The sequence below is a fragment of the Streptomyces sp. NBC_01515 genome (assembly GCF_045040345.1).
In the GTDB taxonomy this organism is placed as follows: domain Bacteria; phylum Actinomycetota; class Actinomycetes; order Streptomycetales; family Streptomycetaceae; genus Streptomyces.
Map to the genome: position 1 here is coordinate 230,686 of NZ_CP109416.1, position 230,686 is coordinate 461,371.

Consider the following 230,686-nt stretch of genomic DNA (forward strand, 5'->3'; position numbering starts at 1 on the left):
CGTCCTCCAGGCATACACCCAGCTTCGACCGCAAGCGCTTCCCACCAGCCGCGCAAGGCCGGGTCCTGGAGACGAATCATGCGCCTGAAACACGTCGCCGTGCCTACCGCCCTCTCTGGTCTGCCGGCCGGTCCACTCGGGCGGCGGCACATAGCGAAGGGGCGGTGGTCGCTGAGTGGGAGCGGGTCGCGGTACCGCGGCAGGGGGACGGGCGGCACGGTCAGCACGCCTGACGTCGCGTCAAGGCTGGGGTGTTGTCGGGTCGTAGGCGACCACTTCGCCTCTTCCACTTCCCAAGCGGCCCGGAACATAAGGACGTTGGGCATACGCGGCACTCACGGGTGCGGCCCCTGGAGATCAGGGAAGGTGGCCGACCGGATGGTCGACGATCACCGTAACTGCGAGCTGCCCATGTCTGAGTTGTTTTCTCCGGGCAGGCCGGCTGGTTCGACCAGGGCGACGCCGGTCAGCTTCTGGGGCGAGTGGCCGAAGTGCGCACCACGAGAGTGGGCGGGATGACGATGTGGGGTGTCTCGCCGGACGCCGGGATCCCGGCGTCGGGATCGCCGACGATCTCGATCAGTGCCCGCAGGGCACGTCGGCCGAGTTCGTCGAAGTCCTGTCGGACACTGGTCAGCGACGGGCCGAAGTACTCGGTCTCCGGCATGTCGTCGAAACCGACCACGCTGGTGTCCTCGGGCACCCGGAGCCCGGCCTCCTGCAGGGCTCGCAGCAGGCCAAGGGCCATGTGGTCGTTGGCGCAGAACACCGCGGTGACATCGTGGTCGGCGGCGATCCGCCGACCGAGTTCGTGTCCGGTGCGGGCTGTCCAGTCGCCACCGGCCAGCGGTTCGGTCACCGGAGCATCCCGCTTTTGCAGCGCCCGGCGCCATCCGGCCTCACGCTCCTGCGCGTCGAGCCAGGAGCGTGGCCCCACCAGGTGGTGCACCGTGCGATGTCCCAGGTCGAGCAGGTAGGAGGTGGCGAGCTCAGCACCCGCCTCGTTGTCCACGGCGACCGAGGCCAGCGCGGTGTGGGTGCCGCAGCCGACTGCGACCAGAGGCACGTCCGAGGGAACGCTCGCCAGTGCGCCGACCGCGGCGGTCTGCGGTGCGATGACGATGATTCCCTCCACGCCCTGGTCCAGGAGCCGGTCGACAGCATCCAGCACCGAGCGCCGGTCAAACGTACCGATCGCGGCCACGGTGACGAAGTACTCGTGCTGTCTGGACGCCTGCTCGATGCCGTAGAGCATGCAAGCCGGGCCGTACAACGTGGTGTTGAAACTGATCACACCCAGGGTGCGGGTGCGGCGGGTCGCCAAGGTGCGGGCGGCGGCGTTGGGGCGGTAGCCGAGTTCGCGGACGGCGGCGAGTACACGGTCCCGGGTGGCCGGCCGCACGTTCGGGTGGTCATTGAGGACCCGGGAGACGGTCTGGTGGGAGACGCCCGCGACCCGCGCCACGTCCGCCATCACCGGTGCGCGATCCGCGTCCATGCTCCACCTCCCCGCACCATCATGTATCCGATCCGGCGCCTTCTCCGGTGGGAGGCGCCACGTCGTAGGGATTTGTTAGCGCACACATTCTGGGGTGGTCAAGGTGCCCCATCCACTCTCTTGCGGAACTCCAACCCGTTCCACGGGCCCCGGAACCGCACTGACCTGCCCATCCGTCACCCACGGCTAGGGGAGCCGCTCCGGACCGGGCGCCGAAGCCATGGAAGTACATGACCTTTGTTTCCGCTTTCTTGACTGTTCAGCAGTGTTGACCGGCTGTTCATCCCAGCGTAAAAAGACGGAGTCGCGAGATCGGCCGGTTAGCCACCGGCCGCACGAGAACGGTGCAGGCACACCGCCCGGCCAGCTCCGACAGAGCGGCCGGCAGGCCGACCGTGCCCCCCACCCCCGGACAGCTCGGATGAGTCACGGCATCCGAGAGCCTCGATTGTTAGCGCTCACAACTTCAGGGTCGAGCGGGTTGACGTCCCCCTGCTCCCAGCGCACCCGCGCCGGGCCGCAGAAGAACCCAAGACGGAAGAGGTTCACAGTGACAGCCACACATCTGAGAGGGTTACGGCTGAGGGCGGTGGGTGCAGTCCTCGCCCTACTCGCCGGCATCCTGGCCGGGGTCATCAGCACCGCGGGCACGGCCCAGGCCGCTTCCTCCCTGCCCTGCGACATCTACGCCTCCGCGGGGACACCCTGCGCCGCGGCGCACAGCACCACCCGGGCGCTCTACGCCTCCTACAACGGCGCCCTCTACCAGGTCAAGCGCGCCTCGGACTCCGCCACCGCCGACATCGGCCTCCTCAGCGCCGGCGGCTACGCCAACGCCGCGGCGCAGGACTCCTTCTGCTCCGGCACGACCTGCATCATCACCAAGATCTACGACCAGAGCTCGAACCACAACAACCTGACCATCGAGGGGCCGGGCGGCAACGGCGGGCAGGACGTCGGCGCGATCGCCGACGCCCTGCCGGTCACGGTCGGCGGTCACAAGGCGTACAGCATCTTCGTGAACGCCGGCGTCGGCTACCGCGACAACAGCACCACGGGCATCGCCACCGGCAGTTCCCCCGAGGGCGCCTACATGGTGACCAGCGGCCACCACGTGAACAACCGGTGCTGCTTCGACTACGGCAACGCCGAGACGTCCGGCAACGACACCGGCAACGGCCACATGGACGCCATCAACTTCGGCACGGAATGCTGGTTCTCGTGTTCCGGCGCCGGATCGGGCCCCTGGGTCGAGGCGGACCTGGAGAACGGCCTCTTCTTCGGAGGGAACGGCGCCAACTCGGCCAACACCGGCAACTCCAGCGAGTTCGTCACCGCCCTGGAGAAGAACAACGGCAAGACGACCTACGCCATCAAGGGCGGCAACGCCCAGTCGGGCAGCCTGACCACCTGGTACAGCGGGGCCCTTCCCAACCTCGGCGGATACACCCCGATGAGCCTGGAAGGCGCCATCGTCCTGGGCACCGGCGGTGACAACAGCAACGGTTCGGACGGCTCCTTCTTCGAAGGCGTCATGACCTCCGGCTACCCGACCGACGCCGCCGACAACGCCGTACAGGCAAACATCACCTCTGTCGCGTACACCACCCCGACCGCGACCTTCCCGGTCACCGGCACCGCCTACCGCCTGACCAACGTCAACAGCAGCAAGGTTCTCGACGCGGTGAACTGCGGGACGGCCAACGGCACCGCGATCGACGAGTGGGCCTCGCTCGGCAACACCTGCCAGCAGTGGAAGTTCGCCGGCGCGGCCAACGGCCACTACACGATCACCAACGTCAACAGCGGCACCGTCCTGGACGACAAGAGCTGCGGCCAGTCCAACGGCACCGCGGTCCAGCTGTGGGTCCCGCTCGGCAACACCTGCCAGCAGTGGGACGTCACCAAGGCCGGCAGCCACTACACGATCAGCAACGTCAACACCGGCATGACGCTGGACGTCGCGAACTGCGGAACGGCCAACGGCACCGCGGTCCGCCAGTGGCAGCAGCTCGACAACACCTGCCAGCAGTGGAACATCGCTCCCTGACCGAAACCCCGACTCATCGATGGCCCGCCGTCCTCCTCAACAGCGGACCATCGGCCTGCCTCGGAAGGCGACCGGCGGACGGGTCCCGAACCGTCCCGACCGCCCCCTCCACCGCACCCAACCGCCGCGAAGGGCAGAACCCACCGCTCCTCCCAATAGCGCCCTTCCCGGTGGCCAGACCCATCCGTCTCACATAAGGAAGTCCCCCATGTCTGCAGAAGCCGGCCCCTCCCGCAGAACCGTCCTCACAGTCATCGGTGCCGCGTCCCTGGCCGGGACCTTCGCCGCCCCCACTCCCGCCGGGGCCGCCGAGCGCTCCGACGCCGCGGACACTGCCACGGATCTCCCCGCCGAGGCCGCGCACTGGAGCTTCGACGAGGGATCCGGTACCGCCGCCGCCGACTCCTCCGGCAACAGCCACACCGCGACCCTCCAGGAGGCGGCCGCCTGGGACACCGGCAAGGTCGGAGGTCACAGCCTGAGCCTCACCGCAGGCGGGAACGCCACCGCGTCCGGACCGGCACTCGACACCTCCGGTGCGTTCTCGGTGGCCGCCTGGGTCAACCTCAGTCAACTGGGCGGCTACCAGACCGCCGTCAGCATCGACGGCAAGGTCGTCAGCGCCTTCTACCTGGGGCTGCGCGACGACACCGGCACCTTCGCCTTCGCCCGGCTCGACTCGGACGCTACCCAGAACGCCGCCGTCGCGGCCGCCGCGTCGGCCCCCACCGCCGGCACCTGGACCCACCTCGTCGGCGTCAGCGACGCCTCGGCCGGTGTCACCCGCCTCTACGTCAACGGCGTACTCGAAGGGGAAACCGCCTACACCGCGGGCTGGGCCGGCACCGGAGACACCGCCATCGGCCGGGCGCTCTACGGCGGCGGGCACGTCGACCAGTGGCACGGCCTGATCGACGACGTGTGGCTGTTCCCGACCGCCCTCACCTCCGAGCAGGTCGCGACACTGGCCGGGGTGCCGGTGGCGAGCACGACACCGCTGCTGAGCGTGGACGTCGCCAACCCCGCACACGCCGTGTCCCCCATCCTTCCCGGCCTGATGTTCGAGGACATCAACCACTCCGGCGAGGGCGGCATCTACGCCGAACTGGTGCAGAACCGCTCGATGATGGCCAGCGACACCACGCCCGTGCACTGGTCCGCCGTCGGCGGGACGACCCTCGCGCTCGACACCACCACGCCCCTCAACGACGTCCTCACGCGTTCCCTCAAGGTCGTGCTGCCGAGCGGTACCGGCGCCAGGAAACGGGCCGGGGTGTCCAATGACGGATTCTGGGGCATACCCGTACGGCCCCGAACCACTTACACCGCCCGGCTGTTCGCCAAGGCATCACGACCCATCGGCCCACTCACGGTGACCATCGAGTCGGCAGACGGCAAGACGGTGTACGCCTCCGCACGGACGCCCCACGTCGGCACCGCGTTCCCCGGCCGCCCCTTCGAGCTGACCCTGCACACCGGTTCACGCACCCCTGTGGCCGGTGACGCGGTGCTGACCGTGACCACCGACGACCCTTCCGCCGCGGGCAAGACCCTGTGGCTCCAGCACGTCTCCCTCTTTCCGCCCACCTACCACAACCGTCCCAACGGCCTGCGCATCGACCTGATGGAGAAACTGGTCGCCCTGAAGCCGAAGTTCCTGCGATTCCCCGGCGGAAACTTCCTTGAGGGCAACACGATCGCGACACGGTTCAACTGGAAGAACACCATCGGTCCGGTCTGGGAGCGCCCCGGCCACATGGACGACGCCTGGGGCTACTGGTCCACCGACGGACTCGGACTCCTCGAATACCTGCAGTGGGTCGAGGACCTGCACGCCCAGCCGGTCCTCGCCGTCTTCGCCGGCTACGCGCTGAAGGGCGAACACGTCACCGGCGACGCGCTCAAGCCGTACATCCAGGACGCCCTCGACGAGATCGAATACATCACCGGCCCCGTCACCAGCACCTGGGGCGCGAAACGAGCCGCCAACGGACACCCGAAGCCGTTCCCCCTGGAGTTCGTGGAGATCGGCAACGAGGACTGGTTCGACTCCTCCGGATCCTATGACGAACGGTTCGCGGCCTTCCACGACGCGATCAAGGCGAAGTACCCACACCTGAAGTTGATCGCCACGACGTCGGTGACAAGCCGCACACCGGACCTGATCGACGAGCACTACTACCTCGCGCCGTCCGCCGCCCAGGCCGCCACCCACAAGTACGACAACCGGGACCGCAGCTCGACCAAGGTATTCGTCGGTGAGTGGGCCGCGCAGGAGGGCCGCCCCACGCCCGACCTCAACGCCGCACTGGGTGACGCCGCCTGGCTGGCCGGACTGATCCGCAACTCGGACCAGGTCCTGATGGAGTGCTACGCGCCACTGTTCTCCCACGTCAAGAACAACGCCTGGGCGACCAACCTGATCGCCTACGACAACCTCACCAGCTACGTGTCGCCCAGCTACTGGGCGCAGCGCATGCTGACGAGCAAGCTCGGCGAAGCGGTGCTGCCAGCCACCACACGCGCCCTCCCCGGCCTCGCGACCGTGGCCACCCGCTCCGGGAAACATCTCTACCTCGCGGTCGTCAACTCCGGAACGGAGAAGGTGGATGTGCCGATCGAACTGAAGGGACTGGCCAAGGGAGTCAGGACGAACGCCAACGCCACCGTCCTGACGGGCCCCTCCGCGACCACTACCAACACACTGACCGAACCCACCACCCTCATGCCCAGGTCCAGCGTCGTGAGCGGCGCCGCGGCGACATTCACCAGCACCCTGCCGCCGCTCTCCGTCACCGTCCTGGAACTCATCCTGACCTGACCCCGGCCCACCCCGCCCGCCTGCTCATCGCAGGCGGGCAACATCACGGGCGCGCTCCCCCGCGGCCGTCGGGACGAACCTGACACGGACCGAGGATGTCAATCCCCTGGTTGCGTAGAGACGTTGGTTATGCGGCCCGGCCTTCCTGATCGGTCCGGGCTCGCGCTTCCTGGATGATCCGTTCGAACTCGACGGGTGGCTTCCCGCCGGCCGTGCTGCGACGGCGTTTCGTGTTGTAGAAATCCGCGATCCACGTGGCGGTCTTCAGCCGGTCCTCGGCGCGGGTGGTGAAGGTGTGCCGGTGGATGTACTCGACCTTGAGGACCGAGTGGAACGACTCCCCGGCGGCGTTGTCCAGCGCCGACCCGACGCGTCCCATCGACTGCACCACGCCCCAGCGGCCGCACAGCTGCTGGAACGCCTCGGACGTGTATTCGCTGCCGCGGTCCGTGTGGAAAATGACGCCGTCGACCTGGCCGCCCCGGGTCGCGATCGCCGTCTGCAGGGCGGCACTGACCAGCGAGGCGTCGTGCCGCGAGCCCATCGCGTGGCCCAGGGCGCGGCGCGAGAAGGCATCGTGGACGGATGCGAGACAGAGCTTGCCCTCACCGGTCTCGATCTCCGTCATGTCGCCCCACCACAAGACGGTGGGCGCGATCGCGTCGAACTTGCGTCGCACCAGGTCAGGAGCAGTCTTCCGCTTGCCGGGGCGGGTGAGCGAGCGGCGCCGACGAGGCGGCCTACGGCCCTGCGGACCGAGCTCCGCCATGATCTCGGCGACGGTGTTCTGCGACACCTGCCAACCCTCCTCCCACAAATCCAGCGTGATCCTCGGCGAGCCGTACGTCCGGCCAGAGCGATCGAAGAAGTGACAGATGCGCTCGGCCAGCTCTGCGCGTCTGATCTCGCGTTTCGTCGGCTCGAACGGTCGGCGGCGCCACTTGTAGAACCACGCCTCCGACACGCCCAGCGCCCGACAGGAGATGCGGTGCGGAATGCTGTGCACGGTCTTCCGGTCGCTGATCACCCCGACGAGCAACGCCGGTTCCGCCACAGCTACTTCACCCACAAGACCATGCAGCGTTTGAGCACATCACGCTCCATGGCCAGCTCCTTGTTGTCCTTCTTCAGCTGCGCGTTCTCCCGCCGCAGCCGCGCGAGCTCCTCGCTCTCACCCGTCCCCGTGGCCCCGCCGGCCCTGCGGGTCCGCGACACCCAGCTCGCCAGCGTGGTCTCGTTGATCCCGAGATCCTGCGCGACCTGCGCGATCGGCTTGCCGGTCTCCATGACGATCCGCACAGCCCCCTCACGGAACTCCGCGTCGAACTTCCGTCCCTTGCCCGCCATGACCCTCAACTTCCCCTGCAGTCACGGCCTCTACGCTACGAGGGGAAGGTCACGGCCGGCCTCCCGTTCGAACACGGTCAACTCGATGCCGTTGGTGTGGAGGACCGCGGCGGCGGTCAGCCCCCCGAGGCCGCCGCCACCCGATCGCGATCGGGTGGTGGGGTGTCCCCGTCACAGGAGATCTCACTTCCTGGAGGATCGCTGGGGAAGGCGGGTGGCTGTGTCGCGGGCGCCGGTCATGCGGTGGTGTCGGGCGCCCCGAACCATGTCGAGAGCGCCGTGGTGAGGTCGTCGTGCGGGACGGCTGCGCAAATGTGGCCGTCGGGTCGCACGAGCAGGGCGTCGCATCCGGGCAGGGGCAGGTTGTCGACGCGCAGCCCGACCACACGGGAGGCCCATGGCTGTGCCTGCTCCAGGTACTGCGGCTTCCGTGCGAGGAGCACACCGTGTCCGGTGTGGAATGCCGTGCTGGCCCAGGAGCCGCCGGATTCGAAGTCGCGCAGCCGGGTACCGACCGGTGCTTCGCCGCCGTAGCTGATGGCGAGGCCGGAGGTCGTCTCGGCCATGGCCTGGTTGGCCTCCGGTGTCTGGAGCAGCCGTTCCAGGACCCTCCGAAGGGCTTCGTGGTTTGCGTCCTGGATGCGGAGGGTGTTCTGGGCGCGGGTGTTCTCCAGGACTTGGGCGCCGACTGGGTGCCGCTCTGCGTGGTAGGTGTCGAGCAGGGTCTCGGCCATGGTGCCGGTGATCACGGCGGCGAGTTTCCAGCCGAGGTTGAAGGCGTCCTGCACACCGAGGTTGAGTCCCTGGCCGCCGGCCGGGAAGTGGATGTGCGCCGCGTCGCCGGCCAGGAACACGCGTCCTGTGCGGTAGTGCTCGACCTGCCGGGAGGCGTCGCCGAAGCGGCCGGCGTAGAGGACGTCCTGAAGCTGGTAGTCATCACCGTAGAACCGGTGCAGGCCGTCGACGATCTGCTGCCTGGTTACCTCGTCACGGGCCGCGCGGTGGTCGCTGTAGAGGATCCGGTACAGCCCCGGTTCGGCGTAGGGGAGCAGGTTCGCGGTGGATCCGTCAGGCTCGGCACGCCGCAGCCGGCGCATGGACCTGCGTTCCCGCTGCTGTTCGGTGAGCTGCGGCAATTCCTTGGCCCCCGGGCTGAGCCGGATGTCGGCCATGGTGAAGTACTCCGTCGCCGCCGTACCGGGGAAATCGACCGCTAGCAGCTTGCGGATGCTGCTGCGACCGCCGTCGCATGCCGCCACGTAGCGGGCCGTGAGCGTGTCGGGGCCGTGCACGGTGACCGTGTTCTCGTCCTGCTGGACGTCGTCCACGGTCCAGCCCCGCCGCAGTTCGCCACCGAGTTCGAGGAACCGCTGCTCCAGGACCGCTTCCAGCTGCGCCTGCGGGAGCACCATCTGGTAGGGGTAGCGGGTGTCGAGGGAAGTGTAGGGCAGGAACGCGACGGTGAAGTGGGAGCCGGGGATGCCGCCTTCGGCCCTGTCCTGCGCCGCCGTGAGCAGGCCGCGCAGGTCAAGCACCTCGGCCGTGCGCGGCTGGAGGTTCAGTGCTTTGCCGAACTCGCTGCGTTGCGTGAGCTTGTCGACGACGATCGTGGTCACTCCGCGCAACCGCAGTTCGGTGGCGAGCATGAGTCCCGTCGGGCCGGCGCCCACCACCACGACATCCGCGTCCGTGGCCTGTCCTTCAACCATCGATGATCACCGTTTCTCCGCTGTACGCATCGCTGCCCACGGCTGTGCGGCAGCGCCTCCGTCGGCGGCGACCGTAGCTCGATCCCGCAAAAAGTGCAACGGTTCCAAGTTTTGCACGACTCCAATTTGATGGTACCGTGACGCCCATGACCTCCAGCAACGCGGATCCTGGCCGCCGTGAGCGGAAGAAGGCCGCGACCCGCAGAGCGCTGAGCGAGACCGCGTTGCAGCTCTTCCTGGAACGTGGCTTCGACAACATCACCGTCCGGGAGATCGCAGAGGCGGCCGATGTGTCGACCACCACGCTCATGAACTACTTCCCGACCAAGGAAGCGCTGGTCTTCGATCTGGACGACGAGTTGGAGCGCTCGCTGGTCGAGGCCGTGACCGGACGTGCGCCGGACATGCCCGTCCTGGAATCGTTGCGCCGCTACATGCGAGAGCGGGTCAAGCGCGCGGCTTCAGGCCGACATGCCGACCGGTTCATGAAACTCGTCCTGGACACGCCCGCGCTGAGCGACCACTGGCGCAAGATCTGGCTGCGCCACGAGCAGGTGCTCGCGGAGGCCGTCGCCGCGGAGCTCGGCCGGCCCGCCGACGACATGGCCTGCGCCGCCCTGGCCCACCTCATCCTGGATGCCTTCTCACTTGCGATCCAGTCCGCTGACCCCGTACGGATGATCGACACGGCGTTCGACATCATCGAGCCCGGCTGGCCGCCCACCATCCGGGCGGCCACGGACTGAACCCCGCCCGCGGGGAAGGTGGGCACGGGCCTGTCCGCACACCGCCGGTGGCGCACGGCGCTCGGGGCCCCGTGGACAGGCGCGCAGCAGGGGCAGGCCGGCACACCACCGGCCACGACTGGCTCCCTCTCGCGCTCCTCCCACTGCGGTCTGGGCGCTGTGCTCCTGGTGTGGTTGATGGCGAGCCGACAGATAACCGTGGCTCTGCCGCCCGCGCTTGAGGGCAGCCCGGCGCCGCGATCGACAACGTTGACAGGGGCGGGCGGGCCTGCCGCCGGGGCTTGCCCGAACCGCTTGGCGGTGTCGGTGGCGGCTGGGTGGTCAGGGGGTCAGCCTGGCACTTCGGGGCAGGGCTTGGGGTATCCGCTGAGTGTGGACGGCCTCGACCCCGTTCGCCGCTCCGGTGCCCCATCGGCGGAGAGACCGCCGTCATCATCTCAAGCCTCCACGGCGCCTCACCCGCGCTCCGATCTCCAAAAAACCTTCGCTTTAGCTTCCTCACCCCGGGCCTCAGATCCGATGCCGCCCGTCAGTCGCTTGGGTCGCTGCACGAGAGCTCCCTGCCGCCTGCTGTGCTGCCTTATCGGGGCGAATCCGATCGGTCACGGATGGGAGAACTCGGCTCTCCGGAGGGAGGGCGGCGGGATGATCGGTGGATGGTCGAACTCGGGGACGCCACCAGCGGCGCAAGTGGCAGTTGATCGGCGCTCTGGGCACCCTGACGATCGTGGTGAGCGTCGTGTACGCGATCCGGCACATCATGCATGGCGGCCTTCAGTGCGTTGTGGCAAACCGGACCTTGTTCGAGCGGCAGCGGGTGATCATCTGGACGGAGGTTCGGGTGCGGTCGCGGGCATGAGAGAACGGCCCCCTTGGTAGTGACGCGGTTACGACACCAGCACGACCAAGGAAGCCCGTTGCGTGATCAGTTGAGCAGTACCGCGGCGCCTGCGTCCACCGTGGTCACCCCCGGGTGTGACTGCTACGTGCACCGGTTCGGTTCGATCGCTCCGGGACGGCGGGCAGGCTGCTATCCGAGTGACATGACGGACGCGGAGTGGTCTGAGGTCCGCGCCGTGATGCCGGTGCCGGCCTGGCTCCTGAAGCGGGGCGGGCGTCCGGAGGCGTACTGCCACCGGACAATGCTCGACGCTGTGCGATATCTGGTCGACAACGGCGTGAAGTGGACGGCTCCGCCGGTCGATTTCCCGTACTGGCGGGCGGTCTACGACTTCTTCCGCCGCTGGCGGGCCTACGACTATGCGCGTGAACTGTACGAACGCCTGCGACGTTCGGCGAGGCAACGCGCCGGCCGCAACGCCGAGCCCAGTGCGGGATTCATCGACAGTCAGTCGGTGGACGCCTCCGAGACCGTCGGCGAGGACAGCCGCGGATACGACGGCGGCAAGTCACGTGACGGCCGCAAGCGTCACATCCTGACCGACACCGATGGCCTGCTGGACGCCGCCGCACCGTTGGCGGCCCGCGTCGCCGCGAATGACGTCCAAGGCGAACCGCAAATCAAGCCTCAAGTGCCGCACGTTTTCCGGGCGTTCGCCGGGCTGTTCGATGAGACCGCCGCTGGCCGCCACCGTTGCCCAGGCGCACTGGACCGCTACCCCGACGCGTCCGGCGAGGCTCTGCCGTACGGCGCGCCGTAACCCGACCCGCGCGGTCAGGACTCGACTCCGTGTAACAGATCCGTTATGCGGCAACACAAGCTTCGTGTCGTCCGTGGCATCTGGACGACGATGGTCCGCATGGCGACGATGAATCACTTTGGCATGGCTCTGCGCGGCTGGCGTGAGCGTATGTCACCGCAGGACATTGGCCTGGAGGCCGGCGGGGAGCGGCGCGTCCCTGGACTGCGTCGTGAAGAACTGGCCCGTGTGGCAGGCATATCGGTCGACTACCTGGTCCTGCTGGAACAGGGCCGCGCTCGCAACCCCTCGGCCCAAGTGGTCACCGCTCTGGCCAGAGCACTGCGCCTCGACCCGTCCGAGCGTGATCATCTGTTCCGCTGCGCCCAACTCGCACCGCCCTCTGCCGGGAACGTCTCCAGGCACATACCCGCGAGCGTGCAGCGACTGGTCCATCAGTTGGGAGCGACTCCCGCCGGGATCTTCGCTGCTGACTGGACCATCATCGGCTGGAACAAGATGTGGACGGCCGCGGCCGGCGATCCCCGCGCGTACGGCTGGGAGGGGCGCAGTCTCGTCGCCGGGATGTTCCAGACGAGAGCCAGCCGAGACCGGGACCCGATTGCGGCATGGCCCGTCTGGTCATGGAGAGGCAGCGACGCGGAAGAGGAGGACCTCGTCGCCGACCTGCGTGTGACGGCGGCCGCCCATCCCCAGGATGAACGTCTCGCCTCACTCGTCGAAGGCATGCTTCGACGGGAACCAGCGTTCGCCCGACTGTGGTTCAACGGCACTGCCACCCCCTGGGCCGGCGACCGCAAGACCATCGAACATCCACGGGTGGGTGACATCACCCTCGACGTCGATGTCCTGATGCCTGCCGGCACCGACCTCCGGATCCTCACGTGTGCGGCTGCGGCCGAGACCACTGACGCAGAGAAGCTGGATGCTCTACGTGCGGCCTGTCATCTGCCCGGAAACAGCCTGACCCGCCTCGATCCAGAGGTCTCCAGCCCTGATCGAGGACTGTCACCCGGCTACTGACCGGCCTCACCTACCCCTGCTTGTCGCTGTGCAACTGACGATCACCGATGGGTGTGGCTCTCGGCTCATACAAGATTTTCGTAAGCTCAGTGCTGCGGTGGTCAGGAACGCGGCGCGGACACCGGGGACGAACTGGCCGGGTATGGACGGGTCACCTTGGTGAAGCGGCCGGTGCGGTAAGTGCCGACGACCGCCCCGGAGCGTGAGCATCAGCGTGAGCCTGGCTGAGCGTTACAACGTGGGCAGGGGCGGCGCCCGACGTCGTCCGCTTCGGACGTGGGTGCGATCTGAGGTTCCGTCATGACCCTGGGTGCTGCCACAAGCATTTCCCAGAACGCGCCTGGTTCCACTTTTGAGTGAGAACGAGTTGCGGCAGTGAATCCGCGACCCGGACCGCTCCCGCCGACTGTTCTTGGTCTTGCTCCGAGAAAGGGATCATTTGTGAGAAGTCGTGTCACAGCTTCACGGTGAGTGATTGGTGCTGGCCAGAACAGACGTTGCCTCTTCGTCGCATGTCTCAGCGACGCCCCTTCGAGGCGCAGATCGCTTAGCACAAGGGCGACGTCGAGGTACCGATCGGCGCGCTGTACCAGTCGATGACGGAGAACCGCATGCTGCGTCGGCAGCTGCCTTTGAGGGCGCCGACGCGGTCCGGCACTGCGCACGCAGCCGAGGACCACACACCCCGGACGGCCGGTGTTGTCCGGCCTTGCGTGATCTGCCGAGCCGGCTTCGATGGGCGGATCGGAGGCTGGCCCGTCGCGTCCGAGACCGCGGTCGTAGGAGGAGGCCGGGAGCGTTGTCAGCCCACCAGGAGACCGATGGCGACCTTCAGCCGTTCGAGGTAGAACTCCCGCGCTGGGGCCTGATGCTTGAGGCCGATCGATGCGCTGATCATCGTCTGCGCGACAAAGGAGGCCGCCTCATGTCCTGACTCGACGGCGATCGCGTCTGTGATCAGTTCCTCGAAACGTCGCGGCGTGGTCTCGACGATCTCTCCGAGGAGGTCGGGATTGTCCTCGATAACCGCCGCGACATCGCGCGTCAGCGGGCCGATATAGCGGCCCGCCCAGTGGTCGAACGCTTCGACGAGGCGCTCTGAAAGGGGGCGGCCGCTGTCGGCCAGGACCTGTTCGACAGCGGTGATGTCCCGCTCCAGGGCCTGGGTGACCGCAGCACGGAAGAGAGTCTCCTTCGAGGAGAAGAGGAAGTAGAGCCCGGGCCGGGAGATGCGCGCCGCCCGCGCCACCTCCTCCATCGAGGTCTTCCTGTAGCCGAATCGCGCGAACGTGGCCATGGCGGAGTCCAGAACCATGCTTCGACGGTCGGCATCAGCGACTGTCGACGGCGGGTGGCCAGCGTCGGGACTGCTCATGGAACGAGCATACGGGCGAGAACCGCACTATACAAATTAAGTCTAGTTAGTATAGTCGCGCCATGAACACTCGCAAACTCATCTCCACGCCCTTCACTGCCTCCAGCGCCGCGGACGAGGTGCTGCGGGGCGCCGATCTCACCGGCGTCCGCGCGATCGTGACGGGAGCCTCCTCCGGACTCGGGATCGAGAAGGCTCGGGTGCTGACCGCTGCCGGGGCGGAAGTGACGCTCGCCGTCCGGAACACGACCGCAGGTGACGCCGTCGCCAAGGCGATCGAGAAGTCGACCGGAGGAATGCAGCCCCGAGTCGTCCGGCTGGACCTCGCCGACCGGACCACCGTCACACAGTTCGTCGACGCGTGGAGCGGCCCGCTTCACCTGCTGATCAACAACGCGGGCGTAGTCACCAGCGGCCTCGAACGAACGCGTGAGGGCTGGGAGCTGCAATTCGCAACCAACCATCTCGGCCACTTCGCTCTGGCAACCGGCCTTCACGACGCCCTGGCCCTGGGAGCGTCCGACCGCGACGGAGCACGCATCGTCTCGGTCAGCTCGACGGCGCACATGCGTTCCGGCATCGACTTCGACGACCTCCACTTCGAGCGTCGCGACTACGACCCGCAGATTGCCTACGCCCAGTCGAAGACGGCGAACTCGCTCTTCGCCGTCGAGGCGACCCGCCTCTGGGCGTCCGACGGCATCGTCGCCAATGCGGTGAACCCCGGCGGTATCGCGACGGGACTGCAGCGGAACTTCACAACAGAACAGAAGGAGTCGCTCGACGCGGCCGAGGCCGCCGGAGTCTTCACCTATAAGACGGTCGAGCAGGGAGCCGCCACCAGCATCGTCGCGGCCGTCGCCCCCGAGTTCGCTCACTCCGGTGGCCACTACCTCGACGATTCACAAGAGGCCTACACCGTGCCGAACGACGCCGCCCTCGCGCAGCACCCGCACGGTGTCAAGGAATGGGCGCTCGATCCCACCACCGCCAAGCGCCTCTGGACCGTCTCGACCAACCTGCTCCGCGTCTGACCTCAGCTCGGAGCGCCGACCGACTCGCCCTGTGAACTGCGCGGGCCGGGCACCGTGGCCCCGGTGGCCGCGAGGTCCAGGTCGAGACGGCTGTTCATATCCAGTTCGAACCGGCCATATGGGTTAACGTGGGTCCAGAGCAGCGGTGACAGCCCTCCCCGATCCACCTCGGTGAGCGTGTCCGCCCACTCCGGGTCGGCCAGAACCTGCTGGACGAGCAAGGTATTGGCATGCACAAGACTGCTCTGCAAAAGGTGCAGGGCGAGCATGTAGACCTCCTGGCACTCCTTGTCCGCACCCGTCAGGTCGCCGTCCTTGCCGTAGAGCAGGTCGGAGTTCGCCGAGTTCCAGTTCTCCACCACCTGCAAGCCCCCGCCGATCTCTTTGCGCATCTGCGCATCCGACAGGTAGTCGCAGATGAACGCCGTGCGCACCATGCGCCCCAGCTCCTCGACCGCCTGGTAGGTCGGTGCTTGGGGCCGCCCTTGGTGAAGCGGCGCAGGACCTGTTCGGCCTCGGCGCTGCCCAGCCTGAGCGTGGTGGTGTACTTCACGATCTGTTCGTACTGCCGGGCGATGAGGTCCCAGTCGATGGTGCGGGTGGAGAGTACCGGGGCCAGGTTCGGCCAGTTCTTGTCCTCGCCCGCGGCTGGCCGGTACAGCCTCGCCCGCCCGATGTTCTTCAGCCTCGGCATCAGCTTGAAGTCCAGCATGTACGCGAACGCGAACCCGACGATGGAGGCACCGTGGGTATCGGTGTACTGCCGGTCGACCTCCATGTCGGTGCAGTGCCGCAGCACGTCGTCGATCATCGAGGCGACCTCGGAGGCCGAACAGGACTTCAGCTGGCTGTAGATGCACACCGAATTTCGTTCCACATGCCAATAAATCATGACCCCGGGACTCGGTGCCGCTGGTGTCACTCCGTCATGAAATTGGACGACCACGCGCTGAACTTGCGGAGCATGACCTCTCCGGTGGTCCGGAGATCACGGAACGCCGGGTCGGACAGGATGTCGGTGACGATGCTCTGCGCGGTGGCGTCGGGAAGCAGAAGATGCAGCCATGGGTGAGGGCGCAGCCACTCCCGGGTCACGCGCAGGATCCGCTCCTGGCGGTCGATGCGGTGAAGGAACTCGTCATATCCGAGATCGGTCACCTGCACGGCATCAGGATCATGCGACAGCCCGTCGAGCAGGGCTGCGTCGTCGGGTGCGCGCCCGCCCATGTGGGCGGCCACGGCTTCGGCCGTGTGGTGCCACCCGTCACCGAGGGACGGGCGGACTCGCCCTTCGAGGTGGCAGAAGTGCCCTTCGAGGGCGAGTCGGCGCTGGTCGTCGAGATAGGAGGCGAAGTCGCTGTACTGGAGGCCGTACCGGCGGACCCGCTCGGGCGCAGGCGCCAGACGCACGGTGGCCCGCACGATGATGCCGTGCCGGCCGAGTCCGGCGAGCACGGCGTGGAAGAGGGTGGCTTCGTGGCGCGGCGAACAGGTCACGTGCTCTCCGGCTCCGGTGACCACCTCGATCTCCATGACCGTGTCCGCGACCAGACCGTACCGGTGGCTGGCGCCGCCGATCCCGCCCGTGCACACCACCCCGCCGACGGTGGCACCGAGATACTCGGTGAGGACCGGTGGTGCCAGGTGATGCGGCAGGGCGGCGGTCAGTACGTCGTTCCACGTGGCACCCGCCTGGACGACAGCACGGTCACTGTGCACGGCCAGCACGCGCTTCATGGAGCCCATGTCGACGACGATGCCGCCCTGGGCCTGCCCCTGGCCGAACACGGACTGTGCCCCGCCGCGGACGGCGACTGGCAACCCGCGGGGGCCTGCGAAGGCGAGGAGTCGTTGGATCTCCGTCACGGACCGCGGGCTCAGAACACCCAGGGGCGGTGCCTCGATGATATGGCCGAAATCATCGGACGCTTCACGCACAATGGATTCCTTGACGACCAGGAAATCCTTTATCTCAGCCGGAAGCCATTCAATTTCCGTCACTATGACGACCTTGAAGCAGCGGCGAAGGGATGCACAGAAAGGGCCCTCCGAAATGCTGTCTCCTGATCGGCGCCATGCTCCGCGTGTCTCACCGCTATCATGTGTTCGAGTTCAGTGAGCAGATCTTTCGGCAGGTTTTCGATGGCGGTTGATCCGGGGTCCAGTGAATGTTTGGCACACCATTCGAGTGCCGCCTCGAATCCGTTCACCGAAGCGGCGAACCAGCGGTTCGCGGGATCGGCCCACAGCCCGGCCAACTCCTCCAGCAGGCTCCGCTGCGGTGCGGCGGGGTGCAGCATGGCATGCGCCCGGACCGTGAGTGCTTTCAAGTACTGCGCCGTGTCCGGCGGCCGGGTCAGCAGCTGTGTCGTCATGCACCAGGGAAGTTCGGGCAGGCGACGCACGACAAGCGTCAGGAGGGAGATCGAGCCGCCCTCGATGATCACCGACGGGGCTGAAAGGCTCAGTTCCGTGATCTTCTCCACCAGTGACTCCACCGCCTCGGTCGCGGGATAGTCACCCTCGGAGACACTGCGATCGCACAACCAGACGCGACGCACTCCGGGAGCGTCCGCGCCTGCCCGTGCGCTTGTCGTGGCGAGTTCGGCGAAGCATTGGATTCGGTCCGCCACGACGACCGGCGCTCCAGTACTTCTGGCGAGCTCCGAGGCCATGGCACTCTTGCCGACCCCGGTGGGTCCTGCAATCAGGTGAACGCTTAACGGAACGGGACTGCCAACCCAAGACATCTGTGTCCCCTCGCTCGATTTGCATTTGATGCTACGTCGGTGCGGAGCAGGACAGAATTCGAAGGAGGTAAAAGCAGGGTAACTTCCGCCTGAAATTCCTAACCATTTTCAAAGGAAGCGTTCGAGATATCGTCAATAAGTGTCGGTTCCGTGAAGGTGCAACCTTCCGCTGGGCTGGGCAAAAGGGAAGCGGTTGGGTCTGCCGCGCATTCGGGCATATTCGCACAGCATGAACCGGGCCTCGGATCGTTCGCCGGTTGCTCACCGGGTCGGCTGCTTCCGGTTCAGTTTCTGGTGCCGGTAGCCGCTCCGCGGGTACGCCACGGGCACCACGGAGGGTGCGGCTGAAGTCCGCGGCGTGCCGGATGCCTCATCGGAGCCGATGCACAGTGAGGCCGACCTGGACTGGTTCTGGCGCTGGCTGCCACTGCTGGCAGTGGCAGCCACCTGCTGGAACGTGGCCGGCGGTCCGGCAGGTGGGCCCCCTTCAGCCGTTCCGGAAACAGCCGCGGTACCGGCAAGTCCTGCATTTCCCCAGGCGTGAACGGCCGCGGCGGCCTCGTGTGCGGCGGGGACGGCGGACGGTCGACCGCCGACTACGGGCGCGCGCACAGGGTCGAGGCGAAGTTGCCATCGATCACGGCTCCGGCGAGCAGCGCCAGCCCCACCACGGTGGAAATGACGCTGAGCGCAACGTTGGTGGTCATGCCCACGATCATGTTGCCCGCCGCGCCGAAAGGGCTGAGGGCACCGGCGAAGCACCGCTATCTCCACCCGGCCGCCCGATCGGCAACACCTCCCGACGCAACCGAGCCAGACAGACCGGAGGGCGTGCGGAAGCAGCCGTTCAGCGGCCCAGGTGGGTGAGTTCCCGGTTCATCTCGGCGAGGAAGCGGACGACGACCGCCAGTTCGTCGGTGGTGAAGCGCTCGCAGGCGGCTGCGGTGCTGTGGGCCAGCGGCCGGAAGTACTCACCGGCGACGCGTCGGCCCGCTGCCGCGTAGCGCAGGTGCACCACACGGCGGTCGTCGACCGCCCGGACGCGCTGGATGTGCCCTGCCTTCTCCAGCCGGTCGATGCACGCCGTCACCGCACCGGACGTAAGGCTGAGCCGCTCGCGCAGTCGGCCGGGCGTCATGGGCCCCTCGTCGGTGTCGGCGTCGAGGATCGCGATCAGAGCCAGTACGTCGGTGAGGTGCAGCCCCTGCGCCTGGGCGAACTCGTGGGCGATGCGATTGAACTCGGCGTTCATTCCGCGCAGGAGCACAGCGAAGGACTGCAGTCCCGTCGGGTCGTCTCCGGGCAGGAGCGACGAGGAGTTGTTGACGGGCATGGCACCAGTATATGTTCTCTCAACCATTGAGATACTTAATGATTGACTTAATTCCGCAGCAGCCTGAGGATACTCATGGGAACCACACAGCGCCGGGCCCGGTGGCTCGTACCGCTCGTCCTGCTCTTCGTCTGGCTGGGCGCGGGCGCAACGCTCGGTCCTTACGCCGGGAAACTGGGCGAGGTGGCCACCAACGACCAGGCCGCGTTTCTGCCGCAGACCGCCGAGTCGACCCGGGTGCTCAAGGCCCGGGAGGCGTTCGACCAGTCCGAGACCCTGCCGGCCATCGTGAGCTGGACGGCGCACGGCAACCGGATCAGCAAGGCCCAGCAGACCGCCGCCACCCGCGCGATCGGCGCACTCGCCGGAGAGCCCGGAGTGGCCGGCCGTCCCTCCCCCGCCCTCCTCTCCGACGACGGACAGGCCATGCAGGCCGTCGTCCAGCTGAAGTCCGACCTCGGAAAGACCCTTCCGGATGTCCTCGGCACGGTGCGTGAGGCGGTCCGGGCTGTGCCGACAGCCACCGCGCAGATCGCGGGCCCGGCGGCGAGCCAGGCAGATCTGACCGACGCCTTCGGGGGCATCGACGGACTGCTGCTGGGGGTGGCGCTCGGCGCCGTGCTGGTGATTCTGCTGCTCGTCTACCGGAGCGTCCTGCTGCCGTTCCTGATCATCCTCGGAGCGGTGTTCGCGCTGGGCGTGGCCTGCGCCATCGTCTACGCGCTCGCGGACCGGGGCCTCGTCCGGGTCGACGGGCAGGTACAGGGCATCCTGTCCATCCTCGTGATCGGCGCCGCCACCGACTACGCGCTTCTGCTGACCGCACGCTTCCGCGAGGAACTCGCCGTGCGCGCGGACCGTACCGCCGCGGCGGTGGCCGCAGTACGGCGCTCGTTCGGCGCGATCACGGCGAGCGCCGCCACCGTGGCGCTCGGCCTGCTGGCCCTCCTCGCCAGCGACCTCACCAACAACCGCGCCCTCGGCCCGGTCGGCGCCATCGGCATCGCCTGCGCCGCGCTCTCCGCGCTCACCTTCCTGCCGGCCGTACTGGCCCTGCTGGGCCGCACCGCCTTCTGGCCTTCCCTGCCGAAGACGTCGGACGCGTCCGTGGAAGGGCACGGCGTGTGGGGGCGGGTCGGCGCGACCGTGGACGCGCGACCGCGCCGGACCTGGGTGGTGACCGCGCTCGTCCTGGCCGTCTTCGCGGCCTTCTCGCCCTCCCTGTCCGCCAAGGGCGTCCCCCTCGACGAGATCTTCGTGAACGACGCGCCCTCGGTCGCCGCCCAGAAGACGCTCGGACAGCACTTCCCCGGCGGATCCGGCAACCCCGCCGTCATCATCGCCGACGCCGACCGGGCAGCACCGGTGACTGCCGCGGCCAGGAACACCGAGGGGGTGGCATCGGCCGGAGCCGTCTCCGCCTCGGGACGGCCCGACGCCGGCGCGCCGCTCGTCGTCGACGGCCGGGTGCGGATCGACGCCGTCCTGGACGCCGCGGCCGACAGCGACGCCGCCAAGGAGACCGTCGCCCGGCTGCGCGCAAACCTGCACGCCGTGTCCGGAGCCGACGCCCTGGTCGGCGGGTACACGGCACAGCAGTACGACACCCAGCGGACCGCCGCCCGCGACCGCACCGTCATCGTGCCCATCGTGCTCGGCATCATTTTGCTGATCCTGATGCTCCTGCTGCGCTCGCTGCTGGTGCCGCTGTTGCTGGTGGCCACCGTCGGGCTCAACTTCCTGGCGACGCTCGGGGTCTCGGCGCTCGTCTTCGAGCACGTTCTCGGCTTCAGCGGGACGGACGCCTCGGTGCCGCTGTACGGGTTCGTGTTCCTGGTGGCACTCGGCGTCGACTACAACATCTTCCTGATGTCCCGGGTACGGGAGGAGGCCCTCGTGCACGGCACACGGCGAGGCGTGCGGCGCGGGCTGACCACCACCGGCGGAGTGATCACCTCGGCCGGTGTCGTGCTCGCCGCGACGTTCGCGGCCCTGATGGTCATCCCGCTCGCCTTCCTGGTCCAGATCGCGTTCATCGTGGCCTTCGGCGTCCTCCTGGACACGTTCGTGATCCGGTCGCTCCTGGTGCCCGCCCTCGTGATCGACATCGGCCCCCGGGCGTGGTGGCCGAGTTCCCTGGCCCGAGACGCCCCCGGACACGCGACCGGGCCGAAGCCTCCAGTGTGACGCCAGCGCTGTCCGTCGTACCGCCGTCGTGACCGGGGCAACACGCTGCCTGGGAGGTGCGCCGACCCCGGATCCGGCCGGCAGTACTGCGAACCCATTGGCGGCGCAGCCGCCTTCGGCCCCTCCGGGGAGGGGACCTGCGCCTGATATCCACGGATGTTTTCGGACGTACGGTGCATCCGTAGGCCTGTGTCCGCACGAAGAGGTGGTAGAGGCGGCCGACGCCGAACCGGACGATGCATGACCCGGACACTGTGCCTCTGGGACAGGTACTGGCTGTGGCGCGGCAGGGCAGCGGGCGGGCCCGTCCGTAGCGCGAGGCCGTTCCCGGTTACGCGGAAAGCCACTCGTGGGTATCGCGTGCAGGGCCGTGGCCGAGGGGCGGCGGAACCGGGCGGCGCGGACTTCATCGGCCCGTCGGGCCGCGACGCCCCGACGGGCACGGTCACCCCGTTGCGGAGATGATCGGACGACGAGGCAACAGCGTCGGAGCAAGCGCGTGGAGGCAAGATCGTGAGCGCGGACGGACAGCGGAACGCGACCGACGCCGCGGACGGACACGGCGGGCGCGGGCCCGAGCGGATGCACTGCCTGGTCACCGGAGCGTCCGGCTACATCGGCGGCCGCCTCGTACCGGAGCTGCTGGAGGCCGGCCACCGGGTACGCTGTCTGGCCCGTTCACCGGACAGACTCCGTGACCACCCCTGGACCGGCGACGCCGAGACGGTTCGCGGGGACGTCACGGACCCCGAGTCGGTCGCCTCCGCCATGCTCGGCATCGACGTCGCCTACTACCTGGTGCACGCACTCGGGTCCGGCGCCGGGTTCGAGGACACCGACCGACGCGCCGCGCACGTCTTCGCCGAACAGGCACGGGCCGCCGGTGTACGACGGATCGTCTATCTCGGCGGACTCACCCCGAAAGGCGTGCCCGAAAGCTCGCTGTCCCCCCACCTGCGTTCCCGGGCCGAGGTGGGACGGATCTTCCTGGAGTCGCCGGTGCCCGCCACCGTACTGCGGGCAGCCGTGGTCATCGGCTCCGGATCGGCCTCCTTCGAGATGCTCCGCTACCTCACCGAGCGACTGCCGGTGATGGTCACCCCGAGCTGGGTGCACACCCGCACTCAGCCCATCGGGGTGCGGGACGTGCTGCGTTACCTAGTCGGCTCCGCGGCCATGCCGGACGACGTCAACCGGACGTTCGACATCGGCGGGCCGGACGTCCTCACCTACCGCGAGATGATGCGCCGCTACGCCCTCGTCGCCGGACTGCGCCGACGGCTCATCGTGCCCGTTCCGATCCTGACGCCCAGGCTGTCCAGCCACTGGGTCGGTCTCGTCACGCCCGTGCCCGCCTCCATCGCCCAACCCCTCACGGAGTCCCTGCGCCACGAGGTCATCTGCCACGAGCACGACATCGCCCGCTACCTGCCCGACCAGCCGGGCCGACCGCTGCCCTTCGACCAGGCGCTCGCCCTGGCGCTCCAGCGCGTACGGGAGGCACAGGTGGTCACCCGCTGGTCGTCGGCCTCCGTGCCGGGCGCGCCCAGCGACCCGCTGCCCACGGACCCGGACTGGGCGGGCGGCAGCCTCTACGAGGACGAGCGGCAGGCGTCGGTCGACGCGTCGGGGCAGGCATTGTGGAAAGTGATCGAGGGCATCGGCGGCGACAACGGCTGGTACTCCTTCCCACTGGCCTGGGCAGTCCGGGGCTGGATGGACCGGTTCGTCGGCGGGGTCGGCCTGCGCCGCGGACGGCGAGACGCCGAACACCTGCGGGTCGGCGACTCGCTGGACTTCTGGCGGGTCGAGGAGATCGAGCGCGGACGGCTGCTGCGGCTGCGGGCGGAGATGCGGCTGCCGGGCCTGGCCTGGCTGGAGATGTACGCGGAGACAGATGCCGACGGCCGCACCCGTTACCGTCAGCGCGCCCTGTTCCACCCCCGCGGTCTGCTCGGCCACGTCTACTGGTGGTCCGTCTCCCCGTTCCACGCAGTCGTCTTCGGCGGTATGGCCCGCAACATCACCCGCGCCGCCGCCAAGGACACCGGCGGCCCGAGCCATGCCCGTCGCCCCGTGCGGCCCCGAGGCCATCGCAGCCAACCAAGATCCCAGCGGTAGCGCACGCATCCCCATCGCACTGGCAAGAGCGACACCGTCACCAGCGTGTCCGTGCCGTCCGCTTCGAATGTGCTCCCCACGCGCCCTGTTCCTTTTCCTTCCGCCGACCGCCTGCCGACGCGACCGGGCCACACGCCAGATCGTTCAGCACGTCCCGTGCGGCTCGCGTCCCCGACGCCGGTGCGCCCCACACTGAACCGGTCGCCCGGTGGTCCCCGCACACGTACCGGCCCGGGCCGAAACGAGTCGTGCGGCTGAGCGGCCAGGGCGGCAGGATCGCGGCCAGCACCCCCTCCACCGTGTGGACACCAACCTGCTGCCAGGTGCCCGCATCGGTGCCGAACAGCTCGGCCGGGCGCCGTGTCAACGGTCATTGGGATGCGGCTCGGTCGCGCATTCCGTGAAAGCGATCATGCTGCTCGGGTGTACGACACGGTGTGCGAGCGTCGGGAGGCAGCGACGAGCAGGACGCGTCTTCTCAGCAGAGGGAGTCCGGCTGGGTTGAACATCTGCCGTTTCAGCATCTTGAGATCGCGGACGCGGCCTTCGACGATGCCTGAGCTCCAGTTCGTGGTGAAGCCGGCCGTGACCGCGTCCAGGCCGGTGGCCAGTCCTTCGGCGAAGCCGGCAAGACCACCGCGAAGCCCGGCGCCATGCCACGTGCCAGGCCGTCCGTCGCCCCGCCAGATCCTCAGGGCCGGCCGCGCGGCACCTGCCCACCCGACCGGCGTGGGCCGCGCCGCGTGATCCGGTCACGCCCAGCTCTGAGCCAGACCTGAGTGAACTCCTTCGACACATAGTGCGCCGAAGGGTTGTGGCGGGAATGCGCCGACGTCCGCACGCCTGTCGTGCTCTTGGGCGGATCCACGACGGCGGGGTGCCGGGCGCGGACGGCCACAGGTCACCCGGGCCGCCGCCTGGCGTTCCCGGCTTGCGATGTCCCCGGACGAAGACCGCGGCTGTGACGGCGCGGCGTGACCCGGTGCGCGGCCGGCGGGCCCGGGCGCCGCCGCAACCTCCCTGCCCACCCAGGTCACAGCCATCCGAGCGTGTTCCCGACCCGCCCGGTCAACTCGGCCGGATCAAGCCGGTGCGGGGTCACAACCCTGGGCGACCGGCACGTGTCTGACCTGTCACGAGCAAGACACTCCTAAGACCACAAGGGGGAAATATGCGATTCAATCATTCCATTCTCGCCGGTGCAGCGATGGCGGCCCTGGCAGTCGGCGCGACGACCGTTCTGGCCGGCCCCGCCTCCGCAGCACCGAACACCACGGCACAGAAGGTCTGTGGAAGCAGCTACAAGACCGTCAACTCCGCGCCCGTCGGCACGCAGGGCACCGTCTACCTGACCTACAACGCCTCCAACGGCAAGAACTGCGTAGCGACCATCCGCACCAACCCTGGCGCCGCGCGCGACATGGGCGCGTGGGTCTACGTCCCCGACACCGATGAGTACGCCCAGGACGAGGGCGCGTACACGTCGTACGCCGGACCGGCCTATGTCCAGGGCAAGGCCCACTGCGTCGACTGGGGCGGCCACATCGACAACGTGTACGTCTACGTGACGGGCTCCAACTGCGCCGCGCTGAAGGAGCACCGGGTCACCACGGTCCGCTGACCCGCGGAGCACTGCCACGGTCCGGCCCACTCCCGTCATCCGGGGGTGGGCCGGATACCGTCGCCGGCCCGGATACCCGCCGCCCCCGCGCCGGCGAGGGTAGCCCCTGGCCGGAAGCGGCGGAACCGCACGTGTAACACGGGGCTCCCTGGCCGGTTCCGGCAGTACTGGACGTCTACGCCGACTGGAGCGGGCCCGGCCAGGACCTCAAGCCGCTCGTGGAAGACGTCTCCGCTGAACTCGGCGACAGGTTGCACCTACTGGAACTCGACTACGACCAGGCCGAGCAGCCCGAGCAAGCCCGTAGAAAGTACGCCCTCGACGCCGACCCGACCCTTCTTGTGACCGTTGGCGGTGTGCCGGTTGCGAGGATCCCCCGCGCCACGGAGAAGGATGAACTGCTCTCACAGTTCCACCCGTTGCTCCGTGTGCGCCCAGTAGGTGAGGCCACACCGGCGAGTCCTCGGCGACCCGAGGACGTCGACGCGACGCCTCAAGGCTGGACCCCCGCGCACGGCACCGTGGAGGTGCCCGCCGATCGGATCGTCTGGCTCTTCGTCAACCAGACCGGGGCAGATCCCGTGGACCTGCAGTTCCTGCGGCAGCTGCCGGCCGACGACAGCGAAAGGCTGACGGTCCGGGCCTCGGCCGTCACCGGGTCCGGGCCGGCCGACCTCGCGCATCCGACCAGGTCGACGAACTCAGGCTGGACGTACCGGAAGCCGACGGCAGGATGGTCACCGACGTGGTGAGCCTGCCCCCGTTATGTTCTTCGCGGTCCTGCAAGAGGACCGCTGGCCTCCGGGCCCGGCATGACTGTTCCCCCCTGTCGAAGGCATGACAATGCCGTTGCTTTAGTGGTCGTGCCACCGGTTGTTCAAGGTCACGGCGACCGGTGGACGTCGGCTGCTGGAGGGTTCGTCTGGGGCTTTGCTGGTGTAGCCGGTGACGCAGGAACGGATCTTGCGAGGGCAGTCACGGGATCTTCGGCGGGGCAGCAGACTGCGGCCGATTTCAGAGAGTCCCAGGCGTCGGTCCCGCTTGCGGGCTGAGGGGGGAAAAGCCGCTCGGTGAGATCACCGAGCGGCGGACGACGTGCAGAGCCCGGGTGAACGAGGTCCGCTCAGCGATGCTGCGGTGCAGGCGGGCGGCCTCCTCCAGCAGATCCCGGGTGGCATGGTGCACGATCAAGTGCGCATAGATCTCCTGCCGCACGCCGTCCGGTGTCTGCGACCTGAGCACCGGCCGCCCGCGTTGGTGGGTCTTGATCTCGTCGAAGACGAGCTCGATCTCCCAGCGCCGGGCGTAGAGGACGGCAAGTTCTTCGGCGGGGTACTTCTCGTGGTCGGTCAGGCTGGTGATGAGCCGGACGATGTCGGCCTGCCCGTCGACGCGGTACTCGATCACCCGGACCAGCGCCGGCGGCGCCTTGACGGTTCCGGCCGCCTTGCTGTGTTTGTTCGCCTCGATCCGGGCGAGGTAGCTGCCGTCGGGCAGGACGTCCTGGACTCGGCGGGCTTTGCGTCGTTCGATGCGCCACAGCAGGTGTGTTCCCTGGTCCCGGAGCCGGTGCCAGCGGGCCAGACCCCACAGTCCCCGGTCGGCCAGTAACAGTGTGCCCGTCCCGATATGGGCGTCCAGGGCGTCGGAGACGATGCGCTCGGAATCCTTGAAACCGCCGATCGCGGCGTCCAGGACGGCGTGAGAGGAACACTCGGCCACCGCGACCACTCTGGCCTGCGGATAACCCATGGGACTGCGCTGGGAGCCGGACTTGCCGAAGGCGTCGTTGTTGCCCGCGGAGTCGGGCACGGCCAGCAGTATCCCGTCCAGGGCCAGCACCCGCAGTCCTCGGAACAGCTCGCCGTCCGCGCCGAGCGGCCGGGCCACGGACCGGAACAGTTCCCGCATCACCGGCCAGCCGAGCCGCTGCCGGGCCCTGCTCAGCGACGACTTGTTCACCCCCGACCAGGACCGCAACCCCTTGTCGCCGGTCTTCACCAGCCGCAGGACCTCCAGGTAGTCGGCCTGCGGGAACAAGCCCATCGCCAGCACGAAGTACACCGTGAACCGGGCGGACAACAGACGCCGACGCTTCTCCGAACGCCCCGCGTCACCCACCACCCGGTCCACCAGCTCAGGCGGACACGACCGCGTCAGGACTCCCAACCCCAGTCGTTCAAGTCGCGATATCAGCACACCACTTCAACCGCCCGGCCCTCACAAAAGCAACGGCATTGGAAGGCATGACCTGGGGGGTGGTGTCACCGGGCCCGGAAGGTGCCGTCGGAGACGCTGATCAGAGGCCCGACCACCGCCCCGCCGAGCGCAACGCCCGGCTCCCCGCGGGCGGCAGGTCTGCATAACGTGGATGCGCGTGCACGACACCGATGCCGAGGCCGGCACGTTCAACTCCCCTGGAAGGGCGCGATGTTCGACACCAAAGACGTGGGCGTGTTCCTCGGCCTGGACGTCGGCAAGAGCGCCCATCACGGGCACGGGCTGACCCCGGCCGGCAAGAAGGTCTTCGACAAGCCCCTGCCCAACAGCGAGCCGAAACTGCGGGCCGTCTTCGACAAGCTCACCGCGAAGTTCGGCACCGTCCTGGTGATCGTGGACCAGCCCGCCTCCATCGGAGCCCTCCCCCTCACCGTCGCCCGCGACGCCGGCTGCAAGGTCGCCTACCTGCCCGGCCTCGCCATGCGCCGGATCGCCGACCTCTACCCGGGCGAGGCCAAGACCGACGCCAAGGACGCCGCGGTCATCGCGGACGCCGCCCGCACCCTGCCCCACGCACTGCGCTCGCTGGAACTCACCGACGAGATCACCGCCGAACTGACCGTGCTCGTGGGCTTCGACCAGGACCTCGCCGCCGAGGCCACCCGCACCTCCAACCGGATACGCGGCCTGCTCACCCAGTTCCACCCCAGCCTGGAACGCGTCCTGGGCCCACGTCTCGACCACCAGGCCGTCACCTGGCTGCTGGAACGCTACGGCTCCCCGGCCAGCCTGCGGAAAGCCGGACGCCGCAGGCTCGTCGAGGCGGTCCGCCCCAGAGCCCCACGCATGGCGGCCCGGCTGATCGACGAGATCTTCGACGCGCTCGACGAACAGACCGTCGTCGTCCCCGGCACCGGCACCCTCGACATCGTCATCCCGTCCCTGGCCCGCTCGCTCGGAGCCGTCCACGACCAGCGCCGGACCCTGGAAGCCCAGATCGAGGCCCTGCTGGAGGCACACCCTCTTTCCCCGGTCCTGACCTCGATCCCGGGGGTCGCGGTCAGGACCGCCGCCGTCCTGCTGGTCACCGTCGGCGACGGCACCAGCTTCCCCACCGCCGCCCACCTGGCCTCCTACGCCGGGCTCGCGCCCACCACGAAGTCCTCGGGGACCTCGATCCACGGCGAACACGCGCCCAGAGGCGGCAACCGGCAACTGAAACGGGCGATGTTCCTCTCGGCCTTCGCCGCCCTGCACGATCCCGCCTCCCGCGCCTACTACGACAAACAACGCGCCCGCAAGAAAACCCACACGCAAGCCATCCTCCGCCTCGCCCGCCACCGCATCAGCGTGCTCTTCGCCATGCTCCGCGACGGCACCTTCTACGAACCCCGAACCCCCGAAACCGCTCCCGCATAACCCACTCAGCCTTGACGAAGGACATAGAGGCACCCCCCCCGCTGCGCGAGCTGCACCTCTGCCCGGAGGCCGTCACCGATGCCGGGCTCCCCCTCCCGCTCTCTGCGGACACCGAACTCGGGCACCTCATCGAGAACCGAGAACAGGTGGACGGCGTGGGCGCGGTGGACGGTTCAAGGGGTCTGCCTGCTCAGGCCGCGCGATGGTGCGACTGAGATCCACCAGCAACTGGCCGAACAGGACATGCAGCCAAGCAACCCTACTTGTCATCCTACGAATTTCTTCAACTCCTCCCCCTGTCCGCACAGTTGACAGTGTCTCGGCTCTCCTCAATCATCAGACATCCGATGAATTGGAGCCGCTCATGGGTACGTATCCGAGACGTCAGGTCCTGGGCGCCACGGCCGGAGTCGCCGCCGCAGCAGCCCTTCCCCTCACTTCAGCCACCGCCGCACACGCCGGCGAACCACTTACCGAGCACGCCGGGCCGTGGGTTCCCGTCCCCGAGCCGCTCCCTGTCCCGCTCGACGGCCTCTACGACAACGACGGCATCGACAGCGCCTCCGCACGCGGCGGTGACTTCGACGGCTCGGGCTACACCTTCCCGGGCGAGGAACTCCCCACCGGCCGCGTCGAGGTCGACGGCATCCCCTTCCTCTTCCCCTCCTCGGCCGCCGGCGCCCAGAACAACGTCGTCGCGATGGGCCAGCGCGTCGAACTGCCCCAGGGCCGCTACCTGTCGGCCGTCTTCCTCACCTCGGGCAGCTACGGCAACGCCTCCGGCAGCGCCACCGTCCACTACGCCGACGGCTCCACCAGCACCGCCGGCCTCGGCGGCGCCGACTGGTACGCGGCCGGCGGCTCGCTCTCCGCCCCGTACCGCTACCAGCCGGACGGCACCAAGGACCAGCACAGCGTCGGCATCGGCACCTCGGAGGTCTGGCTCGACCCGCAGCGCGAGGCGGTCGCCCTCACCCTCCCGGTCACCAACCCGGCCGAGGCGGGAAAGACTTCCCTGCACGTCTTCGCCCTCTCGCTCCAACCCGCCGCCCAGGGACGGGCGTTGGCCCTGCGTGACGCCCACTCCACGAACTCGCTGCTGGAGGCGTCCGGCGCGCAGAGCGTCGAGGCGACGGTCGTGAACGCCGGCACGGTCGCGATCCTCGCGGGCGACGCAGTGTCCGTGCGCGTCGATGCCCAGGGTGCCCGTACGGTCGAGCCCGCCCGCGTCCGGCGCCTGGACCCCGGCGAACAGGCCCGCGTCCGCGTCGGCATCCGCAGCGGCGCCACACCCGGCACCGTGCGGGACGGCACGGTGACCGTGACCGGACGCGGATCCCAAGCCGCCGTGTCCCACAAGCAGTTGACCCTCGGTGTCGCCGACTACGGACCCACCGAGACCTCCCTCGCCGGCCATCAGGCGCCGTACTGGTTCCAGGGCGCCAAGTTCGGCATCTTCATCCACTGGGGCGTCTACTCGGTGCCCGCCTGGGCGCCCGTCGGCAAGCAGTACGCCGAGTGGTACTGGGACCAGATGCAGGACCCGAACAACCCGACGTACGCCTACCACCGGGACACCTACGGCGAGGACTTCGCCTACGACGACTTCATCCCGCGCTTCACCGCCGAGAAGTTCGATCCGCGCGCCTGGGTGGAACTCTTCCGCGACGCGGGCGCCCAGTACCACGTGCTCACCTCGAAGCACCACGAGGGCTTCGCGCTGTGGGACACCAAGGTCTCCGACCGCAACGCGGTCAAGATGGGCCCGAAGAGGGACCTGGTCAAAGAACTCTTCGACGCCTCACGCCGCCACACGCCCGAACTCCATCGCGGGCTCTACTTCTCGATGCCGGAGTGGTTCAACCCCGACAACCCGTGGATGGGCCACGCCCCGCGCAATCCGTACACCCTTCAGCCGGTGCCGTACACCGGATACACCGCGGGCAAGGACTATGTGACGCAGTATCAGGCCCCGCAGATGCTGGAGCTGATCCACGGCTACGACCCCGAACTCATCTGGTGCGACATCGGCGGCGCCAACGACAGCCTCCATGTGCTCGCCGAGTACTTCAACCACGCCAAGAACCGCCGCCGTCCGGTCGACGTGACCGTCAACGACCGTTCGGGGATCGCCTTCCACGACTTCACCACGCCCGAGTACACGACATACGAGAACACGGTCGTCGCCAAGTGGGAGTCCAGCCGAGGCCTCGACCCGTTCAGCTACGGCTACAACCGGGCGACCCCCGACGACGGCTACATGACGGCCGAGGAGGTCGTGCGCAACCTCGTCGACATCGTGTCGAAGAACGGCAACTTCCTTCTCGACATAGGCCCCCGGGCCGACGGCACGATCCCCGAGATCATGCAGACCCGGCTGCGCGAGACGGGCCGCTGGCTGCACGTCAACGGCGAGGCGATCTACGACACGACGTACTGGTCGAGGATGGCGCAACTCGGCGAGGATCTACGGTTCACGGTCCGCCCGGACGAGGCCTTCTACATCCACTCCCTGGCCGAACCGAGCGCCAGACTCACCGTCGAAGCGCCGATCCCGATCCGCAGTGGCGACAAGGTGACCATGCTCGGCCACGGCCGCCCCCTGACCTGGACCCTCAGCAACGGAGCGCTGGTGATCGACGTTCCCGAAGCCGCCCGCAAGGCGGGGCAGCACGCGTGGGTGTTCAAAGTGCATTGGCGTGCCTGAGAGGTCGTTGCGCAGACCGGGGTGGTCGGCGGCAGCCTGTTGCAGCAGAGTGCGGCCGGCCGTGGAGATGCCGTAGCAGGCGCCGCGCAGCCCAGGACCCGGCACCGACTGATCGCCGGCTCGCGTACCGGCCCCCTCGCTTCCGCTCGTTCCGCTGAGCGGATCCGGGGGCGACAGCCAGGTGACGGTGCATCACGCTGGCCATCGGTCGTCGACGGCCCATGGCCGCTCGGCAGCGAGAGAGCAACCACCCGGGGGAGTTATGAGAGAACCATCGAAGCCGTCGCGTCGCGTGCTCGCCAGGACGGCGGCCGGGCTGGGGAGGTGGGCGGCCCGGGTGACACGCTCGCCCAAGGCGGTGGTGCTGGTCGTGGCGGCACTGATGGCCACCGCGTTCGCGGTGACACCCGCCTACGCGGACGATCCCGGGCTGAACTGCGCGGCCACCGCGACCGCCACGATCTCGGTGACGCCGTCACCCGTGCTGTACGGCCACACCGCTCTGGTGCAATGGAGCGCGGACTGCGTCGCCAACACCGCTGAAGACACGCTGGTGATCAGCGGGCCGGGTTTCAACCCGTCGACCACCGTCTTCCCGGTCGGTGGCGGATCACAGTCGGTGTTCATCACTCAGACCGGAACCGTCGGCTGGAGCGTCACGGTCGTCGACACGTCGTCGGACACCGGATTCAGCAGAGGGCTGGCTTCTGTCTCCGCCTCGGTGACCGGAGTGACAACCGTGCCCGGTTTGTCGGGTGACACGTCGGCTCAGGCCGGCCAGGCACTCTCGGCCGCCGGATACGTGCTGGGCAGCGTGGGCAGCGTCGTCGACTGCGACAACATCAACCGGGTCAGCTCGCAGAGTCCGAGCGCGGGCACCGTACTGCTCCCGGGGTCCGCGGTCTCGATCAAGCTCGGCAAGAAGCCCACCCCACCGGCCCAGTGCGAATGATCCGTCGGATTTCACACCCGCCCTGCCTTCGTGTCGGGACCGCATCGCGCGGCCCCGGCACGTTGCGGTGATCAGCCTCCTGTTCCTCTTCGCTCACCCCGCAGGGGGTGGGCGGGAAGACGGCGGCCTCGTACACCGCGATGTTCATGAGGACCACGTCGGCGATCCCTTGTGCGTACCCGTCGCCCCGGACGGCTTGGAAAGACGCCCGCACACGACGACGCTGGAAGAACGCTCCGGTACCCGCACCCAGAACGGCCGTGCCCGCACCGATCGAGGCTCCCGCCCGGCCGGCCGTCCGGAAGCAGGCCGAGGCAGTTCCCGCCGACCGCCACGCAGGCCACCCCCGCGAAGGTGAGCATCGTGTGCACGCAAGCGGCGGCCGGGAACGTCATGACCAGCAGCATGCACAGCGTGACCGGGACCGTCGGTGCCGCCTCTACGCCCGGAGCGGCACGTGGTGCGCGGCGTTGTGTCCCGCTCCGAGAGGACGCAACGGCCCGCAACGCTCAGCCGCTGGCCTGTGCGGCGCGGGAGATCTCTGTGGTGGGCGTGCGGCGCGAGGCGTCGGCGGCGAGACGGCGCAGGCCGGTCACGACGTCGAAGCGGTGCGATGCGGAGCGGTGACGGGCAGCCGGGCTTCGGCCAGCGGGGTGTCGAGGGCGGGAGTCACATTCCTTCTCCTTTTTGCTGGGGCCCTTTTCGTTCGTCGGGCAGGTCCAGCTTGATGCGCAGGCATTCCTTGTCACGGTTCAGGTGATGGCCGACGGTGCGTTGGTCGATCCCGACGTACCAGGCAACCTTGGTGGTAGGGCAGTCGAGGATGTAGCGCAACACGATCACCTCGAACTGGCGGTTAGCCTCGATTTTTCGTGACGGTCTGTCGGTTCATCCGATGGGCCGTTACGGCTTGCCGGGTCGAGGGCGGGCAGGCTATGTCGTCGCTGTCCGCTCCGACGTGACCGTCCACCCGCACGACGCGCAGCCCACCACCCCGGCCTGGTCCGGCAACGGCCGCAGGCCACAGCCCCGCTACCGCGACAAGCTGACCTCCGTGTCTGCGGGCGAGGATCGTGCTGCGGTGCGCGGACGGCGGGACGAACAAGGAGATCGCCGCCGAACTCGGCGTCTCGCACGGAACGGTGAACCGCTGGCGGTCGAGGTTCATCCGCTTGCGGCTGGACGGGCTGACCGATGAGCCGCGCCCCGGCAGGCCGCCCGCGATCCTGCTGGACCAAGTCGAAAACGTGCTCACGGCGACACTGGAGTCCACCCCCGGCAAGGACACCCACTGGTCGCGGGCCTCGATGGCCAAGCACTCCGGACTGTCGAGGTCCACCATCGGACGGATCTGGAAGAAGTTCGACCTCAAGCCCCATCTCCAGGACGCGTTCAAGCTCTCCACCGACCCGCAGTTCATCGCGAAGGTCGTCGATGTCGTCGGCCTGTACCACCATCCGCCGGAGAAAGCGGTGGTGCTCTGCGTGGATGAGAAGAGCCAAATCCAGGCGCTGGACCGGTCCCAGCCGGTGCTCCCGATGATGCCGGGCATGCCCGAGCGGCGCACCCACGACTACTACCGGCACGGCATCACCAGCCTGTTCGCCGCCTTCAACATCGCCGATGGCAGCGTCATATCGGAACTGCACCGTCGCCACAGGGCGATTGAGTTCAAGAAGTTCCTGGTCACGATCGACAAGGCCGTGCCCGCCGGCCTCGACGTCCATCTGGTCTGTGACAACTACGCCACCCACAACACCGCCGAGATCAAGACGTGGCTCGGAAAACACCCCCGCTTCCACGTCCACTTCACCCCCACCGGCTCCTCCTGGATGAACCAGGTCGAGCGGTGGTTCGGCCTGCTGACGGACAAGCTCATCCGCCGCGGCCTACACACCTCTATGAAGGCCCTGGAGCAAGACATCAAGGCCTGGATCGACGGATGGAACGAGATCCTCAACTCCCTCGCCGACTACCTCACCAAAATCAACCCGCCGACTATCGAAACCTGACACAGACTTAAGCCCGAGATTTCTGGCGCATCACACTAGTCGGTCATCGCCCCTCCATGAGCATGTGGAGAAGGGTGACGGTTGCGATCCCGACCACGAGCGCCGTCTCGAAGGCCCGGCCCCCGGAGGCCCACCCGGCTCGAAGAACCGCCACCCCGCCGAACACTGCCCCGCAGGTCTCCTGCAAGCCCTTGGCTCCTACGCCGTCGACGGCGACCTCGCACTCAACTCAGGTGGTGAGGTTCGGTGGGTTGTCTCGGCCAGAGGCTCCACCCCTGCTAGGCCACTGCGCAGTGGAGCGGGCGGTGGAGCCCAAGCGCACGGGAGTCACCACCACGACCGCAGCCTCCGGCAGGGCGTCGGGGAGGGCGAGCGCGAGGGGCAGAACGACCAGGGAGTTACGGTCGCTCCGGTAAAAGACGACAGCCCGGGAGGCTGGAGCGTCGAGACGGAAGATTGAGGCGATGGGTGGCCGGGTCCGGTCCGGCGGATCAGTCGTGAGGGGTGTCGGCTGGTTGTGTTGTCGGCGCGGGGGCGGTGTTCCAGGAGCTGAGTATGCGCAGGGCGTTGTCTTCGGGGCTGCCGGGTTCGGCGGTGAGGATCATGAACATGACGTCGGGGTTGTTCGGGCTAGTCCAGGTGTCGCACTCAAGGGTGAGGGGCCCGATGAGGGGGTGGCAGTAGCGCTTGGTGCCGGAGGTCAGGTCCGTCACGATCCGTCCGTTCCACCACTCGCGGAATTCGGAACTGCGCACTGACAGCTCACCGACCAGGGCGGCTAGGCGCGGGTCGTCCGGGTTGTCGGCCGTCGCCATCCGAAGCGTTGCCGCGCTGATGCGTCCCGCGTCCTCCCAGTCGACGTACAGCGCACGCATGACGGGGTCCAGGAACAGCATCCGCGTGTAGTTGCGCTCGGCCGGTTTCAGCTCGGCGAAGTCCCGGTAGAGGGCCGCGGCAGCGGCATTCCAGGCGAGGATGTCGGTGTAGCGGCCGAAAACGATGGCTGGCGAGTGGCCGAGGGCGTCGAGCATTCTCTGCACGGACGGCCGCACCTTCTGGACGCTACTGCGCCGCCGCATGGCGGGTGCCTGGCCCGCCAGTTCGTACAGGTAGGCCCGCTGGGCCTCGTCGAGGCGCAGCGCTCGTACGAGGGAGGAGAGTGCGGTCGCGGAGGCTGGCAGGCGCCCCTGCTCGATGCGGGTGTAGTAGCCGGTGCTCATCGTGGCCAGCCGGGCGACCTCATCCCGGCGGAGTCCAGGCACCCGCCGCACGGTCCCGTCGTCGGCGAGACCGACCGTCGCGGGCGTCAGCTCGGCGCGGCGCGCCTTGAGGAACGCGCCGAGCTCGGAGCGGGGTGAACGCGTATCGGACATGCCCCCCACTATGCCGCAGGTAGTGGCTGGTGAAGGGGGGCAGGAATGTGCCCCGGCACGTCTGTGCCCCGTCAGGGACCTTCCCCTCCCACCCCGCGGCGAGGAGGGGCACGGTGGATGCATGCGAACCGATGTGACCTTCCCCAGCGCCGGGATCACCCTGGCCGCCCACCTGTACACGCCCGACGTCGCCATCGACGGCCCCCGGGCCGCCGTGGTCGTTGCTCACCCCGCCAGCGGTGTCAAGGAGCAGACCGCCGGCGCCTACGCCCAGCAGCTCGCCGACGCCGGTTTCGTTGCGCTCGCCTTCGACGCCGCCTATCAGGGCGAGAGCGGCGGCACCCCGCGCGGCACCGAAGACCCCGCCCAGCGCGTCGAGGACATCAAGAACGCCGTCTCTTACCTCACCACCCGCCCGGAGGTCGACTCCGACCGGATCGGCGCACTGGGCATCTGCGCCTCCGGCGGCTACGTCGTCCCCGCCGCGGCCACCGATCACCGCATCCGCGCCGTCGCGACCGCCAGTGCGGTCGACCTCGGCCTGAATTTCCGCGTCGGCCCGCACGGCAACCAGGACCCCGCCGTCCTGAAGTCGATGCTCGACGCGGCGGCCGCGGCCCGCACCGCCGAAGCGGCCGGCGAGCCCGCCTCCCCCCTGGTCCTGCGTATTCAGGGACAGGACGCCCCCACCGACGGTGACCGCTACAACTACGAGGGCTGGGAGTACTACTCCACCGACCGCGGCCGTCACCCCCGCCAGGCCGACGAGTTCACCTTCCCCAGTATCGACAAGATCGTGAACTTCGACGCCTTCCACCTGATCAACCTCATCGCCCCCCGCCCGCTGCTGATGGTCGCCGGCACCGAGGCCGCCACCGCCTGGATGTCCGAGGAAGCGATCAAGAAGGCGGCCGAGCCCAAGCGGCTGCACTGGGTCGAGGGCGCCAGCCACATCGACCTCTACGACCGCTACGTCCCGCAGGTCACCGCCGAGCTCGTCCCCTTCTTCACCCAGAACCTCGCAGCCCACGCCCCCGCCGGGTTCGTGGTCTGACCCCGCCGCCCGAGAGCGGTTTGACGTTGTGGGCGGGTTGCGTGGTCGCGGAACCCGCCCGTTCATCACAGGAAGCGAGACGTCCATGACCTCCTTGGACTCGTACATCACGCTCGGCCGTTCCGGGCTGCGGGTCAGCCCTCTCGGGCTGGGCACCATGACGTTCGGCGACGACCATGGCTGGGGATCGAGCGTCGAGACCTCCGAGGCGATCCTGACCGACTACCTGGAGCGCGGCGGCAACCTGATCGACACCGCCAACAGCTACACCAACGGCCACTCCGAGAAGATCATCGGTGACTACTTCGCCGCGCGCCCCGGTCGGCGCGAGCGCGTGGTGCTGAGCACGAAATTCCTCACCAACTTGTTCCCCGGCGACCCCAACGGCGGCGGCGGCGGACGCAAGGGGATCATCGGCCAGCTCAACGAGTCCCTGCGGCGCCTGCAGACCGACTACGTCGACCTGTACTGGCTGCACGGCTGGGACCAGGGCGCCCCGATCGAGGAGACGATGAGCACGCTCAACGACCTCGTCACCGCCGGCAAGGTCCGCTACATCGCCCTGTCCGACGTTCCCGCGTGGGTCGCCACGCAGGCGCAGATGATCGCCGCGTTCCGGGGTTGGACGCCGGTCACCGCGCTCCAGTTGCAGTACTCCCTGCTGGAGCGCACACCCGAGGGTGAGCTGCTGCCGATGGCACAGGCCCTGGACATGGGTGTGGTGCCGTGGAGCCCGCTGCGGGGTGGGAAGCTGACGGGCAAGTACACCCGCGACGGCGGCGCCGACGGCGACCGCGCCGCAGTGATGTCCGCGGTGTTCGGCGAGCCCGGCGAAAAGGAATGGCCGATCATCGACTCCGTCGCCCAGGTCGCCAAGGACCTCGGCGTCAGCTCCGCGGAGGTCGCCCTGGCCTGGGTCCGGGGACGCCCCGGCATCTCCTCCACCCTGATCGGCGCCCGCACCATCGACCAACTGCACGCGAACCTCGCCTCGCTCGACGTCACCCTGACGGCCGAGCAGCGCGCGACGCTGGACGAGGTGTCCACGCCGACGCTGAACTTCCCGGCCAGATTCACCACCGGCATCAGCCCGGCGGTCGCCTTCGGCGGGATGACCGTCGACGGCACCACCTACCCGGACATGAATCAGAGCGGCAAGTACTGAACGCCATCGTCCGCGAAGAACCGCCGAACCGGCCCAGCGCCATTGCGTGGTGTGACGACTGGTCACGGCACGTCAAGAACAGGGTCAGAACAGTATGGGAGAGGAAGCACCAATGAAGAAGCGTGTTCTCGGTAAGAGCGGTCTCGAGGTTTCCGCACTCGGGCTCGGGACCATGAACATGACCGGTCCCTACGGACCGCCGCAGGACGTGCGGGAGATGGTCGCTCTGCTGCGGTCGGCCGTCGAGCGCGGTGTCACCTTCTTCGACACAGCCGAGGCGTACGGTCCGCTGGAGAACGAGAAGCTGCTCGGTGAAGCATTCGAAGGCATCCGCGACGACGTGGTGATCGCCACCAAGTTCGGTTTCGACTTCGATCCTGACACGGAACAGGGGCTCGGCGGTCTCAACAGCCGGCCCGAGCACATCCGCAGGGTCACCGACGCCATGCTCAAGCGGCTCAGGACCGACCACATCGACCTGCTGTACCAGCACCGCGTCGACCCCGACGTGCCGATCGAGGACGTCGCGGGCACCGTGAAGGAGCTGATCGCCGAAGGCAAGGTTCGCCACTTCGGCCTGTCAGAAGCGGGCGTGCAGACCATCCGACGTGCCCACGCGGTGCAGCCCGTCACCGCGCTGCAGAGCGAATACTCGCTGTGGTATCGCGGGCCGGAGGCCGAGCTCCTCCCCGCCCTTGAGGAGCTGGGTATCGGCTTCGTGCCGTTCTCGCCGCTGGGCGCGGGCTTCCTCACCGGCAAGATCGACCTGACGACGGAACTGGACGCGAGCGACTTCCGCAGCGGTGTGCCACGCTTCGCGGCCGAGTTTCGTGAGGCGAACCTTGCCCTGGTCGACCTCATCCGTGAGGTGGCGACCCGTAAAGGCGCAACGCCAGCGCAGATCGCGCTGGGGTGGCTGTTGGCGCAGAAGCCCTGGATCGTGCCGATCCCGGGTACAACAAAGCTGCACCGCCTGGAGGAGAACCTCGGCGGGGCAGACATCGAGTTCTCCGTGGACGAACTCGCCGAGATCGACGAGGCGGCTGCGAAGCTGCAACTGACGGGCGACCGGATGCCGAAGTCCATGCTGGGCCTTACAGGACAGTGAGAACCTCCGGCCGGCAGGTCGCCACAGGTGACGGGGGGCGGCACGGCCCCTGCGTGGGACTGTCCCGGCACCGTGATCTCTCAAGCCTGGCGGGACCGGACGGCCGCGTGCAGTTGCGCCTACCCGCGCTGGTCGCCTGACCACTCGCTCCGCGGAACGGGAAAGTTCCGCGGCCACGGAACCCGCCCGTTCATCACAGCTCCAGAAAGCACTGACGCGACTGCTGTCGAGTGTCGGACAGGACCGGCTGCCGGATGAATCGACGCAGGACCTGCTCCGCCTAGTCGGCGCCCAGATGCAAGAGGTCACCGACTAGGTCAGCTCGACCACCAGGAGTATTACGTCGATCACAGATGAACCCGGAATCCGGTCGAAACGCCTTGCCGACCGGCACCATTGATGGCGTGCGGCATCCGCGTCGCTCGCAGCGAGAGCGCACCGCGCGACGAGGCTTGCCAGTGCCAAGAATGATGATGGCGCATTCGGGAAGAGGCGGCTGGCGCCGGGCGGGTCCCCCTTGACCTGCTACCGAGGGCCGGGCATCGTCGATTGTTGCCTTCTCCAACTCCTCCAAACGCATACTTGCGGGCCCCTGGGCCGATCGAGGTGATCACTATTCGCCCGACAGATAGCCGTCCCGAGGGAGACGCGACAATTGCCTCTGCGGCACGCGCAGGTTCCTGTAGCGCTCCTGGTGCGCCCCACCGTTTCCCGGCCGCTCGTGACGAGGTCATCGACGTGACGCCGCTCGGGCGGACCTGGGCCGGCATGGCAGTCGGACAGGCCCTTCTTACCCGAGGTGACCGGCAGTACGTCGGCTTCTACACCCCCGAGCGCAACCTGGTGGTCGCTGGCCGGATGCTGGGGCCCCGGCCACAGGACGCTACGGACTGGAGCCGGCAGACCCTTTCGACGAGGCTCGGCTGGGACAGCCACAATTCCGTCGCCCTGGGCTTGGACCGCGACGGAGCCGTGCACGTGGCGGGAAACATGCACAATGTGCCGCTGGTGTACTTCCGATCGGACCCGGGCGGGGACGTCACTACTTTGCGGCAGGTGACCACCATGACCGATCCGGCCACCGAAGGCTCGGTCACCTACCCACAATTCCTCAACCGTGCCGACGGAAGCCTGATCTTCACGCACCGCGATGGAGGCTCTGGTGACGGTGCGACCTACGTCAACCTGTACGACGAGCGCACCGCCTCCTGGAACCGCTTGATCGATCAGCCGTTGTTCGACGGCAACGGGTCGCCGGACGACCCCAGCCGTACATGGAGTGCCTACGCCGAAGGACCGATCCTGGGGCCCGACGGGCTGTTTCATCTGCTCTGGGTCTGGCGCAACACACCCGACGCGGCCACCAACAGCATGCTCACCTACGCTCGAAGCGCCGACCTGGTGACGTGGACGGACAGCCGCGACAACACCCTCGCCACGCCCTTCACCTACTCCGCCGGCGATGTCGTCGATGCCGTACCCGACCACGGGGGGCTGCTCAACGGCAACGCTCGCATTGGGTTCGACGTCACGGGCTCTGTCCTCATCACCTATCACAAGTACGACCCGGCTGGTGACTCCCAGCTGTACGCCGCCCGGCCAGGGCATATCGGGTGGGAGATCCGGCGTATCAGCGACTGGCGAGGGCGCTGGGAGTTCGGTGGCCATGGCACCATCGACTTCGAGATCGCGCTAGTCGGTTCGGAGGTCCTGCCAAACGGTGACATCGAGGTGAACTACCTCGGCCATGGGCGGCCGTTCACTATCATCGTGAACCCCGAACTCATCACTGTCACCCAACTCGCAACCTCACCTCTCCCCGACCGGGTTGCCGGCGTGCGCGGCACATTCGCCGGCCTCAGGGTGAACGTCTGTCGCGACAGCGGATACGGCCTCGGATCGAACACCCCACGAGGAACCTATGTGCTGCGATGGGAGAGCCTGGGCGTCAACCGCGACAGCCCCCGGCACTGCTGGCCCTCGCAAGGAGCAGACCTCGAAGTCATCCTGCTCAGGCCCAGGCTTGGCAGCTGAAGGAGAGCCACTCGACGAGTTGATCTGAGCCGATCTAACTGGCCGCCGACAATCCGGGCGAGTCTCAAACGAGGTTCCTACGACCCGACTAGCTGGCGATCGTGTCCGTCCAGGGCCAGTGCTGGGGCAGACGTAGGATGCGTCGGCGGCCGGTGGTGACTAGGCGTGCGGCGGCGGAGAACAGTCGAAGTCGTAGGCGTTTGGGTTCCCAGCGGCGGGCTCGGCCGGTCAGGGCGAGCGTCGGCATCCAGGCCAGCAGATCCAGGGCGATCTGGACGATCTCCAGCCAGACCTGGTTCTGGGCGGCGCGGTGCAGGGGAAGGTTGCGCAGGCCGGTGTCGCGAGCGGCGCGAATGCGGTCCTCGGCTCGGGCCCGTTGTCGGTGCCGCAGTTCCAGATGCGCGATCGCGGCGTCCGGGGTGTTGGTGGCGAAGCCGGTCAGGCGCATGCCGTCGGTGTCGGTGAACCTCAACTGAGCGCCGGGATGGGGCCGTTCCTTGCGCACGATCAGCCGCAGACCCGCTGGCCAGCCCTTCAGAACGTCGCCAGCCAGATCGGCCACCCAGGCACCGTCTCGGACCTGGCCGTCGGGCTCGACCGCCGGGGTCCAGGCCGAAGCCGGGACCTGCAGCACGGCGTCGTGGACGGCCTCTGTGATCGTCATCCCGACCGAGTAGGACAGCCACCGGCCCCGCGCCGTGAGCCAGTTCAAGAATTCGTGGGTGCCGCCGGCGGAGTCGGTCCGGATCAGCGTGCGCCGTCCGCGCCGATGGTGCTTCGGCAACTAGGCGAGGGCCATGCCGGTGGTGGTGATGTGGTCGGCGGCGGTGTTGCTGCCCGCGTTGCCCGGCCGCAGCAGTCCGGCCACCGGTTCCCCGGACCCGGCCGCGCCGTGATCGACGAACGCGACCAGCGGATGGTGCCCGAAGGTCCGCTTCCAGGTCGCGGTGGCGTCCTGCTTCTCGGAGTGCGCCAGCACCAGTACCCCGTCGATGTCCACGATGACCTGTCCGCCCATGCCGGGGGCATCGGCACCAGCCAACTTCCACACTCGCTGGCGGACTTCGGCCCTTGCCCGGCGAATCGCCGCCAGCGCGCGAGGGCCAGCCGTGGCCAGGGTCTCGACCAGCCTGGAGACGGTGGGATCGGAGGCTACCGGCCCAAACACCAGCGGCTCGGCCCGCAGCATGGCCACGTCCGACAGGCAGTCCCCGCCGAGTGCCACCGCCAGGGCGACGTCCAGCAGGACCTTGCCCGGATCGTGCACCGCCCGCGGCTTGCGCCACGGCATCAACGCTGCCGATATCGCCGTGTCCAGCCCCGACTTGCGAGCGGTCTCCACCAGTAGCACCCCACCGGCCTGCGAGACCACGGCACCCCCACCGCCCTGGACGCGGACATGCGGGTACGACCCGATACGCTTGTTCACCGGAGAGTGCTTCTTTCCTTGCAGCTGACAGGACCCTCGACAAGTCCAATCATTGCAGGTCAGGAGTACTCTTCACTTTTCTGGCCACCTGTTGGGCACGACGATGGACGAGGCGCGAGGCCGTGATGAGCGACCGCAGAATCACGATCGGATTGCTGGCAACGGGAGCCGTCCTCCTCTTGGCAGGGGGTTCCTGGTTTCTGCTGGGAGAGCACGCGGGCAGAGGCGTTGCCGCCTTGGCTGTCGGCTTCGGCTTTGCGTTGATCTGCTTCTCGCAAGCGGCGCGGATGCTGGCCAAGCAACGATAGAAACCCGGAACTGCCTGATTCACACGCGCGCGGGTGGCGGCCCGGGGCACCCTCAGGGTGAAGAGCTACAGGGCGTCGCATCGAGACGGGATTGACCCATTGCCCCAGCTCAGCGACCATGCCTCCCTGCCTGGCCACTCACCCCTCGTCCACTCGGCGAAAGCCCGAGGTTGGGCAATTCGGCGATCGCCTCGTACAGGACTGTGCTGGACGAAGGCCGGCGCGCGTCCCTGGCAGTGGTTCACGCCCAGTTCGGCGGCAACGCGCGAGACTGGCCGGCCCGACAAACGGGCCAACGCCACGGCATCAGCCCGGAACTCCGCCGACTACTTGCACACCGCCACCCGGAATTCCTCTCCCTGGACTCAAGATCCAGTACCGGCCGCACCTGATCGTCGGCTGCCCGCCGACCACCGGTCCGGATCTCACCAGGCTGAGGAGTGCAGACACAGGTGCGTGTCCGTGAAGGCAACCGCCCCCACCTTGGCGGCACGTGAATCGAGGTGACCGATCAGGCGCTCTCTTCCGGAGATGCCGCATTTCCTCTTCGCCCGGGCGATCTTCAGGCCTCGGGAATGGCCAGGCCGATGTAGCAGCAGTCGAGGAGCGTGACGCGACCGCGTCGGCGACAGCCGCGCCGGCTACTCCGCCAATCACCTTCGGCACGGCGTGACCCTGAGCCCGTCTCGCACCCTCTGGATCTGGGACGCGGCCGAAGCGAAGGATGCGGGCTGGATTGTTGGCTCCAACCCTGATACATCACCTTGTCATGGCCATGAGTGCGATGGAACTGCACAGCATAAATCGCTGGGAGGCGTCCTTCCTCCGCGAGGAGGTGGGCGGCTACTTCGCCCACGGCATCGAGTGCACGCCGGGCGCGACGGTACTCGACGTGGGCGCCAACATCGGCGTGTTCTCGGCCGCCGTGTATGAGCAGTTGGACGGAGACGTTTGGATCTACGCCTTCGAGCCGGTGCCGCCACTCCACGCGACACTCGATCGCAATGCCCGCGAGTTCTTCAACGGACGCCTGACCGCGCTCCCCTACGGCTTGGCGTCCCGTGACGACGAGCTCGATTTCAGCTACATTCCGGCCGCCACGATCTTCTCGTCCTCCTCGCGAAATCAGGGGAACATCGAGGACGAGCGGCGCCGGGTCACCGCCAGCGTCGTCGAAATGATCCGCCAGGGTGGCCTGGGACCGGTCCTGCGCCGCGTACCCACCCCCATCCTCACTCTTCTCATCAGCCGCAAGCTGCGGGTGCTGCGGCGACTTGAGACGCACCGAGTGAAGGTCAGGCCCCTGTCACCGGTGCTCGACGAGCTGGGCATCGATCACATCGACCTGCTCAAGGTCGATGTGGAAGGCGCCGAACTTGAGGTGCTCAGAGGTATCGAGGAACGGCATTGGCCGCTGGTCCGCCAGGCCGTCGTCGAGGTGGAGGGCTGGCAGCACAACCGCGACACGATCTGCGAGGTCCTCCGCACGCACGGCTTGACTGTCAGCACCGAGCAGGACTCGGTGCAGCGGGCCGGCGACATCGGCATGGTGTTCGCGGTCAGGCCCTGACCACGCGCAGTACCCGGGCTCAAGGCGGTATCAACGGCTGACACAAATGAGGTGGATGGGTCCTGATCGCCTTGTCCGGGGCGGGTGTTGGGCGTGCGATCCGGTGTGGGTCCGTCGCCGTGGATCGTGTCGGATGAGCTGTGGGACCGTCTGGAGCCGTTGCCGCCGCAGCGCGAGCGCAGGTTTCGGCATCCGGGTCGCAAGTCAGTGCCGGACCGCGAGGTGCTGGGCAGGATCCTGTACGTGCTGCATGCCGGGATCCAGCGGGAGTACCTGCCGCAGGAGTTGGGCTTCGGCTCGGACGTGACGTGCTGGCGCCGGTTGCGGGACGGGAACGAGGCCGGCGTCCGGCAATGGCTGCACGAGGCACTGCTGACCGAGTTGAACGCGGCCTCGCGCCGGAACCGGTCTCGCCGCACGGTCGACTCCTCCCCCGTCAGGACATAAAAGGGGCAGCACACGGGGCCATCGCCGGTCGACCGGGGCCGTCCCGGCTCGAAACACCACGGAACCCGGAGCCCTTTGATCCGACGGGTTCACCAGCCTCGTGTCGCGGCGCCAGCACGGACGCGAACGAGCCTTCCCGCCTATCGCGGCCCCGACGGTTCGGCCGGTCAATTCGGCAGAGCCTGAGCCTGGGCATTCTTGGCGGCGGCTGCCGCAACGGTTGCCAGGTCTTCGCCCGAGAAGCCGGCGCGGCTCAGCACCGCCAGGGATTTGTTCGTCGCCAGCGTGCACAACGCCAGCTCTGCCGCCTCCTGCTCACCGGCCCCCGCCGCCTGCAAGGCCTGCTCCAGCCTCGCCCGCAGACCGTCGATCATGGCGCGGACCATCGCCCGGCCCTCCGCGTCGAGCGCCGGGAACTGCGTTGCCGACACCGTGAGCAGGCAGCCGTCCGGGACCGCCGGGTCGGCGATACGGTTCAGGGCGACCTGCAGGTAGGCGGCCACAACGGCGCCTGGGCCCTGGTGGGGGCCGGACAACGCCTGCTCGTAAAGCGGCTGGTAGGTCTGCGCGTACCGCTGGAGGCTTTTCCGGAAGAGGGCGCTCTTGTCGCCGAAGGTGCCGTAGAGCGAGCCCCGGCCCAGGCCCGTGCCCTCGGTGAGGCGGTCGATCGAGGCCTCCGAATAACCCCAGCGCCAGAAGACGTGCATCGCACGTCGTAGCGCCTCGTCCACGTCGAACTGCTTGCGGCCTGCCATGGTCCGTCACTCTACACATCTTGTAACGATCGTTCAAAGATGGGTAGGGTCACCGGCATGACAAGCCTGCGTTCGCTGCGCCTGCCCGATGGATTCCTCGACGTCTTCACCAGCCGCCTCGTGGAGGTGAACGGACTGCGGCTGCACGCGGTCACCGGTGGGGACGGCCCGGCACTGCTGCTGATCGGCGGATGGCCCCAGACCTGGTATGCCTGGCGGGAGGTGATGCCCGCGCTCGCCCGCCGGCACACCGTCGTCGCCGTCGACTCGCGCGGGGCCGGGCTCTCCGACAAGCCCGACGACGGCTTCGACGCCGGCACGCTGGCCGCCGATCTGGTCGCGCTGATGACCGCGCTCGGGCACGACCGGTTCGACGTCGTCGGCCACGACATCGGCACGTGGACCGGCTACGCCCTCGCCGCCGATCACCCCGAGCGGGTGGACCGGCTCGCCATCGTCGAAGCAGTGATCCCCGGTCTCACGCCGTCCCCGCCGTTCTTCGGCCCGGCCGCGGCCAACCTGAGGCTCTGGCAGTTCGGCTTCAACCGGCTCACCGACCTCAACGAGAAACTGGTCCGGGGACGGGAACGGCTCTTCTTCGGCTGGCAGTTCGCCACCAAGGCCGCCACGCCGACCGCGATCCCCGCGTACGCCGTCGACGTCTACGTCGACGCGATCACCGCCGATCCTCGCGCGCTGCGGGCGAGCTTCGCGTACTACCGGGCGCTGGACGAGACGATCGCCCAGAACGAGCAGCGCAGCAAGACCCGGCTGACGCTGCCGGTGCTCGCCCTCGGCGGCGCGCTGTGGAGCGGCGAGAGTGCCGCCCAGACGATGCGGCTGGCGGCCGACGACGTCACGGGCGTCGTCCTCGACGACTGCGGCCACTACCCGGCCGAGGAACAGCCGACGCGGTTCGCCGAGATCCTGCAGGACTTCCTCGCGGCCAACCGGTAGCCGGCACGCCACACGACTGAACATCGCGAACGACAGGCGGAGCTTCACACACTCCGCTCCACCGTCGAGCAGGCCCCGCCCTCCCCCACCGGCTCAAACGCCTCCCCATCCGATGGAAACGACGTCTGGCTCCTCCGGTTGAACTGCCCGTGCACCAGGGAGATTTACGTATGGCCTGCCGGGACTCTGCCGAGCTACACCACTGCCAGCACGCGGAAGCCGACGAGTCGGCCGAGACCGCTTCACGGCTTCGCCCCCGGGATGGGCTGATGCGCCCGCACGGTCAGTTCTCGGGGTCGCGGAGGCCCGCAGGGGCCCACTGGCGTGTTTCCTCGGCCACCCGCCTCAGGCCATTGAGGAACAGTCGGGTGCCGCCTCGGAGGTGGGCGAAGTCCTGCTCGCCGTCCGGGCCGGTCAGCACGAGATAGGTGTACTGCTCGATCCAGTCCAGACGGGTTCCGCCGTCCTGCGCGGCCAGCCGAACGGTCACCAGGGACACCCAGCGGCGCACGTCGTTCACGAATGCCTCGTAGACGTACACGAGGTGCTCCGCCGGCTCCAGGTCGACGAACCGCGAGCGGTATTCGATGCGCTCGTCCATGTCCTCGGACAGGACGCGGTTGCGCGCCCGCTCGCCGCCGCCGACACGGAAGTCCAGCTCGTGTTCGGCGGTACGGGACGGGCCGGGCAGTTTGAACCAGCGAGTGCGCAGTTCGGGCTCGGCGAAGGCCGCGAACACCCGCTCCGGCGGGGCTTCGATGTGCACCCGCAGCTCGAACGAACCGTGCCTGACCGGTGTGTTCTCGTCGGCCGGGGAGGTGTCCGCCGTGCCGTGATCGATGTTGCCCGCACTCATGTCGGCGACCCTAACACGCCCTCCGTGCGGTGCCCGGCAGGCCGGACACCGCACGTACGAACGGGAGTTGACGGTGTGTCAGATCCAGCCGTCGAGTGACGCGAGGAAGCCCTCAAGGTCGTCGCGGTGGATGCAGTGGCCGGTGTCCGCCACGTGGCGGACCTCGAAGCCGACCGCCCGCAGCTGCGCGGCGAGGTCGTCCGGTACGAGGTGGTGGTCGCCGGCGCCCTGCACCAGTGAGGGGACGAGGGGCCGCTCGGGCACGTACTGGACGGAGCTGTCCAGCCAGTCCACGGCGCGGATGTCCCAGCGCGCGTACCCGGCGAGTTCTGCCTCGACGTCCTCGGGCAGCCAGCGTGGGAACATCTGCTGGATCATCTCGGCCGTGGTCGCCTTGGTGAACTGCGCGAACTCCTTGATCTCGGCCACCGATTTGTCGGTGAACCGCCACGCCGGGTCGCTGTAGACCACCCGGGAGGGGCCCAGGTCGGCCACCGCCAGGGAGAGTACCGACGCGCCGAAGGAGTGGCCGATGGCGAGATCGGCGCCGGCCGGCAGCGACTGCACCAGGTCGGCGGCGAAGAGCTCGGGCGTGTACCGCTCGGCGTGCGGACTGTCGCCGTGACCGCGCAGGTCCGGCATGATCACCCGGTAGCCGCGCTCGGCGAGCCGTGGCGCCACCCGGCTCCAGGTGTCCGCCGACGAGATGATGCTGTGGACGAGCAGGGCGACCTTGTCACCGTCGCCGACCTCGTGGAGCGTGAGCCTCATCGTCCAGGGCTTCCTTTCCCGACTTCGTCCCGTGGCATGGTCATCGGCCCGCACCGGTCACGTGCAGCAGGGCGCGGGCCGCCAGGCGGTAGCCGAACGCGCCCAGGCCGACCACGACGCCGGAGGCCAGCGGGGCGATGACCGACTCGTGCCGGAACCGCTCCCGCGCCCACACGTTGCTCAGGTGCACCTCGATCCACGGGTGCTCGTAGCTCGCGAGCGCGTCCCGCAGGCTCCACCCGGCGATCATCAGGGCGCCCGGGTTGACCACCGCGCCGACGCTGTCGGGTCCGTGCTCGTGGATGGCGCTCACCAGCTCGCCCTCCGACTCCCGCTGGACGGAGAGGACCTTCCAGCCCTGTTCGCTCACCTCGTCGGCGACCGCCTGCTCGATGTCGGCCAGGGTGTCGGTGCCGTACAGCTCAGGCTCCCGGCGGCCCAGAATGCCGAGGTTGGGACCGTTCAGTAGGAGCATCGTGCTCATGCGTCACCTCGGTGTTCAAAGGTCCGAACCGCATCCGGTCCGCGGTCCGGGGTTCCTTGGGCGGCGGCGGTCGGGGGGTCCATGCCGAGCCTGGTCCCGGCGGTCTCCTCGACGTGGGCCATCGCGTAGCGCAGGATGGGCGGCGCCATCAGGGAGGTGACGATGGCGACCAGGACGACGATCGTGTACGTCTCGGTGTTCAGGACGCCGAGGCGGAGCCCGGTCATCGCCACGATCACCTCGACGACACCGCGCGAGTTCATGCCCGCGCCGAGGGCCAGCGCCTCCCAGCGGTTGAGCCTGCTGAGCCGGGCCCCGATGAACGCGCCGCCGAACTTGCCGGCCACGGCCACGGTGAGCACGGCGACGGCCACGCCCAGGACGGCCGGCCGGGCCAGCGCGGTGAGGTCCATGCGCAGTCCGGCGGTGGCGAAGAAGAGCGGGGCGAGGGCGGCGAGGACGAGGGTCCGCAGCGGTTCCAGTTTCACCGGGTCCAGCACGCCGCTGGTGGCGATCAGCACGCCGCAGACGAAGGCGCCGAAGATGGCCTCCAGGTGCATCGCCTGGGTGGCCGCCGCGCTGAACAGGACCAGGACGACGACCGTGGCGACCGTCGGCATGGCGCTCTCGGAGTGTCCGGCCCACCGCAGCGCGGCCCGCACCAGCGGGCGGCCGATCACCGCCGCGAACAGGACGACTCCGACCGGGTAGAGGACGGAGGTGGCGACGACACCGGCGGTCAGTCCGACGGTGGCCATCGCGGAGACGACGGACAGCAGGAACCAGCCCACCACGTCGTCCACCACTCCGGCCGAGAGGATCAGCTGGCCGATGTCACGGTGCAGCAGTTTCATGTCGAGCAGGGTCTTGGCGATCACCGGGAGGGCGCTCACACACATCGCCACGCCCAGGAACAGGGCGAAGACGGTCGGGGTGGTGCCGGCGGGCACGAACGATCCCGGCAGCAGGAAGCCGGTGGCGATGCCGAGGCCCAGCGGCAGCAGCAGGCCCGCGGCGCTGACCTTGGCCGCGGTGAGACCGCGCCGCCGGACCAGGGCGAAGTTCATCTCGGCGCCGGTGACACCGACCAGCAACAGCACACCCAACTGGCCGACCGCGTCCAACAGGTTCATCTGGTCGGCCCGTTGGGGCAGCAGCCAGTGGGAGAAGCCGGGCAGCAGCGGCTGCAGGAGCGACGGGCCGACCAGAACGCCCGCACTGAGCTCGCCGGTGACGGCGGGCAGACGGAACCGCGTCGCCAGCCGGCCGAGCACCAGGGCGAGCAGCAGAAGGAACGCGACCTGGAGCAGGAACACCAGGAGGGCGTGCTGACCGATCGTCGGCACAGGGGCGGCGAGGGGCATCTCGGCTTCTCTCACGTGGAGGGTCGGCGGTCGGTCGCGCGGTCCTGCGGGCCCAGCGGTGTTCCGACGGATCCGCGGGAGGTGGGCGAGCGGCGTTCCAGGCCGGCTCCTGGTGTGCCGTGCGGCCGTTCCTGCCGCGGAGTCACCAGGGCTCTCGCACCGTGCGGTGGGTGGCCGTGCCGGACGCCGTGGCGCCGCGGAGGTCCATCAGGAGGGGCCCAGTCGCGCGGCCACCAGGTCGATGACCTCGGAAGCCCGGTCGGCGAGGAAGAAGTGGCCGCCCCGGAAGACCTTCACTTCACTCGGCCCGGTGGTGTGCCGCGCCCAGTCCTCGGCCTCGTCGAGGGAGACCCGGGGGTCGCCGTCGCCGGTGAGCACGGTGACCGGGCAGTCGAGACGGCGTCCGGGCTCGTGCCGGTACCGCTCGATGGCGGTGTAGTCGCTGCGGATGGCCGGCAGGATCATCGCCAGCACCTCCGGGTCGCCCAGCAGCGTCTCGTCGGTGCCGCTGAGCGCTCTGATCTCGGCCACGACGTCGGCGTCGCTCGCCGCGTGCACCCGCTCGTCGCGGTAGCGGGACGGTGCCCGCCGGCCGGACGCGAACAGCCGTACCGGCGTGGGCAGTTCGGCGTCCTGCATGCGCAACGCCACCTCGTACGCGAGGACCGCGCCCATGCTGTGGCCGAACAGGGCCAGCGGCTTGTCGTCCAGCTGCCGCAGCGCGGCGAAGATCTCGTCCGCGAAGTCGGGGATGTTGTCGATCATCGGCTCGTGGAGCCGGGTCTGCCGGCCCGGATACTGGACGGCCAGCACCTCCACCGACGGGTGCAGGGCGCGGGCGACCGGATAGAAGAAGCTTGCGGAGCCGCCCGCGTACGGCAGGCAGGCGAGCCGCACGGGGCTCTGCGGCGCGGGGTGGGTGACGCTCACCCACTTCTCGAAATGCGCCGTTGCTTGAGGCATGCCGAAAAAGCTCCTCGTGGTCGGTGGGGGAATACCGCAACCCTAGGGTCGTGCGGGCGGTGCCGGGTATCCCCAGATCTGATAGCCCTGGCCTTCGAACGGCCCGAACTCCGGTACGGCTGGTTAGTCTTGCGCCGTTCCCAGCACGGCAGTTGTGCCTGCGCCAGCCACCCTGCGACGAGGGGTTCCGCGTGCCCGAGGTGTCATCGTACGAACCATCCCCCGGCGCGCGTTCCGCCCTGGACGCGGACGTCATCGTCGTCGGCAACGGGCCCGTGGGGGCCGCGCTCGGGGTCCTGCTGGCCCAGCGCGGTCGGCGGGTCACCGTGCTGGAACGGCGCCGGCGCCCGTACACGCTGCCCCGGGCTACCAGCTTCGACGGCGAGACGGCGCGGCTCCTCGCCGGCTGCGGGACGGGCGCGGGCCTCGGCCGGATCACCGAGCCGGCGGGCGGCTACCAGTGGCGCACGGCCGCCGACGAGATCCTCCTCGACATCGCCTTCCGTACCGAGGGGCCCTACGGGTGGCCGGACGCCAACACCATGCACCAGCCGGCCCTTGAGGAACTGCTGGCCGCGCGGACGGCCGAGCTGCCTGGCGTCACGGTGGTACGGGGCCGTCAGGTGGTGGGGATCGAGGAGCGGGACGAACGGGTCGCGGTCACGGCCGAGGACGAGGACGGCGCGGCCCGGACGTACACCGCGCGGTGGGTGGTGGGCTGCGACGGCGCCAACAGCTTCGTCCGGCACCACCTGGACGTGCCGGTCACCGACCTCGGTTTCTCCTACGAGTGGCTGCTGTGCGACGTGCGGCTGCGCGAGCCGGCCGAATTCGTGCCGACCAACCTCCAGATCTGCGACCCGGCCAGGCCGACCACCCTGGTCGGCAGCGGTCCCGGGCACCGGCGCTGGGAGTTCATGCGCCTGCCCGGTGAGCGCGCCGCGGAGCTGAACCGGGAGGAGACCGCCTGGCGGCTCCTCGCCCCCTACGGGGTCACCCCCGACACCGCGACCCTGTTGCGCAGCACCACGTACATCTTCCAGGCCCGCTGGGCCGAACGGTGGCGGGCGGGCCGGGTGCTGCTGGCCGGGGACGCGGCCCATCTGATGCCGCCCTTCGCCGGGCAGGGCATGTGCTCGGGCATCCGCGATGTCGTCAACCTGGCGTGGAAGCTGGACCTGGTGCTGGACGGTCTCGCCCCGGAGTCGCTCCTCGACACCTATACCGAGGAACGCCGCGCGCAGGTGCACGAGTCGATCCTGTCCTCCGTCCAGCTGGGCCGGGTGATCTGCGTGACGGATCCCACGGCCGCGGCCGAGCGCGACGCCACCATCCTGGCGGGCCGACGCGGTCGCGGTCCTACGGTCCCGGACCCGGCGAAGCCGCTCACCCGGGGGCTCCTGCACCGGGCGAGCGACGGCTCGCCCGCGGCCCCTGCCGGCGAGGTGATCCCCCAGGGCCGGGTACGGGGCCCTGGAGGCACCGGCCTGTTCGACGACGTGGTCGGCCGCGGATTCGTCCTGCTGCTCGCACCGGGCGCACCCGCCGACCTCGACGAGGAGCAGTCGGCGTTCCTGACGGCCCTGGGCACGCACGTGGTGCGCCTGCTGCCCGAGGACGGGGAGCCGCAGGGCGGGGCGGTGGCCGACGTGGGCGGTGTCTACCGCGCTTTCCTGGCCCGCCACCGGACCGACGCAGTGCTGGTCCGCCCGGACTACCACGTGTACGGGGCGGCCTCGGGCCTGGGAGCGGCGGCGCTGGTGGACGACCTGCGGGCCCATCTGGGCGCGGGCGTTCCGGCGGGTGCGGGAGGAAGCGGGGCCTGAGCGGGCCCGGGCGGGTGGGTACGGGCCTGACCACGGCAGCGGCACCTCGCGGGTGCGCGCTCCCCGCAGCGGCGCTGTCCAACGTCGGCGCGGCTAGGTCGTGTCCGCGAAGTCCCGTCGTCCGCCCGGAGGGCGGGCCACGCGGGGTTCGGTGCGTGCGCTCGGCGTGCTGGGCGGAAGTCCTCGTACTGGGACTGGGCGTACTTGGGCTTTCGCCCGGTGCGGCGGGCGTGCGTGCCGGGCGTCGCGGGGCGGGCGGGACTTTGCGGGCACGGCCTAGGACAGGCCTAGGACCTGTCGGTGACGGTTCGGGCCAGGAGGACCGCACCCCGTAGGGAGGAGAGGCCGCCCAGGCGCGCCGCGGCGACGGGCGGGGCGGGGCGGCCCGGGCGGGACAGCGGTGCCAGGTGGGTGACTGTGCGGTCGACCAGGTGGTCGATGCCTGCCGTGAATCCGCCGCCCAACACCACCAGGTCGGGGTGGAGCAGTTCCGTGACACCCATGACGGCGGTGGCCAGGGCCTCGCAGGTGGCGTCGACGGCGGCCAGGGCCCACGGGCGGTCGGTGCGGAGCGCTTCGAGCAGCTCCCCGTAGGCGACCGGTCCACCGCGGAGCCGACCGGCGCGGGCCAGGGTGGCCGGGCCCGAGGCGATCGCCTGGAGGCAGCCTTGGCGGCCGCAGACGCACCGGGGGCCGCCCGGCGCGACGACCAGATGCCCCAGTTCGAAGGAGCCCCGGCCGGGACCGGGGCAGAGCCTGCCGCCCAGGACCAGGCCGCCGCCGATGCCGGTGCCGACGCCGACGTAGAGCAGATCGGCGCAGTCGGCCGCCTCCGCCTCGGCGAGGGCGGCCACGTCGCCGTCGTCCGCCCAGGCGAGACCCGCGCCCGGCACGAGGGCGCCCAGTGCCGGTCCCAGCGCGAGGCCGGTCCAGGACGGCCGGCTCGGCCAGGCGGTGATCCGGCCGTCCGGGCCGACCGTGGCGGGCATGGCGACCCCCGCCGTCTGGAAGCCCTCACCCGTACGGGCCGTCAGGGCGGCGACACCGTCCGCCAGCCGGGCCAGATCGCGGTCCGGGCCGCCGTCCTCGCGCGGCCAGGCGAACAGGTGCTCCTCGGTGCGGCCGTCCGCCGACTCGGCGCGCAGGGCGACCTTCGTTCCTCCTATGTCGATGCCCAGACACCACGGCGGCACGGCTGGCCTTCCGGTTCAGTGCCCGGGCAGGGCCGGGCACAGGGCGAGCAGGTCGGCCGGCCGTCGCAGGACGACGTCGGGGCCGGCGGCGAGCAGTTCCGCCCCGTCGTGGCAGCCCCACAGCGCGGCGACGGCGGTGACACCGGCGCCCTGGGCGCTGGCCAGGTCCGTGGGGGCGTCGCCGATCATGACGGCCCGGTCCGCGGGGACGTCGAGGAGTTCGAGTGCGCGCCGGACGATGTCGGGGGCGGGCTTGGGACGGGGCACCTCGTCGGAGCCGATGACGTGGGCGAAGTACGGAAGCAGGCCCAGGACGTCCAGCAGGGACCGGGCGCGCACACCGGCTTTGCCGGTGGCGACGGCGAGCTTGAGGCCGCGCTCGTTCAGCGTCCGCAGCACGTCGACGACACCGTCGTACACCTGGACGCGGTCGGCGAGCCGGTAGCTCTCGCGGACGAAGGGCTCCTCCATCTCCAGCGGGAGGCCCATGATGCGCATGATGTCGGGGAAGTAGCGGCCCTGGTGGCGCTGGTACTCCTCGAAGGGCGCCGGGCCGTCGCCGACGACCTCGGCATGGGCGAGGGCGAACGCCTCGCCCATCACCGCGAAGCTGTCGACCACGACCCCGTCGAGGTCGAAGACGACGGCCTGCCTGGGGACCGCGGGCTGCTGCCCGGTGCCCGTTCCCACGTCGCGTTCCGACGCTGTGGTCATGCGGTCCGCACCTCCTTGTAGGTGGTGGATTCGGAGGCGCGGTCCGCCGGTCGGGCGGCGCGCGCCGATGCGTAGAAGTTCTCGACCAGCCGGACGGTGCTGCGGGCCTGGGCGACGGCCAGGCCGCGGCGGCCCGGGTCGGCCAGGAGCCCGGCGAGGCCGTCGAGCTGCCGTCCGTACTCGATGCCGATGGGCTCGGCGGGCAGCGGGAGGCGTTGTGTGGTGCCTTCCCGGGTGAGGGTGAGCACCGGTTCGGGGGCCCGGTTGGGGCTGAAGCCGAAGGTGCATTGCAGCCGTGCCGTTCCGGCGCTGCCCTCGACGGTGACGACGGAGGCGTCCAGCGCCTCGTGCGAGGCCCAACTCGCCCGCAGCGAGACCGAGATGCCGTCCTCGCGGACCAGGAAACCGCGGGCGGTGTCCTCGACATCGCCGGCCGGGACATCGGTGGCCCGGTCCTCGCGCCAGGCGGCGGACCAGGCACCGCTGTTGACGAAGTCGTCGGAGACCGAGCCGATCACCTGGGCGACGGGGGCGGGGCCGAGGAGGGAGGTGAGGACGTCGAGCAGGTGCCAGCCGAGGTCGACGAGCACGCCACCGCCTGCCTTGCTGCGCTGGGTGAACCAGCCGCCGGGCTGCGGCACTCCGCGCGCCCTGACCCAGGCCAGGTCGACGTGGCGGATCCGGCCGAGTTCGGGCAGCAGTCCGGCGAGTTCCCGGACGTCGCCGCGGTGGGCGGCGGCACTGCCGGCGAGCAGTGTCCCGCCGTTCCGTTCGGCCGCGGCGAGCGCGTCGGCCTCGGCGCTGGTCAGGCAGACGGGCTTCTCCAGGAAGACGGAGATCCCCCGGCGGAGCAGGGCCGTGGCCACCTCGGCGTGCAGATGGTTGGGCACCGCGACGATGGCGACGTCGACCGTGCGGCGGTCGAGGGCGTCCACGGTGGCGACGGCGGGCAGCCCGGTCGCCGCTGCGGTGGCCGCCCGGGAGCGCGGGTCGGGGTCGACGACGGCGACCACCTCGAAGTCCTCGTGCTCGCGCAGCAGTCTGAGCCACAGCTCGCGGCCCGCCCAGCCGAGCCCGACGACGGCGGCCCGGACCCTCACCGGCCGGCCACGGCGTCGGCGATGATCTCGGCCGTGGTGTGCAGTGCCTCCTCGGAGGCGAGCAGGACCCGGTGGTGCAACCAGACGCAGTCGGTGCTGATCGCCTCGGTGTGCGGGCAGCTTTCGGCGAGCTTGTCGACGGTGGTGTCGGGCGCGGCCGTCTCCCAGAAGGCGTTGGTGCGGTAGATCGCGCGGAAGGCGGCGAAGGCGGGCAGTCCGGCGTCGACCAGTGTGTCGACGAGGGCGTTGCGGCCCTCCTCGGAGATGCCGGGGATGCGGAACATGGCCATGTAGTGGGAGTTCCGGTCGGCGCGCGGGTCCTCGCCCTGGGGCACGACGCCGTCGATCTCGCCGAGCAGCCGGGACAGCAGTGTCCAGCGCTGCCCACGCAGCTCGATCTGCGCGTCGAGGCGGCCCAGTTGGGCCCGGAGCACGGACGCGGAGAACTCGTTGAGCCGCATGTTGGTGCCGGCGGTCTGGTGCATGTAGCGGCGGTCGGTACGGGGCCGGCCGCAGCTGTGCCGCAGGAAGGCGGCCTCGTAGGTCTCCTCGTCGGGGAAGAGCAGCGCGCCGCCCTCGCCCGCGGTCATCAGTTTGCCGTTCTGGAAGCTGAGCGCGGCGACCGTGCCGAACTCGCCGACCCGTTTGCCCTGCCAGCGGGCGCCATGGGCGTGGGCGGCGTCCTGCAGCAGGGCGACACCGGTGTCGGCGGAGAGCTTGTCCAGTGCGTCCATGTCGGCGATGAGCCCGGCCATGTGCACCGGCATGATCACCTTGGTGCGGGGGGTGACGGCGGCGGCTGCCGCGGCCACGTCGATGTTGTACGTGCCGAGGTCGACGTCGACGGGGACGGCGACCGCGCCGAGCCGCTGAGCGGCCTGCGAGGAGGAGATGAAGGTGAAGGCCGGGACGATGACCTCGGTGCCCGGGCCGACGCCCAGACACTGGAGCGCCAACTCCAGCGCGTGGGTGCCGTTGGTGACGGCCAGGGCGTGCGGGGCGCCGTGGAAGTCGGCGAACTCGCTTTCGAAGGAGTCCACCTCCGACCCGCCCATGCGCCACCACTGGCCCTGTTCCAGGGCCCGGATCAGGCCGGTGCGCTCGCCGTCGTCGTACTGCGGCCAGGAGGGGAACTCCGGTGCCGGACGCGCGTTCATGTATCTCCAAATCTCCGCTTCGGACATTTCTCGGCCGATGGCCGACGGGCGACATAAAGCGGGCGGGGCACGTGGCCGACGGAACGATTCACCCCGGGGATCACCCACACAGGAAGGTGCGACTTTCACCGTAGGCACCGCCCGTGGGGCCCCACATCCCCTGGTCTGGTAGTCGTCGCCGGCCGGGTGCGAACCGGTCGGCCACGGGGGTGTTCCGGGTGGGTGCGTCAGTCGTTCGTGGGTGCGTGCAGGCCGAAGAACGCGCAGTAGGAGGCCACTTGGCCGGTCAGCATGTGGATGCCGTGGTGGATGTGGTGTCCGAGGGCGGCAGCCTGTCGCAGCAGGGCCGTCTCGTGGGGCTTCATGATGATGTCGGCCACCACCGACCCGGGAGCGAGGTCCGCGGGCGGGAACGGCAGCGGGTCGCCGGGCCGCAGCCCGAGCGGGGTCGCGTTGACGGCGAGGTCGCTGTCGTGCAGGGGTGGTTCGGCGGCGGCGTGGACGCGGCCGGGCCAGTATCCGGCGAGCCGGTCGACGAGTGCCTCCAGCTTGGGCCGGTCCGGGTCGGTGACGGCGACCCGGTCCGCGCCGGCCGTCAGCAGCGCCGCCGCGATGGCACTGCCCGCCCCGCCTGCCCCGGCCAGCGCGACCCGCCTGCCGCGTACCTCGTGCCCGGCGCGGGCGAGGCCCGCCACGAAGCCGGAGCCGTCGAAGTTCTCGGCGAGCCAGCTGCCGTCTGCCTCACGGCGCAGCACGTTGGCGGTGCCGGCGATCTCGACGGCACGGCTGCGCCGCTCGGCGAGCCGGGCGGCATCGGCCTTGTGCGGAACGGTGACGAAGATGCCGTCGAGGTTGCCGATCCGCTGCAGTCCGCGGACGACCCGCTCCAGGTTGTCCGGGTGGACCTCCACCGGCACCAGCACGGCGTCCGCGCCCTGTTCGGCGAACAGCGGGTTGAGCAGCCCGGGCGACCGGACCTGGGCGACCGGATCACCGAGGACGACGTACAGACGGGTGGTGCCGCTGATCGGGGTCCGGGCCGGGGTGCCGGTACGGGGTCCGGAAGCGGTGTCGGTGTCGGTGTCGGTCATCTCGGGCTCCGGGGGCGGTGGAGGGCGGGTCGCGGGGCGGCGGCCCGGCGGGCTGCGGTGAGCAACTCGGCGACGGTGAGGGCGAGTTCCATCGACTGCTCGGCGTTCAGGCGGGGGTCGCAGGCGGTGCGGTAGCGGGCCGCCAGGTCGTCCTCGCCGAGTCCGCGGGCCCCGCCCAGGCACTCGGTGACGTCCTCGCCGGTCGCCTCCAGGTGCAGGCCGCCGGGGTGGGTTCCCAGGGCGCGGTGGACCTCGAAGAAGCCGCTGATCTCCGCGACGATGTCGTCGAAGCGGCGGGTCTTGCGGCCGTCCGCCGTCGTACGGGAGTTGCCGTGCATCGGGTCGCACTGCCACACCACCTGGTGGCCGGTGGCGGTGACCTTCTCCACGATCGGCGGCAGCACCTCGCGGACCCGGGTGTGACCCATCCTGCTGATCAGGGTCAGCCGTCCGGGCGTGCCGTGGGGGTCGAGCCTGCGGACGTAGGCGAGGGCCTGCTCCGGCGTGGTGCCCGGGCCGATCTTCACCCCGACGGGGTTGGCGAGCAGTTCGGCGACGGCGAGGTGCGCGTCGTCGAGGCCCCGTGTGCGCTCGCCGATCCACAGGAAGTGCGCGAGCGGGCTGGCCAGCAGCGGGTCCGGACCGGTGGTGAACCCGGCGGTGTGGAGCGAAGCGGACTCGTAGTCGAGCAGGAGCATCTCGTGGCCGACGTAGATCTCCTCGGTCCCCTGGCCCGGAGCACGGCCGGTCTCCTCCGCGCTGCCGGCGAACTGGCCGCCGCCGGGGCCGCCGTGGACATCGGCGCCGGCGCACGGGTCCGCCGGATCCGGTGCGCCCATCCGCCGGGCGAGCGCCATCGCGCGGACCGCGTGCCCGTGGGCGAGCAGCATCCGGTCCGGGTCGGGAGTGCGGGCGGCCAGGGAGGGAGCGGCGGAGTTGACGATGTCGCCCCGGTAGACCGGCAGGCCGTCCGCGTCGACGGGCTGCGAGCGCGGCTTCGCGTACTGGCCGGCCATCCGGGCGAGCGGCACCACCGGCAGCCCGGCGGCGTGGGCCAGGACCTGCGCCATGCGCTTCAGGAGTCCGAGGTTGGCCCGCAGATGCGGTTCGGTGCTCTCCGCGAAGGTCTCCGCGCAGTCCCCGCTCTGCAGCAGGAACGCCTCGCCGCGGGCCACCGCCGCGAGCCGCTCGGAAAGCCGGGCCGTCTCGGCCTCGGCCACGACCGGGGGCGCGGTGCGCAGCCGGGCCAGCACCGTCCGCGCCCGGGCCGGGTCCGGCCACTCTGCCTGCTGGGCCGCGGGTCGGGCCAGGGCCGCGGCGAGACGGTCCGCCAGCCGATGCTCCCGCGCGACCCTGACCCGGGCCTCGCCGGGTGCTCCCCCTGATAAGTGCGTCATGCCACCGGAGCTCCCGTTCCGTTAAGGCCGGCCGGCTCGACGAGCCGGCCGATCGGCTGCCGTGGCATGCGTCCGAGGATGTCGGCGACGACGTGTTCGGGCACCTCGTGGACCAGCTCCGCTCCCCCGGGACCGTCGAGGACGAACGCGAGGCCGCGCAGCGCCTTCTTGTCCCGGCGCATCAGGCGGATCAGCTCGGCCGCCTCGACCCCCTCGGGCAGCACGCTCGGCAGGCCGTAGAACTCGACGACCTCCCGGTGCTCCGCCACCCGCGCGGGACCGATCCGGCCCAGAGCACCCGCGAGCAGACCCGCGAAGACCGTGCCGATCGCGACAGCCTCGCCGTGCCGGAGCGCGAAGCCGCCGGCCACCTCCAGCGCGTGGCCGAGCGTGTGGCCGTAGTTGAGGATGTGCCGCAGCCCGGTGTCCCGTTCGTCGGCCGAGACGATGCCGGCCTTGAGGGTCACACTGGCCGCGATCTGCTCCGCGAGGCCGAGCCCGCGCAGGTCGCCGGCGCCGATGAAGTGGCAACGGGCGATCTCACCCAGGCCGTTGAGCATCTCGCGCCGGGGCAGGGTGGCCAGGTAGTCGGTGTCGCACAGTACGGCGGCGGGCTGCCAGTAGGCACCGACCAGGTTCTTGCCCGTGGGCAGGTTGACCGCCGTCTTGCCGCCGACACTCGCGTCGACCTGGGCCAGCAGCGTCGTCGGCAGGTGTACCACCGGCACACCCCGGTGGTACAGGGCGGCGGCCAGACCGACGACATCGGTGGTGGTGCCGCCCCCGCAGGAGACGACGGCGTCGTCACGGGTGAGCCCGAAGCGTACGAACTCCGCGCACAGCGCCTCGACGGTGGCGAGGTTCTTGTCCGGCTCGCCGTCCCGGGCGGGCAGCAGCAGGGTCTCCACCCCGGTGTCGGGCACCCACTCGGCGGGCCGGGCCGACACGACGGCGACCCGCCGGGCGCCAAGTCCCTGGATCACTTCGGCCAGCGAGGAACGCACTCCCGAGCCGATCACCACATCGTACGAACGCTCACCGATGTTTACCGGTATCTGTTCTCTCACGCCGCCTCACCCTGTCGTGTCGAAGCCGGTCGTCCGCCGGTTCGGCCGTCCCGCCCCGGGGGCTGCGGCGGTGGTCCACCGCCGCAGCCCCCGGGCGCGACCGCAGCCGTCACTGGCCGGCGGTCACCCGCAGGATGCGGGCCTCGGCGCGCTCCTTGCGGTCCTGCTCGTCGAGCTGCGGGTAGGCCGGGCAGCCGAAGACCCGCTGGAACGGTGCGAAGGTGTCCCACTCCGGGCGCCGCCGCATCTCCTGCGCGACCGCGTTGTGCTCGCTCCAGAAGTCGCCGCCGATCAGCCGGATCAGGTAGCGCTCCAGTGCCTCGCGGGAGGTGGTCCGCCCGGCATCGGCCGCCACCGCCACCAGCTCGCCGTCGTAGAAGGCGTGGATGAGCCGGATGTAGGTGTCGTAGCCCGTCTTGAAGTAGTTCGCGTACTCCTCGATGAGCCGGTCGGCGTCGGCCGGGTTGGTGAGCGCGGCACTGATCGTCTCGGCGGCTCGCGCCGCGGTCGACGCCGCGACCAGCACCCCGCCGGAGAACATCGGGTCACCGAAGCAGCCCGCGTCGCCGACCATGACCCAGCCGGGGCCCGTGACGGTGTCCGCGTGGTAGCAGTAGTCGGTCTCGATCCTGAGGTCCGTGGCCGGGGTCGTCCCGGTGAGCCGCGCGGTGATCCGCGGCACCCGGTCGAGGTGCTCGTCGAAGGCCTCCTCCGGGGTACCCCTGCGGAACACGTCACGCGGCATCACGGTGCCGACGCTGATGACGTCCTTGGAGATGGGGATCGCCCACACCCAGCCGTCGTCGTGCGCGCCGACCTGGATGTCGCCCTCGTTGCCGAGGTTGTGCCGCTCGTCGAGGCCCGAGTAGTGGCGGAACACCCCGACCATGCGGAGCTTCTCCAGCGTCTTGCGCAGCCCGAACCTGTTCGCGATCCGGCCGGCCCGGCCGCTGGCGTCGATCACGTAGGACGCGTCGATCCGGTGCTCCTCGCCGTCCTTCTCGTACGTGACGCCGGTGATCCGCTCGCCGTCGAGGAGGAAATCCTTCACGGGGGTGCCCAGGTGGATCTCGGCGCCGGCCTTGCCGGCCTCCTCGACGAGCATCGCGTCGAACCGGGCCCGCTCGACCTGGAACGCCCGGTCGAAACGCCCCTCGCCCTGGAGGCTGAAGTCGGCCCGGAAGACACCGGAGAAGAACTTGGTCTCCGTCGGGTCGATGAACTCGCCGCCGAACTTGGGCACATAGCCCTTGGACTCCAGCGCCTCCCGCAGACCGATCCGGTCGAACAGGCCCATCATGTACGGCAGCAGAGACTCGCCGATGTGGAACCGCGGGAACTCGTCACGCTCCAGGAGCACGACGGAGTGGCCCTGGCGGGCCAGCACGAAAGCGCTGACCGCCCCCGCCGGTCCGCCGCCTATGACCACCACGTCAGCCGTCTTCTTCGCCATTCTGTTTTCCTTCCAGCCTTCGTCTCGGATTGCGGATGCTGCCATTTCCCTGCGGGAAGTCGTTCAGGGCGGCTCGGGCAGGTCCCCGGAGAGGATCTGCGCCACCAGGGCCCGGTGTTCGTCGTCGTCGACGACCGTGCGGGCCCGCTCGCGGCCGTCGCGGACCGTCAGGTACCGGCGGCCCTTGAGGACGACCTGGCCGTTGTCGAAGGTCCGCCCGTACAGCCCGCCCTGCAGGTCGCCGTCCGGCGCCGGAGCGGGGTTCGCCCGGGCGTGGTCCTCCAGCTCCTTCCAGTCGTCCCACCGCCGTTCGAGGAGCCGGAAGTCGTAGACGGCACCCCAGCGCCCGCCCCGCCCGCGCCGCTGCACCGCACAGGCGCCGTCACCCTGGTCCACGAGCCGGAACTGGCTGCCGTACTGGGTCTGCACCGCGTCGGTGACAAGGAGCGGTTCGAGGTACGAGGGTCCCGGGTAGCCCGCGTCGACGAGCCATTCGGCGCCGTCCAGCGCGACCCGGATGAACATGTGCTCCACCTCAGTGCCGAAGTTCTCCCGGCCCTCGGCGGTGCTGCCCGCCATCAGGCTCGCGTCATAGCCCAGCTCGCGCAGGAGCCGGAAGAACAGGCGGTTGAGCTGGAAGCAGGTACCGCCGCGTCCGTCAAGGACGACCGTCCGGAACATCGCGTCCTCGTCGAGTTCGACGAGATGGATGCTGTCGGCGAAGTCCTGGCCCGCGATGTTGTACGGGATCGCCATGAGGTGCCGCTTCTGCAGTCTGCGCAGCGACTCGATGCCCACGTCTCTCTCGCCGTCGCAGCCGATGCGCCGGAGATACGCCTCCGCGTCGAACACTCCCTGGTCCCCTTTCGCCGTGCGTTTCTGCCTGGTGGCCGGTGCCGACGCTCCTGTCACACGGCCACCCCCGACAGGACGGGAGCGTCCTCGCCGAAGAGCCGCGCGTGCAGGTGTGCGACGAGCAGCGCCGGCGTCGGGTGGTCGAAGACCAGCCCGGTCGGGAGCTTGGCCCCGATCAACTCGCCGATCCTGTTGCGCAGTTCGAGCGCCGTGAGCGAGTCGAAGCCGACCTCGAAGAGACCCTGGTCGGCGTCGATCCGCTGATTCGCCCCGTAGCCGAGAACGACCGCCACCTGGGCGCGTACGAGATCCAGGAGGGTCGCCGCCCGCTCGGCCGGGGACAGTCCCACGAGCCGCTCGGCGAGCCTGCGGCGTTCGTCGCCCGACACGACCGGCCGGGCCGCTCTCCGCTGAGCCCCGACCAGTCCGCGCAGGAGCGCGGGCGTCTCCCGGCCCGCGGCGGCGTCGGCCCGCAGAGCGCGCAGGTCCAGCTTGGCCGGGACGAGCAGGGAACGGTCGCTGTGCAGGGCCGCGTCGAACAGCTCCATGCCCTCCGCAGGGGTCATGGACCGCAGTCCACCGCGTCGGTTCAGCCTGCTCCGGGCGAGGTCGTCGGTGTTCGCCGCCATACCCGAGGTCTGCTCCCACACACCCCAGGCGAGGGACAGGGCCGGCAGGCCGTCGGCGCGGCGCCTGGCCATCAGCCCGTCCATGTAGGCGTTGGCGGCGGCGTAACTGCCCGTACCCGCACCCAGGAACACCGCCGAGACGGACGAGTACACGATGAACGCGTCCAGATCCGGGACGAGTTCACGGGTCAGCTCGTCCAGCAGGCGGGTCGCCGTCACCTTCGCGGCGAACACCCGCTCCAGACGTTCCCGGTCGATGTCACCGATCACTCCGGCGTCGAAGAGACCCGCGGCGTGGACGACGCCGGTGAGGCGGTGCTCGACCCCGGCGAGCCGGGCGAGGAGGACGGACAGCGCCTCCGGATCGGTCACGTCACACGCCGGGACATCGACCGACTCCGCACCCAACGACCGCAGTTCGGCTACGAGGTCACGGGCACCCTCCGCCTCCGGACCACGCCGGCTGGTCAACACGAGACGACGGATGCCGTACTCGGTGACCAGATGCCGGGCAAGGACCGCACCCAGAGAACCCGTACCACCGGTCACCAGGACCGTACCCTCCGGATCCAGCACTCCGCGGCCGGACAAAGCTGCCGACGCCGACACATCGGCCCGAGCGAGCCGGGGGAGGTGGATCCCCGCACCCCGCAGCGCGACCTGAGGCTCACCGAGCGCCAGGACAGCACCCAACTGCGCCCCGATGAAGGAGAGTTCGACAGGTTCTGCCACTGCTGCCACTGCTGCGGCTTCGCCGACTTCGTTGACTTCGTTGACTTCGTTGACTTCGTTGACTTCGACAGCTTCAGCGGCTTCGGCGTCCAGAAGGACGATCCGTCCCGGGTTCTCCGCCTGCGCGGCCCGCACCAGGCCCCACACGGCGGCACCGGCCGGGTCGATGACGGTCGCGTCGCCGCCCGCCGCGACGGCGCCCCGGGTCACCACCACCAGCTTGGTGTCTTCGAGGCCGCCACCCGCCAGCCAGGTCTGGACGACCTCCAGGACCCGGTCGGTCAGATCCAGTGGGCTGTCGTCCACGCCCTCGGTGACGGCCGTCAGGACCACCGCCTCGGGCGCCTCGGCCGCCCCGGTCAGGACGTCGTCGGCGAGCGTCGCCACCTCCTCGGCGTCGGACAGCCGCACCCAGGACGGCATCGGCGCCTCCACGCTCCGGGGCGCCTGCGGCCAGTCGACCGCGAACAGCGAACCACCGCCGCTCCCGGCCGTCGCGCCCAACTGGGCGGCCGTCACCGGGCGGAAGACCAGCGACCGCGCCGTCAGGACCGGTGCGCCCGTCTCGTCGAAGGCCTCCAGGGCCAGCGAGTCGGCCGTCGGCCGTACGACGCGGATCCGGAGTGTGGCGGCGCCGGCGGCGTGCAGTGTCAGTCCGTTCCACGCGAACGGCAGCATCGTGCGCTCGTCGTCGGCGGCCAGGAATGCCTTGGCGTGCAGGGCGGCATCCAGCAGGGCCGGGTGGATGCCGAAGCCGACGGCGCTCGTCCGGTCCTCCTCCGGCAGGGCGATCTCGGCGAAGACCTCGTCACCGCGCCGCCATGCCGCGCGCAGACCGCGGAAGACCGGCCCGTACACGTAGTCGTGGGCGAGGAGCCCCGCGTAGAAGTCCTCGGGTTCGATCCCGACCGGTTCGGCGCCGGGCGGCGGCCACGCGGTGCCGTCGAAGCCGGGGGCGGCAACGGCGGCGGTCGCCGTGAGGGTGCCGGTGGCGTGGCGGGTCCAGGGCTCGCCGGTGGCGTCCTCGGGGGTCGAGTAGACGGCGACGGTGCGGGCTCCGGTCTCGTCCGGTCCCCCGACGCTGATCTGGACGCGGACACCGCCCTGCTCGGGCAGGACGAGGGGCGCCTCGATGACCAGTTCGTCGAGTGTGCCGCAGCCGACCTCGTCACCCGCGCGAACAGCCAGTTCCACCAGCCCGGTACCGGGCATGAGCACGGTGTCGCCCACGGCGTGGTCGGCCAGCCAGGGATGGGTACGCAGCGACAAACGGGAGGTGCAGAGCACCCCACCGGTCTCCGGCACCTCGACGAACGCGCCGATCATGGGGTGATCGGTGCCGGTCAGACCGAGCGAGGCGACATCGCCGCCCGCGCCGGGGCCGCCTGCCGGGAGCCAGTAGTGCTGGTGGTCGAAGGCGTACGTCGGGAGGTCGAGGTGCGAAGCACCCGCAACCGGCAGTATGCCCGCCCAGTCGACGGAGCCGCCGTGGACGAAGACTTCGGCGGTAGCGGTGAGGAGGGTCTGCGCTTCGGGACGGCCGTCCCGCAGAGCGGCGACACAGGCCGCCCGTTCGCCGGCCGATTCGGCCACGACACTCGACAAGGCCGCGCCCGGGCCCAGTTCAACGAAGACGACGTCTCCGTCACCGGCTGCGGCCGTGACACCGTCGGCGAAACGCACCGGACGGCGGACATGGTCCACCCAGTACTGCGGGTCGGTGAGCTGCCCCGGCCCGGCAAGCCGCCCGGTCACGTTGGACACCACCGGGAACTCCGGCTCCGACCAAGACACTTGAGACAAGGTGTGCGCGAACTCGTCGAGCATCGGCTCCATCAGAACCGAGTGGAAGGCGTGCGAGACGCTCAGCCGCTTGGTCTTGCGACCCTGCTCCCCGAGCTTCCCCGCCACCGCCAGTACCGCATCCTCGACACCCGAAAGGACAACGGACGCAGGGCCGTTGACTGCCGCCAGGCCCACACCCTCGCCCAGCAGCCCGGCAACCTCCGCCTCCGACGCCGCCACCGCGACCATCGCGCCACCCGACGGGAGCGCCTCCATCAACCGGCCCCGCGCGGCCACCACCACCGCCGCATCCGCCAGCGACAACACCCCAGCCACATGCGCTGCGGTGATTTCACCGATGGAGTGGCCCATCACCGCATCCGGCTTCACACCCCACGACTCCACCAGCCGGAACAGTGCCGTCTCCACAGCGAACAACCCCGCCTGCGTAAACACCGTCCGACTCAAATCACCGGCCTCACCCAGGACGACGTCCCTGACCGAATACTCCACCCAGCCCGACAACTGCCCGTCCAGCGCCGCACACGCCGCATCGAACGCCTCCGCGAACACCGGATAGCGCGCATACAACTCACGGCCCATGCCGACCCGCTGAGAACCCTGACCCGGAAACACCAGCACGACTTTCGACGCCTCGGACGACGGAGCACCGGCCGTCACCACCCGCGCAGCCGACTCTCCCCGCGCCAGTGCGCCGAACCCCGCCAACGCCTCCTCCCGCGAACCGGCCACCACCACCGCACGCTCCGACAACACCGCCCGCTGAGCGACCAACGCACCCGCCACGTCCGCCAGAGGAACCTCCTGGCCACCGAGGAACGCCAGCAGCCGCTCCGCCTGACCTGCCAGAGCGCCCGCGCTACGCGCGGACACCACCAACGGCACCGCTCCGTCGACGACATCCACCGTCGGCTCCGGCTCAGGTGTCGGCTCAGACGCCTCTTCCAGTTCCGGCGCCTGCTCCAGGATCACGTGCGCATTGGTGCCGCTCAGGCCGAAGGAGGACACCGCCGCCCGGCGAGGCCGCTCGACCTCCGGCCAGGCGCGGGCCTCGGTGAGCAGTTCGACGGCGCCGGCCGTCCAGTCGACCTGCGCGGAGGGCGCGTCCACGTGGAGGGTCGCGGGCATGACGCCGTGCCGCAGCGCCTGCACGGTCTTGATCACGCCGGAGACACCGGCGGCTGCCTGGGCGTGGCCGATGTTCGACTTCAGCGAGCCCAGCCAGAGCGGCTGGTCGGCGGGTCGGCCGCGCCCATAGGTGGCGAGCAGGGCCTGTGCCTCGATGGGATCGCCGAGTACGGTGCCGGTGCCGTGGCCCTCGACCAGGTCGACGTCGGCCGTCGACAGGCCGGCCGCCGCGAGGGCCTTGCGGATGACGCGCTGCTGGGAGGGGCCGTTGGGGGCGGTGAGGCCGTTGGACGCGCCGTCCTGGTTGACCGCGCTGCCGCGCAGCACGGCCAGGACGGGGTGGCCGTTGCGGCGCGCCTCCGACAGACGCTCCAGTACGACCACGCCGGCGCCCTCGGCCCAGCCGGTGCCGTCGGCGGCGTCCGCGTACGACTTGCAGCGGCCGTCGGACGCGAGCGCTCGCTGCCGGGAGAACTCCATGAACATGCTCGGGCTCGACATCACGGTCGAACCGCCGGCCAGGGCGAGCGAGCACTCGCCCTGACGTAGCGCCTGGGCGGCGAGGTGGAGGGCGACGAGGGAGGACGAGCAGGCCGTGTCGACGGTCACCGCGGGCCCCTCGAACCCGAACGAGTACGAGATGCGGCCTGACGCCACGCTCGCTCCGGTGCCGGTCAGCGCGAAGCCGCCCAGTTCCGCGGGCACGTTGCCGCCCGCGTAGTAGTCGACGCCCATGATGCCGTTGAACACGCCGACGTCCGCGTCCTTGAGCGTGCCCGGGTCGATGCCCGCCCGTTCCATGGCCTCCCACGACGTCTCCAGCAACAGCCGCTGCTGCGGGTCCATCGCCGTGGCCTCGCGCGGGGATATCCCGAAGAACGCGGGGTCGAAGTGCCCGGCCTCGTACAGGAAGCCGCCCTGGTCGACGTACGAGGTCCCCTCGTGCTCGGGATCGCTGTCGAAGAGCTTGTCCAGACCCCATCCGCGGTCGTTCGGGAAGCCGGACACCCCGTCCCGGCCCTCGGTGACCAGCCGCCACAGGTCCTCGGGGCTCGCGACCCCGCCGGGCAGGCGGCAGGCCATGCCGACGATCGCCACCGGATCGTCCGGATCGTGCGCGACCGCCGAGGCCGGCGTCACCGGACCCGCCGCGGTCAGTGCGGCTCCCGTCCCGTCCAACTCACTGTCCAGGAAACGTGCCAGGGCAAGCGGGGTGGGGTAGTCGAAGACGACCGTGGCGGGGAGGCTGAGGCCGGTGGCCTCGCGCAGGCGGTTGCGCAGCTCGACCGAGGTGAGCGAGTCGAAGCCGGCGTCCTTGAACGCCCGTTCCGCCACTACCTTCGCCGCACCCGCGTGCCCGAGCACGGCGGCGACACGGGTACGGACGAGGTCCAGAAGCAGCGCCTTCCGCTCGGCGGGCGCAAGCCCGGCCAGCCGTGCGGCGAGCCCGCTGCCGCCGTCCTGCGCGGCCCCGCGCGCCGCCTGCCGACGAGCCGGCCGCACCAGGTCGCGCAGCAGCGGCGGCACCCCGGCGCCGGCCGTGGCGGCAGCGCGCAGGGCGTGCAGGTCCAGCTTGGCCGGGACGAGCAGGGAACGGTCGCTGTGCAGGGCGGCATCGAACAGCGCCAGGCCCTCGTCCGCCGACAGGGGCTCCACACCGCCGCGCCGGTTCATCCGACTCCGGGCCAGCTCGTCCAGTTCGGCGCCCATGCCGGAGGACTGCTCCCACGGTCCCCACGCGAGGGACAGGGCCGACAGACCGTCGGCTCGACGCCTGGCCATCAGGCCGTCCATGAAGGCGTTGGCAGCCGCATAACTGCCCGTTCCCGCGCCCAGGAAGACAGCGGAGACGGAGGAGTAGACGACGAACGCGTCGAGATCCGGGACGAGTTCGCGCGTCAGCTCGTCCAACTGCTGAAGGGCGGTGACCTTCGGCGCGAACACGCGGGCCATCCGCTCAGGAGTGATGTCGCCGATCACCCCGCCGTCGAAGACGCCCGCGGCGTGGACGACCGCAGTGAGCCGGTGCTCGGACGCGGAGAGTTCGGTGAGGAGAGCAGCCAGGGCCTCCGGGTGGGTCACGTCACACGCCGGGACATCGACCGACTCCGCACCCAGGGCTCGCAGTTCGGCCACGAGGTCGCGGGCGCCGTCCGCCTCCAGGCCGCGCCGACTGGTCAGCACGAGGCGGCGGATGCCGTACCGGGTGACCAGGTGACGGGCCAGCACCGCACCGAGAGACCCCGTGCCGCCGGTCACCAGGACGGTGCCTTCCGGGTCCAGAACCGTGCGAGCGGGTGCGGACACCGACACGTCGGCCACAGCGAGCCGGGGGACGAGCAGTTGGCTACCACGGACTGCGAGCTGGGGTTCGGCCGTATGCAGTACGGTGCTCAACTCGCCATCGGAGAGGGGTAATCCGGTGTCGATGAGTACGATCCGGTCAGGGTTCTCCGCCTGCGCGGCCCGGACCAGGCCCCACACGGCCGAGCCTGCGGGGTCAGTGAGCGCCGCGTCACCGCCGGCGTCGACGGCGCCCCGGGTGCGTACGACGAGGCGCGAGGCGTCGTCGGCCGTCTCGTCGGCCAACCAGGTCTGAACGGCCTCCAGTACGCGGCTGGTGAGTGCGTAGGGAGTCTCGGCGTGAGCGTCGGTGTCACCGGCGGTGACGGCCTCGACGACGGTGAACTGCGGCAGGGCGGACGGCATCCCGGCCTCCGGGGCCGGAGCCGGCGCCGGGGCGGGCAGTTCGGTCCACTCGACCGTGAACAGGGAGTCACTGCCCGGTGCGGTGCCGGCCGCGGCCTCCAACTGCTCGGCGGAGATGGCCCGGGAGACCAGGGAGTCCAGCCTGAGGACGAGACCACCCGCGTCGTCGACCGCCTCCAAGTCCATGGTGTCCGGCGCGAGTTGTACGACCCGTGTCCGGATGGAGGAAGCTCCGGCGGCGTGCAGCGCCAGACCTTTCCAGGCAAACGGAAGCCGTACGACGGGCTCGTCGGCCGCCGTGTCGTCCGGGACCCGGCCGCGGAGGGCGGCGGCCGCGTTGAGCATGCTGGAGTGCAGGGCGGCGTCCAGCAGTCCCGGGTGGATGCCGAACCGGGCCGCGTTGTCGCGCAGTTCCTCCGGCAGAGCGACCTCGGCGAAGACCTCGTCGCCGCGCCGCCATACAGCGCGTACGCACTGGAACGACTCCCCATAGGCGTAGCCCGCGCGCGCGAGCAGGTCGTAGCCGCCGTTGATGTCCATCGGCTGGGCCCCGGGCGGCGGCCAGGCGGCGAAGTCGAACTTCGCAGCGGGCGCGGCAAGCGTCGTCGGCGCCAGCATTCCGGACGCGTGCCGGGTCCATGCACCGGCTCCGTCGGCCTCGGCGTCCTCGCGGGCGGAGTACACCTCGACGGTACGGGCGCCGTTCTCGTCGGGGCCGCCGACGGCGACCTGGACACGGACACCGCCCTGGGCGGGGACGACGAGGGGCGCCTCGATGACCAGTTCGTCGAGTGTGCCGCAGCCGACCTCGTCACCGGCCCGAACCGCTAGCTCCACCAGTCCGGTACCGGGGACCAGGACGACCCCGCCGACGGCATGGTCCGCGAGCCAGGCGTGCGTACGCAGGGAGAGACGAGAAGTGAAGACCAGACCGTCCGACTGCGGAAGCCGCACCACCGCACCGAGCATCGGGTGATCGGCCTTGCCCTGGCCGAGCGAGGAGACATCGGTGGCAGGAGTAGCGGGGAGCCAGTAGTGCTGGTGGTCGAAGGCGTACGTCGGAAGGTCGACCCGGACGGTCCCGGCACCGGCCGGAAGGACCCCACTCCAGTCGACCGCCCCACCGTGCACGAAGACCTCGGCCGTCGCGGTGAGGAGGGTCTGCGCCTCCGGACGCCCGTCCCGAAGAGCCGCGACGCAGGTCGCCCGTTCGCCGGCCGATTCGGCCACCACACTCGACAAGGCCGCGCCCGGGCCGAGTTCAACGAAGACGACATCTCCGTCACCGGCCGCGGCCGTGACACCGTCGGCGAAACGCACCGGACGGCGGACATGGTCCACCCAGTACTGCGGGTCGGTGAGCTGCCCCGGCCCGGCAAACCGCCCGGTCACGTTGGACACCACCGGGAACTCCGGCTCCAACCACGACACTTGAGACAAGGTGCGCGCGAACTCGTCGAGCATCGGCTCCATCAGAACCGAATGGAAAGCGTGCGAGACAGTCAGCCGCTTCGTCTTACGACCCTGTTCCGCGAGCTTCCCCGCCACCCGCAGTACCGCGTCCTCGACACCCGAAAGCACCACCGACGCGGGGCCGTTGACCGCCGCCAGACCAACGCCCTCACCCAACAGCCCGGCGACTTCCGCCTCCGACGCCGCCACCGCCACCATCGCGCCACCCGACGGGAGCGCCTCCATCAACCGGCCCCGCGCCGCCACCACCACCGCAGCATCCGCCAGCGACAACACCCCAGCCACATGCGCCGCCACGATTTCGCCGATGGAGTGGCCCATCACCGCATCCGGCCTGAGCCCCCACGACTCCACCAGCCGAAACAGTGCCGTCTCCACAGCGAACAACCCCGCCTGCGTAAACACCGTCCGACTCAAATCACCCGCTTCGCCAAGGACGACATCCCGGACCGGATACTCCACCCACCCTGACAACTGCCCATCCAGCGCCGCACACGCCGCATCGAACGCCTCCGCGAACACCGGATACCGGCCATACAACTCACGGCCCATCCCCACCCGCTGCGAACCCTGACCCGGAAACACCACCACCGTACGAACCGAGCCGCCGGCACTCCCCCTGACCACAACAGGACTCAACTCACCCCGCGCCAGCGCACCCAGCCCGGCCAACGCCTCCCCACGCGACCCGGCAACCACCACCGCACGCTCCGACAACACCGCCCGCTGAGCGACCAACGCACCCGCCACGTCCGGCAGATACACGCTGTCCGACGATTCGAGCAGGGAGGCGAGGCGCTCGGCCTGTCCGGACAGTGATTCCGCGGAGGCCGCCGAGATCACCAGGGGCACGGCGCCCTCACTCTTTGCGGGCTCTGCCGGTTCCGTCTCGGGTTCCGGTGCCTGCTCCAGGATCACGTGCGCGTTCGTCCCGCTCACGCCGAAGCCCGAGACACCCGCCCGACGCGGCCGGTCCGCCTCCGGCCAGTCACGTGCCTCGGCCAACACCTTCACGGCGCCCGCCGACCAGTCCACCTGCGAGGACGGGGCATCGACATGCAGGGTGGGCGGCATGACTCCGTGCCGCAGCGCCAGCACCATCTTGATCACACCGGAAACACCCGCAGCCGCCTGCGTGTGACCGACGTTGGACTTCAACGAACCCAGCCACAAAGGCCGTTCGGCAGACCGGTCCTGACCGTAGGTCGCCAGCAGCGCCTGTGCCTCGATCGGATCGCCGAGCACCGTGCCGGTGCCATGCCCCTCGACCACGTCCACGTCCGATGTCGACAGACCGGCGTTGGCGAGCGCCTTGCGGATGACGCGTTGCTGCGAAGGCCCGTTGGGCGCTGTCAGGCCGTTGGACGCACCGTCCTGGTTGACCGCCGAGCCACGGACGACCGCCAGCACCTTGTGGCCCTTGCTCCGGGCCTCGGACAGTCGTTCCAGGACGACGACACCGGCGCCCTCGGCCCAGCCCGTACCGTCGGCCGCATCCGCGTACGACTTGCACCGGCCGTCGGAGGCGAGCCCGCGCTGCCGCGAGAAGTCGATGAAGAGACCGGGAGTGGCCATCACGGTCGCGCCGCCGGCCAGCGCCATCGAGCACTCCCCGCGGCGCAGCGCCTGGACGGCGAGGTGGATGGCGACCAGGGACGACGAGCAGGCGGTGTCGAGCGTGACCGCGGGGCCTTCAAAGCCGAAAACGTAGGAGACCCGGCCCGAGGCCACACTGGCCGCCGCTCCGGTGCCGGTGAACCCCTCCAGTTCGGGGGGCACGTTGCCACCCGCGAAGTAGTCGACGCCCATGATGCCGCTGAAGACGCCGACGTCCGTGCCCTTCAGGGTCTCGGGGTCGATCCCGGCACGTTCCAGGGCCTCCCAGGAGGTCTCCAGGAGCAGTCGCTGCTGGGGGTCCATCGCAAGGGCCTCACGCGGCGAGATCCCGAAGAGGCCGCCATCGAACAGGCCCGCCCCGTGCAGGAACCCGCCCTGGTCGACGTACGACGTGCCGGTCTTCTCGGGGTCCGCGTCGAACAGGCCGTCCAGGTCCCAGCCGCGGTCGGCCGGGAAGCCGGACACACCGTCGCGGCCCTCGGTGACCAGGCGCCACAGGTCCTCGGGGCTCGCCACTCCGCCCGGCAGACGGCAGGCCATGCCCACGATCGCGATCGGTTCCCGTGAGGCATTGACGAGTTGGCGGTTGCGCTTCTTCAGCGAGCCGACCTCTTCGAGCGACTTCCGCAGCGCCTCGACGACCTTCTCATATGAAGTACTCACTCAGCTGTCCTCATCAGTAGGTACCGCATCAGTCTTCGAGGTCCTCGTCGCTGTCACCGAGCGCCAGTTGCACGAGGTCGTCGACGTCCAGACCGGCGAGCGTCCCCGGTCCGTCGGTCTCGTCCGGCTGCCCGGCACCGGGCGCGGCGGTGTCGAGAGCGGCCAGCTCGACCAGGGCGTCCAGCAGTCCGGCCTCCCGGATCCGAGCCAGCGGGAGGGAGACCAAGACGTGCCGCAGCCGCTCTTCGTCGATCTCCGTTCCGCTCTTCGCGCCGTCCGGGAGGAGTTGGGCGTGTACGTGGCGGGCCAGTGCGAGCGGGGTCGGGTAGTCGAAGACCGCCGTCGCGGCCAGGTTGAGGCCGGTGGCCTCGCGGAGGCGGTTCCGGAGCTCGACCGAGGTGAGCGAGTCGAAGCCGGCGTCCTTGAACCGCGTACCGGCCACGACCCCCTCCGGACCGCTGTGCCCCAACACCGTCGCCACCTGGGTGCGAAGGAGGTCGAGAAGCGCGGCCTCCTGCTCGGCCCGCGCGCGCCCGGCCAGCCGGCGGCGCAGGGCGTCACCGTTGTCACCGGACGCGGCTCGCACCACCTGGCGGGTGCCCCGGACCAGGCCCCGCAGCAGGGGTGGCACACCGCCGCCCGTCGCCGACTCGGCGCGGACGGCCCGCAGGTCCAGGTCGATCGGCACGAACAGCGCTCGGTCTCCGCTCAGTGCCGCATCGAAGAGGGCGAGACCCTCCTTCGCCCGGAGCGGCACGATGCCGCCGCGCCGGTTGGTACGGGTGCGCTGGGCCGCCTCGGTTCCCGCGGTCATTCCGGCGGTCTGCTCCCACGGGCCCCAGGCGAGTGAGGTGCCCGGCAGGCCCGCCGCCCGGCGCCGGTGGGCGATTGCGTCCAGGTAGGCATTCGCCGCCGCGTAGTTGCCCTGACCCGCCGACCCGAACAGACCCGACGCGGAAGAGAACACCGCGAACACCGACAGGTCCAAGCCACGGGTCAGCTCATCCAGATGACGTACAGCCGCCACCTTCGGCCCGAACACAAACGCCAACCGTTCCGGCGTCAGCGCACCGATCACACCGTCGTCCAACACACCAGCCGTGTGCACAACCCCGGTCAGTGGGTGCTGCACCGACACAGAATCCAGGAGCGCGGCCACCGCATCACGGTCGGCGACGTCACACGCCGCCACCCGCACCGACTCGGCACCCAACTCCCGCAACTCGGCGACCAGTTCCCCCGCGCCCTCGGCCTCCGGACCACGCCGACTCGCCAACACCAGATGACGAGCGCCGTGCTCGGACACCAGATGACGGGCCACCAACCCACCCAACGAACCCGTACCACCCGTCACCAACACCGTGCCCCCGACAACCGGAGCAAGACCCCCCACCGACTCAACAACCGCGGCACGCACCAGACGCGGCACGGACAACACCGAACCGCGGACCGCGAGTTGCGGCTCACCGCTGGCCAGCGCCACGCCCAAGTCGCCCTCGAAGGAGCTGTTTTCGGTGTCGAGGAGGACGATCCGATCGGGGTTCTCGGCCTGGGCCGTGCGGATGAGACCCCAGACGGCGGCGCCGGCCGGGTCGGTGACGTCACCGTCGCCGCCGGCCGGCACCGCGCCCTGAGTGACCACCACCAACTTGCCGCTCTCGAAGGCCGGGGCCACCAACCAGGCCTGGAGTACGCCGAGCACGCGGGCCGTGAGCCCGAGTGCGTCGTCGTCCTCCGAAGCGACCGCTCGTACGACCACTGCCGACGGTGCTTCGTCGCGGGCGCCCAGTGCCGCCACGTCGGTGGCAGTGTCGACCGGTGCCCAGGACGGCACCGGCGCGACCGTACGCGTGGGCGCGGCGGGCAACTCGGTCCACTCCACACCGAACAGGGCGTCGTCACCCGCCACACCGGCCGCCGCCTCCAGCTGCTCGGCGGAGACCTCCCGGAACACGAGTGAGTCCGTGGTCAGGACGAGACCGCCGGTCTCGTCGGCCGCCTGCAACGACACCGCGTCCGGCCCGGACGGTGCCACCCGCACCCGCAACGCCGAAGCACCGGTGGCATGCAGCGCCAGGCCGTTCCAGGCGAACGGCAGCACGGTCCGGGACCGGTCCACTCCGCCAGGGGCGTCGACCGGCTGGACGAACCCGTTGGAGTGCAGTGCGGCGTCCAGCAGGGCGGGGTGGATGCCGAACCTGGTGGCGCTGTCGCGCTGGTCCTCCGGCAGGGCGATCTCGGCGAAGACCTCCTCGCCACGCCGCCACACCGCACGCAGGCCCTGGAACGCCGGGCCGTACGTGTAGCCCACCCGGATCAGACCCGCGTAGAAGTCGTCGACGTCCACCTCGACTCGCTCGGCGCCGGGCGGCGGCCAGGCAGTGAAGTCGACCGTTGCCGCGCGCACGGCAGCCTCCCGCACCAGCCGGCCGGTAGCGTGACGGATCCACACGTCGGCGCCGCTGCCCTCCGTGCCCTCGTCACGGGTCGAGTAGATGTCGACGGCGCGGGCGCCGTTCTCGTCGGGGCCTCCGACGGCGACCTGAACGCGGACACCGCCCTGGGCGGGGACGACGAGGGGCGCCTCGATGACCAGTTCGTCGAGTGTGCCGCAGCCGACCTCGTCGCCGGCCCGTACCGCCAGCTCCACCAGTCCGGTACCGGGGACGAGGACGACCCCGCCGACAGCGTGGTCCGCGAGCCAGGCGTGCGTACGCAGGGAGAGACGAGAAGTGAAGACCAGGCCGTCCGACTGCGGAAGCCTCACCACCGCACCAAGCATCGGATGCGCTGTACCGGCGAGGCCGAGCGCGACGGCGTCGACCGCGGGAGCGGTCTGCAACCAGTAGTGCTGGTGGTCGAAGGCATACGTCGGCAGGTCGAGGAGCGAAGCACCCGCAACCGGCAGCATGCCCGCCCAGTCGACCGACCCGCCGCGAACAAAGACCTCCGCCGTCGCCGTGAGGAGGGTCTGCGCCTCGGGACGCCCGTCCCGCAGAGCGGCGACACAGGCCGCCCGTTCGCCGGCCGATTCGGCCACCACACTCGACAAGGCCGCGCCCGGGCCGAGTTCAACGAAGACGACATCTCCGTCACCGGCTGCGGCCGTGACACCGTCGGCGAAACGCACCGGACGGCGGACATGATCGACCCAGTACTGCGGGTCGGTGAGCTGCCCCGGCCCGGCAAGCCGCCCCGTCACGTTGGACACCACCGGGAACTCCGGCTCCGACCAAGACACTTGAGACAAGACGTTCGCGAACTCGTCGAGCATCGGCTCCATCAAAACCGAGTGGAAGGCGTGCGAGACGCCCAGCCGCTTCGTCTTACGACCCTGCTCCCCGAGCTTCCCCACCACCGCCAGTACCGCATCCTCGACACCCGAAAGGACAACGGACTCAGGGCCGTTGACCGCCGCCAGACCCACGCCCTCACCCAACAGCCCGGCAACCTCCGCCTCCGACACGGCTACCGCGACCATCGCGCCACCCGACGGGAGCGCCTCCATCAACCGGCCCCGCGCGGCCACCACCACCGCCGCATCCGCCAGCGACAACACCCCAGCCACATGCGCTGCGGTGATTTCACCGATGGAGTGGCCCATCACCGCATCCGGCTTCACACCCCACGACTCCACCAGCCGGAACAGTGCCGTCTCCACAGCGAACAACCCCGCCTGCGTAAACACCGTCCGACTCAAATCACCCGCTTCGCCAAGGACGACGTCCCTGACCGGATGCTCCACCCAGCCCGACAACTGCCCGTCCAGCGCCTCACACGCCGCATCGAACGCCTCCGCGAACACCGGATACCGGCCATACAACTCACGACCCATGCCGACCCGCTGCGAACCCTGCCCCGGAAACACCACCACCGTACGAACAGCCGAAACCCCGTTACCCGTCACCAACCCCGCAGCCGACTCCCCCCGCGCCAGCGCACCGAACCCCGCCAACGCCTCCTCCCGCGAACCGGCCACCACCACCGCACGCTCCGACAACACCGCCCGCTGAGCGACCAACGCACCCGCCACAGCGCCCAACGACACCTCCTCGCCCAACTCCACGAAGGACGCGAGCCGTTCAGCCTGCCCCGCCAGCGCACCGGCGCTCCGCGCCGACACCACCAACGGCACCGCACCGCCGACGACATCCACCGTCGGCTCCGGCTCAGGTGTCGGCTCAGGCTCCGGTGCCTGCTCCAGGATCACGTGCGCGTTCGTCCCGCTCACGCCGAAGCCCGAGACACCCACGCGGCGCGGCCGGTCCAACTCCGGCCAGTCCCGCGGCTCCGCCAGGAGTTCCACCGCACCCGTCGACCAGTCCACCTGCGACGACGGGGCGTCGACATGCAGGGTGGGCGGCATCACGCCGTGCCGCAGCGCCTCCACCATCTTGATGACGCCCGCGACACCGGCCGCCATCTGTGTGTGGCCGATGTTCGACTTCAACGAACCCAGCCAGAGCGGACGCTCCGGATCGCGATCCCGCCCGTACGTGGCCAGCAGCGCCTGCGCCTCGATCGGGTCGCCCAGGACCGTGCCGGTGCCGTGTCCCTCGACCACGTCCACGTCCGACGTCGACAGACCGGCGTTGGCGAGCGCCTTGCGGATCACCCGCTGCTGCGACAGACCGTTGGGCGCGGTCAGGCCGTTGGAAGCACCGTCCTGGTTCACCGCGGAACCCCGTACGACCGCCAGCACCCGGTGCCCGTTCCTGCGCGCCTCCGACAGACGCTCCAGTACGACCACGCCCGCGCCCTCGGCCCAGCCCGTACCGTCCGCCGCGTCCGCGTACGACTTGCACCGGCCGTCGACCGCCAGACCCCGCTGCCGCGAGAACTCCACGAACGTCCCCGGCGTCGCCATCACCGTCGCGCCGCCGGCCAGGGCGAGCGAGCACTCACCCTGCCGTAGCGACTGGGCAGCCATGTGCACCGCGACGAGCGAGGACGAGCAGGCCGTGTCCACGGTCACCGCAGGGCCCTGCAGACCGAGCACGTACGACACGCGGCCGGAGGCGACGCTGCCCATGCCGCCGGTGCCGGTGAAGCCCTCCAGTTCGGCGGGCACGGCGCCGCCCGCCCCGTACGCCTGGCCCATGACACCGAAGAAGACACCGGCGTCCGTGCCCTTGAGTGAGTCCGGGGCGATCCCGGCCCGCTCCAGCGCCTCCCACGATCCTTCGAGAAGCAGCCGCTGCTGGGGGTCCATCGCGAGGGCCTCACGCGGCGAGATCCCGAAGAATCCCGCGTCGAACAGGCCCGCGTCGTACAGGAACCCACCCTGGCTCACGTACGACGTACCGGCCTGGTCCGGGTCCGAATCGAACAAGCCCTCGACATCCCAGCCACGATCGTCCGGGAAGCCGGACATCGCGTCCCGGCCCTCGATGACCAGCCGCCACAAGTCCTGCGGGCTCGCCACACCGCCCGGCAGGCGGCACGCCATACCCACGATCGCGATCGGCTCGTCGGGGTCGGCGAGCGGGCCCGGGACCGGTTCGCCGGCGGCCGGCGCCGCGCCGGTCGCCTCAGCCAGCTCGCCGTGCAGGAAGCGGGCGAAGGCGAGCGGGGTGGGATGGTCGAAGACGACCGTGGCGGTCAGCTTGAGGCCGGTCGCCTCGCGCAGGCGGTTGCGCAGCTCGACCGAGGTGAGCGAGTCGAAGCCGGAGTCGCGGAACGCGCTCTCGGTCCGGACGCTCTCGGGCCCCGGATGTCCGAGCACGGTCGCCGCCTGCGAACGGACGAGTTGCAGCAGCAGCGCCTCCTGCTCGTCGGGCGCGAGCCCGACTAGCCGGGCGGCGAACCCTCCACCGCTCTCCCCTGCCGCCGCCCGTGCCTGCCGTCGGCCGATGTGCACCAGGCCGCGCAGCAACGTCGGGACACCACGACCCGCCGCCGCGTCGGCGCGCAACGCCCGCAGGTCCAGCTTGGCCGGAACGAGCAGGGCGTCGCCGGTGCGCAGTGCCGCGTCGAAGAGCTCCATGCCCTCGGCGGGGGTCATCGGCAGTACGCCGCCTCGCCGGTTCATCCGGCTTCGGGTGAGGTCGTCCATGCCGGCCGCCATACCGCCGGCGGTCTGCTCCCAGAGCCCCCAGGCCAGCGAGGTGGCGGGCAGGCCCACCGCCCGGCGCTGGTGGGCGATTGCGTCGAGATAGGCGTTGGCCGCCGCGTAACTGCCGGTGCCCGCGCCGAGGAAGACGGACGAGACGGAGGAGAAGACGACGAACACCTTGAGTTCCGGGGCGAGTTCGCGGGTCAGCTCGTCCAGGTGCCGGACGGCCGTCACCTTCGGTGCGAAGACCTCCGCCACCCGGGCCGGGTCGAGCGTGCCGATCACACCGGCGTCCGCGATACCCGCGGTGTGCACGACGGCGGTCAGCGGGTGCTCGGCCGGGATCACCTCGATGAGCGCCGCCAGCGCGTCCCGGTCGGTGACGTCGCAGGACTCCACCATGACGTCGGCCGCGCCGAGTCCGCTCAGCTCGGCGACCAACTCGTCCGCTCCGGCGGCGGCGCGGCCTCGGCGGCTGACGAGCAGCAGGTGCCGTACGCCGTGGTTCACGACGAGGTGTCGGGCCAGGATGCCGGCCAGCGAGCCGGTACCGCCGGTGATCAGGACGGTGCCGTCCGGGTCCAGGTCCGCCGGCGCCTGCGTCCGCCCCGCGGCGGTGGCGCGGGCGAGCCGCGGGATCGAGAGGGCCCCGCCGCGCACGGCCACCTCGGGTTCTCCTGAGCCGAGCACCGCACCGATCACGGAGTCGAGGCCGGCAGGCAGGCCCACGGTGGCGTCGCCGTGGTGATCCGGATCGCGGGCGAGGTCGGCGGCCCGGATCTCCGGATCCAGGTCGAGCAGGACGATCCGGTCGGGGTTCTCGGTCTGCGCGGCACGGATCAGGCCCCAGACAGCGCCGCCGGCGGGATCCGTGACCGCGCCCTCGGGCCCGGCGCCCACCGCGCCCCGGGTCGCCACGACCAGCGTGACCGCGTCGAGGCCCGGAGCGGCCAGCCAGGTCTGCACGGCCGCGAGGACCCGGTTGGTCACATCCACCGGAGTGTCGTCGGCCACTGTGACGGCCCTCAGCAGCACGGCGGTCGGCAGTTCGCCGCCTGCCGCCACCGCCTCGGCCAGGGCCGTCACCTCGCCCGCGCTGGACACCGCGGCCCAGGACGTGGTCTCGGCCAACGTGCCCTTGTTGCCGGGCAGTTGTGTCCACTCGACGCGGAACAGCGCGTCGTCGGCCGGAGAACCCGCACCGGCCGACACCTGCTCGGGGGTCAGCGACCGCAACTCCACCGCGTCCGCCGTCAGGACCGGACCACCGGCCTGGTCGACCGCCTCGAACGACAGGGTCCCCTGTCCCTTGGGCACGATCCGCGCCCTCAGCACGGTCGCGCCGACCGCGTGCAGCCCCAGCCCGTGCCAGACAAGAGGCTGCCGGAGACCGCCGTCGCCCGCGTCCCCGCCGACGGTCACGGCCTCCAGGAGTGCCGGATGCAGTACGGCGTCCAGCAGTGCGGGATGCACACCGAACCGGCCCGCTTCCTCACGCTCCTCATCCGGTACGGCGAACTCGGCGAAGGTCTCCTCGCCGCGCCGCCACAGCGCCCGTACGCCCTGGAACACCGGGCCGTACGCGTAGCCGTGGCCTGCCAGATCGGAGTAGAACTCGTCCGTCTCGACGCGTCGGGCGCCGGGGGGCGGCCAGGCGGTGAAGTCGAAGCCGGGGGCGGGAGCGGCGGTCGCCGTGAGGGTGCCGGTTGCGTGGCGCGTCCAGGTGTCGGTACCGGTGTCGCCGGTGGTGTCCTCACGGGTCGAGTAGACGGCGACGGTACGGGTTCCGGTCTCGTCCGGTCCCCCGACGGTGACCTGGACGCGGACACCGCCCTGCTCGGGCAGCACGAGCGGCACCTCGACGACCAGTTCGTCCAGCGTGCCGCAGCCGACCTCGTCACCGGCCCGGAGAGCCAGCTCCACCAAGGCCGCGGCGGGCACGAGGACGGTGTCGCCCACGGCATGGTCGGCGAGCCAGGGGTGTGTTCGGAGTGACAGGCGGGAGGTGCAGAGCACACCGCCGGTCTCCGGCACCGCCACGACTCCCCCGATCAGCGGGTGGTCGGTACCCGCCAGGCCCAGAGAGGCGGCGTCACCGGCCGGACCGAGCCTGAGCCAGTAGTGCTGGTGGTCGAAGGCATACGTCGGCAGGTCGAGGTGACCGGCGTCCGCGCCGTCCGGGAGGACGCCGGTCCAGTCGACGGGCACGCCCCGCACGAACAGTTCGGCCATCGAAGTGAACAGACGGCGGGAACCGCCCTCGTCACGGCGCAGGGAACCGGTCACGACGGCATCGGCGTCCGCCTGATCGACGATCTCGCTGACCGGCTGGACCAGGACGGGGTGCGCGCTGGACTCCACGAACACCGTGTGACCCTCGCTCAGGAGACTGGCGATCGCGGGGCCGAAGCGGACCTGACTGCGCAGGTTGCGGTACCAGTAACCACCGTCGAGGATCCCGGCCTCGCGGACCCACTCACCGGTCACCGTCGAGTAGAAGGGAATCAGCGGCGCCTGCGCACGAATGTCCGCGAAGGCGGTGGCCAACGTCTCCTCGATCGCCTCCACATGCCGGGTGTGGGAGGCGTAGTCCACCGCCACCCGACGCACCCGCACACCATCCGCCGCCAGGACACCGAGGGCCTCGTCGAGGGCCTCGGCATCACCGGCGATGACGACGGACGCCGGACCGTTGACCGCCGCCAGCTCAACCCGGCCCGCCCAGCGTTCCAGCCGCCCGACGACCCCTTCCTCCGGAAGTGCCACCGAGGCCATGCCCCCACGACCCGCCAGACTCCCGGCGATCACCTGACTGCGCACCGCCATGATGCGGGCCGCGTCCTCCAACGACAACGCACCCGACACACACGCGGCAGCGATCTCCCCCTGTGAGTGACCCAGCACCGCATCCGGCACCACACCCACCGACGCCCACACCGCAGCCAGACCCACCATCACCGCGAAACTCGCCGGCTGCACCACATCGACGCGCTCAAGGAGTTCAGCCGGAGCGTCACCCCGCAGCACATCCACGAGCGACCAGTCGACCCAACGCTCAAGCACCGCAGCGCACTCGGCGATACGCGACGCGAACACCGGCGAGGAATCCAGGAGTTCACGGCCCATGCCGACCCACTGCGAACCCTGCCCCGGGAACACCAACACCGTCCGACCAGCAGCCACCGCACTGCCGACGACCACACCAGGCACGGACTCCCCCCGCGCCAGCGCACGCAACCCCGCCAACGCCTCCCCACGCGAACCAGCCGCCACCACCGCCCGCTCGGACAGCACCGCCCGCCGCGAAGCGAGCGCTGTCGCGAGCTGCGGCAGCGACTCCTCACCCGCCTCCACAAAAGACACGAGCCGCTCCGCCTGACCCACCAACGCACCGGCACTCTTCGCCGACACGACCAGCGGCACCACACCATCGGTCACCGGAGCGTCAACCACCTCCGGCTCCCCGGCCGGAGGCTCCTCCAGCACCAGGTGCGCATTCGTCCCGCTGACACCGAAAGACGACACCGCCGCCCGACGCGGCCGACCCGTGACCGGCCACTCCCGCGCCTCCGTCAACAGCTCGACCGCACCCTCAGACCAGTCCACCTGCGACGACGGAGCGTCGACATGCAGGGTGGGCGGCATGACTCCGTGCCGCAGCGCCAGCACCATCTTGATCACACCGGAAACACCCGCAGCCGCCTGCGTATGACCGACGTTCGACTTCAACGAACCCAGCCACAACGGCCGTCCAGGCTCACGCTCCTGACCGTAGGTCGCCAGCAGAGCCTGCGCCTCGATCGGATCACCCAGCACCGTGCCCGTGCCATGACCCTCGACCACGTCCACGTCCGACGTCGACAGACCCGCGTCGGCGAGCGCCTTGCGGATCACCCGCTGCTGAGAGGGCCCGTTCGGGGCCGTCAGGCCGTTCGACGCACCGTCCTGATTCACCGCCGAGCCACGGACGACCGCCAGCACCCGGTGGCCGTTGCGGCGGGCCTCCGACAGGCGCTCCAGGACGACCATGCCCGCGCCCTCGGCCCACCCGGTACCGTCCGCCGCATCCGCGTACGACTTGCAGCGGCCGTCGGCGGCAAGGGCGCGCTGGCGCGAGAACTCCATGAACATGCCTGGACCGGCCATCACGGTCGCGCCGCCGGCCAGCGCCATCGAGCACTCCCCGCGGCGCAGCGCCTGCACGGCCAGGTGCATGGCGACGAGTGAGGACGAGCAGGCCGTGTCGACAGTGACGGCCGGGCCCTCGAAGCCGAACACGTACGAGATGCGGCCCGAGGCCACGCTTCCGGTGGTACCGGTTCCGGTGAAGCCTTCCAGTTCGGGCGGGATCGGACCGCCAGTGGCGTAGCCCTCGTTGATGACACCGACGAAGACGCCGACGTCCGCCCCCTTGAGTCCGGTTGCGTCGACGCCCGCTCGTTCCATGGCCTCCCACGAGGTCTCCAGGAGCAGCCGCTGCTGCGGGTCCATCGCCACCGCCTCGCGCGGCGAGATCCCGAAGAAGCCCGCGTCGAAGAGCCCGGCCTCGTGCAGGAACCCGCCGCGGGTCACGTACGACTTGCCGCTCTGCTCGGGGTCCTCGTCGAACAGGCTCTCCAGGTCCCAGCCGCGGTCGGTGGGGAAGCCGGAGACCCCGTCCTGGCCCTCGGTGGCCAGTCGCCACAGGTCCTCGGGGCCGGCGACCCCGCCCGGAAGCCGGCACGCCATTCCGACGATCGCGATCGGCTCCGACTTCTCGGCCTCAAGTTCCAGTACACGCTGCTGGGAGCGGCGTGCCTCGGCGAGGACGCGCTTGAGATAGTCGCGAAGCTTGCTTTCATCCGCCATTGAGGTTCGGCTCCTAGAGGCTGTGGCGTCGGGTCAGCGGCTGCGGGGCGGCGGACGGGTCGGCGGTTGCTAGTTGCCGAACTCCGTGTCGATGAGGTCGAAGAGTTCGTCGTCGGAGGCGGCGTCGAAGTCGACCTCCTCCTCGGCGGGCGGGGTTCCGTTCGCCGTCGACCAGGAGGTCAGGAGGCCCTGCAGCCGGGTGGCCACCTGGGCGCGGGCCGAGTCGTCGGCGGGTGTCTCGGCCAACGTGGCTTCGAGCCTGCTCAGTTCGGCCAGCAGCGGATGCGTTCCGGCCGTTGACTGTGCGGTGGGGTCGAGCCGACCGTGGAGGTACCGCGCGAGGGAGAGCGGCGCCGGGTAGTCGAAGACGACCGTGGCGGGGAGGGAGAGCCCCGTGGCGCCGCGGAGGCGGTTGCGCAGTTCGACCGAGGTGAGCGAGTCGAAGCCGGTGTCCTTGAACGCCGTCTCCGGTCCGACCTGCTCCGGACCGGTGTGTCCGAGGACGATCGCCACCTGGCCGCGTACGAGTGCGAGCAGCAGAGCCTGCTGCTCGGTCGCGGAGAGACCGGCAAGCCGTGCGACCAGTCCGCCGCCGTCACCGCCGCCGGTGCGGGCCTGCTGCCGGCCGGGGCGGACCAGTCCGCGCAGCAGCGGCGGGACTCCCCCGCCGAGCACGGCGTCGGCCCGGACCGCCCGCAGGTCGAGCCTGGCCGGTACGAGGAGGGCGGTGCTGTTGCCGACGCCTGTGTCAAAACTGGCGTCGTCCGCACTGACCCTGAGGGCCGCGTCGAACAACTCCATGCCTTCGGCCGCTGTCAGGGGTTCCACACCGCCCCGGCGCCCGGTCCGGTCCTGGCCGGTCGCCGGAGAGTCGTCGGGGGCAGTGTGCTCCGGGCCGGCGATCTGCTCCCAGGGACTCCAGGCCAGCGACAGAGCGGGCAGGCCCTCGGCACGGCGGCGGTGGGCCACCGCGTCGACGTAGGCGTTGGCCGCCGCGTAGGCGCCGGTACCCGCGCCCAGGAAGACGGACGAGGCGGACGACATGAGAACGAACGCCCTGAGTTGCGGGGCGAGTTCACGGGTCAGCTCGTCCAGGTGCCGGACCGCGGTGGCCTTCGGCTCGAAGACCTGGGCCAGCCGTTCCGGGGTCATCTCGCCGATCAGGCCGACGTCGAAGACACGGGCGGCGTGGACGACCGCGGTCAGCGGGTGCTCGGCAGGTACGGAGGCCAGCAGCGCGGCGACGGCGTCCCGGTCGGTGACGTCGCACGCCACGACCGACACCTCGGCGCCCTCGGCCGTCAACTGCGCCACGAGTTCCGTCGCGCCGTCGGCCTCCGGCCCTCGCCGCCCGGCGAGGACCAGGTGGCGGGCACCGTACTCCGCGACCAGGTGGCGGGCGGTCAGTGCACCGAGCGATCCGGTGCCGCCGGTGACGAGAACCGTGCCATGGAGGTCGAGCGGGATCCGTTCGGGGAGGGAGGCGGCAGGCTGTCCCGGCTGCTGTACCCGCGTACGGACTAGGCGCGGGACGGTCAGCGCCGTACCGACGACCGCCACCTGCGGTTCGCCACTCGCGAGGACGGCGTCCAGGAGAGTGGAACCGAGGGTGACGGGGCCCGGGGTGGCGGAGGCCGTGGAGTCGGGCGCCGCCGGGTCCAGGTCGAGGAGGACGATCCGCTCCGGGTTCTCGGCCTGGGCCGCACGGACCAGGCCCCAGACGGCTGCGCCGGCCGGGTCGGTCGCCGCCGCGTCACCGCCCGCGGGCATCGCGCCACGGGTCACGACGACGAGCCGGGAACTCTCCAGTGTCTCGTCGGCCAGCCACGCCTGCGTCACCGCCAGGACACGCGAGACCACGGCCGGCAGGGCTCCCTCGTCCTCGCCGCTCGCGACACCGGCCCCACCGGCGATGGCCTCCAGGACCACCGCCGATGGCACGTCCGCCCCGCCGGTCAGAGCTGCCAGGTCCTCCGGGGTGGCTACGGTCACCGGGTGCTCCTCCGAGGCCACAACCGCCCCGGCACCCTGCAACGGCAGCTCTGAGAGCGTGGTCCACTCGACGCGGAAGAGCCCGGGCCCGCCGTCGCTCGCGGTGCCCGCTGCGGCCTCCAACTGGGCCGCGGACACCGGTCGGAGCGCGACGGAGTCGGCCGACAGGACCGACCCGCCCGTCTCGTCGACGGCGGTCAGCGACAGCGCGTCCGGCCCCTGCGGCGCGATCCGCACCCGCAGCGCCGTGGCGCCGACGGCGTGCAGCGTCAGCCCACGCCACTCAAGCGGCTGCCATGTCCGCTCGCGGTCTTCCGGCGTGGCGCCCGACAGCAGCACCGGGTGCAGGGCGGCGTCCAGCAGGGCGGGGTGGATGCCGAACCTGGTGGCGCTGTCGCGCTGGTCCTCCGGCAGGGCGATCTCGGCGAAGACCTCCTCGCCACGCCGCCACACCGCACGCAGGCCCTGGAACACCGGGCCGTGCTCGTAGCCATGGGCGACCAGGTCGGCGTGCAGGCCTTCCACGTCGACTTTCTGGGCCCCGGGCGGGGGCCAGGTGGCGAAGTCGGCCCGTGTGCTGACGGCCGGCTTGGTCACCGCCCCGAGGACACCGGTGGCGTGGCGGACCCATGCCTCACCGTCAGTTGAGTCGGCCTCCGCGCCTTCACGGGCCGAGTAGATGTCGACGCTCCGTGTGCCGTTCTCGCCCGGTCCACCGACTGCGACCTGGACGCGGACACCGCCGTGGGCGGGGACGACCAGGGGCACCTCGATGACCAGCTCTTCGAGCGTGCCGCAGCCGACCTCGTCACCGGCCCGTACCGCCAGCTCGACCAGTCCAGCGCCGGGGACGAGGACGACCCCGTCGACGGCATGGTCCGCGAGCCAGGCGTGCGTACGCAGGGAGAGACGAGAAGTGAAGACCAGGCCGTTGGAGTGCGGAAGTCGCACCACCGCACCGAGCAGCGGATGGTCGGCCTTGCCCTGCCCGAGGGAGGCCGCGTCCGTGCTGACGCCGGGCCGGAGCCAGTAGTGCTGGTGGTCGAAGGCATACGTCGGCAGGTCGAGGTGCGAAGCACCCGCAACCGGCAACACCTTCGCCCAGTCGACGGAGCCACCGTGGACGAAGACCTCGGCCGTCGCCGTGAGGAGGGTCTGCACCTCCGGACGGCCGTCCCGCAGAGCCGCGACACACGTTGCCCGTTCGCCGGCCGACTCCATCACCACACTCGACAGAGCCGCGCCCGGGCCGAGTTCAACGAAAACGACATCTCCGTCGCCGGCCGCCGACGCCACACCGTCGGCGAAACGCACCGGACGACGCACGTGATCCACCCAGTACTGCGGGTCGGTGAGCTGCCCCGGCCCGGCAAACCGCCCGGTCACGTTGGACACCACCGGGAACTCCGGCTCCAACCACGACACTTGAGACAAGGTGTGCGCGAACTCGTCGAGCATCGGCTCCATCAAAACCGAATGGAAAGCATGCGAGACGCCCAGCCGCTTCGTCTTACGACCCTGCTCCCCGAGCTTCCCCGCCACCGCCAACACGGCGTCCTCGACACCCGAAAGCACCACGGACTCAGGGCCGTTGACCGCCGCCAGGCCCACGCCCTCGCCCAGCAGCCCGGCGACCTCCGCCTCCGACGCCGCCACCGCCACCATCGCGCCACCCGACGGGAGCGCCTCCATCAACCGGCCCCGCGCGGCCACCACCACCGCCGCATCCGCCAGCGACAGGACACCGGCGACATGCGCCGCCACGATCTCACCGATCGAGTGACCCATCACCGCATCCGGCCGCACACCCCACGACTCCACCAGCCGGAACAACGCCGTCTCCACAGCGAACAACCCCGCCTGCGTAAACACCGTCCGACTCAAATCACCCGCTTCACCCAGGACGACGTCCCTGACCGGATACTCCACCCACCCCGACAACTGACCGTCCAGCGCCGCACACGCCTCATCGAAGGCCTCCGCGAACACCGGATAGCGCGCATACAACTCACGCCCCATGCCGACCCGCTGCGAACCCTGACCCGGAAACACCACCACCGTACGAACAGCCGAAGCCCGGTTGCCTGTCACCACCCCGTCGGCCGACTCGCCCCGCGCCAGCGCGCCGAACCCGGCAAGCGCGTCCTCACGCGATCCGGCAACCACCACCGCACGCTCGGACAGCAGCGCGCGCTCCCCGATCAGCGCCCCCGCGATCTCCGGCAGGGTCGCATCATCAGCGGTTCCGATGAACGACGCCAGTCGCTCGGCCTGGCCCGCCAGCGCACCGGCGCTCTTCGCCGATACGACCAGGGGCACCGCACCCCCGGTCGGCGCTTCGGCCGGTTCGGTGGAGTCGTCCTGCGGCGCCTGCTCCAGGATCAGGTGCGCGTTGGTCCCGCTGAGCCCGAAGGAGGAGACACCCGCCCGGCGCGGTCGGCCGGTTTCGGGCCACGCCCGCGCCTCGGTGAGCAGTTCGACCGCGCCCGCCGTCCAGTCCACCTGCGACGACGGAACGTCCACGTGCAGGGTGGGCGGCATCACGCCGTGCCGCATTGCCTCCACCGTTTTGATGACGCCTGCGACACCCGAGGCCGCCTGGGTGTGGCCGATGTTCGACTTCAGCGAGCCCAGCCAGAGCGGACGCTCCGGATCGCGATCCCGCCCGTACGTGGCCAGCAGCGCCTGCGCCTCGATCGGGTCGCCCAGGACCGTGCCGGTGCCGTGTCCCTCGACCATGTCGATGTCCGACGTGGACAGGCCGACCGCGGCCAGCGCCTTGCGGATCACCCGCTGCTGGGACGGGCCGTTCGGGGCCGTCAGACCGTTGGAAGCGCCGTCCTGGTTCACCGCGGAACCCCGTACGACCGCCAGCACCCGGTGCCCGTTCCTGCGCGCCTCCGACAGACGCTCCAGTACGACCACGCCCGCACCCTCGGCCCAGCCCGTACCGTCCGCCGCGTCCGCGTACGACTTGCACCGGCCGTCGACCGCCAGACCCCGCTGCCGCGAGAACTGAACAAAGGCCCCGGGGCTGGTCATGACGGCCGCGCCGCTGGCGAGGGCGAGCGAGCACTCCCCCTGGCGGAGCGACTGCGAGGCCAGGTGGATGGCGACGAGGGAGGACGAGCAGGCCGTGTCGACGGTCACCGCCGGGCCCTCGAACCCGAACACGTACGACACACGCCCCGACGCCACGCTGGTGCCGGCACCGGTCGTGACGAAGCCCTCCAGTTCGGCGGGCACGTCGCTGCCCGAACCGTAGCCCTGGCCCATCAGGCCGGAGAACACCCCGACATCCCGGCCCTTCAGCGTCCCCGGGGCGATACCGGCGCGCTCCAGCGCCTCCCACGACGTCTCCAGCAACAACCGCTGCTGCGGGTCCATCGCGAGGGCCTCACGCGGCGAGATCCCGAAGAATCCCGCGTCGAACAGACCGGCCCCCTGCAGGAACCCGCCCTGGTCGGCGTACGACGTACCCGCCTTGCCCGGATCCGCGTCGAACAGACCCTCAAGGTCCCAGCCACGGTCCTCCGGGAAGCCCGACACCGCGTCCCGGCCTTCGCTGACCAGCCGCCACAGGTCCTCGGGGCTCGCCACTCCGCCCGGCAGGCGGCACGCCATGCCCACGATCGCGATCGGCTCACCGGGATCGGCCGGTGCCGCCGCGGGCGCGGCGGGCGATGCCGGGGCCGCGGTCTCCGGCGATACGCCGAGCTCATCGTGCAGATGGCGGGCGAGCGCGAGCGGCGTCGGGTGGTCGAAGACGACGGTGGCGGCGAGCTTGAGGCCGGTGGCCTCGCGGAGCCGGTTGCGCAGGTCGACCGAGGTGAGCGAGTCGAATCCGGTCTCGCGGAAGGCGGTCTCGACCGGCACTCCGTCGGGTCCGGCGTGGCCGAGGACGGTCGCCGCGTGCGTGCGGACGAGGTCGAGGAGCAGTACTTCCTGCTCGTCGGCCGTCAGTCCGGCGAGCCGAGCGACGAGGCCACCGGTGCCGTCGCCCTCGGCGGCAGGGCGGGCGGTCTGCCGGGTGACCCGTATCAGACCCCGCAACAGTGGCTGGACCGCGCCGCCGGCGGTCGCGTCGGCGCGCATCGACCGTAGGTCGAGCTTGATCGGGACCAGCAGGGGCTCGCCGTTGCGCAGTGCGGCGTCGAACAGGTCCAGGCCCTCGGCCGACGTCAGGGCCCGACTCCGGCTCCGGCTGACGCGCGACCCGTCGGTGTCGTCCAGGTGGGCGGTCATTGCGGTGGCCTGCTCCCACAGGCCCCAAGCCAGCGACTGGCCGGGCAGACCGTCCGAGCGGCGCCGGTGCGCCACGGCGTCGAGGTAGGCGTTCGCCGCGGCGTAGTTGCCCTGGCCCGCCGAGCCGAACACTCCGGCGGCGGACGAGAAGACCACGAACGCCTTGAGTTCCGGGGCGAGTTCACGGGTGAGTTCGTCCAGATGCCGTACGGCCGTGACCTTCGGCCCGAACACGTGGGCCAGCCGCTCCGGCGTCAGCGCTCCGATCACCCCGTCGTCCAGGACACCGGCCGCGTGCAGGACCCCGGTCAGCGGATGCTCCGCCGGTACCGCTGCCAACAGCTCGGACACGGCGTCCCTGTCCGTGACGTCACAGGCGACGACCGTCACGGATGCGCCCAACTCCGCCAGATCGGCCGTCAGTTCGGCGACATTCTCGGCGTCGGGACCGCGCCGTCCGGCCAACAGGAGATGCCGTACGCCGTGTTCCGCGACCAGTCGCCGGGCCACCAGGCCGCCGAGTGTGCCCGTGCCTCCGGTGATCAGCACCGTTCCGTCCGGTGCGAAGGTGACGGGGGTGCCGGAGCCGGGGCCGGAGCGGGCGATCCGGGGGGCGAAGAGTGCAATGCCGCGCACGGCGACCTGGGGCTCACCGGTCGCGAGGACGGCGGCCAGCACCGGTTCGACGTCGGTACCGGGTGCGGCATCGGTGTCGAGGAGCACGAGCCGGTCCGGGTGCTCGGCCTGGGCCACTCGTATCAGGCCCCAGACGGCGGCGCCGGCCGGGTCCGCGACGCCGGCCGCGTAGTCACCTGCGGGCACCGCACCATGGGTGACCACGATCAGCGTGGCGTCGTCCAGGCCAGGTGCGGCCAGCCACGCCTGGACGACCTCCAGAACACGACCGGTCAGGGCGAGCGCCTCGTCGTCGTCCGAACTGTCACCGGCAGCGTCCAGGACGACGACCGGCGGAATGCCCGCACCGTTGTTCAGCATGGCGACGTGATCCGGGGAGGCCACGGGCACCCAGGCGGGCGGCAGTTCCATGCCCGGGGCCGCGCTGCCGGGCAGCTCGGTCCACTCCACCTGGAAGAGGGCGTCGCGGCTGTCGTCAGCGGTCGTCCGACCCAGTTGCCCAACCGGCACAGGCCGGGAGACCAGCGACTGCAGACTGAGCACCGGACCGCCGGTCCCATCCGCGGCTTCGAGAGAAAGCGTGTGAGCGGCAGACCGCATCAGACGCACCCGCAGCGCGGAGGCACCCGCGGCATGCAGACGCAACCCACTCCAACCGAACGGCAGATGCACCCCTGCCTCGGCATCAGCACGACCCTCACCCGCCGGATCCGCAAGCGCCACATCCAGCATCACCGGATGCAACGCCGCATCCAGCAAAGCCGGATGAATACCGAACCGGGCAGCACTGTCCCGCTGTTCCTCCGGCAAGGCGACCTCGGCGAACAGCTCCTCACCACGCCGCCACACCGCCCGCACACCCTGAAAGACCGGGCCGTAGCCATAACCCGCCGCCGCCAGCAGGTCGTAGCCGCCCGCTACCGGGACCTGCTCGGCGCCGGAAGGCGGCCAGGCGGTGAAGTCGAAGCCGGGGGCGGGAGCGGCGACCGCCGTGAGGGTGCCGGTGGCGTGGCGGGTCCAGGCCTCGGTAGCGGTGTCGCCGGTGATGTCCTCACGGGTCGAGTAGACGGCGACGGTACGGGTTCCGGTCTCGTCCGGTCCGCCGACGGTGACCTGAACGCGGACACCGCCCTGCTCGGGCAGGACGAGGGGCGCCTCGATGACCAGTTCCTCAAGCGTGCCGCAGCCGACCTCGTCACCCGCACGAACAGCCAACTCCACCAGCCCGGTACCGGGCACGAGGACGGCGTCGCCCACAGCATGGTCACCCAGCCAGGGATGGGTACGCAGCGACAAACGGGAAGTGCAGAGCACCCCACCGGTCTCCGGCACCACCACGACAGCACCGATCATGGGGTGATCAGCAGTGGCCTGCCCAAGCGCAACAGCATCAGTCGCGGGAACGGTCTGCAACCAGTAGTGCTGGTGGTCGAAGGCATACGTCGGCAGGTCGAGATGCATCGTGCCGCCGGACTCCTCCGGCAGGACGCCGGTCCAGTCGACGGGCACGCCCCGCACGAACAGTTCGGCCATCGAGGTCAGCAGCCGACGCAGACCGCCCTCGTCACGGCGCAGGGAGCCACTCACCACAGCATCGGCGTCCGCCTGATCGACGATCTCGCTGACCGGCTGGACCAGGACGGGGTGGGCACTCGACTCCACGAACACCGTGTGACCCTCAGCCAGGAGGTCGGCGATCGCGGGACCGAAGCGGACCTGACCGCGCAGGTTCCGATACCAGTAACCGCCGTCGAGAACACCCGCCTCGCGGACCCACTCACCGGTCACCGTCGACAGGAACGGCACGAGAGGCGCCTGCGCACGAATGTCCGCGAAAGCGGTGGCCAACGTCTCCTCGATCGCCTCCACATGCCGGGTGTGGGAGGCGTAGTCCACCGCCACCCGACGCACCCGCACACCATCCGCCGCCAGGACATCGAGGGCCTCGTCGAGGGCCTCGGCATCACCGGCGATCACGACGGACGCCGGACCGTTGACCGCCGCCAACTCAACCCGGCCCGCCCAGCGTTCCAACCGCCCGGCGACCTCTTCCTCCGGAAGTGCCACCGAGGCCATGCCCCCACGACCCGCCAGACTCCCGGCGATGACCTGACTGCGCACGGCCACGATGCGGGCCGCGTCCTCCAGCGATAGAGCCCCGGACACGCACGCGGCAGCGATCTCCCCCTGCGAGTGACCCACCACCGCATCCGGCACCACACCCACGGACGCCCACACCGCAGCCAGACCCACCATCACAGCGAAACTCGCCGGCTGCACCACATCGACGCGCTCAAGGAGTTCAGCCGGAGCGTCACCCCGCAGCACATCCACGAGCGACCAGTCCACCCAACGCCCCAGCACCGCGGCGCACTCGGCAATCCGCTCCGCGAACACCGGCGAGGAATCAAGGAGTTCACGACCCATACCGGTCCACTGCGAACCCTGACCCGGGAACACCAACACCGTCCGACCAGTCCCCGCACCACCGCTACCGGTGACAACGAGAGGACTCGACTCCCCCCGAGCCAGCGCACGCAGCCCCGCCAACGCCTCATCCCGCGAACCAGCCGCCACCACCGCCCGCTCGGACAGCACCGCCCGTCGCGAGGTGAGCGCTGTCGCGAGCTGCGGCAGCGTCGTACCGTTCTCGGCCTCGATGAAAGTCGCCAGCCGCTCGGCCTGGCCCGCCAGCGCACCGGCGCTCCGCGCCGACACCACCAGCGGCGCCATGCCCTCGGCCGGGACCGACGTCGGCTCGGAGTCCTCCTCCGGCGCCTGCTCCAGGATCAGGTGGGCGTTCGTCCCGCTGAGCCCGAAGGACGAGACGCCCGCCCGGCGCGGCCTGCCTGTGGCCGGCCACTCCCGCGCCTCCGTCAGCAACTCGACCGCACCCTCCGACCAGTCCACCTGCGGTGTCGGCTCCTCGACGTGCAGCGTGGGCGGCAGAACGCCGTGCCGCAGCGCCTCCACCATCTTGATCACACCGGCCACGCCGGCGGCTGCCTGGGTGTGACCGAAGTTCGACTTGACGGAGCCCAGCCACAGCGGGCTCTCCGGATCCCGGTCCCGGCCGTACGTGGCGAGCAGGGCCTGTGCCTCGATGGGATCGCCGAGTACCGTGCCCGTGCCGTGCGCCTCCACCACGTCCACCTCGGCCGCCGACAGGCCGGCCGACGCGAGGGCCTTGCGGATGACGCGCTGCTGGGAGGGGCCGTTGGGCGCCGTCAGGCCGTTCGACGCGCCGTCCTGGTTGACCGCCGAACCCCGTACGACCGCGAGCACTTGGTGACCGTTGCGGCGCGCCTCAGACAGCCGCTCCAGGACCACGACGCCCACGCCCTCGGCCCAGCCCGTACCGTCGGCGGTCGAGGAGAAGGGCTTGCACCTGCCGTCGGCAGCGAGCGCCTTCTGCCGCGAGAACTCGACGAAAGTGTGCGGGGTCGCCATCACGGTCGCGCCGCTGGCCACGGCAAGAGTGCATTCGCCCTGGCGCAGCGACTGCGCCGCCAGGTGCATGGCCACGAGTGAGGACGAGCAGGCCGTGTCGACGGTCACCGCCGGTCCCTCGAACCCGAACACGTACGAGATGCGGCCCGAGGCAACGCTCATCGCGGAGCCGGTCGCCGTGAAGCCGCTCAGCTCCGGCGCAATGACGCCGCCGATGCCGTATCCCTGGTTCATGACGCCTGAGAAGACCCCGACCTCCCGGCCCTTGAACGCCGCCGGGTCGATGCCGGCCCGCTCCAGGGCCTCCCACGAGGTCTCCAGCAACAGCCGCTGCTGCGGGTCCATGGCCAGCGCCTCGCGCGGCGAGATCCCGAAGAAGCCGGCGTCGAACTGCCCAGCTCCGTAGAGGAATCCGCCTTGGTCGACGTAGGACGTACCGGCCTGGTCCGGGTCCGAGTCGAACAAGTCCTCGACGTCCCAGCCTCGGTCATCCGGGAAGCCGGAGATCGCGTCCCGGCCCTCCGACACCAGCCGCCACAGGTCGTCCGGGGTCACGACTCCGCCGGGCAGGCGGCATGCCATGCCGACGATGGCGATGGGTTCGTCGGGGTTGACCGCCAGTCCCGTGGGGACGGCCGCGGCGCCGGCCACCGTGTCGCCGAGTTCCTCGGCCAGGTGGCGGGCGAGCGCCAGTGGGGTCGGGTAGTCGAAGACGACGGTGGCGGTCAGCTTGAGGCCGGTGGCCTCGCGGAGGCGGTTGCGCAGTTCGACCGAGGTGAGCGAGTCGAAGCCGGCGTCCTTGAACGCCGTCTCCGCTCCGACGTTCGCGACCCCGGTGTGGCCGAGGACGTTCGCCACATGACCGCGGACCAGGTCGAGCAGCAGTGCCTCCTGCTCGTCGGGCGCGAGCCCGATGAGCCGGGCGGCGAGCCCGCCACCGCTCTTCCCTGCCGCCGCCCGTGCCTGCCGTCGGCCGGTGTGCACCAGGCCGCGCAGCAGGGTCGGGACACCACGGCCCGCCGCCGCGTCGGCACGCAACGCCCGCAGGTCCAGCTTGATCGGCACCGCCAGGGCGGTGGGGCTCCGCAGAGCCGCGTCGAACAGCCGCATGCCCTCGGCGGGAGCGATGGCCAGCCAGCCACCACGGCTCATGCGTGCCTGGTCGGCTGCGTCGAGATGGGCGGTCATGCCGCTGGTCTGCTCCCACAGGCCCCAGGCGAGTGAGGTGCCCGGCAGGCCCGCCGCCCGGCGCCTGTGGGCGATTGCGTCCAGGTAGGCATTCGCCGCCGCGTAGTTGCCCTGACCCGCCGAACCGAACAACCCGGACGCGGAAGAGAACACCGCGAACATCGACAGGTCCAAGTCCCGGGTCAGCTCGTCCAGATGACGTACAGCCGCCACCTTCGGCCCGAACACAAACGCCAACCGCTCCGGCGTCAGCGCCCCGATCACCCCGTCGTCCAACACACCAGCCGTATGCACAACCCCGGTCAGTGGGTGCCGCACCGACACAGAACCCAGGAGCGCGGCCACCGCATCCCGGTCGGCGACGTCACACGCCGCCACCCGCACCGACTCCGCACCCAACTCCCGCAACTCGGCAACCAGTTCCGTCGCGCCCTCGGCCTCCGGACCACGCCGACTCGCCAACACCAGATGACGAGCGCCGTATGCGGTGACGAGGTGCCGGGCCACCACAGCACCCAGCGATCCCGTGCCACCGGTCACCAGCACCGTCCCCTCCGCATCAAGGGGTTTCGGAACGCTCAGCACTATCTTGCCGATGTGCTGGGCCTGGCTCATGTAACGGAACGCGTCCGGTGCACTGCGCACGTCCCATGCGGTACGCGGAAGCGGGGCAAGGTCTCCCGCTTCGAACAGTCCCATCAGTTCGGTGAGCATCTGCTGGATGCGGTCAGGACCGGCCTCAATCAGGTCGAATGCCTGGTAGGCGACCCCTGGGTACGTCCTGGCGACGGTGTCGGCATCCCGGATATCGGTTTTGCCCATCTCGATGAACCTGCCGCCGCGGGGCAGCAGCCGCAGCGAGGCGTCCACGAGCTCCCCGGCCAGGCAGTCCAGAACCACATCCATTCCGGCACCCGAGGTCCCGGTCAGGAAGTGTTCCTCGAACTCCGCCGTCCGCGAGGAGGCAATGCAGGTGTCGTCGAAACCCAGTTCTCGCAGCACCGCCCATTTGCCGGGGCTCGCCGTACCGAACACCTTGGCCCCCAGGTGCCGGGCTATCTGTGTCGCGGCCATGCCTACGCCGCCGGCGGCAGCGTGGATCAGCACCGACTCGCCCGACCGCAGGCCGCCGAGATCACGCAGGCCGTAATAGGCGGTGAGGAACACTACGGGGACCGATGCCGCCTGCTGAAAGGACCAGCCCTCGGGTATCGGGACGACATACCGCCGGTCGGTGACAGCGATCGATCCGAACCCGACGCTTGTCAGGCCCATCACCCGGTCGCCGACGGCCAGATCCGTCACACCCTCGCCGACTTCCAGCACGACCCCAGCGCCTTCGCCACCCAGCTCGGCAGCACCCGGGTACATGCCCAACGCGATCAGAACATCGCGGAAGTTGATGCCCAACGCCCGCAGGCCAACGCGAACTTGACCTGCGGCCAAGGGCGCCGCGGCACCGGGCTCAGGCAGGAGAGCAAGGTTGTCGAGCGTGCCACCCCCTGTGGCGCCCAACCGCCACTCAAGTGCCTCTTCGGGTACCTGCAAGATCCGCTCACTGGCATGGACGAACCGCGGCACGGACAACGTCGTGCCGCGGACGGCGAGTTGCGGCTCACCGATGGCCAACGCCTGTCCCAGGGCCGTGGTGAACGCGTCGTCGGCGGCCGGGTCCAGATCAAGCAGGACGATCCGGTCCGGATTCTCGGCCTGAGCCGTGCGAATGAGACCCCAGACAGCCGCCGCCGCCAGGTCGACAACATCAGCGTCAGGACCGGCAGGAACAGCACCCCGAGTCACCACCACCAGAGGCGAGTCCTCGAAGACCTCTTCCGCCAACCAAGCCTGCACGACACCCAACACCCTGCCCGTCAGCGCGAGCACCTCACCGGCACCGTCACCCCCGCCACCGAAGGCCTCCACAACGCCCACGGCCGGAACATCGGCAGCCAAGGCAGCCACCTCCTCGGCCGACCCCACCGCAGCCCAGGAAGGCTCCGACTCCGCGACCTCCCGAGGCATCGCCGCCAACTCGGTCCACTCCACCTCGAACAGGGCGTCGCGGCTGTCGTCAGCGGTCGTCCGACCCAGTTGCCCGACCGGCACAGGCCGGGAGACCAGCGACTGCAGACTGAGCACCGGACCGCCGGTCCCATCCGCAGCTTCGAGAGAAAGCGTGTGAGCGGCAGACCGCATCAGACGCACCCGCAGCGCGGAGGCACCCGCGGCATGCAGACGCAACCCACTCCAACCGAACGGCAGATGCACGCCCTCCCCGGCATCGGCACGACCCTCACCCGCCGGATCCGCAAGCGCCACATCCAGCATCACCGGATGCAACGCCGCATCCAGCAAAGCCGGATGAATACCGAACCGAGCAGCACCGTCCCGCTCCTCGTCCGGCAAAGCGACCTCGGCAAACAACTCCTCACCACGCCGCCACACCGCACGCACACCCCGGAAGACCGGGCCGTAGCCATAACCCGCCGCCGCCAACAGGTCATAGACACCCTCGACCTCAACCTGCTCGGCGCCGGGGGGCGGCCAGGCGGTGAAGTCGAAGCCGGGGCCGGGAGCGGCGGTCGCCGTGAGGGTGCCGGTGGCGTGGCGGGTCCAGGCGTCGCTGTCGTGGTCCTCGACGACGTCTTCTGATGCCGAGTAGATGGCGACGCTCCGGGCTCCGGTCTCGTCCGGTCCCCCGACGCTGATCAGCACGCGGACGCCACCTTGCTCGGGCAGGACGAGGGGCGCCTCGATGACCAGCTCGTCGAGTGTGCCGCAGCCGACCTCGTCACCCGCACGAACAGCCAACTCCACCAGCCCGGTACCGGGCATGAGCACGGTGTCGCCCACGGCATGGTCGGCCAACCAAGGGTGGGTACGCAGCGACAGACGGGAAGTGCAGAGCACCCCACCGGTCTCCGGCACCACCACGACAGCACCGATCATGGGGTGATCAGCAGTGGCCTGCCCAAGCGCAACAGCATCAGTCGCGGGAACGGTCTGCAACCAGTAGTGCTGGTGGTCGAAGGCATACGTCGGCAGGTCGAGGTGCGAAGCACCCGCAACCGGCAGCATGCCCGCCCAGTCGACCGACCCACCGCGAACAAAGACCTCGGCCGTCGCCGTGAGGAGGGTCTGCGCCTCCGGACGCCCGTCCCGCAGAGCCGCGACACACGTTGCCCGTTCGCCGGCCGACTCGGCCACCACACTCGACAAGGCCGCACCCGGGCCGAGTTCAACGAAGACGACATCTCCGTCACCGGCTGCGGCCGTCACGCCGTCGGCGAAACGCACCGGACGACGTACGTGATCGACCCAGTACTGCGGGTCGGTGAGCTGCCCCGGCTCAGCAAGCCACCCGGTCACGTTCGACACCACCGGGAACTCCGGCTCCGACCACGACACTCGGGACAGCACAGCGGCGAACTCGTCAAGCATCGGCTCCATCAGAACCGAATGGAAAGCATGCGAGACAGTCAGCCGCTTCGTCTTACGACCCTGCTCCCCGAGCTTCCCCGCCACCGCCAACACGGCGTCCTCGACACCCGAAAGGACAACGGACGCAGGGCCGTTGACCGCCGCCAGACCCACGCCCTCACCCAGCAGCCCGGCAACCTCCGCCTCCGACGCGGCCACCGCGACCATCGCGCCACCCGACGGGAGTGCCTCCATCAACCGGCCACGCGCGGCCACCACCACCGCCGCATCCGCCAGCGACAGGACACCGGCGACATGCGCCGCGGTGATTTCGCCGATGGAGTGGCCCATCACCGCATCCGGCTTCACACCCCACGACTCCACCAGCCGGAACAACGCCGTCTCCACAGCGAACAACCCCGCCTGCGTAAACACCGTCCGACTCAAATCACCCGCTTCACCCAGGACGACGTCCCGGACCGGAAACTCCACCCACCCCGACAACTCCCCGTCCAGCGCCGCACACGCCGCATCGAACGCCTCCGCGAACACCGGATACCGGCCATACAACTCACGACCCATACCGACCCGCTGCGAACCCTGACCCGGAAACACCACCACCGTACGAACCGAACCGCCGGCACTCCCCCTGACCACAACAGGACTCAACTCACCCTGCGCCAGCGCACCCAGCCCGGCCAACGCCTCCCCACGCGAAGCAGCGACCACCACCGCACGCTCCGACAACACCGCCCGCTGAGCGACCAACGCACCCGCCACAGCGCCCAACGACACCTCCTCGGCAGCGAGGAATGCCGCCAGCCGCTCCGCCTGGCCCGCCAGGGACTCGGCACTCTTCGCGGACACCACCAACGGCACCACAACGTCATCGGTGCCGACCGGCCCCGGCTCCGCGGGCTCCGTCTCCGGTGCCTGCTCCAGGATGATGTGCGCGTTCGTCCCGCTCACACCGAAGGACGACACACCGGCCCGGCGCGGCCGTTCCACCTCCGGCCAGGGCTGGGGCCGCTCAAGGAGCTGGACCGCGCCGGTCGACCAGTCCACCTCCGAGGACGGGGCATCGACATGCAGCGTGGGCGGCATTACCCCATGCCGCAGCGCCTGCACCATCTTGATCACACCGGAAACACCCGCAGCCGCCTGCGTGTGACCGACGTTGGACTTCAACGAACCCAGCCACAACGGCCGTTCGACAGGCCGGTCCTGACCATAAGTCGCCAGCAGCGCCTGCGCCTCGATCGGATCGCCCAGCACCGTGCCCGTGCCGTGTCCCTCGACCACGTCCACGTCCGACGTCGACAGACCGGCGTTGGCGAGCGCCATGCGGATGACGCGTTGCTGCGAAAGACCGTTCGGCGCCGTCAGGCCGTTGGACGCACCGTCCTGATTCACCGCGGAACCCCGTACGACCGCCAGGATCCGGTGGCCTCGCTCCTGTGCCCGCGAGAGCCGTTCCAGGACGACGACACCGGCGCCCTCGGCCCAGCCCGTGCCGTCGGCCGCATCCGCGTACGACTTGCACCGGCCGTCGGAGGCGAGCCCGCGCTGCCGCGAGAACTCCACGAACGTGTGCGGGGTCGCCATCACGGTCGAACCGCCGGCCAGGGCGAGCGAGCACTCACCCCGGCGCAGCGCCTGAGCGGCGAGGTGGAGGGCGACCAGCGAGGAGGAACACGCCGTGTCCACGGTCACCGCCGGGCCCTCGAAGCCGAACACGTACGAGATACGGCCGGACGCCACGCTGCCGGCCGCACCCGTCCCGGCGAAGCCCTCCAGCTCCGGCGGAACGTTGCCGCCGAAGAAGTAGTCGACGCCCATGATGCCGTTGAAGACGCCGACATCGGTGCCCTTGATCGAGCCGGGGGCGATTCCGGCCCGCTCCAGGGCCTCCCACGAGGTCTCCAGAAGCAGCCGCTGCTGCGGGTCCATCGCGAGGGCCTCACGCGGCGAGATCCCGAAGAATCCAGCGTCGAACTCCCCGGCCTCGTACAGGAATCCGCCCTGGTTCACGTACGACGTGCCGGCCTTGTCCGGGTCCGAGTCGAACAGGCCGTCCAGGTCCCAGCCACGGTCCTCCGGGAAGCCGGTGACACCGTCCCGTCCCTCGCTGACGAGCCGCCACAGGTCCTCGGGGTTGGTCACACCGCCCGGCAGACGGCACGCCATGCCCACGATCGCGATCGGCTCGTCCGCACTGTGCGCCACCTGCTGCCGCAGGTCGTGCAGCTCGGCCGTCACACGCTTGAGGTACTTGAGGAGTTTCTCGTCCGTGGCCATCTTCGGTTTCCTCACCGGGTGTTGGGGAGCGGCAGTCAGTGAAGGCGTGGTTTCTCAGGAGATTCCGAGTTCGTCGTTGATGAAGTCGAGAACCTCATCGGCGGAGGCGGACTCCAGTTGCTCTGCCACTGTGGAGTTCTCCGTCTGTTCGCCGAGTCCGTTGAACTTCGCCATCAGCCCCTGGAGTCGGAGCATGACGCCGGCCTTCTTGGCCTCGTCGGAGAGCAGTCCGGTGATCAGTGATTCGATGTCCTCGATCTTGGAATTCACCAGCGACAGGGCGTCGTCGGTGGTTCCGAGCTCGCCGTGCAGATAGCGGGCGAGCGCCAGCGGGGTGGGGTAGTCGAAGACCACCGTCGCGGCCAGCTTGAGGCCGGTGACCTCGCGCAGGCGGTTGCGCAGCTCGACCGAGGTGAGCGAGTCGAAGCCGGCGTCCTTGAACGCCGTCTCCGCTCCGACGTTCGCGACCCCGGTGTGGCCGAGGACGTTCGCCACATGACCGCGGACCAGGTCGAGCAGCAGTGCCTCCTGCTCCTGCGGTGCGAGGCCGACGAGCCGGCGGGCCAGCCCGCCGTGGTCACCGGAGGCCGTACGGGCCGTCTGGCGACCGGAGTTGACCAGTCCGCGCAGGAGCGGCTGCGTCGGACGGCCCGCCGCCGCGTCGGCACGCAGCGCCCGCAGGTCCAGCTTGATCGGCACCGCCAGCGCGATGGGGCTCCGCAGAGCCGCGTCGAACAGCCGCATGCCCTCGGCGGGAGCGATGGGCAGCACACCGCCACGGCTCATACGTGCCTGGTCGGCGACGCCCAGATGGGCTGTCATGCCGCTGGCCTGCTCCCACAGACCCCAGGCGAGCGAGGTGCCCGGCAGGCCCGCCGCCCGACGCCGGTGAGCCACCGCGTCCAAGTAGGCATTCGCCGCCGCATAGTTGCCCTGACCCGCCGACCCGAACAGACCCGACGCGGAAGAGAACACCGCGAACACCGACAGGTCCAAGTCCCTGGTCAACTCGTCCAGATGACGTACAGCCGCCACCTTCGGCCCGAACACAAACGCCAACCGCCCCGGCGTCAGCGCACCAATCACCCCGTCATCCAACACACCCGCCGTATGCACAACCCCCGTCAACGGATACTCGTCACCGACCGAACCGATGAGCGCGGCCACCGCATCCCGGTCGGCAACGTCACACGCCGCCACCCGCACCGACTCCGCACCCAACTCCCCCAACTCGGCAACCAGTTCGGTCGCACCCTCCGCATCCGGACCACGCCTACTCGCCAACACCAGATGACGAACGCCATGCTCCGACACCAGATGACGGGCCACCAACCCACCCAACGAACCCGTACCACCCGTCACCAACACCGTGCCCCCGACAACCGGAGCACGACCCCCCACCGACTCGACGACGGCGGCGGCACGCACCAGACGCGGCACGGACAACACCGAACCGCGGACCGCGAGTTGCGGCTCGCCGACGGCCAACGCCTGTCCCAGGACCGTGGTGAACGGGTCCTCTGCGGCCGGGTCCAGATCGAGCAGGACGATCCGCTCGGGGTTCTCGGCCTGAGCCGTGCGGATCAGACCCCAGACAGCTGCCGCCGCCGGGTCGACAACATCACCGTCCAGACCGGCAGGAACAGCACCCCGAGTCACCACCACCAGCTGGGAGTCCTCGAAGACCTCCTCCGCCAACCATGCCTGCACAACACCCAACACCCTGCCTGTCAGCGCGAGCACCTCACCGGCACCGTCACCCCCGCCACCGAAGGCCTCCACAACGGCCACGGCCGGAACATCGGCAGCCAAGGCAGCCACCTCCTCGGCCGACCCCACCGCAACCCACAAAGGCTCCGGCTCGGCGACCACCCGAGGCGCCGCCGCCAAGTCGGTCCACTCCACCTCGAACAAGGCGTCCCGGCTGCTGTCGGCCGCCGCGGTGTCCAACTGCGCCACGTCCACCGGCCGGAAGGTCACCGATTCCACCGTGAGGACCGGGCCGCCGGTCTCGTCGACGGCGGTCAGCGACCGAGCGTCCTGGCCCTGCGGTGCGATCCGCACCCGCAGTGAGGAGGCTCCGGCGGCGTGCAGCACCAGCCGGTTCCAGGCGAACGGCAGGACGTTGTGGCCGTCGTCCGACTGTGCGAACGCCTCCGTGTGCAGTGCGGCGTCCAGCAGGGCCGGGTGAAGGCCGAACCGGGCGGCGCTGTCGCGCAGTTCGTCCGGCAGCACGACCTCGGCGAACAGTTCCTCGCCACGCCGCCACACCGCCCGCAGGCCCTGGAAGGCCGGGCCGTACGCGTATCCGTGGCCGAGCAGTTCCTCGTAGAACCCGGTGACGTCGAGCGGCACTTGCTCGGCGCCGGCCGGCGGCCAGACGGAGACGTCGAAGCCGGCCGTTTCCGCGCTCCCGGCCGGGGCCGCTCCCAGGGTGCCGGTGGCGTGCCGGGTCCAGGTGTCCGCGCCGATCCCGCCACCGTTGTCCTCGCGGGCCGAGTAGACGGCGACAGTGCGCGTGCCGTGTTCGTCGGGGCCGCCGACGGCGACCTGGACACGGACACCGCCGTGGGCCGGGACGACCAACGGCGCCTCGATGACCAGTTCCTCAAGTATCCCGGCGGCCACGACATCTCCGGCGCGGACGGCCAGTTCGACCAGTCCGGTACCGGGGACGAGGACAACCCCGCCGACAGCGTGGTCCGCGAGCCACGCGTGTGTACGCAGAGACAACCGCGAGGTGCACAGGACACCGCCGGTCTCCGGAACCTCGACCACGGCGCCCAGCAGCGGGTGATCGGCGGTGGACTGGCCGAGCGACACCGCGTCGGCCGCCGGAGCCAGTTGGAGCCAGTAGTGCTGGTGGTCGAAGGCGTACGTCGGCAGGTCGAGATGCGAAGCACCCGCAACCGGCAGCATGCCCGCCCAGTCGACAGAGCCGCCATGGACGAAGACTTCGGCGGTAGCGGTGAGGAGGGTCTGTGCCTCGGGACGGCCGTCCCGCAGAGCGGCGACACAGGCCGCCCGTTCGCCGGCCGACTCGGCCACCACACTCGACAAGGCCGCGCCCGGGCCGAGTTCAACGAAGACGACGTCTCCGTCACCGGCTGCGGCCGTGACACCGTCGGCGAAACGCACCGGACGGCGGACATGGTCCACCCAGTACTGCGGGTCGGTGAGCTGCCCCGGCCCGGCAAGCCGCCCGGTCACGTTGGACACCACCGGGAACTCCGGCTCCAACCACGACACTTGAGACAAGGTGCGCGCGAACTCGTCGAGCATCGGCTCCATCAGAACCGAGTGGAAGGCGTGCGAGACGCTCAGCCGCTTGGTCTTACGACCCTGCTCCCCGAGCTTCCCCACCACCGCCAACACGGCATCCTCCACACCCGAAAGCACCACCGACGCTGGACCGTTGACCGCCGCCAAGCCCACGCCCTCACCCAACAGCCCGGCGACCTCCGCCTCCGACGCCGCCACCGCGACCATCGCGCCACCCGACGGGAGCGCCTCCATCAACCGGCCCCGCGCCGCCACCACCACCGCAGCATCCGCCAGCGACAGGACACCGGCGACATGCGCCGCCACGATCTCGCCGATGGAGTGGCCCATCACCGCATCCGGCCTGAGCCCCCACGACTCCACCAGCCGGAACAACGCCGTCTCCACAGCGAACAACCCCGCCTGCGTAAACACCGTCCGACTCAAATCACCCGCTTCGCCAAGGACGACGTCCCGGACCGGATACTCCACCCACCCTGACAACTCCCCGTCCAGCGCCGCACACGCCTCATCGAACGCCTCCGCGAACACCGGATACCGGCCATACAACTCACGCCCCATGCCGACCCGCTGCGAACCCTGCCCCGGAAACACCACCACCGTACGAACCGAACCCCCGCCACTCCCCCTGACCACAACAGGACTCAACTCACCCCGCGCCAGCGCACCCAGCCCGGCCAACGCCTCCCCACGCGAAGCACCGACCACCACCGCACGCTCCGACAACACCGCCCGCTGAGCGACCAACGCACCCGCCACAGTGCCCAACGACAGCTCCTCGCCCAACTCCACGAAGGACGCGAGCCGTTCAGCCTGCCCCGCCAGCGCACCGGCGCTCCGCGCCGACACCACCAACGGCACCGCACCGTCGACGGCGTCCGCCGTCGGCTCGGGCTTGGGCTCCGACACGGCCGGCTCAGGTGCCTGCTCCAAGATGATGTGCGCGTTCGTGCCGCTGACGCCGAAGGCGGAGACGCCCGCCCGACGCGGCCGGCCGTTCTCCGGCCACTCCCGGGCCTCGGTCAGCAGCTCCACCGCACCCGCCGACCATTCGACCTCCGTCGACGGTTCGGTGATGTGCAGAGTGGACGGCAGGACGCCGTGCCGCAGGGCTTCCACGGTCTTGATCACGCCGGCGACGCCGGCGGCGGCCTGCGCGTGCCCGATGTTCGACTTGACCGAGCCCAGCCACAGCGGCCGGTCTTCAGGCCGGTCCTGCCCGTATGTGGCGAGCAGTGCCTGCGCCTCGATCGGGTCGCCGAGGACGGTACCCGTGCCGTGCGCCTCCACCGCGTCGACATCGGCCGTCGACAGGCCGGCGTTGGCCAACGCCTTGCGGATGACGCGCTGTTGGGAGGGCCCGTTGGGCGCTGTCAGGCCGTTCGACGCGCCGTCCTGGTTGACCGCCGAGCCGCGGATCACCGCGAGCACGTGGTGCCCGTTGCGCCGGGCTTCCGACAGTCGCTCCAGGATCACGACACCGGCGCCCTCGGCCCAGCCGGTTCCGTCGGCGGTCGCGGAGAAGGCCTTGCAGCGGCCGTCGGGCGACAGCGCCTGCTGACGGGAGAACTCCACGAAGGTGTACGGGTTCGCCAGGACGGTCGCACCACCGGCGAGCGCCATCGAGCACTCGCCCTGACGCAGTGCCTGGGCGGCGAGGTGAATGGCGACCAGCGAGGACGAGCAGGCCGTGTCCACGGTCACCGCCGGGCCCTCGAAGCCGAACACGTAGGAGACCCGGCCGGAGGCCACGCTCCCGGCGGAGCCGGTCGCGGTGAAGCCGCCGAGTTCGGCCGGGACCTCACCGCCGAAGCCGTATCCCTGGGTCATCACGCCGGAGAAGACGCCGACATCGGTTCCCTTCAGGGTTCCCGGGTCGATCCCGGCGCGCTCCATGGCCTCCCACGAGGTCTCCAGGAGCAGCCGCTGCTGGGGGTCCATCGCGAGGGCCTCACGCGGCGAGATCCCGAAGAATCCCGCGTCGAACAGGCCCGCGTCGTAAAGGAATCCGCCCTGGTCGACGTACGAGGTGCCGACCCGGCCGGTGTCGGAGTCGAACAGGCCGTCGAGGTCCCAGCCGCGATCGTCCGGGAATCCGGACATCGCGTCCCGGCCCTCGCTGACCAGCCGCCACAGGTCCTCGGGGTTCGCCACGCCGCCCGGCAGGCGGCACGCCATGCCCACGACGGCGATCGGCTCGTCGGGGTCGGCGACCGCCACGGAGGGCGCGACCCGTGCGGCGGTGGCCGCGGGTATGTGGCCGAACGCCTCGTGCAGGTGGCGGGCGAGGGCGAGCGGCGTCGGGTAGTCGAAGACGACGGTCGTCGGCAGGCTGAGGCCGGTTGCCTCGCGGACCCGGTTGCGCAGCTCGACCGAGGTGAGCGAGTCGAAACCAGCGTCCTTGAACGCCTTCTCGGACCGTACGTCGTCGGCCCCGGCATGCCCGAGGACGGTCGCCACCTGGCCGCGGACCAGGTCGAGCAGCAGCGCCTCCTGTTCCTCGGGCGTGAGCCCGGCCAGCCGGTCGGCGAGGCCGCCGGTGCCGCGCTGTGCGGTGGCCGCACGGGCGGTCTGCCTGCCGGTACGGACCAAGCCGCGCATCAGCGGCTGCACCGCGCCACCGGACGCGGCGTCGGCGCGGGCGGCACGCAGGTCGAGCTTGATGGGTACGACGAGCGCCTGTTCGGCGTGGAGGGCCGCGTCGAAGAGGGCGAAGCCCTCGGCCGGGGTGAGTGCCTGGACGCCGCCGCGGCTCATGCGGGCTTGGTCGAGTTCGCTGAGGTGGGCGGTCAGGCCGGTGCTCTGCTGCCACAGGCCCCAGGCCATCGAGACACCGGGCAGACCGGCGGCCCGGCGGCGGGCCATCAGGGCGTCGAGGAAGGAGTTGGCAGCCGCGTAGTTGCCCTGCCCTGCCGATCCGAAGAGCCCGGCGCCGGAGGAGAACACCGCGAAGGTGGTCACGTCCAGATCGCGGGTCAGTTGGTCCAGGTGGCGGACGGCGGTGGCCTTCGGGGCGAAGACGCCTTCGACGCGTTCGGGCGTCAGCGCGCCGATCACCCCGTCGTCCAGGGCACCGGCCGTGTGGACGACACCGGTGAGAGGGTGTTCGGCCGGTACGGCCGCCAGCAGGGCCGCCACGGCGTCCCGGTCGGCGACATCGCACGCGGTGACCGTCACCACCGCGCCGGACTCGGTGAGTTCGGCGACCAGTTCGGCCGCGCCCTCCGCGGCGGGACCGCGGCGACTGACCAGCAGAAGGTGCCGTACACCGTGCGTGTCGACCAGGTGCCGGGCGAGCAGGGAGCCCAGGGAGCCGGTGCCGCCGGTGACGAGGACGGTGCCCTCGGTGTCGAAGGCAGCGGGGGTGTCGGAGGTGGCGGATCGGGTCGTGTCGCGGACGAGGCGGGGGGCGCTGAGCAGCTGGCCGCGGGCGGCGAGCTGGGGTTCGCCGGTGGCGAGGACCGCGGCGAGGACCGGTTCCATCTCGATGCCGGTGACATCGAGATCGGAGTCGGCGGCGGTGTCCAGCAGGACGATCCGTTCGGGGTCCTCCGCCTGGGCGGCGCGGATCAGGCCCCAGACGGCGGCGCCGGCCGGGTCGGTGACATCGGCGTCGCCGCCGACGGGCATCGCGCCCCGGGTGAGGACGACCAGCCGGGAGTCGGCCAGGCTCGGGGCGGCGAGCCACGCCTGGACCATGGACAGGATCCGGTTGGTCAGGGGCAGCGCGTCATCGCCGTCGCCGCTGCCGAACGCCTGCGCCACGGCGACGACCGGGGTGATGACGTTGGCGGCGAGGATCTCCACCTCGTCGGCGTGGAACAGCGGCACCCACGGCGGCAGCGTCTCCGTGCTCGGTGCAGGTGCGGGCAGTTCGGCCCACTCCACCCGGAACAGGGAGTCGTGGCCCGGGCCCGCGACGGCCGCCGCGGCGGAGAGCTGTTCGGCGGTGACCGGCAGGAAGGAGAGCGCGTCGAGCGTCAGGACGGGTGCGCCGGTCTCGTCGGCGGCCGTCAGCGACAGCCGGTCGGACCCGGCCGGCGCGAGCTTCACCCGCAGCGCCGAGGCGCCCGTGGCACGGAGCGTCAGGCCGGTCCACTCGGCGGGCTGCCAGAGGCGCTGCCCGTCCGTGGCCGCCGTCGCGTTCGGGTCCGCGTCCGGGCTTGTGCCCGCCCCGTTCCCGCCCGGGTTGGTGTTCGGGTCGGCCACGGCCGCATGGCGCAGGCCGGAGTGGAGAGCCGCTTCCAGGAGTGCCGGGTGCAGCCCGAAGCGGCCCGCGTCGCCGCGCTGTTCGTCCGGGAGGGCCAGTTCGGCGAAGACGTCGTCACCGCGCCGCCACAGCGCCCGTACGCCCTGGAAGACCGGGCCGTACGCGTGGCCGAGCCGGAACAGGTCGTCGTAGAGCTCGTCGACGCTCGCGGGCCGGGCTCCCGTGGGCGGCCAGAGGACGAGGTCGTCGTCGGTCGTGGGGCGGTCGGCGACTGCGGTGGAGAGCCGTCCCGTGGCATGGCGGGTCCAGGCGTCCGCGCCCGTGTCCTCGGCGGCGTCCTCGCGGATCGAGTAGACGTCGATCGTGCGGGTTCCGGTCTCGTCCGGTCCGCCGACGGTGACCTGGACACGGACACCACCCTGCTCGGGCAGCACGAGCGGCACCTCGACGACCAGTTCGTCCAGCGTGCCGCAGCCGACCTCGTCACCGGCGCGAACGGCCAGCTCGACCAGTGCGCCGCCGGGCACGACGGCCATGCCGCCGATGACGTGGTCCGCGAGCCAGGGGTGGGTGCGGAGCGAGAGGCGGGAGGTGAAGACCAGGCCGTCCGACTGCGGCAGCCGGACCACCGCGCCGAGCAGCGGGTGGTCGGCGGCGGCCTGGCCGAGAGAGGCTGCGTCGGTCGCGGGGGCGGTCTGGAGCCAGTAGTGCTGGTGGTCGAAGGCGTACGTCGGCAGGTCGACCTGGCCGACGGATCCCTCGGGGAGCATGCCGGTCCAGTCGACCGCGACACCGTGGACGAAGAGTTCGGCCATCGAGGTCAGCAAGCGGCGCGGGCCGCCCTCATCACGGCGCAGCGAGCCTCCGACGAGTGCCGTCGCGCTCTCGGCGTCGACGATCTCGCTGACCGGCTGGACCAGCACCGGGTGGGCGCTGGACTCCACGAACACCGTGTGGCCCTCAGCCAGAAGACCCGCTATCGCGGGACCGAAGCGGACCTGACTGCGCAGGTTGCGGTACCAGTAGCCGCCGTCCAGGACACCCGCCTCGCGGACCCATTCACCGGTCACGGTCGACAGGAACGGCACGAGAGGTGCCTGCGCACGAATGTCCGCGAAGGCCTCGCCCAACGTCTCCTCGATCGCCTCCACATGCCGCGTGTGGGAGGCGTAGTCCACCGCCACCCGACGCACCCGCACACCATCCGCCGCCAGGACATCGAGGGCCTCGTCGAGGGCTTCGGCGTCACCGGCGATGACGACGGACGCCGGACCGTTGACCGCCGCCAGCTCAACCCGGCCCGCCCAGCGTTCCAACCGCCCGGCGACCTCTTCCTCCGGAAGTGCCACCGAGGCCATGCCCCCACGACCCGCGAGGCTCCCGGCGATGACCTGGCTGCGCACCGCCACGATGCGGGCCGCGTCCTCCAACGACAACGCACCCGACACACACGCGGCAGCGATCTCACCCTGCGAGTGACCCACCACCGCATCCGGCACCACACCCACCGACGCCCACACCGCAGCCAGACCCACCATCACCGCGAAACTCGCCGGCTGCACCACATCCACCCGCTCCAGCAGTTCAGCCGGAGCGTCACCCCGCAGCACGTCCACAAGAGACCAGTCGACCCAACGCCCCAGCACTGCGGCGCACTCGGCGATCCGCTCCGCGAACACCGGTGAGGAATCAAGGAGTTCACGACCCATACCGGCCCACTGCGAACCCTGACCGGGGAACACCAACACCGTCCGACCCAAAGCGGCGGTACCGAACGATCCGCCGGTGACGACGCCGGGGTGGGACTCGCCGTGCGCCAGGGCATTGAGGCCTGACAGGGCGTCGTTCCGGGAGGCGGCCACGATCACCGCGCGGTCGGAGAGCAGCGCCCGTCGCGTCACCAGCGTCGCCGCCACGGCCTCCAGCGGCACGGTCTGTGCCGTCTCGGGCGTCTCGACGAACGACGCGAGCCGCGCGGCCTGCCCCGCCAGGGATGCCGCCGAGGCGGCGGACACGACCAGGGGAACCACGCCGTCGGCCGAGGTGACCGGCGGTGCGGGTTCGTTCTCCGGTGCCTGTTCCAGGATCAGGTGCGCGTTCGTGCCGCTGATGCCGAAGCTGGAGATCCCGGCGCGGCGCGGCCTGCCCTCCTCCGGCCAGGCGCGGGCCTCGGTGAGCAGTTCGACCGCGCCCGCAGTCCAGTCGACCTGGGGCGTCGGTTCCGTCACGTTGAGCGTGGGCGGCATGACGCCGTGCCGCAGTGCCTGCACCATCTTGATCACGGCGGAGACACCTGCGGCCGCCTGTGTGTGACCCACGTTCGACTTGAGCGATCCCAGCCACAGCGGGCGCTCCGGGTCCCGGTCGCGGCCGTATGTGGCGAGCAGGGCCTGTGCCTCGATCGGGTCGCCGAGTTCCGTGCCGGTGCCGTGTGCCTCCACGACGTCGATGTCGGCTGCGGCAAGGCCCGCGTTGGCGAGGGCCTTGCGGATGACCCGCTGCTGCGAGGGCCCGTTGGGCGCGGTCAGGCCGTTCGAGGCGCCGTCCTGGTTCACGGCCGAGCCGCGCACGACCGCGAGCACCCGGTGTCCGCGGCGGCGGGCTTCCGAGAGGCGTTCCAGGACGACGATGCCGACGCCCTCGGACAGGATGGTGCCGTCGGCACCGGCCGAGAACGCCTTGACCCGGCCGTCGGCGGCGAGGCCGCGCTGCCGGGACATGCCGCGCAGGCCGATGGGCGAGCCCATGACGGCTACTCCGCCGGCCAGGGCGAGCGAGCACTCGCCCTGGCGCAGTGCCTGGGCGGCGAGGTGGATGGTGACGAGGGACGAGGAGCAGGCGGTGTCGACGGTCACGGACGGGCCCTCGAAGCCGAACGCGTACGAGACCCGGCCGGAGGCCACGCTGCCCGCGGTGGCCGTGGTGACGAACCCTTCGAGTTCGTCGGGCATGTTGCTGAGGGACTCGACGTAGTCGTGGATGGAGACGCCCGAGAAGACGCCGATGTCGTCGCCGCGCGCGGAGCGGGGATCGATGCCGGCGCGCTCCAGGGCCTCCCACGAGGTTTCGAGAAGGAGCCGTTGCTGCGGGTCCATGGCGAGGGCCTCGCGCGGCGAGATCCCGAAGAAACCGGCGTCGAACTGGGCGGCGTCGTGCAGGAATCCGCCCTTGTGCACGTAGGCCGTGCCGGGCTTGTCGGGGTCGGTGTCGAACAGGCCGTCGAGGTCCCAGCCGCGGTCGTCGGGGAGGGCCACCATGCCGTCGCGGCCCTCGGCCACGAGGCGCCAGAGGCCGTCGGGGTCGTCGACGCCGCCGGGCAGGCGGCAGGCCATGCCGACGATGGCGATGGGCTCGTCGGGGTCGGCGGTCACGACGGTGGGGAGGGCGGTGGCGCCGGCGCCCGCCGTGTCGTCGCCGAGTTCCTCGCGCAGGTAGCGGGCGAGTGCCACCGGGGTGGGGTAGTCGAAGATGAGGGTGGCGGGGAGCTTGACGCCGGTGGCGGCGCCGAGCCGGTTGCGGAGTTCGACCGCGGTGAGCGAGTCGAAGCCGATCTCGCTGAACCCGCGGGTGCCCTGGGCGAGTTCGGCGGCGTTGAAGCCGAGGACCGCGGTGGCTTCGGCCTGCACGATGCCGAGGAGGACGGCTTCCTGTTCGGCATCGGGCAGTCCGGCGAGGCGGCGGATCAGGTCGCTGCCGTCGCCCGCGCCGGCGCGGGCGAGGCGGCGGCCGGTGCGCACCAGGCTGCGCAGCAGGTGCGGGACGGTGCCGCCGGAGGTCGCGTCGGCCCGTAGGGACCGCAGGTCGAGCTTGATCGGTACGAGTAGGGCGTGTTCGCCTCGCAGGCCGGTGTCGAGGAGGGCCAGGGCCTCGGCGGGGGCGAGCGGCAGGACGCCGCCGCGGCTCATGCGGGCCTGGTCGGTCTCGCTGAGGTGGGCGGTCAGGCCGGTGCTCTGCTGCCACAGGCCCCAGGCCATCGAGACACCGGGCAGACCGGCGGCCCGCCGCTGTGCCATGAGGGCGTCGAGGAAGGAGTTGGCAGCCGCGTAGCTGCCCTGGCCTGCGGAGCCGAGCAGTGCGGCGGCGGACGAGAAGACGGTGAACGACGCGAGCCCCGGGGCGAGTTCGCGGGTCAGTTGGTCCAGGTGGCGGACGGCGGTGACCTTCGGGGCGAAGACGCCTTCGACGCGCTCCGGCGTCAGGGCGCCGATCACCCCGTCGTCCAGAACGCCGGCGAGGTGGACAACACCGGTGAGAGGGTGTTCGGCCGGTACGGCCGCCAGCAGGGCCGCCACGGCGTCCCGGTCGGCGACATCGCACGCGGCGAGCGTCACCACCGCGCCGGACTCGGTGAGTTCGGCGACCAGTTCGGCCGCGCCCTCCGCTGCGGGACCGCGGCGGCTCGCCAGCAGAAGGTGCCGTACACCGTGTGTGTCGAGCAGATGCCGGGCGACCATGGCGCCCAGGGAGCCGGTGCCGCCGGTGAGCAGGACCGTGCCCTCGGGGTCGAAGGCGTACGTGGCCCCGGTCTCGGCCTGGGGCTCGGCCGGGGCGATGGCCGCGCGCACCAGGCGTGGCGCGGACAGGGCCGTGCCGCGGACGGCGACGAGGGGCTCACCGGTGGCCAGTACGGGCCCGAGGACGGGACCCGCTCCGGCGGAGCCGGCGGGGTCGAGGTCCACGAGCACGATGCGGTCGGGGTTCTCTGCCTGGGCGGCGCGGATCAGGCCCCAGACGGCGGCGCCGGCCGGGTCGGTGACATCGGCGTCGCCGGCGGCGGGCACCGCGCCCCGGGTCGCGACGACGAGGGGCACGGCGTCCAGGTCGGGTGCGGCGGCCAGCCACGCCTGGATCACGGCCACGACGCGGGTGGTGAGGCCGAGCGGATCCTCGCCGTCTCCGGTCGTCGCCGTGAGGACGGCGACCGGCGGCAGGGTCTCGCGGGCGGCGAGCGCCGTCACGTCGTCGGCGGTGGCGAGCGGCGCCCAGGAGGCGGGCGCGGCGGCGACCTCGGGAGCGGGCAGCGGGGTCCATTCCACGCGGAACAGCGAGTCGCGGCTGTCCCGGCCGGCCGCTCCGGCGTCCAGCTGCTCGGCGGTAACCGGCAGGGACACCAGCGAGTCCATGGTCAGGACGAGGTCACCGGTCTCGTCGGCGGCCTGGAACGAGAGGGCGTCCGGGCCGCTCGGGGCGACGCGTACACGCAGGGCGGAGGCGCCGAGGGCGTGCAGGACGAGGCCGTTCCAGGCGAAGGGCAGGACCTTTCGGTCGTCGTCGGGGTTGGCGAAGGCGTTGGTGTGCAGGGCGGCGTCGAGCAGGGCCGGGTGGATGCCGAACCGGTCGGCGTTCTCCCGCTGCTCGGGCGGCAGGGCGGCCTCGGCGAACAGTTCGTCGCCGCGCCGCCACACGCCGCGCAGACCCTGGAAGGCCGGACCGTACGCGTATCCGCGGGCGACCAGGTCGGGGTAGAAGTCGTCGATGGCGACAGGCTGCGCGCCGGCCGGGGGCCAGGCGGCGAAGTCGACGGCGGGCTTCGTGCCCGCGACCGGGGCGGCGATGGAGAGCAGGCCGGTGGCGTGCCGGGTCCACTCCCCCTGGCCGGCCTCGTCGGCGGCCTCCTCGCGGAGGGAGTACACGTCCACGGTGCGCGAGCCGTTGGGGCCGGCACCGCCGACAGCGACCTGAACGCGGACACCGCCCTGCTCGGGCAGCACGAGGGGCGCCTCGATGACGAGTTCCTCCAGGACAGCGCAGCCGAACTCGTCGCCGGCGCGGACCGCCAGATCGACGTAGACGGTGCCGGGCACGACGACCACGCCGCCGATGGCGTGGTCCGCGAGCCAGGGGTGGGTGCGCAGGGAGAGCCGGGAGGTGAGGACCAGGCCGTCGGACTGGGGCAGCGGGACCATCGCGCCGAGCAGCGGGTGGTCGGTGCCGCTCAGGCCGAGCGAGGCGGCGCCGCCGGCACCGCCGGTCAGCTGGATCCAGTAGTGCTGGTGGTCGAAGGCGTACGTCGGGAGGTCGATCCGTCCGGCGTCGGGGCGGGCCGTGAGGATGCCGCTCCAGTCGATGTGGACGCCGCGGACGAAGAGTTCGGCCATCGAGGTGAACAGGCGGCGCGGACCGCCCTCCTCGCGGCGCAGGGAGCCGGTCACGACGGCGTCGGTGTCGGCGCGGTCCACGATCTCGCTGACCGGCTGGACCAGGACGGGGTGGGCACTGGACTCCACGAACACCGTGTGACCCTCGGCCAGGAGGTCGGCGATCGCGGGACCGAAGCGGACCTGCCGGCGCAGGTTGCGGTACCAGTAGCCGCCGTCGAGGACACCCGCCTCGCGGATCCACTCGCCGGTCACGGTGGAGAGGAACGGTACGGCGGGGGCCTGGCTGCGGATGTCGGCGAAGGCGTCGCCCAAGGTCTCCCGGACGGCCTCGACGTGCCGGGAGTGCGAGGCGTAGTCGACCGCGATGCGGCGCACGCGTACGCCCTGGTCCTCCAGTGCGTCGAGGGCCTCGTCGAGGGCTTCGGCGTCACCGGCGATCACGACCGACGCCGGACCGTTGACCGCCGCCACCTCTACTCGACCTGCCCAGCGTTCCAGCCGCTCGGCGACGTCTTCCTCCGGGAGTGCCACCGAGGCCATGCCGCCACGGCCCGCCAGACTCCCGGCGATGACCTGACTGCGCACCGCCACGATGCGGGCCGCGTCCTCCAGTGACAACGCACCCGACACGCACGCGGCAGCGATCTCACCCTGCGAGTGGCCGACCACCGCATCAGGCACCACACCCACCGACGCCCACACCGCAGCCAAACCCACCATCACCGCGAAACTCGCCGGCTGCACCACATCAACCCGCTCAAGGAGTTCAGCCGGAGCCTCTCCCCGCAGCACATCCACGAGCGACCAGTCGACCCAACGCTCAAGCGCCGCAGCGCACTCGGCGATGCGCGACGCGAACACCGGGGAGGAATCGAGGAGTTCACGACCCATGCCGACCCACTGCGAACCCTGCCCCGGGAAGACGAGGACGACTTTTCCGGCCCCGCCCGGCGTCGACGCGCTGCCGACGGCCACCGTAGGAGCGGACTCGCCCCGCGCCAGCGCTCCCAGGCCCGCCAGTGCCTCCTCGGACGAGCCGGCCACGACGACCGCACGCTCGCCGAGCACCGCCCGGCCGGTGGCCAGTACGGCCGCCACGTCGGCGAGCGCGACCGTGCCGGAGGCCTCGACGAACGACACGAGCCGTTCCGCCTGGCCGGTCAGCGAGGCGACCGTGGCCGCCGAGACGACGAGCGGCACCGCGCCGTCGGCCGCGGGAGCCGGAGCGGCGTCCGCGGCGGGCTCCTCCACCGGCGCCTGTTCCAGAATCACGTGGGCGTTCGTGCCGCTGGCACCGAACGAGGACACACCGGCCCGGCGCGGACGGTCGTCCTGGGGCCAGTCCCGTGTCTCCGTCAGCAGTTCCACCGCACCCGCCGTCCAGTCCACCTGCGGGGTGGGCTCGTCGACGTGCCGGGTGGCGGGCATGACGCCGTGCCGCAGCGCCTGCACCATGTTGATCACGCCGGCCACGCCGGAGGCGGCCTGGGTGTGGCCGATCACCGACTTGACCGAGCCGAGCCGCAGCGGCCGGTCCTCGGACCGGTCCTGGCCGTAGGTGGCCATCAGGGCCTGCGCCTCGATCGGGTCCCCGAGGACGGTGCCGGTGCCGTGGCCCTCGACCATGTCGATGTCGGCGGTGGTGAGGTCGGCGCTCTCCAGGGCCTTGCGGATGACGCGCTGCTGCGCGGGGCCGTTGGGCGCCGTCAGGCCGTTGGAGGCGCCGTCCTGGTTGAGGGCCGAGCCGCGGATCACCGCGAGCACCCGGTGCCCGTTGCGCCGTGCCTCGGACAGGCGTTCCAAGAGGATCACACCGGCGCCCTCGGCCCAGCTGGAGCCGTCCGCGCAGGCCGCGTACGACTTGCAGCGGCCGTCGAAGGCGAGGCCGCGCTGCCGGGCGAAGCCGACGAACCCGCCGGGGGTCGACATGACGGTCGCGCCGCCGGCCAGGGCCATGGAGCACTCACCGCGCCGCAGTGCCTGGGAGGCCAGATGGATGGCGACCAGAGAGGAGGAGCACATGGTGTCGACGGTGACGGCGGGACCTTCGAGGCCGAGGGTGTAGGCGACCCGCCCCGAGGCGACACCGCCCGCGGTGCCCAGGGCGCGCTCCAGGCTGAGGAAGCCTTCGAACCCGCTGAGGTCGGGCGCGTAGTCCTGGTGGACCATGCCGGCGAACACGCCGATGTCGGTGCCGCGCAACGCGTGCGGGTCGAGGCCGGCCCGTTCGAGGGCCTCCCAGGAGACCTCCAGGAGCTGCCGCTGCTGGGGGTCCATCGCGAGCGCCTCGCGCGGCGAGATCCCGAAGAACGCGGCGTCGAACTGGCCGGCGTCGTGCAGGAACGCGCCCTCGCGGACGTACGTCGTACCGGGGTTGTCCGGGTCGGGATGGTAGAGGCCCTCCAGGTCCCAGCCGCGGTCCTCGGGGAAGGTGGTGTAGACGTCGGTGCCGTCGGTCACCACCCGCCACAGGTCCTCGGGGGTGCGTATGCCGCCCGCGTACCGACAGGCCATCGAAACGATCGCGATGGGTTCGGCCGAGGCCTCGGAGAGACGCTGGTTCTCCTGTTGGAGTCGCGCGTTCTCCTTGAGCGAGGCACGCAGTGCGTTGACGATCTGCTCGTCCGGCGCCGTCATCTCGGTACGTCCTCCGTCTTTGCCGCTGTCGGTAAGTCAGGTGTCGGTAAGTCAGGTGCTCAGTTGGCGTGGTTGCCGAGGGCGCGCTGTACGAGGTCGGCGACGTCCATCACGTCGATCAGGTCGGTGTCGGTGTCGGCGGCAGCGGGCGCCGCCGGTTCCGGTTCGGGCGCCGTCCCGGGGGCGGAGCCGTCCTCGGGGCCCACGAGGGTGAGCAGCGTGTCGAGAAGGCCGGCCTCCCGGAAGCGGGAGAACGGGACCTGGGCGAGTACGCGCCGCAGGTCGTCCTCCCGCCCGTCCAGGTCGTCGTCGCCCGTCTCCGTCAGCAGTTCGGAGCGCAGGAAACCGACGAGGGCGTCGGGGGTCGGATAGTCGAAGACGAGGGTCGCCGGCAGCCGCAGCCCGGTGGCCACGTGCAGGCTGTTGCGGAGGTTGACGGCGGCGAGCGAGTCGAAGCCGACCTCCTGGAAGGACTGGAGCGGGCCGATGCTCTCCGCGCTGCTGTGTCCGAGGACGGTCGCGGCCTGCCCGCAGACCAGCCGGAGCAGCAGACGGTTCTGTTCGGCCTCCGGGACGTCCTGGAGGGAGTCCACCAGGGACGAGGTGGTGTCGCTGTTCTCCGCGTCGGGCTGGGACGCGCGCAGGGCGGCGGCGGCCTCGGGGAGGTCGGCGAAGAGGGGGCTGACCCGTACGGAGGTGAACGCCGGGATGAACGCCTCCCAGTCCATGTCGACGACCGTCACGGCCTTCTCCCGTGCCTCCACGGCCTGTTCGAAGGCGGTCGTCGCGACCTGCGGGGCCATCGGCAGGACACCGCGGCGGCGCAGCTGGGCGAGGGTCGCCTCGTCCATGCCGGGGCCGGCCTCGTCGAGGGCTCCCCAGGCGATCGAGGTGGCCGCGAGGCCCCGGCCGCGGCGCCGTTCGACGAGGGCGTCCAGGACGGCGTTGGCCGCGCCGGAGACGCCTTGACCGCCACCGCCCCAGATCCCGGCGATCGAGGAGAAGACGACGAAGGCGTCGAGCGGGGTCCTCCCGAGGGTGTCGGTCCCGGTATCGCTGTCGCTGTCGCTGTCCGTGAACACTCGGTCGAGCCACAGGGCGGTGTCGACCTTGGCGGCGAACACCTCGGTGAGGTCGGCGAGGCCGGTGTCGGCCACGTTGCTGGTCCAGGCGGTGTCCGCGGCGTGCACGACGGCAGTGAGCGGCTCTTCCTCCGGGGTCTCGGTGATCAGGCGGGCGAGTGTCCCGCGGTCGGCGTCGGCGCAGGAGACGACGGCCGTATCGGCCCCCATGTCCGCGAGCTTGCCCACCAGGTCGGCGACGGCGTCGGCGGGCGCCTGAGCCGTGGTCGTGACGATGAGGCGGCGCACGCCCGACCGGGCGAGCCAGAGCGAGGCGTGGGTGCCGAGGGCCTCGGCGCCGCCGGTCACCAGGACGGTGCCGCGGGGCTGCCAGCCACCGTCGGCGGGTGTTTCGGGGGCGGGCTTGCGGGTGAGCCGGCGGCTGTAGACGCCGGGGCGGCGGACGGCGAGCTGGTCGTCCCCCGCAGCGCCGTTCAACGCGCCCACGAGGTACTGCGCGGTGCGGGCGTCGGCGGTCACCGGCAGGTCGATCAAGCCACCCCACCGGTCGGGGTGTTCGAGGGCCACGGCGCGGCCCAGACCCCAGAGGGCTGCTTCGCCGGGCTCGGTGACGGTGTCCTGGACACCGGTGTTCACCGCGCCCCGGGTCAGACACCACAGCGGCCCGTCGACGCCCGCGTCCCCGAGCGCCTGAACCAGCGCGAGGGTCCGGGCAGCGGCGGCGGTGGCGTCCTGCGTGCCATCGAGGGCGAGCAGGGAAAGGACCCCCGCAGGCTCGAACTCGGCCCGGACGCCGCTCAGATGCTCGGCGAGCCCGGTACGGGTGACGGCGGACGCGGCGATCTCCAGGGGTACGACGTCCAGTCCCTGGGCACCGAGCGCCGCGAGAAGCTCGGTCACCTGGGAGCCGTCCGCGGAGCCGGTCTCACCCGCTGCCGGGCCACCCGCGGGCAGGACGGCGAGCCAGCGGCCCGCGGGCACCCCGGACACCTCGCGCTCCAAGGGCCGCCAGGTGACGGCGTAGCGGAGGCGCTCGGCGCTGGACCGCTGCCGCCGCCTGCCGCGCCAGTCCGCCAGCACCGGCACGACGGTGCGCAGCGCGTCGCGGAGGCCGGCGGAGTCAGGGGCGAGCAGCCCGGCGAGCGTGTCGGCGTCGGTCCGCTCGACGGCGCTCCAGAAGTCAGCGTCGGTGTCCTCGCCCGAAGCGCCGCCGTCGTCGGCGCTCTCGGCCTCCTGTAGCCAGTAGTGACGTCGGTCGAAGGCGTACGTGGGCAGGTCCACGTGCCTCGTACCCGTGCCGGAGGTGTCGGCGCCGCCGGCCGGGAGGACACCGGTCCAGTCGACGGGCACGCCCCGTACGAACAGTTCGGCCATCGAGGTCAGCAACCGGCGCGGGCCGCCGTCCTCCCGGCGCAGCGTGCTGCCGACGACGGCGCGCAGCCTGACGTTGTCTTCCGCCTCGTCGACGATCTCGCTGACCGGCTGCACCAGGACGGGGTGGGCACTCGACTCCACGAACACCGTGTGCCCCTCGGCCAGGAGGTCGGCGATCGCGGGACCGAAGCGGACCTGACTGCGCAGGTTCCGATACCAGTAACCACCGTCCAGAACCCCGGCATCGCGGACCCACTCACCAGTCACCGTCGACAGGAACGGCACGAGAGGCGCCTGCGCACGAATGTCCGCGAAGGCCTCGCCCAACGTCTCCTCGATCGCCTCCACATGCCGGGAATGGGAGGCATAGTCCACCGCCACCCGACGCACCCGCACACCATCCGCCGCCAGGACACCGAGGGCCTCGTCGAGGGCCTCGGCGTCACCGGCGATCACCACCGACGCCGGACCGTTGACCGCCGCCAACTCCACCCGGCCCGCCCAGCGTTCCAGACGCTTGAGCGCGTCCTCCTCTGCCAGCGCCACCGAGGCCATGCCGCCACGGCCCGCGAGACTGCCGGCGATCACCTGGCTGCGCACCGCCACGATGCGGGCGGCGTCCTCCAACGACAGCGCACCCGACACACACGCGGCAGCGATCTCCCCCTGGGAGTGACCGACCACCGCATCCGGCACCACACCCACCGACGCCCACACCGCAGCCAGACCTACCATCACCGCGAAACTCGCCGGCTGCACCACATCAACCCGCTCAAGGAGTTCAGCCGGAGCCTCTCCCCGCAGCACATCCACGAGCGACCAGTCGACCCAACGCTCAAGCGCCGCCGCGCACTCGGCGATGCGCGACGCGAACACCGGGGAGGAATCCAGGAGTTCACGGCCCATGCCGACCCACTGCGAACCCTGCCCCGGGAACACCAACACCATCCGACCAGCAGCCACCGCACTGCCGACGACCACACCAGGCACGGACTCCCCCCGCGCCAGCGCACGCAACCCCGCCAACGCCTCCTCCCGCGAACCAGCCGCCACCACCGCCCGCTCACCAAGCACCGCCCGCCGCGAAGCGAGCGCTGTCGCGATCTCCGGCAGGGCCGTACTCTCCGCGAAGCCGACGAACGACCCGAGCCGCTCGGCCTGGCCCGCCAGTGAACCGGCGCTCTTCGCCGATACCACGAGGGGAACCACGAGCGGTTCGACGCCGTTCTCGGGCACCGGGGTCGCTGGGGCCTCGGCGGGCCCCGCGGGATCCTCGGGTGACTCCTCAAGGATCACGTGCGCGTTGGTGCCGCTCGCGCCGAAGGAGGACACGGCGGCCCGGCGCGGCCGGCCGGTGGCCGGCCACTCGCGTGCCGCCCTGAGCAGTTCGACCGCGCCGGCCGTCCAGTCCACCTGCGGTGTCGGCTCCTCGACATGCAGGGTGGGCGGCATCACGCCGTGCCGCAGCGCCTCGACCATCTTGATGACGCCGGAGACACCCGCCGCGGCCTGGGTGTGGCCGATGTTGGACTTCAGCGAGCCGAGCCACAGCGGGTGGTCGGCGGGCCGGTCCTGGCCGTAGGTGGCGAGCAGGGCCTGGACCTCGATCGGGTCGCCCAGGGAGGTGCCGGTGCCGTGGCCCTCGACGACGTCGATGTCCTTCGCCGACAGGCCCGCGTCGGCCAGGGCGCGCCTGATAACCCGCTGCTGCGAGGGCCCGTTGGGGGCGGTGAGACCGTTCGAGGCACCGTCCTGGTTGACCGCGCTGCCGCGCAGCACGGCCAGGATCCGGTGGCCGTTGCGGCGGGCCTCCGACAGCCGCTCCAGGACGACCACGCCCACGCCCTCGGCCCAGCCGGTGCCGTCGGCGGTCGAGGAGTACGCCTTGCACCGGCCGTCGGCGGAGAGGCCGCGCTGGCGGGCGAACTCCACGAAGGCGTCCGGGCTCGACATGACGGTCGCACCGCCTGCGAGAGCGAGCGAGCACTCGCCGCGCCGCAGTGACTGGGCCGCCAGGTGCATCGCCACGAGCGAGGAGGAGCAGGCCGTGTCGATGGTGACCGCCGGCCCCTCGAAGCCGAACACGTACGACACGCGCCCCGACGCCACACTCGACGAGGTGCCGGTCATCACGTAGCCCCGGACGTCCTCGGGGACCTGCCGCAGCCGGGTCACGTAGTCGTGGTGGACGATGCCGGTGAAGACGCCGATGTCACGGCCCCGGGTGGAGGCCGGGTCGATGCCGGCGCGCTCCAGCGCCTCCCACGAGGTCTCCAGGAGCAGCCGCTGCTGCGGGTCCATGGCCAGGGCCTCGCGCGGCGAGATCCCGAAGAGTCCGGCGTCGAACTGGGCGGCGTCGTGCAGGAATCCGCCGACGCGGGTGTAGGTGGTGCCGGGGTGCGTGGGGTCGGGGTGGTAGAGCTTGTCGACGTCCCAGTCGCGGTCCTGTGGGAAGGCGGAGAGCGCGTCGCGCTCCTCGACGACCAGTCGCCACAGTTCCTCGGGGGTGTCGACACCGCCGGGCAGGCGGGTGCTCGTGGCGATGATGGCGATCGGCTCGTCGGGTTCCCTGGGCACGGCCGGTACGGATCCGGCGGAACCGGCGCTCGCGGTGTCCTCGCCGAGCAGTTCGGTGCGCAGGTGTCCGGCGAGGGCGGCCGGGGTCGGGTAGTCGAAGACGAGGCTGCTGGGAAGGCTCATGCCGGTGAAGTCGTGCAACCGGTTGCGGAGTTTGACGGCGCTGAGGGAGTCGAAGCCGAGGTCCTTGAACGGCTGGTTCACGTCGAGGTCGTCGGCGCCGGTGTGACCGAGGACGACGGCGGCGCTCTCCTGTACGAGGTCCAGCAGGACACGCTGCTGTTCGGCGGCGCCGAGCACGGCGAGCCGGTGGGCCAGCGATCCGCTCTCGGCGGCCGGCCTGCCGACGACCCGCCGGACGAGCGGCCCGTCCTCCGTCGTCCGTGCCTCGTGGACGGCGGGGTTGGTGACGGATTCCGCGGTGGGGTCGCTGTCGGGGCGGCCCAGGGTGAGCGGGCCGAGCGCGGCGACCGGTTCGCCGGTGTGGTCGGCGAGTTCCACGAGGTGGCGTCCGCCCTCGACGGGCGTGACCCGCAGCCGCAGGGCGGTGGCGCCCTGCGCGTACACGGCCAGGTCGGCGCAGGCGGTGAGGTCGAGCCCGCTGTCGCCGGTACGGGCGGCCAGGAGGTGAAGGACCGTGTCGAGGAGTGCGGGGTGGAGTGTGAACCCCGCTGCCTCGTCGGCGAGTTCCGGAGGCAGGATGAGGTCGGCGGAGAGCAGGCCGTCCTGTTCCGTCAGGCCGGTTACGCCTGGTACGCCGTGGAGGTCGAGGAGGTCCGCCGGTGCGTTGGCTCCGGTGGCGGGCCAGGTGCGCAGGTCGAAGGAGGGCCTGGCCAGGCCGGGCCGGAGCAGGGCGCGGGCGTGGCGCGTCCAGGTGGCGTTCCCGTCGCCGGTCTGCCTGCTGTGGACGGTGACCGGGCGCAGTCCGTCCCGGCCCGGGGCGTCGACATGGACACGGAGCTGGAGATGGCCGTGTTCGGGCACGGCCAGCGGTGCGTCGACGGTGATCTGTTCGACGGCGCCGCTGCCCGCCTCGGTGCCGGCGTGGACCAGCAGGTCGAGGAGCACGGCGGCCGGAACGACCCCGGTGGCGCGATCGAGGAGCCGGCCGAAAGCGCGTCGGTCGGGCCGCCCGGTGAGCACCACGCGGGTGCCGCCGTCGCCGGGCGTGCCGTCGTGGTCGTCGTCGGGGATCTCAACGGCCGTACCGAGCAGCGGGTGGCCGGTGGAGCGGGCGCCGAGCGCTTCGGCGTCGATGGCTGTGGTCTCGGGTTCGGCCCAGTACCGCTGGTGCTGGAAGGCGTACGTGGGCAGGTCGGTGCCGATCGCGGCGGCCGGGGTGCCGAGGAGGGCGGGCCAGTCGATGTCCGTACCGCGGACGTGCAGTTCGGCGAGTGCTGTGAGGACGGCGGACTCCTCGGAGCCGTCCTCGCGCAGGGTGGCGAGGCAGCCGCGGTGGTCCGGGCCGAGCGTGCCGAGGGCGAGGGCGGTCAGGCCGCCGCCGGGGCCGATTTCCAGGAAGGTCCCCGCGCCCTGGTCGCGCAGCGCGGCGACCGCGTCGGCGAACCGTACGGCGTGGCGCACCTGGTCGACCCAGTACTCCGGGGTGGCGAAGCGGCCGTCCTCGGCGGGGGCACCGGTGAGCGTGGAGACGACCTTGACGGTGGCCGGCCGGGGACGCAGCCGGGCGACGACGGTACGGAACTCGTCGAGCATGGGTGCCATCAACGGCGAGTGGAAGGCATGGCTGACCGTCAGTCGCTTGGTCTTCCTGCCCTGGTGGGCCAGTCGCGCCGCGAGGGCCAGGACGGTGTCCTCGGCGCCGGAGAGCACGACGGCGTCGGGTCCGTTGACCGCGGCGACGGCGATCTCGCCCGTGGCCTCGGCCAGCAGTGGCACCACCTCGGCCTCGGCCGCCTGGACGGCGACCATCGCGCCGCCCTCGGGCAGGGCCTGCATCAACCGTCCGCGGGCGGCGACCAGTTCGCCCGCCTCCGCCAGGTCGAGGACTCCGGCGGCGTGGGCGGCGGAGATCTCGCCGACCGAGTGCCCGGCGACCAGGTCCGGCCGTACGCCCCAGGAGGCGAAGAGCCGGAACAGCGCGGTCTCCAGGGCGAAGAGACCGGCCTGCGTGTACAGGGTGCGGTCGAGCAGTGCGGCCTCGGTCGTGCCGGGTTCGGCGAACACCACCTCGTGCAGCGGGCGGGCCAGGTGCCCGTCCAGGTGGCGTTCGACGGCGTCGCACGCGGCGGTGAAGGCGTTGCGGAAGACCGGGTACCGCGCGGCGAGTTCGCGGCCCATGCCGGCCCACTGACTGCCCTGTCCGGTGAAGAGGAAGGCCAGTTTGCCCTCGGCGGGGCTGCCGGTGACGGTGCCGGCGGTGGGCGTGCCGTTCCCGAGCGCGCGCAGCGCGTCGGCGAGTTGTCCCCGGCCGGTGGTCAGCAGGACCGCCCGGTGGTCGAGCCGGGCACGGGTGGTGGCCAGCGCGTGCGCGGTGTCCGCGAGGGACAGTTCGGGCCGCGCGTCGACGAAGCGGGCGAGGCGACCGGCCTGGGCCCGCAGAGCCGCCGCGGACCGGGCCGACACAGGCACCGGCACCGGCTGGAGAGCGGGCGGTGACGGTACGAGGGCCCCGGCGGGTGCCGCGTCAACGGCGGGCGTCCGGTCCGAGTCGGCTGCCGAACCGATGCCTGCCACCTGGTTCGTGGCAGACGCCGGCGCGACGCCGGATCCCTGGTCCACGGCAGCCACCGAGTCGGCTCCGGGGGCCGGGGCGCCCGGAGACGTCTGGCCGGACGCCGCGGTGTCCTCCGCCGGTGCCTGCTGAATCACGACATGCGCGTTGGTGCCGCCGATGCCGAAGGACGAGACACCGGCCCGGCGCGGGTGCCCGCCCTCCGGCCACTGCCGGGCCTCGGCGAGCAGTTCCACCGCGCCCGCGGTCCAGTCCACATGGGTCGAGGGCCGGTCCACGTGCAGGGTGCGGGGCAGAACGCCGTACCGCATCGCCATGACCATCTTGATGACGCCCGCCACACCCGCCGCGGCCTGTGTGTGACCGATGTTGGACTTGACCGAGCCGAGCCACAGCGGGCGGTCGGCGGGCCGGTCCTGCCCGTACGTCGCGAGCAGGGCCTGCGCCTCGATCGGATCGCCGAGCACCGTACCCGTGCCATGCCCCTCGACCACGTCCACATCGGCCGCCGCCAGGCCGGCGTCGGCGAGCGCCCTGCGGATCACCCGCTGCTGTGAGAGCCCGTTCGGCGCCGTCAGACCGTTGGACGCACCGTCCTGGTTGACCGCGCTGCCGTTGACCACCGCGAGGACCTGGTGGCCCCGGCGGCGTGCGTCGGAGAGCCGCTCGACGAGGAGTACGCCGACGCCCTCCGACCAGCCGGTTCCGTCCGCCGCGTCGGCGAAGGCCTTGCACCGGCCGTCCTGGGAGAGTCCGCGCTGCCGGGAGAACTCGACGAAGGTCTCCAGGTTGCCCATGACCATCACACCGCCGGCGAGGGCCATGGAGCACTCGCCGCGCTGGAGCGCGCGGGCCGCCAGGTGCAGGGCGACGAGCGAGGACGAGCAGGCCGTGTCGACCGTGATGGCCGGGCCCTCGAAGCCGAACTGGTAGGCGATCCGGCCCGACAGGACGCTGCCGGAGCTGCCGGTGAGGCGGAAACCCTCGACGCCGGCCGCGTGATGCGTCCGTACGGTGTAGTCGTGGCTGTTGACGCCGACGAACACGCCGACGTCCTGGCCACCGAGCCCGGTCGGGTCGATCGCGGCGCGTTCGAACGCCTCCCAGGAGGTCTCCAGGAGCAGTCGCTGCTGCGGGTCCATCGCGAGCGCCTCGTTCGGGGAGATCCCGAAGAAGGCGGCGTCGAAGCCGGTCGCGTCGTCCAGGAACGCGCCGTGCCGTACGTAGGTCTTGCCTGCGCTGTCGGGGTCGGCGTCGTAGTGCCGGTCGATGTCCCAGCCGCGGTCGTCCGGGAACTCGCCGACGACGTCGGCACCTTCGGCGACCAGTCGCCACAGGTCCTCGGGGCTCTCCACACCGCCCGGGAAGCGGCAGGCCATCGCGACGATGGCGATCGGATCGTCACGGAGGGCGGCGACGGTGCCGGTGGCGCGCTCTCCGGCGTCCCGCTCCGGTCCGTCGCCCGTCGGCTCGTCGTCGCCGAAGAGCCGTACGCGCAGGTGGCCGGCGAGCGACACCGGCTTCGGGTAGTCGAAGACGATGGTGGAAGAGAGGGGCAGACCGGTCGCGGACGCGAGCTTGTTCCGCAGTTCGACGGCGGTCAGTGAGTCGAAACCGGCGTCCTTGAAGGCGCGGTCGGCCCGGACGGCGTCGGGCCCGGAGTGGCCGAGGACCTGGGCGGCGCTCCGGCGGACCAGGTCCACCAGTGCCTCGGTGCGCTCCCGTGTGCCCAGGCGGTCGAGCCGCTGCCGCAGGGAGCCGGTACCTGCCGCCTGCACGGCCCCGGCCGTCGGCCGCGGGGTGGGTACGAGGCCGCGCAGCAGGGGTACCACGGGAGTTCCGGCGCGGACGGACGCCCGCAGGGCGGGCAGGTCGAACCGGGCGGCCACGAGGGCGGCGGGGATCTCCTCGCCCGACCGCAGGGCCGTGTCGAGGAGCGCCATGCCCTCGGCGGCGGAGAGTCCGACCATGCCGAGACGCCGGGTGCGGTGCAGATCCGCGGAGCCGAGGTGCCGGGTCATGCCGCTGGCGTCGCTCCAGTAGCCCCAGGCCAGGGAGACACCGGGCAGACCGGACCGGCGGCGGTGCAGGGCGAGCGCGTCCAGGGAGGCGTTGGCGGCGGCGTAGTTGGCCTGGCCGGGGTTGCCGAGGACGCCGGCGGCGGAGGAGAAGAGGACGAACGCCGCGAGGTCCGCGTCCCGGGTCAGTTCGTGCAGGTGCAGTGCGGCGTCCAGTTTCGGCCGCAGGACGGTGTCGACCCGGTCCGGGGTCAGGGCGGTGACCACGCCGTCGTCGAGGACGCCGGCGGTGTGGACGACGCCGGTGAGCGGGTGTGCGTCCGGCACGGCGGCGAGGAGTGCCTCGACCGCGTCACGGTCGGCGGTGTCGCACGCGGCGACGGTGACGGTCACGCCGAGCGCGGTCAGTTCCTCGCACAGTGCCGCCGCTCCGTCGGCGTCCGGCCCGCTCCGGCTGGCCAGCAGCAGGTGCCGTACACCGTGATCGGTCGCCAGGTGCCGGGCGACAAGACCGCCGAGCATCCCGGTACCGCCGGTGACGAGCACGGTGCCGTCGGGGTCGAGTTCGCGCCGACGACCTTCGGGAACCGGCGTGCGCACCAGCCGAGGCACGGAGACCACGCCACCGCGCACACGGATCCGGTTCTCCCCGGCGGCCACGGCGAGCCCCACGGCCTTCACGGCCGCCCTGTCGTCGAAGGGCGCCATGCCGTCGCGGTACTGATCGCCATCGTGGTCGTGGTCGTGGTCGTGGTCGACAAGGACGATGCGGTCCGGGTGCTCGGATTGCGCCGACCGCAGCAGACCCGCCACGGCGGCCACGGCGAGTTCGTCCTCGGCGCCGCCGGGGATCATCACGACAAGGCGGGTGAGCGTCAGGGCGGGCGCCGCCAACCACGCCTGGAGAACGGCCAACGCGGCGGCGACCGCCGCACGCGGATCGGCGGACGCGCGCCCGTCCTCGTACAGCAGGAAGTCCGGTACCACCCCGCCGTCCGCCGCGAGGGCAGCGATGTCCTCCGCCCCGGCAACAGCCACTGCGGAGCCGACGTCCTCGGTCATCTCACCTGCGGACAGGGGCAGTTCGGCCCAGTCGACCTGGAACAGGGCATCATGCGCCGACGCGTCCGCGATCCCCGCCCGCTCGGGCGAGAACGGCTCGGCAACGACGGCGTCGGCGGTCAGCACCGGCGCGCCGGTGGCGTCGCGCAGCTCAAGCCGGGTCTCCCCGGCAGTGGTACGGGCTGAGTGCACCCGCACCGCGGCGGCACCGGAGGCCAGCAGGGTCACGCCGCTCCACCGGCTCACGACCATGCCTTCGGGGAGGGTCGTCCGGACCGCCGCGTCGAGCAGCGCCGGATGCAGGCCGTAACGGTCGGCGTCGCCGAACGCATCGTCGAGGGCGACATCCGTCGCGGAGCCGTCGTCGGGCAGCGCGTTGCCGGAAGCGGCCGGCGTGACCGCCCCGGGCGCCAGCGCACCGTACGCGTGACGAGTCCAGACGGCGTCCAGACCCGCGTCGTCCGGTCGGGAGTACACCCCGACCATTCGCCGCCCTTGGTCGTCGGCCTCCCCCACGGTCATCTGTACGGCCCTGCCACCGCGCAGCGGAAGTACGACGGGCCGGTCTACGACCAGGTCCTCGACCACGGGACTGCCGACCTCGTCGCCGAACCGGACGGCCAGCTCGACCAGCACGGCGCTCGGTACGACTACGACGTCACCGACAGCGTGATCACCCAGCCAGGGGTGGGCGGCCACCGACCACCGCGAGGTGGTCATGAACCCACCGGAGTCCGGCCGGCCGACGATCGCGCCAATGAGCGGGTGGTCGGCGGCGGCCTGGCCGAGGGAGGCGGCATCGGTCGCGGGGGCGGTCTGGAGCCAGTAGTGCTGGTGGTCGAAGGCATACGTCGGCAGGTCGAGGTGACCGGCTTCCGCACCGGCCGGGAGGACGCCGGTCCAGTCGACGGGCACGCCCCGCACGAACAGTTCGGCCATCGAGGTCAGCAGCCGGCGCAGACCGCCCTCGTCACGGCGCAGGGAGCCACTCACCACAGCATCGGCATCCGCCTGATCGACGATCTCGCTGACCGGCTGGACCAGGACGGGGTGGGCACTCGACTCCACGAACACCGTGTGCCCCTCGGCCAGGAGGTCGGCTATCGCGGGACCGAAGCGAACCCGACTGCGCAGGTTGCGGTACCAGTAGCCGCCGTCGAGAACACCCGCCTCGCGAACCCACTCACCGGTCACCGTCGACAGGAACGGCACGAGAGGCGCCTGCGCACGAATGTCCGCGAAGGCCTCGCCCAACGTCTCCTCGATCGCCTCCACATGCCGCGTGTGGGAGGCGTAGTCCACCGCCACCCGACGCACCCGCACACCATCCGCCGCCAGGACACCAAGGGCCTCGTCGAGGGCCTCGGCGTCACCGGCGATCACCACCGACGCCGGACCGTTGACCGCCGCCAACTCAACCCGGCCACCCCACCGCTCCAGCCGCCCGACGACCTCTTCCTCCGGAAGTGCCACCGAGGCCATGCCCCCACGGCCCGCCAGGCTCCCGGCGATGACCTGGCTGCGCACCGCCACGATGCGGGCGGCGTCCTCCAGCGACAACGCACCCGACACGCACGCGGCAGCGATCTCACCCTGCGAATGACCCACCACCGCATCAGGCACCACACCCACCGACGCCCACACCGCAGCCAAACCCACCATCACCGCGAAACTCGCCGGCTGCACCACATCAACCCGCTCCAGCAGTTCAGCCGGAACATCACCCCGCAGCACATCCACGAGAGACCAGTCGACCCAACGCCCCAGCACCGCGGCGCACTCGGCGATCCGCTCCGCGAACACCGGCGAGGAATCAAGGAGTTCACGACCCATACCGACCCACTGCGAACCCTGACCCGGGAACACCAACACCGTCCGACCAGTAGCCACCGCACTGCCGACGACCACACCTGGCACGGACTCCCCCCGCGCCAGCGCACGCAACCCCGCCAACGCCTCCCCACGCGAACCAGCTGCCACCACCGCCCGCTCGGACAGCACCGCCCGCCGCGTAACCAGCGCACTGGCCACCTGCGGCAGCGACTCCTCACCCGCCTCCACGAAGGACACGAGCCGCTCCGCCTGACCCACCAACGCACCGGCACTCTTGGCCGAGAGGACCAAAGGCACGATGCCGTCGGCCACCGGAGCGTCAACCGCCTCCGGCTCCCCGGCCGGGGCCTCTTCCAGCACCAGGTGCGCATTCGTCCCGCTGACGCCGAAGGACGACACCGCAGCCCGACGCGGCCGACCCGTGACAGGCCACTCCCGCGCCTCCGTCAACAGCTCGACCGCACCCGCCGACCAGTCCACCTGCGACGACGGAGCGTCGACATGCAGGGTGGGTGGCATCACGCCGTGCCGCAGCGCCTGCACCATCTTGATGACACCGGAAACACCCGCAGCCGCCTGCGTGTGACCGACGTTCGACTTCAACGAACCCAGCCACAACGGCCGTTCTACAGGCCGGTCCTGACCATAAGTTGCCAGCAAAGCCTGCGCCTCGATCGGATCACCCAGCACCGTGCCCGTGCCATGACCCTCGACCACATCCACATCAACCGCCGACAGACCCGCGACCGCCAACGCCTTGCGGATCACCCGCTGTTGCGACAGACCGTTGGGCGCGGTCAGGCCGTTCGAGGCGCCGTCCTGGTTGACCGCCGAACCCCGCACCACCGCCAGCACCCGGTGCCCGCGCTCCCGCGCCCGCGAAAGCCGCTCCAGGACCACCACACCAGCGCCCTCGGCCCAGCCCGTACCGTCCGCGGCATCCGCGTACGACTTGCAGCGGCCGTCCGAGGACAGTGCGCGTTGGCGCGAGAACTCCACGAAGGTGTCCGGGGTCGCCATCACCGTCGCGCCGCCCGCCAGCGCCAGCGAGCACTCGCCCTGGCGCAGCGACTGGGCCGCCAGGTGGATGGCGACGAGGGACGAGGAGCAGGCCGTGTCGACGCTCACCGCGGGGCCCTCGAAGCCGAACACGTACGCCACGCGCCCCGACGCCACGCTCGACGCGGTGCCCGTGGCGACGAAGCCTTCGAGCTCGGCCGGAGCCGCGCCCGTCGGCCCGTAGCCCTGGCCCATGAGGCCGGAGAACACCCCGACATCACGGCCCTTCAGCGTCCCCGGATCGATTCCGGCGCGCTCCAGCGCCTCCCACGACGTCTCCAGCAACAGCCGCTGCTGGGGGTCCATCGCGAGGGCCTCACGCGGTGAGATCCCGAAGAAGCCGGCGTCGAACTCCCCCGCCCCGTCCAGGAATCCGCCCTGGTCGGCGTAGGACGTGCCTGTCTTGTCCGGGTCGGCGTCGAACAGCCTCTCCAGGTCCCAGCCGCGGTCGGTCGGGAACGCGGACATCGCGTCGCGCCCCTCCGCCACCAGTCGCCACAGGTCCTCCGGGCTTCCCACACCGCCCGGCAGACGGACGGCCATGCCCACGATCGCGATGGGCTCCGCGAGGTCGGCAGTCCCGTCCGGGGCCTCGTCGGGTGCCGCCTGCCCGGCGGTGTCGTGCAGTCCCAGGATCCTGCCGCGCAGGTGTGCGGCGAGGGCCTCGGGGGTCGGGTGGTCGAAGGTCACGGTGGTCGGCAGGCGCAGTCCGGTCCGTTCGGTCAGGCGGTCGCGCAGCTCGACAACGGCGAGGGAGCCGAGGCCGAGGTCGCGGAAGGACCGGTCTGCCGGGATCGGCTCGGTGCTCGCGGGGGTACGGACGGCGGCAGTCAGCTCGCGGACCAGCCCGTCGAGCAGGGTGAGTTGGGCCCGCTCGTCCAGGTCGGCCAGGCGCGTGCGCAGGGCGGCGGTGATCGTCTCGTCGGCCTGGGCCGCGACGCGGGGCTCCTGTTCGATCAGGGTGTCGAGGAGTCTCCGCACCCGGCCGCCCGGGTCGATGGTGGTCGGCCGGAGCGCCAGCAGGGCCGGGGATCCGGATGTGATCAGTACGTCGAAGGCGCCGGGCCCCTCGTCCGGCCGGCCGAGCGCCAGCGACGAGCCGGGCAGTCCGCGGCGTCGGCGGCTGCGGACGACGGCCTCGGTGAGGGCGGCGGCGACCACCGCCGGGGCGTGGCTCTCGGACTCCGCACCCAGCAGTGCGGCGGCGTCGGTCACCACGACGAACGCGGCGGGTTCGTCGGCGGCGGTCAAGTCGTCGAGTGCCTGGGCGAGTTCGGGGTCGGAGGCGGTGTGCACGACCGCGGTCACCGGACCGAGTCCGGCCAGCGCCGCGCGCAGTTGCTGCGGATCCGAGCCGTCGGCCACGACGCGGGCGATCTCCGCGCCACTCGTCGCCGAGTCGTCCTGGCTCCGCCCGTCGTCGGTGTCCGCTGCTCGGACGAGTACCAGGCGCCGTGCTCCGTGCGCGGTGACCAGGTGACGGGCGAGGGCCGCACCGGTTTCGGTGTCGGCGCCGGTGACGACCACGGTGCCGTCGAGCCCCGGCACCGCGGAGCCCGGCCCGTCGACGACGGGGACTCGGAGGAGCGCGGGCCGCAGCAGCCGCCCGTCCCGTACCACGAGTTGAGGCAGGTCCGAGGCGACGGCGGCGATCAGCGCCGCGGCACACTCGGACTCCGGTGTACGGGTGTCGAGGTCGACGATCGTCAGCGGCGTGCCGCCACTCCCGGTGGCCTGTACGACCCGCGCGGCCGCCCACAGCTCGGCCTCGGAGCGATCCGGCGTTCCGTCCCGGTCGGTGACGCCCACCGCGCCCCGGGTGAGGACGACGAGCCGCGACCCGGTCCCCTCGCCCCAGCCCGCGAGACGGTCCCCGTCCGTGTCCGCTTCCGCGAGCACCGTCACTTCGGGGGCCGAGTCACCGGCGGCACGTGTCATCGAGAGGTCGGTGTAGTGCTGTACCTGGGCGGCGCCGGCCTGTTGAAGGCCGGCCACAATGCCATCGGCGACGGCGGTCCGGCCCACTACTGCCCACCGGAGGTGTCGCGGGGCGTCGGAAGCGACCGCCACCTCGCTCCAGTCCGTCCGCAGGAGTCCCTCGTGGTGGCCGTCTGCGGCGTACCGCAGCCGGGCCGGCAGGTCGGCGAGGAGACGGCGCACGATCTTCCCCGAGGGGGTCCTGGGGATGGTCCGGGTCTCGTGGATCCGCTCGGGAAGCTTGTAGACGGAGAGTACGGCGCGGCAGTGGGCGAGCAGCCGGGCGAGGTCGATGCCGTCCGGACCGGGGACCACCCAGGCGACGGGTACCTCGCCGAGGGTGTCGTGGGGCATGCCCGCGACTCCGGCGTCGGCCACGCCCTCGGCCCCGCGCAGGGCGGCCTCGATCTCGTCGGGATGGATGTTCTCGCCACCGCGGATCACGAGATCCTTGAGGCGGCCACAGATGGTGAAGTAACCGGCCTCGTCGCGCCGGGCCAGGTCGCCGGTGTGGAACCAGCCGTCCTGCACCGCTTCGGCGGTGGCCTCGGGGCTGTTGTGATAGCCGACCATGACGTTCGGCCCGCTGACCCAGACCTCGCCCTCCTGCCCGACGGGTACATCGTGCCCGGTGCGGGGGTCGACGATCCGGACGCCGACACCGGGCACGGGCAGGCCGCAGGAGCCGTCGACCACGTCGCCGTCGGGCGGGTTGATGGTGATGGCGCCGCAGGTCTCGGTACTGCCGTAGGCGTCGACGAGGGGGACGCCGAAGCTCTCCTCGAAGGAGTGACGCAGTCCGGGGCCGGTGACGGCTCCGCCGACGAGGCCGATGCGCAGGTCGGGCAGGGAGAGGCCGGTGCGCCGGGCGGTGGTGACGAGGTGGTGGTAGGTGGTGGGGACGCCGGCCAGGAAGGTGGACCGGTGCTCGCGCAGCGCGGTCAGGATGTCGTCGGCCGAACTGCCGTCCATGATCCGGGCGGTGGCGCCGGCGACGGTGACGGACAGGACGCAGGCGATGTGGGACAGGCTGTGGAAGAGCGGCAGCGGCCACAGGACGCGGTCGTGCTCCGAGAGCCCGGGCACGGGGATGTAGCAGGAGGCCACGGAGTAGAGGCAGTTGCGCTGGGTGGAGAGGACGCCCTTGGGACGGCCGGTGGTGCCCGAGGTGTAGAACATCCAGGCCACCTCGTCGAGACCGAGGTCGTCCGGGGCCTGGGTGACGGGTTCGGTGACGGCGAGTTCCTCGTACGCCGCGGCGCCCGGCACCGGGGTGTGCCCGGCGCCGAAGGCACCGGCCACGACGACGGACACCTCACGTGTCTCACGGGGAATCAATCGCAGAAACGTCTCGGCATGGGCGGTGCCGGTAAAGGCGAACACCACGCCACTGTCGGCCAGGAGGTATGCCGTCTCGGCCGGGGATGCCTGCGGGTTGATCGGTACGCCGATGCCGCCGGCCCGTACCACTGCGAGGTAACTCTCCACCATGGCAACCGAGTTGCCGAGGCACAGGGCCACCCGGTCGCCGCGCCGCACACCGAGGCCGGCCAGGTGACCGGCGAGCCTCCGTGTCCGGGCGTCGAGTTCTCCGTAGGTGACCGCGTGCCGGTCGTCCTCGAAAGCGATCTTGTCCGGGAACCGGACTGCGTTCTCCCGGAGGATGACCGGGAGCGGGGTGATCAGGTCAGGACGCACCTTGCCGCGAACTCCTTCCGGAGATCAGGGGTGGGCAACTGTTGGTCCGGGAACGACGCGCGGGTGTGAGTCGGCCCGATCGTGTGATGACCGGCTTGCGGGCTTGCGTTGTCCTGGTCCGGCTGGACGGATGTGAACGAGGCGATCCGGGACACCGGACGCGGTGGCGACCCACGGTGCCTCTGCTCCATCGGCCTGGTGGTTCGGGGGCTCCCCCTCACCATCGGCCGTATGCACAGGGCCAGTTCGTGAGGGACTCCGCCCGCCGGAGCGCACCCTGGACAGGATCCGTCGCCGCCCTGGGTGCGACAGCGGACGACCGCGGGCACTGTCGCACCCTTGAGACAGTGAGGAATCACCCAGGACGGTTCGGGACGTGCCGGAGAACGGACTCGCTCCCCCGCACTGCCCGGGAGCGGATTACCAGGAGACGGGCAGACTCTTCACCGAGAACACGGACCCCTTTGTCCGCAGCGGAATCTCGTCGGCCGGCACAGCCAGCCGAAGGTCGGGGAAGGCTTCCAGGAGGGAGCGGAAGCCGATGCGCAGCACGAGGCGGGCCAGGTTCTGGCCCACGCACTGGTGGACGCCGTAGCCGAAGGCGACGTGCCCTGCGGTGTCACGGTCGAGGTCGAGGTCGGCGGGACAGCCGAACTTCGCGGGGTCGCGGTTGGCCGCCGGCAGAGAGACGGTGACCGTCTCGCCCTTCGTGACGAACTCGCCGCCCAGCTCCACGTCCTCCAGGGCGGTGCGGAAGGTCTCGTACTGGTTGACGGTGACGTAGCGGAGGATCTCCTCCACCGCGTCGTCGATCTTCGACAGGTCGCCGCGCAGGGCGGCCAGTTGGTCGGTGTGGTGCAGCAGGGCGAAGGTGCCCGTGGCGAGCGCGCCTTCGGTGGTCTCGTACCCCGCGAAGAGCAACAGGGTGGTGATGTTGCCGAGTTCCTCGTCGGACAGCTCACCGGTCGCGATGAGGCGGCTGACGATGTCGTCGCCGGGTGTGGCCTTCTTGCGGGCGATGGTCTCGTGGACGAACTCGCCCACCTGCTGGAACACGGCCATCGCGGCCTGCGGGTCACCGAACGGGTCGTTCATCACGGCCGGTGCGTCGGCGAAGCGGTGCCGTTCGCTGTAGTCGAGGCCGATCAGCGGGGCGAGCACTTTGAGGACCAGTGGCCTGGCGAAGACCTCCAGGAAGTCGCCGGTGCCGCCCTGGGCCCGCATCTCCGCGATCTGCTCGGCGGCCACCGCCTCGACGACCGGGGCGAGCCGACTGACGCCGCGCACGGTGAACTCCTTGGTCAGGAGCTTACGGAAGCGGGTCTGATCCGGCGGGTCCATGTGGATGAACATGCCCGGCATGGCCGGGAACTGCGGTACCGGGCCGCCGTACTTGGTGACCGGGAAGTGTCCGATCTCCAGGCTGTGGCTGAATCTGGGGTCGCCCAGGACCTGCCGTGCCAACTCGTGGCTGGTGGCGATCCAGCCGACATGGCCGTCGGGGTAGGTCATCCGGGCGAGCGGGCGTTCCTTCCGCAGCTCGTCGAAGAGCGCGGGCGGGTCGAACTTGTCTGTGCGGGCCCAGGCGTCCTCGTACGAGATCGCTTCACTCATGAAGCCTCTTCTCCGATCCGTGCATCCGTATGGCTTCCGGCCATGCCTGCGCGCACGGAAAAGGGCGTCCGCACGCGCAGGGCATCTTCTGAACGTCTCGCCTCGTGCTGCACGCGGCTGCCGCTCCCATGCGGCGGCCCGCCGGCCCCGCCAAAGAGGAGTGGAGGGGACGGCAAGCCGGAGCGGACTCCTACCGGGTCCGCGGGCGCGCAGGAATCAGGCGGACAACTTCTTGAGGGTCTCGTGGGCGGTCGCCAGGGACTTCTCTCCCAGCGGCTTGAGCGCCGCCATGGCCGGCACGATCGCGGCGAGGGTCAACTCGGCGTGCACGAAGGTGAGATCGTCCGCGAGGCCGATCGAGCTGAGCACGGCCCGCAGGTACGCCTCCTGGTAGTCCCAGCCTTCGCGGGGAGTGCCCGGCGCGTAGGAGCCGCCACGCGCGGTGACCACGATGACGGACTTGCCGCTGAGCACACCGGACTCGGCCCCCGGGGGAACCATGTGGGCCGGGCTGACCAGCAGGTCGATCCAGGCCTTGATGCTCGACGGGATCGTGTAGTTGTACATCGGTACGCCGAGCACGATCGTGTCGGCGGCACGCACCTCAGCCGTCACCGCGTCGACGAGCGCCTGCTCGTCGGCCGTCTGACCGTGGTCGCGGCTGGGGTCGAGAACGAACTCGCGCACCGCGTGGGTGATGTGCGGGATGGGCTGCGTGCCCAGGTCGCGGTAAACGTAGTCGGCATCGGGGTGGTTCTGCCGCCACTGGGTCGCGAAGTACGAGGTCAGCTGGCGCGAGGTGGAACCCTCAGTACGGATGCTCGCATCGATGTGAAGAAGAGAAGACACAGAAGACCTCTAAATTTTCCTGGGTAGTTCGTAAGGACGGCAGACGGTTCGCGAAAGCGCAGATCCGACTTCGCCGAGTCTAGACAAGGCCGCCTTCGCGGGGCATCCCCCAGTCTGGTAGCTCCCGACCAGGGAACGGTGTTCCAGCGGGGGACGTCATGGGGGTCTCGACGCCTTTCGCGCCGATATCGGCGACCGTGCTGCTATGTAAAAATTTGGAAAGGAAACGTCTCGGCCATTCTCGACCGAATTCCAGTCATCGCCGATCGGGCGCACGTCGGATACAGGTCAACTCCGGGACCTCCATATCCGGCCACGGAAAGGGCGGCCACTGGGTCCCAGCGGTCCTGAGCCGACGCTCCGCGTGTGATGATCTTCAGGTGGAGCGAATTGAGGGTGGGCAGCGAGGCGGTCGACGGACGACGCGCCGATCGGGTTGTCGGCGGCGGGGGCCTCGGAGGAACCGTGCGAGCCGGGGCAGCTCAGGCCGGGGGCCGCGGGGAGCAGGCGCGCTCGCCGCCGTCACAGTCGACGACCTGGCGCACGATGCCGTCACGACCGCAGCACAGCACGTGGCCAGGTCGCGGGCCGGCCGAGCGGTGCGCGGTGGCCACGGAGCCGCCGGGTCGCCTTCCGAGTGCCGGCCGATGAGGGAGCGGACCCCTCAGTCGCCGCTCCAAGTCCGCTGCCCCTTGGGCGCGTTGGTCCCGAAGGTCACCGCGATCAAGGATGCCGAACCGGTGCCCACCAGCTTCCCACCCCATCCTGGACAGCGCCAAAATCTCCAGCCGCGCGACCTGCTCTCCCGAGTTCATCGCCCAGCCCCTGCGCTTCCCCATGGCCGAACTCCGGCCACCCCGGTCCGCAGCCGTCCCACGCACACCGCACCGTGCAGCGCTTCCACCCCGGCCCACGGACCCACGGTTCGACCGGCTCCGTGACCCGCCGCGCCAGTCGCGTCATCGGCCCGCAGTAATCGGCACCAGGTCCGATTCAACCCGTGATCATGGCATCATGACTGTCTCGACACCTTTCACGGCGATATCGGCCGCCGGGGGCCACGCTAAAGAGGAAAAGGGGGCCTCTCGGCCATTCTCAGCCGGATTCTGGTCATCATCGAACGGCCGTGCGGTACAGACGGGTCCAGTCCGCATCCCAGATATCCCGTCGCCGAAAGGGTGGCCACCCGTGACCGGCCACAGCTCGGCTTCGCGCGTCGGCAGCGCCGCCCACCTCAGCTTTTCGACTCATTCACCTGGACTGAATCCCGTATTCCGTTTCCTCGGGCATTCGGGAATAGCCGAACGACACGCCAGCCTGCATCTGCTTGACAGAATTCCATGCCTGATCGCAACCTGAGACGCACCTTGAGCACCCCTAAGCCGTACGTCTGCCACATGGTTCAACGTTCAACCCGGGAAGACAACGAGCGATCGACCGCGCTCAGCGAACAGTGGGCCACCGCCAGGCATCACTGGTCCCGATTCGGAGGCAAGAGTGTCCCTTCAGGCATCCGTGGTTACCGGCCCCCTCCTTGACAGATCAAGCGAAGTGGGTCGCTTAGTCTCCGCTTCGGTGCAGTCCTGGAACAACGGCCAATTGGGCAAGAGCATGAGCCTCGCCTCAATGGCCACAGCAATGGAGGCGACCGAAGCGGGGGCAGGCAGTTCACCGAGCGCGAGAATCTGGTATGCAACCCTGGTGACACGCGCCCGAGGTCTAGCGTCTGCCAGGAGGATACTCACTGAAGATCAGTCAGCTGTCCATAGTTTCGACGAAGTTAACGGACAGCCGGATAAATTGATGTGCGAGGCGGAAACCGCACTCGCCAGGGGGGACCTGGACTCCGCCACGGCAGCGGCCGAGGCGGGCCTGCGCCTGGCGCAGCAGACCGGACACCGTCGATCGGTGCCGATCGGAAATCTCGTGATGGCCGTCAGCGCGACGCGGCGGCTGGATCCGAACGTCGGCCTCCTCTACGCGAACCGCCTGCGGGACAACGCCCTGTTCGGCCACTCGGTCCTGATGGCAGGGCAGTGCGCCTGGGCTGTCGCACAGGCCCTGGAAGCCCGGGACGGTACGGCGAGCATCGCCGGCCTACTCGTCGACCTCGTACATGACAGGGCGATGACCCAGGAGTTGCTCGTGTCGCAACCCGCCGCGGCGGCGTGGCTGGTCCGGGCCGCCCAGCAGTTGGGTGACGAGTCCATCGCCGCCCGCATCGTCTCGCTGGCCGGCGAACTGGGCGCCCGCAACCGGACGTTCCGCACGATCCAGGCCTCCGCCGCCCACGCCAAGGGCCTCCACGAGAGGAACGCCGCGGCTCTGGACAGGGCTTCCGCCCTCCACCTGGACACATGGGCGCGGGCCTCGGCCCTGGAGGACGCGAGCGCCGTACGGTTCACCCGCCGCTCCGAACACGACCAGGCGGCCGAACTCCTCAAGAGAGCGGCAGACGGGTACAGGACGGTCGGCGCACGGCGTGATGTCCTGCGCGTGGCCAGCAAACTCCGTGAGCTGGAGGTCAACGGCGGCCGGACTCCCCTCAGGTCCGGACGCTTCCGGCGGACAGGAAGCCAGTTGACCGACACCGAGTACGCGGTCGCCGACCTGGTCAGCCAGGGTCTCACCAACGGGCGGGTCGCCCGCCAGCTGTTCATCTCGCCCCACACGGTGGCCTTCCACCTCAAGAAGATCTTCCGCAAACTGGACGTGTCCTCCCGCGTCGAGCTCGCCAGCACCTGGACCCGTCTCCCTGAGGAACACGCGACGGCTCCCGGTCACGTTGTCGGCTACGCGGGTGCCTGACCTTCCCAGGCCGCAGCGCCGCGGCCTGCTTGGGCCAGGTCTTCAGGACCAGTCGGCCGGTTCGTCCTGGTCTTCAGCAACGGAAGGGGCTGCGGCGTGAGCCGGTGGTGCCCTGCCGAACCGGAGGACAACGTTATCGTCGGCCAGGCACCGAGGTCGGGACTCCGAGGGTGACGCACAGGGCGCCCGGTGGCCGGCACAGCAGCCCGGCCACCGGGCGCCGTCCCTGACCGCGACCGGCACTACAAGCCCTGGTGCGGGGCCGACCGTTCGACGGCCGCCCCGTGCCATGGGCCGAGCCCCACCAACAGGCAATGACCACGCGGATCGTCGACATGACGCACACCGTGGCCACCTACCGCCCCCGCCGTCCCGCACCACACATCTCACCGCGGCCCGCCAGGCCATCGCGACTGGCCTGGACGCCGACGCCACAGCGGAACTGCTGTACCGGGGCTGGCACCGCGTCGAGCACGCGGCCGGCAACCGTCAGGGACCGCACACAGCCACGGCAAGCGGGGAACCGCCCACCAGGCACACCGGGACGGAACGAAAGCATCAACTAGATGATCTGGTCGAAGGGGTCAATGAACCGTAGGCGGTCAGTGAGCGCAGGAGGGGCTGTCGGTTGTGGTCGTTGTGCCGGATCGCGGCGGTCAGCGCGAGGATGCGTTGCATGACGCGGGCGATGACACCTTCGGGTGTGCGCCCTCGATGCCGTTCGAGGTCAAGGTGCCCTTGAGGGTCTCGTTGATCTCGGACATCCTCGTTCTCGTCTCCGCAGACATCCCTTGGACCAGACCTCCGGGAGGAACCAGTGTCATCCCCTCAATTGCTCACCCCCGAGGAGAAGCTCGCCGACGCGAAGAAGCTGTTGGGCCTCCCGCGAATCGTCGTGATCTGCGGCTCCACCCGCTTCATGACCGAGATGAACGAGGCAGATCTGCGGGAGACCAAAGCCGGAAGGATTGTCGTCAAACCGGCCAGTGACATGAAGTCGCCGCATGAACTCTGGTCCGATCCTGTCGAGGCCGAGGCGCTGAAGGTTCGACTCGGCGATCTGCACCGGGCGAAGATCCGGCTCGCTGATGAGGTGCTCGTAGTCGGCGACTACATCGGAGACAGCACCCGAGCCGAAATCGCCTACGCCCGGTCGCTGGGCAGGCCCGTGCGGTTCACGCACCCCGAAGTCGACCCCGACGCCTGACCACCCGCCGCCTGACCGTCTCGCGGTGTCTTCGGCCGCCGCCCACCCCACCACCTCCGCAGGCACCCCTTGGAATTGACCATCTAGACTTGCCGCCCTGATGCGGAGGAGCGGGCAGTGAGCGCAGCACCCATACGGTTCGGCATCGTGGGAAGCGGCTGGCGGGCCGAGTTCTTCGTACGGCTGGCACGAGCGCTGCCCGAACGACTCGCGGTCGCCGGTGTGGTCACCCGCTCCGCCGACCGCGCCGCCCGCGTGACGGCGGAATGGGGCGTGCCTGCCTTCCGTACGGTCGACGAACTATGCGACGCCGCACCGGAGTTCGTGATCCCCTCGGTGCCGTGGGAGGTCTCGCCGCACGTCGTGCAGGAACTCGTCGGGCGCGGGACACCGGTGCTCGCCGAGACCCCGCCCGCACCCGACATAGGCGGACTCGGCCGGCTGTGGGACGCCGTGGGCGCCGCGAAGCGCCCAGGGGGCGGCGCCCTCGTCCAGGTCGCGGAGCAGTACACCCTCATGCCGGGCCACGCCGCCCGGCTCGCCCTCGTACGGCGAGGAGTGATCGGCGAGGTCAGCTCCGTACAGGTGTCCTCGACGCACATGTACCACGCGATGTCGCTGATCCGGCACACGCTGGGCGTCGGTTTCGGACCCGCGACCGTCACCGCGCGGGCCTTCACCGCCCCTCTGGCCGACCCGCTGACGCCGGCCGGATGGACGGACGACCTGACTCCGAAGGACGCCGTCACCACCCTCGCCCTGCTGGACTTCGGCGCGGCCCGTACGGCGCTCTACGACTTTACGGACAACCAGTGGTGGAACCCGCTGCGGGCCCGCCGGATCGTGGTGCGGGGGTCGCTCGGCGAGATCGTCGACGACACGGTGGTGCGGATGGCCGACCCGCGCACTCCGGTGGAGTCCGCGCTGACGCGCCGCCGTACCGGCACCGACCTCAACCTGGAGGGGTCCGAGGTCCACCACATCTCCTTCGACGGCGACGTGGTGTGGCGCAACGAGTACGTGGGCGCGAGCCTGTCCGAGGACGACCTCGCCGTCGTGGATCTGCTGTGCCGGACGGGCGCGTGGGTACGGGACGCCGGCCCGGAACCGTACCCGCTGGCCGACGGCTGCCAGGATCACCTGCTGGCGCTGGCCTGCGAGGAATCGGCCCGCACCGGGACGCCCGTGACGACCACGGTGCAGCCGTGGGCGGGCAGTTGACCCCTGAAACGCAGGCCGGACTCTGCCGCCCCTCCGGCTGGGCCCGTCCCACCAGCATCGCGACCATCACCATCCGCCCGAACGAGACAGAGCGACAGTCGGCGGTCCGCTACGGGAAGCGGATGACCGAGATCACCACCGACCTCGAATGCCCCCTGATGAACTCGGAGTTCAACGGCCGCCCCGAGCGCGCCGCCGAGAGCGAGGCGGCGTTCTGGCGGTCGTTGGAGGAACTCCGAGGAGAGCACTCCCGCCGTCGACCTCCTCCGGGCTGCGCTACATCCTCAACCCGCCCGGCACCACTGGCCAGGTGACCGAGTCGGTGACACCGGCCGACATTTCCAGTGCGTCGGAGCAGATCGGGAAGTACGCACGGTGGCTTACCTCAGCGCCTGACACGGCACGCCCTTGAACGACGCGGGAAGGGCCATCCACGCAGGTCAGCACCCCCAGGTAGACAACTTCAAGAAGATCTCGTCCTGGGCCGCGATTCTCTTTGCCCCCACGCTCGTCGGAACTATTTACGGCATGAACTTCGAGAACATGCCCGAGCTCGGGTGGCGCTTCGGATACCCCTTCGCGATCGGCTTGATGGGGGTAGTTTGCGTAAGCTTGTACCTGATTTTCAAGCGGCGGGACTGGCTCTAGGGTCAGGCAATCGCGCCTCCAGCCGCTGACCCTGTTTGCTCTCGCATCTCTCGAAGATGGCGCCGTAACCGGCTTTGGGGAGCCGCTGGGGAGAAGTGATGCGGGTGATCTCCTCACCCTGCCTCCGACGAGCCCCTGAACAGGTCTTTTGCGCGTTGGCGGCCGCTGGGGAGAATCCGGGGAGAAACGAATGGCAGCCCGCGCTTCGGGCTTTCGACAAGCGACCCGCATGGCTTCCTGCTCGCCGACGCGCGGCGTGGGACGGGGGCGCCCCCTTGGCAGTCTGCTGACACCTGATGACGCTGCCGTGGGAGCCCCCGTCCGTGGCGTAACGGCGGCTCCCACTCTGTTATCGGGCGACGTAGCCGCCGTCGACGGGAAGGGCAACGCCTACGACGAAACCGGCTCCCGGGCTGCACAGCCACAGGACCGCTTGGGCGATCTCCTCGGCCGTACCGAGGCGGTTGATGGGCTGGTTGGCCTCGGCCTCGGCTCGGTCCAGCTCTCCCTTGGCAATCATGTCGCTGACCATCGGGGTGTCGATGGTGCCGGGGCAGACGGCGTTGATGCGGATGCCGCGCGGGGCGTACTCCAGGGCCGCGCTGGTGGTCAGACCGATCACGCCGTGCTTGGAGGCGTGGTAGGAGGCACGGCCGGGGAGGCCGACCAGGCCGCCGAGGGAGGAGCAGTTGACGATGGCGCCGCTGCCCTGGGCGCGCATGTGTCGCAGCTCGTGTTTCATGCAGGCCCACACGCCGCGGAGGTTGATGGCATTGACGCGGTCGAACCGTTCGGCGGCTTCGTCGGCGGCGTCGCTGGGCGGGATCTGGATGCCGGCGTTGTTGTAGGCCATGTCGAGGCGTCCGAAGGTCTCGACGGTCCGGTCGACCGCGGCCGCCACCTGGTCCTCCTCGCTGACGTCGCAGGTGAGGGCGAGTGCTCGGTGGCCGGAGTCGGTGAGTTCCTTGACGGCTGCGTTGAGGGCGGCTTCGTCGATGTCGGTGAGGGCGACGGCGGCCCCGGATGCGGCGAAGGCGCGGGCGGTCGCCAGGCCCATGCCGGAGCCGGCGCCGGTGACGAGGGCGACCTGGCCGGTGAAGTCGTAGGTGGGGTTCACGTGTTTCCCTGCCGTTGAGAGTGGGCCTGGTCAGGAGGCGGTTTCGATGGTGACCTCGGTGGCGGTGGCGAGGCGTTCGGTGTCGCCGTGCACGCTGCCGAGGATGATCAGGCCGGCGTCGCTGGAGCCGCTGCCTCGGTAGTAGAGGGCTAGGGCGTGTTTCAGAAGTGGATCTTGATGTGTCAAGATCCACTTCATGGGGAGGCACGACCTGACGAATGCTCAGTGGGCGAAGCTGGAGCCGCTGCTCCCGGTGGGAAGGAAGCCTGGACGGCCGCCGGTGCACACCAAGCGGCAGCTGATAGACGGCATACGCTGGCGCACCCGCGCCGGTGCTCCGTGGCGGGACGTGCCCGAGCGGTACGGCCCGTGGGAGACGGTTTATGGACTGTTCCGGCGCTGGCAGCGGGACGGCACCTGGCACCGCATCTTCGAGCAACTGCAGGCCCGGGCCGACGCCGAAGGACTGATCACCTGGGACGTCTCGGTGGACTCCACCATCGCCCGCGCCCACCAGCATGCGGCCGGTGCCCGCAAAAAGGGGATCTGCAGATCGAGCCGCCCGGTGGTGTCTTCACGGAGCCCGACGACCACGGGCTCGGACGCTCCCGGGGCGGGCTGACCACCAAGCTCCACCTGGCGGTCGAGCAGGCCCAGAAGCCGATGTCACTGGTGATCACTGCCGGGCAGCGGGGTGACTCTCTGCAGTTCCAGGTGGTCCTGGGGCGGATCCGGGTGCCTCGGCTCGGGCCGGGCCGCCCGCGTACCCGGCCGGACAAGGTTCGTGCCGACAAGGCGTACGGCTCCCGTGCGAACCGCGCCTACCTGCGCAAGCGCGGTATCCGCTGCACGATCCCGGAGAAGCGGGACCAGATCACCAACCGCAAGAAGCGCGGCTCCCACGGGGGTCGGCCGCCCAAGTTCGACACGGCCGACTACAAAGAGCGCCACGCGGTGGAGTGCGGAATCAATCGCCTCAAGCGCCACCGCGCGGTGGCCACGAGATACGACAAACTCGCCGTCCGCTACGAGGCGACCGTGCTGGTCGCGGCCATCAACGAGTGGCTGTGACCAGCACTTTCAAAACACGCCCTAGGTTGCCCCAGGGCGCGTAGTACGCCAGGTCTCCCGGCTTGGCTTCGGCGGCGTCCGGGGCGCCGGAGGTGGACAGCCGACGGGGCAGGTCAGCGATCTTCTCGGTCTCGTGGAAGTCGCTCAGGTTCAGCGTGAGCGGGAGCAAGGCGGCGAAGTCGCGGGCCGTGGCGCTGTCGTTCAGGGTGGCGTCGAGCCGGTGGTCGTCGATGGTGAGGCGGATGTTCATGGCGGTGTCCTTGTCATCGGACGGTGCGGCTGGTGCCGTGGCCGTCGGCGTTCGCTGTGACGCGGAGGCAGAGACGGAGGGCGAGGACGGGGAAGAAGGGGACGGGGCCGCCTCATCGGTACAGGCGGTCACTGCAAGCAGCAAGACGGTCGGGACAGCGCGGGCAAGACTGGAACGGGTGGTCGGGCTCACGGCATCCTCCGGGGCGTCAGTCGGGCAGGGGCTCGGAGTAGTGGCGGAAGCCGTCGCGCTTGAGGTGGATGTCGTACAGGCAGTGGGCCAGCACCTCAGGGCTGCTGTGCTCGGCGTCGGGGCGGATGGCTCCCGGGATGATCAACTGGGCGACGTGGATGTTCTCCGGGGCGAGGGCGTCGTACAGCATGCGTGCGTAGGCGCTCTCGGCCGCGAAGGCCATGGAGGTTCCGGCGACCTTCGGGTTGGGGCGTACGGCGCTGCCGCCGTTGACGAACAGCAGGGTGCCGCGGCCGAGTTCGCGCATGCCGGGAAGGACGGCGTTGACCGCGGTGACCGGGCCCTTGACAGAGAAGGCGAGCGGCGCGTCGAGGTCGTCGGCAGTCGTGTCGAGGGCCGGCTTCATGAAGTCGGCGCGAGGGACGGGGCTGTACTGCAGGATCTCGATGGGACCCATGGCGGCTGCCGCCGCGTACATGGCCGCGTCCAGTGACTCGATGTCGAGGACGTCGGCGGTGAAGCCCCGCGCCTGGATGCCGTCGCGGGCCAGCTCGGCGGTCAGTCCGTCCAGCTTCTCGGCGCTGCGGGAGATGAGGGCGACGGTATGGCCGGCGGTTCCGAATCGGCGGGCGGTGGCGAGCCCCAGGCCGGGGCCGGCGCCGACGAGGGCGAAGGTCGTCATGGTGAGTCCTTGTGGGTGGAGGGGCTTCGCTCAGGGTGGGGAGGATCTTGCGGGCACGGCGCTCGGGATCGCCGGGCAGGCTGCTCTATGTCGAGCCTCACACGCCGAGGCAAGGGCCATAAGCGGAGAAAGACATCCAGGGAGGGAGACATCCAGGGAGGGAGACATCCGGGGAGGAAACTCTCCCTCCTTCCTCTGGTCCGTTCGGTGTCATGCTGATCGGCATGACCGGCAACGTTCCCCTCAACGAGCTGGGAGAATTCCTCAAGAAGCGCCGCGCCGAGCTGAGTCCTCGCACCGTCGGGCTGCCCGACAACGGCGGCCTCCGCCGGGTCGCCGGGCTGCGCCGCGAAGAGGTCGCCCAGCTCGCCAGCATCAGCATCGACTACTACACACGTCTCGAACAGGGCCGTATGCAGGCGTCCGCGCCCGTGCTGGACACGCTCGCCCGGGTGCTCCACCTCGACGACGACGAACGCGGCTATCTCTTCCAGCTCGCCGGCAAGACCACCACCCGCGCCCGCAGCCGGGGGCGGCAGAAGGTCCAGCCGCAGTTGCAGCGCGTGCTGGACGATCTCACCGCCACCCCGGCCATCGTGCAGGGCCGACGCGGGGACATCCTGGCCTGGAACGCGCTGGCGGCCGCGCTGGTCGCCGACTTCTCCCGGATCCCGGAGAAGCACCGCAACTACCCGCGGCTCATCTTCACGGATCCGGCCATGCGCACCCTGTACGCGGACTGGGAGACCTCCGCGCGGCTCGCTGTGGCACAGCTGCGGATGGAAGCCGCGCAGTATCCCGAGAACTCCCGCCTCATCGAGCTGGTCGGTGAACTGTCCCTGTGCGACAAGCAGTTCGCCCAGTGGTGGGGTGACCACCGCGTCGCGGCCCGCACGGTGGGCACGAAGACCCTCAACCACCCGGTGGTCGGCGAACTGGTCCTGGACTGGGACACCCTGACCGCCAACACCGACCCCGACCAGCACCTCACCGTCTGGACGGCCGCACCCGGCTCGCCCACCCACGAGCGGCTGCGCATCCTCGCCTCCTGGGCCGCCGACCACAATCTGCTGGCTTCTCCCCCGCTCGCCTGACCACGGTCGGGCCCTTACTCGCCGAGCAGGCATCTCACCATGAACGACATGCCCGACGGCCGACTGCCGCCGACCCGGCGTGAGCCCTCCCGCCCCACCACGACCCGCCGGACCCTGCTGTTCGGTGCGGGCGCCGCGCTCGTCGTCGGCCTCGGCAGCGCGGCGGCCGGCCTCGGCGACGACCTTCCGGGGCAGCGTGGCGCGCTGCGGGACGGAACGGTCGACCAGTCCTCCGCCCAGTGGATCGCCGCGTCGGCCGCCAACTACCGCTACGCCGACCGGCCCGACGACTACACCATCGACCGCATCGTCATCCACGTCACCCAGTCCCGCTTCACCGCGGCCGCCCGGGCCTTCCAGGACCCGCGCCACCGTGCCGCGGCCCACTACCTGGTCCGCGCCTCCGACGGACACATCGCCCAGCTGGTCCGGGAGGCAGACGTGGCGTACCACGCGGGCAACCGTGAAGGGAACGAGCGCAGCATCGGCATCGAGCACGAGGGCTTCGTCGACGCGCCGGACCGCTGGTTCACCGATACCGCCTACCGCGCCTCCGCCGAGTTGGCGGCCGACATCGGTGCCCGCTACGACATCCCCGTCGACCGCGAGCACATCGTCGGCCACAACGAAGTCCCCGGCGCCACGCACACCGACCCCGGCCCGTACTGGGACTGGGACCGCTACCTGCGCCTGGTGCGCGCCGCCAGGTAACACGCCCTCTATACCTCCGGGAAACGCCTGCGGCTCCAGGTCTTCGGAGGGGACTCCCGTGTCCCGTAGAAGAGAATTGGCTAGCCTCCGATCGCGGACATGGGTCGGTCCGGCTGGACGAAGGACGGCGCTTCCAGTCCCCCGCCGGCCTTCTTGCCCCGCATCGCCTCGCGCCAGATGCGCGTGATCACCTCGTCGCCAGCGCCAGCGCCGGAGCGCAGGGCGGCGCGGAGGTCGGTCTCCTCTCGGGCGAACAGGCAGTTGCGTATCTGGCCGTCCGCGGTGAGCCGGGTGCGGTCGCAGGCCGCGCAGAACGGGCGGGTGACCGAGGCGATGACGCCCACGCGGTGCGGGCCGCCGTCCACGATCCAGCGCTCGGCCGGCGCCGAACCCCGGGCCTGGGAGCCCTCCTCCGTCAGCTCGAAGCGGGTACGCAGGGAGGTCAGGATGTCCCCTGCGGTGATCATGCTGTCGCGCTTCCAGCCGTGCTGGGCGTCCAAGGGCAACTGCTCGATGAAGCGCAGCTCGTAGTCGTGCTCGACCGCCCAGGCCAGCAGGTCGGGGGCCTCGTCGTCGTTCAGGCCCGGCATCAGGACCGAGTTGACCTTCACCGGGGTCAGACCCGCTTCTCGGGCGGCGTACAGGCCCTCGATGACGTCCTTGTGGCGGTCCCGGCGGGTGAGGGTCGTGAAGACGTCCGGGCGGAGAGTGTCGAGGGAGACGTTGACCCGGTCCAGGCCCGCCGCCTTCAGTGCGCTCGCCGTGCGCTTGAGGCCGATGCCGTTGGTCGTCAGCGACATCCGAGGGCGGGGCTCCAGGGCCGCGACCCGCTCGACGATGCCGACCAGGCCGGGGCGCAGCAGGGGCTCGCCGCCGGTGAAGCGGACCTCCTCGATTCCGAGGGAGGTGACCGCGATGTCTATCAGGCGGACGATCTCGTCGTCCGTGAGCAGGTCGGGCTTCGCCAGCCACTGCAGGCCCTCTTCGGGCATGCAGTACGTACACCGGAGGTTGCACCGGTCGGTCAGCGAGACTCTCAAGTCGGTGGCCACCCGGCCGTAAGTGTCGATCAGCACGTTCCCGAGACCGTTCCTCTCCCCCGCCGCACCGTCTCCGACACCGCCCCGGAAACACGGTGGATCGGGCCGCCGACCCGGGTCAGGGGCAGGCCGGTGCTCTGGTTGGCGTGGGCGATGATCTCGGCGGTGATGGAGATGGCCGTCTCTTCCGGGGTGCGGGCGCCGAGATCGAGGCCGATCGGGGAGCGCAGCCGGGCCAACTGTCTTTCGGTGGCCCCGACTTCACGCAGGCGACGCAGACGCTCGCCGTGGGTGCGGCGGGAGCCCATGGCGCCGACGTAGCCAACGGGCAGGTCGAGGGCGAGTCGGAGCAGCGGGATGTCGAACTTGGCGTCGTGGGTCAGCACGCAGACGGCGGTTCGGGCGTCCACGGCCGTCCGTGCCAGGTAGCGGTGGGGCCAGTCGACGACCACTTCGTCGGCGTGCGGGAAGCGGGCTTCGGTGGCGAAGACGGGTCGGGCGTCGCACACGGTGACGTGATGGCCGAGGAAGCGGCCGGCCTGGGCGAGGGCGGCGGCGAAGTCGATCGCGCCGAAGATCAGCAGGCGGGGGCGGGTGGCGGCCGCGTGGACGAGGACGGAGAGCTTCTCGGGGCAGGTGTCGGCGTCTCCGCCGAGGGCGAGGAGCGCGGTGCGTCCGGTGCGCAGTTGGGCGCCGGCCCGGTCCGCCACTGCCCGGCCGGTCTGCCCGTCGCCGAGCATGCTGTCGGCGATCCAACTGTCGCCGAGCACGCTCAACATGGCGCCGACGAGGGGGCCGTCCACGACCTGGGCGACGGCGGCGGGCCGGCCCTGGACCGCCTCGGCGAGCGCCGCGCCGAGATGCGGCTGGGTGGCCGGGTCGACATGCTGCACGAGCACGTCGAGTTCCCCACCGCAGGTCAGACCCACGGAGAAGGCATCGTCGTCGGAGTAGCCGAACCACGCACGCTGGGGGGTGCCGCGGTCGTGGAGGACCTGCCGGCACAGTTCGTACACCGCGCCTTCGACACAGCCGCCGGAGATGCTGCCGACGGCGTTGCCGCCCTCGTCCACCGCCACCGACGTACCGACGGGCAGGGGCGCGCTGCCGGTGACGTCGACGACGGTGGCGAGCGCGAAGGGGCGTTCCTCGCGGCACCAGCGGTGCAGTGCGTCCGCGATGTTCAGCATGGGGGTCTCTAGAACGGACGGTCGCTGTCGCAGAAGGTGAGCGGGCCGCCGCCGCGGCGACGGGGGCGCATGCGCGGCGGCGGCCCGGGGAGGTCCGGCAGCCGTACGGGGGGTTCGGCTGCCGGACCCGTCTGTGGAGGCGGCGTCGTCAGAGCAACGCCTCGGCGGTGATGGGCAGTTGGCGGATCCGTCGTCCGGTGGCGTTGAAGACCGCGTTGCCGATCGCGGCCGCCACACCCACCTGGACGACCTCACCGAGTCCCTTGACGCCGAGCAGATTGCCGGCGTTGTCCTCGCCGTCGAGGTAGATCGCCCTGATCTCGGGGACGTCGGCGTTCACGGGTACGAGGTAGTCGGCCAGACTGGCATTCACGATCCGCCCGTCCCGGTGGTCGGTGACCGTGTGTTCAAGCAGCGCCGTACCGATGCCGCCCACGATGCCGCCGAACGCCTGACTCTGGGCCAGCTTGGGGCTGATGATCCGTCCCGCGTCGTACACGCCGAGCATCCGCCGCACCCGCACCAGACCGAGATGCGCGTCCACTGCGACCTCGGCGAAGGTTGCGTTGTAGGCGAAGTAGGCGGATCGTTCGCTGCCCGGCCCGTCGTAGGTGCCGTTGGCTTCCAGCTGGGAGCGGTCGTTGCGGGCCAGCAGACTCTTGTACGTCTCCCCGCGGGCCGGATTGTTCTGCACGTGCAGCCGGCCGTTGCGTACGACCACGTGGTCCGCGGTCACGCCGTACAGCGGCGACTCCCGGTCCTCGACGGCCAGCTTGATCGCCTGCTGTCGCACCTGGTTGCAGGCGTCGACGACGGCCGAGCCGACACTGGCCATGGTCGCCGAGCCGCCGTGCGGCGAGGTCGGCGGATAGAGGGAGTCACCGAGGCGGAAGGTCACCGTGCGCATGGTCAGCCCGAGCGCGTCCGCGGCCACCTGGGTCTGCGAGGTGTAGGTGCCCGGCCCCATGTCACTGGTGGCTGCCTCGACCACCGCGGTGCCGTCGGCATCCAGCCGGGCCCGCGCCTGCGCGGGAAACCGCCCCGGGTCGTACACACCGGCGGCCATGCCGAGACCGATCAGCTGGTCCCCGTCCCGCGTCGAACGCGGCCTCGGGTCACGGCGGTCCCAGCCGAACTCACGGGCACCGACCGTGTAGCACTCACTGAGCCGCCGGGTGGAGAACGACTCGTTCGTCGACTCGTCCTCACGCGGCTCGTTGCGTCGGCGCAACTCGATCGGGTCGACGCCGAGTTCGTGCGCGAGCTCGTCCATCGCGGACTCGATCACGAACGACGCCGAGGCGAAACCCGGCCCGCGCATCCAGATCGGCGTGTTCACATCCAGCGGCACCGTCCGGTACACCTGGCGCACGTTCGGCATGCTGTAGAGCATCTGCCCGGCCGACATGACCGCCTCGGTGAACGTCTCGAACGAGGAGGTCTCGGCGTCGATCTCGTGGATCGCGGCGTTCAGCCGGCCTCGCCGGTCGCTGCCGAGTCGCAGCCGGTACTCGTACGACGGCCGGAAGCCGGTGCCGAAGTACATCTGCTTGCGGCTGAGCACCAGCTTGACCGGACGACGCGTCACCCGTGCGGCCAGCGCGGCGACGATCGTGTGCGGCCAGCAGCGCAGTCCGCTGCCGAAACCGCCCCCGACGAACGGCGAGATCACGCGTACCGCATCCGCGGGCAGGTCGAACACGGCTGCGAGCTCGTCGTGCGTACCCATCACCCACTGGGTCTTGTCCCACACGGTCAGCTTGTCGCCGTCCCAGCGGGCGATGGTGGCGTGCGGCTCCATCGGGTTGTGGTGGTTGCGCGCCAGCTCGTAGGCCAGGTCCAGTCGTACGGCGGCGTTGCTCAAGCCTGCTTCCGCGTCGCCGCGCGCGTAGTCCGTCGGCGCCCCTGGCTCGGCCTCGTGCAGGTCGGTCGACGGCGTTTCGGCCTCGTAGCGGACCTCGACCAGGCTCGCACCGTGCTGCGCGGCCTCCAGGGTCGAGGCGATCACCACAGCGACGGGCTGACCGTGGAAGACCACCCGGTCGTCCTGGAAGACCCGCAGTCGTCGGCCAGGCGGGTTGTTGGAGCCGGGGTTGTCGCGGTACGGCAGGTTCGGGGCGTTGCGGTGGCTGATCACCCGCAGTACGCCCGGGTGGGCTTCGGCGGCGCCGGTGTCGATGGAGGTGATGCGGCCTCGTCCGATCCTCGCGTCGACGATGACGGCGTGTACGGCTCCGTCGACGTCGTGTTCGGCGGCGTACACCGCCTTGCCGGTGACCTTGAGGCGGCCGTCCACCCGGGACAGCGGCGCGCCGACGGCTGCCTGCGGCTGGGGGCTCACTTCGTACCTCCTACGATGCGCAGCTGGCGTTCGACGGTCCGCTTCAGCAGCTCGACCTTGAAGCCGTTCTGCTGAAGGGGCCGGGCACCGACCGCCGCCTTCGCGGCAGCGGACGTCCACAGGGACTCCGAGGGACGCTCACCGACGAGGTGCTGCTCGACGGCGGGCAGTTTCCACGGCATGGTCCCCACGCCGCCGGCTGCGACCTTCGCCTCCTGGATGACCCCGCCCCGGATGTGCAGCGCGACTGCCGCCGAGGTCAGGGCGAACTCGTAGGACTGCCGGTCGCGCACCTTCAGGTAGCCGGACTTGAGCGGACGCGGAAGCGCCGGGATCTCCACCGCCGTGATCAACTCGCCTTTTCTGAGGGCCTGTTCACGGTTCGGGGTAGTGCCGGGCCGTAGCAGGAAGTCGGCGAACGGCAGGGTGCGCGCGCCCTCCGGCCCGAGGAGATGCACGGTGGCCTCCAGGGCGGCGAAGGCCACGGCCACGTCGGAAGGGTGGGTGGCCACGCAGGCGTCGGAGGTGCCGAGGATCGCGTGCATCCGGTTGAAGCCCTCCCGGGCCGCGCAACCGGAGCCGGGCTCGCGTTTGTTGCAGGGAGCAGTCACATCCCGGAAGTAGGTGCACCGGGTGCGCTGCATGATGTTGCCGCCGATGGTGGCCATGTTCCGCAACTGGGCGGACGCGCTCAGTTCCAGGGCCTGGGAAATGACGGGATACAGGGTGCGTATCTTGGGGTGCGCGGCAGCCTCGGCCATCCGCACCAGCGCACCGATGCGCAAGCCCCCGCGCTCGGTGACGGTGACCTCGCGCAACGGCAGGCGGGAGATGTCGACCAGCGTCTCGGGGCGTTCGACGGTCTCCCGCATCAGGTCGACCAGCGTGGTGCCCCCGGCGATGTAACGACCGCCGGTGCGACCGGCCTTGAGGGCTTCCCGGGTGTCGGAGACACGGGTGTAGGAGAAGGGGTACATGGGGTGGACCCCTCCTTACTTACGGCCCGCGGTCTGTTCGACCGCGCGCACGATCTTGACGTAGCAGCCACAGCGGCAGATGTTGCCGCTCATCCACTCCCGGATCTCCTCCGGCGAACGGGTGTGGCCCTCCTGAATGCAGGCGACGCCGGAGAGGATCTGCCCAGGGGTGCAGTAGCCGCACTGGAAGGCGTCCTCGTCGATGAACGCCTGCTGCAACGGGTGCAGTTCGTCGCCCTCGGCCAGGCCCTCGATGGTGGTGACCTCGGCGTCTTCCAGCCGCACGGCCAGCGTCAGGCAGGAGTTGACCCGCTGTCCGTCGACCAGCACCGTGCACGCTCCGCAGGCGCCGGCGTTGCAGCCCTTCTTCGAGCCCGTCAGATCGAGGTGCTCGCGCAGCAGGTCCAGCAGCGAGGTCCGGTTGTCCACGGTCACCGTCCGGCGGGTTCCGTTGACCGTCAGGGAGACACGGCTGGAGGGTGCGGCCCCGGCGGCGGCCGCTTCCTCGGAGCCGGCCAGGAGCGTTCCGCCGGCCACCACGACACCGCCCACCGCGGCGCTGGTGGCGATGAAGGTGCGCCGGCTGGGCCCCGAGGTGGACTCACTGGCTCCAGTGGGGGGAGGAACAACAGATTCAGAGAGTTCAGAGGACATGCGTACGCCTTTGCGTCACGGACGGATCAGTCGTGTACACCAGCGGGAGACAAGGCACGGGATCGACGTCACCGCGGGAATCAGGGTGACCGCTCGCCTCGGCAAGGCGGCTGATCACGCCGGAAGTCTTGCACCACCGACACCGCCCATGGCAGGGAGACTTTTATCCCCCCTTGGTTTCCCTGTCCGCAAGTAGGCGGTAACGGCGCGGTATTTCGGAACCTGGCGTGACCGCTGCTCGCGGAGACCCGACTCGGGGGCCCCGGGTCGGGTTTCCGTCTGTCAGGGCTCAGCGTCGCCGGAGGCGCAGCACGGGGACCAGGTTCAGGAGCAGTCCGATCGCCGCGACGCCGGTGACCAGGTTCAGGCCGGGTCGGTAGGCGGTGAAGTCGCCGCTGCTGTCGCCCGCGTGGGCGATCACGGCGGTGAGTACGGCGAGGACGAGGGCGGCGCCGACCTGGCCCGAGGTCTGCACCAGGCCGGAGGCGAGGCCCTGTTCGGAGTCGTCGATGCCTTCGGTGGCCTGGGCCATGATGGCGCTGTAGCCGAACGCGAAGCCGCCGCCGAGGAGCAGGAGTGACGGGAGCATGGCGAGCAGGTAGTCGGGCGAGGAGCCGGCCGTGGCCAGGAACCAGGCGTAGCCGAGGGTCAGCGAGGTCATCGAGGTGACGATCAGTGGGGCGGTGCCGAAGCGGTTGACGAGTCGGCCGGTGAGGGGCGAGCCGACGGCGACGATCAGGCCGACCGGCAGCAGCGCGAAGGCCATGCGCAGAGGCGACCAGCCGAGCCCGTCCTGCAGGTACAGCGTCATCATGAACTGGAAACTGAGGTAGGAGCCCATCAGCGCGACGATGCTGAGGTTGGCCCGGACCGTGGTGGCCTTGCGCAGGATGCCGAAGCGGACCAGCGGGTGCCGGACCCGCTTCTCGATCAGGACGAAGGCGAGCAGCAGCAGGGCGGCGACGCCGAAGGCGGCGAGCGTCGTCGCGGAGGTCCATCCCGTCCGAGGGGCGGTGACCACGGCGTAGACGGCGAGCAGCATGCCTGCGGTGAGGGTGACGGCTCCGGCCGGGTCCTGGCCGCCGGTTTCGGCGCGGCGGTCGCGCGGGATCAGGATCAGGCCGACGACCAGCGCGAGCAGGGCGAGCGGGACCGGCATGAGGAAGGTCCAGCGCCACCCGATCCCGGTGAGCAGACCGCCCAGGATCAGGCCCGACGAGTAGCCCAGGGCGCCGAAGAGGCTGAAGACCGACAGCGCCCGGTTGCGCTGCGAGCCCTCCGGGAACGTCGTGGTGAGGATCGACAGGCCGGCGGGCGCGGTGAAGGCGGCGGCCACACCCTTGACGAAGCGGGTGGCGATCAGCAGCGAACCGCTGTCGACGAGGCCGCCGAGCAGCGAGGCGGCGGCGAAGACGGCCAGCGCGACGAGGAAGACCCGGCGGCGTCCGAGCAGGTCGGCGGTGCGACCGCCGAGCAGCATCAGGCCGCCGTAGCCGAGGACGTAGCCGTTGATGATCCACTGCAGTGAGCCGGTGGCCATGCCGAGGTCGTGGCCGATGGAGGGCAGGGCGACGCCGACCATGGAGACGTCGAGGCCGTCGAGGAACAGCACGAGGCACAGCACGGCGAGGACGGCCCAGAGGCGTGCGGTCCAGCGCGGTTCCGGGGCGGCCGGGGGCAGGGTTCCGGGGCGGGACTGGGTCAGGGACATGGGGAGGTGGATCTCTTTCCTGGCGGATGAGCAGGCAGGTCGGACGCCTCGGCGCTGAGGGAACCGGAAGGAATAGGAAGAGGGCCGGACCGGGGGGCGGGGACGCGCGGCGCCGTCGGCCTCGTGACGAGCGTGCCAGGAGTGCCGTACACGAAGAAGGGAGAGCCTCTTCCTAGGCGTGGGCCGCGTAGGAGGAAAGGCTCCCCCTTTGAAGGGGAATACCCGAGCTACGGTCAGGCAGAGCTGTCGCTGGTCGAACGGCTGGGGTCCGCCGCCCAGGACGCCAGCATGCGCAGGCTGTCGTGGGTGGGTGTGCCGGATTCGGCGGTCCACACGATGATCTGCAGGTCGGGGTCGGCGGCCCAGGTGACGGCGTTCCAGTCGAGATGCAGGTCCCCGACCACGGGGTGGCGCAGGTGCTTGGTCCCGGTGTCCCGGACGGCGACGTTGTGGGCACCCCACCACTGGCGGAACTGCTCGTCCCGGACCGAGAGCTCGCCCACCAGGGCGCTGAGCTGCGCGTCCCCGGGCTTGTTCGTGTTGTGCATCCTCATCTGGGCGATGGCCAGCCGGGTGACGCCCTCCCAGTCCGCGTACAGCTCACGCATCGTGGGGTCGGTGATGAGCAGCCTTATGTAGTACCGCTGCTTCTCGGGGATCTTCCCGAAGTCGGTGATCAGGGCCGCACCCATGGCGTTCCAGGCGACGATCTCGGTGCGCGGACCGATCACGAAGGCGGGGGTGTGCGCCATGTCGTCGAGCATGCGCTGCAGCTGCGGCTGCGCCTTGAGGCGCGGCTGTCGGCGGGGCGGGCGGAATTCGTCCTTGGCCGCGAGCTCGTACAGGTAGGCGCGCTGGTCGTCATCCAGGTGCAGCACCCGGGCCAGGGAGTCCAGCACGGAGGGCGACGGCTGGATACGGCCCTGTTCGAGGCGGGCGTAGTAGTCGGTGCTGATGGCCGCCAGTACGGCGACCTCCTCACGGCGCAGGCCCGCGACGCGACGCGAGCCGCCGTCGGGCAGGCCGACGGCGGCCGGGTCGAGCTCGGCGCGGCGCGCCTTGAGGAATTCCCCCAGATCGTGGCGGTGAGGATCGCGATTCATGCCATCACCTTGGCATCGGAAAACGGCGTTGTCAGGGGGAGAGATCTGTCCCTGGAAGCCCTGGAAGTCCTCACCGTGGAGCAGACGTGCCGGCCCGCGGGATCAGCGAACGCGGGTCCACTTCCCGTGAAGCTGGACGAACTCGCCTCCGATGACGGAGCTGGCCATACAGGTGCCCTCGGTGTAGTCCTCGATGTGAGTGACGTGGTCGCCTGAGTCGGGCTCGGTCCAGCGGACGACGTACAAGCCGTCGCGGAGCTGGGTGGTGGTGTACTCCATGGTCTGCTTCCGGCCCTTGATGGCACCGCCGGTGACCTCGAAGCCGACCCGTGTCGCCGAGTCGAAGGTGATCTCCACCGTGAAGTGGCCGAGCGGGGTGTCCGGGCCGAGGTCCGCCAGCCAGGTCTGGCCGACGCTGGGGAGAGTCGCGTTGTCGTCCATCGGTACTGCCTCTTTCTTTGAGCGGCGGTGCAGGGGGTCAGCTCAGATTCCTGACGACTTCCTGGGCGAGTGGGACGGCCGAGGCGGGGTTCTGGCCGGTGATGAGAGTGCGGTCCACCTCAAGGTGAGGGGCGAAGTTCTCCTCGCCCTTGCGGTAGTCCACGCCCACGTCCGAGACGAGACGATCCTGCAGCAGCCACTTCGCCCGGTCGGCGAGGCCGTTCTGGATCTCTTCGGAGTTGGAGAGACCGGTGAGGCGGTAGCCGGAGAAGGGGGACTTGCCGTCGGCGTCCACGGTGGACAGCAGCGCGGCGGGGCCGTGGCACACCAGCGACACGATCTTGCCGGAGGCGAGCCAGTCGCTGAGCAGCCTGCCGGCCGCGGGGTCGTCGGAAAGGTCCTCCATCGGGCCCCAACCGCCGGGGACGAACACCGCGTCGTAGTCGTCGATGTTCACGTCCTCGATACGGATCGGGCTCGCCAGTTCGGTGGCCTCGCGCAGGGCGGTCCTCATCTGCTCGGCGCCCTCCTCACCGCCGTTGAAGTCCGGTGTGAGGCTGAGTGGGTCGGCGGTCGGCGGGACGCCGCCCGGGGTGGCCGCGGCGATCTCGTAGCCGGCCTTCTTGAAGACGCCGTACGGACCGATGGCCTCCTCGGCCCAGAAGCCGGACGGCTGCTCGAACCCGTCGGCCAGGGTCCAGTGGTCGGCGGCGGTGATGAGGAAGAGGATCTTCGCCATGGGGTGCTCCCTGGAATGAGTGCGGGCGGTCAGTTGTTCGCGGCCTGCTGGACGACGTGGCTGTCGGCGGCCTGGATCAGGTGGGTGAGCTTGCCGCCGCCGACCGTCCACAGGTGGATGAAGCGCGCGTCCGACTCCTCGCCGGACTTGGACACGGCGTGGTAGTGGCCGCGCACGAAGACGTGCTCACCGGCGTCGTAGAAGTCCTCGGCCACCGGGCCGAAGGAGGCGAAGCGCGGCGCGAGCCGGGCGAAGAAGTCGCCGCCGGCACTGGCCCAGGTCTTGTAGACGCCGCCGTAGGGGAAGCCGGGAGTGATGTCCCAGAGGATGTCGGGGTCGATGAGCTCGGCGACCACGTCCGGGGCCATGCCGGAGTCGTAGAGCCGGCGGACGAGGGCGACGTTCGGGGAATCGGACATGAGAGTGCTCCTTGGGGATCTGCGGGGGGGTAACGGGGGGACTTGTCTCAGGCGGCGAGAGCGGCACGGCCGGCGCGGAAGAACGCGGTCTGCTGTGCGACGCGGGCGCCGAGGCCCTCGGCGGTGGCGATGTCGGACTTGTGGACGGCCTCCGGGCCGGCGTCGACAGGAGTCTGGGCACCCGCACCGACGAAATAGCCCAGACGGTTGATGTCGTCCTCGCTGCCCTCGGTGGAGGCCCAGCCCGGCTGGACACCGAGGCTGACCCAGTGCATGCCGTGCTGGGCCGCCATGGTGAAGAAGTAGCCCAAGGTCGAGGACTTGTCGCCGTTCTTGGCACCGGAGTTGGTGAAGCCGGCGGCGATCTTGTCGGCCCAGGTCTGGGTGTACCAGCGCTTGCTGCTGGCCTCGGCGAAGGTGTGGAAGGCGGCGGAGGCGGTGCCCATGTAGGTGGGGGCACCGAAGATGATCGCGTCGGCGGCGTCCAGCTGCGCCCACTGCTCATCTGTGATCGTGTCCACGGATATGGAGATCACCTCGGCACCGGCTTCCGCGGCACCGCGCGCCACGGCCTCGGCCATGACGGCGGTGTGGCCGTAGCCGGAATGGAAAGCGACGGCGACCGTGGGGCGGGAGGTGGATGACATGGGGGTATTGCTCCTCGAAAAGGATTGCGTGAATCGTGTCCTGAAAGCATGGCATGGAATTCAACAGCGAAGGTAGGAAGGATTTATCCCTGGCTTTACGCCGGGAATCACCTGCTGATTTTACGAATTCATGGCGAGGGTCGCCGCCCTGAACGAATGGAGGCGCAGGTGCTCGTCCGTACGCGAGTCGGGTTCGGCGCTCCGGACGATCAGCTGTTGATCGGGGTCGGCCGCGCACGTGAGGGCGTCCCGGGCGAGGGTGAGTTCACCGGCGACCGGGTGGCTGAACACCTTGGTGCCACCAGCGCGGGAGCGGCCCGCTGCCGCAACACGGCCACGTGTTGCGAGCCGAGTCCTCCCAGTCGGCGTACAGCGTTCTCATGGCCGGGTCGGTGAAGAGCTGCGGGTGCGGCAGTCCGTGCTGATCGCGGCCGGCACGGCCACCTCGTCCCGGCGCAGGCCGGCCACCCGCCGGTCGGTTTCGGGCAGACCGGCTGTACGGGGGCTGAGCTCGGCCCTGCGGGCCCTCAGGAATTGACCCAACTCCTTACGGTGCATGCTGCTGTTCATACGGGCCAGTCCGAGCTGTCCGCCACTCGGCTGGGTAGGAAGGTTTTATCCCTGGATAAGTCTTCCCTGGGGTGAAATTCTCCTCTGTACGGGCCCTGCGGGTGGTGAAAGAGTCAGAGACCGGCAATTGTCCTTCACAGGCCGTCAACGCTTCTTCATTCCCCATTGGCCGTCGCCGAGGAATCCGGTACGCCCGGGTGACACCGCTGCCCGAGAAACACATCAGGAGAAAAGACATGCGCGCAACCGTGATCCACGCCCCAGGTGACATCCGGGTGGAGGACGTCCCCGAGCCCAAGATCGTCAACCCGACGGACGCGATCATCCGCACGGTCGCCACCTGTGTGTGCGGCTCGGACCTGTGGCCGTACCGCGGTCTGGAGGCGGTCGGCGACCCGCACCCGATGGGGCACGAGTACGTCGGCATCGTCGAGGAAGTCGGCAGCGAGGTCGGCAACGTCAAGCCGGGCCAGTTCGTGGTCGGCTCCTTCGCCACGTCGGACAACACCTGCGCGAACTGCCAGAGGGGCTGGCAGTCCTCCTGTCTGAACCGCGAGTTCATGGGCACCTGCCAGGCCGAGTACGTGCGCATTCCCAACGCCCACGGCACCCTCGTGGCCACTGACGAGCACCCTTCCGGCGATGTGGTGCCGAGTCTGCTGGCCGTGTCCGACGTGATGGGCACCGGCTGGTTCGCGGCCCTCGCCGCTGAGGTCAAGCCGGGCTCGACGGCCGTCGTGGTCGGTGACGGAGCGGTCGGCCTGTGCGGTGTCATCGCCGCGAAGGAGCTGGGAGCGGAGCGGATCATCGCCATGTCCCGGCACGAGTCCCGGCAGAAGCTCGCTCTGGAGTTCGGAGCCACCGACATCGTCAGCGAGCGCGGCGAGGAGGGCATCGCCCGCATCAAGGACCTCACCGGCGGCATCGGTGCCGACTCTGTTCTGGAGTGCGTCGGCACCGCCCAGTCCATGAGCCAGGCCCTGCACTCCGCGCGGCCGGGCGGCAACGTCGGCTTCGTCGGCGTCCCGCACGAGGTGGCCGTCGACGGCCAGGAGCTGTTCTTCTCCCAGGTCGGCCTGCGTGGCGGCCCGGCTCCCGTGCGCCGCTACCTGCCCGACCTGATCGACCGCGTGCTGTCCGGCCACATCGACCCGGGCAAGGTCTTCGACCTCACCCTGCCCCTGGAGCAGGTCGCCGAGGGCTACAAGGCGATGGACGAACGCCGCGCCATCAAGGCCCTCCTCAAGCCCTGACCCGGTCGCCTCGTGGACGTGGAACTGCGCCGGCCGCGCCCACGCCCACGAGGGCACACCCCGCCGCACTGTCGTAAAGGAGGCAGACCCATGACGACCTGGACGAACGACGAACTGACCCGGATCGAGCACGCCGAGGAACTCCAGATGGCCCCCGTGCGCAGCGACGGAACGCCGCGCGCACCCGTGCCGATCTGGGTCGTCCGCGACGGCGACGACCTCTACGTCCGCTCCTTCCATGGCAACGCCGGCGCCTGGTACCGCGCGGCCCGGGCCGGCCACGAGGGCCGTATCCGCTCCGGCGGCGTCGGCAAGGACGTCGCCCTCGTCGAGGTCACCGACCCCGGCGCCAACGACCGCATCGACACCGCCTACCGCATCAAGTACGGCCGGTACGGCGCGAGTTACGTCGATCCCATGGTGGCTGCGCGGGACACGACCCTGAAGCTCGTACCGCGCTGAACATCGGCTCTTTCACCCCTCCAGGAGAAGCACCTTGCTCGGTCTCGAACTCGTCGTGGTCCTGGGCGTGGCCGTGCTGGTGGGCAACGTCGTGGGACAACGCCTCGGCATCGCCCCGCCCGTAGTCCTGCTCGTGACGGGTGTGTTCCTGGGGTTCATCCCGGCCTTGCGGAACGCGCAACTGCCCCCGGACGTCGTGCTGTTGCTCTTCCTGCCGGTGCTGCTGTACTGGGAGAGCCTGACCACCTCCCTGCGGGAAATCCGCACCAACCTGCGTGGCATCCTGCAGCTGAGCACCGTACTCGTCATCCTCACCGCCTGGGCCGTCGCCGCGACGGGGCACGCCCTCGGGCTGCCGTGGGGGCCGGCGTGGGTGCTCGGTGCGGCCATGGCGCCCACGGACGCGACGGCGGTCGGCGTCCTCGCCCGCGCCCTGCCGCGCCGTCAGGTCACCATCCTGCGCGCGGAGAGCCTGGTCAACGACGGCACCGCGCTGGTCGTCTACGGTCTGGCCGTCGGCATCACGGTCGGCGAGGAGCACCTGAGCATTCCGCACGTCGGCGGGCTGTTCCTGCTCGCCTACGGGGGCGGGGCGGCCGTAGGCGTCGCGGTCGCACGGGTCAACATGAACCTGCGGCGCCGCCTGACCGATCCTCTGCTGGGCAACCTGGTCATGATCCTGGCACCCTTCACCGCATACCTGCTGGCCGAACTCGTCGAGGCGTCCGGCGTCCTCGCGGTGGTCGTCAGCGGCCTGATCATGTCCCAGGTCGCCCCGCGCATCATCCAGGCCGAACACCGCACGCAGGCACTGGCGTTCTGGCCGCTGGCCACCTTCATCATCAACGGGGCACTGTTCGTCCTGGTGGGGGTGGAACTTCAGTACGCCGTCCGCGACCTGGGACGCGCCGATCTCCAGGACGCGCTGATCGCGGTCGGTGTCATCTGCGTGGTGTTGGTCGCCGTGCGCTTCGCGTTCCTCTACGCCTCCACCTACCTGGTCCGGGCGTTCGACCGCCGTCCCCAGCAACGCATGCTTCGCGTCGGTCACCGGACCCGGGTGGTCAACGGGCTGGCCGGATTCCGGGGTGCGGTCTCGCTCGCCATGGTGCTCTCGGTGCCGCAGACCCTCGACTCGGGCGAGCCGTTCCCCGACCGCAGCTTCATCGTCTTCGTCACCTCCGGCGTCATCCTCGCGACCCTGGTGGTGCAAGGACTTCTGCTGCCAGTGGCGGTGCGCTGGGCGAAACTGCCGCCCGACACGTCCGTCGACGAAGAACACGACCTCGCCGAGACCACCGCCATCGAAGAGGCGATCAAGGCGCTACCCCGGCTCGCCGCCGACCTGCGGTCGGAACCGAAGATCGTCGAGTGGCTGCGACAGGAGTACGAGGCCCACCTGGCGTCCGTCCGAGCCCAGAGCGCAGGCGCCCACGACGACCCCGCGGTGCTCCAGCACCAGGACTACCTCGCGCTGCGCCTGGCCCTCATCACCAACAAACGCGCCACCGTCGTCCGGCTGCGAGACGAGCGCCGGATCGACGACACCGTACTGCGCCGCCTGCAGGCCGCCCTCGACAGCGAAGAGGTGCGTCTGTCGGGAGGCGCGGCAGTCGAGTGACTCATCCCTGAGGAAGGACTTTCCATGAAGGCCATAGGACTGACTGCATTCGGCGGACCCGACGTACTGCGCGTCCTGGACCTTCCGGTCCCCGAGGCCGGGCCGGGCGAGATCCGGATCCGTGTACACGCGGCGACGGTCAACGCCGTCGACATGTTGGTGCGCCGGGGAATCGCGTTCGTCTCCGACGCCGAGCCGCCCTATGTTCCCGGGATGGATGCGGCGGGCGTGGTCGAGCAGATCGGCAAGGGAGTCGACACCGATCTCGCCGTCGGCGACCACGTCATGGCCGTCGTCGTCGTCTCCGGAACGCACGGAGCGTACGCGGACCACGTCGTCGTGCCCGCCGAGTCGGTCGTCCGCGTCCCGGCGGGCGCAATCGACATCGAGGCCGCCACGCTCCCGATGAACGGGCTGACGGCCCGTATGGCCCTGGACCTGCTGGAACTTCCCGCGGGCGCCACCGTGGCGGTCACCGGAGCGGCCGGCGCGGTCGGCGGCTACGCCGTCCAACTGGCCAAGGCGGACGGGTTCCGGGTGATCTCCGACGCGGCACCGAAGGACGAGCCACTGGTGAAGGAACTCGGCGCTGACGTGATCCTGCCTCGCGGTACCGAGTTCCCCGAGCTGGTGCGCAAGGAGATACCTGACGGAGTCGACGGCCTCGTCGACACCGCGGGCATCGCCGCCCTCGCCATCCGCGCGGTACGCGACGGAGGCCGAGTGGCGACATCGGTCGGCGGCATCCAGGTCCGCGTTGAACGCGGCATCGAGACCCGCAACACCTTCGTCCCGCAGTACGCCCGCGAGTACGCCAAGCTCGACCGCCTGCGCGAACTGGCGGAGAAGGGCAGCCTCACCCCTCGGGTGGCGCGGACCCTGCCGGCCGAGCAAGCCCCCGAAGCACACCGACTGTTGGAGGCAGGCGGCCTCCGAGGGCGAGTGGTGCTCACTTTCTGAGCTTCCGATCGAGAACGGCAGCGAACTGCGCGCAGTGACTGCTTGTGCCCGCCGGACGAATCGAAGGAGCTTTCCGCACCGCGCCCAACCAACCGCGTGCAAAGCCGTTCTCTGGGGAGAATCTGGGGAGTACGAGCAGCTCTGGGGAGCGCCTGGGGAGAATCGACTGCATGACCGGGCGCCGCCCAGAAAGACCCAGAAAGACGGATCAGCCCAGGCCAGAGACTTGTTCAGTGGCATCGCTGCAGGTCAGAGCCACCTGGTGGACAACTTCAAGAAGATCTCCTCGGCGACTGACGTACAGCACCGCGAGGTCGCCGACCTGTCACGAGCAGGTGTGCGACGGCGACCAGAGGCACCGCTCCTGATCACACAGTGCCATCCCGGAAGGGGGGCCGACCGGATTCGCTCCAGTCGACCCCTACTTCTATATCGCGCGCACTCGCCTGCGCGCACGGCTGTCCCTTCCGTTCGCCGGGTCGCCCTGCCCGGCTCAGCCCTGGGCCAGTTCTGCCACGGGCTGCCACTTCTCCCACACCGCGAGACGCTGCTCGTAGTCGGCCTTGGCGATGCCCAGCGGAGCCGAGCCGAAGAAGCAGCGCAGCGGCGGCTCGTCGGCGTCGACGATCTCCAGCACGGCAGCGGCGGACGCGGTCGGATCGCCCGGCGTGCCGACGCGCTTGCGGCGCTGCTCCTGCACTTGCTTGTGGAAGTCGGCGTACGCGGGCAACGGCTCGGAGGTGCTCGACGAGGAGCCCGCCCAGTCGGTGGCGAACCCACCGGGCTCGATCAGTGTGACCTTGATGCCGAACGGCGCCACTTCCTGGGCCAACGCCTGGCTCATGCCTTCGAGCGCCCACTTCGACGCGTGGTAGATCCCGACCAGCGGGAAGGCGCTGATGCCTCCGATGGATGAGACCTGGAGGATGTGTCCGCTGCCCTGCTCGCGCAGGAACGGCAGCGCCGCCTGCGTGATCCACAGGGCACCGAACAGGTTGGTCTCCAGTTGCGCACGCGCTTCGGACTCGGTGAGTTCCTCGACCATGCCGAAGTGGCCGTAACCAGCATTGTTGACCACCACATCGAGGCGCCCGAACCGCTCGTGCGCCTGCCGTACGGCGGCGAAGTCGGCGTCACGGTCCGTCACGTCGAGGCGCAAGGGCAGCAACCGTTCTCCGTACTCCGCGCGAAGGTCCTCCAGGGTGGAAAGGTCACGCGCGGTCGCGGCAACCGAGTCGCCGCGTTCGAGGGCGGCGACGGCCCACTCCCTGCCGAAGCCGCGTGAGGCACCGGTGATGAACCAGATCTTCTGCGTCATGGTGTGCTCCTCAAAGAAACTCGTCAGCCGTAGCGTCAGTACATCGCGGTGTTCCATCCACCAGACAACACTCAGCTCGCAACGCACGCCACACCAACCGGGGGCGAATCAACTACACCGCTCCCGACAACCTCCGGAGTCAGCGGGCATCCGGCGCTACCACGCGGACTGCCCCGCAGCTCACGGTGCCCACGGGCCTTCTCGAAAGCATGAGACGACTCCAGCTCACGCCGCTTGGGACGCTCGGCGCCCATCTGGGTCAGCAGCGCGGCACGCAGGACACGGGCGCTGGTGGGCGGCCTCCGTTCAACGGCGGTTGGCCACCCTTCTCAGGGAGAGGTGGCCACAGCCGTTCCGGCGCCGAACGTCCTATCGTGTTCCACCGCCGCGATCACCTTGTTGGGAGTTACCGCCCTGAGAAGGTCGCTCAGACCCAGCGCACGGGAGTTTTCTCTACGACTACGACTACGGCCCCGAGCGCCTCGTCATCGCCAAGTACTGCGCACTGGGGACGGGCACCCGGTTCCTCACGAACGGCGCCAACCACCGCATGGACGGCCCTTCCCCCCACCACGGGCGACTCCTGGGCCGAGTACTTCGACCTCATCACCGACCTGCCCGGCCGGGGCGACACAGTCGTCGGCAACGACGGGTGGTTCGGCCACGGCGTCACGGTCATGCCCGGTGTACGCATCGGCCACGGCGCGATCATCGCCGTAGGCGCCGTGGTCACGGCGATGTCCCCGACCACGGACTCGTCGGCGGCGACCCCGCTGTAGGGGGCCCACCAGCTCGACCAGCCCTGACAGCGCCTTCTCACCACACCCTCGCACGCGTCCCGCGCAAGACAACGAGTGATCGCCCATGTCCCGTCGCCGCGCCCGCATCGCGATGGTCGGCGTCCCCGTCGTCAGCCATGTCCTGCCCAGCCTCGCGCTCATCCGTGAACTGGTGGCCCGCGGGCACCGGGTCACCTACGCCGACGACCCGAGCAGGATCACGCCGCCCACTCGACCAGTACGGCCTCCTGGCGGCGAGCACCGCTGTGTTGATTCGCCGCGAGCCCTCAGGCTCCTGCCGAACGGCGGCTCATGACGGGTTCGGCCAGCAGTCTCGCCGTTCGGCAGAGGCTTTGGCCGTGCTGGGCGAAGAGTTCGTCACGTGAGTCGAAATGGCCGAGGTCGGTCCGGACGTAGGCCGAGAGGTCGCACGAGGGACCGGTGGCCGGGCAGACCGTCGTACCGTCCCAGTCGATCGCCGTACGGGACAGCGCCTCGAAGAGTGTCTCCGGGCCGGTGTTCGTGAAGCCGCCGCCGCCGGCTTCGTTCAACTCGTCGAGGTCTCCGAAGAGTTCCGAGACCGTCAGCCACGGTGCGGTGGGACGGCCGTTCCGCGGCGGACCTTCGATGTGGAACTCCGGCCATGCGAGCACGACTTGGTGCGGGACCAGCCGATGAGCCCGGGGGAAGCGCGGGTACCAGAAGCTGCCGTCGACCAACAGGCCGCGCACGCGCGTGGCGACTCCGGTCGCCCGCGCGACCGCCTCCAGCACTGCCAGCCGCTGGCTGCACGACCCCCGTCCCCGGCGCAGCACCTCCGAGACGGGTCGCTCGTCCTGCACCGAGTACACCGGCCGCACGGCCGTGGCGATCCGTTGGTGCGCCTGCTGCAGGACCGCTGTCCGGCAGGCGTCCGAGGCGTCGTCCGTGTCCGTCGGCAGGTCGAGACGGCGCAGCAGGGACGAGACGTTCGGATGCCACCAGTCGAGAATCCGCGTCGGGGCCGTGCTGCCCGCACCTCCTCCCATGTCGGCGCCACGTGTGCGGACACGGCCTCGCGGCATGAGAAGTGAGCTCGTCATGACGGTGATCCTCTCCCCCAGCATCCTCCCCGGATGGCGAGACCCATCATGGCAGCACTTTTGAACGCGTTCAACTATGAGGTGAGGCGATCCGGGTATCGGGAGATGCCTGCCGTCCGCACGCCCGAGCGCCCGGACAACGGGCGATCACCGGACCGAAGAGCCACAGGTCGGGCGCACCGCTCTACCACCGACCGAGCCGTCCCAGTGTGCGGCCGCCGCCAGGACGGCCGCGGCCGCGCCCGTTCCGAGGACGGCGCCGGCGACCACGTCGCCCGGGTAGTGCACCCCGGTGTGAACGCGCGAGTAGCCCACGGCACAGGCCAGCAGTCCGAGAGGGACCGTGACGGCCGGGAACGCGGGCCCGACCGCCGCGGCGAAGGCGACGGCGGACGCCGTGTGACCGGAGGGGAACGACGCGGACGCCGGCATGGGGACGTGCCGACCCGGGAACGGCGAGTCCTCGGCACGGTGCGGGCGTGGCCGCCGTACAAGACGCTTGCCCAGGAGGTTGGCCGTGGTGGACGCGACGCCGATCGCTGCCAGACCGAGCACCGCAGCGCGGCGGGAGCGGCCGGGGCGCAGGGCAAGGCCGGCGGCGATCAGGAGGGAGATCTTGGAGTGATCGGCCGCTGCGGACAGTCGACGCAGCGCCGGGTCCAGTGCGGGTGTGCTGGTGACCGTCACGGCCTCGTAGAGGGCCTGGTCGAGGCTGGCGAGGTCGCGCAACAGGCCCTGCGGTACTCGTCGCTGCCGAGTCCGGCGGTCAATCATCGCTCTGCTCCTGGTTCTTGTCGCGTGAGGGGGCTGCTCGGTCGTGGCTCTCGCGTGCTTGGGGCGACAGGTCGAAGGCGAGGCGCATGACGCGGTACCAGTCGACGGTCGGTGCGACGTACGGTGCCCCGGGACGTTCCCGTGGCACGCGGACCCGCAGCACGCCGGGCCGTATCGAGCACACGACGGGCGGAGGCAGGACGAGTGCCTCACCGTCCACCGCCACCGGGATCGTCTCCTCGTCGGACTCCACGACGACGCTGCGGGACGTCAGGACCGTCATGCCGCTGGCCCGCTCCCCCAACAGCGCCAGTTCGGCGGCCTGTACGGCGCCCCCGACCCGGACCGCGATCACGCCGAGCTCGCCCGTGTCGAGCCGCTCCCTGCGGCCACCGGTCAGCGGGTCGGCCCGTGCGTAGGGGTTGTTGCTGACCAGTACCGCCTGCGGGGCCTCCAACCGCTCTTCGTCGGTCCGGGCACTGAGTGCGGCGCCCGCCTCGCCCGCCAGCAGGTCCGGCAGCTGGTCGAGCGCGGTGACCGCTTTGGCGTCGCGGTAGTCGGGGTTCTGCACGATGTGCGCGTACGTACCGAACGAGGCGGTGTTGACGAAAGGCCGGCCGGCGATGTCCCCGAGGTCGACGCGGAGTTCGACACCGTCCGAGAGCGCGTCCAGGCTGCTCACCGGATCGTCCCGGTCCAGGCCGAGGTCCATGGCGAAGTGGTTGCGGGTGCCGGCCGTCACGACCATGAACGGCAGACCGTGTTCGGCGGCCACTCCCGCCACCAGGGCCTGGGTGCCGTCGCCGCCGGCCACACCGAGCAGGTCGGCTCCTTCGGCCACGGCCTGCCGGGCCAGTGCCACCGGATCCGGATCCGTGTCGAGGTCGAGCAGGATCACTCGCGCGCCCAGTGCCTCGGCCCGCTCCACCAGTCCGTACTGCACGACCTTCCCGCCGCCCGACTTCGGATTCATGATCAGCACGGCCCGGCGGGGCGGGCGTACCGTGCGGGTGTGCATGCCGTGCGGCCTGCGCAGACGGCGTAGGGCACTCCGCGCGCAGCCGAGCGCGGCCGTCCACGCCGCGAGGGCGACCACCGCGACCAGCCACAGGCCGGAGACGGCGTACAGCACCAGGACGCCGACGGGTGCGGTGATCGCCAGCAGTGCACCGAGAAGCCGGGCGAATCCGCGGTGCGCCAGCGCCCACCACAGGCCCGCGCCGGCCAGTCCGAGGCCTGCCAGGCCCAGCAGCAGGATGAACCAATGGTTGGTGCCGGCCACCACTGCCGCCACCGCGCCCGCGATGCACAGCAGGGCGAGACGAGCCAGGGCTCGCGCCGAACCGAGACCCTTGTCGGGTCGTTGGCGCTCCGTCTCACGCTTCGTTCTGGTCTCGTTCAAATCGATCCCCCGTCATGAATGAGGTGGACGGCCGCGATCGCGCAGCGGGTGCTTCGTCTGTCCGTCACACCGGCGATTCATGTCGGTGTCCATGAAACCTACGTGGTGTGCCCCGCCTCGTCCTCGACCGGGCGCGGTCGGCGGCTCGTGCGCAAACCACTAAGCGGATCGCAGGGGCGTGTTGGTTCGCGACGGTCGGGCTGCCGATGTCCACGACGCGACTCCCGTGCGGCGCATCCGGGGTGCGGCCCTCGCGCTCTCAACGTCGAGCCCTTCGAACTGCGGCCTCGTGTCTCTCAATACCGCGAGTCCGGCGTCTCCCGACCTCGTCGTCCCTGTCCGCCACCCCGTCTCCTCAACCGAGCCTCGACGACATGCTGCGCAAAGTGGATCAAGACTACAGGCCAGCTCGCACCGACCGTGTCAGACACCGGACCCGCCGGATCGCCCTGCCGGAGCTAGACGAGTAGTTCCGATTGTGGGGTTCACGGACGCAGGGAGGGTGTCCAACATCGGGTTGTGACGACCGATTTAGACACCCTCTTGACGGCACTGTACGTGCATGTCGATGACCATTTGAAGACACCGCGGTGGCGTGGGCGTCCGCCGCTGCTGACCGATGCCGAGCTGGTGACCCTGGCGGTGGCCCAGGCCGTCCTGGGCTTCCACTGCGAGGCCCGATGGCTGCGCTTCGCGCACGCTCACCTGCACAGAATGTTCCCGTACCTGCCGCAGCGGCCCGCGTACAACAAGCGCCTGCGAGCGGCTCTGCCCCTGGTCAAGCGGGTCATCCGGTCACTGGCAGCCGACACCGACCTGTGGCTGGACCCGCTGTGGGTCGTGGACTCCACGCCCGTCGAGTGCGCCCGCTCCCGGGAAACCGTGCGCCGCTCGGACCTGGCCGGCTGGGCCAACTACGGCTACTGCCGCTCCCACTCCCGTTTCTACTGGGGCCTGAAACTGCACCTGGTGTGCACCCCGGCCGGACTGCCCGTCACCTGGGCCCTCGCCGACCCGAAGATCGACGAACGGCAGGTGCTGGCCGCCCTGATCGACGAGGAGCCGCACCTGGCAGCCGCCCGGCCGGGCCTGCTGATCCTGGCGGACAAGGGCTACACCGCCGCCGAACTCGACCGCTTCCTCGCCGCCCGCGGCATCCAGCTGCTGCGGCCCTCCTACCGCAACCGCGGCACCCCACACCCCGCAGAAGCCCTGCTCAAGACCGTGCGGCAGCTGATCGAGTCGGTCAACGACACCCTCAAGGGCCAGCTCGACCTCGAACACCACGGCGGCCGGACCATCGAAGGCGTCGGCGTCCGCGTGGCCCAGCGGATCCTGGCGATGACCTGCGCGATCTGGCACAACCGCGCCATCGGCGCACCCATCACCAGGTCACTGATCGCCTACGACCACTGAGACACATCGGAACTACTCATCTAGCGGATCCGAGGTCTCCGTGCCCGGCGACGCCATGAAGCCAGAGTTCAGCGACCCCACCGTCCTCTACGCCTCCCGTACGTGGCGAACCGTGATCCGTCGGTTTCTGCTCTCGCCCGCCGGTCCACGTGTGGTCGGGCTCGGGATTCGGTGACCTGCGGAACCGCGGACCCTGGCCGGTGGGGATCCCGCGCGGGTCCGTGCAGTTCACGGTGACCTTCCGGCCGTCGGCTCTCGCTGGTTCGGGTGTTCTGGGGGCTCCCGGAGCGGCACCCGTCCGTCAGCTGACGGACACTCGGGCGCAACCTTCCGATGTTCTGGCGTGTCCACGTAGCGTGCTGACGATACGTAGAACATGGCGGACAGCGGCTGCCGCCGCCTTCGCGACCGCCGTCATGGCAGTGGCGACCCCGGCCGCCCACGCCGCCGGAACGACGCTCGTCCTGGACACCCAGGAGAACTACTACCTCCCCACCGGGGGCGAGGGCCCGAACCTGGACCTCGGCATCACCGCCTCGGGCGGGGACGCCCATGACGTCTCGGTCACGGTCGACGCGTCGTCCCTCGCCGGGAAGGCGACGATGGTGGTCACGGGGGACTGCGTGAGCACCGGCACCCTGAAGGTGAGGTGCGACGTGGGCCCGCTGTCGGGCAAGGAGTCGATCGACCCCTTCTTCCTGAAGCCCACCGCGGACGCCAAGGCGGGCGACACCGGTGCCATCACCTACGCCGCCACCGCCTCCGACGCGGCCACCGTGACGGGGAAGACGGACGTCCTGGTCGGCGGCCCGAAGCTCGTCGCCCGGCCCTACCCGGCGCTGAAGGGCATCGCGCCCGGCGCCGGCTTCGAGCGCACCCCGGCCTTCGCCGACACCGGCACAGCCCCCGCCGGCAAGGGCGTCATGCTGCTGGTGCAGGACTCGGACGGCGTCGCTCTCGCCCGTGACCACTCCAACTGCCACTACTCGGACCGGCCCGACGTCGGCGCCTGGTGCCGCTTCGACACCCCGGTCGCGCCTGGCACGGCCTACGAGACGGACGCGCCGCTGCGCTACACCGCCACCAAGGACACGATGTACGGCTACAACACCTACGTCGTGTGGCCGGTCGGCGGCACCGCGCCCGACTCCTTCGACCCGTCCGACTTCCCCGGCACCGGCACCGGCGCGCCGCTCGGCCTGAAGTCCGTCGCCTCCGGCTCCGGATTCACCGGCTCGGGGTACGGCACCTTCGCCACCACCCAGCACGCCGACTACCAGGCGCTCGGTGACACGGTCGAGGGCAAGGTCGGCGAGACGGTGAACATCACCGTGGGCGTGCGGAACAACGGGCCGGGCCTGATGGACTTCCGGTGGATGGACGCCGACAACTCCGGCACGTTCGTGGTGACCCCGCCCGCCGGCACCACCATCACCGGCGCCCCCGGCCCCGGCGAGCAGGGCGACCCCGGGCCGCAGTGGAACTGCACACCGGGCAAGGCCGGCGCGAAGAGCTACACCTGCGACATCGCCAGCACGGACTTCAAGCCGGGCGACTCGGTGACCCAGGAGTTCACCGTGCGGATCGACAAGGCCGTCCCCGACGCGCGGGGCAGCGTGCGGGCGGTGGAGAACCCCGAGTACCCCAATCGTGACGACGACGCGGCGAACGACACCACGGCGATCACGGTGAAGGCCACCGGCTCGGCGACGTCCAGCCCCTCGCCCAGCGCCTCCGCGTCCCCGTCGGCCACGCCCACCGCGAGCCCGTCCGGCTCCGGGGCGGGAACCAGCAGCGGGACGACGACCGGCGGCGGGCTCGCCGCCACGGGCGCGGACGGAGTCCTGCTGCGGGCAGGCATCGCCGTCCTGCTGATGGCGGGCGGCGCGCTGGTGTTCCTGGTGGCGCGGAGGTCGCGGACGCAGGGCGGCCGATGAGGCGATACGTCACCTCGCGGCCCGCATTTCGCCGGTAGCCCGCGGAGCCGCCGAAGCTGGCAGACAGGCCGCAACCGGCTCACCGACCCGCGGAGTTGACGCCCTCGAAGGCAACCCGCACAGCCGCCTCTCCCGGTGCTACCCCCGGCTCCGGGAGAGGCGGTTCCTCCAGAACCTCGACGCCTCCGGTGCCCCGGAACCCCTGCCGCCCGCATCCAACGGCCGGCATCGGCGCTGCCGCGCTCGCCTCCCGTCCGGGGCTGCAGGCCGTGTACACCGCTTCGCAACGGGCCGAGGACCACCCGAGGGGACACTCAGACGGTCGCGGCGTAGGTCCAGAAGTCGCGCATCCACGCGGGAAAGGCAGGACCGGACAGGCCGCAGGGGGTGAAGAGGACGGTGACCGTGTCGGTCGACGGGTCGATGTGCGCGGCGGTGCCGGTGCCGCCCACCCATCCATAGCGGCCGGGGGTGTTCCACGGCTCCGCGGAGGTGACGTCGACCGAGCCGCCGTAGCCCCATCCCTGGCCCTGGAGGAAGAGGTCGCCCTCGGTGCGCTGGTCCGGGGTGAGGTGATCCGTCGTCATGAGGCTTATGGACTCCGGGGAGAGGACCGTGCCGCCGGCGGCCAGCAGCATGCGGCCGAAGGTGTGCCAGTCGGCGACGGTGGACACCAGGCCTCCCGCGCCCGAGGCGAAGGCGGGCGGGGTGGACCAGGCGCCGTCGGCCGCGTCGGCGAAGGTGTGGGTGCCGTCGGGGGCCGTCAGGTAGTAGGGGGTGAGGCGGTCGCGCTCCGCTGCCGGTACGGAGAAAGCCGTGTCCTTCATCCCGAGCGGCTCGAAGATCCGCTCGGCCAGGAACTCCGGCAGCGCGCGCCCCGCGGCCCGTGCCACCAGCACGCCTTGCAGGTCGGAGCCGGCGTTGTACAGGAACGCCTCTCCGGGCTGTCGCAGCAGGGGGATGTCGGCGAGGGCGGCGACCCACTCGTCCGGGTTCAGCGGCGACCGTGGACCCCCGTTGTACACGGCCACGTCCGCGAACAGGGGCTGAAGGGCGGGCGCGCTGAAGTCGGCCCCGAAGCCCCATCCGGAGCGCGACGAGAGGACGTCCTCGACGGTGATGGGGCGGACGGACGGCACCACGTCGTCCAGTTCGCTCGCGGGAGTGCGGACGACCTTCGGGGACGCCAGTTCCGGCAGCCAGCGCGCGATCGGCGCGTCCAGGGTGAGCACGCCGTCGTCGACGAGCGCCAGTACCGCGGCGGCGGTCACGGGCTTGGTGACCGAGGAGAGCCGGAAGAGGGTGTCGGCCCGCATCGGCGCCGAGCCCGCGGGCTCCGTCGATCCCACGGCCGCGACCTCCACCTCCCCGGAGCGGTCCACCAGGGCGACCGCTCCGGGGAAGGCTCCCTCGGCGACGTACTTCTCCAGCAGTGCGGTCAGATCGCTCATCAGGTTCTGCCCCTCGTGTCATGGCCGACGACGGCGGATACGTCTCTAGGACCTTCCGCCGGCCCGGAACTCATCGGCGCAGACCCTCACGCCTCCTCAGCGGCCGTGGGTCGAGGTGCTGCGGTAGTCGGTGTACGTGTAGGGGTTGTCGAGGACCTTGGCTTCGGGGACGTCCGGGTTCATGCCCTTCGCCCAGGCTTCCTCGCCCATCGTCGACCGCAGATGGTCCACGGTCCGCTCGACGGTGCGCCGCACCGCCGCCAGGTCGGTGTCGAGCAGACGGTGCTCGTACTTGACCACCCGGCCGTCGACGATGACGGTGTGCACGTCGCCCCGCTGGGCCTGGAAGGCCACATGGCCGTACGGGTTGAGCAGCGGGAAGGAGACCGGCGAGCGGTCGTTCTTCAACAGGACGAGGTCGGCCTTCTTGCCCTCCTCGATGCTGCCCAGGTCGTGTTCACGGCCAAGTGCCCTGGCACCGCCGCGTGTTGCCCACTCCACCACCTGGTCGGCGCGCAGCGCGCAGTGGGTGACGGTCTCGCCCTGGGCGTGGGCCTCCAGGTGCTCGCGGGCGCGGTCGGCGCCGAGGGTGGTGCGCATGGCGGAGAACAGGTCTCCGCTCCACCACACGCTCGTGTCCATCGACAGGGAGACGGGGATGTCGTGGGAGCGGACCGCCCAGGTCGTCGGGTAGCCCTGGCCGGCGCTCTGCTCGCTCTCCGTGGACACCGAGACCGAGCCGCCCGTGGCCGCGATGCGGTGGTAGGAGTCGGCCGACAGGGTAGAGGCGTGGACGTAGACCGTCTCGGGGGTCATGAATCCGTGCTCGTGCATGAGCCGGATGCCGTCGTCGTTGGTGGCGCCCCAGACTCCGGCGTGGGTGGTGACGGCGACGCCCAGGTCGCGGGCGACCTCGAAGGCGGGCTTCTCGGGGAAGGCCGGATCGCCGGTGACGTCGAAGGCGATCTGGAAGCCGAGCATGTCGTCGCCGGTGATACGGCGGCGCACGAAGTCCCGGAACTGCGGCGCCGCGGTCCATTCCGCCGGGGCCTGCTGGATGTTGCCGTAGGCGAGGACGAACCGGCCGGGCACGGCCCGCAGCGCGTCCACCGCCGCGTCCGCGTGGTCGACCGTCTGCAGTCCGTGCGACCAGTCGACGACGGTGGTCACCCCGGCGTCCAGCGCCTCGACGGCGGCCAGGAGGTTCCCGGCGTGCACGTCCTCGGGCCGGAAGGCGGTGCCGTGTTCGAGGTAGTACCAGACGAAGTACTGGGTCAGGGTCCAGTCGGCGCCGTAGCCGCGCATCGCCGTCTGCCACATGTGCCGGTGCGTGTCGATCATGCCGGGCATCACGATGCCGTCGGACGCGTCGATCTCAGCGGTCCCCTCCGGTACGGCGAGCCGCGGGCCGACCGCGGTGATCCGGTCGCCCGTCACGAGCACGTCGGTGTCGCTCAGCACCCGCCGTGCGCGGTCCATGGGCAGGACGGTGCCGCCGCGCAGGACGACGGGTCGCCCCGGCTGGAACGGGGTGGACTGGCTCATCACTGAATCTCCCACTCGACACCGGACGACTGTCCGCATGACGGCTATCGGTTGGTGACCGATCGTCGTCAGGGTGCTGTCCGGTGTCAATACTCCGCGGTTTCCGGATTCCGCCCGGCAATGTCCCCAGCCGTCCGCTCTGCGGTCGGCTCGGAGTCGCCGCGTCCGAGCCATCGCGACGGGGGCCTGTTCTGCTGCGTAGAGTGCCCTCGGCGCGTGTCCGTAGGGCGGACATGCGTGAGCGAAGCCGACGGCGACCAGAAGGAGCCACCATGCCGCGCGAAGGAACCGGACCCGATTTCATCGAGGCGCTGGCCCGGGGCCTGGAGGTCATCACCGCCTTCCGGCCCCGGCAGCCGGTGATGTCGCTGTCCGACGTGGCGACCACGACAGGGCTGGCCAGGCCGACCGCACGCCGGATCCTGCTCACCCTGACCGAGCTGGGCTACGTACGCCAGCAGGCCGGCGGTTTCGTGCTGACCCCGCGTGTCCTGGACCTCGGCGTCGCCTACGTCCGCTCGACGGGACTGTGGGACGTGGCCCGCCCGCACCTGGAGTGGCTGGTGGAGCGCACGAACGAGTCCTGCTCGATCGCCCAGCTCGACGGCTCGGACATCGTCTACGTAGCCCGGGTCTCCGTGCCCAAGATCGTGACCCTCGCCGTGCAGATCGGCACCCGCTTCCCCGCACTGCCCACCTCCCTGGGCAAGGTCCTGCTGGCCGCGCTGCCGCCCGACGAGGCGGCCCGGGTCCTCGCCGAGCCCAGCCGCTCGGGCCTGGAGTCGGTGTGGCACCCCGCCCGGGCCGAATGGGAGGCGGAGCTGCGGGAGGTGCGCGCGCGGGGCTGGGCGGTGACCGACGAGCAACTGGCCAGGGGCATCCGTTCGGTGGCGGCTCCGCTGCGGGACGGCTCGGGCCGCGTCGTCGCGAGCGTGAACGTGAACGCGCACGCCGCCGAGACCTCGATGGAGGTCCTGCTCGACGACCACCTGCCGCTCCTCCTCCAGGCCGCCGGCGAGATCAGCCTGGACTTCGCCCGGCTGGAGTCCGCACCCCACGCGGTCCTGCCGTCCGGCGCGATCGTGTCTTGACGCCTCCGTCGTCCCGGACAGAGAATCACTGTCCGGACGACTGTCCGGTGTACGGACAGAAAGGCAAGGTTCATGTCGCAGAGCGCCAAGCCCACTCCGCCGGGCACCGCGGGCCCGCTCTCCGGGGTGCTGGTCGCGGACTTCTCACGGATCCTTGCCGGGCCGTACGCCACGATGCTGCTCGCCGACCTGGGGGCCGACGTCGTCAAGGTCGAGGGACCGGGCGGCGACGACACCCGCGCCTGGGTGCCGCCGACACGCGACGAGGTCTCGACCTACTACCTCGGGATCAACCGGGGGAAGCGTTCGATCGCCCTCGACCTGCGCAACGAGGAGGACGCCGAGGTAGCCCGGAACCTCGCGCGGCGGGCGGACGTCCTGATCGAGAACCTCAAGCCCGGCGGCATGGCGAAGTACGGACTGGACTTCGACTCGGTCCGGCGGGACAACCCCGGTCTGGTCTACACGTCGATCACCGGCTTCGGCACCGGACCCGGCCGGCACGTCCCCGGCTACGACCTCATGGTGCAGGCCATCTCGGGGCTCATGAGCCTGACGGGCGACCCCGACGGGCCGCCCTACCGGGCCGGGATCTCCGTGTTCGACGTGATGGCCGGCAACCACGCCACGATCGGCATCCTCGCCGCACTGCGCCACCGGGACGCCACGGGGACGGGCCAGCTCGTCGAGGTGAACCTGCTGTCCTCGGCCCTGACCGGACTGGTCAACCACAGCTCGGCCTACGTCGCCGGCGGCACCGTGCCCTACCGCATGGGCAACGCCCACCCCAGCGTCTTCCCCTACGAACCGCTGCCCACCGCCGACAACGACCTCATCGTGACGGCCGCCAACGACGGCCAGTTCCGCAAGCTGTGCGAGGTCCTCGGCATACCCGAGGTGGCCGACGACCCGCGGTTCGCGCGCAACGCCGACCGCACCGCCCACCGCGACCTGCTGCGGCCGTTGCTGGCCGCGAGGCTGAAGACGCGCGGCGCCACCGAATGGTTCGAGGCACTGGTGGAGGCCGGTGTACCAAGCGGACCGATCAACACCATCGACGGCGGCTTCGCCATGGCCGACCGCTTCGGACTCGACCCGGTCGTCACCGTGGGCGAGGGAAACCGCGCGGTGCCCACCACCCGGCATCCCATCCGCTTCTCGGCCACCCCCGCCTCCTACCGGCTGCCGCCGCCCGAACTCGACGAACACGGCGCGGAGTTGCGCACCTGGCTGTCCGGACCCGAGGAGGCCGACCATGTCTGAGCCGACACCGCGCCCCGCCTACCCCACGGCCCTCGGCGCCTCCGACCTGCGGACCATCACCCTGCTCGGGCACGACCTGGCCGAGGACATCATGGGCTCGGTCGGCTTCGGTGAACTCGCGTTCTGGCTCGCCACCCAGCGGCGGCCCACCCCCGGCGAGACCCGTGTCTTCGAGGCCGTGCTCGCGGCACTCGCCGACCACGGCTTCACCCCCACGGCCATCGTCACCCGCCTGACCTACCTCTCCGCTCCGGACTCGGTCCAGGGCGCGCTCGCCGCCGGACTCCTCGGCGGCGGCTCGCGCTTCCTCGGCGTCACCGAGGACACCGGCCGCTTCCTGCACGACGTACTGGAGTCCCTCGACGGAGACCTGCCCACCGACGAGGCCGGCTGGGACGCGGTCGCGCTGCGCACGGTCGAACGGCGGCGCGCGGCCGGGGAGTTCGTCCCCGGGCTGGGTCACCACGTGCACAAGGAGGGCGACCCCCGTACGCCGAGGCTGATGCGGATCGCTCAGGAGGAGAACGTCTTCGGCCCGCACCTGAGCCTGTTCGCCGCCATCGGCCGGGTGCACCCGAAGGTGCTGCACCGGACGCTCCCCCTGAACGGAGCGGGGGTGTGCGGCGCCGCCCTCGCGGACCTCGGCCTCCCCCTCCAACTGCTTCGCGGCTTCGCCCTGTTGGCCCGCACCGCGGGTCTGATCGGCCAACTCGCCGAGGAACTGCGCCATCCCGTCGCACAGGACGTCTTCCTGTCCGTCGACCTCAACAACACCCCGGTGCCGCCCGAGCCGTACACCCCGGACCCGCTCACGAAGGACCGGCGCGGGGACTGACCCCTCGCCCGCCGACCCACCATCCACGCGCACGCAGACCAAGGAGCCGCAACCGTGTTCGTCGACGAGGACAACATCACCGAGCTGGCCGTCGAACGGTGGGCCACCGCTCACTCCCCGCGGCTGGGCGAGCTGATGACCGCGCTGGTCCGCCATCTGCACGCCTTCTCACGTGAGGTGCGGCTCACGGAGGACGAGTGGATGGCCGCGATCGAGTGGCTGACCGCGGCCGGCGGGATCAGTGACGACAAGCGCCAGGAACTGATCCTCACCTCCGACGTGCTCGGACTGAGCACGCTGGTCGTCCAGTTGAACAACGAGTTCACGCCTCAGGCGACCCCGGCCACGGTGCTCGGCCCCTTCCACATCGACGGCTCGCCGACCGCGCCCCACGGCTTCGACATGTCGGACGGCATCCCGGGCACACCCCTGTTCTTCACCGGCAGGGTGACCGACACCGAGGGCAAACCGCTCGCGGACGCCGTGCTCGATGTATGGCAGGCCGACGCGGAAGGCGCCTACGAGGCCCAGCTCCCCGAGATCGACGAGGCACGCCTGCGGGCCAAGTACCGCACCCGTGAGGACGGCACCTACTGCATCCGCACCATCGCGCCGCGCGGCTACGCCATCCCCATGGACGGCCCCGTCGGCGACCTGATGCGCCGGACGGACATCAGCCACTTCCGGCCGGCACACGTCCACTTCCTGGTCGACGAGCCGGGCTACCGGAAACTGATCACCCATCTGTTCCAGGCGGACAGCGACTATCTCGACTCCGACGTCGTCTTCGGCACCAAGGACGCGCTGATCATCCCGTTCCCCGAGCGACCGCCCGGCACCGCGCCCGACGGCAGCACCCTCGAAGTCCCGTACCTGCACGCCGAGTACGACTTCGTCCTGCAGTCCCGCTGACGGCCGGGCGGAGGGCGCGACCGCAGCACTATGCGGGTTTGTGTGGTGCCCTGTCGTGACCGGTGGTCTGGTCTGTCGGTCACCGGTCACGACAGGGGGGTGGGCCGGGTCTCAGACGATGATGCGGTCGAGGTTGGGTGCTCCGGCGGTGGGGTTGGAGAACTGGATGGTGTTGTTGCCTGCCTTGAGCTGGACGGTGACGTCCTTGGTGACGACGGTGTTGTAGTCGGGTGTTTCGGGGAAGCTGACGGTCTGCTTGACGCCGTTGACCGTGACGACCGCGGTGCGGGCCTGGCCGACGCTCATGAACGAGACGCTCATGGTGTAACTGCCTGCCGCCGGCTCGGAGACGTTGCTGAAGGTGGCTGTGCCGCCGTTGCCCAGGTAGCTGAGCTTCTGCCCGCCCGAGCAGTGCGCGCAGCTCGTGACGGTGGTGCCGCCGGCCAGGGTGGCCGCCTCGGCCTCGTACGACACGTTCCCGCCACCCGGCGGAGGCGAGGTGGGCGGCGGACTCGTCGGAGGAGTCGTACCACCGGTGATCTTGTTGAAGATCCGGGAGTAGGCGTACCCGGTCCCTTTGTCGTAGCCGTCGACTTCCCAGAAGGACAGCTCCTGGACGCCGTTGGTGGCGGCGAAGGATTCCAGTGTGGTGGCGTTGGCCTGGGTGAAGTTCTCGTCGTCGTCGTTCTGGCCGGCGATCGGGGTCAGGCCCATGCGTCCGTAGGCCTGGGCGGTCGAGATGCCGTAGAGGCTCGCGAGTTGTGCAGCCGTGCCCTTGGCCGCGGACAGCGCGTCGTTGAGGGCGTTCTCGCCGTCGCCGAAGTCCATGGTCATGATGTTGACCAGATTGACCTTGACGCCCTTGCTCTTGGCGTCCTTGAGCAGGTTGAGGGTGTCGGACTCCAGGCCGGACGGGTCGACGGCGAGGGTGTAGTCGACTTCGACATTGGGGTTCTGGGCCTGGAGGGCGGCGAGGGCCTGGTTGCGCCGGGTGTTGGCCGCGGTGTTGCCCAGGGTGTCGCCTTCGATGTCGAAGTCGAGGCGAGTGATGCCGTACGTATTGACCACGCTGGCGTAGGCGGCGGTGAGTGCCGAGACGGACGTGCAGGTCTGCGCCAGTTCTCCGCCTTCCGCGCCGCCGAAGGAGATGATGACGTTGCCGCCGGCCGCCTTGAGGGTGCCGACCTGTGAGGTGAAGGCGCCCAGTGCGCTGTTGCCGGCCTCCCACTGCGGAGTACAGCCGGACTTGGGGATGAGGAAGGCCAGGGTGTAGTTCTTGAGCCCGGTGGCTCTCATGTCGGCTGCCATGTCACCGGCGGTGCCGCTGGAGAGCTCAAGGTAGGGCGCGGCGTAGTGGGCCGGGAACGCGTTCGCCGCCTGAGGACTGGCGCTGGCGGTCGCGTTGATGCTCACCGCCACCACTGCTATCGGCAGTGCGGAAACAACAAGCCCCTTGGTGAGTCGTGACCATGTCACGTATGTCCTCCAGTTGGGATCGAGACAGGGCATGCCCGAGAAGCCGGCTCCTGGTCCCGGCCGAGGACCAGAGCTGTGACATGCAGGTGTTTTGGGAGAGCAGCGCGAAGCGGGGCGCCGGCGCGGGAGCAGCTGCGGGATCCGACGCTCGACAGCAACTGCCGGGATTTCAAGCGCAGTTCGAGTGCCATGAGCCGTGTCGAGGTGATGCGTACGCAAGCGGTGGTGTGGGGGATGTGGTGACGTTGCGTCGGCGGCGCCCGCAGTCAATCTCTCCGTGGTGGGACCCGTCAAGACAATGGAATGGAAAGTTTCCTAACAGAGTCGTTCCGTGCAGAACTGTTCCGTCAGGGACGCGCCGAGGTGGCCGGAGGCAGACAAGCAGCCTTCCCCGGGAGCCACTTGGCCCGACCGCCGACGTCGGGATCGAGACCGGGGCAGCGCCCGCCGCACCCGCCGCGCACGCGCCTGCCCCGATAGCCGTCGTCGGCGGGATCGCAAGCATTACTTGACCTGCACATTTAAAGATTGACATGCCGTCAGGACGGCGAGCCGGGCGCTTCCTTGGAGGTATGGACTTAGTAAAGCTACTTAACGAGACGATTGTGTGACTGCGGTCACGACTGCTTCCGTCTGTTAGGAAACATTACTAACGAACGATGGAGGCCCTACACCGCCATGTCATCGATCCGTACGCGCCTCGCTGTGGCAGCCGCCTCAGCCATCGCGCTCGCCGCCCCGTTCGCCGTCGGCAACGCCGACGCCGCGACGACCCCCACAGCAGTCGAGGCGGCCCCGGCCGCCACCTCGTACACCGCCGCCCAGGTCCTGGCGGGCGTCCAGCAGAACTCGACGGCCGCGAACCAGGTCAACTCCAAGCCCCACATCAACACCATGACGCGGGCTCAGAACGTGAACGTGTACCAGGTCGCCCCGGGCGTGTACTCCTACACCTCCGGCATGGCCATCGACACCGACGGCAGCGACTCCGATCCCGACCCCGACCACCAGGGCGAGACGACCTGGGAAGACAGCAACGGCCAGGCCCTGGGCGCACATCACGTGCCGTTCTACGTGCTGGGTGACGACTGCTGGGACCGCAAGACCCCCTGCCCGCACTTCTACTACAAAGAGCGCGGCATGTCGGGCCGACAGTTCGCGCTGATGTTCTACAACGGCAAGGTCATCGGTTCGATCTTCGGCGACACCCAGACCGCGAACAGCCAGACCACCTCGGACAACGACTCCCGCGAACTGGGCGAGGCGTCCGTGAAGGCGGCCCAGCTGCTCGGCATACCCAGCAGCGGAACCACCGGCGGTGTCGACAACGGCGTGACCGTGGTGATGTTCTCCGGTTCGAAGTGGGTCGTCAACGGCACCAACACCAACCTCAACACCAACGCCCAGGCCCTGGTCCAGACGGCCCTGGACAGCCTCGGGGCGAGCATGAACGGTGGTACGACTCCTCCGACGAGTCCGCCGCCCACGTCGCCTCCGCCGGGTGGCGGGAACGTGTCGTACGAGGCAGAGGCGGCGGCCCTGGCCGGCGGCACCACCGTCACGAGCTGCGCGCACTGCTCGGGCGGGCAGAAGCTCAGCTACCTGGGCAACGGCGGCACAGCCACCTTCAACAACGTCTCCGAGCCGGCGGCAGGCAGTTACACCATGAGCGTCTCGTTCATGAGCGTCGGCCAGGCCCGCACCGCGGTCGTCACGGTCAACGGCGTCAAGCAGACCGTCAGCTTCCCCGAAACCCCCGACTACAACACCGTCGTCACCAAGGACGTCACCGTCCAGCTCAAGGCAGGCAACAACACCATCCAGTTCTCCAACCCCACCGCCGGAGCACCCAACCTCGACCGCATCATCGTCTGAGACCCGGTCTCCCTGTCGTGACCGGTGACCGGTGACCAGACCACCGGCCACGACAGGGCACCACACAGACGGTCAGAGCCCCGCGTGATCCGTACCGGACGACGAGAGCTGGAACAACTGGCCAGGATGCGCGGCCTGTTGGGTCAGGACGGGTCGGCCGGCAGGTAGCTCGCGAGGCCGCGCAGGATGATCTCCAGGCCGATGTCGAACCGCTCGTCGGAGGAGTCCGTCACCATGACGCCGGCCAGGGCGCGCAGGTGAGGGAAGTCCGCGGCGGGAAGGGACGCGAAGTAGTTCTGCATCTCGTCGGCCATCTCACGCCAGTCGGGGCGGGCGGGCGAGGAGGTGTCCGCGTTCTGCTGGGCCGCCCGGTCCCGCCACATACCCTCCTCCAGGACGAACCCGTCGATGTACGTCGAGATGAGGTCACTGGCCTCCGCCGCGATGCGATCGGGCAGTCCCGCGGTACGGAACACCCCGAGCAGCGCCTCGACATGTGGCAGCAGTTCGGCGGTGAAGGGGACGTGGGCCATGGAGATCCTGGCCATGTCCCGGTGCGCCAGAAGGCGCCGCCGCCCTTCGAGGGCGTACTCGCGCACCTCCTCCTGCCAGCGCTCCGGGTCGGCCTCGGGCGGCTTGAAGTCTTCGAAGAGGCGGGTGTACATGAGTTCCAGGACGTCGTCCTTGGAGCTGACGTGGGCGTAGAGGGCGGAGACGGTGACCCCGAGTTCGGCCGCGACCTGACGCATCGACAGGCCGTCGAGCCCCTGACGGTCGAGCACGGTGAAAGCGGCGTCGACAACACGTTCGCGTGACAGGGGAGTTCGGGCCGGGGTGACACGTGCAGGTGCCGGGCGCTCACGCTCCCAGGGGGAGGGCGGGGGCGGTGCGGGGGTGTCGGCGTCCGCGTCAGTCATGGGGCCAGTCTAGGCGCCGGGAGAGCGGTGTTCTCTCCGGGTGAGCAGCGTTCACCCGGAGAGACGCGATATATCTTGTCTACGGTGCCCAGTTGCGCTATATCTTGATGAACGCCGTTCTCTCGGTGAGCACTGTTCTGTTAGGGTGAACAGTGTTCTCCGGCGTGCGGTCGCGGCTCCCCGCCCCCACCAGGGAGCCGGGCAGTCGCATCCACCCGTCCCACCGCGCTCGCAGATCCTCGCTGCGCGCGGACCCTTTCCGAGGAGTTCCGATGTCCACCACCGGTGTCGCGTCCACCGAGACGCCCATCGACTCGCCAGCGCCCTACCGGTGGCGCTGGGCCGCGCTCTTCGTGATCCTGGCGGCCGAGGTGATGGACCTCCTCGACGCCGTCGTCACGAACATCGCCGGTCCCTCCATGCGGGCCGACCTCGGCGGCGGCGCCTCCACGCTGCAATGGCTGGCCGCCGCCTACACCCTGTCGATGGCGGTCGGGCTCGTCACCGGCGGACGGCTCGGCGACATCCACGGCCGCCGCCGGATGTTCCTGGTGGGAGCCGCCGGATTCACACTGGGCTCACTGCTCTGCGCGATATCCGGGTCGCCCGAGATGCTGATCGGCGCGCGGATCGTGCAGGGCCTGTTCGGCGCGGTGATGCTGCCTCAGGGTCTCGGCATGATCAAGGAGATGTTCCCTCCGAAGGAGTCGCAGAAGGCGTTCGGCATGTTCGGTCCGGTCATGGGGCTGTCCGCGGTGTGCGGGCCGATCCTGGCGGGCTGGCTCGTGGACGCGGACTACTTCGGCACCGGCTGGCGCATGATCTTCCTGATCAACCTGCCGCTCGGGGCAGCGGCGATCCTCGGCGCCCTGCGCTACCTGCCGCGGGGACGCTCCGAGGCCAAGCCCCGCCTCGACATCCCCGGCATGCTCCTGGTCTCGCTGGCGGCGCTGCTCCTCATCTTCCCGCTGGTCCAGGGGCGTGAGTACGACTGGCCCGTGTGGACGTTCGTGATGATGGCCGCGTCGATCGCCGTGTTCGCCCTCTTCGCCCGGTACGAGTCGTTCCGCAGCAGGAACGGCCAGGACCCGCTCGTCGTCCCGAGCCTCTTCCGCAAGCGCGGCTTCAGCGGCGGCATGATCCTGGGGCTGGTCTTCTTCTCGACCATGCAGGGCTTCATGCTGGTGTTCAACCTCTACACCCAGATCGGCCTGGGCTACTCGCCGCTCAAGGCGGGCCTGGTGATGGTGCCCTGGTCCGGCGGCATGATCGTCGGCTTCGGGATCGCGCAGGGGGTCGTCCGCTTCGGCCGCGCCGTGCTCCAGGCGGGCACGGTGGTCATGGCGCTCGGAGTGTTCGGTGTCTGGCTGACCCTCGACCAGGTGGGGTCCGGCGTCGGCCCCTGGCAGCTCCTGCCGTCGCTGCTCGTCACCGGCATCGGCATGGGCCTGCTCATGGCGCCCTTCTTCGACATCGTCCTCGCCAGCGTCGAGCAGCACGAGACCGGTTCGGCGTCCGGCACGATGACCGCGGTGCAGCAGCTCGGTGGCGCTTTCGGCGTGGCCATCCTCGGCACCGTGTTCTTCGGTCTGCTGGGCGGCGGTATCGCCGGAGCGGTCGACCACCGCTCGGACGACCTGCGCGGCCGGCTGACCGCGGCACACGTCGCTCCGGCGACACAGGACCGCGTCGTGGCCGACCTGCGCCGGTGTGCCTCGGACCGCGCCACCGCCAAGGACCCCGCCGCGACCCCGGCGTCCTGCGCACTCCTGGCGAAGGACACCCGGTCCGCGGTGACCGCGTCCGAGGCGGGCGCACGGATACCCGCCGTTCTGGAGGCCACCGCCACGTCGGCCTTCCGCAGCGGTTTCGGTTCGGTCATGCAGACCGTGCTCTGGATCGTGGACGGGATGCTCGCGCTGACCTTCCTGCTCGCCTTCCTCCTGCCACGCCACGCCCGCCCCGAGGGGTCCGCCGGCCACTGAATCCGGCCGTCAACCAGCGCGCACGGGGCGGTCGTTGACCCTTTCGGGGGGGGCTACGACCGCCCCGCGTTCTGTGCCGGCACGGCCAGCGGTCGGGCGGGCCCGCGGCGCGCGGTCCGGGGCCGGGTTCTGCGCTGTACGGTTCGAGGTCTGGGTGTCGCGGCAACGGGCACGCATTCAAGTGCGCACGGCCTGGCACGGCCTGATGGACGCGGACGCAGTGGCACGCGACAGGGCCGCCCGCCTGGCCGGTACCGACGGCCGCCACACGGTGCTCCTCCCGAACGCGTCCACCGGACTGTTCCACGCCGCTCTCGGAATCCGTGCGGGCGTGGTCCTCGCACCGCGCACCGACTTCCCGGCGAACCACTATCCGTGGCGGTGCAGCGCCGAACTCGGCCGGGCCACGCCGCGCTGGCTCGATCCCGCGCCCGGTGCGGGAGTCACCCCCGACCTCGTCCGCGCCGCGCTGACCGACGACGTCGTCGGTGTGTCCGTCAGCGCCGTCGACTTCCGCACCGGCTTCCGTGCCGACCTCGCCGCACTGCGCGAGGCGATCGGCCCTGACCGGCTGCTGATCGTGGACGCCATCCAGGCGTTCGGGGTGGCGCGGATGGCCTGGGACGCGGCCGACGTGGTGGTCGCGGGCGGCCAGAAGTGGCTGCGCGCGGGATGGGCCACCGGCTTCGCGGCGCTGTCCGACCGTGCCCTGGAGTCCCTGGAGCCGGTCCTCACCGGCTGGACGGGTGTCGAGGACGTCGGTGTCTTCGACGGGACCGAGCACCCGCCCGCCGTGGACGCGCGGCGGTGGTCGATCACCCATCTCAGCCCGGTGACGGCCGCCGCGTTCGCCGCCGCTCTCGGGCTCGTCGAGCGGTACACGGTCGCGGCGATCGAGGCCGCGATCGCCCTGCGGGTCGCCGAGTTGACCGAGGTCGTCGAGGAGTACGGCGGTCGCGTCCTCTCCCCGGCCGACCCGGCGCGGCGCGCGGGCGTCCTTGCCTTCGCGATGCCGGGGCACGATCCGTCCGTCGTCGCGAAGGCGCTGCACGGCGAGGGGGTCACACCGACCGTCCGTGCCGACTCCCTCCGGTTCTCCCCGCACGCCTCGACTCCACCGGAGGCGTGCGCACGGGTGGCCGCGGCGCTTGCGTCGTTGAGGAACTGACCCCGTCCAGCGTCTGCGAACCAGGCGGAGCCACCGCCGAACGGTCCTGGCCGGCTGCACAGCGGTCCTGCCCGCCTCGGAACGACTCGCAGTACGGCTCACGGACTACGCCCTCGAACCGTGTGCCGTCATCGCCGATTTCGCCGTATTGCCGGGCACCTGTCGGCACGGCGAGACCCTGGAAGTTCGTGGTGAGTTGCGCGTCGGGGCGGAGCCGGCTCTCACGGTTCGAAGCGGCGTACCGTCCCGTCGTCGGTCACCAGCGTCAGGACGATTCCCAGGTCACGCGCTGCCGTGCCCGCGGCGATCTCGGTGAGAAGGTCGTCGCGGTCCGCCCAGCGGCGCAGCAGCCGGTAGCGCTGTGCGAGCGTCAGCGTGAGGTCGCCGAGCGGGAGCGCGCCGGTCAGTGCCGCGAACGCGGCCTGGTCGGGTGTCGGGATCACGCCCACCGCGGCGAGGTCGTCGAGCGACACCGTCCGGTGTGCCGGGCCCGCCCAGTCGGCGGCGGCCAGGCGGGGCACCCGCGCCGCGGCGTCCGGAGCCGCGAGCCGGAACTCGGTCCAGCGGTGCAGCGCGTCGGACGGGTCCGGCCCCCCGAGAAGACCGCCAAGCCCCGGTCGGCCGAACACGTCGGCCCCCTTCTCCCTCAGGGCGTCGACCAGCACGGCCGGCAACCAGTCGCCGCCGCCTGCGGGCTGACGGAGCATCATGGGCAAGGAAGCGGACCGGTTTTCGGTGTCTCCCGGCTTCGGCTCGGGAGCCTTCGTGGCGCTCGACTTCACCTGGTCCGGGGCGACTTGGACGCCGAGACGGTCGGTGAAGAGTGCGGCGACGTTGTCCAGCCAGCCGGCCGCGACCGCGGGATCGACGCCCGGCCGTACCGACTTGCTCATGTAGCGGCCGGACTTGTCGTTCACGGTCCACGACCGCAGGCTCTCGCTCCAGCGGAACTCGCCGGACACCCGGCTCGCGCCGGGCCGCGTACGACCGCCCTCCTCGAACACGGCGGCGATGCCGGTGTGTCCGAGGCCGTCGATCTCCGCCCGCAGCGACTCCGCCGTCGCCTCGGGGCGTCGGGTGCGGACACCGGCGAGCAGTGCGTCGAACCGGTCCTGCGCCATCACCTGCGAAGGGGCCTCGCTGCCGAGCAGGACACGGCCGTCGTCGGTCACCGTGTACAGCCATACCGCGTCGCGGTTGCCGGTGATGAGCAGGTCGGGGTCCACCTCTTCAAGGGGGATCCACAGCGGGTTCGCCCGTACGTCGCCCGAGCCGTCGCGCTCCTCGTCCTTCACCCGCTTCGGCATCACGGGATCGCCGAAACCGGCGGTGAGGGCACCGCTCGCACCGGGCTGCGGGGCCGTCGGCAGCAACGTCTCGTAATGGTCGACGCCGTTGTAACCGACGTACACGGTAGGCCCGTTGGCGTCCTCGGAGAGGCGGTGCAGCAGGGATCCGCCGTGGCCGTCGGGCTGGACGACGACGAGGTCGATGCCCAGCGACTGGGCGAGCAGCAGGGGTACCTCGTCGTAGAAGGGCGTGTGCCACAGTTCGGCCGAGCGGATCGCGCGGTCGACCAGCCCGCGCTCCCCCAGGGTGACGGTCTGCGCCGGGGTGGCGGGCACGACGGTCGGCAGGTGGCTGCGGATCTCCCGCCACAGCGCCCGCGACCTTGCCGTGGCGGGGCCGTGCAGGGTACGCAGGACCAGTTGGCGCACGTTGTTCCCGTGCACCTGGTCGGTCAGCGCGCGCCGTCGGGCGTTCGCCTCCGGCCCCGTGGCGTTCTCCAGCCCCTCGGTCTTCAACTGGACCTGGATTCCCGCCTGTTGCGCGGGAGTCAACGGGAAGTGCCTGCGCAGGCCCATTGAGGTGAGCAGGGGCTGCAGGCTGCGCAGGTCCGGGTATCTGTCGTGGACGATCGTGTCCAACGGGTCCCGCGTGGCGTGCTGGTGGGCGGCGGCGGACGTCCCGTACCAGTCGGCGGTGTCGGTCCGCAGGTCGGCGACCGTCATCGTGTGTACGGCCCTGCCCCGCACGGCGTGGCCGGGGTGCTGGGCGCCGAGGCCGGCGATGACGGCGGTGAACAGGCAGTTGCCGTCGGGAGCCACGTTCCGGAGGGTCATCTGCCGACCATCCACGAGTACGGTCCGGGCGGGCGGCGGCTGCTTGTCGCCAAGGGACGTGCCTTGTGCGTCCGAGCCGGGCTTGTCCTTGGGCTTCGCCTCCTTGCCCTGGGTCTCCTCGCTCTTCGTGGTGTCGGCGTCCTTGGTGTCTTTGGTGTCCTTGTCCCCCGGCGGTTCCGTGCCCCGAACGGGCGGCGCCGGCAACGGTGTTGCCGACCGGGGACGGACCGACAGGTAGCTGTCACCGCGCCGGTAGACGGTCACCTGCCGGAGCGGGCCGGCCGTCGGGTCTGCGGAGCCCGGGAAGAACCGGTAGCCGCCGTCCTCCCCCACGACCGTGATGTCCACCCCGAAGGAACGCGCCGTCAGGTCCGCGGCAAGGTCCGCCGTCGCGTCGTCCCAACGGCGGGCTCGCTGCACGTGCAGCCGTACGAGACTCTGCCGCTGGGCGGGGGTGAGTGCGGTGAGCAGGGTGTCGGGCAGCCGGCCGCCGTTCTCCTCGACGGTCCCGGACAGGGCGGGGTCGCGCCGGAAGTGCTCGCCGAGCCTGCTCGTCAGTTCGGCCGTACGGAACACCGCGTGCGGATCGAGGGTCACGTCCGGGGGCATGTCGATGCTCCGGGCCACGCGGCCGGCCAGTGCGGCACGTCGGGCTTCCGACACCGCCGTCGGCCCACCGCGATCGGCGACACCGAGGATCGCCGTGAAGAAACCGTTGCCGTCGCCGTCCGGTTCGTACAGGTCGTAGACCCAGCTCCGGCCGTCGGGATCGGTGGCGGTCAGGGTGCGGTGGTCCTGGGCCGCGTCGAACCGGCGCAGCGTCGGGTCCGGGATGCCGGTCGTCTCCCACGGCGGGCGGCTGAACGCGGGGCGCAGTTCGGCCTCGCCCGCCGCCTCGTCCTGCTTACCACCGTCCTTCTTGTCGCCGTCCTTGTCGCTGGTCTTCTTCTCCGCGTCCTTGTCGCTGGTCTTCTTGTCGCTGGTCTTCTTGTCGCTGGTCTTCTTGTCAGTCGTCTCGGAGGCCTTCTTCTCCGTCGCCGGTGCCGGTGGGGCCCGGAAGACGACCTCGTCCGGTTCCGGGGTGGTGCCGAGCTGGGCGCGTCCCGCCGGTGTGGCTGCGAGTTGGTACCAGCGGGTCAGGCGGTCGGCGGCTTCCCGGACGCGCGCGTACTCGTCGGCGAGCGCCTCGGCGAAGACACGTCGTTCACCCAACTCCGCCGTGAAGGCGTCCAGTTGGTCGCGGGCCGTGTCGCGGGCCGTACGGGCCGCGGTGACCTCGTCCTCGGCCGCCCGCAGCAGGGCCGTCACGCGGTCGTGTGCGGCGTCGCGTTCCGCGTCGAGCAGTTCCGCCCAGCCGTCGTGAGCGGGTTCCGCGCCGTCGCTCTCGTGTTCCAGGCGGGCGAGTTCGCGCCGTGCGGCGATCACCTGGGGCAGGGTCTCGGGGTCGCGGGCGGTGAGGGTGGTCAGCAGGGTCTCGGCGTCCGTGAGCGCGGTCTCGCGGCGCGGGCCCTCGTCGCGGCGCAGCTCCCAGTACTTCTTGTCGGCGGCCGTCCACTCCTTGTCGGCCTTGGTGACCGCGTCCCACGCCTTGACGGCCACCGGCGGGAATCCCTCGTCCGCTACGAGGCCCAGTTCACGTGCGACGTCCTCGCGGACCCAGGCCAGGACGGTGGTCTCGGTCTCGCGTGCCTGCGGGGCGCGCTGCGGGTTGCCGAAGGGGCTGCGCATCGCCCGCACCGGCGCGGAGTCCTTGACGTGGTGGTGGACCGCGGCGACGCTCAGCCAGGTCGTGGGGATGGCGAAGAGGAACGTACGGGTGGTGTTCGGCTTGACGTTCACCGACGCGAGGCGGTCGCCGGCCGAGGCGAGGGTGTCGGACTCGGTCGACACGTCGCCGGGTCCCGAGGCGCCCATCTGGTTGGTGCCGGTGGCGGAGGACGACGTGGCGGGACCGCCGCCGATCGACGACTCGGTCTGCCCGACGCGCCCGGCGCTCGCGCCGCCGCCCTGCACATGGCGCTTGGGTGCCTCGTGCTTCATGCCGTCGGTGACGGCGAGCAGCCGGGCCTGCCGGAACCGCGGCCGGGAGTAGAGCCGGAGGTCGGCGTCGGCGCCGCCGAAGAAGCCGCGTTCGGTCAGGCCGGCCACCTCGTAGCCGCCGGGGTCGAGGGTGCGGTCGTAGAAGGCGCTGAGGGCGCCGTTGCCGGTGCCGTCCTCCAGGTTCTGGGCGGGCCCGGTGCCGGCACGGGTCAGCGGGGTGTCCTGGGCGCGGGCGATCAGGTCGTCGTCGACCGTGTCGGTGAGCGGGAAGGACGTGTCGTAGGCGGAGGCGAGGACAAGGGAGTTGGCGGTGTGGAGCTGGTCGACGCCGACGATCCGGCGGACCTTGAAACCGTCCGGCGGCATGGTGAACGGCTTCATGCTGTCGTCGGGGTGGAGCGTGTCGAGCCAGCCGCCGGGACCGTTCGTGGCGGGCGGTGCGACGCGGCGGGAGGGTCCGGGGGCGTCGAGGGTGGCCGGGGCCAGCGGGTCGTCGCGTTCGGCGGCGGGGTCGACGGGGTCGGGGCGCATGAGGCTGAGCGGGTAGTACTCGACGAGCTCTCCGACGTCGCCCTCGGAGCTGACGCGCAGCAGACGTCGGCCGGAGACACCGCGCCAGGTGCGGTGCGCGGCCCGCTTCACCCAGGCGGAGGTGCCGGTGCCGGTCTTCGGCTCGCGGGTGTCGGTGACTTCCAGGGTGAGCCGCATCCGGTAGCGGGTGACGTACTCGGCGTGTCCCTGGGTCGTCGTCGCGGTGGCGATCCGCACGCTGCCCTCGGACTGGTTCTGGGCGGCGGTCTGCTGGGTGGAGCCCACCTCCGCGTACGTCGGTCCGGCCATCCGCACGGTGTCGTTGCCGGTGTGCGCGCCCTGGGCGACGGTGGTGCCGACGCTGGCGCCGGAGGCCCGGCCGCGGCCCTCCTGCGTGGTCTCCACCGCGTGTCGGTGCTCCTCGAACTCCACGCTGTGCCCAAGACCCCCGAAGCCGCTGCCGTCCGGTGCGGGTTTGCCGACGGGCACCTTCACCGGGATCAGCTCGGCGCGCGCCCGTACCTTGCGGCTGCCGATCCACAGGTTGGCGGTGGACGAGCCCCAACGGCCCACGCGGGCGGGCACGGAGGAGCTGCCGCCGGTCATCTCCTTGCCGAGGGCACGCACGACGCGTTCCGACATCAGCCGGTGCACCGTGTCCCGGTCGCTGGACGTCAGTCCGAGCGGCCTCAACTGCCGGTCGAAGTCGTTGAGTACGGCCGCGGTGTCGAGCGCGGTGAGCGGGAAACTGCCGAACGGATGGTCCAGGAGCCAGGGTTGGGGCGACCACCGGCGCCGGGTGTAGAGCGGTACGTCGCCCCAGCGGTCCCGGAGCAGTCCCATCCGGTAGGCACTCTTCTCCGGAACGTGCCCGACCCAGCCGTCGTTGACGAGGACCCGCCGCCCGGACGCGCCGGCGAGCCAGCGGGGCAGCCGCCGTACGCCCGTCGCGCGTTCACCGACGAGGGTGGAGGTGGCGGCGATCTCGTGGTCGACGTCGGCGGTGACGAGTACCTGCCGGCCCTGGTCCTTGCGGTTGATCTCGGCGAGCGCGGTCCGGGAGACGGCCCGGAAGCGGGACTTGTCGAGGCGGTAGGGGCTGGCGACGAGACCGTAGTTGCCGGTGGTCCCGGTGCCGGTGTCGTGCGAGTGGAGGTAGACGAGCTGGCCGCCGAAGAACAGCGTGCTGGTGCTGGTGTGGCGTCCCGAGGCCTGGGTGGCACCGCCGATGGTCGTCTCCGCCTCGATCGGGATGGCGCCCGTCACGGCGGTGAGGCTGCCGGGGCGCAGGCGGCTGCGGTGGGCGAGGACGGAGGAGCGGTCCAGGTAGGGGGCCTTCGCCCACAGCCCGGAGGCACGCCAGCCGGTCGGGGCGGACGACTGGTCGAAGTTCGCGGTCAGGAACTGGCTCTGGAACACGCGCAGCGCCGCGTCGTGGACGGGGGCGCCCTCGTGGGTCAGCATCCAGGAGTTGCCCGACGACTCCTTGAGGACATCCTCGGCGGCCCTGCCGAGCGCGGGATCCGCTACGACCGCGAGGGTCAGGTACGGGTGGCGCCGGTACTCCTCGCGGCCCCGGCGGCCGGCCCGCTCGAACAGGCCGCGGGTGGCGAGCGCCAGGTCCCGTGCGGCCTGCGCGGTGCTCGCGAGGGGCACCCCGTGCAGGGGGTGGTGCGGGCGCGCGGTGTCGCGTACGGGCGTGTGCTCGACGGGCACGCCGAGCAGCACCCGTCCGACGGAAGGTCCCTTGGCGCCCGGCGTCGGCGCACCGGTCGGGCCGATGAGGTTCTTCTCCCGCTCGGTGAAGACGAACGGCCGCGTTCCGAGCAGGTTGAGGAAGAGGACACCGCGCAGCAGGCCGCGGAACCGGCGGAAGCCGCCGCGCCGTGCGGTGAGGGTGACCTCGTAGCTGTACAGGTGGGTGCCCTTGGTGCCGATCGACATGGCCTCGTGGGTGGCGGCGGCCCCGTAGCCGCTCTCCGAGTCCGTACGGCCGCCCCAGCGCACGCCCAGCGAACCGGTGCCCGCGTGCAGCGGGCCGCCCGCGCTGTCGGTCGCCGCGTCCCGCAGCGACAGCAGCCCCTCCGCGCCGATGTGCGCGCCGCGCGCGCTGTTCTGCCGCCCGCCGAGGTTCTCGCTGCCGGGTGCGCTGAACCGCAGCCGCAGATCCTTCTGCGTGCCCTCGAAACGCCGGTCGGTCAGGGCGGCGTCCACCCACACGTAACGGTGCGCGCGGGTGGCGCGGCGGGAGTCGACCAGGGAGATCCGCAGCCCCGTGGTCATCATCGTCTCCAGGTTGCCCGCCATGCTGTGGAAGGCGAGGGTGTTGAGCACCTCCAGGGTGTTGGAGACCGCCATCTGGAAGTGGTCGGCGTTGCGCCAGCGGGGATTGGCGGGATCGAGTTCGGACAGGGGCGCGACGAGGTCCGGGTAGGCGCGTGCGACCTCGTCGAGGACCTGGTCGCCGAAGTGGTCGAGGAACGTGCGGTCCTCGCCGTCGATGTCCTGTACGTAGGAGCCGTCGGCGAACGTGAACTCCTCGACCCTGCTCATGCCGAGGGTGGGCGGCGCGTCCTGGGTGAGGTACGGCGGCACCCTGGGCGGGGTGCCGGGCGCGGGGCTCGCCTCCCCGGCGAGGCGGCGGGCCTCGGTGCGGGTGAGCCGTTCCACGGCCCAGGTCTGGAACGTACGGGTCCGCGGTGCCTCGCTCCAGGTGCGCGGGGGGTTCTTGCGCAGCTTGCCGGGTGTCGAGTTGGCGTCGTCGCGCCTGCGGCCGGGCAGCGGTGCCTTGGTGTCGGGCGGTGCGGTGACCGTGACGGTCTTCTGGACCAGGTAGAGGCCCGTGGGGTCGCCCTTCGCCTGCCCGGCCGATTTCACGGCGCCGGTTCCGCCGGTGACGGAGGCGCGGTTGCGGGAGGCGCCGTAGCGGAAGTTGAGGCCGGCGAGCAGCCGCAGGTCGAACTTGCCGTGGTCGATGCCGAGGAGTTGGAAGGCGGGGCCGAGGGCACCGCCGATGTCGACGCCCGAGGACCTGCCGGTGGTCCGCTCGTTGCGGACCGTCGTCTGGGAGATGTCCCGGAGTTCGGCGGCGGTGGTCTCGCTGATGAGGACGGCCTCGCCGGGCTCCACCCGGACCGAGAAGACACCGAGCGGTTCGCGCCCCGCGTCGTCCTTGAACAGGGGCGGTGACGTGACCGCCCCGGCCGCCATGACCCGGCTCATGCGGTGGAACCCGTCGGTGGAGAAGAACGAGTTGAGCTGCTTGCCGGCCATGCTGTCCGTGTCCGTGCCGATCTGCTGGAGCGCCCAGTCCCGGATGTGTGCGACGGGGCCGAAGCTCTCCGTGTTCATCATGCGGTAGTGGGAGCCGCGGTCGAGCCGCATCCGCGGGGGCAGCCGGTCGGCGGGGGGCTTGGGCCGGGTGAGGCTGTCGGCGATGCGCACGAACAGCCCGTCCCTGACGGCGAAACCGAAGGCGACCTGAGCACGCGTGCCGGACGTGGGCCGGATCGCCTTGCCGGTCCGGTCCACGGGGCGTCCGGCCGGATCGGTGACCTTGAACTCGTACCAGACGTCGTCGAGATGGGCGTGCGAGCCGTCGGTCGTGCGGGTCTCGTTCTGGTTCACGACGAGGTTCTGCAGGTTGTACTCGACCCGCTTGGTCCAGGAGAACTGGGCGAAGACGCGTCCCCAGGGCGCGAACAGCGTCTTCACCGGTCCGAGCGGTGCGGTGGGCGCGAGGGACGCCGACGTGCTGTTCACGGCGACGCGGCCGGTGAGGGCGGTGTTGCGCTGCATCGTGTCGATCTTGACGGGGTTGGCGTAGCCGAAGGTGAACCTCTCCCACTGCCCGTACGGGCGGGCCGTGACCGTGAGAACCCGCGACTTGCCGTCCACCGTGCGGTAGTTGAACTGCTGCCCGTCGCCGAAGAAGCCGCTCGGGTTGTGGACGAGGGCGTGTCGTACGTCGTCGAGGAGCCCGTCGCCGGTGCGGTTGCCGCCGGTGCGCGCGGGACGGGGGCGGACGCCGGGCGGCTGCCGGAGGTTGAGGTCGAGCTGCTCGACCACGCGGTCGGCGCCGCGCAGGACACGGTCCCCCTGGCCGAGGGCGTAGGAACGGCGCAGCAGGTTGCGCGGCAGCCCGCGCAGCAACCCGCCGATGCCGCCCATGTAGACGGGCAGTTGGGCACCGTCGGTGAACGACGCGGGTCCGCCGCCGCTGTACGGCGCGGGAGGCAGGTCGAGGTCGACGCGCGGCGGCCGACGCGAGTCCAGGTCGTGCACCACCCAGGTCGGCCCCTGCGTGGCGGGCTTCTTGACCGGCGGCGCGGTGAACCTGGCCTCGGCGTCTTCGTCGATGGGTTCGAGCAGGGGGGTACGGCGGTTCGGCGGGGCGCCCTTGCGGGGCGGGCGCTGCCGACGGGGCGTCTCCGGGGGGTCGTCCGGACCGCGGGGAGGCACCGAAGTCGACTTGTCGTCCGGGGACTTGAGCCCCCCGTCGAACGGCACCTCCGTGATCGTGGTCGTCGAGTCGGTCGTGGTGGACGTCGTCGCGACGAGGGGGGTCCCGCCGCTCACCGTGACCACGGGCTGCGGAACGTCGGTGGACCCCCCGGACTTGGGGGCACCGCCCCGCAGTCGCTGCGGCAGCCCGAGGCCCCTGCGGAGACCGTCGGCGAGCGAGGTCGCCTCCGCACGCGTCCCGCCCGCGGCGAGCAGGTCGGCGACCTGACGTACCGCGCCTCGGTACGACTCGATCGCGTGCCGCGAGTCCGCGAGCACGGGGTGCAGTTCCAGGGGCAGTACGAGCGCGGTGGCGGTGTCCCACGACTGGCGTGCGGTGTCGGGAGCCGACCCTGGCGTGTTCAGCGTGAAGTCCGTGAGCGCGTCGTCCCACAGACGCCTGCTGGCCGTGGCCGCGGCGGTGTCGAGGTGCCCGGACCAAGGCCCCGGTTGCAGCATCAGCGCCTTGGCCTGCTGCAAGGGCGTGAGTCCGGCCTCCCGCAGGGACAGTCTGCCGCCCGCCATGACTGCCTGGGTCCGCTGCTCGACGGTGAGGGCTGTTCCGGTGGCGGACAGGTCCGCTACGTCCACGTCGACATCGACGGTCGGGAGGCCGGCGGCGGAGAAGTCGTGGGGCAGGTCGTCCTCGGTCAACTGCGAGGCGATCCAGTGCCGTTGAGCGTCGGAGCGGTTCACCACGGGGACGATGGCGGAGGGCTGCGCCGACGTGTCGGAGCCGAGGTCCAGGGCAGCGTCGGCGTGGGAACGGGGCACCTCGCCCAGTGCGCGCAGCTGCGTCTCCGTCCGGACGAGGTCCGCCTGCGCCTGCCGCACCCTGTCGTCCGCGTCATGCAGCGCGGTGGCGTCGCGGCTCGTTCCCTCGCCGGCCTCGACACGCGCACGGAGGCGTTCGGCGGTGTCGGCCGCGTGCTGCAGCGACCGTACGGCGTCGGCATGGGCGTCGTGGGCCGCGCCTACGAGCGGGGCGGGGTGGGTGACGGTGCCGTGATCTAGGCCTGGGGCGTCCGTTGTTGATGGAGCTACGGCCTTTCCCTTGCCGGTGCCGGTACCGGTACCCGTTCCGGTGTCTATGGTCGGGGTGCGGGTCGGAGGCGGGGCTTGGACAGGGTGCGGGGGCGGATTGCCGCTGCCCGTGTCGTTGCTCGAACTCCCCTGCTCAGGAACGTTGTTGTGGGTGACCGCGGGTGGGACGGTGGGCCCGATGGGGGGCGGGTCGATCCGAGTTGTTCCGGCCGGCTCAACCTCCGGGGTGTTCAGGTCGTGGGTCTGCGGCGGGGGTTCGGTGCCGTTGCCGTTGCTTCCGTGCGTCACGACGGGCGCTGCGGGAGTGACAGTGTCACCGGTGACGGTCGACGGCTCGGACGCCCCAACCTCCGGCGGAATCACCGGCGTTGAAGACCCCACCACAGGTGGAATGACCGGGACGGACGTGTGGGGCGGTGGGCCGATGACATGAACCGGGGGCGCCTTCGTAGGTGTACCGGTGTCCGTGTCGATGTGGTTGCCGGTGTCCGCGTCCACGGGCGTGTGCGGGCCGCTTCCCGCACCGGACTTGGTGTCGCCGCTCTTTCCCGGGCCGGAGTTCTGGCCGACGTTGCCGGCGTCTCCGGTGCCGGTGTCGGAGACCGATGTGGAGATCGTCGGCGGGTCACCGAAGTTCTTGAGCCAGTCGGCGCTGTTGGTGACCGCGTGCTCGGCCCCCGCCTCGAACCGCTCGCTCAGGCCCGACCCGACGAACGTCTGCCAACTGGGCGTGAAGTCACCGAAGAACGCGCCCATCACGAGGGACTCGGCCAGCGTCTCCGAAGCGCCGTCCGCGATGAACTCGCCGCCCTGATCGAGCCCCTTGCCGAAGAGGCTCTCGTCACCGTGGGGAGTGGGAGTGGGGGTGGGAACGGGGGTCGTCTTGGGGACGTGGGCCCCGGGTTCCGGCGCAGGACCGGGCTTCGGCCTGTTCTTCAAGTTCAGGTCGATGGTGTTCGGCTTCGGTGAATTCGGCCCGCCCAGGTTGATGTCGTCGAACTTCTTCCCCAGGTCACCGATGTTCTTGAGGTTGTTCGTGACGTTCTTCATCGTCTTCGCGAAGATCGGCGCGAGGAACCCCGCGACGGCGCCGAACGCGGCGCTGAGACCGATGTCGCCCCAGTCGATCGACTTCGGCCGTTGTCCCTTGGGGGCGCCCGTCATCATGGCCAGCCGGACCGCGAGCGTCATGAAGGCCTCCTCGGCGGCCTCCAGGAAGCTGGGCAACAGGTGTGTGCGGCGCGAGAGTTCGAGCAGGACCTCCAGGATGAACACGCGGCTGCGGGCACGTGCCACCGCCGCCTCGCCGGCGCTGGCCCCGCCGGTGAAGAACGACATCACCGCGAGGATCGCGAGTTCGATGAACAGGCGGACCAGTTCGGCGATGATGTTCCACTTCGCCTCACGGATCTGCATGGCGATGCCGACCTGGTTCTTGGTCACCTTGTCCAGGTCGGCCTCGAACTGGTCGAGATAGGGCAGTACTTGGTTGATCGCCCCGATGAACTGGTCGGCGGTTCCCTTGGGGAGGCCCTCTCCCACGGCCAGTACCGCTTGTTTCGCCCGTGACTTGAGCGCGCCGACGTGCTGGTGGAGCTGGTCGAAAGACCGGCTGGTGTCGTAGGCGTGGTCCTCGTTGGCCTCCAGGAACTTTTCCCCGATGAGGATGAAGAACAGCCAGTTGAGCTTGGGCGGGACGACGATGGCCACGTTACGGCCGGCTCCCGGTCCGCCCTTGTTGTTCGTGGATGGCGTCGAGGATCCCGCCCTGGGTGCCGCGGATCGAGCGCAGGTTGTCGAGCGTGCCGTCGCCCACGGCCGAGATGCCCGCGGCGATGGCGTCGATGGTGGCGAGGACGGAGTCGCGTGTCTGGACGAACTCCTTCCTGAGCTGCTGCCCGTAGCTGTCGTCGCCGGTCCAGCTGGTGTCGGCCAGGGCGGCATGGGCGGACGCGCCGACCTCGCCGGCATACCTGCCGAGGTCCTCGATGACACGTGTGCCACCGATGATGGCCGCCGGGTTCGATGTGTAGGACGGGCCGGTCATCGGGTGCTTCCGTCTTCCTCGTCGTCGGCGATCTCGTCGTGCAGCCGGGGGCGTGCGGCGGATCTGGCGGAGCTGCTCCGGGCGGGGGCGGACGGGCCTGCGAACCGGGCCCAGTCGATGTCGAGTCCGGCGAGTTCGGGCACCTGCGGGCCGGGGGCGTCGAGCGGCCGTAAGTGACGTGCCGCCTCGCGTCGTGCCTGCGCCCGGCCCGTTTCGACCGCCTCGATGATCGCCGCGCCCAGTTCCGCGCTCGACATCTCACGGAACGTGTCGCCCAGGAACCGCAGGCCGCTCAGTTCGCCCCGGGGTCCGACGGTGACCTCGACGGAACCGTCCTCGGAGACCGTGGCCGAGGAGAAGGCGGCCATGTCGGCCTCCGCGCGTGCCACGTCCCGCTCGGCTGCCGCCAGTTCGACTCTGGCCCGGGCGAGGCGTCGCTCCAGCTGCTCCTCGTAACCGTCCGGGCCGGACTCGGGCTCCTGGGTCATCCGGTCTCCATCTCCCTCGTACTCCACTCACCGGAGGTGGCCGCAGGGCATACCGGCGAGGGCCCGCGTCGGCAGCACGGACACGTACCGGCGGCGGTCACGTCGGCGCGCACCGGAGGTCCCGTCCGTACGCACCCGGGGGCCCGCATCACTCGCCCTGACACAGGACGCGCGCGGCTCGGGCCCACAGACGTCCGATCATGGCCGGGCTGGTTGACGTCCGCCCCAACAGCACATGACGCGCAATGGATGAAGATCCGCATCCGCATTAACTTCGCCTGCACCAGGGCGACTTGAAGCGGCGGCGCGCCCGCGGGGAGAGAACCGGCGACGGCCCGACCGCGGGAACACGACGGCCCTGCCGTTCGTCGAGCGGGGTCCCCGTCCCTCACAGGTCCACGCGCACGCCCCAGCCCCGTTCGAGCGCCACGTCATAGGCGACCCGGACCGCCGCGACGTCGAGGGCGGCGTGGCCGGTGGACTTGAAGACGGTGAGTGCGTCGGTGTCACCGCCCCGGCCCGGATGGCCGCCGTCGAGAACGGACCCGAGGAGGATCACCGGCCGGCCGGGGGCGAGGTCCTGGAGTTCATGGGCGCCCGCCGGTGGCGGCGCGGTGGCCGCGCCGGCCCACTCGGCGAACAGGACCGCGTCCCGGACGGTGCCGTGGTCCAGTTCGGGCCCCCGGGAACCGCCGACCGACGAGACATGGACGCCGGGACCGAGCCACTCGCGTCGGACGACGGGCGCCGTGGCGCCGGTGCAGCAGAACACCACATCGGCCTCGCGCACCGCCCCCTCGACATCGGCGGCGACCCGCGCGCCGGGATACAGCGCTGCCGCCGCGCCGGCCCGTACCGGATCGCGGCCGGCCACCGTCACCTCGGCCTCCGGCCGCACCGTCGCGAGCAGCGCCAGCTGGGCGCGGGCCTGCGCACCTGTTCCCACCACCGCCACCTGGCCGAGACCGGGGCGGCCGGCCAGGGCCAGCGCGCTACGGGTGGCGACCGCCGCCGTGCGGACCTCGGTCAGCGACTCGCCGTCCACGAGCGCCAGCGCCCGCCCGTCGTGTTCGTCGAACAGTGCCACCAGCCCCCGGTGGAAACCGCGACCGGGGTGCCGTGGATCGGCGGTCACGGTCACCAGCTTCGCGGCCAGCCCGAGCCCGGGGACGTAACCGGGCATCGCGCCCAGCAGACCGGTCGGGGTCAGTGCGGCGATCCGCGGCGGGACGGAGACCTCGTCGCGGGCGACGGAGACCAGGGCCCGGCCCACCGCGTCGAGGACGGCGTCGGGCCGCAGGGCGGCGGCCGTCTGCCGACGGTCCAGCACCAGCAGGCCGCTCACCGGCCGGCCCCCGCCGTACCGGCGGTCAGGGCCGTCCCCAGCTCGTCCGCCGCCGCGCGCAACTCCCGCTCCACGGAGGCCAGTTCCGGCCCGTCGAACTCGGCGTCCGGTCCCACGACCGTCAGTGCGCACACCGGAGCCCCGGGGTCGGGCACCACCGCCCGGCTGACGGAGGCCACCAGCTTGTCGTGACGACCGCGCTCCACGGCGACGCCGGTCCGTTCCACCTCGGCCAACTCCCGTGCCACGTCGGCGGCTTCATCGCCGAGTCCGGCCAACCACCGTGCCCTCGCGTCCGGTTCGAGGGCGGCGACCAGGGCCAGCGGCCCGGCGAACCGTCGTACCGGCAGCAGTTCGCCCCGCAAGTGGGTGATCATGGCCAGCCGTTCGGGCCTGACCACGTCGATCACCCGGGCGCCGCCCTCCTCCAGCACCTGGAGGTTGACCATCATCGAGGTCGCGGCGGACAGCCGTTCCAGCACCGGACGGGCCAGCGCGGTCAGCGAGTTGCCCGCGGCCGAGGCCGACATCCGGAGCACGGCGGCACCGGGCAGATAACGGTCACCGGCCCGCAGCACCCAGCCCCGCCGGACCAGGTCCAGCAGGATCCGGTAGGCGGTGGCGCGGTGCAGGCCCACCTCGGCGGCGAGATCGGTCAGCCGCGCCGGGTGCGGTGCGCGCGAGACGGCCTCGACCAGGTCGAGCGCCTTGTCCACGGCGGACCTGGGCGGGGCCGGGGTGCGGGGGGCGACGGGCATGGCAGCGGTTCTTCCCTTTCGTCCGCGGTGCGGCCACGGACCGGGGCGGCCGGGCGCGGTGGCCTGTCCGGTTCGGATCCTTGCGGTGATCCACCGGTCACGGAGTACAGTATCCGCGTTTTCATCACACGATACAGATGTTGCATAGAGCGTAACAATGCTGGATCTCGCGGACTGAAGGTGACCATGACCGATCTGCCACCGGGTGCCCCGACCCCCTGGGCCGCACCGCCCGCCGGAACCGTCACGGTCTACCGCGGCGCCACCCTCTTCGACGGCACCGGCGACCGGTCCCGTGCGGACACCACGATCGTCACGGACGGCGCCCGGATCCACGCCGTCGTCGGCGACGGCGATCCGTTGCCCCCGCTCGCGGCCGACGCGCCCCGCGTCGACCTCGACGGCAGGTTCGTGGTCCCCGGCCTGATCGACACCCACCAGCACCTGGCCACCCCGCCCGACCGGCCCGTCGCCGAGGCGGTGCTCCGGCGCCTGGTGCACAGCGGGGTCACCGCCGTCCGTGACATGGCCGACGACCTGCGGCAGATCGGCGACCTCGCCCGGGCCACCCTGATCGGCGAGATCCCCGGCCCCGACATCCGTTACGCGGCGCTCATGGCCGGACCCTCCTTCTTCGACGACCCGCGCACCCACGCGGTCTCCCGGGGCGCCACGCCCGGTGCCGTCCCCTGGATGCAGGCCGTCACCCCCGACACCGACCTCACCGTCGCCGTCGCCCTGGCCCGTGGCACCCACGCCGCCGCGATCAAGGTCTACGCCGACCTGGACGCCGCGACCGTCACCGCCGTCACCGCCGAGGCGCACCGCCAGGGCATCGCCGTCTGGGCGCACGCCACCGTCTTCCCGGCCGCGCCCGGCGAGGTCGTCGCCGCGGGCGTGGACAGCGTCTCCCACGTCACCCTGCTCGCCTTCGAGAACCCCACCGAGCCACTGAGCAGTTACCAGACCAAACCGCCCGTGGACCACGACCGTTTCGCCGCGGGCGACGACCCGCGACTGGCCGCGCTCTTCGCCGAGATGCGCCGCCGCGGCACCGTCCTCGACGCCACCGCGTCCATGTGGACCAGCGACGAACTCCGGGGCGACACCGCCGAGTCCGCCGAACGAGCCCGCCGCAACACCGAGTTGGCCGCCGCCGTCACCGCCCAGGCACACCGCGCCGGAGTCGGCGTCTGCACCGGCACGGATGTCGAGACCGACCCCGACGACCCGTTCCCCGCGATCTACGGCGAACTCGCCTTCCTCGTCGACCGTTGCGGCATGTCCGCCGCCGACGTCCTGCGCGCGGCGACCCTGGTCGGCGCCAGGGCCGCAGGCACCGAGGCGGACATGGGCAGCGTCGAAGCCGGAAAGCTCGCGAACTTCGCCGTCCTGGACGAGGACCCGCTCCGGGACATCGCCAACCTGCGCACCATCACCCTCACCGTGAAACGCGGCCGCCGCCTCGACCGCTCCGACTTCGACAGGGACACCCCGTGACCACCGCCGCCCACCCGATGATCGTCAACGCGCTGGGGCAGCTCGACAACCCCAACACCCCCGCCGCCCGGGCCGCCGCCACGCAGCTCAACCCCGACAGCGCCCAACTCGCGGTCGACGCCCGGGCGATCGCCGAAGCCCGCGCCTCCGGCCTGACCGCCGTCAACGTCACCCTCGGCTACACCATGGGCGACCTCCCGCCGTACGAACACACGCTGGACGAGATCGCGGTGTGGGACGGCATCCTCGACGCACACCCGGCCGACCTGCTCAAGGTCCGTACGGCCGCCGACATCCGACGCGCCCACCGCGAGCGGCGGATCGGCGTCATCTACGGCTTCCAGAACGCGGTCGGCGTCGGCGAGGACCCCGCCCTCGTCGACAGCCGCGTCGCCGGGTTCGCGGCGGCCGGGGTACGGGTGGTCCAGCTCACCTACAACCAGGCCAACCACCTCGGCGACGGCTCCATGGCCGCCGCCAACCGGGGCCTGACCGCGTTCGGCCGCCGGGTCGTCGAGGCCCTCAACGACCACCACCTCATGGTCGACCTCTCCCACAGCGGGGAGAACACCTGCCTGGACGCGGCCCGCCACTCCCGGCAGCCCGTGTCGGTCAACCACACCGGCTGCCGTGCCCTGGCCGACCTCCCGCGCAACAAGACGGACGAGGAACTCCGCCTGGTCGCCGACCGCGGCGGGTTCGTCGGCATCTACTTCATGCCCTTCCTCAACCCCACCGGCCACGCCACCGCCACCGACGTCGTGGACCACATCGTGCACGCGGTCGACGTCTGCGGCGAGGACCACGTCGGCATCGGCACCGACGGCGGCGTCACCGCCGTGGACGACCTCGACGCCTATCGCGCGGCTCTCGCCGAACACGTCGCCGCCAGGCGCGCGGCCGGCGTCGGCGCGGCGGGCGAACGGGCCGACACCTACCCCTTCGTCGTGGACCTGCGCGGCGTCGACCAGTTCCGCGACCTGATCCGCCTCCTGGAGAAGCGCGGCTACCGCTCCGGACGCATCGAGAAGATCCTCGGCCGCAACTTCCTCGACTACGCCGACCGCGTCTGGACGCCCTGAGAGCCCGCGCCCGCGTTTTCGGCCATGTACAGCGCGTTCTCACAGCGCATGCCGATCACGCCGGGATGAAGCCCGGCCACCAGGGCGGGACGTTGCCCGGGCAGAACGGGTCGGGGTAGGAGTCCGGCATACCGAGCCACGTGACGAGGAACCAGCTGAACCACAAGGTGAAGATGAGCCCTGCCATCAGGGCTGTCCTGCGGTGACGTCTTCCGAGGGTGCTGTGCAGGATCACCCACGGAACCGCGGTGGCGATCCATATGAGAGGCGCGAGAAACAGCAGAGCCATGCCGTTGGCTCCTGCGTTGACGCCGACGTCACAAGCAGCCCATGCCCTCCCGATCGCGGCAATGGTCACCACTGTGGTCAGGCCACCGAAGAGGACACCGAAGCCAATTCCGGTGAACCGGCGGCTCGACGGACTCGACAGCTCCGCTCCCACGATCATCTCCCCCGTCTCACCCTGGTTGCGGAGAGTACCAACGCACTGGCACAGCCCGGCGTTTCAACGGCTTCCCCCGCGACACTCAAGGAAAGCGCACGGTGAGAACGAGTCCGCCCTCGGGACCGGGTCGTGCCGTCAGCGTGGCGTGGTGGGCCTCGGCGATGGAGGCGGCGATGGACAGCCCCAGGCCGTGGCCGGTGGTGGCGGTGCGGTCCGTGTCGAGGCGGCGGAAAGGTTCGAACAGGCCGGGGATCCGTTGGGCGGACACGTGGGGGCCCGTGTTGGTCACCGTGACGGTCGCCGTGTCGAGCCGTACGCGGACGGTGCCGTCGGGGTGGTTGTACTGGATGGCGTTGCGGATCAGGTTCATCAGCAGGTGGCGCAGCAGGACGGGGTCTCCGGGAACGACCGGCCGCGCGTCGGCACTCAGGTCGAGGTGCACACCGTTCTGGGCTGCCTGAGGGGAGAGTTCGGCCGTCACCAGCCGGGCGACTTCCGCCAGATCCACGCTTTCGGTCGTGTCCGGCCCTCGGTCGCTCCGGGCCAGCAGCAGGAGCGCGTTGATCAGCTGTTCGGCTTCGCGGTTGGTGGTGAGCAGGTCCTCGCGCACCTCGGCGAGGCCCTCGGGGAGCGGATCGGCGAGGCCGACCTGGAGGGTGGCGCGCTGGGCGGCGAGAGGGGTCTTGAGCTCGTGGGAGGCGTTGGCGACGAAACGGCGTTGGCTCTCGAAGGCCTTCTCCAGCCGGTCGAGCATGGTGTCGAAGGTGTCGGCGAGGCGGAGCAGTTCGTCGTCGGGGCCGCTGAGCGCCAGGCGCTGATGGAGGTTCTGTTCGCTGATACGGCGGGCGGCTTCCGTCATGGAGGCGACGGGACGCAGGGCCCGTCCCGCGAGCCACCGGCCGAGCAGTCCGGCCAGCAATGCCATGACGAGGAGGCCGACGGCGGACCAGAGCACCATCTGGCGCAGCGCGGTGTTCTGTACGGCCTGCACGGTCTGGTCGATCTTCTTGATCATGGCGCTGTCGCTCTGGGGCGAGGAGAAGGGATCCGGCCGAGTGCGGTGTGACGGCGCGAAGGACGTCGTAGGGCTGCTCGGCACATCGGCGTAGGTGATCGACAGCCCCTGGACCTGTTGATCCGTTCCGTAGCGCGCGAGCAGCACCACGAAAGCGAGCAGGGCCGTGCCGGCGAGCAGGAAGAGCCCGGAGAAGGCGACGGCCAGGCGACTGCGGAAGGGCAGTCCGCTCAGCAGGGCCCGCGGGTTCAGTCGCACAGCCGGTACCCCTCCCCCGTGTCGGCGGCGATCAGGCCCGGGTCTCCGAGCTTGCCGCGCAACCGGCTGACGGTGGCGCGAACCGCGCTGGTGCGCGGGTCGAGGTGCTCGTCCCAGACGGTGCGGACCAGTTCGTCGTGCGCCACCGGCGCACCGCCGGACACGAGCAGCAGGTGCAGGACCGCGAACTCCTTCGGAGTCAGTTCCAGCGGGCGGCCGTCCACGGACACTTCGCGCCGCGCCTTGTCCAGGGAGATGCTCCCGAAGCACAGCACGGCGGAGGGCGACTTCGGCGCGCGACGGCTCAGGGCGCGTACCCGGGCCACGAGTTCGGCGAAGTCGAAGGGCTTGGCAAGGTAGTCGTCCGCGCCGAGCTCGGTGAGGCCGTGGATCCTGTCGGTGAGTTCTCCGGCCGCGGTCAGCAGGATGATCCGTGGTGGGTCCTGGAGTTCGCGCAGCCTGCTGCACACCTCGTCACCGCTCATGACCGGCAGATCGCGGTCGAGGATCAGCACGTCGTAGGCGGTGAGCAGGCACATCCGCTCGGCCATGTCGCCGGTGGCGGCGACGTCGACGGCCATGGCCTGGCGGCGCAGACCGGTGGCGATGGTGCGGGCGAGCACACGGTGGTCCTCGGCAACCAGAACTCTCATGTCCTCATGAAACCAAGGTCACGATTGCAGCCGGATAAGGACAGGGAGCGGGGCCTGCCCTTATGCCGCTGTAACACGCTTATCCTGCTGCGAACGGCGAGCTGCTTCTGTCTGCGGCATGAACTTCGTCAAGCGCGCCGGGATGAGCCTTGGTGCCAGAAAGTCCAGGACCGCGGCCCTGCTGGCGATCTTCGTCGTCATCTGCGTCCTGCTCCTCGGCGGCTTCCTGCTGAAGGCCGCCGCGGCCCGCCAGGAGGCCGACGCGCAACGCACCATCGGCGTCGACGTCACGGTCAGGGAGAAGGGGTTCACGCCGGCCCTGGCCGACCGGCTCGGTGCCTCGGACCTGGTGCACCGCTACAACCCGGAGCTGCCGGTGGGAGCCGGTGCGCGAGGCTTCACACCGCTGACGTCGAATGCGCCGCGGCCGGGCGGTGCCGGAGCCGGGAAGAAGGAGCCCGGGGCGGACAAGGATCCGCTGTCCGTGAACGGCGTCCGCGACTCGGACCTTCTGCTGCCCTTCTCGTACGGCTCGACGAAGATCACGGCGGGTCGTGGCATCACCCCCGCGGACGCGGGCCACGACGTCGCGCTGATCGAACAGCGCCTGGCCGACAAGAACCACCTCAAGGCCGGCGACACCATCCGGGTGCGGTCCGAGGACGGCGAACGCACGGTGCCGCTCACGGTCGTCGGTGTCTTCCAGGACCCGACTCCGGATCCGACGAGTTGGGCACGGCCGCACGAACTGCCCGGCAACACGCTGTACGTGCCGGTGCGCGCCGCGCAGCAGCTCGCCACCGGCACCGCGACCCTCAGCGAGGCAGTGTTCAAGATCGGTTCACCGGACCGTGCCGAGCAGCTGCACGCCGAGGCCGAACGGCTCCTGGGCAAGGGCGGGTTCGACTTCCGCGTCAACGACAAGGCGTACCGCGACCAGGTCCGCCCGATCCAGAGGGTCGGCACCTTCGCCGGCCTGATCGTCTGGGTGATCGCCCTGGCCGGGGCGCTGATCCTCGGGCTCGTCGTGACGCTGCAGATCCGCGAGCGGCGCGCCGAACTCGGGGTGCTGCTCTCGATGGGCGAGAAGAAGTGGAAGCTCGTCGGCCAGCATGCCGTGGAGGTGGCGGCCGTCGCGCTGCCCGCCGTAGCGCTCGCCGCCGTGGCCGGCTCACTCGCCGGACAGCACGTGGGCGACACGATTCTCGGCAGCCGGACCGGCAAGCCGCTCACGGCGGCCGGGGTGCGGGGCGCCGAGATCGCCCCGGTCGCGGTACGGGTCGAGCCGGCCGCCATCGGCAAGGTCGCCGGCATCGGGCTCGGCATCTCCCTGGTCTCCACGGTCGTGCCGGGCATCGGGATCCTCCGCCTGCATCCCCGCTCCATTCTCACCGACCCCGAATAGCCGTGCCGTTCACCGCACTTCCATCCACCGACAGGGACCGAGAGAGCGATACCCATGAACTTCGTCAAACGCGCCGGGCTCAGCCTGTGGGCCCGCAAGGGCCGCACCCTGATCACCCTCGCCACCTTCCTCGTCATCTCCGTGATGGTGCTGGCGGGCGTCCTGATCAACGAGGCGACGGCCCAGGCCGAGCAGGACGCCGAACGGTCCGTGGGCGCGGAGATCACCATGGAGATGGACATGGGCCGGTTGGGCGGTGGCGGTGGCATGCAGGCGCCGAGCATCGGCGCCGCGACCGTGGACAAGCTCGGTGCGCTGCCCCAGGTCCAGAAGTACACCTACTCGATGTGGGACCGTGCCTTCCTCAAAGGCAGGTACAAGCTGGTCGACGGCGGGCCGAAGACCCAGACCATGGGCCCCGGCGCCACTTCGGCCACAGGCGTGCTCGACTCCTCGCTGCTGCCCGATTTCCGCAGCGGCAAGTTCACCCTCCTGTCCGGCCGGCACCTCACGGCCTCCGACCGGGACAAGAAGAAGCTCCTGATCGAGGAGCGGCTGGCCAGGAAGAACGGTCTCAAGGTCGGGGACACGATCCCTCTGACGTCGAACGACGAGAAGACGACGGTCGACTTCACGGTGGCCGGCATCTACCGTGACCCGCGCCCCAGCACCGAACCCGAACCCGAGAACTTCCTCAGCCCGGCCAACCTGCTGTACGGCACCGTGGGCGGTGTCTCCGCACTTGAGTCCGGAGGCAAGAAAACGCTCCAGGTGGGCCAGGCGACCTTCCTTCTCCAGGACGCCGACGAACAGAGCGCGTTCAAGGACAAGGCGAAGCAGGTCGCGGGCTCGGCGCTCGACGGTTTCAAGCTCGACGCCAACGACAAGGCCCTCCAGCAGATGACGGGCCCGCTCAAGAGCATCCGCTCCACGGCCACCGTGGCCATGTGGCTCATGGGCATCGCCGGCGCGGCCGTCCTGGCCCTCCTGGTCAATCTCGCGGTCAAGCAGCGCCGCAGGGAGTACGGCGTCCTGCTGGCCATGGGCGAGAAGAAGAGCAAGCTCATCACCCAGCAGGCCCTGGAAATCGTCGTGGTCGCCGCCGTCGCCATCGGCGTCAGCTCACTCTTCGCCCCGGCCCTGACCCAGAGCGCCGGACAGTCGCTGCTCGGCAAGGAAGCCTCGGCCGCCGAGAAGAAGCTGAACTCCTGGCAGCCCCCGGCCCCCGGCAGCACCGGTCTCGATCAGGGCATCGACCCGAACGACAAGCCCGTGGAGAACGCCGATCCCATCAGCAGGATCACGGTGGCACTCGATCCGGCGGACCTCGCCACGGTCGGTCTCGTCGGCCTCGGCATCGGCCTGCTCGCCACCGCCATCCCGGCAGGCGCCGTGCTGCGGCTGAGCCCCCGCACCATCCTCACGAAAGGCGAGTGACCCGCCATGACCAGCCCCACCGCCACCCCACCCGTGCTGCGCCTCACCGACGTCAGCCACACCTACTCCAGCCAGCGCCGCAGGACCACCGTGCTCAAGAGCATCGACTACGACTTCGAGCGCAGCACCTTCTACACCATCCTGGGACCCTCCGGCAGCGGCAAGACCACTCTGCTCAGCCTGGCCAGCGGCCTCGACACCCCCACGAAGGGCGCCATCAGGTTCGACGGCCGCGACCTCACCGCACTCGGCCTCGGCCGCTACCGCAACCAGCACGCCGCCACGATCTTCCAGCAGTACAACCTCCTCACCTACATGACCGCCCTCCAGAACGTCACCTGCGCCATGGAGATCACCGGCACCAAACCCGCCACCGGCAGCCGCAGGAGCCGTGCCCTGCTCCTGCTGGAAGCGATCGGCCTGGACAAGGCGACGGCGACCCGCAACGTGATGCAGCTCTCCGGCGGCCAGCAGCAGCGTGTCGCCATCGCCCGCGCCCTGGCCTGCGACGTCGACATCCTCTTCGCCGACGAACCCACCGGAAACCTCGACGAGGACACGGCCCAGGGCATCATCGACACCTTCCGCGAGCTCGCCCACGAACAGGGAAAGTGCGTCATCGTCGTCACCCACTCCCAGCAACTGGCCACGCAGTCCGACCGCATCCTCCATCTGCGCAAGGGCAAGCTCACGGAACAGCGGAACGCCTCATGACGCCGCACGCGCTGCCGCCAGGTCGATGGGCTGCTGCAGGAAATCGGCGCCGGACCGGTTCCTCAGCCCACGGAAGGGACCTGCGTGCGGTCCCGCACGATGGTCTTGCCGGTGTTACGGCCGTGCAGCATCCCCAGGAACGCGTCCACGATGTGCTCGAACCCGTCGACGACCGTCTCGTCCAGTGCGAGCCGGCCGCTCTGCAGATGCGGTACCGCGAAGTCGTACAACTCGTCCTGCACGTCACGATAGTTGCTCACCAGGAAGCCCTCCACGCGGAGGCTCTTCTCCACGATGTCGGCGTAGTCGAAGCGTGGCGGCGACGCGTCGGGGTTGTTGTACTGACTGATCGTTCCGATGCGGACGACACGTCCGAATTCGCGCAACTCTCCTATCGCCGCTGCCAGTTGCTCGCCGCCGACGTTGTCGACGAACACGTCGATGCCGTCCGGCGCGACCTTGCGGAGCAGATCGGCGGCCGGCCCCTCGTGGTAGTCGAAGACGGCGTCGTAGCCGACCTCGCGCGTGAGATGGCCGGCCTTCGCCGCCGAACCGGCGCTGCCCACCAGCCGTCCGGCGCCGAGCAGCCGGGCGAACCGTCCGGTCGCGGTGCCGACCCCGCCCGCGGCGGCCGACACGAACAGGTCCTCGCCCTCCTGGAGCCGGGCGATCCGGGTCAGGCCCACATAGGCGGTCAGGCCGGTTCCGCCGAGGATGCTCAGGTACGCGGTCAACGGCACCCCGTCGAAGCGGGGCAGGTGCCGGATCTCCTCGGGGGTGACCACCGCGTGCGTGCGCCAGCCGCGTCGGTGGAACACGATCTCGCCCTCGGCCAGCCGGGGCGTGCGCGAGGCGATGATCCGCCCGATCGCGCGCCCCTCCAGCGATGCGCCGAGCGCGAAGCCATCACGTACGTCGTCCATCATCTCGCGGTGGTAGGGGTCGACGGACCAGTAGAGGTTCTCCACGAGCGCGCTGCCTGCCGGGGGTTCAGGGAGCGCGGACTCGACGAAGGCGAAGTGCCCGGCGGTGGGGAATCCGTGCGGGCGGGCGATCTGGTGCACGGTGAGCGCGGTCTCGTTCATGACCGGACCGTAGGTCGGGAATGTGCCTGGTGGGCAGCCGGTTGCGCTCATACGACGGCCCGTTCCATGAGCAGTTCTCATACCCCGAGGTGAGCACCCCGTGGCCCGTACGACCGACTCCGATCTCGCCCCGCACGAACTGCGCGTCCTGGTGGCGGTCGCGGACACCGGCGGCTTCTCGGCCGCGGCCGGGACACTCGGCCTGACGCAGTCCGCGGTCTCCCACTCGGTGCGCGGCAGCGAGCGCAAGATCGGGGCGGTCCTCTTCGAACGCGGCCGTACGGGCGCCCGCCCAACTCCCGCCGGAGAGAAGGCCGTCGCGCACGCCCGCCGCATCCTGCGCCTGCTGGACGTCCTCACCGCCGAGGCGCGTGGTGCGGCCCGGTCCGATGCCGCTGAAGGGCCGCTGCGGATCGCGGCCTTCCGCAGCGCGGCTCTCCACCTGCTGCCGCCCGTGCTCCAGCGGCTGCGCGCCCGCCATCCCGCCATCGAACCGCGGGTGCGGATCGTACGCGAGGTGGGGCGCGGTACCGCCGGCGAAGTGGCCGACGGGAAAGCCGACATCGCCATCGCCACGCTGGGCGGCTCCGTGCCGCTTCCACCGGGACTGGTCGCGAGCGGACTCTTCGAGGAGCCGTATGCCCTGGTGCACGCGCCCGGTCACGCCGCACCGCGCTCGCTGCCGCTGGTCGACTGGGCCGAGAACTGCGGTTCCCACACCCGCGGCTGGTGGACCGCGCAGGACTGGATCCCCGAGGCCACCGTCGAGGCCGAGGACGACGGAGCGGTGCTGTCCTTGGTGAGCGCGGGCCACGGAATGGCGATCATGCCCGCGCTCTCCCTGGCCGGAGCACCGGCCTCGGTCAGCGTCGCCGATCTCGGTCCCGACCGCCCGACACGGCAGGTCGGCTATGTCACCACCGCCGAACTGGCAGGATCCGCGGTCGTACGCGCCCTCGTGAGGGAACTCCGCGCCACGGTCCCCCAGGGGGTGAGCCTGCCCGGCAGCGAGGCCGGGCCCCAGCGGACGAGGCTGTGACACCGCGGCCGCATGGTGTCCTCCTCAACGCCGTGCCGACACCGGCTCCGCGGCGCGCGGGTCGTGTCGGCGTACTCGTCTCGACGCTGATGGACACGGCGCGGCGAATCGTCACCGTAGAAGACGAGCGAGCTGTCAGGAGCGCGATTCTGTCGTGACGGGGCGGATCGGGGGCACCCCACCACTATGACGACAGGTGTGACGCTCGGCGTCGAAGAAGAGTTCCTGCTGCTCGATCGCGCGACGGGACTGCCGACGCCGCGCATCGGCGAGGTCCGTGCCGCCGCGGGACACGAACCCGGGGTGCGGCGGGAGGACATCGACACCGAACTGCTCCAGGCGCAGGTGGAGGTCGCCACGCCGGTGTGTTCCGACCTCGATGAGGTCGCCGGGCACCTCACCCGGTTCCGGCGCGCGGTGGGCGGCGCCGCCCGCCGCGCGAACTGTCGGCTCGCGGCGACCGGCGGCGCGCCCCGGGCCGGCGCGCCGCTGGTGCCTGTCACCGAGCAGGAGCGCTACCGGACCATGCGGGCCGAGGCGGCTCGGCTGGTCGACGAGCAGCTGATCTGCGGCATGCACGTCCATGTCGCCGTGCCCGACCGGCAGGCCGGTGCCGCCGCGCTCGGCCGGTTGAGACCCTGGCTGCCGGTGCTGGTGGCCCTGGGCGCCAACTCCCCGTTCTGGGAAGGGCGGGACACCGGTTTCGCGAGCTGGCGCACCGTGGTCTTCGGCCGCTGGCCGATCAGCGGCTCGCCACCGTTCTTCACCGGCGCAGCGCACTACGAAGAGCTGGTGGCCGCGCTGCTGGCCACCGGCGTCGTGTCCGACCGGGGGCAGTTGTACTGGCATGCCCGGCTGTCCGAGGACTACCCGACGTTGGAGGTGCGCGCGCCCGATGTCCAGTTGGACGTGGAAAGTGCCGTCACCCTCGCTGGACTCACCCGCGCGCTGGTGGTGACCGCGCTGCGCGAGGACCGTCGCGATCTGCTCGCCCTGTCCCCCTCGCCCGAGATACTGCAGGCCGCCGGATGGCACGCGGCGCGCCGCGGCCTGGGCGCGGATCTGGTCGACCCCCGTACCGCCACGTCCTCGCCGGCAGCCGCGGTGGTGGGCGCCATGCTCGATCGCCTCACACCCGCGCTCAAGGAACTCGGGGACGTCGACCGGGTGACCTCGGGCGTTCAGCGGCTGCTCGACCAGGGGACGGGAGCCGCACGGCAACGCGCCGCGCTCGCGAAGGGCGGCACAGAGGCGCTGTTGGATCTGATCGCGCCCCAGCCCGCGCAGCCCGCCGCCGCGGTGAGCACCGGGAGATAGCGATCGCCGTCGCCACCCGCCTGCCCACCCCGCCACCTCCGGCTCCGCTCGGTCCGGTGAGGCCGGCGTCACCTGTCAGGCGTCGCTACCGGTCTGCGCTTGAGACGTCGTCGACACGGGCTCTGACGGGGTCGGGGCCGGTGAGGACGTGATCAGTGTGGAGCTGCCGGTATCGCGGTCCGTGAGGCCCGCGAGGAGCGCGAGGCCGAGGCCCGCCGCGGCGAGCGTCGCGCCGACCAGCGCCGGTGAGGCCCAGCCCCAGCCGGCGGAGATGGCCAGGCCGCCGAGCCAGGCGCCGCCGGCGTTGGCCAGGTTGAAGGCGGAGTGGTTGGAGGCCGCGGCCATCGTCGGGGCGTTCTTCGCCTTGGCCATGAGCAGCATCTGCACGGGGGTGGTGACCAGGGCGCCCATCGCGCCCATGAAGGCGAGGGTCACCAGGGCGGGGACGGTGCTGTGGACGGTGAAGTAGAACGCCACGAGCGTCGCACCGAGCAGGAAGAGACCCCCGTACAGCGTCGGGCGCAGCGCCCGGTCGGTGAGCGGACCCGCGATCAGGGTGCCCAGCGTCATGCCGATGCCGTAGAGCGCGAGGACCCATGTCGTGGAGGAGTCGGAGAGGCCGGTCACGTGGGTCAGGATCGGCACCAGGTAGCTGTAGACGGCGAAGAAGCCGCCGAATCCCACGACGGCGGTGGCCAGGCCCAGGGCGACCTGCCGGTTGCCCATCGCCCGCAGCTCGTGCCGGATACCGGCCTGGCCGCCACGCGGCTGGTGGGGGACGAAGGCGGCCAGCGCCGCCAGCGCGACAAGACCGATGACGGCGACCGCGCAGTAGGCGTACCGCCAGCCGAGGTGCTGCCCCAGGGCGGTACCGGCCGGAACACCGACGATGTTGGCGACGGTGAGTCCGAGGAACATCCTCGACACAGCCCACCCGGCCCGCTCAGGGGCGACCAGCCGGGAGGCCACGACGGCGCCCACCCCGAACAGCGCTCCGTGCGGCAGGCCCGCCAGGAACCGTGCGGCGAACAGCAGGCCGAAGTTCGGGGCGAGAGCGGAGGCGACGTTGCCGATCACGAACAGCGCGGACAGCAGGAGCAGGAGCCGTTTGTGGGCGATGCGCGCGCCGATGCCGGTCAGGACGGGCGCCCCGACGACGACACCGAGCGCGTAGGCGGAGACGAGGTTACCGGCGTGCGGCACGGACACGCCGACGCCGTGGGCGATCTGGGGCAGCAGTCCCATCGTGGCGAACTCGGTCGTACCGATTCCGAACGCGACGAGGGCAAGGGCCAGCAGGGCCAGTGGCATGGAGCGCAAGTACCTTTCACGGGTGGCGATTTGGGTGCGGACGGGGAGGAAGCGGGGAAGTGGGCAGGACCGTGATGAGTCCCGTTCGCCCTGTTTCTGTAGCCCGTCGCGCCGACCGCCGTTGCCCGATGCGCCCCTCAGGGCAGAGAGGGTCTACGGGCTCTACAGCCGTGGCACGCACGCACGCATTCCAGGATCGGGCGACGAGAATCATGGCCTGCGTCACATTTCACACGGCGGCGTTCCCGCTGTTCCGCTCGACCGGGATCCACAGCTGGGAGTGGGTCTCCTCGCCGATCTCCACCAGGTGCGTCCGCAGGAGTTCCGGACCCGGCCGGCTCGCGTACGGGTTCGAGGGGAACCACTGGGTGAACACGTCGCGCCACAACTCCTGGAGCGCGCCCGGATAGGGCCCGTCGTTGTCGAAGACCGCCCAGGTCCCGGCCGGCACGTCGAGGGCGTCGAGTTCCTCGACGGCCGTCTCCGGGCCGGTGGCCACGCCGATCCAGTAGTCCGCCTCGGCGCCCTCCTCCCGGCTGTCGGTCAGATACACCGCCGCCGACAGGATCCCCTCCGGTTCCCGGCCGACCAGCTCCTTCATCCGTACGATCGCCCGCTCGTCCAGGTTCTCCAGATGCGCCGCTGCGGCCGGGTTGACCCCCTCGTGCACCAGCGGGACCCGGGCCTTCCGGCCGACGATCCGGAACGCCTCCTTCTCCACGAGCCGGTACCGCATGGTCGTACTGCCTTCGACGACGACGCGGAAGGACATGCGGGGCTGGGCCGTGAGCAGCGCGCCCGTGCGCCGGGCCTCGCCCGGGCCGATGCCGTGCACCGACCGGAACGCCCGGGCGAAGGCCTCGCCCGAGCCGTAGCCGTAGCGCACCGCGACATCGAGCAGTGTGCGTTCCCCGGCCAACACCTCGGCCGCAGCGAGCGTCATCCTGCGGCGCCGCACGTAGACGGGGAGGGGCATCCCGGCGAGGGCGGAGAACATCCGCCGGAAGTGGTACTCCGACACCACGGCGATCCGGGCCGCCCCGGCCACGTCGACCTCCCGGTCGAGGCAGCCCTCCAGGTGATCCAGCGCCTGGTTCAGCCGGTCCAGCACGTGTATCCGTCCCTCTTCCTTGAATCTCCCCCGCACTTCCTTGAGTCTCCCCCGCAGGAATGCGCACCCCGATGCGGCAGCCGATACGGCCGGACCGTCTTCACGTGTAGGTGAATCCTTCGCGCCCTGCCCGACAGAAGCCGTGCGGGAACTGTCGGGCGGACGGCCCCGGCGTTGCCTGAGGCTTGCGCACATGACTGATGTTAAAGGGCTGTGCGAGCCGCGGTTCGCCGCCGTCGAGGAGGCCCTCGCGGCCTCGCTCGCCAAGGACGACGTGGGTGCCTCGGTCGCCGTCCGCCTGGACGCCGAGCCGGTGGTCGACCTCTGGGGCGGGTACGCCGACGCGGACCGCACCCTCGACTGGGAGCGCGACACCCTCACGGGCGTGAACTCGACGACCAAGAACATGACCGCCCTGTGCGCACTCGTCCTGGCCGACCGGGGCCTGCTCGATCTCTCCGCGCCGGTCGCCGCCTACTGGCCCGAGTTCGCCGCGGCGGGCAAGGAGCGCGTGCTGGTACGCCACGTGCTGTCCCACACCGCGGGGCTGCCGGACCTGCCCGGGCCGACCGCGGTCGAGGACCTCTACGACTGGCAGAGCGTGACGGCGGGGCTGGCAGCGCAGGCCCCCGAATGGGAACCGGGAACGGCCGCCGGGTACCACGCGCTCACCTTCGGGTTCCTGATCGGTGAGATCGTCCGCCGCGTCACCGGCCGTAGCCTCCGTGATTTCTTCGCCGAGGAAGTGGCCGGACCGCTGGGCGCGGACTTCCACATCGGGCTCTCCGCCGCCGACGACCACCGATTCGCACCGCTCATCCCGCCGCCGCCACAGACCGACGAGTTCACCGCCGGCGCACCGCTCGGACCGGACGGCACACGCCGGGAGCACACCGGTGTCACGGTCCGGGTCAGGGACGCCAACTCCGTTGCCTGGCGCCGTGCGCAGATCCCCGCGGTGAACGGCTTCGGCAACGCCCGCTCCGTCGCCCTCGTCCAGTCGGTCCTGGCGAACCGGGGTTCGGCCGGTGGCGTGCGGCTGCTGTCTCCCCGGGGCTGCGAGCCCGCGTGGCAGGAGGTGTTCCGCGGCGAGGACCGGGTGCTGCGGACGCCGATGTCCTGGACCGTGGGCTTCGGGAAGTTCGGCAACACCTTCGGCTGGGGCGGATGGGGCGGCTCACTGGTCGTGAGCGACCCCGACGCACGGATGACGGTGGCCTACGTCATGAACCAGATGATCGACCGGGATCGGCAGGAGGACAACCGCGGCATGGAGATCATCATGGCCGCCTACAGCGGACTGCGGTGACAGCCCACGGGAGGGGTACGTCCGTGAGCGCGTGCGCACCCGGACGTACCCCTCCCACCCTTCAGCCGGGTGTGCCCGGGTGACCGGTCAGGTCGAGGTGGGGTTCGAAGGCCCGCAGCAGGAGCGAGCGCATGCGGTCGGGCCGCATCTCGGTCGAGCCGGCGAGGATCTGGATCGCCAGGCCGTCGACCATCGCGGTGAACCGGTCGGCGAGGGCTTCGACGTCCGCCTCCGGTGCCAGGCCTTCGGACCGGCACTCGTGCAGCACGTCCACCACGACCACGACCCACAACCCGGTACCAGCCCGATTGAAGTGCTCTCCCGGCTGAAGCCGGGAGATTCCTGCTCACCTTGCGGCAGCGGGCTTGACGCGCTTCGCGCGCCTGACGACTGCCCTCCCGGCAGCCGGGAGGAGCGCGAGGCCCATCCGGTAAAGGTGCAAGATGTTCCGGGCTGCGTTGTGGTCGGCGTTGCCCGACCAGCCGCAGTTCGGGTTCTTGCATGCGAACACGGCCTGGCTCTCCCGACTCCCGGGCGCGATGAAACCGCATGCGGAGCATCGCCGGGATGTGCCGGGGGCCGGGACCTGGTGGAGGGTGCCGCCGTGCCGGGCGGTCTTGTAGGTCAGCATCGTGACCGTACGGCCCCACGCTTCGCCGCTGATGGAGCGGTTCAGCCCGGACTTCTGGGCAACGTTCTTCCCCGGCTCCTCCACGCTGCCCTTGGCAGACTTGACCATGTTCGTGATGGTGAGTGCTTCGACCACGACAGTGCCGTACTGCTTAGCGATGACGGTGGTCGTCCGGTGCTGCCAGTCGAGTGCCCGGCGCTTGGCTTTCGCGCGGACTCCTGCGATTTGGTCATAGGTGCGGTGGAGCCGGCGGCTGGTGCGCTCGCCGGGCTTGCGGTGCTGCCTGCACTGCGCGGCACGCTGCTCCAAGTGCAGGAGCCTGGCCTTCTCCTTGATGGTCAGCCACTCGCCGTGGTCGTAGGTTTGGCCGTCGGAGAGGGCGATGGGCACGTTGATCCCAACGTCGATGCCGACTTCAGGGCCGGCGTGGGGGTCGGGCTTGATCTGAAGGGTCTGGACGCGGAAGGCGATGTGCCATCCGAGCGCCTCTTTGACCAGCCGGGCCCCGGTGATCCGGTTCTCCGCGCCTGCATGCTTGCCCACCGGCAGGTCTTTGGTCCAGCGGAAGCGGACCCGGCCCACCTTGGGAATGTTGGCCATGCCCCAGCGTCGGTACACGCGGACGATGTTCAGGTCACGGCCCTGCGGAACGTCCACCGACATCACCGACCGGAACCGGCCCTTGAAGTTCGGTGCGTCCGCCCGCCCCTCCCAGCAGTTCTTCCAAGCCTGGAAGTACGTCTTGAGGACTGCTTGCGCGGCCTGGGCAGGCAGGACTGCCAGGAAGTCGATGTCCTGACGGGCTTGCCGGATCGCGGCGTCCGCGTTCACGAGCGTCCGCTTCTCCTTCGGCATCATCTGCCACCACGCGTGCAGACAGTTCCACATCGTGCGGGCGGCGTGCGCCTGGCCGTCTGTTTTCAGCACCTCGGCAGGCGACAGCGCAAGCCGGGCACGGTGCCCGAACTGCCGCTTGGCGAAGGTGTCGTGATGCACAACCGGAAGTTTAGCTTTGGTTTATGTCGCCGCGCTGGAATCCTCATCCCGATGTACGCAACGGACGTCACGTCGTTTACAACCTGCACGTTCACTTGGTCTTTGTCATGAAGTACCGGCGGGAGGCGTTCACCGACGCCATGCCGACCCGCACCGAAGAGATCATGCGGGAGGTCTGCGACGACTTCGAGGCCGAGCTGAAACAGTTCAACGGCGAACAGGACCATGTCCACCTACTCGTGCACTACCCGCCCAAAGTCCAGCTCTCCAAGCTGGTCAACGCACTCAAGGGCGTCAGCTCGCGCAGACTCCGCCACGAGTGCAACGCGCATGTCCGCCGCTACCTGTGGGGCGGACACTTCTGGTCCGGCTCCTACGTCGCCGGATCATGCGCCGGCGCACCGCTCACCGTCGTCCGCCAGTACATCGTGAACCAGCAGCGACCCACCTGACCGTCGCCACGAAGGCGCAGAGAACTCCGGCGCTTCGCGCCTCCGTACCCAGGATGTGCCTCACCTTCGCCCTAAAGGACGGAGCACTGCGCAAGATCAGAGGTAGATCCGACTCTGCGCGGGCCCCAGGCGGGGTTCGAGCATCGCCTTGTTCCAGAACTGGGTCCACACCGACCATTCGTCGATGTCCTCTGCGGCGAGCGGGAGTTGCACTTCGATCAGGCAGCACAGTTGTCACGGGCGGACGTCGCCCGGCCGAACTCCTCGTCGAGCCGGGTGCGGAACCGTTGGGCGTAGTACTCGAGCGCCGCGTGCAGCGTGGCTTTCTTGCTGGGGACGTGGTGATGCACCGTCGCCGTGCTGGTCCCGCACTCCGAGGCCTCGGAGACCGCGATGGCGGTGACCTGGGGCGCCGTCCAGACCCTCGGCGGATGGGGCTACTCGCGCGAGTTCCCGGTCGAGCAGTGGATGCGCGACGCCAAGCTGGAGGAGATCGAGGAGGGCACCTCGGACATCATGCGGCTGATCATCTCGCGGCGCCTGTGACGGCTCCGCTCCCCGTGACGTCTTCGACCGTGGCCCGGCAACAGGAGTGACATGACCTTTCGGAACGAGTTCACGGAGATGTTCGGGGTCGAACATCCCATCGTGTGCGGCGGAATGCTCGCGGTGGGCACCGCCGAGCTGATCTCGGCCGTCGCGAACGCCGGCGCGCTGGGGTTCCTCAGCGCGCTGACCCAGCCCACCCCGGAGGCGCTCGCACGGGAGATCGCGCGCTGCCGTGAACTGACCGACAGGCCGTTCGGCGTCAACCTCACCATCCTGCCCACCATCGAGCCGGTGCCGTACGACGACTACCGGGCCGTCATCATCGACTCGGGCGTGCGGGTCGTGGAGACGGCGGGCAGCAACCCGGCACCGCATCTGCCGGCGTTCCGGCGGGCCGGGGTGAAGGTCGTGCACAAGGCCGTGGCCGTCCGGCACGCGCTCAAGGCGGAGGCGCTGGGTGTCGACGCCGTCAGCATCGACGGGTTCGAGTGTGCCGGGCACCCCGGTCAGGACGATGTCCCCGGCCTCGTCCTGATCCCGGCCGCCGCCCGCAGGCTGCGTATCCCGATCATCGCGTCCGGCGGTTTCGCCACCGGCTCCGGGCTCGTCGCGGCCCTGGCGCTCGGGGCGTGCGCGATCAACATGGGGACCCGGTTCGAGGCGACCGAGGAGGCGCCGGTCCACCCGAACGTGAAGGCCCGGATCGTCGCGAACGACGAGCGCGGCACCCAGATCGTCTTCCGGGAGTTCGGCAACACCGCCCGGGTGGCGCGCAACGCGGTCTCGCAGGACATCGCCCGCATCGGGGCGCGCCCCGGGGCCGTCTTCTCCGACGTCGCCGAACTCGCCTCCGGGAAACGCGGCAGGCAACGGGTGCTGGGTGAGGGCGACGTCGAGGGCGGCATGTGGTGGGCCGGTCAGGCGCAGGGCCTCATCGACAGCGTGGAGAGCTGCGAGACGGTGGTCCGCACGATCGTGGCGGACGCGGAGAACATCGTCCGCGACCGCCTCCGGCGGCAGCTCGTACCGGCGGCCGACATGACCCCGACGGTGGCGGGCTGACCGGTTGTTCATACGGCACTGACACCGTCCGGTGCCGTCGCGGGTGGGCAACCCGGCGCACCTGCGGAACCAGCCCACCAGAACACCCGGCGACACCGTCACCGTCCGTCCCCCCACCCAGGCCAAACAGCCCGGTAGAGCAACGGCATTGCCCCTGGGGGCGTGCCGTCAGCCGGTGCTCCATTTCTGGTTGTCCCCGCCGGTACAGCTCCACAGTTGCAGCTCCGCGCCGTTGCCGGTCCCCGCATCGGTGACGTCCACGCACTTGTCGGCCTGGACGTTGACCAGATCGTGCGCGGCATTGAGCCGGAACCGCTGGGCCCCGGTGCCGTTGCAGGCGACAAGCTTGATCCACGCGCCGTCCGTCCGCGAACCGCCGTCGACGTCCATGCATTTGCCCAGGGCGCGCACTGTTCCGTCCGACGCGAACTGCCATTTCTGCCGGGCGGCGCTCGTGCAGTCCCGGATCTGCAGGCGGGTGTTGTCCGCCGAGCTGCCCCCGGTGACGTCGATACAGCGGCCGGAGCCCTGACCCCGGATCAGTACGCCCTTGGCGGTGTCGCTGGAACCGGCGGCCGACGAGGAACTCCCGGACGGCGCCCCGCTGTTCTTGGCACCGCCTTTCGCGGTAGCGGTGGCCCCACCAGTTGTCGGTAAACCGGCCTTCGGGGTCGGCTGCCTGCTGGGCTGCCGGGTGGCGTCGGCTTCGAGTGCGGAGGATTCACCCGACGGCGAGGCGGAATCGGACGAGTCGGTCACGTCCCCGGTCCGTCCGCTGCCCCGGACGGTGTCCGATCCGGCACCGGCTGCCGAACGTCCCTTGCCGTCGTCGCCGTCCATGAGGAACAGGGCGCCGGTCAGCAGAACGCCGACGGTGGTGGCGGCGGCGATCAGTATCCTGCGGCGCCGTGCGGGTCGGGGCGCGGACCGGCTCGGAACGGCCGTGAGGCCGACGCGATGGTCGGTCACGTCCCCAGCGAGGGCATCGGTACGCCCGCCTGATGTCCCGATGTCCGGCGCACGCTCGGTGAGCGCCGCGAACTCGGCCGCCACCGCGGACATGGGCGGCGGGAGCACGGGCCCGGGGTCGGGTACGGCCTCGGACTCGGAGGCGGCAACGGGCCCTTGCGCGGCGGCGGCCTCGGCGATCGCCGAGGGCCCTTTCGACCGGCGTGGCAGGGGCAGCGACGCGGCGGCGGGCTGGTCGGTCCGGGCCGTTGCGGCCTCCGTCGTCGGATCCTCGGAGGAGGCCGTCATGTCGTCCTTCCGGTACTGGGGCGGTGGATGTCTGCGCGGCCGGTACGGCGTCGAAGTGCCGAAGACGTCGTGGTGGCCTGCGGTGGTCCGCGATGGCGTCGAGCGGGCGCCGACGATCACCGTCTTCGTGCCCGAGGGCGATTCTGTCGTGCCCACGACCGCCTAGGCAAAGGGCGACACGCGGTGGCCGTCCGGCGCCGGGAGCTCACGGCGCCGGCGTGCCGCGCAGGACATCAACCAACTTGTGGGCCACGGCTGTTCTGACCGCCGACACCGCCGGCTACGAACAGATCGGCAGGGCCGAACAGGGCGCCGACGCCCACCGGGTCAAGGTCATCTTCTCCACGCCGTACGCCGAGTGGAAGAACTTGTCCAACCCGCCGCTGTCGACTGCCGGGACCGAGTCCCCACCATCGTGGCGATCGTCGCGGACGCGGAGAACATCGTCCGCGACCGCCTCCGGCGGCAACTCGCGCCCACCGAACCGAAATTGGTCTAGACGAATCTTCCCCGGATCCCTTGACGCCGGCCGACGCCGCCAGCCACGCTTCGCTACGCAGGCAGATGTAAGGAAAGTTTCCGATTAAGTTCACGACTCGCCGTTCGACGGTTTCCCCCTGCCACACCCCGCCCTGACCACGTCGCACGGCTCCTCCCCACCCGCACCTCTCCACCGTGCGACGGGCGTGCAGGGCACCGCAATCCGCGTACCGGCGCGACGCCGTGCGCGGCCTCGCCCCACGGAGGAGCATCCGCATGAGACCTGCGTCGCTGCGCGCCGCACTGACCGCCGCCCTGATGGTCGGCGGCATGGCCACGACCGCCGCTCCGGCCGCCCACGCGGCCGACAACACCGGTCTGATCGCCTCCTTCGGCATCACCTCCACCTGGGGTGCCGGTTTCGAGGGCGGCTACACGGTCACCAACAAGTCGACCCACACGGTCACTTCATGGACCATCACCTTCACCCTGCCCGCCACCGAGGCCGTCACCAGCTCGTGGAACGGCACGCTCACCCACAGCGGGACGCAGTACACCATCACCTCCCCCACCTGGGAGGCCCCGCTCGCCCCCGGTGACTCCGCGCCCGTCGTCGGCATGGACTTCAGCTACAGCGGCTCGGTCGTCGCGCCGAGCGCCTGTCTGATCAACAACGGCCCCTGCGCCGGCGTCCCCGCCGACACCGTCGCGCCCTCGACCCCCTCCGGCCTCGCCGTCCGGGCCACCGGCCCCGGCAGCGTCACGCTGGGCTGGAACGCCTCGACCGACAACGTCGGTGTGGTCGGCTACCGGGTCTACGAGGGCGGCAACGTCGTCGCCACCACCTCCGGCACCGGCACCACCTTCACGGTGAGCGGCCTGCTCGCCGGCAGCAGTCACAGCTTCTCGGTGACCGCGCTCGACGACTCCAACAACGAGTCGGCGCACTCCGCGACGCTCACCGCGACCGCGGGCAGCGGCACCACACCCGGCGTGGCGGCCCCCTTCATCGACCTCGGCGCCTACCCGACGCCGAACCTCACACAGATCGCCACGACCACCGGGCTGCGCCAGTTCTCGCTCGGCTTCATCACCGCCGGGTCGACCGGCTGCACCGCGAGCTGGTTCAACTCCTTCGACCCGGGCGCGGCCTGGGACCGCGCGGACTTCGACTCGCTGCGCGCGATGGGCGGTGACGTACGACCGTCCTTCGGCGGCGAGGCGGGCACCGAACTGGCCCTCGCCTGCACCAGCACGACCGCGCTCCAGGCCCAGTACCAGAAGGTCGTGGACGCCTACGCCCTGGACCGCGTGGACTTCGACATCGAGGGCGCCGCCACGGTCGACCACGCCTCGATCGACCGGCGCTCGACGGCCGTCGCCGCCGTCCAGGCCGCGCAGCGCGCCAAGGGCCGCGACCTCAAGGTCACACTCACCCTCCCGGTCCTGCCCAGCGGCCTGACCGCGGACGGCCTCTACATTCTCAACTCCGCCAAGTCGCACAACCTGAACGTCGACACCGTCAACCTGATGGCCATGGACTACGGCGACGGCGCCGCGCCCAACCCGTCCGGAAAGATGGGCAGTTACGCCATCCAGGCCGCGACCTCGACCCGCGCCCAGATCGCCTCGGTTTGGCCGAACCTCACCACCGCCCAGACCTGGGCCATGGTCGGTCTCACCCCGATGCTCGGCCAGAACGACACCGCCAGCGAGGTGTTCACCGTCGCCGACGCACAGCAGGTGCTCACCTTCGCCCGCCAGAACCACCTGGGCGAGCTGGGCTTCTGGGACGTCACCCGCGACGGGAACGCCTGCACCGGTGGCCTGAGCGAGTGCACGAACATCCCGCAGACCCCGTACCAGTTCTCCAAACTGTTCGCGACCTACGCGGGCTGACCCCGCGAGGCCAGCTGCGCCCCCACGCAGCGGCTTGTGCGGGCCGAGACTCACTTCGGCCCGCACAAGCCGGGGACACGTTCAATGTGTTGCCGTGGTCACGAACCGGACATCGTGCGACTACAACAGAGCCCCGACGGTGTCCTGGTGTCCGTCCTCCCGGTGTTCGCCCCGTTCCGCCGCGGCCCGGTCGCCCAGTGCATTGACGGCCGTGTTGAAGCGCTCCATCGAGGTCGGGACGTCCGCGCCCAGCACGTACTCCTTGAACTCACCGCGGTGTGGCGCCATCGGATCGTGGCGCGGCTCGCGGACCGAGCGAAGGATCTCCGGCAGCCGGGTGCACTCGCGGTCGAGGAGATAGGCGCCGCCGGCGGTGGTGTAGGCGGCGCGGAAGTCCTCGTCGGGCAGATTCCGGGCGTTGGTCAGAACGTACGGTTTGAGGCTGGCGACGAAGTCGGCGACCACCGAGGAGACATCACTGACGAGAAGGTCCGCCTGGTTGAAGCATGCGTACAGCGTGGGCAACTGGCCGGAGATCACCTCATGCCGGACCGCCCCGCGGCTCTCCCAGAAGAGCCGGTGCCACTCGGCGTGCAGGGCGTGCCACTCGACCGTGTCGCCGCGGTCGGGAACGCGCGCGTCGCGGGTCTGCTGCGTGTAGTCGCCGCCGCGCCGACCGGCCAGCTCGTCGATCCGGGCCTCGATGTCCCGCAGCCTCGGCCCGGCGGCGAGCAGGGCCTGCGCCTCCGGTCTCTCGCGTCGCTCGTTGTCGTTGCTCAGCAGCTCCCGGACGGCCCGGTCCGCGGCGGCGGCCTCGGGAGAGCGGCGGCCCGTGAGCGGGTGCGGCTTGTAGATGATCCGTACGTTCTGCGCGAGGAGTTCCTCGACCAGGGGCACGCCCATCGGGATGAGGGAGGTGTGGCAGTCGTCGTCGCTCCAGCCCTCCCAGGTGGGGGCGTACAGCACGACGGGCAGCGGGCCCGGCCGGTGGTCGGCGTGCAGCCCTATCGAGGACAGTTGCGGGCGCCCCACTTCGACGATCGCCTCGTCGCTGATGGCGTGCCGCACCCGCTGGTAACGGTCCCGCCCGGCCCGTCCGGCCACCCAGATCTCGTCGTACACCTTGCTGACACGGTTGCTGCTGGCGAGCTTGTCGCTGTCGCCGTGGCCGATGAAGACGTGCTTGGCCTCGGCGACGCGCAGCATGTGCACGTTCTTGCCGGCGTTGCCCGGGTACAGGACGACCCGGACGTCCGGCAGTTCCAGCTCGGCCAGGTCATCGGCCTTGGGTACGCACACGACCGGGATCCGTGTGCGGCTCAGATACCGGAACGAGGCCTGCTCGCGCAGGATGATCAGCGGGCGCCGGTCGAGCTGCTCCAGCGTCTCGATCCACATGTTGACCTGGTACATGAAATCCCGGGACACCGCCGCGAAGCTGAAGTACAGGGCCACCTCGGGCCGGTAGCCGGCCAGTTGGCGGTTGACCTCGGCGATCACCTCGCCCCTTGCCGGCATCCGGCGGGCCCGGCGGAACTCCGTCAGCAGGGCCACTACGGCCGCCACCGCCGACCCCGCCGTCAGCGTGTAGCCGATGACCGCCGGGTACCAGGTCCCGGCCGCGAGCGCCGCCAGCAGCCCCGCGTGGGCCGGCAGGTCCAGGTGCAGCACCTTGCGCAGGAAACGCCGGTAGAGATACGCGGGCGGCGGCTTCTGGATGCCGGACCCGCTCATGTCGAGGTTGCGCACGGCCACCGGCAGCACCCGCCGCCGACTGATCGCGTGATGCACCGCCGAGAACAGCATCATCAGCGCGAAGTGTGCGCCGAAGACGGCGAGTCCGGCGACCAGCACCCGGTCCGGGGCCTCCATCCGGTCGGCCAGGGCGAGCAGCATCAGCGTCCGGAAGGCGAACCGCAGGGTGCGGTCGAGCTGCAACGCGGCGAGCCTGCGGACGAACCGGGGTGCCCGGACGTGCAGGGCCTCGTCCACGAGGTAGCTCACGGCGGACGCGACGGCGAAGCCCCACACGGACGGCAGCAGCGCGAAGACGGGCAATGCGGCGAAGCTGGTGGCGAACAGGAACACCAGCAGAAGGTCGGCCTTCCCGCGCACGCGCAGGACAGCACACAACCAGCGGACCATCATGGACATGGAATCCCCCCACAGGACCTCCCGCGACGGCGGCGCCGTTGCACGCCAGTTCGACACGAGGAAAGGGGGAAGGGTTGTACACCTGATGGCTGTAAATCATTCACCTCTGGTTGACCAGAAGTTTCTGTCCCGTTTACCGGTCATGTCCCCTCCGACCGCGTCGGTACTCAGTGGGAGAAGTCGCAGGGCTGTCACCGTGCCGCCTGCTCCTCTCCGCTCATCGCACCGGTCAGCGCGGTCCGTGCCAGATCTCGTAGCCAGATGTGCGCGGGGTCGGTGTCGTAGCGCTGATGCCATGACAGGTACACCGGGGCCGGTGGAAGGTCGAGCGGGAGCGGGAGCAGAACCATGCCGAGATCCGCGGCAGCCGAACGCGCCGTGGACCCGGGGGCGGTGACGACGAGATCGGAGCCCCGCGCGAACTCGTACGCGGCGCTTTCCGTGGGGGCGGTGACCACCACACGTCGTGTGAGATCGAGGCGCGCGAGAGTGTCGTCGAGGATGTTTCCGAGCCTGCCGCGCCGCGAGACGCTGATGTGCTCCGCGGCGGCGTACCGCGCGGCGGTGACGGTCTTGACGCGGGTGAGCGGGTGTCCCCGCCGCACGACGACGACCTGCTCGGTCTCGGCCACCCGGTCGGCGTGGATCTCGGGTGCGGTCGGGCGGTCGGCGTTCGCGGCGAGGTCGACCTCGCCGCGACGCAACTCCGGTGTGTCGATGCTCGATTCCGCGATGAAGCGCAGCCGCACGCCGGGTGCCTGCTCGCGCACGGCGGCCAGCAGCGCGGGCCCGCCGAGGGCGACGAGCGCGTCGTGCCAGCGGAGCGTGAAGGTGCGTTCGAGGGTCGCGAGGTCGAGTTCACGGCTCGGCGCCAGCACGCCCCGGACCTGCTGGAGCAGGTCGTGCACCTGTTCCCGCACGGCGATCGCGTACGGCGTCGGGGTCATCGTGCGTCCGGTGCGCACCAGGATCTGATCCCCCGTCGTACGCCGGATTCGGCCGAGGCTGCGGCTCATCGCGGGGGCGGTGACGTGCAGGCGGTCGGCGGCGCCGGCCACGCTGCCTTCCTCCAGCAGAGCGTCGAGCGCGGCGAGCAGATTCAGATCCAGTTGCATGGGAGTCATCCTAGCCGTGCGTTACATGCACTTGCTGTTAACGATGGCCTCTCCTACCTTCGAACTGCGGGCGCGGACGAACCAGGTTCTCGCCCGGCCGACCTCAATCCACCCTGCTCAGACGGGAGTACCGCCATGCCCGAATCGATCCAGGACACCGCGGGTGCCGCAGCCGCCGGCCCCGCCACCACCTCCGACGCCGACCTGCTCGCAGGGACCGAGAGCGCCGTACGCGCGGCGGGTGCGGTGCTGCGGGACCGCTTCGGGGACGTGGTCCCCTACCGGACCTTCGACGAGCTGATGCGCGCGCTCGCCGCCAACGACGACACGGTCCTCGACATCCTGCGCCCCCGCCTCACGGCCCTGCGCCCGAACGCCCGCTGGGTGGAGGAGGAGTTGGCGGGCGGCGCCCTCCCGGCCGGCGAATGGTGGGTGGTGGACCCGGCCGAGGGCAACGTCAACCATCTGCACGGCCTGCCGGAGTGGGCGGTGACCGCGACTCTCGTACGCGACAACCAGCCGGTGCTCATCGTGGTCCACCTGCCGATGACCGACGAGACGTACACCGCGCTCACGGGCGCCGGCGCCCACCTCGACGGCCGGCCGCTGCACGTGTCCCGGACCCCGGACCTCGGTCTGAGCATCGTGGCCACCAGCCAGGCCAGGCCGGACGAGGACGAGAAGGTCGTGCGGCGCGTCGGGGCCTCGATCACCGAGATGCTCGTCGACGCCCTCGTGGTGCGGACATCCGTGCCCGCCACCCTGCACCTGCTGAACGTGGCCGCCGGCCGGATCGAGGCCTTCTGGCAGTTCGCCGGAGCCCGCGCGGACCTGCTTCCCGGGGTCCTGCTCGTCACCGAGGCCGGCGGACGGATCTCCGACGCCGAGGGCCGCCCCTGGACTCCGGAGAGCGAGAGTTTCCTGGCCGCCGCACCCGACGTGCACGCCGACGCGGTCGCCACGCTGTCCCGCTGAACCCGCTTACCACTGAACCCACTTATCACTGAGCACTGATCACTTTCGAGAACAGAAGGACCGGATCGACATGAGTGACATCACCGTTCTTGGCGGCGGCCGCGTCGGCGGCGGCCTGGCCACCGCCCTCACCCGGGCCGGGCACGAGGTGACCGTGGTGACCCGCG

General features: G+C 70.5%; 130 protein-coding genes and 15 pseudogenes (1 of these 145 cut by a window edge). 63 read left to right on the forward strand and 82 right to left on the reverse strand.

All coding sequences use genetic code 11. The annotated features are described in order from the left end of the window. Window positions 1–466 precede the first annotated feature (466 nt). Window positions 467–1,498, reverse strand: a complete 1,032-nt coding sequence (locus OG407_RS00990; RefSeq protein WP_405854042.1) for a substrate-binding domain-containing protein — start codon at window positions 1,496–1,498, stop codon at window positions 467–469. 589 nt (window positions 1,499–2,087) lie between these two features. Here OG407_RS00990 and OG407_RS00995 point away from each other — a divergent pair. Further along, entirely contained in the window at window positions 2,088–3,548 is a 1,461-nt protein-coding gene (locus tag OG407_RS00995) for an arabinofuranosidase catalytic domain-containing protein (protein ID WP_405854044.1), read from the forward strand. Window positions 3,549–3,756: 208 nt separating this feature from the next. Continuing rightward, on the forward strand, window positions 3,757–6,369 hold the full coding sequence (locus OG407_RS01000; protein ID WP_405854046.1) for a LamG-like jellyroll fold domain-containing protein: 2,613 nt from the start codon (window positions 3,757–3,759) through the stop codon (window positions 6,367–6,369). 127 nt (window positions 6,370–6,496) lie between these two features. On the opposite strand, the gene OG407_RS01005 is transcribed toward OG407_RS01000, so the two are convergent. From OG407_RS01005 to OG407_RS01020, 4 genes and pseudogenes are all read right to left on the reverse strand, one after another. Next, entirely contained in the window at window positions 6,497–7,438 is a 942-nt protein-coding gene (locus OG407_RS01005) for an IS3 family transposase (RefSeq protein WP_405854048.1), read from the reverse strand. Next, complete coding sequence (locus OG407_RS01010) at window positions 7,426–7,716, reverse strand: transposase (protein WP_405854050.1); 291 nt, start codon at window positions 7,714–7,716, stop codon at window positions 7,426–7,428. Before OG407_RS01010 ends, OG407_RS01005 begins: the two co-directional genes overlap by 13 nt. Window positions 7,717–7,773: 57 nt before the next feature. Continuing rightward, window positions 7,774–7,891, reverse strand: a pseudogene (locus OG407_RS01015) (NAD(P)-binding protein); the annotation flags it as partial. A gap of 61 nt (window positions 7,892–7,952) precedes the next feature. Further along, a complete protein-coding gene (locus OG407_RS01020; protein WP_405854052.1) occupies window positions 7,953–9,425 on the reverse strand; it encodes an FAD-dependent monooxygenase in 1,473 nt (490 codons plus the stop codon). Between the two features lie 146 nt (window positions 9,426–9,571). Here OG407_RS01020 and OG407_RS01025 point away from each other — a divergent pair, with 146 nt between their 5' ends. The 3 genes from OG407_RS01025 (at window position 9,572) to OG407_RS01035 (ending at window position 12,855) form a co-directional block, all read left to right on the forward strand. Further along, window positions 9,572–10,171: a TetR family transcriptional regulator gene (locus tag OG407_RS01025; protein WP_405854054.1), complete on the forward strand. Its 600-nt coding sequence runs from the start codon at window positions 9,572–9,574 to the stop codon at window positions 10,169–10,171. A 1,043-nt stretch (window positions 10,172–11,214) separates the two neighbouring features. Beyond that, the gene (locus OG407_RS01030) at window positions 11,215–11,832 is read left to right on the forward strand and encodes a transposase (protein ID WP_405854056.1); all 618 of its coding nucleotides are present in this window, start codon (window positions 11,215–11,217) and stop codon (window positions 11,830–11,832) included. A gap of 99 nt (window positions 11,833–11,931) precedes the next feature. Continuing rightward, on the forward strand, window positions 11,932–12,855 hold the full coding sequence (locus OG407_RS01035) for a helix-turn-helix transcriptional regulator (RefSeq protein WP_405854058.1): 924 nt from the start codon (window positions 11,932–11,934) through the stop codon (window positions 12,853–12,855). 802 nt (window positions 12,856–13,657) lie between these two features. Here the strand turns inward: OG407_RS01035 and OG407_RS01040 are convergent. Then, complete coding sequence (locus tag OG407_RS01040) at window positions 13,658–14,230, reverse strand: TetR/AcrR family transcriptional regulator (RefSeq protein WP_405854060.1); 573 nt, start codon at window positions 14,228–14,230, stop codon at window positions 13,658–13,660. Window positions 14,231–14,292: 62 nt separating this feature from the next. Here OG407_RS01040 and OG407_RS01045 point away from each other — a divergent pair, with 62 nt between their 5' ends. Next, entirely contained in the window at window positions 14,293–15,264 is a 972-nt protein-coding gene (locus OG407_RS01045; protein ID WP_405854062.1) for an SDR family NAD(P)-dependent oxidoreductase, read from the forward strand. A gap of 2 nt (window positions 15,265–15,266) precedes the next feature. Here OG407_RS01045 and OG407_RS01050 read toward each other — a convergent pair. From OG407_RS01050 to OG407_RS01070, 5 genes and pseudogenes are all read right to left on the reverse strand, one after another. Beyond that, window positions 15,267–16,156 (reverse strand): annotated as a pseudogene (locus OG407_RS01050) (Tn3 family transposase). Window positions 16,157–16,182: 26 nt separating this feature from the next. Continuing rightward, window positions 16,183–17,265: an FAD-binding protein gene (locus tag OG407_RS01055; RefSeq protein WP_405854064.1), complete on the reverse strand. Its 1,083-nt coding sequence runs from the start codon at window positions 17,263–17,265 to the stop codon at window positions 16,183–16,185. Further along, window positions 17,265–18,014: an isopentenyl transferase family protein gene (locus OG407_RS01060; RefSeq protein WP_405854066.1), complete on the reverse strand. Its 750-nt coding sequence runs from the start codon at window positions 18,012–18,014 to the stop codon at window positions 17,265–17,267. The genes OG407_RS01055 and OG407_RS01060 overlap by 1 nt, the downstream gene beginning before the upstream one ends. A 611-nt stretch (window positions 18,015–18,625) precedes the next feature. Beyond that, window positions 18,626–18,772 (reverse strand): annotated as a pseudogene (locus OG407_RS01065) (DUF4383 domain-containing protein); the annotation flags it as partial. 89 nt (window positions 18,773–18,861) lie between these two features. After that, window positions 18,862–19,347, reverse strand: coding sequence for a MarR family winged helix-turn-helix transcriptional regulator (locus tag OG407_RS01070; RefSeq protein WP_405854068.1), 486 nt, complete (start codon window positions 19,345–19,347; stop codon window positions 18,862–18,864). 75 nt (window positions 19,348–19,422) lie between these two features. Here OG407_RS01070 and OG407_RS01075 point away from each other — a divergent pair, with 75 nt between their 5' ends. Further along, entirely contained in the window at window positions 19,423–21,534 is a 2,112-nt protein-coding gene (locus OG407_RS01075; protein ID WP_405854070.1) for an MMPL family transporter, read from the forward strand. A gap of 582 nt (window positions 21,535–22,116) precedes the next feature. Continuing rightward, entirely contained in the window at window positions 22,117–23,655 is a 1,539-nt protein-coding gene (locus OG407_RS01080) for an SDR family oxidoreductase (RefSeq protein ID WP_405868231.1), read from the forward strand. 133 nt (window positions 23,656–23,788) lie between these two features. On the opposite strand, the pseudogene OG407_RS01085 reads toward OG407_RS01080, so the two are convergent. Then, window positions 23,789–24,016, reverse strand: a pseudogene (locus OG407_RS01085) (amine oxidase); the annotation flags it as partial. Between the two features lie 810 nt (window positions 24,017–24,826). Here OG407_RS01085 and OG407_RS01090 point away from each other — a divergent pair. Further along, window positions 24,827–25,276, forward strand: a complete 450-nt coding sequence (locus tag OG407_RS01090; protein ID WP_405854072.1) for a spore-associated protein — start codon at window positions 24,827–24,829, stop codon at window positions 25,274–25,276. A gap of 167 nt (window positions 25,277–25,443) precedes the next feature. After that, entirely contained in the window at window positions 25,444–26,028 is a 585-nt protein-coding gene (locus OG407_RS01095) for a thioredoxin family protein (protein ID WP_405868233.1), read from the forward strand. A gap of 262 nt (window positions 26,029–26,290) precedes the next feature. On the opposite strand, the gene OG407_RS01100 is transcribed toward OG407_RS01095, so the two are convergent. Beyond that, window positions 26,291–27,475 carry an IS4 family transposase gene (locus tag OG407_RS01100; protein ID WP_405854074.1) on the reverse strand — a complete coding sequence of 395 codons (1,185 nt, stop codon included), beginning with the start codon at window positions 27,473–27,475 and terminating at the stop codon, window positions 26,291–26,293. Between the two features lie 231 nt (window positions 27,476–27,706). Here OG407_RS01100 and OG407_RS01105 point away from each other — a divergent pair, with 231 nt between their 5' ends. The 4 genes from OG407_RS01105 (at window position 27,707) to OG407_RS01120 (ending at window position 32,574) form a co-directional block, all read left to right on the forward strand. Next, window positions 27,707–28,915 (forward strand): IS110 family transposase, encoded by a 1,209-nt coding sequence (locus tag OG407_RS01105; RefSeq protein WP_405854076.1) that lies wholly within the window; start codon window positions 27,707–27,709, stop codon window positions 28,913–28,915. Between the two features lie 11 nt (window positions 28,916–28,926). Further along, window positions 28,927–29,130, forward strand: coding sequence for a hypothetical protein (locus tag OG407_RS01110; protein WP_405854078.1), 204 nt, complete (start codon window positions 28,927–28,929; stop codon window positions 29,128–29,130). Window positions 29,131–29,279: 149 nt separating this feature from the next. Beyond that, window positions 29,280–31,622: an alpha-L-fucosidase gene (locus OG407_RS01115; RefSeq protein WP_405854080.1), complete on the forward strand. Its 2,343-nt coding sequence runs from the start codon at window positions 29,280–29,282 to the stop codon at window positions 31,620–31,622. A gap of 337 nt (window positions 31,623–31,959) precedes the next feature. Beyond that, window positions 31,960–32,574, forward strand: coding sequence for a PASTA domain-containing protein (locus OG407_RS01120; RefSeq protein WP_405854081.1), 615 nt, complete (start codon window positions 31,960–31,962; stop codon window positions 32,572–32,574). Between the two features lie 669 nt (window positions 32,575–33,243). On the opposite strand, the gene OG407_RS01125 is transcribed toward OG407_RS01120, so the two are convergent. Beyond that, complete coding sequence (locus OG407_RS01125; protein ID WP_405854083.1) at window positions 33,244–33,411, reverse strand: hypothetical protein; 168 nt, start codon at window positions 33,409–33,411, stop codon at window positions 33,244–33,246. A gap of 64 nt (window positions 33,412–33,475) precedes the next feature. Between OG407_RS01125 and OG407_RS01130 the strand changes: the two are divergent. Continuing rightward, window positions 33,476–33,637 (forward strand): annotated as a pseudogene (locus tag OG407_RS01130) (transposase); the annotation flags it as partial. Further along, window positions 33,633–34,586 (forward strand): annotated as a pseudogene (locus tag OG407_RS01135) (IS630 family transposase); the annotation flags it as partial. The pseudogenes OG407_RS01130 and OG407_RS01135, both read left to right, overlap by 5 nt. Window positions 34,587–34,914: 328 nt before the next feature. Here the strand turns inward: OG407_RS01135 and OG407_RS01140 are convergent. Both OG407_RS01140 and OG407_RS01145 read right to left on the reverse strand, forming a co-directional pair. Next, window positions 34,915–35,052, reverse strand: a pseudogene (locus OG407_RS01140) (arsenic resistance protein); the annotation flags it as partial. Between the two features lie 25 nt (window positions 35,053–35,077). After that, complete coding sequence (locus OG407_RS01145; protein ID WP_405854085.1) at window positions 35,078–35,959, reverse strand: helix-turn-helix transcriptional regulator; 882 nt, start codon at window positions 35,957–35,959, stop codon at window positions 35,078–35,080. 121 nt (window positions 35,960–36,080) lie between these two features. On the opposite strand from OG407_RS01145, the gene OG407_RS01150 reads away from it, so the two are divergent. The 4 genes from OG407_RS01150 (at window position 36,081) to OG407_RS01165 (ending at window position 41,320) form a co-directional block, all read left to right on the forward strand. After that, the gene (locus OG407_RS01150; RefSeq protein WP_405854087.1) at window positions 36,081–37,013 is read left to right on the forward strand and encodes an alpha/beta hydrolase; all 933 of its coding nucleotides are present in this window, start codon (window positions 36,081–36,083) and stop codon (window positions 37,011–37,013) included. A gap of 85 nt (window positions 37,014–37,098) precedes the next feature. Next, entirely contained in the window at window positions 37,099–38,178 is a 1,080-nt protein-coding gene (locus OG407_RS01155) for an aldo/keto reductase (RefSeq protein ID WP_405854089.1), read from the forward strand. Window positions 38,179–38,290: 112 nt separating this feature from the next. Next, window positions 38,291–39,286 (forward strand): aldo/keto reductase, encoded by a 996-nt coding sequence (locus OG407_RS01160; protein ID WP_405868235.1) that lies wholly within the window; start codon window positions 38,291–38,293, stop codon window positions 39,284–39,286. 738 nt (window positions 39,287–40,024) lie between these two features. Next, window positions 40,025–41,320: a BNR repeat-containing protein gene (locus tag OG407_RS01165; RefSeq protein WP_405854091.1), complete on the forward strand. Its 1,296-nt coding sequence runs from the start codon at window positions 40,025–40,027 to the stop codon at window positions 41,318–41,320. 88 nt (window positions 41,321–41,408) lie between these two features. On the opposite strand, the pseudogene OG407_RS01170 reads toward OG407_RS01165, so the two are convergent. Beyond that, a pseudogene (locus OG407_RS01170) lies at window positions 41,409–42,749 on the reverse strand (IS1380 family transposase). A gap of 1,092 nt (window positions 42,750–43,841) precedes the next feature. Between OG407_RS01170 and OG407_RS01175 the strand changes: the two are divergent. Next, window positions 43,842–44,627, forward strand: a complete 786-nt coding sequence (locus OG407_RS01175; RefSeq protein ID WP_405854093.1) for an FkbM family methyltransferase — start codon at window positions 43,842–43,844, stop codon at window positions 44,625–44,627. 84 nt (window positions 44,628–44,711) lie between these two features. Then, window positions 44,712–45,134, forward strand: a pseudogene (locus OG407_RS01180) (transposase); the annotation flags it as partial. A 107-nt stretch (window positions 45,135–45,241) separates the two neighbouring features. Here the strand turns inward: OG407_RS01180 and OG407_RS01185 are convergent. Next, a complete protein-coding gene (locus OG407_RS01185; RefSeq protein WP_405854095.1) occupies window positions 45,242–45,829 on the reverse strand; it encodes a TetR/AcrR family transcriptional regulator in 588 nt (195 codons plus the stop codon). Window positions 45,830–45,886: 57 nt separating this feature from the next. Here OG407_RS01185 and OG407_RS01190 point away from each other — a divergent pair, with 57 nt between their 5' ends. Next, window positions 45,887–46,786, forward strand: coding sequence for an alpha/beta fold hydrolase (locus OG407_RS01190; RefSeq protein WP_405854097.1), 900 nt, complete (start codon window positions 45,887–45,889; stop codon window positions 46,784–46,786). A gap of 283 nt (window positions 46,787–47,069) precedes the next feature. On the opposite strand, the gene OG407_RS01195 is transcribed toward OG407_RS01190, so the two are convergent. The 5 genes from OG407_RS01195 to OG407_RS01215 form a co-directional block, all read right to left on the reverse strand. Continuing rightward, the gene (locus OG407_RS01195) at window positions 47,070–47,642 is read right to left on the reverse strand and encodes an SRPBCC domain-containing protein (RefSeq protein ID WP_405854099.1); all 573 of its coding nucleotides are present in this window, start codon (window positions 47,640–47,642) and stop codon (window positions 47,070–47,072) included. A gap of 78 nt (window positions 47,643–47,720) precedes the next feature. Then, complete coding sequence (locus OG407_RS01200; RefSeq protein WP_405854100.1) at window positions 47,721–48,413, reverse strand: alpha/beta fold hydrolase; 693 nt, start codon at window positions 48,411–48,413, stop codon at window positions 47,721–47,723. 40 nt (window positions 48,414–48,453) lie between these two features. Further along, the gene (locus OG407_RS01205) at window positions 48,454–48,897 is read right to left on the reverse strand and encodes a type II 3-dehydroquinate dehydratase (protein WP_319090945.1); all 444 of its coding nucleotides are present in this window, start codon (window positions 48,895–48,897) and stop codon (window positions 48,454–48,456) included. Beyond that, window positions 48,894–50,261, reverse strand: a complete 1,368-nt coding sequence (locus OG407_RS01210) for a cation:proton antiporter (RefSeq protein WP_405854102.1) — start codon at window positions 50,259–50,261, stop codon at window positions 48,894–48,896. Before OG407_RS01210 ends, OG407_RS01205 begins: the two co-directional genes overlap by 4 nt. Before the next feature lie 207 nt (window positions 50,262–50,468). Next, window positions 50,469–51,224 (reverse strand): thioesterase II family protein, encoded by a 756-nt coding sequence (locus OG407_RS01215; protein ID WP_405854104.1) that lies wholly within the window; start codon window positions 51,222–51,224, stop codon window positions 50,469–50,471. A gap of 191 nt (window positions 51,225–51,415) precedes the next feature. Between OG407_RS01215 and OG407_RS01220 the strand changes: the two genes are divergently transcribed. Continuing rightward, window positions 51,416–53,050, forward strand: coding sequence for a bifunctional 3-(3-hydroxy-phenyl)propionate/3-hydroxycinnamic acid hydroxylase (locus tag OG407_RS01220; protein ID WP_405854106.1), 1,635 nt, complete (start codon window positions 51,416–51,418; stop codon window positions 53,048–53,050). A 287-nt stretch (window positions 53,051–53,337) separates the two neighbouring features. Here OG407_RS01220 and OG407_RS01225 read toward each other — a convergent pair whose 3' ends face one another. The 16 genes and pseudogenes from OG407_RS01225 to OG407_RS01300 form a co-directional block, all read right to left on the reverse strand. Further along, window positions 53,338–54,243 (reverse strand): ROK family protein, encoded by a 906-nt coding sequence (locus OG407_RS01225; RefSeq protein ID WP_405854108.1) that lies wholly within the window; start codon window positions 54,241–54,243, stop codon window positions 53,338–53,340. A 15-nt stretch (window positions 54,244–54,258) separates the two neighbouring features. Continuing rightward, on the reverse strand, window positions 54,259–54,957 hold the full coding sequence (locus OG407_RS01230) for an HAD-IA family hydrolase (protein WP_403604805.1): 699 nt from the start codon (window positions 54,955–54,957) through the stop codon (window positions 54,259–54,261). After that, window positions 54,954–56,057 carry a Gfo/Idh/MocA family protein gene (locus OG407_RS01235; protein WP_405854110.1) on the reverse strand — a complete coding sequence of 368 codons (1,104 nt, stop codon included), beginning with the start codon at window positions 56,055–56,057 and terminating at the stop codon, window positions 54,954–54,956. Before OG407_RS01235 ends, OG407_RS01230 begins: the two co-directional genes overlap by 4 nt. Next, window positions 56,054–57,214 carry a 3-amino-5-hydroxybenzoate synthase gene (gene rifK / locus OG407_RS01240; protein ID WP_405854112.1) on the reverse strand — a complete coding sequence of 387 codons (1,161 nt, stop codon included), beginning with the start codon at window positions 57,212–57,214 and terminating at the stop codon, window positions 56,054–56,056. Before rifK ends, OG407_RS01235 begins: the two co-directional genes overlap by 4 nt. A 227-nt stretch (window positions 57,215–57,441) precedes the next feature. Further along, window positions 57,442–58,305 (reverse strand): shikimate dehydrogenase family protein, encoded by an 864-nt coding sequence (locus tag OG407_RS01245; protein WP_405854114.1) that lies wholly within the window; start codon window positions 58,303–58,305, stop codon window positions 57,442–57,444. Next, the gene (locus OG407_RS01250; protein WP_405854116.1) at window positions 58,302–59,702 is read right to left on the reverse strand and encodes a 3-deoxy-7-phosphoheptulonate synthase; all 1,401 of its coding nucleotides are present in this window, start codon (window positions 59,700–59,702) and stop codon (window positions 58,302–58,304) included. The genes OG407_RS01245 and OG407_RS01250 overlap by 4 nt, the downstream gene beginning before the upstream one ends. After that, window positions 59,699–60,769, reverse strand: a complete 1,071-nt coding sequence (locus OG407_RS01255; protein WP_405854118.1) for a 3-dehydroquinate synthase family protein — start codon at window positions 60,767–60,769, stop codon at window positions 59,699–59,701. Before OG407_RS01255 ends, OG407_RS01250 begins: the two co-directional genes overlap by 4 nt. Before the next feature lie 109 nt (window positions 60,770–60,878). Then, window positions 60,879–62,222, reverse strand: a complete 1,344-nt coding sequence (locus OG407_RS01260; RefSeq protein WP_403604786.1) for an NAD(P)/FAD-dependent oxidoreductase — start codon at window positions 62,220–62,222, stop codon at window positions 60,879–60,881. Between the two features lie 63 nt (window positions 62,223–62,285). Next, entirely contained in the window at window positions 62,286–63,074 is a 789-nt protein-coding gene (locus OG407_RS01265; protein ID WP_405854120.1) for an arylamine N-acetyltransferase, read from the reverse strand. Window positions 63,075–63,130: 56 nt separating this feature from the next. Then, a pseudogene (locus OG407_RS01270) lies at window positions 63,131–73,819 on the reverse strand (type I polyketide synthase); the annotation flags it as partial. Between the two features lie 43 nt (window positions 73,820–73,862). Further along, complete coding sequence (locus OG407_RS01275) at window positions 73,863–84,737, reverse strand: type I polyketide synthase (RefSeq protein ID WP_405854122.1); 10,875 nt, start codon at window positions 84,735–84,737, stop codon at window positions 73,863–73,865. Window positions 84,738–84,806: 69 nt separating this feature from the next. Next, the gene (locus tag OG407_RS01280; RefSeq protein WP_405854124.1) at window positions 84,807–101,966 is read right to left on the reverse strand and encodes an SDR family NAD(P)-dependent oxidoreductase; all 17,160 of its coding nucleotides are present in this window, start codon (window positions 101,964–101,966) and stop codon (window positions 84,807–84,809) included. Between the two features lie 54 nt (window positions 101,967–102,020). After that, entirely contained in the window at window positions 102,021–118,196 is a 16,176-nt protein-coding gene (locus OG407_RS01285; RefSeq protein WP_405854126.1) for an SDR family NAD(P)-dependent oxidoreductase, read from the reverse strand. A 59-nt stretch (window positions 118,197–118,255) separates the two neighbouring features. Further along, window positions 118,256–135,571: a type I polyketide synthase gene (locus OG407_RS01290; protein WP_405854128.1), complete on the reverse strand. Its 17,316-nt coding sequence runs from the start codon at window positions 135,569–135,571 to the stop codon at window positions 118,256–118,258. 420 nt (window positions 135,572–135,991) lie between these two features. Next, window positions 135,992–137,185 (reverse strand): cytochrome P450, encoded by a 1,194-nt coding sequence (locus OG407_RS01295; RefSeq protein WP_405854131.1) that lies wholly within the window; start codon window positions 137,183–137,185, stop codon window positions 135,992–135,994. A gap of 216 nt (window positions 137,186–137,401) precedes the next feature. After that, complete coding sequence (locus tag OG407_RS01300) at window positions 137,402–138,034, reverse strand: FMN-dependent NADH-azoreductase (protein ID WP_403605950.1); 633 nt, start codon at window positions 138,032–138,034, stop codon at window positions 137,402–137,404. A 1,803-nt stretch (window positions 138,035–139,837) separates the two neighbouring features. Here OG407_RS01300 and OG407_RS01305 point away from each other — a divergent pair. From OG407_RS01305 to OG407_RS01325, 5 genes and pseudogenes are all read left to right on the forward strand, one after another. After that, on the forward strand, window positions 139,838–140,842 hold the full coding sequence (locus tag OG407_RS01305) for a response regulator transcription factor (protein ID WP_405854133.1): 1,005 nt from the start codon (window positions 139,838–139,840) through the stop codon (window positions 140,840–140,842). Between the two features lie 817 nt (window positions 140,843–141,659). Next, window positions 141,660–142,049, forward strand: a complete 390-nt coding sequence (locus OG407_RS01310; protein ID WP_405854135.1) for a hypothetical protein — start codon at window positions 141,660–141,662, stop codon at window positions 142,047–142,049. Between the two features lie 117 nt (window positions 142,050–142,166). Next, window positions 142,167–143,270, forward strand: coding sequence for a Gfo/Idh/MocA family protein (locus OG407_RS01315; RefSeq protein ID WP_405854137.1), 1,104 nt, complete (start codon window positions 142,167–142,169; stop codon window positions 143,268–143,270). A gap of 77 nt (window positions 143,271–143,347) precedes the next feature. Then, window positions 143,348–143,506 (forward strand): annotated as a pseudogene (locus OG407_RS01320) (sugar phosphate isomerase/epimerase); the annotation flags it as partial. A gap of 223 nt (window positions 143,507–143,729) precedes the next feature. Then, window positions 143,730–143,918: pseudogene (locus tag OG407_RS01325) on the forward strand (CorA family divalent cation transporter); the annotation flags it as partial. Window positions 143,919–144,267: 349 nt separating this feature from the next. Here the strand turns inward: OG407_RS01325 and OG407_RS01330 are convergent. Both OG407_RS01330 and OG407_RS01335 read right to left on the reverse strand, forming a co-directional pair. Continuing rightward, window positions 144,268–145,035, reverse strand: a complete 768-nt coding sequence (locus tag OG407_RS01330; RefSeq protein ID WP_405854139.1) for a glucose 1-dehydrogenase — start codon at window positions 145,033–145,035, stop codon at window positions 144,268–144,270. 30 nt (window positions 145,036–145,065) lie between these two features. Continuing rightward, window positions 145,066–145,233 (reverse strand): hypothetical protein, encoded by a 168-nt coding sequence (locus OG407_RS01335; protein ID WP_405854141.1) that lies wholly within the window; start codon window positions 145,231–145,233, stop codon window positions 145,066–145,068. On the opposite strand from OG407_RS01335, the gene OG407_RS01340 reads away from it, so the two are divergent. Further along, window positions 145,232–146,106 (forward strand): IS5 family transposase gene (locus OG407_RS01340; RefSeq protein WP_405854143.1). Its coding sequence is split into 2 segments (ribosomal slippage): window positions 145,232–145,621 and window positions 145,624–146,106, totalling 873 coding nucleotides; the frame shifts between segments, so codons are not numbered across the junction. The genes OG407_RS01335 and OG407_RS01340 overlap by 2 nt on opposite strands. On the opposite strand, the gene OG407_RS01345 is transcribed toward OG407_RS01340, so the two are convergent. Beyond that, window positions 146,090–146,356: a cyclophilin-like fold protein gene (locus tag OG407_RS01345; RefSeq protein ID WP_405854145.1), complete on the reverse strand. Its 267-nt coding sequence runs from the start codon at window positions 146,354–146,356 to the stop codon at window positions 146,090–146,092. The two genes, OG407_RS01340 and OG407_RS01345, sit on opposite strands and share 17 nt — an antisense overlap. Window positions 146,357–146,564: 208 nt before the next feature. Beyond that, window positions 146,565–147,230, reverse strand: a complete 666-nt coding sequence (locus tag OG407_RS01350) for an SDR family NAD(P)-dependent oxidoreductase (protein WP_405854147.1) — start codon at window positions 147,228–147,230, stop codon at window positions 146,565–146,567. 212 nt (window positions 147,231–147,442) lie between these two features. On the opposite strand from OG407_RS01350, the gene OG407_RS01355 reads away from it, so the two are divergent. Next, window positions 147,443–148,324, forward strand: a complete 882-nt coding sequence (locus OG407_RS01355) for a helix-turn-helix domain-containing protein (RefSeq protein WP_405854149.1) — start codon at window positions 147,443–147,445, stop codon at window positions 148,322–148,324. 48 nt (window positions 148,325–148,372) lie between these two features. After that, window positions 148,373–149,035, forward strand: a complete 663-nt coding sequence (locus OG407_RS01360) for an N-acetylmuramoyl-L-alanine amidase (RefSeq protein WP_405868237.1) — start codon at window positions 148,373–148,375, stop codon at window positions 149,033–149,035. 80 nt (window positions 149,036–149,115) lie between these two features. Here the strand turns inward: OG407_RS01360 and moaA are convergent, their stop codons facing one another. The 13 genes and pseudogenes from moaA to OG407_RS01425 form a co-directional block, all read right to left on the reverse strand. Next, a complete protein-coding gene (gene moaA / locus OG407_RS01365) occupies window positions 149,116–150,111 on the reverse strand; it encodes a GTP 3',8-cyclase MoaA (protein WP_405854151.1) in 996 nt (331 codons plus the stop codon). After that, on the reverse strand, window positions 150,105–151,265 hold the full coding sequence (locus OG407_RS01370; RefSeq protein ID WP_405854153.1) for an XdhC family protein: 1,161 nt from the start codon (window positions 151,263–151,265) through the stop codon (window positions 150,105–150,107). Before OG407_RS01370 ends, moaA begins: the two co-directional genes overlap by 7 nt. A 148-nt stretch (window positions 151,266–151,413) precedes the next feature. Beyond that, on the reverse strand, window positions 151,414–153,606 hold the full coding sequence (locus OG407_RS01375) for a xanthine dehydrogenase family protein molybdopterin-binding subunit (RefSeq protein ID WP_405854155.1): 2,193 nt from the start codon (window positions 153,604–153,606) through the stop codon (window positions 151,414–151,416). Then, the gene (locus OG407_RS01380) at window positions 153,603–154,583 is read right to left on the reverse strand and encodes an FAD binding domain-containing protein (RefSeq protein WP_405854157.1); all 981 of its coding nucleotides are present in this window, start codon (window positions 154,581–154,583) and stop codon (window positions 153,603–153,605) included. Before OG407_RS01380 ends, OG407_RS01375 begins: the two co-directional genes overlap by 4 nt. A gap of 15 nt (window positions 154,584–154,598) precedes the next feature. Beyond that, window positions 154,599–155,237 carry a (2Fe-2S)-binding protein gene (locus OG407_RS01385; RefSeq protein WP_405854159.1) on the reverse strand — a complete coding sequence of 213 codons (639 nt, stop codon included), beginning with the start codon at window positions 155,235–155,237 and terminating at the stop codon, window positions 154,599–154,601. A 289-nt stretch (window positions 155,238–155,526) separates the two neighbouring features. Then, window positions 155,527–156,948 (reverse strand): MFS transporter, encoded by a 1,422-nt coding sequence (locus OG407_RS01390; protein WP_405854161.1) that lies wholly within the window; start codon window positions 156,946–156,948, stop codon window positions 155,527–155,529. Window positions 156,949–157,181: 233 nt separating this feature from the next. Continuing rightward, a complete protein-coding gene (locus OG407_RS01395; RefSeq protein ID WP_405854163.1) occupies window positions 157,182–158,051 on the reverse strand; it encodes a helix-turn-helix transcriptional regulator in 870 nt (289 codons plus the stop codon). Between the two features lie 102 nt (window positions 158,052–158,153). Next, window positions 158,154–158,492 (reverse strand): MoaF-related domain-containing protein, encoded by a 339-nt coding sequence (locus tag OG407_RS01400; protein WP_405845688.1) that lies wholly within the window; start codon window positions 158,490–158,492, stop codon window positions 158,154–158,156. Window positions 158,493–158,529: 37 nt separating this feature from the next. Beyond that, window positions 158,530–159,231, reverse strand: coding sequence for a type 1 glutamine amidotransferase domain-containing protein (locus OG407_RS01405; RefSeq protein ID WP_405854165.1), 702 nt, complete (start codon window positions 159,229–159,231; stop codon window positions 158,530–158,532). A 29-nt stretch (window positions 159,232–159,260) separates the two neighbouring features. After that, window positions 159,261–159,650, reverse strand: coding sequence for a nuclear transport factor 2 family protein (locus tag OG407_RS01410; protein WP_405854167.1), 390 nt, complete (start codon window positions 159,648–159,650; stop codon window positions 159,261–159,263). A 47-nt stretch (window positions 159,651–159,697) separates the two neighbouring features. Continuing rightward, window positions 159,698–160,297, reverse strand: coding sequence for an NAD(P)H-dependent oxidoreductase (locus OG407_RS01415; RefSeq protein ID WP_405845685.1), 600 nt, complete (start codon window positions 160,295–160,297; stop codon window positions 159,698–159,700). A gap of 120 nt (window positions 160,298–160,417) precedes the next feature. Continuing rightward, window positions 160,418–160,603 (reverse strand): annotated as a pseudogene (locus OG407_RS01420) (transcriptional regulator); the annotation flags it as partial. Window positions 160,604–160,675: 72 nt separating this feature from the next. After that, window positions 160,676–160,867 (reverse strand): hypothetical protein, encoded by a 192-nt coding sequence (locus OG407_RS01425; RefSeq protein ID WP_405854169.1) that lies wholly within the window; start codon window positions 160,865–160,867, stop codon window positions 160,676–160,678. Window positions 160,868–161,103: 236 nt separating this feature from the next. On the opposite strand from OG407_RS01425, the gene OG407_RS01430 reads away from it, so the two are divergent. From OG407_RS01430 to OG407_RS01445, 4 genes are all read left to right on the forward strand, one after another. Continuing rightward, window positions 161,104–162,120, forward strand: a complete 1,017-nt coding sequence (locus OG407_RS01430) for a zinc-dependent alcohol dehydrogenase family protein (RefSeq protein ID WP_405854171.1) — start codon at window positions 161,104–161,106, stop codon at window positions 162,118–162,120. Between the two features lie 90 nt (window positions 162,121–162,210). Continuing rightward, window positions 162,211–162,582, forward strand: coding sequence for a DUF2255 family protein (locus tag OG407_RS01435; RefSeq protein WP_405845683.1), 372 nt, complete (start codon window positions 162,211–162,213; stop codon window positions 162,580–162,582). A gap of 34 nt (window positions 162,583–162,616) precedes the next feature. Further along, window positions 162,617–164,203 (forward strand): Na+/H+ antiporter, encoded by a 1,587-nt coding sequence (locus OG407_RS01440; protein ID WP_405854173.1) that lies wholly within the window; start codon window positions 162,617–162,619, stop codon window positions 164,201–164,203. 24 nt (window positions 164,204–164,227) lie between these two features. Next, window positions 164,228–165,163 (forward strand): NADP-dependent oxidoreductase, encoded by a 936-nt coding sequence (locus tag OG407_RS01445; protein ID WP_405854175.1) that lies wholly within the window; start codon window positions 164,228–164,230, stop codon window positions 165,161–165,163. Between the two features lie 493 nt (window positions 165,164–165,656). On the opposite strand, the gene OG407_RS01450 is transcribed toward OG407_RS01445, so the two are convergent. Then, window positions 165,657–166,481 (reverse strand): SDR family oxidoreductase, encoded by an 825-nt coding sequence (locus OG407_RS01450; protein ID WP_405854177.1) that lies wholly within the window; start codon window positions 166,479–166,481, stop codon window positions 165,657–165,659. A gap of 460 nt (window positions 166,482–166,941) precedes the next feature. On the opposite strand from OG407_RS01450, the pseudogene OG407_RS01455 reads away from it, so the two are divergent. Together OG407_RS01455 and OG407_RS01460 are read left to right on the forward strand one after the other, a co-directional pair. After that, window positions 166,942–167,256 (forward strand): annotated as a pseudogene (locus OG407_RS01455) (antibiotic acetyltransferase); the annotation flags it as partial. A gap of 89 nt (window positions 167,257–167,345) precedes the next feature. Further along, a pseudogene (locus OG407_RS01460) lies at window positions 167,346–167,471 on the forward strand (glycosyl transferase); the annotation flags it as partial. A gap of 76 nt (window positions 167,472–167,547) precedes the next feature. Here OG407_RS01460 and OG407_RS01465 read toward each other — a convergent pair. The 3 genes from OG407_RS01465 to OG407_RS01475 all read right to left on the reverse strand — a co-directional run bounded on the left by OG407_RS01465 (window position 167,548) and on the right by OG407_RS01475 (window position 170,518). Further along, complete coding sequence (locus OG407_RS01465) at window positions 167,548–168,342, reverse strand: transglutaminase domain-containing protein (RefSeq protein WP_405854179.1); 795 nt, start codon at window positions 168,340–168,342, stop codon at window positions 167,548–167,550. Between the two features lie 147 nt (window positions 168,343–168,489). Then, the gene (locus OG407_RS01470; protein WP_405854181.1) at window positions 168,490–169,116 is read right to left on the reverse strand and encodes a phosphatase PAP2 family protein; all 627 of its coding nucleotides are present in this window, start codon (window positions 169,114–169,116) and stop codon (window positions 168,490–168,492) included. Further along, on the reverse strand, window positions 169,109–170,518 hold the full coding sequence (locus tag OG407_RS01475; protein ID WP_405854183.1) for a diacylglycerol/lipid kinase family protein: 1,410 nt from the start codon (window positions 170,516–170,518) through the stop codon (window positions 169,109–169,111). The genes OG407_RS01470 and OG407_RS01475 overlap by 8 nt, the downstream gene beginning before the upstream one ends. Window positions 170,519–171,037: 519 nt before the next feature. On the opposite strand from OG407_RS01475, the gene OG407_RS01480 reads away from it, so the two are divergent. After that, the gene (locus OG407_RS01480; protein WP_405854185.1) at window positions 171,038–171,934 is read left to right on the forward strand and encodes an IS982 family transposase; all 897 of its coding nucleotides are present in this window, start codon (window positions 171,038–171,040) and stop codon (window positions 171,932–171,934) included. 356 nt (window positions 171,935–172,290) lie between these two features. Next, a complete protein-coding gene (locus tag OG407_RS01485; RefSeq protein WP_405854186.1) occupies window positions 172,291–173,871 on the forward strand; it encodes a hypothetical protein in 1,581 nt (526 codons plus the stop codon). 314 nt (window positions 173,872–174,185) lie between these two features. Here OG407_RS01485 and OG407_RS01490 read toward each other — a convergent pair whose 3' ends face one another. Next, window positions 174,186–175,322 carry a serine hydrolase domain-containing protein gene (locus OG407_RS01490; RefSeq protein ID WP_405854188.1) on the reverse strand — a complete coding sequence of 379 codons (1,137 nt, stop codon included), beginning with the start codon at window positions 175,320–175,322 and terminating at the stop codon, window positions 174,186–174,188. Window positions 175,323–175,418: 96 nt separating this feature from the next. Beyond that, a complete protein-coding gene (locus OG407_RS01495) occupies window positions 175,419–176,867 on the reverse strand; it encodes an amidohydrolase family protein (protein ID WP_405854190.1) in 1,449 nt (482 codons plus the stop codon). A gap of 272 nt (window positions 176,868–177,139) precedes the next feature. Between OG407_RS01495 and OG407_RS01500 the strand changes: the two genes are divergently transcribed. The 4 genes from OG407_RS01500 (at window position 177,140) to OG407_RS01515 (ending at window position 180,968) form a co-directional block, all read left to right on the forward strand. Continuing rightward, a complete protein-coding gene (locus OG407_RS01500) occupies window positions 177,140–177,958 on the forward strand; it encodes an IclR family transcriptional regulator C-terminal domain-containing protein (protein WP_403605978.1) in 819 nt (272 codons plus the stop codon). Window positions 177,959–178,030: 72 nt separating this feature from the next. After that, complete coding sequence (locus tag OG407_RS01505) at window positions 178,031–179,221, forward strand: CaiB/BaiF CoA transferase family protein (RefSeq protein WP_405854192.1); 1,191 nt, start codon at window positions 178,031–178,033, stop codon at window positions 179,219–179,221. Then, window positions 179,214–180,056 (forward strand): citryl-CoA lyase, encoded by an 843-nt coding sequence (locus OG407_RS01510; protein ID WP_405854194.1) that lies wholly within the window; start codon window positions 179,214–179,216, stop codon window positions 180,054–180,056. The genes OG407_RS01505 and OG407_RS01510 overlap by 8 nt, the downstream gene beginning before the upstream one ends. 54 nt (window positions 180,057–180,110) lie before the next feature. Further along, window positions 180,111–180,968, forward strand: a complete 858-nt coding sequence (locus OG407_RS01515) for a dioxygenase (RefSeq protein ID WP_405854196.1) — start codon at window positions 180,111–180,113, stop codon at window positions 180,966–180,968. A 111-nt stretch (window positions 180,969–181,079) separates the two neighbouring features. Here the strand turns inward: OG407_RS01515 and OG407_RS01520 are convergent, their stop codons facing one another. Next, window positions 181,080–182,444: a CBM35 domain-containing protein gene (locus OG407_RS01520; protein ID WP_405854198.1), complete on the reverse strand. Its 1,365-nt coding sequence runs from the start codon at window positions 182,442–182,444 to the stop codon at window positions 181,080–181,082. Window positions 182,445–183,122: 678 nt separating this feature from the next. Between OG407_RS01520 and OG407_RS01525 the strand changes: the two genes are divergently transcribed. Continuing rightward, the gene (locus OG407_RS01525; protein ID WP_405854200.1) at window positions 183,123–184,319 is read left to right on the forward strand and encodes a glycoside hydrolase family 75 protein; all 1,197 of its coding nucleotides are present in this window, start codon (window positions 183,123–183,125) and stop codon (window positions 184,317–184,319) included. A 143-nt stretch (window positions 184,320–184,462) separates the two neighbouring features. Here the strand turns inward: OG407_RS01525 and OG407_RS01530 are convergent, their stop codons facing one another. After that, window positions 184,463–185,236, reverse strand: a complete 774-nt coding sequence (locus OG407_RS01530) for a TetR/AcrR family transcriptional regulator (RefSeq protein ID WP_405854202.1) — start codon at window positions 185,234–185,236, stop codon at window positions 184,463–184,465. A gap of 272 nt (window positions 185,237–185,508) precedes the next feature. On the opposite strand from OG407_RS01530, the gene OG407_RS01535 reads away from it, so the two are divergent. Beyond that, a complete protein-coding gene (locus OG407_RS01535) occupies window positions 185,509–187,221 on the forward strand; it encodes an MFS transporter (protein WP_405854204.1) in 1,713 nt (570 codons plus the stop codon). Window positions 187,222–187,441: 220 nt separating this feature from the next. Continuing rightward, complete coding sequence (locus tag OG407_RS01540; RefSeq protein ID WP_405854206.1) at window positions 187,442–188,389, forward strand: aminotransferase class V-fold PLP-dependent enzyme; 948 nt, start codon at window positions 187,442–187,444, stop codon at window positions 188,387–188,389. Window positions 188,390–188,610: 221 nt separating this feature from the next. On the opposite strand, the gene OG407_RS01545 is transcribed toward OG407_RS01540, so the two are convergent. From OG407_RS01545 to OG407_RS01565, 5 genes are all read right to left on the reverse strand, one after another. Next, window positions 188,611–200,340, reverse strand: a complete 11,730-nt coding sequence (locus tag OG407_RS01545) for a hypothetical protein (protein WP_405854208.1) — start codon at window positions 200,338–200,340, stop codon at window positions 188,611–188,613. Between the two features lies 1 nt (window position 200,341). Beyond that, on the reverse strand, window positions 200,342–200,677 hold the full coding sequence (locus tag OG407_RS01550) for a hypothetical protein (protein ID WP_405854210.1): 336 nt from the start codon (window positions 200,675–200,677) through the stop codon (window positions 200,342–200,344). After that, window positions 200,674–201,165 carry a YbaB/EbfC family nucleoid-associated protein gene (locus tag OG407_RS01555; protein ID WP_405854212.1) on the reverse strand — a complete coding sequence of 164 codons (492 nt, stop codon included), beginning with the start codon at window positions 201,163–201,165 and terminating at the stop codon, window positions 200,674–200,676. Before OG407_RS01555 ends, OG407_RS01550 begins: the two co-directional genes overlap by 4 nt. Window positions 201,166–201,553: 388 nt before the next feature. Beyond that, complete coding sequence (locus OG407_RS01560; protein WP_405854214.1) at window positions 201,554–202,510, reverse strand: ornithine cyclodeaminase family protein; 957 nt, start codon at window positions 202,508–202,510, stop codon at window positions 201,554–201,556. Beyond that, entirely contained in the window at window positions 202,507–203,268 is a 762-nt protein-coding gene (locus tag OG407_RS01565; protein ID WP_405854216.1) for an IclR family transcriptional regulator, read from the reverse strand. The genes OG407_RS01560 and OG407_RS01565 overlap by 4 nt, the downstream gene beginning before the upstream one ends. Window positions 203,269–203,454: 186 nt before the next feature. Between OG407_RS01565 and OG407_RS01570 the strand changes: the two genes are divergently transcribed. Continuing rightward, window positions 203,455–204,768, forward strand: a complete 1,314-nt coding sequence (locus OG407_RS01570) for an amidohydrolase family protein (protein WP_405854218.1) — start codon at window positions 203,455–203,457, stop codon at window positions 204,766–204,768. Beyond that, the gene (locus OG407_RS01575) at window positions 204,765–205,850 is read left to right on the forward strand and encodes a dipeptidase (protein ID WP_405854220.1); all 1,086 of its coding nucleotides are present in this window, start codon (window positions 204,765–204,767) and stop codon (window positions 205,848–205,850) included. Before OG407_RS01570 ends, OG407_RS01575 begins: the two co-directional genes overlap by 4 nt. Before the next feature lie 55 nt (window positions 205,851–205,905). Here OG407_RS01575 and OG407_RS01580 read toward each other — a convergent pair whose 3' ends face one another. The 3 genes from OG407_RS01580 to OG407_RS01590 form a co-directional block, all read right to left on the reverse strand. After that, on the reverse strand, window positions 205,906–206,139 hold the full coding sequence (locus OG407_RS01580; protein ID WP_405854222.1) for a hypothetical protein: 234 nt from the start codon (window positions 206,137–206,139) through the stop codon (window positions 205,906–205,908). A gap of 238 nt (window positions 206,140–206,377) precedes the next feature. Further along, window positions 206,378–207,568, reverse strand: a complete 1,191-nt coding sequence (locus tag OG407_RS01585; protein ID WP_405854224.1) for a sensor histidine kinase — start codon at window positions 207,566–207,568, stop codon at window positions 206,378–206,380. Continuing rightward, on the reverse strand, window positions 207,559–208,221 hold the full coding sequence (locus tag OG407_RS01590) for a response regulator transcription factor (protein ID WP_405854226.1): 663 nt from the start codon (window positions 208,219–208,221) through the stop codon (window positions 207,559–207,561). The genes OG407_RS01585 and OG407_RS01590 overlap by 10 nt, the downstream gene beginning before the upstream one ends. 118 nt (window positions 208,222–208,339) lie before the next feature. Here OG407_RS01590 and OG407_RS01595 point away from each other — a divergent pair, with 118 nt between their 5' ends. Genes OG407_RS01595 through OG407_RS01605 form a run of 3 tightly spaced genes read left to right on the forward strand, consistent with a single transcriptional unit; the run spans window position 208,340 to window position 211,777 of the window. Then, the gene (locus OG407_RS01595; RefSeq protein ID WP_405854228.1) at window positions 208,340–209,626 is read left to right on the forward strand and encodes an ABC transporter permease; all 1,287 of its coding nucleotides are present in this window, start codon (window positions 208,340–208,342) and stop codon (window positions 209,624–209,626) included. A 54-nt stretch (window positions 209,627–209,680) separates the two neighbouring features. Continuing rightward, window positions 209,681–211,063: an ABC transporter permease gene (locus OG407_RS01600; RefSeq protein WP_405854230.1), complete on the forward strand. Its 1,383-nt coding sequence runs from the start codon at window positions 209,681–209,683 to the stop codon at window positions 211,061–211,063. Window positions 211,064–211,069: 6 nt separating this feature from the next. Beyond that, window positions 211,070–211,777, forward strand: a complete 708-nt coding sequence (locus OG407_RS01605) for an ABC transporter ATP-binding protein (protein ID WP_403597134.1) — start codon at window positions 211,070–211,072, stop codon at window positions 211,775–211,777. Window positions 211,778–211,839: 62 nt separating this feature from the next. Here OG407_RS01605 and OG407_RS01610 read toward each other — a convergent pair whose 3' ends face one another. Next, a complete protein-coding gene (locus tag OG407_RS01610) occupies window positions 211,840–212,862 on the reverse strand; it encodes an NADP-dependent oxidoreductase (protein ID WP_405854232.1) in 1,023 nt (340 codons plus the stop codon). A gap of 100 nt (window positions 212,863–212,962) precedes the next feature. On the opposite strand from OG407_RS01610, the gene OG407_RS01615 reads away from it, so the two are divergent. Both OG407_RS01615 and OG407_RS01620 read left to right on the forward strand, forming a co-directional pair. Next, entirely contained in the window at window positions 212,963–213,901 is a 939-nt protein-coding gene (locus OG407_RS01615; RefSeq protein ID WP_405854234.1) for a LysR family transcriptional regulator, read from the forward strand. Between the two features lie 186 nt (window positions 213,902–214,087). Beyond that, the gene (locus OG407_RS01620; RefSeq protein WP_405854236.1) at window positions 214,088–215,218 is read left to right on the forward strand and encodes a glutamate--cysteine ligase; all 1,131 of its coding nucleotides are present in this window, start codon (window positions 214,088–214,090) and stop codon (window positions 215,216–215,218) included. A gap of 75 nt (window positions 215,219–215,293) precedes the next feature. Here OG407_RS01620 and OG407_RS01625 read toward each other — a convergent pair whose 3' ends face one another. Next, a complete protein-coding gene (locus OG407_RS01625) occupies window positions 215,294–216,529 on the reverse strand; it encodes an MFS transporter (protein ID WP_405854238.1) in 1,236 nt (411 codons plus the stop codon). A 229-nt stretch (window positions 216,530–216,758) separates the two neighbouring features. Then, window positions 216,759–217,640, reverse strand: a complete 882-nt coding sequence (locus OG407_RS01630) for a GyrI-like domain-containing protein (protein ID WP_405854240.1) — start codon at window positions 217,638–217,640, stop codon at window positions 216,759–216,761. Between the two features lie 193 nt (window positions 217,641–217,833). Between OG407_RS01630 and OG407_RS01635 the strand changes: the two genes are divergently transcribed. Then, window positions 217,834–218,949 (forward strand): serine hydrolase domain-containing protein, encoded by a 1,116-nt coding sequence (locus tag OG407_RS01635; protein WP_405854242.1) that lies wholly within the window; start codon window positions 217,834–217,836, stop codon window positions 218,947–218,949. Between the two features lie 61 nt (window positions 218,950–219,010). Here OG407_RS01635 and OG407_RS01640 read toward each other — a convergent pair whose 3' ends face one another. Both OG407_RS01640 and OG407_RS01645 read right to left on the reverse strand, forming a co-directional pair. Beyond that, the gene (locus tag OG407_RS01640; RefSeq protein WP_405854244.1) at window positions 219,011–219,232 is read right to left on the reverse strand and encodes a TetR family transcriptional regulator C-terminal domain-containing protein; all 222 of its coding nucleotides are present in this window, start codon (window positions 219,230–219,232) and stop codon (window positions 219,011–219,013) included. Between the two features lie 63 nt (window positions 219,233–219,295). Next, entirely contained in the window at window positions 219,296–220,468 is a 1,173-nt protein-coding gene (locus tag OG407_RS01645) for an RNA-guided endonuclease InsQ/TnpB family protein (RefSeq protein ID WP_405868239.1), read from the reverse strand. 131 nt (window positions 220,469–220,599) lie between these two features. Here OG407_RS01645 and tnpA point away from each other — a divergent pair, with 131 nt between their 5' ends. Next, the gene (gene tnpA, locus OG407_RS01650) at window positions 220,600–221,028 is read left to right on the forward strand and encodes an IS200/IS605 family transposase (protein ID WP_405854246.1); all 429 of its coding nucleotides are present in this window, start codon (window positions 220,600–220,602) and stop codon (window positions 221,026–221,028) included. Between the two features lie 96 nt (window positions 221,029–221,124). On the opposite strand, the gene OG407_RS01655 is transcribed toward tnpA, so the two are convergent. Both OG407_RS01655 and OG407_RS01660 read right to left on the reverse strand, forming a co-directional pair. Then, entirely contained in the window at window positions 221,125–221,241 is a 117-nt protein-coding gene (locus OG407_RS01655; RefSeq protein WP_405854248.1) for a TetR family transcriptional regulator C-terminal domain-containing protein, read from the reverse strand. 5 nt (window positions 221,242–221,246) lie between these two features. Next, complete coding sequence (locus tag OG407_RS01660) at window positions 221,247–221,378, reverse strand: hypothetical protein (RefSeq protein ID WP_405854250.1); 132 nt, start codon at window positions 221,376–221,378, stop codon at window positions 221,247–221,249. A 7-nt stretch (window positions 221,379–221,385) separates the two neighbouring features. On the opposite strand from OG407_RS01660, the gene OG407_RS01665 reads away from it, so the two are divergent. Both OG407_RS01665 and OG407_RS01670 read left to right on the forward strand, forming a co-directional pair. After that, window positions 221,386–221,574 carry an acyl-CoA dehydrogenase family protein gene (locus OG407_RS01665; RefSeq protein ID WP_405854252.1) on the forward strand — a complete coding sequence of 63 codons (189 nt, stop codon included), beginning with the start codon at window positions 221,386–221,388 and terminating at the stop codon, window positions 221,572–221,574. A 51-nt stretch (window positions 221,575–221,625) separates the two neighbouring features. Next, window positions 221,626–222,639, forward strand: coding sequence for an NAD(P)H-dependent flavin oxidoreductase (locus OG407_RS01670; RefSeq protein WP_405854254.1), 1,014 nt, complete (start codon window positions 221,626–221,628; stop codon window positions 222,637–222,639). A gap of 168 nt (window positions 222,640–222,807) precedes the next feature. On the opposite strand, the gene OG407_RS01675 is transcribed toward OG407_RS01670, so the two are convergent. Beyond that, on the reverse strand, window positions 222,808–223,896 hold the full coding sequence (locus OG407_RS01675) for a ricin-type beta-trefoil lectin domain protein (protein WP_405854256.1): 1,089 nt from the start codon (window positions 223,894–223,896) through the stop codon (window positions 222,808–222,810). Between OG407_RS01675 and OG407_RS01680 the strand changes: the two genes are divergently transcribed. The 3 genes from OG407_RS01680 (at window position 223,895) to OG407_RS01690 (ending at window position 226,275) form a co-directional block, all read left to right on the forward strand. Then, on the forward strand, window positions 223,895–224,062 hold the full coding sequence (locus OG407_RS01680; protein ID WP_405854257.1) for a hypothetical protein: 168 nt from the start codon (window positions 223,895–223,897) through the stop codon (window positions 224,060–224,062). The two genes, OG407_RS01675 and OG407_RS01680, sit on opposite strands and share 2 nt — an antisense overlap. 192 nt (window positions 224,063–224,254) lie before the next feature. Next, window positions 224,255–224,395 carry a hypothetical protein gene (locus tag OG407_RS01685; RefSeq protein WP_405854259.1) on the forward strand — a complete coding sequence of 47 codons (141 nt, stop codon included), beginning with the start codon at window positions 224,255–224,257 and terminating at the stop codon, window positions 224,393–224,395. 257 nt (window positions 224,396–224,652) lie between these two features. Then, the gene (locus tag OG407_RS01690; protein ID WP_405854261.1) at window positions 224,653–226,275 is read left to right on the forward strand and encodes a cellulose binding domain-containing protein; all 1,623 of its coding nucleotides are present in this window, start codon (window positions 224,653–224,655) and stop codon (window positions 226,273–226,275) included. 120 nt (window positions 226,276–226,395) lie between these two features. On the opposite strand, the gene OG407_RS01695 is transcribed toward OG407_RS01690, so the two are convergent. Then, window positions 226,396–228,429: a hypothetical protein gene (locus OG407_RS01695; RefSeq protein WP_405854263.1), complete on the reverse strand. Its 2,034-nt coding sequence runs from the start codon at window positions 228,427–228,429 to the stop codon at window positions 226,396–226,398. 191 nt (window positions 228,430–228,620) lie between these two features. Then, window positions 228,621–229,544 (reverse strand): LysR family transcriptional regulator, encoded by a 924-nt coding sequence (locus OG407_RS01700; protein ID WP_405854264.1) that lies wholly within the window; start codon window positions 229,542–229,544, stop codon window positions 228,621–228,623. Between the two features lie 135 nt (window positions 229,545–229,679). Here OG407_RS01700 and OG407_RS01705 point away from each other — a divergent pair, with 135 nt between their 5' ends. After that, window positions 229,680–230,519, forward strand: a complete 840-nt coding sequence (locus OG407_RS01705) for an inositol monophosphatase family protein (protein ID WP_405854266.1) — start codon at window positions 229,680–229,682, stop codon at window positions 230,517–230,519. 70 nt (window positions 230,520–230,589) lie between these two features. Then, window positions 230,590–230,686, forward strand: the 5' portion of a protein-coding gene (locus tag OG407_RS01710; protein ID WP_405854268.1) for an NADPH-dependent F420 reductase. 500 nt of this gene lie beyond the right edge of the window; 97 of the gene's 597 nt are visible here — the first part of the coding sequence; it begins with the start codon at window positions 230,590–230,592; the stop codon falls past the right edge of the window.

Bases quoted from the DNA above. Each gene is read 5' to 3' on its own strand.
- OG407_RS00990 (WP_405854042.1), bottom strand. From the start codon at position 1,498: ATGGACGCGGATCGCGCACCGGTGATGGCGGACGTGGCGCGGGTCGCG.
- OG407_RS01000 (WP_405854046.1), top strand. From the start codon at position 3,757: ATGTCTGCAGAAGCCGGCCCCTCCCGCAGAACCGTCCTCACAGTCATC.
- OG407_RS01010 (WP_405854050.1), bottom strand. From the start codon at position 7,716: ATGGCGGGCAAGGGACGGAAGTTCGACGCGGAGTTCCGTGAGGGGGCT.
- OG407_RS01020 (WP_405854052.1), bottom strand. From the start codon at position 9,425: ATGGTTGAAGGACAGGCCACGGACGCGGATGTCGTGGTGGTGGGCGCC.
- OG407_RS01025 (WP_405854054.1), top strand. From the start codon at position 9,572: ATGACCTCCAGCAACGCGGATCCTGGCCGCCGTGAGCGGAAGAAGGCC.
- OG407_RS01030 (WP_405854056.1), top strand. From the start codon at position 11,215: ATGACGGACGCGGAGTGGTCTGAGGTCCGCGCCGTGATGCCGGTGCCG.
- OG407_RS01035 (WP_405854058.1), top strand. From the start codon at position 11,932: ATGGCGACGATGAATCACTTTGGCATGGCTCTGCGCGGCTGGCGTGAG.
- OG407_RS01040 (WP_405854060.1), bottom strand. From the start codon at position 14,230: ATGAGCAGTCCCGACGCTGGCCACCCGCCGTCGACAGTCGCTGATGCC.
- OG407_RS01045 (WP_405854062.1), top strand. From the start codon at position 14,293: ATGAACACTCGCAAACTCATCTCCACGCCCTTCACTGCCTCCAGCGCC.
- OG407_RS01060 (WP_405854066.1), bottom strand. From the start codon at position 18,014: ATGTCTTGGGTTGGCAGTCCCGTTCCGTTAAGCGTTCACCTGATTGCA.
- OG407_RS01070 (WP_405854068.1), bottom strand. From the start codon at position 19,347: ATGCCCGTCAACAACTCCTCGTCGCTCCTGCCCGGAGACGACCCGACG.
- OG407_RS01075 (WP_405854070.1), top strand. From the start codon at position 19,423: ATGGGAACCACACAGCGCCGGGCCCGGTGGCTCGTACCGCTCGTCCTG.
- OG407_RS01080 (WP_405868231.1), top strand. From the start codon at position 22,117: ATGCACTGCCTGGTCACCGGAGCGTCCGGCTACATCGGCGGCCGCCTC.
- OG407_RS01090 (WP_405854072.1), top strand. From the start codon at position 24,827: ATGCGATTCAATCATTCCATTCTCGCCGGTGCAGCGATGGCGGCCCTG.
- OG407_RS01105 (WP_405854076.1), top strand. From the start codon at position 27,707: ATGTTCGACACCAAAGACGTGGGCGTGTTCCTCGGCCTGGACGTCGGC.
- OG407_RS01115 (WP_405854080.1), top strand. From the start codon at position 29,280: ATGGGTACGTATCCGAGACGTCAGGTCCTGGGCGCCACGGCCGGAGTC.
- OG407_RS01145 (WP_405854085.1), bottom strand. From the start codon at position 35,959: ATGTCCGATACGCGTTCACCCCGCTCCGAGCTCGGCGCGTTCCTCAAG.
- OG407_RS01150 (WP_405854087.1), top strand. From the start codon at position 36,081: ATGCGAACCGATGTGACCTTCCCCAGCGCCGGGATCACCCTGGCCGCC.
- OG407_RS01155 (WP_405854089.1), top strand. From the start codon at position 37,099: ATGACCTCCTTGGACTCGTACATCACGCTCGGCCGTTCCGGGCTGCGG.
- OG407_RS01160 (WP_405868235.1), top strand. From the start codon at position 38,291: ATGAAGAAGCGTGTTCTCGGTAAGAGCGGTCTCGAGGTTTCCGCACTC.
- OG407_RS01175 (WP_405854093.1), top strand. From the start codon at position 43,842: ATGGAACTGCACAGCATAAATCGCTGGGAGGCGTCCTTCCTCCGCGAG.
- OG407_RS01185 (WP_405854095.1), bottom strand. From the start codon at position 45,829: ATGGCAGGCCGCAAGCAGTTCGACGTGGACGAGGCGCTACGACGTGCG.
- OG407_RS01190 (WP_405854097.1), top strand. From the start codon at position 45,887: ATGACAAGCCTGCGTTCGCTGCGCCTGCCCGATGGATTCCTCGACGTC.
- OG407_RS01195 (WP_405854099.1), bottom strand. From the start codon at position 47,642: ATGAGTGCGGGCAACATCGATCACGGCACGGCGGACACCTCCCCGGCC.
- OG407_RS01200 (WP_405854100.1), bottom strand. From the start codon at position 48,413: ATGAGGCTCACGCTCCACGAGGTCGGCGACGGTGACAAGGTCGCCCTG.
- OG407_RS01205 (WP_319090945.1), bottom strand. From the start codon at position 48,897: ATGAGCACGATGCTCCTACTGAACGGTCCCAACCTCGGCATTCTGGGC.
- OG407_RS01210 (WP_405854102.1), bottom strand. From the start codon at position 50,261: ATGCCCCTCGCCGCCCCTGTGCCGACGATCGGTCAGCACGCCCTCCTG.
- OG407_RS01215 (WP_405854104.1), bottom strand. From the start codon at position 51,224: ATGCCTCAAGCAACGGCGCATTTCGAGAAGTGGGTGAGCGTCACCCAC.
- OG407_RS01230 (WP_403604805.1), bottom strand. From the start codon at position 54,957: ATGACCACAGCGTCGGAACGCGACGTGGGAACGGGCACCGGGCAGCAG.
- rifK (WP_405854112.1), bottom strand. From the start codon at position 57,214: ATGAACGCGCGTCCGGCACCGGAGTTCCCCTCCTGGCCGCAGTACGAC.
- OG407_RS01245 (WP_405854114.1), bottom strand. From the start codon at position 58,305: ATGACCGACACCGACACCGACACCGCTTCCGGACCCCGTACCGGCACC.
- OG407_RS01250 (WP_405854116.1), bottom strand. From the start codon at position 59,702: ATGACGCACTTATCAGGGGGAGCACCCGGCGAGGCCCGGGTCAGGGTC.
- OG407_RS01260 (WP_403604786.1), bottom strand. From the start codon at position 62,222: ATGGCGAAGAAGACGGCTGACGTGGTGGTCATAGGCGGCGGACCGGCG.
- OG407_RS01275 (WP_405854122.1), bottom strand. From the start codon at position 84,737: ATGGCGGATGAAAGCAAGCTTCGCGACTATCTCAAGCGCGTCCTCGCC.
- OG407_RS01280 (WP_405854124.1), bottom strand. From the start codon at position 101,966: ATGGCCACGGACGAGAAACTCCTCAAGTACCTCAAGCGTGTGACGGCC.
- OG407_RS01285 (WP_405854126.1), bottom strand. From the start codon at position 118,196: ATGACGGCGCCGGACGAGCAGATCGTCAACGCACTGCGTGCCTCGCTC.
- OG407_RS01295 (WP_405854131.1), bottom strand. From the start codon at position 137,185: ATGAGTGAAGCGATCTCGTACGAGGACGCCTGGGCCCGCACAGACAAG.
- OG407_RS01305 (WP_405854133.1), top strand. From the start codon at position 139,838: ATGTGCGAGGCGGAAACCGCACTCGCCAGGGGGGACCTGGACTCCGCC.
- OG407_RS01335 (WP_405854141.1), bottom strand. From the start codon at position 145,233: ATGAAGTGGATCTTGACACATCAAGATCCACTTCTGAAACACGCCCTA.
- OG407_RS01345 (WP_405854145.1), bottom strand. From the start codon at position 146,356: ATGAACATCCGCCTCACCATCGACGACCACCGGCTCGACGCCACCCTG.
- OG407_RS01350 (WP_405854147.1), bottom strand. From the start codon at position 147,230: ATGACGACCTTCGCCCTCGTCGGCGCCGGCCCCGGCCTGGGGCTCGCC.
- OG407_RS01355 (WP_405854149.1), top strand. From the start codon at position 147,443: ATGCTGATCGGCATGACCGGCAACGTTCCCCTCAACGAGCTGGGAGAA.
- OG407_RS01360 (WP_405868237.1), top strand. From the start codon at position 148,373: ATGCCCGACGGCCGACTGCCGCCGACCCGGCGTGAGCCCTCCCGCCCC.
- OG407_RS01370 (WP_405854153.1), bottom strand. From the start codon at position 151,265: ATGCTGAACATCGCGGACGCACTGCACCGCTGGTGCCGCGAGGAACGC.
- OG407_RS01380 (WP_405854157.1), bottom strand. From the start codon at position 154,583: ATGTACCCCTTCTCCTACACCCGTGTCTCCGACACCCGGGAAGCCCTC.
- OG407_RS01385 (WP_405854159.1), bottom strand. From the start codon at position 155,237: ATGTCCTCTGAACTCTCTGAATCTGTTGTTCCTCCCCCCACTGGAGCC.
- OG407_RS01390 (WP_405854161.1), bottom strand. From the start codon at position 156,948: ATGTCCCTGACCCAGTCCCGCCCCGGAACCCTGCCCCCGGCCGCCCCG.
- OG407_RS01395 (WP_405854163.1), bottom strand. From the start codon at position 158,051: ATGAATCGCGATCCTCACCGCCACGATCTGGGGGAATTCCTCAAGGCG.
- OG407_RS01400 (WP_405845688.1), bottom strand. From the start codon at position 158,492: ATGGACGACAACGCGACTCTCCCCAGCGTCGGCCAGACCTGGCTGGCG.
- OG407_RS01405 (WP_405854165.1), bottom strand. From the start codon at position 159,231: ATGGCGAAGATCCTCTTCCTCATCACCGCCGCCGACCACTGGACCCTG.
- OG407_RS01410 (WP_405854167.1), bottom strand. From the start codon at position 159,650: ATGTCCGATTCCCCGAACGTCGCCCTCGTCCGCCGGCTCTACGACTCC.
- OG407_RS01415 (WP_405845685.1), bottom strand. From the start codon at position 160,297: ATGTCATCCACCTCCCGCCCCACGGTCGCCGTCGCTTTCCATTCCGGC.
- OG407_RS01425 (WP_405854169.1), bottom strand. From the start codon at position 160,867: ATGAACAGCAGCATGCACCGTAAGGAGTTGGGTCAATTCCTGAGGGCC.
- OG407_RS01430 (WP_405854171.1), top strand. From the start codon at position 161,104: ATGCGCGCAACCGTGATCCACGCCCCAGGTGACATCCGGGTGGAGGAC.
- OG407_RS01435 (WP_405845683.1), top strand. From the start codon at position 162,211: ATGACGACCTGGACGAACGACGAACTGACCCGGATCGAGCACGCCGAG.
- OG407_RS01445 (WP_405854175.1), top strand. From the start codon at position 164,228: ATGAAGGCCATAGGACTGACTGCATTCGGCGGACCCGACGTACTGCGC.
- OG407_RS01450 (WP_405854177.1), bottom strand. From the start codon at position 166,481: ATGACGCAGAAGATCTGGTTCATCACCGGTGCCTCACGCGGCTTCGGC.
- OG407_RS01465 (WP_405854179.1), bottom strand. From the start codon at position 168,342: ATGACGAGCTCACTTCTCATGCCGCGAGGCCGTGTCCGCACACGTGGC.
- OG407_RS01470 (WP_405854181.1), bottom strand. From the start codon at position 169,116: ATGATTGACCGCCGGACTCGGCAGCGACGAGTACCGCAGGGCCTGTTG.
- OG407_RS01490 (WP_405854188.1), bottom strand. From the start codon at position 175,322: ATGAGCGATCTGACCGCACTGCTGGAGAAGTACGTCGCCGAGGGAGCC.
- OG407_RS01495 (WP_405854190.1), bottom strand. From the start codon at position 176,867: ATGAGCCAGTCCACCCCGTTCCAGCCGGGGCGACCCGTCGTCCTGCGC.
- OG407_RS01500 (WP_403605978.1), top strand. From the start codon at position 177,140: ATGCCGCGCGAAGGAACCGGACCCGATTTCATCGAGGCGCTGGCCCGG.
- OG407_RS01505 (WP_405854192.1), top strand. From the start codon at position 178,031: ATGTCGCAGAGCGCCAAGCCCACTCCGCCGGGCACCGCGGGCCCGCTC.
- OG407_RS01510 (WP_405854194.1), top strand. From the start codon at position 179,214: ATGTCTGAGCCGACACCGCGCCCCGCCTACCCCACGGCCCTCGGCGCC.
- OG407_RS01525 (WP_405854200.1), top strand. From the start codon at position 183,123: ATGTCATCGATCCGTACGCGCCTCGCTGTGGCAGCCGCCTCAGCCATC.
- OG407_RS01530 (WP_405854202.1), bottom strand. From the start codon at position 185,236: ATGACTGACGCGGACGCCGACACCCCCGCACCGCCCCCGCCCTCCCCC.
- OG407_RS01535 (WP_405854204.1), top strand. From the start codon at position 185,509: ATGTCCACCACCGGTGTCGCGTCCACCGAGACGCCCATCGACTCGCCA.
- OG407_RS01550 (WP_405854210.1), bottom strand. From the start codon at position 200,677: ATGACCGGCCCGTCCTACACATCGAACCCGGCGGCCATCATCGGTGGC.
- OG407_RS01555 (WP_405854212.1), bottom strand. From the start codon at position 201,165: ATGACCCAGGAGCCCGAGTCCGGCCCGGACGGTTACGAGGAGCAGCTG.
- OG407_RS01565 (WP_405854216.1), bottom strand. From the start codon at position 203,268: ATGCCCGTCGCCCCCCGCACCCCGGCCCCGCCCAGGTCCGCCGTGGAC.
- OG407_RS01570 (WP_405854218.1), top strand. From the start codon at position 203,455: ATGACCGATCTGCCACCGGGTGCCCCGACCCCCTGGGCCGCACCGCCC.
- OG407_RS01580 (WP_405854222.1), bottom strand. From the start codon at position 206,139: ATGGCTCTGCTGTTTCTCGCGCCTCTCATATGGATCGCCACCGCGGTT.
- OG407_RS01590 (WP_405854226.1), bottom strand. From the start codon at position 208,221: ATGAGAGTTCTGGTTGCCGAGGACCACCGTGTGCTCGCCCGCACCATC.
- OG407_RS01595 (WP_405854228.1), top strand. From the start codon at position 208,340: ATGAACTTCGTCAAGCGCGCCGGGATGAGCCTTGGTGCCAGAAAGTCC.
- OG407_RS01600 (WP_405854230.1), top strand. From the start codon at position 209,681: ATGAACTTCGTCAAACGCGCCGGGCTCAGCCTGTGGGCCCGCAAGGGC.
- OG407_RS01605 (WP_403597134.1), top strand. From the start codon at position 211,070: ATGACCAGCCCCACCGCCACCCCACCCGTGCTGCGCCTCACCGACGTC.
- OG407_RS01610 (WP_405854232.1), bottom strand. From the start codon at position 212,862: ATGAACGAGACCGCGCTCACCGTGCACCAGATCGCCCGCCCGCACGGA.
- OG407_RS01620 (WP_405854236.1), top strand. From the start codon at position 214,088: ATGACGACAGGTGTGACGCTCGGCGTCGAAGAAGAGTTCCTGCTGCTC.
- OG407_RS01625 (WP_405854238.1), bottom strand. From the start codon at position 216,529: ATGCCACTGGCCCTGCTGGCCCTTGCCCTCGTCGCGTTCGGAATCGGT.
- OG407_RS01635 (WP_405854242.1), top strand. From the start codon at position 217,834: ATGACTGATGTTAAAGGGCTGTGCGAGCCGCGGTTCGCCGCCGTCGAG.
- OG407_RS01645 (WP_405868239.1), bottom strand. From the start codon at position 220,468: ATGTGGAACTGTCTGCACGCGTGGTGGCAGATGATGCCGAAGGAGAAG.
- tnpA (WP_405854246.1), top strand. From the start codon at position 220,600: ATGTCGCCGCGCTGGAATCCTCATCCCGATGTACGCAACGGACGTCAC.
- OG407_RS01670 (WP_405854254.1), top strand. From the start codon at position 221,626: ATGACCTTTCGGAACGAGTTCACGGAGATGTTCGGGGTCGAACATCCC.
- OG407_RS01680 (WP_405854257.1), top strand. From the start codon at position 223,895: ATGTCGTCCTTCCGGTACTGGGGCGGTGGATGTCTGCGCGGCCGGTAC.
- OG407_RS01675 (WP_405854256.1), bottom strand. From the start codon at position 223,896: ATGACGGCCTCCTCCGAGGATCCGACGACGGAGGCCGCAACGGCCCGG.
- OG407_RS01690 (WP_405854261.1), top strand. From the start codon at position 224,653: ATGAGACCTGCGTCGCTGCGCGCCGCACTGACCGCCGCCCTGATGGTC.
- OG407_RS01695 (WP_405854263.1), bottom strand. From the start codon at position 228,429: ATGTCCATGATGGTCCGCTGGTTGTGTGCTGTCCTGCGCGTGCGCGGG.
- OG407_RS01700 (WP_405854264.1), bottom strand. From the start codon at position 229,544: ATGCAACTGGATCTGAATCTGCTCGCCGCGCTCGACGCTCTGCTGGAG.
- OG407_RS01705 (WP_405854266.1), top strand. From the start codon at position 229,680: ATGCCCGAATCGATCCAGGACACCGCGGGTGCCGCAGCCGCCGGCCCC.